Consider the following 230,686-nt stretch of genomic DNA (forward strand, 5'->3'; position numbering starts at 1 on the left):
TCCGCCAGCTCGTTGATCTCGGCGGTCACGGCGTCGCCGCCGCTCGAGCGCCACAGGTCGATGGCATCCTGCAGGCCATCGAGGTCGATATAGCCGGCGAGATACTGGATGCGGGCATCCGTCATGATCGTGTCCAGCTGCGCGCCCTTGGACACGTAGGTGTCCGAGACGTAGGCCGCCGCCGGGTCGAATACAGCATGCTCCAGATCGGACACCTCAAGAGCCTTGCGCTTGTCGTACATCTCCTGCTCGAAGTCGGTGGGCTGCTTCGGCCAGTGGGCCTGATAGCCGTTGACGTTCATGCCCAGCTGGGAGAAGCTGAGCACGTCGTCCTTCAGCTGCTGAGGCGCGTCCTCGAGACGGACGGCCAGATCGCCGTCCAGCTCGTAGGTGACGCCCTCGATGCCGTTGTTCAACAGCACTCCTGCCTCGAACGAGTTGAGCTTGTTGAGCACTTCGAGCACCCCTCTCAACTGGGCCTCGGTCCGGACCTGCGCCTTGGGAATCACGAGATAGCCGCTGTAGCCCGCTGTCGGCAGGGCATGTAGCTCTCCGTCAGGACCGATCAGATTGCCTGTCACAGTGATCTGAGACGTGAAGTTCTCAGGGTCCAGTTGCTTCAACAGCCCGGCCAACACGGTCGCGCGCGAATGGACATCCACGATGATCCCGCCCTTGCCGGTGAGGAACTGCTCGTCCCACTTCGTCGGGTCGAGAGTCGCGAAGTCGCCGTTGACGAGTCCTTCCTCCACCAGCCGGCGCTCGAACTGCACGGCCTCGAGCCACTCGTCGGTGGTGAAGTTCGGAACCAGCTCGCCGTCGCGCTCGGTCCAGCGGTTGCCGGCGCCGTACCAGGTCTCGATGGCATCCCACGGGCTGTTCGTTCCGATCGGCGCGGGCCACTTCGGGATCGTGATCCCATAGGTGTCGTCGATCCCGTTGTCATCAGGGTCCTCGTCCGTGAACGCCTTGGCGATCTCGTACAGATCCTCGGTCGTCTCCGGCAGGTCCAGCCCGAGATTGTCGAGCCAATCCTTGCGGATGATCACCGCTTGCCGCATGACGTCTCGACCACGGAAGATTCCGTAGACGTGCCCGTTCACGCTCGCGTTGTTCTGCACATCCGGCAGCGTGGTTTTCAGATTCGGGTAATCATCGAGGTACTCCGTGAGATCCCAATATGCGCCGGCCTCCGCGTTGCGGACGAACGACGGATCCTTGGACTGGATCACCATCACCTGCGGCAGGTCGTCCCCGGCGAGCGTGATGTTCACCTTGTCCCCGTAGGAAGCACCCGGTACCCACGTGATGTCGAGGTCCGCGCCGATCAGGTCCTCCACAGCGGTTTCGATCGGACCGCCTTCCTCCGGTGCGCTGGTCACGAGATACGGGGCCATGATCGACAGATTATCGATCTCCGCGACGTCACCGTCCTCGCCCCCGTCGCCGGAGCATCCGGTGAGGGCGAGCGCGGTGACGCCGACGACACCGATGCCTGTCAAGAGCTTCTTTCGCATCATGCTTATTCCTTCTTTCTCTTCATCGAGATGGTGTGTTCGAGGAGACGACGTTCGTTGGCCTGGAAGAACCCGATGCACAGCGCAGTGCTGACCGTGATCCATGAACCGACGGACAGGAATGGGACCACGCCGGGCACGAGGAGACTCACGGCGAAGACGAGCGCGGCCGCGCTGACGAGCAGCAGCAGGTCCGGAAAACGGTGCCACGCCCATCGCGAAGCGGCCTTCACCAGCGCTCCCGCCGGCAGTTCGTAGTGCGCGAGCATCGCAGTTCCGATCGCCGTGACACCGAATGTGAGAATCAGCGCGACCGAGGTCGCGATACCCAACGGCGCGTGCAGGGCCCGCGCGCTGAACTGGCCGACAGCACTCACGGCAAGCAGAATCTTGAATGCAGCGACGGGCGTGAGTCCGACGTTCGCACGCCGGAAGCAGCGTCGCCAGGCGCGAGCGTACTCGCGGAAGACAGGGAAGGACCCACCACGCAGTCGTCGACGAGTCAACTCCGTCGCAGCGACCGCCGAGGTCGTCGCCCCCGCGATGACACCACCGGCGACGGCGAACACGAGCCAGAGCAGATTCATCATCGCCGCCCACCACACCCATTCGACGGCCGTGTGAAGCCGTATCGCCCATATAGGCCCGCCGCGAGCGGTCCTCCTGTCTCCATCGTCCAGGTCAGCGCCGCATCGCACCGACAGCTGCAGGGCCGCTACTCTGACTGAGGAGCGGTCGACGCTCGACGGGCTGCGAGAGAAGCCCGATCTCGAGGTCAGCGACCTCAACAGGCTGCCCGGTCTCCAACGACCTGTTGCCCGCGATGCCGACGGCGATCGAGTGGATGCCGTCCCGCCAGTCGGCCGTGCGCCCCAACGGGTCCTCTCCCCGACCCCGGAGGACGTCCGCGAGCAGAATGGCGTCGCCACCGCCATGACCGCCCTCGCCCGAGGCGATCGGCACAGGTGCCGCCTGCTGCCAGTGGAGTTGGAGCGTCAGCTTCTCACCCGCCGGTCGCTGAGAATCAGACGGCTGACCGTCGGCGGCACTCGGATCAACCACGGCGAGGAGTCCCTCCCCCTCGAGCACGGCTCCTCTCTCGACGACCTCGAGCTCCACGCGCCCTCGTGTCCCGTTGACGGCCACGCGATACCCCTCCCATGGCGAGTGCGCATTCAACGAGTAGCTGAGGGTAGCTCCGGACTCGTAGTCGACGATGACGGCCAGGTTGTCCTCGATCGAGATGCCGTCGCCGAAGACGTCGCGGTCGCGGACGTAGCCATCGTGCGGCTCTGCGTCGAGGTAGAGCGCCGTCAGCAGAGGATGCTCACGCAGGTCGAGTTCGAACGGGGCGTGGGGGCCGTCATGGGTCCCCCGATTCGGGCGAATGGACTCGCCACGACGCGCGGCGTTCTCGGCACCGTAGAATCGCAGTCCGCCCGATGCGAACACTCGTCGCGGCGTCGATCGGATCCACCAGTTGACGAGATCGAAGTGGTGGCTGGACTTGTGCACCAGGAGACCCCCCGAACGCGCCTTGTCCCGGTGCCAGCGGCGGAAGTAGTCAGCGCCGTGCTTCGTGTCCAGCATCCACTGGAAATCGATCGACACGACCTCGCCGATCCGGCCATCCTGAATCACGCGACGAAGAGCACTGTTGCGCGGCGAGTAGCGATAGTTGAACGTCAGGAGGACTTCATGCCCCGTCCGGGTGACCGCTTCTTCGATGGCGGAGGCACCCGGTGCATCGATCGTGAGCGGCTTCTCCACGACGACGTCCACACCCGCATCGAGTGCGCGAACGACGAGCGGTGCGTGGAGATCGTCACGGGCCGTGACGATCACTCGATCGATCTTCTCAGCACGAATCATCTCCTCGAGTCGATCGGGGTGCCACACCGCCGGCCTCGCGGCCCCAGCCAGTACGGCGCGATCAACGGCGTACGCCGCACGCACCTCGTTCGGCTCACAAAGCGCCACGAGCTGAGCCACGTCCGAGTAGGCGCCCGCAATGGCATCGATGTAGAGATGAGACCGTGCGCCGGCCCCGACGACGGCATAGCGATGGATGCTCATTCATTCTCCCTTGAAGGACAGCGATTTCAGAAAACGTTTCCTCACCGTAGCACCCGCGGACGTCCTGCGCCAGGGGAAGCATCGCTTTTTCCATGGTCTTGCCCAATAGTCATACGGTCGTCCGAGATTCCGCCGAATCGGACATCGCTTACACCCATGCATTGCAAGACGATTGAAATTCGTAGTACGGTGACCGGCGACCCCTGCCGCCCGAGCGGCCCAGGGCATCAAGGAGAGGAACGAAGTGCCATCAACTGCCGGTCGCGAAGCGGCCAGATCACACCCCAGCGGCCCAGCCGAGATCGTCCCAGGCGAGGTGTTCATCGACGATCGAGGCCGAGTCGCTCAGCTCCATGGCATCGGCCTCCAGCGCGTGGAGGATCGATGGTATGCCTGGGGAGAGGACAAGGCCGCCGACGATCGCTTCACGGCTGTCGTCTGCTATTCGTCCAGCGACCTCGCAACGTGGCGATTCGAGGGCGAATCGCTGGTCGCCGGCTCAGGCGAGCTGGCGCCGGATCGCATCGTCGAGCGCCCGAAGGCTCTGCAACGACCCGACGGTACCTGGGTGATGCTGGTGCACCTCGACACCCCCGATTACAAGACGGCTCGTGTCGGCTACGCCATCGCCGACAACCCCGTGGGTCCCTACGTGTTTCAGCGAAGCGAGCAGCCTCTGGGAAACGAAACGCGAGACATCGGCGTGTATCAGGAGAACGGTGTCGGCTACCTCCTCTCCGAGGATCGCAGGAACGGCCTGCACATCTACCGTTTGCGCGAGGACTACCTCAGCGCCGAGTCGATCGTCGCGACCCTGCGCCAGCAGGACCGGCCGCACCTCGGATACGAGTCGCCCACCCTGGTGAAGCATGACGAGCGCTACTTCCTGTTCGGCTCCGACCTCACCGGATGGGACTTAAACGACAACAAGTACGCGATCGCGCCGGAGCTCTCAGGCCCCTGGTCGCCGTGGCGCGACATCGCACCGCCCTGCACACGAACATACGATTCTCAGGTGAGCGTCGTTGCCCCCGTCGGCGATGGTTTCATCTACATCGGCGATCGCTGGACGCGGAGCAATCTCGAATCTTCTCCCCCAGTCTGGCTACCACTTCACATCAGTGGAGAGGACGTCGACCTCCAGTGGCGCGATCGCTGGAGCATCGCAGATCTTCTGAAGTGACCCGAGCACGGATGGGACTTTCGGACGACTTCTGGGAGCCCCGTCCCCTCGGCCGCCGTGCGGATACCGCCCTCAGCGCAATTCTCCGGTGCCGCCACTCGATGTACGGCCGTTGCAGAGCACCTGGGGACGAACCCGAGACAGTTCAGATCTCCCCGATCTCCTGCCCTAGCTGTGATGTCCCAGGGACGTTGTGACGTGAATCGCGCGTGAGCTGTTGAGAGGTGAAGACCTCCGGTTGCGAGAGTGGAGCTGTCGAGAAACCGCTCCCGCAACACGGAGGCCTTCGTGTCCCACGCTAACGCTGCTCTTACTCCGCGCGCTCGTTTACGGCTCGCGACACTCATCGTCGAGGACGGGTCTGATGCAGGAACAGGTGACAGTTCTAGTTAGGCCGCGAGGGCCAGGTGTTCGTTCATGATGGTCTCGAATTCGATGGGCGTCAAACGGCCCAGGCGGGCCTGGCGTCGGCGGCGGTGATAGGTGCGCTCGATCCAGGTCACGATCGCGATCCGCAGCTCTTCGCGGGTGCCCCAGGAACGCCGGTTCAGGACGTTCTTCTGCAGCAGGCTGAAGAACGATTCGATCGCGGCGTTGTCGCCGCATGACGCGACTCTCCCCATCGATCCCACGAGATTGTGGAGGCTGAGTTCTCGGCGCAGTTTCCTGCTACGAAATTGCGATCCTCGATCCGAATGGACGACGCAGCCGTTCACGTTCCCGCGCATCCGGGCGGCATTGCGGACAGCGCGGACAGCGAGCGACGCCTTCATCCTCGAGTCAATCGAGTAGCCCACGATCCGGCCGCTGAACGCGTCTTTGACGGCGCAGAGATAGAGCTTGCCCTCGGCGGTCTTGTGCTCGGTGATGTCGGTCAGCCAGAGCTGGTTCGGTCCGTCCGCGATGAACTGGTGACGCTCGCGCCCGTGCTCGTCGATGGCAACGCAGAGATCGTCGTGAACGGCGGGGCCGGGCTTCTTGCCGTTCTTGCCGCGCTTCTTCCCGAACACGCTCCACCAGCCGTTCTCGGATGCGATCCGCCAGGCCGTTCGATCCGCCATCGCCTCGCCCTCATCGCGGGCCCCATCGGCGAGGAACCGATACCCGAACTCGGGGTCGTCGCGGTGAGCGTCGAACAGCGCATTCGCCCGATAGGCTTCCTCGAATTCCCGGCGCGTCACAGGATCGCGCAGCCAGCGGTAGTAGGGCTGGCGAGCGAGCGTCAATACCCGGCACGACACCGCGACGGGAATGCCATCGGCGGCGAGCTCGCTCACGAGCGGGTAGAGCCGTTTCCCGGCAGATGAGCCTGGGACAGATATGCAGTCGCGCGGCGCAAAACCTCGACCTCCTGCTCGAGGAGACGGTTGCGCTTGCGGAGCTCGCGCAACTCCGCGGATTCCGACTTCGTTTCACCCGGCCGCTCGCCGGCCTCGATCCGCGCCTGACGCATCCACTTGTCAAGAGTCCCGACATGAACTCCGAAGTCCTTCGCGATCTGCGCGAGCGTCACTTCCGGATCACGATTCTCCGCGACCCGGATCACGTCGTCCCGGAACTCCTTGGGAAACGGCTTGGGCATGATGACATCCTTCCAGGCCAGCCCTCTCGGCTAGCCACGTTCGATGCCACCTGTTCCTGCATCAGACCCTTCCTCCACCTCGGCATAGGACGAGCCCACGCCCGCACCGAAATCATCGCCCTCATCCACAACAACAACGCCACCATCGCCTGCCAGACCAATGGAGAAATCCTCGCCGAATTCACCCTCGACCCCGGGCTATCGGCCAAAAGGAGTGGATAGGTTTCTGATCTAGGCGCGTGATTCCGGGGTGAATCGGGGACCGGCATGGTCTGCGAGGCTTACTCGTGGACCTTCCCTCGAACTTGACGACATGCGTGCTATGTGGTGCTCGCCTGGTGAAGAACGGCCGGCATCGCTCCGGGACGCAACGGTGGCGGTGTCCGGAGTGCGGGGCGTCATCGGTTCGCAAACGCCCCGACGTGACCCGTCGCGAGCAGCTGCGCCGATTCGTGCGGTGGATCACGGGGAAACTCACACAGGCCGAGATCGACGGCACCGCGACGGGGCGGACCTTCCGGCGCGACACGGCCTGGTGCTGGAGCATCCAACCCCGCCCGATCCCGGCCGAGACTATCCATCACGCCGTGCTCGTCGACGGGATCTGGATCGGCACCTGGTGCCTGCTGATCGCGATCAGCGACAAAGGCGACCTGCTGGCCTGGCAATGGTGCGGGCGAGAGACCACCGCCGCCTGGACAGCACTGCTGGACCAGATTCCCGCGCCCGGAGTGATCGTCTCCGACGGCGGATCCGGGCTCCCCTCCGCGTTACGCGCGACCTGGCCGGAAACGAAGCATCAGCGGTGCATCTTCCACCTGCAGATGAACACCACCCGACACCTGACCCGCAACCCGAGAACCCCCGCGGGCAAAGCCCTCCGCGGCCTCGTGATGCGACTCAGCGAGATCGAAGACGAGGACGACGCGATCGGGTGGCAACTCCACCTCGAACAGTGGTGGCAGACCTTCGGACACCTCACCCGGGAACGCACGATGTTCCGCAACGGACAATGGGGCTTCACCCACGACCGGCTCCGCAAAGCCTGGCTCCTGATCCGGAAAGTCACCCGAGACGGTGTCCTGTTCACATGGATCACATACGGCAACCCCCGCACGACCAGCCCCCTGGAGGGCGGGATCAACGACGCCACCGCGGCATGAGCGAAGCGCACCGTCAACGAGCCGTCGAATGGTTCCTCGTGCTCCGGCAAATGGAACTCGACGAAGCCCTCACCCTCGCCCTCGCGCCCCCACCAGAACCCGACCCCGAAGACGAAGACGACTAGCCCATCCCCGAAGACATCGGCGGCCCAGCCCTCTACGACACCGGCCTCGACGCAGGCGAAGGCCTCTGGGAACGAGCCGGATGGGCAGGGCGCGGATAAAACGCCCGACCCTATCCACTCCTTTTGGCCGATAACCCCCGATACCCCCCCCGATGACACATCCACAAACGCGAAAACCCCCGGATAACCGGGGGTTTTTCTGCGGAGACGAGGGGATTTGAACCCCTGGTCCCCTTGCGAGGACTCCACCTTAGCAGGGTGATTCCCGGGTTTCCGCCGCTTCTTTCGAGCACGGTTTCTGGTGCCCTTGAAGATACTGGGATCCGCGTGATTCCGCGGAACTCGCGATCCCCGAGGGCGCGCTCCCCAGGCTCGGGAGACTCGGCCGATCACTCGAAACTCAGCCTTCTCGGGATGCACGGGACACTTTTCGGACACTCGGATCCGTCGCCGAAGCCATGACCGTGGGGATGGTTCCAGTTACCTGGAGCCACCTAGGGGTGTCCCACAATAGCCGCGGCGCGGGAGAATGCCGAAATGAGAACCAAGGCGTGGGCATTCTCGCCGCCTGCCTTGCAGGCCTCGCGGTCTTGCTTTGCGGACTGTCGGTGGCGATCACGATGAGCCACACAGCCGTACCGGCGACCATGTCGTGTCCACCCAGGTCTGTAGAGAGACCCTGGCCGTGATGTCCGCGACGGGGTTGTACGCACGCTCGATCCCCCGACCCGGGTCATCGGCGTCCACAGCCTGGCGCGTGCCCCAGCCGTCGCCCAACTCAGCATGCTCTCCCGCTGATTGACCATTGGCCACAGACCAGGACCGGTCGCGTTGCTCTTCGCGAAGAGGGCGGCGAACCTAGGATGGCATCTCGCAGTGGCGGAGGAGTTACTTGCCCAGCATTCTGAAGGTGACCGCGTGTTCCAGGTCCTCAGTGCCCACGATCCGAGCATCACCGCACTACTGGCGCCGATCTGGAGGCCGCGAGATTCCGCGAAACGGCCGAGCTGGGCTGAAGCTCAATGGTAGTCCCTCTGCTTCCCAAGCAGATAGCACGGGTTCGATTCCCGTCAGCCCCTCCACTTTGAGTTCTCATTTCAGTTGAGACTTTCTCAGGCCGGATGAGACTGTTGCAGCACCGTAGCCGGGTGGACCCGACGCTCTCGGGCTTTCGACGAACACCCCTGATGCTTCCCAGGCAGCACCTGAGATGCGCGTGATTACGTGGTTCTCTGCGAGACATTCGGACTGCCACTCGCCTGACACTGCGCACCACTGGGAACTCACCAGAAGCCGCTTCTCTGGGTGCTCCGGTCTCTTCCGGGGGAACTCACCATCCGCCGACATCTAGGCCGGAGAAGGAAGCGTCGAGCTAAAGTGAGCCGTCGACCCGCGAACGATGAGTTCCGTGGGCACGAGATGACGAACTGGTGGGCTCACATCGCCGTGGATGCGTGCGAGCAGAGTCTCGACGGTCTTGCCTGCGATAGCGGGAACGTCTTGTTGAATTGTCGTTAGATCGAACGAACCCCAGGCAGACATCGGGAGTCCGTCGATGCCACTTACCCAAACGTCTCCGGGAACTGACACGCCTAGTCGTCGCAGCGCATCAAGCGCCCCGTAAGCGATGATGTCCGACCCGCAGAAGAGTGTGTCAAACCGTTCGCCGCTCGCTACGAGCTCGCGGGCCGCCGTGACGCCAGACTCGTAATCCGTCCCCCCGCTCCGGACGCGCTCCTTTGGCACGCGAATGCCGCTGCGTTGCAGAGCCTCGAAGAATCCAGCTCTTCTTCGCGACGTCGCCACCGACGTCGGCGACCCGAAGATCGCAGCGAAGCTGCGCCGACCCGCGCTAATCAGATACTCCGCCATCGACCGTGTCATGCCTTCATGGTCTGCCATAACCACGTCGGCCGTTACAAGGTCGGGAGCACGATTGCACAGCACGAATGGTGCATTCCTCCGTTGTAGCGCTTCCACCACCGTCGACTGCGTGTGCAGCGACGTCAGCACCAGCCCGTCTACGGATCCAGCCGCGAACCCGTCAAGCGCATATCGACCGTCCGCGGTTGTGTCGTCCCAGACAACAGCTTTCACTCCTCGGCTATTCGCCGCCTTCGTGAGCTCATCGAGAAGCAGCGGAAAGTACGGATTCCGAATGTCGCTCGTAACAAGTCCGATAGCGCCGCTCCGCGCTGTCCGCATCGCCTTCGCCTGCGCGTTGAGAACGAAGCCAGTCTCATCGAGCGCACGTCGAACACGTTCGCGCACTTCTGGACTGACCGTTTTGCTGTCGTTCAGAACGCGCGAGACAGTGGCTTGCGAGACTCCCGCGACCCGCGCAACATCCCGGCTAGTGACCATCGCTCACCCTCTTCATCGCGCTCGGCTTCGAATCAGCTTATGCGGCGACTGGCATCGGGCGCGCGTTGGCCGCTACACGACGCCTGCGCCCGTCATCTGCGCGGCGAGGTCGGTAATCGACTCGGCGTGCACATCCCAGATCTGCTCGGGTTCGAGATCTGTTGTTTGCTTCTCACCAAATTCACGCGCCCGCAGGATGAAGCCGGTAGCTAGGCCAGCCTCACGGGCCGCGGCAAGATCGTAGTTGTGGGCAGCCGCGAGCATCACTTCGCCGGGCTTTAGACGCAGCAACGCCGCCATCGAAAGATACGCGTCAGGGCTAGGCTTATACGCACGCGTCGTGTCTGCCCCGAGGATTATCGACCACGGAAGTTGACCGTACTCTGCCATCGAATAGAGGAGAGCGGTATTGGCATTCGAAAGCGGCCCGACAATGAATCGGCGACCAAGCTCTCGAATACCAGCCACGCTGTCGGGCCATGGACCAATCCGTTCCCACGCTCTGGTGAGGTGCGCGAGCTCATCATGAGGCACCGAGGAAGCATCGATTCCCGCGACCTCAAGCGCTCGCTCGAGATTCTCGCGGTGCAGAACATCGAGTGGCGTAAACGATCTTTCGCCGCTCCGGATCGGCTGCATCGACGGTTCGTACTGCGCGCGCCATTCGTCTGCGAACGCGTGCGGGTTGACCTGCGCACCGTGCGATGCGAGGAACGGACCGACCGCGTCGGCAACGCCGCTCCTCCAGTCGACGACGGTGCCGAACGTATCAAACAGTACGGCCTTTACGCGTCGCCCCGTGCTTGGGGATACGTACGGTGATGCATTCACTAGAACCCCCGCTTGGGTCATGCGTCTACGACGGTTGTGGGCTCGACACGCTTCGACGCGTCAACGAAGGATTTCTGGATGCCCCGGCGGCCGAGGATCACGAGCGTGAGCGCGGCAATGAGCATCATGCCCCCAACGACGAACATGGGGACCTCGTAGCCGCCGGTGGCGTCGTGCAGCGCACCGGTCGCGTATGGCGAGACAAAACCCGCAAGGTTTCCGATCGCACCGATGAGCGCAATTCCTGCTGCAGCTGAGGCGCCCGTGAGGAAACGGGACGGAATCGACCAGAAGATCGGGAACGACATGAAGATTGCGCATGCAGTGACCGTGATGACGGCCACCGTTGCCACCGGTGAACCCGCGAAGAGGGCCAGCGGAATACTCAGGCCGCCGATCGCCGCCGGTAGCGCGACATGCCAGATCTTAATCCCAACGCGATTCACGTAGAACGACCAAACGAGCAGGGCGATCGCTGCTGGAAGATACGGGATCGCCGTGATGAGACCGCGCTGAACAACATTGAGCGGCTCGCCGCCCTGTTCCTCAAATCCAGCGATGATCGTGGGCAAGAAGAACGCAAGGGCATAGAAGCCGTAGACGAGCCCGAAGTATCCGAGGCCCAACGCCCACACACGTCCGCTCTTGAACGCGTCCCGCACGCGCGGGTCGCGCCCGCTGCCTTCCGTCTTCGCGTTGTGTTCGGTCTCGAGTTCCTGCGTAAGCCAGTCACGCTCCGCAGACGTCAGCCATTTCGCGTCGGCCGGCTTGTCCACCAAATAGAACCAGGCGATGACACCAACCACAATCGCCGGGATCCCGACTCCGAGGAACATCACTCGCCAGCCTTCTAGTCCGAACAGCCCGTGCGCCGCAATCAGCCCACTTGCGAGCGGCGCGCCGATCACCGTCGTGAGCGGTTGTGCCACATAAAAGAGCGCGAGAATCTTCGCCCGGTGCCTCGCAGGCACGAACAACGAGAGGAAGAAGATGGCTCCAGGAAAGAACCCGGCCTCAGCTACGCCGAGAAGGAAGCGAAGAACGGCGAGTTGCTCGAAATTTTGAACCCAAGTGAAGAGCACCGAAACGATGCCCCACGAAACCATGATGCGCGCGAGCCATCGGCGAGCGCCAAACTTGTTGAGAAGGACGTTGCTCGGCACCTCAAGCAGGATGTATGCGACGAAGAAGATGCCGGAGGCGAAACCGAACTGAGCCGCGCTGAGGCCGAGATCCTCGTTCATCCCGTTCGGTCCGGCAAAGCCGATGGCAGTGCGATCGAGATAGTTGATGAAGAACATTAGCGCGACGAATGGAACGAGCCGCGTGGCGACCTTTCGGATCGCTGATCGTTCGACGGTCAGCGCGTTGCTTTTTGACATGAGACCTCGTTGTCTGTGTAACCCAGATACAAGCGGCGACCGTTGACTGATCGCTCCGCCGTAAGGCAGTGTATACGTATTCCCGCCAGATGAGAAGAGCAAGTGAGGGCCCCACAGTGAAACACGATGCCGCTGCCGCCATGCCAGAGCGCGAAGCCACAGGCCTCAACGCGTCTCTGTTCGCCGAGATCCGCGAGGCTACCGGGCAGCCATTCGTGACGTCGGTGTGGCGGATGCTCGCCCATTCGCCCGCCGATCTGCAATCAACCTGGGACGCGACTCGCCCTTTCATCCGTCCCAGAGAGACGGCATCTATCCTTCGGAGCATCACGCCTGAGTTGGCACACAGCCTGCGTGCCCCCGACTCCCCTATGGCGCAGCGCGTCCTTATCGCATACTCGAGGGCGAATAGCGCAACGATGGCTGGTCTCCTAGCCGCACTCACAGGCACGACGAGCACCCACCCCGCGTCGCCACCCATACGTGCAATGCCCGAACTTCCGCCCCTCCGAGAACGCGAGGAACTTCCGAGCTGGCTGCGCCATCACGTCGATGTTCTCGACCGAGCGGGCACTCGTCGAAGCGCTCCGCTGCTTCATGCGACGGTTTGGCGGCATCTCGCGAGCGCGGCGCCCATCTCAACCCTCGCGATCTCGCAGCATGTCTCAAGGATTCCTCGACCGAAGATAGAGGCCACCGCTCGCCTCGTTCGCATGCGTCTTGCCCGCGCCGCTGACTCCTGGGTGGAGTCCCGCCGATCCGCCATCCAGCACGGGCTCGAACCATACTTGCGCGGGTACGCCGAAGACGTCCACACAACGGCGAGGGTGATCGCTGTGAGCACACTCGCTCTCGGCCTGCTCGGCAAACGCGTTGGCCGAGCCAGCTGACGGGGACGCAAGACCCTGGGACAAACGCACAAGAGCACTAATGCTCCTTGCTGAGTCCCGGCATAGCGCTAGTCTTACTTACTTACGGTCCGTTCACTCGGTGTCCACCGAGTACGTCGAACGTTACGTCGGCACTGACACGATCCGTATCGGACGAACAGGATGACTCGATGCCACAGGCGTCATCAGACACATCATTTCCCGTACCGCATCGGAACTCTCGCACGCCCGAGAGCGGCGACCGAACCCAGCGCCTCAAAGGTCGCTCATTCGCCGAAACACGCAGCGCGGTTCTCGATCTGATCCGCGTCGAAGGCCAGATCACGCGCGCCGATATTGCGCGCCGATCCGCGCTGACAGAAAAGACGATCTCTGTCATCGCGCAATCCCTCATCGAGGCGGGCCTCGTCGTAGAGGCCGGCTTGGCCGAATCTTCCGGCGGTAAACGACCAATCTTGCTTCGCCTCAATCACGAAGGACTTTACGCTGTCGGCATCTCGGTGCACGTAGCCCGCTGCCTCATCGTGATATGTGCACTCGATGGCACTGAAGTGGCGAGAAGCGAGATTCGAGGAATGGGCACCGAGCATCCTCCGGCTGTCGTCAAACGAATCGCCGCGGCGCTGCACCGACTCCTCAAACGACGAGCCGTCGATCCCGAATCCATCATCGGTGTTGGCGTCGCGCGCGGCGGGCGAGAAGGCGCACCAACGGAACGCGACAACGACGACGCCTACATCAAGGCGTGGGAGGACTACCCGACAGAAGCAGAGCTCTCCCGACTCACCGGTATCGCCGCCACCCGCGAAAACGATGCGAACTGCGCGGCTCTCGGCGAGTACTGGACATCTGGAAGTTCGGTGCGTGATTTTGCGACGATCTACCTCGCGTATCGGGTGAGTTGTGGGATCGTCATCGATGGCTCGCTCTATCGCGGATATTCAGGAAATGCGGGCAGTGTCGGCCACACCATCGTGGATCCGGCCGGGGCTGTGTGCTGGTGCGGGAGACGCGGATGCCTCGAGACCGTCGGCAGTCCCCACGCGATCACTGAGCGCGTGCGAAACGACGCTGAACTCCGCGTCGCGTGCGGCGTGACGCCAGACATGGAGTTCGGTGAGATCTATGATCGATTCGCCCAGGCCGTTCGCGGCGGCGTTGCAGAAGCCGTAGAGCTCTTCGAACGTGTGGCCGAGCTCCTCGCCACCGCAATCATAAATCTCGTCAATGCGCTCGATCTCGATCTCATCACGCTGACTGGCCCCGGCTTCACACAACTCGGCGAACAGTTTCGTGCCGCAATTGACGAGAAGGTCAACGCGGTCGGATTTCTGCGTGACGTACACACCACAACGATTCGCCTTGGAGCCGGCGGGGCGGATGCGGGGGCTCTCGGAGCCGCATCTCTCGTTCTCCATCGGGAGCTCACTCCGCACCAAGGCGCGTAGACGAAGCTCACTGCCTGCGCTCATCCGAAGCGCAGGCAGTGATTGTATTCGCGACGAGATCCGCCTGTCATACCCACGTCGGCGGACGACGGGCATACGGCTTTTCGAGCGCGGCCAGTTCTTCACCAGTCAGCGCGAGGTCCAGGGCGGCGACGGCATCTGCGAGGTGGTGCGGCTTGAGCGCTCCGACAACGGGTGCGGTCACGGTCGGGTTCTTCATGAGCCAGGCCAACGCGACCTGAGCCATGGAAACGCCACGATGCTCCGCGATCGATTGGACTGCATCGACGATGACCTTCGAGCTCTCGCGCCAGAGTGAGTATCCGGAGAAGTTCATGTTCGAGTCTCGGTCTGGCCTCGTCGCGCTGCCAACCCCCCAGGGCCGTGCAACCATGCCACCAGCAAGCGGACTCCACGGCAACGCGCCGACACCCTGATCACGGAGGACTTCGAACATCTCGACCTCTTCTTCACGCGCAAGCAGGTTGTATTGACTCTGCATGGAGATGAACTTGGTCCACCCGTTCGTATGGGCGACATGCTGCAGTTTTGCGAACTGCCAAGCCCACATGCTGGACGCACCCAGGTAGCGAACCTTTCCGGCCTTCACGACATCGTGCAACGCTTCCATGGTCTCTTCGACCGGAGTCTCATCGTCGAATCGATGAATCTGGTAGAGGTCGATGTAGTCGGTACCCAGCCGAGTGAGCGACGCATCGAGCTGTTCGAGTATCGCTTTTCGGGAGAGTCCCCCACCGCCCGGCCCGCTGTGCATCGGACGGTGCAGCTTCGTCGCGAGGACGATCATGTCCCGCTGGGTGAGCTGTTTCATCGCCTGTCCTACGATCTCCTCCGAGGCACCAAAGCTATAGATATTCGCTGTATCCCAGAAGTTGATGCCTAGTTCAAGCGCCTGCTTGAAGACTGGAGCCGCGCCTTCCGAGTCCAGGGTCCACGGCTCACGCGATCCGTCGCCGAATCCCATACAGCCGAGTGCGACGCGGCTCACCTTCAAACCGGATGTTCCTAACCGGGCGAATTCCATGCTGTGTCCTCCTCGACATTGACGAACTTCAAAATCAGTGCGAACGACGAGTCAGCGCAACGCTTCGACACCTTCGCTTCAACCAGATACCTGATAGTACGTAAGAAAGTAAGTCTGCGTCAATCACGCTTCACGGCCACACATCAAAGAAGAATCTTACTTACCATAGGTTGCCTAACTCGGGACCGTGCTCTAGTCTCGGGGAAGGTCGGCGCGCATACGCGTGAAGGTCTAGCAGGAGTGACTCCGCAACTCAACGACGATTGGTGAAGCCGATGAACATCCCGATGTCACCTCATCGACGACAGGTCGGGGTGGGCATTATCGGCGCTGGCCTGGCAACCCAAGCCGTCCACCTTCCCGTCCTCATGCGTTGTGCGGACCAGCTCCGAACGATCGCGATCGCGTCGCGCGACCTTGACACGGCGGCACAAGTGGCGACCCGGGTCGGCGCTGCCGCACTTACCGACGTGGACCTCCTGCTTGCGGATCCGAACGTCGAAGTCGTCGCAGTGTGCTCACCGGACGATATGCATGCGCAGCACGTTGTAGCCGCATGTGAGGCCGGCAAGAAGGTTGTGTTCTGCGAGAAGCCGCTCACGACGTCGTATGACCAACTTGCGTCCATCGAAGACGCGGCACGGGCGAACGGCACGCGTCTCGTGGTCGGGGCGATGCTCTCCTTCGACGACGCCTGGCGATCCGCGTTGATTCGATGGCGAGATCAAGCTCTCACCGCAACGTTCGTCCGATCGACCATGTTCCTCCCCTTGAATCCGACGCGACAGGCACGCGTGGAAGATCTTCTCCCCCGGAGCCCGCGTCCGCCGAACGATCTCAGCTCGCCGCAAGGACGCTACAACGCCTTTTCGGGGTCGGTGTTAGGGCTGGCGACGCATGCTCTACCTCTGGTGCATTCGCTCATGCCGGGGCTCACGAGCGTCACTGACGCTCGCTGGTTGATGCCGTGGGGATACGCGATCACGCTCTCCGATGGGAGACGCGCCGCAGAGCTTCTCGCACTCATGCCCGGGCCATGGGAGACCGACTGGGCGTTCGAGGCATGGAGTGGGCGAGACCGGATGCTCATAGCGTCCCCCCCTGCGTTCGTTCACGCAGGCTCAAGTCGGGCCACATTCGAGCACGACGGCGACATCGTCCTTCTACATTCCGAAATGAACGGATACGAGTCGCAATGGCGACATGTCGCCGATGTCGCGCGCGGCAGCGAACCCTCTGTGGCCCTCGATGACGTCATAGCCGAGACTCGTCTCGCGCTCGACATCATCGACGGCGCACGAGCGTACTTCGAAGGGGCAGCGTGACCATGACAGTGTTGAGAAGCATAAGTATCGATCCCGCAACACCATCGCTCACGGTTGCACGCTTGCGGGAGGCAATCGCCTCGATGCCTCTGCGGCTCAGCGAGCAGTTGGCATCCGACGGCTCCGCGACAACGCTCTCCGCGTCATCACCGCGATTTCAGGCGGCTGCCGCGCAGGCGCGAAAACTGAACACTCCTGTGCTCGTCACGGAAGTGACCTATCTCACCGTCGAACACCTCGAGTGGTTCGCAGATCAGGCCGCGAGCGGAGCACCCGTAGGTTTCCTGCTCGATCATTCTGGGAACCGGATCCGCGAAACTGCGGATCAACAGCTTCGAGGGGACCGGCAGCGCCTCACCCTCGCGACATGTGTCATGACGCATTCCGACCGCGAGGGACTCCCCACCGAGGGGATGCTCGTCGAGCAACTGGCGCTGCTGGATCTCTTCGGCCTGTCGAACTTCGACTCGGAGCGGACGACACTCGCCGATACCGGCTACGTTGCCCACGGCCGCTTCGGCACGGTAGAGGCAAACCTCACCGGGATTGTCGGTGGTTCGCAAGATCGCATCGAACTTCATTTGTTCGGCGCAGACGTGCACTGGCGATTCGCACATCAGTCGCCTCGGTCCGCCCAAACGAGCGAGCTCATGCGAGAGGACGCGGACGGCCGCTTCACGTGGCCATCCGCGTACGAGACGACTGCTCGAGACCACCTCGTGCAGTTTCACCGCACAATCTCCAACGGCGAAGCACCGCTCGTCGACGTCCCAGCGATGATTCGCTACAGGACAATCGCCCGGGATATCGCCCGACGCGGCGATAGACGCGCATCCACAGACCGAGCCACCGCGAGGAGAACAGAAAGAACATGACCGATCTCGACGACGACGACTTCGTGCCGCTCTTCAATGGCGAGAACCTCGACGGCTGGTTCGCGACCCCACGAACCTACGGAGAAATGTGGCCGGGCGGCCCCACCCTGCAGGAGCTGCGTCCAGGGTTTCCCGCCGACTACAACGAGAGAGCTGCCGCCCACGCCGCCAAGTGGACAGTTGAGGATGGTGCAATCGTCGGCCGCCAGGACGAACCTGGCAGTGGTTGGGGGGGATATCTTGTCAGCGAACGCAAGTTTGGCAACTTCGAGCTTCTCATCGAGGCGAAACCGGATTGGCCGGCAGATACCGGCATCATGGTTCGCAAGCGTCCGGACAGCTTCCACGGTTTGCAGGTCCTCGTCGATCATCGACAGTCCGGTTCCATCGGCGGCTTTTACGGCAACGGGCTCGGCAGTTTTCTCGGCGTACCGTTCGCACTAGATGCCGAGTACGACGCCTCAGGAACGCCGGTCGGCTTGCGAGAGGACGATCCAAAGACATCGCTTCAGCCAATCGACGATGCGAAGCGCGGTCTGCTGACCTACGTGAGTGACGTTGATGACTTTCTCGCTACCTGGCGGTTCGGCGACTGGAACGAGTTCAGGATTCGCGTAGTCGGTGCGAAGCCGACCGCCACCGTGTGGATAAACGGTCTGAAAATCGCCGCGATCAACCTCGCAACCATCTCTGCGCCGAATTATGACGCAGACGCAGTGGCCAGCTTCCTCGGCCCGAGCGGGCACATCGGGCTCGAAGTCCACGACAACGACGTCGCGATGGGTGAAAAGAGATGGGGTCCAGGAGCCGCCTGCCGCTGGCGCAACATTCGGGTGAAAGAGCTCGCGCATGAGTAACGACCACCCGCAAGCCGAGCACGAGAAACACGTCTCGAATCGAACCGAAAGGAGCGCAGGAATGGACCGGTTGTCGGGTCTGACTGAGTTCGTCAAGTTGATCCTGAGTCCATCGGGGCCCTCCGGCATTCCCGCGGTGCCGAGCATCGAGGATATGCGTCGCAGAGCGCGCCGTAAGCTGCCCAAGATGATCTTCGACTTCGTCGAAGGCGGCGCAGGCGACGAGACAACGCTCCGTTCGAACGAGTCCGACTTCAACGAGGTGAGATTTCGACCTCGCACACTCGTCGATGTGAGCGCGCAGGATACATCAGCCGCGTTCGCCGGCCAGGAGTTCCCGCTCCCGCTCGTGCTCGGGCCGGCTGGCCTCGTGCGCGTTGTGGGCAACGGAGGCGAGCTCTCCGCGGTAAAGGCCGCAGGTGCTCGTGGAATTCCCTACACGATCAGCACCTCTTCGGCGTGGTCGATAGAGGAGATCGCCGACGTGGCGACCGGGCCGCTCTGGTTCCAGCTCTACCTTTGGCGGAGCCGAAGCCTGATCGAGAATCTTGTCGCGCGCGCCAGATCGGCGGGCTGCTCCGCCCTCGTGCTTACTGTCGATGTCCCCTTGAACGCGAACCGAATTCGCGACCTCCGAAACGGCATGTCGATCCCCCCGCGAGTCACGTTTCGCAACGCCGTAGAGGCCGCTCGGAGACCGCGGTGGATGCTCGATATGATGCAGCCGCCTGCGATCGGATTCCGTAATTTCCAGGGCGTGGCCGAAGGGGACAGCAGTACATCGCATAGCGAATTCATCAATCGTGAACTCTCCAACTTGACTGCGACCTGGGAAGATCTGGCTTGGCTGCGCCGAGTCTGGGATGGGCCTCTCTACATAAAGGGCCTGACGACTGTCGAAGATGCCCGGCTCGCCCTGTCCGCGGGCGTCGACGGCATCATTGTTTCGAATCACGGCGGCCGTCAACTCGACGGACTCCCGAGTTCCGTCAGCGCATTCGCCAGAATCGCGCGCGAGTTCGCGGGCGAGACTGAGCTGTTCCTCGACGGCGGCATTCGTTCGGGGGTCGACATCGCGAAGGCCCTCGCTATGGGCGCTACTGCCGTTACCGTTGCTCGCAGCTGGGTATACGGAGTTGCTGCTGGTGGGGAACAGGGCGTCACTCGAGTGATCTCAATCTTCGAACAGGAGCTTCGGCAGACGCTGGCGCTTCTCGGCGCATCCCACTCCCGCGACCTCAACGAGAGCTACGTGGACGCTCCTCGCCATTGGCTCGCTTCTCCCGACGCCTCCCTCCACGATTAGGAACAACGCGAGAGCCCCCTGGATACCGACATCCAGGGGGCTCTGTTTCACTTGCTCGCTACGGCATGAACGCGTGAGCGGACTGCCCGCCGTCCACCCAGAGCGTCTGGGCCGTGATGTACGAAGCCTTGTCGCTCGCGAGAAACGCAACTGCCTCAGCGATGTCGTCTGGCGTGCCGATGCGTCCGATCGGCTGATGTCTCAGCATCAGTGCCATCGATGCGTCACGATCCTCGGTGCTGTCGAGCCACTGATAGAACATGCCGGTGCCAACCGTACCTGGGGAGACAGCGTTTACGCGCACGCCGAAAGGTGCGAGATCCAGCGCACTGCTGCGCGTCAGCCCGAGCACACCGGCTTTGGACGCGGCGTACGAAGATGTCTGCGGCAACGTGCTGCCGGCGTGTACTGACGAGATGTTCACGACGGACGCGGCCGGAGCTGCCCGCTTCAGATGCGGGACCGCGGCGTGCATAAACAAGTAGACAGATCGCAGGTTCACGGAGATCGTGCGATCCCACTCTGCAGCACTGACCTCATCGATGCCTTTGCCGTCCTGGATACCGACGTTGTTCACGAGCACATTCAGGCCGCCAAATGTATCAACCGCAGCCGCCACTGCGCGGTCGACGTCCCGCTCGGCTGCGACATCGGCGACGACAGCGAGCGCACGTCCACCACGGGCGACGATCGCATCGGCTACGTGATGCACGTTGGGATTGACATCCACGACGACAACGGACGCCCCCTCCTCTGCGAGCAGCAGCGCGATGCCCTCGCCGATCCCGGTGGCAGCACCGGTCACGATCGCAGTCTGATCTTCGAATCTCATGGTGTTGTTCGTGCCTTTCGTTGTGGGCTGTTGATGGACCTAGAAGACTGCGACCGGGTTGACCGGGCTGCCGGTGGAGCCGACCAGTCTCAGCGCGGGGACAGAGAGGAGGAACGTAGAGCGGCCTAGCTCTCGGGATGTCTCCGACAGCGGCTCTAGATCGCAATTGTCGATCAGCCGAAGACCCATCGCCACGATGCTGATTGCGTGAATCGGCATCGGCATGCCGACGCCGGCATACGGATTGGGTAGCGCATCGTTTGCCGTATCGGAACCGATGAGAGAGACCTCGCGCTCCGCGAAGAGCGGCAGACAGCTCACGTCCCATCCCGGATAGCCGTCGTCGAAACAACTGGGACCGTGCTCGCGACGCCGCCGCCCGAATCCCGTCCGCAGAAAGACCGCGTCGCCTTGTTGAATACGAAACCCGTGCGCGTCCTCGATCCTTCGAATGTCGTCGGCGCTGACCGTCTCCCCGGGATCCAGCCAGCGTCGACCATAGAATCCGGCCGCATCTATCAAGACCCCCCGTGTGGTGATGCCATCCTGCGTCGACCTCACATCGTGGATCGTCGCTCCGTCCGCGGCTGTGACCTCGTCTGCGCGTCGGCCACCGTACATCAGTCCGTCCCAGAAGCAGTGCGAGAGAGCGTCGATGTGGGTGATCGTGTAGCCGTGAAAGCTCATCGCAATCCGTTCGGATGCGAAGTCGAGCCGCGATGCATCCGCACCCTCGGGCTGGGGGCGGTGGCCCACCGACTCCCCAGTTCGCAGCATCTGTCTCGCGGGAGGGTCCTCTTCGTCAGGCATGTGAGGATCTATATCCCAAGACAGCGACACGCTCCGGCCTACGGAGACCGTCCCAATAGACTCCTTCATCACCTGCGGCGTGATGTAGTTCAGCGCTCCTGCCGTGTCATCCGCACCCCACCTCTCCCACGTGCACAGGTCGATGGGCAGCGAGAGCGCCGACTCGACGACAGGCCTATCGTTCGCCCGATCAGCGTTCTCCGGCATGCGATCCTTCGCTGGTCGGCGGGTTGATGAGTGATCCATTACTCGTACGGGCACTCTTCGGTGGTGATGTAGAGGTACTGCTGAGACTCTTCACTGTCGATGTTCTCGGTCGTCAGATGCCCCAGTGGCGGAGCAGACCATTCGGACTGCGGTCGGGGCTCCAGCGCCTCCCCCTTCGGATGGGTGCGGATCGCTTCGGCGATCTCAGTGATCGCCGCCTCTCCTCGAGCGAAAGCCGATTGCGCGAAGACATCACTGATGTAGCCAGCGCGGAGCGCGTCGATTGCGACCGGGTCGCCGTCCCAGGCCCACACTGTGAGCTCTCCCGGCTTGACCTTGAGCTGCTTCAAAGCCGCCACCACTCCAACGGAGTCGGGTCCGTTGGAGGCCAGAATCATTTTGAGGTCGGGGTTCGCGAGCACGATGGAGGTGGCGGCTGTCGTGGCCTTGGTGACGTCGAAGTTGGTGTACTCGATCACGACCTCGATGTCGGGCCGCTCGGACTCGACAGCCTCGACCAGCGGTTGCCACCGCACCTCTACAGGCGCGATGCCCGCGGTCCCGGCGAGAACCGCGATCGTTCCGGGGCCGTCGGGGAGGCGCGCCAAGAACTCGTCGACGAGCTCGTCGGAACTGAAGTCAACGTAGGGGACTGAGTAGAGTGCCTGAGGCTCCATTGGCTGAGTTCCGACCACGGGGATGCCCTTGCTCATGAGCGTCTTCGTCTCGTTCACCAACTGTGAACTCTGGAACAGATTGAGAAAGTAGCCATCCGGGTTCGTGAGCGCGGCGGCGTTGTAGCTCGCCTGGAGACCTGCGGGCTCTGTCGTCGGAGTCGTGAAGAACTGCTGATCGACGTTGCCGTCCTTCTCCGCTCCGGACTTCGCGCCACACATCACCGTTTGCCAGAACGAGTCCTGAAGGTTGCCGATAACTGTTGCGATCTTCACACGCTCAGCGCCGCCGTCGGCACTACTTGTTGCACTCGGCGCACCGCCGCCGGTGCACGCGGACAGCAGAAGTACCGCAACGCCAGCTGTCGACAACGCTACGAACGTCTTCTTGCTTTTCATATTGTGTTTCCTCTTCTTTGAGTTGGTCTAAAGGTGTGCAGCGTCGCTGAGAGATCCTGCGCGCTGGGTTACGTATCTTGTCGGCCCTTCGCGCGGAACCGATCGAGAGCGACCGCCGCGATAAGGACGGCTCCAACCGCGATGAGCTGCCAGAAAGACGGGACCCCGATGATGATCAGTCCGCCCTGGAGAAGAACCGTGAGCCCGACGCCCCACACCGTTCCGGCGAGGCTCAGCCGGCCGCCCTCGAGCGCAGTGCCGCCGATGACGACCGCGGTGATCGCCGCGAGTGGATCGTTCGCATGTCCGGTAACGGTTGTCGCGCCATAGTGGGCGATCGACACGAAACCTGCAAGACCCGCTGTGAGCCCGCTCAGCGCGGCCAGGCCGAGAATGAGGCTGCGCACTCGGATGCCCGCCCGCTGCGCGGCCACCCGGGATGATCCGAGCGAAAGGGTATGGACGCCGAGTTTGCTGTACCGCATCATCACCCACAGGAGCAGAGCGACGAGTACCGCGACAAGCACCGGCAGAGGGATAGGGCCGATCGTTTGAAGTCCGAATCCGGACTGGAGTTCGATCGGAAGCTGGCCGATATCCGAGCCGCTCGTAAGGAGCAGCGCGACTCCCGTTGCAATCCCGGTCGTGCCCAGGGTGGCGATCAGCGAGTTCACCCCGAGAAAGCCGATCACGAACCCATTGATGAGACCGAAGAGCACGCCCACGAGAAGAGCGACGAGGAGACCCATCGTGATTCCGAGGCCCGGCGTGGCGTAATTACCTCCGGCATCCATCGGGCCGCTGAACTCCAGCATCGCCCTTGCACCAAAGACGGACGAGAGCACGAGGTTCGCACCGACAGAGATGTCGATGTAGCCAGCGGCCAAGAACACCGCGAGACCGAGCGAAATAAGCATCAACTGCGTGCCGGCAAGCGCAAGGGACTGAAAGTTCTGCAACGACCAGAACACGTTGCCCGGTGAGAGAAGTCCGAATACCAAGATCAATACGAGATCCAGAAGAAGCACCCACGTGCCCCCCGCACGGAGCCATTTCACGAACGACGACGGCCCCTTCACGCTTCGAAGATCGAGGTCGACTTCCACAGCGCCGGTCGCGGTCGCCGATTTCGAGCGGAGGTTCATGCTGCCTCCGCTCGGTAGCCGACCATCGTCGCTACGACATCGGGCACAGTCAGCGTGTCTGCCTGCTCGTCCAGCGCCGTCGCTCCGCGCCACAGCACGCAGACCCGATCCGCCACCTTCAGCACTCGCGGTAGATCGTGTGACACTACGAGCACTCCGAGGCCCCGCTCAGCGACGGTGCGCATGAGGTCGCACACGATCTCGCTCTGCCGCGCGCCCAGCGCCGCGGTCGGCTCGTCCATGAGAACCGCTGTACGCGACCACATAACTGCACGCGCGACAGCAACGGCCTGTCGCTGACCACCAGATAGGTCGCGGATCTGTACGGACAGAGACGGAAGTTTGATCGAGAGCTCTCGCAGAGCTGCGTCCGCACGCTCAGTCATCTCTGCCCGGTTGACGATCCCCAACCGGCCGAGCACCGATCGTGCCATGAGCTCGTGGCCGAGGAACATGTTGTCGACGACCGAAAGATCGGGTGCAAGCGCGAGATCCTGATGTACACAGTCAACGCCGCGGCTTTGAGCGTCACGGATCGAGCCAAGCTCGACTTCCTCTCCCCCGATAATGAGCTGGCCAGAATCCGGAGTGACGATGCCAAGCAGAGTCTTCAAGAAGGTCGATTTTCCTGCGCCGTTGTCTCCGAAGAGCGCGACGACCTCTCCCGGTCGGACCGTGACACTCGCGTCGGACAACGCCTGAACGTGCCCGAAGCGCTTCGCAATAGAGCGCCCCGCGATCGCCACTCGTTCAACTTTTTGATCGACGGGCACTGCGCCAGGAAGTGCTGGATCGGTCGGTGACGTCCTTTCTCCACCGCCCGCACCGCTTGTATGTTCGCTGTCCACGAGTTGTGCCTCCACATTGAGTCGTCCTGATCGACGCGGGTCGCGTCGATGTGGTTCCAGTTCTGATGGCCCTCGGCCTTACCCGGGTCCTCTTGTCTCTCGTCCATTCACTCAGCGACGAGAGAATGAGAATCTAGAGGAAACTAAAGTAAGTAAGATTGACCAGTGCTCATGAACATAGAGCTCTCTGGATCGAGTGTCAACAGCTCGGCGAAAACTCGCCCCGTCCACTCGTTCTCGCGCTAAGGCAGCCCGGTTTCGCCCGCAGAGCACCTATTTGAATGTCACTCGCACGCCGGAGTTCGACATCACAAATACCCGCCCCACGGGCGCTACAGCAGCCACGAGGCGGGTATTGAGAGGGTGCGAGAGGCTACTTGAGCGCGCCCGCCGCGAGGCCTCGTTCGAAGAAGCGCTGAAAACTGATGTAGGCGATGATCACGGGGAGCGCGGTGAGTACGGCTGCCGCAAGAACCTTTGTCTGATCATTGTTGAACTCGCCGACGAAGTACTGCGGTACGAGCGTGATCGTTTGCATGTCAGGCGTCTGCAGGAACAGCAGCGGAAGCAGATATCCGTTCCACGATGAGATGAAGACGAGCACGACGATCGCTGCCGCGATGGGCCTTGTGAGCGGCAAGATGATGTGCCAGAAGACCAGAACATTGCTGGCGCCGTCGACCCTCGCCGCTTCGGCGAGTTCGTTCGGTACCCCATCGACGAAGTTTCGAGCCAGCAGGACAGCGAACGGAATGTAGAGCGCAGCTGCCGGGATGATGACGGCCAGATACGTGTTGTAGGCACCCGCCGCCGTGACCGTGGCGAACAGGGGTGCAATGAGCACGACTTCGGGCAGCGTTAAGCACACCAGCAGCATCCAGAAGTAGATCTCTTTGCCGCGGATGCCGAGCTTCGACAACCCGAACGCAGCCGTCAACGTGCAGACCAGAACGAGGGCTATGACGCCCGCTGAGATGATGACGCTGTTGACGAAGAACCTCGGCAAGGTGCCCATCTCGAGGACGGTTCGATAATTTTGCCACCCAGCGCCCGCGAGCGAACCCGTCACCATCGCGACAAGCGGGAACACGAAGGGCACGACGATGACGGTGGCAAGAAGCTGGAGTACGAGCTTGCTGCGCCTGGTGCGGAGGTCAAACACGGGACGTTACCCTTTCGCGTCGAGCCAAGTTCATGATGATTGCGACGGTGAGCGCAACGATGAGCAGCACGATGGACAGTGCTGAGCCGTACCCGACTTGCGAGAGTGCGACGCTGACGTCGTAGATCTGCGTGCCGAGAAATTCGGTGGAGTTGTTCGGTCCACCATCGGTGATAAGGAACGGTATGTCGAAAACCTTGAGGGAATCGATCGCAGTGAGCACTGCGATCGCCACGGTCGTACCACGCACGCCCGGCCAGACGATGCTGCCGAGAACTCGTGCTTCGCCAGCACCGTCCAAGCGCGCGGCTTCTAAAGTGTCCAAATCGATCTGGCTCATCGCGGCGTAATACAGGACGAACATGATTCCTGTCGTCTGCCAGACCGCGACCGACATGACCACGATCAGCGCGGTGGTTCCGTTCGCAAGCCACGCGGAGCTAAGCGCACCGAGCCCAATTGCATCGAGCACCGAGTTGAGCTGCCCGTCCGGCGCATAGATTTCGCGAAACACGGGTGCCACCGTCGCGGGTGCGATCACGACCGGGATGAAGATGAGGACCTTGTATAGCGTCCGAAGGTAAATCTTCGAGTGCAGAATTGATGCCATCGTGAACCCGAGGATGACCTGCGACGCGAAGACGACAACAAAATAGAACGCTGTGTTCCTCAACGACTTCCAGAACACGGGATCCTCAACCATACGCGCATAGTTGTCGATCCCGACGAAGCTCTGCCTCGGAGATGCGCCGTCCCATTCCATGAACGACAGCATCCCTGTGTAGCCGATGCAGTAGTACAGCACTCCGACGGATACGACGATCGCTGGCAAGATCCAAGGCAGTCCCGCGTTACGCTTTTTTCGCGATACGACCGTGCGCCGCGGGCGCCCTGTGACGAGCGTCGCAGTATCAGGGGCCGGCGCTGTGACACGTGACGAGATGTTCATCGATGCCTCTCTTGGTGACCGCACTCGTTGGAAGCTGCGGCCACCCTCACGAACTGTCGTCTTTTTACTCGGACACCGGGTTAGCGTCGAACACCGCTTGAATCGACGCGGCCCCTTCTTCCGGTGTCGCTTGACCGCTTACCACCGCCTGGTTTGCGTCCGCGATTGCTTGCAGGTTGACTCCCGGCAGTCCCTTGCGCTGCTCAGTGGCCGCACTGTAGTCCGCGTAAAGCTCCTGCAGGAGCGGTAGCTGAACATCGGGGTTCACCAGCTCGAGAGAATCCCACTTCGGTTCGATGCCCTTCAGCGTCGGAACGGAATCCATGTTGTCGGTGACCGCCTGCTGGCCTGATTCGGTTCCGCCTAGCCACAGCGCGAACGTCGTCGCAGCGTTGCGTACCTTCGACTTTGCGTTCACGGCTTGCGCCGCATCGGGTTCAATGAACAACGTCGGGGGGTTGCCCTTACCCGCGACATCCGGAAAGTCGACAGGCACGATGGTGATCGGTTCAGTGCTCGCTGGCACACCCGCTCCAGCGAGCGCTGCGGTCATGCTGTTCGTCGTCATGTATTGGGCGTACCAAGAGCCCATCTGCACCATCGCGACCTCGCCGGAAAGGAAGGCGTTGTTCACGTCCGGGTACTGCTGAATGCCAACGCTCCCGGGATCGAGGATGCCTTCGCTTTCGAGGCTCGCGAATATTTCAAAGGCTTCCACAATGGCAGGATCTGTCCACTCCGCCTCACCATGAATGGCCTTCTCATAGAGTCCGGGTTCGATGCTGTTCACGATCGAATGCAACGTGTCGACGTCGAAAAGTTTCGCCCCGACTCCCTCTCTGAAGCACCCGTACCCGTTGGAGCGGAATACTTCACAGACCTCTTTCCACTCCTGAAGATTGGTCGGCGCCTCCAGCTGGAACTGGTCGAAGAGATCTTGATTGATCCACATTCCACCAGCGCCGATACGAGCCCACGGCATTGCGACGAACCGATCGTCCTCGTCGGTGAACGCCTCGACTCCGAGATCCCAGACCTGCGATTTCCAGTCGGCACCCATGAGCTTTTCGGCATCCGCCGTCAGGTCCGTGGCGTAATCGCCGAACAGATCGATGGGACCAACGGTGCCGACCGCCGCAACGGTGAAAACATCGGGCCCCTCGTTCGAAGCGAGCGCCGGCCGCATGACCGCGTTGTAGTCCCCGCTTGGGATCTTCTTGTAGACCACCTCGATGTCGGGATATTCCTCGTTGAACGCGGCGATCTCTCGCTCTGCGAGGTCGTTATCGGGGGTCCACGACCACCAGTTCACGGTGCCAGAGGTCGCGGAACCGCCATCACCGCTGGCCCCTCCCCCGGCAGCGCAGCCCGAGACAACGAGCGTGGCGGCGGCTCCGAGCACGAGCGCCTGCATGATTCGTGAACGACTGCGGGACACGTTTGGTCTCCTTTGATCCATGGTTCCCTGCGCATTAGGTGCGCCGGGACCGCGTTGTGTGACGCTTGGCTAGGAGTTTAGTTTCGTCGTCGCGCCAATTGCAAGTAGTTGGGTACGAAAGTTATGGAACCTAAGTACGAAAGTTATCGCACTCGATCAACTTCGATCTCAGCGCCGTTCACCCGCGCGTCGCTCCTCATCCGACATGCTGCATACAGACGCTCGACGGCTTCAATCGTCGAGGCCGATGCACGTACTCCCTGCTCGAGTTCACTTGCAAGAAGCCTCCGCACGGTCTCCTTGGCGATTCCCGCGTCCTTCGCGAGAGACCGCATCGAGCGGCCTTGGGCTGCGAGTAGCCGGAGATACTTCGCCGCTCTCCGCGCGTCGCGCGATTCCTCGCGGGGCAAGATCCCCGACCGCCGGGCGTACTGAAGCTTGTACGCCCGGCGCGCATCGAGACACGTCATGCCCGTTACGGGATCGCGTGAGCAGGCGCGAGTGTCTCTGCATCCCGCGATGTAGCCTGCCGCAGTTCCATGCGCAATCGCGGTGCCATTGCCCGATGCGCGAGCAGCCTTGTAGCTCGCGTAGTAGCGCTGGCGCGCCTCGGAGCACGTCAGTTCCGCGCGATCCCTGTTCGGACAGACTTCGACGCTCCGGCATCCGCGCTTGTACCCCCACGACGTGCCGTGAACGACCGTTCGTTCGGGCGGCGAGGCAAGTCGATCGAATTCCGTGGCATCTCGTGGAATCGGACGATCGGCGGGAAGTCGGGCGGCCCGGTAGTCGGCGCGCACGCGCACGATCGCTTCTGCGCACGTGAGGTAATTGTCGTCTACATCGTATCGACAGCCCCCACGGGACCGACATCCTGCCAGATATCCCTCTGGCGTCCCATGAGTCATTTCGCTTAGACGATATATGCGTGCGGAACGTACGGGTCCTCCAGCCGTGCGACTATCTCTGCAGAAAGCTCCAGCCGCGTCGCTGCGACGGCATCTGAGAGGTGTGAGAGCTTCGTGGCGCCGACGAGGGGCACCGCCGAAGGCTTCGACAACAGCCACGACAACGCAACCTGCGCCCGCGGAACCTCGAGCTCGGCACCAACCGCTGCGACGACGTCGGCGACGTTGCGGTCGGCGGATTCTGTTTGCGCGTAGAGCCGCCCGGAAATCGAGTCAGACTCCGAGCGTGCGCTCTGTGCTCCCCAATCACGGGTCAGTTTGCCTCGCGCCAGCGGACTCCAGGGGACGACGCCGATGCCCTGATCCGCACAGAGGCCTGCCATCTCGCGCTCGAACTCTCGATTGATGAGGTTGTAGTGATCCTGCATTGAGACAAACGACGACCAACCGTGCAACCTCTGAAGATAGAGTGCCTTCGAAAATTGCCATGCGTACATCGATGATGCGCCGAGATAGCGAACCTTGCCCGCTTTTACAACGTCATTGAGGGCTTCGAGCGTCTCTTCGATCGGTGTCGACGAGTCCCAACGGTGAACCTGGTACAGGTCGATGTAATCGGTCTGCAGTCTCCGGAGACTGTTGTCTACCTCCTGCAGAATCGCTTTGCGCGACAGCCCCGCACCGTTGGGCCCGTCGTGCATCGTGCCGTGGACTTTCGTTGCAACCACGACAGCATCGCGGTTGGCTCCTAGTTCACGAAGCGCACGACCAAGGAACTCTTCACTGCTTCCACCGGAGTACACGTTGGCGGAATCAAAGAAGTTGATACCCGCATCAAGCGCAGCAGCGAACAGCGGTCGACTATCTTCTTCGTTCAGAACCCACTGGTGGCCACCGCGGGAAGCATCCCCGTAGCTCATACATCCCAGAGCGATCGCCGAGACATCTAGGCCTGTCGATCCCAGCTTGACGTACTTCATTTTATTGCTCCTTGAACGACGGCTTCTGCTGCAGAAAGTCCAGGCACCGAAGCGAACGCGGCGGCGATACCTTCGACGATGAAGTCGTGGTCTTCGTGGGAAGGAAGTCCAGAAACCGTCACGGCGGCAACAAGGCCAACGCCCTTCACCCGGATAGGTATCGATCCACCAGCCAACGTGTAGCGTTCGTTCAGCCAGCCGTTTGCGAAGGGGTCAACACTTCCCGCGGCGATGCGAGCGGCGAACCTTCGGCTGCTCATATCCATCCTCAGAACCGTCGAGGACTTGCGGCTCACCCATTCGTCTTGGTCCGGCGTGCTCCCCTCGAGCGCCGCGTGAAACAGCACGAACCCGGGTCGGCGGATGTCGATGACGACCGGATACTCCGACGCGATCGCCCGCTCGGCAAGGGACGTACCAAGCTGCCACGCGTCCGTGGGGGTGAAATGCGCGAACTCAAGCGCGGCTTCTTGATCCGCGAGGTCTTCGAACGTGAGTGGTTCTGGCATCATTGACTTCCTTCAGACTCGGTTGGGTACTCCACAAACGCAAATCTGCGAGAGTCGGGAGCCCAGCTGTGTACATTGATCGTGCCTTGACCGCCCGTCAGTCGCGCGACGTCACGGGCTTGAGCGAAGTCAGTCGTCGGCGCGAGACGAAGTGCAACGTCTCGATCGGCTGGGTGACCTACTGTCCCCGGGGGGTACGTGAGGAATACGACGCTGGCGCCATCCGGCGAAAGATGAGGGAACCAGTTCACCCCGTCGTCGAAGGTGAGCTGCTCGATGGCGCCACCCCCGCTGGGCATACGCGCAATCTGTGCGTGCCCAGACGAACTGCTGAACCGTTCGGTGTTGAAGTAGATCCACTCACCATCCGGTGAGAACTCGCTGCCGTCGGAAGGTTTGTCGCCGAACGTGAGCTGTACGCTCTCGCCGCTTGCGATCGAGAGCGTGAACACGTTGGCCTCTCGAACGCCAGCGAGGTTCGTCTCGACTCCGATATATGCGAGAAGATCTCCCGCCGGACTTACGCCGTGCAGAAAGTGCTTCCGTGAATGCACGTCACTCGTCACTCGTCGCACCGCGCCCCCGACAACGGCGCCTTCATAGATGTGTCCGTCGTTCGCCGAGAGGTAGATCGTGTCGCCGGTCATCGAGAGGACGTGATCGTTGTTGATTTCCGGGAGATCGGTGAACGCGACTTCCGAGACGTCGCCCGTAGAGAGCTCGAGCCGCCACAGGCCTCCGTCCGCGTTCAGGAGCAGGGTCCCGTCATGTGTCCAGTTCGGCGCTTCGAAGAGGCGTTCAGATGATTCGAGCACGACAGACCTGCTGCCAGAGAATGCATCCATGACAACGACCCGGCTTCGCTGTCCAGGACGAAGCTTTCGCGCCAACGACACTGTCGCGGTCTCCATATTCCCTCTCATCGTGTTCGGTTCGACTCAGTCCTGGTTGCTGAAGGCTGCGTCGAAGGGACGATCCGGGGCAGGCCACAGCAGTGACTTCACGAACGTGACCGCTTCGGCGGCGCCGTGCAACCGGTCCATGCCCGCGTCTTCCCACTCGATAGAGATCGGACCGGTGTACCCGATCGCATCCAACGCACGGAACGAGTCCTCCCACGGCACATCCCCATGCCCGGTCGAGACGAAGTCCCACCCGCGCCGCGGATCACCCCACGGCAGGTGCGAACCCAGCACCCCGGCACGCCCGTTGCGTGGACGCATCCGGCTGTCCTTGCAATCCACGTGATAGATCCGGTCCTTGAAATCCCAGATGAACCCCACCGGGTCGATGTTCTGCCACATCATGTGCGACGGATCCCAGTTGAACCCGAACGCAGAACGGTGCTCAATGGCCTCGAGCGCGCGCACCGACGACCAGTAGTCGTACGCGATCTCACCCGGATGCACCTCGTGCGCAAACCGCACACCCTCACCATCGAACACATCCAGGATCGGATTCCACCGGGCCGCGAAGTCCTCGAAACCACCCTCGATCACCGACGCCGGCACCGGCGGAAACATCGCCACATACTGCCAGATCGACGAACCCGTAAACCCGACCACCGTGTGGACACCCAACTTGCGGGCAACACGAGCCGACCGCTGCATGTCTTCCGCCGCACGCCGCCGCACACCCTCAGCCTCACCATCGCCCCACACGTAGTCGCGCAGAATCGCCTCATGCCGAAAATCGATCGGCGCATCACACACCGCCTGACCCGCGAGATGATTCGAAATCGCGTACAGCTTCAGCCCGTGACGATCCAGGATCTCCAACCGGGATGCCGCATACGCATCATCCTCGTCGGCACGACGAAGGTCGAGATGATCGCCGGATGCTGCAACCTCCAGCCCGTCGTAGCCCCACTCGGCCGCAAGACGCGCCACCTCCTCGAACGGAAGATCCGCCCACTGACCGGTAAACAACGTCACAGGATGGTTCGTCATACTCGACGGCTCCCCTTTGAAAACTTGGTATCTATCCAGCTGTGCTGATCGGCGGAATCCATGACTGCTTGGGTGAGCTGGACAGCACGGACGCCATCCGCCGCGATGGGAAGTCCCGAGCGTAGGTCGCCCCGCATAGAGGCATATGCGTCGCATACGAATGCGTTGAACGCGTCTTGGTATCCCTGTGGGTGCCCCGCTGGCACAACGCTCAGTCGAGCCGCATCCGACGAAAGCTGAGCCGGATCGCGCGGAAGAACAATGCTGTCCGTGCGTCTCCCAAGCCACATTTGCTCGGGATGCTCCTGCTCGAACCGGTAGGTGATTTCGTCCGTTGATATTTCGATCACAAGACCGTTCTTGCGTCCCGGGGACACCTGCGACACGAGGAGCGTCCCCATGCCACCTCCGTCAAGGCCCGCAACCGCAGATACCGCGTCTTCGGTCTCGACCAGACGGCCGCCGCGTTCATCATGAAGCCGAGATGTGTGCCCGACAAGCTCGACGATGCGCTGCCCCGTCACGAACTCGAGTAGGTCAACGAGGTGCGAGCCGATATCGGCGAACGCTCGTGAGCGTCCGCCTTGGCCCGCGTCCACCCGCCAGTTCCAGTCTTTGTCCTCGAGCAGCCAGTCTTGAAGATACGCACCTTGGAAGGTCGTGATCTTTGCACCCTCGAGACGCGCGCGAGTTTCGCGAACGAGCGGATGGAATCGATAGACAAACGGCACCGCGACGATACGACCGGCCTCGTCTGCGGCGCGCGCGATCGACACAGCGTCGTCCATGGTCGTCGCGATGGGCTTCTCGCACACCACATGTTTGCCTGCCGCGAGCGCTGCAAGAGTCATCCGCGCATGTGTGCTGTTCGGCGAGCAAATGTGGACGATATCCACGTCACTGGCTGCGAGGATGTCGTCGGCGAACGCCGCCCGCGCGGCGCCAAGCCGCTCGGCAGCAGAGCGAGCGCGCTCGAGACTCGTGGTAGCAACCGCCACGAGCTCCGCACCAGCTGCGCGCGCGGCGTGCGCATGCACGCCGGCCATGAATCCCCCTCCGACAATGCCTACCCGAAGGCCTCGACCGTCGAGCGTCATCCAGCACTCTCCGTCACCGCGACTCGCCTGATGTTCCTCATAGTCGGTATCTCTCGCACTTCTTCGAACGGGAATGAACGAGGGAAACACGCGTGAATCCCTACTCGGAGTAGTATTTAGCAATCGAGAGCAAACCGCAACAACCAATGCGATCGGCTCGCTGCGCGGTGGGAAACGCCAGCGATCCGCTTTGCTGCCTTAGCATTAGCGTCTATGGCGACGAGAGGGAAGTACGCGAAGACGTCCGCGGTGCAGGATCAGGCTGTACGAGCTGCGCTGCAGATCCTCAGCACCCAGGGCTACAGCGGAACGACGCTGCACGACATTGCTGCAGAAGTCGGCCTCACGCGCCCAGGCCTCTTGCATCATTTCGGCTCGCGCGATGGCCTCCTCGTGGAGATCTTGCGACGACGCGATGTCGTGAACACGAGCTATTCCGCAGGGAAGAAGATCAGCCGACTCGACGCAACAATCGCGACCGCCCGCAGAAACGCGAGGGTACCAGGACTTGTTGCGCTCTACAGCTCGATGTGTGGCCTCGCGTCCGCCGAACCCAAAGACAGCGCGACGAACATGTTCTTTGCCGAACGTTTCGCCGCTCTCAGGACCGAGATCGCGGATTCGATCCGACACGATCAGTTGGCCGGTCACATCGTCAACACGGTCGACGCGAAGGACCTCGCGTCCATCTTCATCGCCGCCAGCGACGGCCTTCAGGTTCAGTGGCTACTTGACCCTGAGATCGATATCCCGAGTCGGCTCGAGGACCTCGTCAGCCTTTACCGCACCGTTTGAGTGCAGCGTGATCGCGGCGTCGGTTGCGCCTATGCGGGCGCGAACGCTGTCGAACTCCGCACGACCATCTCCGTTGGCAAGGCGATCTGTCGTGCTTCTCGTGCGCTTCCACTCATCCGCTCTGAAAGCAACTCGATTCCCGCAGTCGCCAGGGCATCGACTTGCTGACGCTGTGTGGTCAGATCGAACGCGCTCCATTCAGCCATCGGGAGCCCATCGTGCCCCATCACCCAGACGTCTTCGGGGATGCGAACGCCCGATTGCCGAAACGCACTCATCGCTCCGATGGCGATCAGATCGGCGGAGCAGAAAAGTGCAGACGGAACCTGGCCCGAGTCAATAAGGCGCCGCGCAGAAACCCAGCCGTGGTCGTACGTCGTCTCCCCCACCATCCAGTGTTCATCAGGGACGGCGATCCCTGACTCATCGAGTCGTCGGCGAAATCCCCGTTCGCGAGCGGGGCTCGCAAAAGTGTCGCGCGGCCCGAACATCGTCGCGATATCCGTGCGACCGTGAGCCAAGAGATACGCCGCCGCCCGGTAGCCCGACTCTTCATGGTCAGACGTGACTTGATCGACAGCCAGCGTCGGATCGGCTCGACTAATCAACAGCAACGGCACGTTGCGGCGCGCAAACTCCGCAATCGCACGGGTATCCTGCCTCGCCGCAGCAAAGATGACACCGTCGACCGCGCCAGAAGCAACCCCCTGACGCGCGAGCGGCGCATCGGGGTCGGCATCGTTCCACAAGAGCACGCTCAGATCCTTCTCAGCAGCCGCACGAGTTATCGCGTCGACGAGAGTAGGGAAGTACGGATTGAGGATCTCGGAAGCAACAACTCCTACTGCCCCGGTGCGTGCGGTTCGCATCGCCTTAGCCGACGCATTCGGGACATATGACAGCGTTTCGAGTGCCCGCTGCACCTTCTCGCGAATGTCGGGGTCGACATTGTTCGCGCCACGGAGCACGCGAGAGACGCTCGACTGAGAGACGCCCGCCAAGCGGGCGACTTCATGGCTGGTAACCATCGCACCTCGCTCGCGAATATTCAATAACACGGTGTGGCTACGCCGATCGCACCCACTCCAGCCAGTTTAGGCCGATGAGCCGCCAGCGAATCGGATGCGTCTGTTGAGCCGATCACGTCTCGAGGAGGTCGAGCTTGCGAGCGAAGTAGTTGTTGCATTCTCCGGTGAGACTACGTAGTCTCATACTACGTAGTCTCACCGGAGAGCGCGCCGCACCCAGCGATGGGACGAGCGAAGACAGGAAAAAGATGAAAGAACGCTGGATGGAGATCGGGCTGGTCTCAGAAGCATCACCCCGACCGCAGGTTGAACGCGCCTACCGCGATATTCGCGCCGGACTCGGCGTCGACTACGTGCCTGCCTTGTACCAAGCGCTGGCGTCGTACGAGCATTACTTCGACACGTGCATCGAAACAGCTGTGCACGTCATTTCTGGGCCGCGCGCGCTTGAGTTCGAGCGCGAAGCTGCGCAGCTGGCGAATCAGCTCGTTGCACGCTTCCCACCGAACGACCTTCATCTCGGCGACGACGTCAGTGTGGTGGCGCAGCACGCGCGAAACTATCAAACGTCGAATCCCCGGAATCTCCTCTTCGTGCTCGCGATAGACGCGACTTCCGTTGAAAGGCGAACTGTCATGGCGACAGCGCCGAAGAGCGACACCGTCGGCCAAGGACGCCTCGCCGACGACATTGCCGAGCTACACGGCAGCTTCGTCGTTCCGGGCTTCTGGAAGAAGTCCCTGAGCTCGGTCTCGCAAGAGACGGTCGCTATAACGTGGGATCGCGTGCGCCCGCTCGCCGGAACCACGCCTTTTTTCGAGGCGCAGCTCGCGTTGGTTGAGCTCGCACGTGAGTACTCGCCGAAGGAGATTGTCCCGCGCCCCGAGGCGCTCGGCTACAGCCCCGACGACGCCGCCGACATCAGCGACATGTTGTCCTGGTTCAAACAGGCACTGCCTTCGCTCATCCTCGAGGTCGCGTACGTTGACCGGCTCCTCAGACAGCAGGACTCTGCCGCTGCAGTACCTCTGCTCGATATCGCGTAAGGCGCGCGCCGACTCATCAGGCGACGCGCCACGCGTGACCACGCTTTCGCTTTGCACCTCTACCCCCTGTTCGCGACGAAGCAATAAGGACATCACCATGACAAACACACTGAACCCGACGACGACACACACGCCCCACCGCGTGAGAGCGATCGTCGGCGGAACTATCGGGCACGCAATCGAGTTCTACGACTTCGCGGTGTACGGGTTTCTCGCGGTCTATATCGGCCACCAGTTCTTCCCCGCCGACAACGAAACTGCATCCCTGCTCAGCTCGTTCGCCGTCTTCGGGCTCGCATTCCTCGCGCGACCCATCGGTGGCTTCATCTTCGGCCCGCTCTCCGATCGCATCGGGCGCAAACGCGTGCTGGTGATCGTGCTCACGATGATGTCTACCTGCGCTGTGCTTATCGGACTCTTGCCGTCGTTCGCCTCGATCGGGATCGCTGCTCCGACTCTGTTGGTGCTCTTGCGGTGCTTGCAGGGGCTGTCTGCCGGCGGCGAGTATGCCAGCGGCAGCGCGTTCTTGCTCGAATATGCCGCAGGAGGTCGCCGCGCGTTCGGTATGAGCTGGATCACCTTCGCCTCAGCGGTCGGCTTCTCCATCGGCCTGCTCATCGTGACGGTCCTCACTGCTTCGATCGGCGTCGACGGCATGAACGAATGGGGCTGGCGCCTCCCCTTCCTCCTCGCCGCTCCTCTCGCGATCGTGGCGCTCTACATCCGCGCTCGCCTCGAAGACACTCCCGAGTTCACTGAGCTTGTCGCCGAAGGGCGGGTGGAACCGCACCCGGTCAAGAAGCTCTTCTCGCGCGCTCGCCCTCTGTGGCTCATCGTCGGCATCGGCGCCTTGCACACCGGCTCCTTCTACACCGTCTTCACCTACCTGCCGACCTACATCGGTACCGTCAACGAATACGGTGCGACCTTCAGCCTCATCTCGACGCTCATCGCTGCGGTCGCCGTCATGATCACTCTCCCGACTGCTGCGATCATCGCGGACAAGATCGGGCGGCGCCCGATTCTCATCACGGGATCCGTGTCGTTCGCAATCCTCGTTTTCCCCGTGTTCTTCATCATGACGCTCGGGAATCCGTTCCTCACCATCATCGGTCAGCTCCTTCTCGGTGTGAGCGCTGCCGTCTATCTCGCTGCTTCCGCAGTCTCTATGCCGGAACTCTTTCCGGTCGCGATTCGCGGTACCGGCGTTGCGATCGGCTTCAACATCCCGAATGCCCTCTTCGGTGGCAGCGTGCCGTTCATCGCGACGTTCCTGATCGCGCAGACCGGTCTGATTACATCCCCCACCTGGTACCTGCTTGCTCTCGCAGCGGGTGCGGTCGTCACGGCGCTGCTCCTCCGTAGACAGGATCTCCACGACGACAGCGCTGCGGAACTTACGACTCCGCCAATCGGCGCTGAAGCTACGCACGCCGGAGAACGAACCTCATGACTTCGGCCGAGAAGCCAGCCCCGCTCGTTATCGAGGCACGGTTGAATGAGTCGACGCGGCGAGGTGCGAATCCATCACTGCCCTACGGCTCCGACGAGATCGTGGCCGAGGCGCTTCGCGCGGTCGAAGCAGGCGCGTCCATCATCCATTGGCACGCAACCGATGTCGATGGCGATGAGCACCCCGGCTCGGTTGAGCTCTATCGCGAGGTCGTCGAGCGAATCAGAGCGGTCTCGGATGTCGTGTTGCATCCGACTCTCGGTTTCATGAGCACGCAAAACGACGCGCCGTCTCGCGTAGCGCACATTCTCGAATTGAACCGAGATCCGGCCACGACGATCGATTTCGTCCCCGTCGACTTCGGCGCGTACGGAAACGATGTGTGGCTGGACGCCGAGAGGAGGTTCCTCACCGACTCGAACTTCGTGCTGAACCGGATCGGCTACCTCGAAGAGCTCCTCGTCATCCTCCGCGACAACGGCGTTACACTCATGCCGGTTGTCTGGAGCGCTGGCGGCCTCAGGACGGCACTCGCCATGCGCAAGAAGGGACTGCTCCCTGCACGGTCATATTGGCATTTCGGGTTCACGGGCGACGCAGTGCCGGGTGGCCCTCCGCCAACCCTCGCGAACTTGCAGGCGTTTCTCGACTCCGCCCCTCGAGACGAACCTTGGTCGGTACACGTTCGCGACGGTGATGGCATGTCGATGTTTGCGTGGGCAATATCCCTCGGAGGTCACATCGCAGTCGGATTGGGTGACGACCCGTACGCGCGGCTCGGACTTCCGAACAATGGCGAGCTCATCGCCCGCGTCGCCGACATGGCGAAGACGCTCGGCCGGAGCATCGCGACCCCGGCACAGACGCGCGAGATCTTCGGCATCCAGTCTCGCGTGTAGCCGGCGACATCACGCCTCGAACATCGGCAGAATCTCGGTCTATCCGTGAAACCCGCATATCGGCGCTTCGCGACGGCGGTCATGATTGGTGTGCTTCTGCTGGGCAGGAGCACACCAATCTCGCACATCCCTTGGTCACCGCGACCGCCTCATTCGTACTCTCGCACAGATACCCAATCCCACGATCGGAGTACCTGAGCGTTTGCGAGCGAGCGCATCGGAAACTAACTCCGAGAAGGTATTGCGGGACCACCTGTATACGTATACCGTTACTTGGAACGAGCTAACTCAACGGATCAGCCGCACCCCGGAGCGGATGTACTTTCCTGTAGCTCGCCGAAACGTACACCGTCGTTCGATTTCCCTGAGCGGACGACAATCGTCGCTCCCGCGTGAGCGGGCAAGGAGAAATCGTGCAATATACGCACTTGGGTAACACTGGGCTCGAGGTCTCGCCCATTGCACTGGGATGCATGTCCTACGGCGACTCAGCACGCGGTGCGCACGGCTGGACGCTCAGCGAGGAAGACAGCCGGCCTTTCATCCAGCGCGCGGTAGAGCTGGGTGTGAACTTCTTCGACACAGCCAACACGTACTCCGATGGCATGAGCGAGGAAATCGTCGGACGAGCGCTCCGCGACTTCGCCGTCCGCGATCAGGTCGTCATTGCAACGAAGGTGTTCGGAGACGTCGGCACCGGCCCCAACCAACATGGCCTGTCTCGCAAAGCTGTGCTGCAGGAAGTAGACAACAGCCTGCGTAGGCTCGGCACGGACTACGTCGACCTGCTCATCATCCATCGATTCGATCACCGCACACCAGTGCGCGAGACTCTGCGCACCCTGGACGATGTCGTCCGGTCGGGCAAGGTTCGGTATATCGGCGCATCCTCGATGTACGCGTGGGAGTTTGCCACCACCCTCGGAATTCAGCGAGCAGAGGGATGGGCGGAGTTCGTCTCGATGCAGAGCCAGTACAACCTCCTCGCACGAGAAGACGAGCGGGAACTCATTCCGCTCTGCAGCAGCCAAGGGATCGGCATCACTCCGTGGAGCCCTCTCGCTCGAGGACGCCTCACCCGCGACTGGGAAGCCAGAGCTGCCCGCATGGATAGCGATGCGATCGTCGGCAAGCTCTACCGCGGGCACGATGAGTCAAACAGGGCCATCACCGAAGCGGTCGCTACAATCGCCGACAGTCGAGGGGCATCTCGCGCTCAGGTCGCGCTGGCCTGGCTCATGGCTCAGCCCGGCGTCACCGCTCCGATCGTCGGCGCCACAAAGCCACACCACCTAACCGATGCAGTGTCCGCGCTCGAGATCGAGCTCACCGCAGCGGAGCTCGATTCGCTATCGGCGCCGTATACGCCGAGGTTACCCGAACCGTTCTGAGTCGCTCCCCACGCGAAGCGTCTCCCTCGCTCACACATCCGGTTGGCACGAGCCAAGAACTGAGGAATGTCATGGAAGCTCTACGACTGCAGGTACCCGCGCTGTCTGCGCGGGTAAGCCGGTCCGTCATCGGCGCCACCCTCCTGCGACTGATCGCGTGCGGCGCCGCCCAGACGCGCACCGAGCTCGTAAGTACGACCGGGCTTGCGCGCACGACCGTCGATGGGGCGCTCGCGACGCTCTTTGATATCGGCGCCATCCGCCAAGGTGGCCTGAGAGGCGCGGTGGGCCGTGGCCGTCCTGCGGAACTCATCGAGATCGATCCGACATTCGGCGTCGTGATCTCGCTGGACTTCGGTAGCCGCACCGTCCGCGTCGCCGTCGCCGATCTGGGCCAGCGAGTGCACGCACAGGTTGAGTTGCCGAGCCGACTCTCGGAAGGGCCGCGCGTCAGTCTGGATGCGGCGATCGCCGAAGCTGAGCGACTTCTTGAAGAAACCAACCTCGCGGAGCGCTATCGTGTCACGGTCGTCAACGTGCCCGGCCCCGTCGATGATCGACGTGGCACACTTGTTCGGCCACCCATCATGCCCGGGTGGGATTCGTACCCCGTGGTAGATCACGTGAAGAATGTGCTCGGTGGCGTGGGCTTGGTCGCGAACGACGTCAACGCTCGCGCGCTCGGAGAAGCACGCTCGAGCGCGACCTCGGGCCCACTCCTCTATATAAAGGTCGGCTACGGCATCGGCGCCGGTCTCGTCTCGGCAACCGGTGACCTGATCAACGGCGCTGACGGCGCAGCCGGAGACATCGGCCACCTGCGAATCTTCGGGTCAGACGCCGAGTGCCCCTGCGGACGCGTCGGATGCCTCGAAGCAGCAGCTTCGCTCTCGGCGCTCGCACGTCGTTGGTCCCCCCCGGGTGCTGCACAACCCGACTCCGTGACGCATTTCGTTGACGGCGTTCGCCATCGCGATCCGCGAGCGATTGCTCTCGTGCACGAAGCATCCGGAGCGATCGGCGATGTCGTGGCCTCACTCGTCCACTTCTTCAACCCCGCGCGCGTGCTGATCGGCGGAGATCTCGCCGCGGCGTCCGACGATCTTCTCGCCGGCGTTCGAAATGCGGTGTACAGCCGCGCGCTCTCCCTCGCCACCCGCAACCTCACCATCTCGCTCGCGCCGCTCGGCGCACACGCTGGAGTCGCCGGCGCGATCGTCTTGGGCTGCGAAGCGGCGATGGCAGCAAACCGGATCGAGGAGCTCATCGAGCGTCGCAGTCGCACCAATCGGCTGAGCGAGCTGAGGTCTTCCGTTCACGCGGCCTGAGTCGATTCACGGAGCTCGAACAGTCCCCGTCGATGCTCGTACCGTCAGTTCCGGGGCCGTCAGCACGATCTGTCCGGCGGCAGACGGATTCGACAGGCGGCGTCCAACGAGTTGCATCGCATACCGCGCAGTCGTCTCGATGTCCTGTTTGACTGAGGTGAGCGACAGGTAGCTCAGCCGGGCGAGGCGACTGTCGTCCCAACCGATGACTGAGACGTCGTCGGATACGCGGACGCCTCGAGCGCGGAATACCGCCAGCGCGCCTGCGGCGCTCGCATCGCCTGCGCACAGAAGGGCAGTCGGAAGTCGCGAACGGTTGAGGAGTTGACTCGCGGCAGCAGCCCCATCCTCTTCGGTGAAGCCGTGACCGACGACGTCTCGAAACGCGGCGAGTCCGGCGCGTTCCATGGCAATCGCGTATGCGTGCGCCCGCTCCTTGCCAGCGGGACCGTCGTTTCCACGGAGATGCGCGATCTCGGTATGCCCGAGACGCATGAGGTATTCGATGGCAAGCCGCATGCCTTCATGGTCGTCGATGTGCACGTTGTCGACATCTGGCGCCGGCCCGCCGAGCCATACGATCGGCGTCGTGTCAGCGCGGGCTGGCAAGGAACCGCGATCCTCCGACGGAGTGAAGCCGATGATAGCCTCCACCCTGTTCTCAAGGAGCTGCTCGAGCGCTTGCTCCGTTGTGCGACGCTCAGTGATCGGAGCAAGGAGCAGCCCGTAGCCTGAACCGTCACTCTGAGCGAGCAACTCGTCGACGAGTTTGGACTCGAAGGCGTTGCGCATCGTGAACAACGCTCCCAGCTGACCAGTGCGCTTTTGCCTCAAAAGGCGCGCTGATGCGTTCGCCCGATATCCCAAGGTCGCGGCGGCGCTCAGAACCTTCTCGCGCGACTGCGTGCTGGGCCCGTCGTCGCCTCGCAGGACGAGCGAGACGAGTTGCCGAGAGACGCCGACGTGCTGCGCAATATCGCTCATCGTCGGCGCACGGTCGGCGGCTGAACGACCGCCATTGTTCAGCGGAGCTACCTTTTCTGCCACGGGCCGATTTTTGCACCTAATCAGCGGATTTATACCGGTCTGTATCCGACCGCATTCTGCCCTGATCGGGCGGAATCCGGTCATTGAAGCCGTACGGAGGCGTACGTATCGTGACTCGAGTCTACGGATGAAGGTGCGGTCTCTCCTTCATCCTCGGAGGACGGTCGTCATCGTCCTCACCCACAGCACCACTACCGCTCAAGGGAGAGTACTGAGATGTCAGGCAAGAGGAATATTGGAGCCGTTGTTGCGACAGTTGCGGCCGGCGCATTGTTGGCTGGCTGCGCGCAAGGCGGCGACAGCGGGGGCGATGAAGACGTCACGCTGACGTGGTGGGCAACCAACCAGGCTGCAACAATCGAGCAGGATCTGGAGATCTACCAGCCCATTGCGGACAAGTTCACGGAAGAGACCGGCATCAAGGTCGAGATCGAGATCACTCCCTGGAGCGACTACTACAACAAGATCCTCGGCGCAGTATCTAGCGGCACGGGTCCGGACGTCATGAGCATCGGCACCACGTGGACGCCAACGCTCGCGTCCACTGGAGCCTTCGTGCAGCTGGACGAGAGCAAGATGAACGACCTCGGAGGCGCGGATAAGTTCGTCGACGCGTCGCTTGCTGCTGCTGGCGGCGCAGATGAGGGTGGCCCCTCCTTCCTGCCACTCATGAACACCGTCAACACGCTGTTCTACAGCCCCTCGATGTTCGAAGCAGCAGGGATCGACGGCCCGCCGGAGACCTGGGATGAGTTCGTCGAGGACGGTCAGAAACTCACCCAGGACACGAACGGCGACGGCAGTCCAGATGTCTGGGGATTCGGCTTCTCGGCGGGATACCCCACTGAGCTCTCGCACGTGATTTTCGCTCTCGGCCGCCAATACGGCGGAGAGATGTTCGACGCTGACGACAGGGGCACGCTCGATTCTGACGGCCTCGTTGCCGCCACGAAGGAAATGACCGACTGGATGACGGTCGATCAGGTCATGGCATCCGGCGACGTTGACAACCAGAACCAGACCCCGGTCTATCAGTCGATGGCAGACGGTCGAGTCGCGATGCTCATCGGTGGAAACCCGCTGCCCGCCTTCGAAGCAGCCGGATTCACAGACTTCGCCGCAGCTCCTGTCCCGCTCGCAGACCCCCTCGTGGGAGATCCGATCATGAGTCACGTGGCCGGAGCGAACATCGGTGTCTTTGGCGCGTCGCCGCACACCGAGCAGGCCCTGCAGTTCGTCAAGTACCTCACGGACGAAAGTGCGCAGATCGCCCTCGCCAATGAGCAGGGAATCCTGCCGGTCAATGCTGACGCTTATGCATCCCCCGACATCGAGAAGGACGCAGTTTTCGAGGCCCGTGAAACGGTGATCACTGAGCACGCAGACACCTTCCCGCTGACACCGAAGACTGCGCAGGCGGAGACGCTCGTCGGCGACGCCATCAAACAGCTGTTCTCAGAGGCGGCGCTCTCTGGCACAGTCACCGAGGATCAGATCCGAGCGGTCTTGAAAGAAGCCAACTCGCAGCTCAACGCAGCCGGGTAAGCCGCACAAGGGGCGAGGCGCGGGTCGCCTCGCCCCTTCCATCACTGAGCAGTTCACAAGTTGGGAGATCTCATGGCCACGCTCATGAGCCCGCAGTCGACAGAGTCCGAGCCGGACAAGAAACAGCGACCTGCGAAGCGTCGTTCGCGGCGAAACATCTTGCCCTATGGGTTGGTCGCACCGGCTTTCCTGGCGGAGATGTTCATCCACATCATCCCGATGATTCTCGGGATCTGGATCGCCTTTATCGGACTGAACCAGTTGACGATCAACAACTGGACGAAAGCACCGTTCGTCGGCCTGACGAACTTCATCAATGGGCTCAATCCCACGACCGCCATCGGCTCGGAGTTCTTCGGAAGCCTGGGGCGGACCGTTATCTTCACCGTGCTCGTCCTCGGCTTGTGCTGGGTCATCGGCACCGCCGCAGCGTACTTCGTCAATACGGCGTTCAAGGGTCGCGGTATTCTCCGTACCCTCTTCCTCGTCCCGTACGCACTGCCGGTTTTCGTCAGCGCGACCACATTCGCGTTCATGTTCAATCAGCGCAATGGCATCGTCAATTCGATCCTCGTTGACGATCTACAGCTCTTGAGCGATCGGCCGTTCTGGCTGATCGGCGGGAACGCCTTCTTCGTTCTGGTCGCAGCGACCGTGTGGTCGACGTGGCCGTTCGCCTTCTTGCTGCAGCTCGCAGCCCTGCAGTCTGTACCCGAAGAGCTCTTCGAAGCGGCCGCGCTTGACGGCGCCGGTCGATTCCGTCAGTTCTTCTCGATCACCCTGCCGAACATTCGTGCGGCAAACGTCGTGATGATCTTGCTGATGTTCCTCCGCGCCTTCAACGAGTTCACGATCCCGTACATCTTGTTCGGGCCATCGGGTCCACCCGAAGCCCTCCTCATCTCCCCGCTGATCTACCAGTTCTCGTTCGGCACCTGGAACTTCGGCCTCGGTGGCGCTGTCAGCACATTGCTGCTGGTCGTGCTCTTCGCGGTGTCGCTCGTCTATATCCGCCTCGTCATGCCGAAGGAGAAGCCAGGCCATGCGTGAGACCGTCGCTTTCAAGGTCACGAGAGGCGTGGTGCTCGGTCTCATCACTCTCGGAGTGGCCGTACCGCTCTACGTGATTCTCATCACCTCCTTCAAGCCACTCTCCGACGTGACTGGACCGTTCACATGGTGGCCGAAAGAGTTCACGATCTCGGCGTACTTCACGATGTGGAAGTCGGTGCCGCTTGCGCAGTACCTCGTGAACAGCATCATCGTCACGACCGTGTCAACAGCACTGTCGTTGACCATCGCGATCCTCGCCGCGTTCGCGATCGCACGCTTGAGGTGGCGCGGTCAACGCCCCTTCAGCCTGCTGGTGTTGTCAACGCAGATGTTCCCAGGCATCCTCTTCCTTCTTCCGCTGTATCTGCTGTTCACGCAGGTGGCGAAGCTGACCGGCATACACCTGACCGGCTCCTACGCCGGATTGATCATCACCTACATGACGTTCGCGGTCCCGTTTGCGACATGGATGCTCATGGGGTTCTTCGCCTCGGTTCCCGTCGAGATTGAAGAAGCGGCGATGATCGACGGGATGAGTCGATTCGGCGCATTCATTCGCGTGGTGCTGCCGGTCGTACGTCCGGGCATTGTGGCCGTGGGCGTGTTCACCTTCCTCAGCGGCTGGGGCGAAGTACTTTTCGCGTCGGTCCTCACCACGTCTCAGACTCGCACTCTCGCCGTCGGCTTGAACGCGTATCAGGGCCTCGACGTAACCAGGTGGAACGAGATGATGGCCGCATCGGTGGTCATCTCGCTTCCCGTTCTCATCGCCTTCCTGCTCGTGCAACGGCACATCGTGCAGGGACTAGCTTCAGGAGCAGTGAAATGACGACGACAAACGATCAGCAGCGCGAGCGCAACACTCGTACGGTGGAAGCGTTCTATCAGTCGGAGCGCGACCGCAATATCGACACGTGGCGTGAGATGTGGCATCCCGAAGGGCGTCAGACGTTCCCCTTCAACGCGGCACGCACGGTAGAAGGGATCGACGAACTCGTTCGAATCACCGCCCGTAAGTTCGACGTGCGACCGCCGTACGAGATCAACACGACGATCGAGCCATTCTTCGACCCGACGCGTGTACTCGCCCGACTCCACCTGGTCTTTCGGCAGGTCGTCGTCGGAGAGATGCACATCTGGTGCATCTTCCACTTCGATGACGACGGCCTGATCGTCGAGGTCGAAGAGATGTTGGACACCGCCACCGGGCTTCCGATCCCGCGGTGAGTCGCGGGATCGCGGCAGGCTACACATCTATAGAAAGGAGCCGCGTTGACTACGCAGGCCAATAACCCCTTACGCGTCGCTGTCATCGGTGCGGGTTTCATCAGCGATCAGTACCTTCGCAACCTTACGAGCTTTCCCGACATTGACGTTCGAGGTATCGGCGACCGCGATCCTGATCGCGCCCGCGCTCAAGCGGAGCTTCACGGACTGAACTACGGCGGCACCGTCGATGAGGTCCTGGGTGACGACGACGTGGAGCTGGTGATCAACCTCACCATCCCCGCGGCTCACGTCCCCGTGTCGCTGGCAATTCTCGACGCCGGTAAACACGTGTGGACCGAGAAACCCCTCGCGATCGACCGCGACGGCGGCAAAAGTGTCATCGATCGCGCGGCCGACCTCGGATTGCGCGTTGGCAGCGCACCGGACACCATCCTTGGCCAGGGGATCCAGAGCGCTCATCGGCTGCTTGCAAGCGGCGCGATCGGCGAGCCGGTCTCGGCGACAACCATGATGCAGGACCCCGGGATCGAATCTTGGCATCCGAACCCCTCATTCCTGTATGCCCGTGGCGCGGGGCCGATCTTTGATCGCGGGCCGTATTACTACGCCATGCTCGCCCAGTTTTTTGGATCGTTCCAGACAATCGGCGCAGTCGGCACAACGGCGACCTCTACGCGTGTCGTGGCCACGGGTCCGCAAGCTGGCGAAGTTTTTCCGGTTGAGATCGCGACGAACGTCCAGGTGATCGCGAGCTTTACCGGTGGCCAAGTAGCCCAGAGCGTGTACAGCTTCGAGTCTCCGTTCAAGCGCCTCGGCTGGATTGAGATCAGCGGCACCGAGGGTGCTCTGCGCGTTCCTGACCCCAGTCACTTCACCGGGGCTCTCACTGTGACTGGGTACGGAACGAACGAATGGACTGAAATATTGACCCCGGAGTTTCGCGCCGAGCGTGGCACCGGAGTGGTGGAGATGGCGCGCGCTCTTCGTGCGAGCGAGCCGCACCGTGCGTCAGCCGAGCTCGGATATCACATCCTTGACGCGATGGCCGCGACGGAAGAATCCCTCGAGACCCGCTCGATGGTAAGCGTCACAAGCAGCACTCCGGAACTGCTGCCGCTGCCCGAAGACTGGGATCCGTTCGAGGCGACGCTCTAGGCGGGCGAGTTCACATCGGAGTGATCCGACGCGACGCGTCGGATCACTCCGATGTGACGGTTTTGAGCCTGCGGTTGACTGCAGGCACGAGGAGCAATGCAATCGCGGCGAAGCCTGCTGCTCCGAGAGGAAGCTGCGCGATACCGACCGTGCTGACCAATATGCCGCCGACCGTGGCGCCCACCGCGATCGCCATCTGGTTCAGGACGACAGAGATGCTATTCACGGTCTCCGGCGCTCGCCATCCGAGCACCAGCACCGCCCGCTGATACACGTAGACAGTCGCTGAGAACGCAACGCCCCAGAGTGCGATGAACACGAGGACCCATACGGGCGAGGTCGGCGCGACCACCATGAGAACGAAAGCCGCGATGAGCGTCACCGGCACGCCTACGATTCCGACGTCAAGTTTGTGGCGCGTGAGACGCGCCGCCAGAGCCACGCCTCCGACTCCAGCGATCCCCAGGACCGCGATAGCGAGCTCGCTGATGTCACCTTCAAGCTCGGGCCGGGAGGCATAGGCATCGATGAACGTCAGCATTGTGAAGGTGCTCAGCATGAGCAAAGCCCATGCGAAGCACGCAAGAAGGGCGCCAGGTTCTCGAGTGGCTTGCCAGAGCGAGACCTTCGCTGCGGACTGAGGATCTTCGTGGCCGCGACGGGCGCCGACAATCGCGGCGAGCACGACGCCGAGGGCCGCAACGATGAGAAACGACGTCCGCCAGCCGACAGCGTGGCCGAGGACCGCACCGAGCGGCGCACCCGCTGCGATCGCGAGACTGTTGGCAGCGAAGACAAGCGCCATGGCGCGTGGAAGCGCACGCGCCGACACAATCCGTTCGACGGCTGCGGGCAAGAGCGACCACAACACGCCATGGGCGACACCCCCGAGGAATCGCCCGCCGAGCGCAACCACGATTGTCGGACTCACCGCCACGATCGCATTGCTGACCGCAAAAAGCACCAGAACGGCCGCTATCGCGCCACGTCGATGAAAGCGGATCGCGAAGCGCGTGAGCGGAATAACGGTTAACAGGGTGCCGATCGCATACGTCGATGTCATCGAGCCCGCGAACGCCAGAGGGACGTCGAAGTCTCGGGAGATGTCCGTCAGGAGTGCGGCCGGGAGCAGCTCTGTCACAACGCTCAGGAAGCCGGCGAGGGCGAGGACGAACACGAGCGCCGGGATCCGACCGCTGGCCGCCCCGCCCCCGTCTCGAGAGGAACTGAAGTCGTCGTGGGCAGAGATCATCACTGCACCTTAGGCACAGGTGTCGATCTGTTCCCCGCCATGAATATGCCCGCTTCGGGCGTTAATCCGTCGGGTGCACGGGTGAGTACGCGGGGAAGAATCGACGTGTCGCTGGTCCTCTCACCGACATTCACCCCACTCGAAGCGCGGAGACATGAAAGCAATCGTGAAGAATCAGGCGAGCCCCGGCGTGGTCATCGACGAGAACTACCCTGAACCGGTCATCGCTGCGGATGACGTCCTCATCCACATCGCTGCGGTGTCGGTATGCGGCACGGACCGTGAGATGTACGAATGGACCCCATCGGCCGTCGCGTTCAACGTGAAGGTGCCCGTGGTACTCGGCCACGAGGCATCCGGTGTCGTCATCGCCGTCGGCGCGAACGTGACGCGCTTCATGCCGGGAGACAGAGTTGCGCTGGAGACCCATGTCCCCTGCGAGGCCTGCTTCATGTGCCGAACCGGGAACGCCCACAACTGCTTGCACATGCAGATCCTCGCGATGCATCTCGACGGAGCATTCGCAGAACGTGTGGCTGTTCCAGAGTCGATCTGCTTCGCTTTGCCCGACGACATGTCGCTCGAACTGGCGTGTCTGCTCGAGCCCGCAGGCGTCGCGTGGCATGCCGTGCAACGCAGCGGACTCAGCGTCGCTGGTGCCTCCGTGTTGGTATCCGGATGCGGACCGCTCGGCCTTCTCTTGATTCAGTACGCAATCCATCTCGGGGCCTGCGAGGTCATCGCCATCGAGCCCAACCCGTACCGCCGAGCGCATGCCGCTCGACTTGGCGCGACGGTCTTCGAACCCGGCGGGCCGGTCGTCGAATACGTCGCGGCGAAATATGCGCACCGCAGCGGTGTCGATGTCGCATTCGAAGTGAGCGCGGCACCCGCCGCATTCCCCGCTGTCTTCGAGGCTGTCCGCAACGAGGGAACGATCGTCACGGTGGGGCATCCCGGGTACGAGATTCCCATCGATATAGCGAAGTACATCAACAAGAAGGGAATTACCCTTCGGGGCGTGTTCGGTCGCCGCATGTGGGATACCTGGGAGGACCTTGCACAGCTTCTATCCAGCGGGCGAATCGACATCGGCTGGATCATCAGCCATCGGTTCCCGCTCGGCGACCTCACCCCGGTGATCGAGCTGCTGTCAGGCGATTCGAACAAGATCGTCATTCACCCCAACGGCGATCCTGCCTCGTTCGATATTGAGGCGCTCATCGCCTCGCGAGAACTGTCATGAGGGATGCTTGCGCAGCCACGACCTATCGTGAATACTTACTTTGCGTAGGTTTTTGCTGAGGCGTGAGACCGCCGTACAGCGACGTTCAATGGAGCACGAAAGAGAGACAACGATGGACGTGAAGAAACGGGTCGCCGTCACCGGAAGCAGCGGCCGGCTAGGACGAGCAGTGGTGCGTGAGCTCGCGGGCGCGGGTTGGCAGGTGTACGGCTTCGATACGGTGCCACCGCGCGAGCAGGAACCGGGCGTCAGCTTCACCCGCATCGACCTGACGGATCTCGGAAGTGTCATAGAGGCGTTCAACGGCATCGACGAACTGCACTCAGGCGTGGATGCTGTCGTGCACCTCGCGGCGATCCCCGGCGCAACGAAGGCTGCGAATGCAGCAACCTTCATGAACAACTTTGGTTCGACGTACAACGTCTTCACGGCGGCGCGGATCACCGGCATCCGCAATGTCGTGTGGGCGTCAAGCGAGACGCTCCTCGGATATCCGTTCCGCACAACCCGCCCGCCGTATGTTCCGATGGACGAGGAGTACGCGGCGCAGGGCAACGTGGAATATTCGCTTGCCAAAGTCCTGGAAGAAGAGCTCGCACGCCAACTCACGCGGCGCGATCCAGAGCTGAAGATGGTCGGGTTGCGCTTCTCGTACATCCTCGACGAGCAAGACTTCGCGCGGTTCCCTGAGTTGCACGACGATCCACATGCGCAGAGCTGGAACATGTGGGGCTATGTCGACACTCGCGATTCCGCGACCGCCGTGCGGCTGGCGCTCGCGTGGGAAGGCAGCGGGTTTGAGGCGATTAATATCGCTGCCGCGGACACGGTCATGACACGTCCGACCATGGACCTCTTGGAAGAAGTGTTTCCGGAGGTACCCGTCACCAGCGGAATCGAGGGTGTCGGCGGCACAACAGACATCTCCAAGGCCGAGCGGGTGCTCGGCTGGAAACCTCAACACAGCTGGCGCGACACGATCGCGAACAGCTGATCGCGAACCCACGGAAGCGGAGGAACCGGCCATGACGCTCACACCGAATATCGCCTTACAGCTTTATTCGATTCGACGCGAGCTCGAATATGACTTCGCGGGCTCGATGGCTCGTGTGAGGGAGATCGGGTTCGAGTCTGTCGAGCTCTACAACATCGTCGCGTGGAAGGAGGATATCGCGCGTGAACTCACCGCGAACGGCATCGCCGCAACGACCGCGCATGCCCGACTCACCGAGGGCAACCAGGATGCGATCTTGTCGGCGGCAGCGGAACTCGGCGTGCAGACCATCATCGATCCGTTTGTGGCGAAAGAGCGCTGGACGACGAAGTCGGATGTCGAGGCCGTCGCGGACGAGCTTGCCGAAGCTGCGGCCAACGCGAGTGCGTACGGACTCGAGTTCGCTTACCACAATCACGCTTGGGAGGTGGAGAACACGGTCGACGGGAAGACGGCTCTCGAATACCTGTCCGCCCGCCTACCCCGCAATGCCGCACTCGAGGTTGACACTTACTGGGCGGCGATCGCCGGCGCGGATGTCACTGCACTCCTTCGCACGTTGGGAAATCGGGTCCGGTTCCTTCACCTGAAAGACGCGCCACTCGGCGCCGACGGGCTCCTCTCCACCGATCGAATGGACCAACTCCCCGTTGGTGAAGGCATCATAGACTGGGCAGGAATACTTGCGGCGGCACCGCATGCCGAGGTCTACGTTGTCGAATTCGACGAGTTCCTCGGCGATGTCATCTCGGCGGCAGGACGCAGTCTCACGACGCTCTCCGGATGGATCGCAAATGCATGACAACCCCTCCTCTGACATGCGTGACCCGGGCGCACACGTCAGTTCAGCGTCAACAGATCCGGCCCGAGCCGCTCGCCGCGCTAGAGTCTAGCCCTCGATATCACGTCGGTGTCATCGAGGAGCACCTCAAAGACGCCTGACCTCTGATTGATGCGAGCGGGGTTCACGGATCTGGGATCACGACGTTCCCGAGCTGCAGATGCGAGCGGTTCATGACCTGAACCGATGGTGCGGCGTGTTGACGGCGATTATCTTGACCGCCCGATCCTGCAGCACCTGGTTCCGTGCGGGCGGGCTCCACGCGTCGACCCGAATGCCCGCCCCCTGCGTGGACTGATCGCCGACGCTGCTGTTGCAGACAGGGATACTACTCAATCTGGTTGATCACCGGTGTCACACCGGTCTCGTCGATAAGTCGCGTCAGAAGCGCCTCGGGGAAGTTGTCGATGGCCCGATGGATCGGATGAACCCTGCACTGCCAGACGCCGAGTCCGAGCTGGGGATCGAATTGCCGTCGTTGAACGTGACAGTTCTCGTCGTGATGTTCATGGTTCCTTCGCCGCGTCATCCGGCCCGCGCTCATCATCGGGTCGCGTCACGCTCGAACGTCGGTGTCAAAATCGACGAACATGCGAACGAAGTGCTCCGGCCGTTCTTCGGCAACCCAGTGGCCGCATTCGGGTATGAGTTCGCCGCGCACGTCTTCTGCAATCTCGCGGCACATTGGGAGATAGTTCGACGCGAGCGATTGCGCCCCGCCTCCCGATGCGAGGACGGAGACGGTAATCTTGCCGTCTCGTTCGATCGCCGCGCGGTGCACTTCAGCATCGTGATCAAGCTCCCGGTAGATCTCGAACAGGGCCCGCATCGCGCCAGGCGCTTCGAACGCGCGCGCATACGTGTCGACGTCTTCATTCGTGATCGCGTTGGGTTGATACGTGAGATCGTCGTAGAAGCGCTGCACGTACCACCGCTCCTTGCCCTGTGTCAGATACTCGGCGATGTCGGGCTGCGAGTGGAAATCGAAGTGCCAGGCGCTCTTGGCGACCTTGCGCTGTTCATAGTAGTCCGTCCCCGGGAGCGGCGCTTCCATGAACGTGACGCTGAGCACGTCATCCCGGTAGCGCAGGGCGTAGCCGAGCGCGAGCATCGATCCCAGGTCGTGGCCGACGAGGGATACCGGCCCCTTGACGCCGAGCACGTCGTGGACGAGGTGGTGGATGTCTCCGGCCATCGTCCACTTGTCGTAGCCGCTACGAGGCTTGGTCGAGTCGCCGGCGCCGCGGTAGTCGGGCGCGATGACCCGGTACCCCGCGTCAGCGAGAGGGATCAGGACGTGCCGCCAGGCATGGCGGGTCTGGGGCGCGCCGTGCAGCAGCACGACCGTTTTCGTCGGGTTCGGGGTGGACGCGGCGACGGTGTATCCGAGGCGCACGCCGGCGTCCTGGTCGACCCATGCGCGTCCGTGGGTGAGCGTGGCGGCGCTCGAGTCAGTACTGATGGTCACGTGTGCGGCCCTTTCGTCGACGGTTGGCCAAGAGTGCGGGTGGGAGGACGCCCCTGTGAACGGCTTACCAGACCTGTCTGGCAGGGGACCTGTTCCGGATCGATCGCGATGCCGGTGAGCTCTGCTCAGTTGTTGGGGCGGGTGCCCTCGGCGTGACGGGCGGCCTTGACCGCCTCAGGGATGGTCTGGTTGTCGATGACGACCTGCTTGGTCGCCGCGTCGCCGCCGACGACATGGTCATCGCCGTTCATGAGAGCCTCGAAGCCCTGACGTGCGACATCGGTCTTGTCGTTCTTCCAGGAGTTGTCGCCGAACTTGGTGTTCCCCATCCCGGCGTTCGCGTGGAAATCGCTGTTCGTCGCTCCAGGGAGTAGGGCGGTGACGGAGACTCCGGTGTCGCGAAGCTCCTCGCGGATGCTCTCGGCGAAGGAATAGCCGAACGCCTTCGAGGGACCGTAGACCGTCTCGAACGGGGTGGGAGTTGTCGCGCTGATGGACGACACGACGAGGATCTTGCCGTCACCGTTGTGCACCATGTGCTGCACGACCCGCTTGGCCATGTGCACGGTTCCGGTGATGTTGACGGCGATGATCTTGAACTCGTCCTCGAGGGTGTTGTCGACGAACGACCCGCCACGGCCGATGCCGACGTTGAGCGCGGCGGCGGCTACGGGCCGTCCCTGGCTCAGTGTGAACTCCCAGAATCCTTCGACGCCGTCGTATGTGCCGGCATCCCCCTGGTACGGGTACGCCTCGACGCCCAGCTTGGTCAGCTCGTCCGCGGAGGCGAAGACGCGATCGCTCTGGCCGGAGATCGCTACGTCATAGCCGTGCTCCGCGAACTGCTTCGCGAGCTCGAACCCGATGCCGGACGAGCCTCCGGTGACCAGGGCGAGGGGACGTGTGTTTGTCATGAGAACTCCTTCAATCGGCGTCTTGTGGACGCAAGTGTGGAAGGAGGGCGGGCCCGCGTTCGGCCCGCCCTCCGAGGGTCAGGATCGGTCGGCGCCGCGACTCACGGATTCGCGAGCTGCGATGTCCTCACGGACGGCGTCGAACTTCTCGAGGATGCCGTCGTAGGCGAAGTTGCCGAGCGGCAGGCGCTGCGGCGGAGCCGCGTCGTGTGCGACGTCGACGATGGCGACAGCGGCGAGCTTCGGGTCGCCGGGCTCGCTGCCGACGTTCTCGCGGAACGTGCGGCGTTGCGCGCCAGCGGTCTCGTCATAGTCTGCGATGACGCCGTTGGTTTCGACCTCCGCCGCCGAACTGCCCGCCCAGTCGGTCGCGAAGGCACTGGGCTCAACGAGCACGACACGGATTCCGAGGGGAGCGACTTCCTGCGCGATGCTCTCCGAGAGTCCCTCGACGGCGAACTTCGAAGCGTTGTACCAGGACACTGCAGGGAATGAGCGGACGCCTCCGACGGACGAGACGTTGAGAATGGTGCCGGAGCGACGCGCGCGCATGCCCGGGAGGACCGCCTTCGTGACGTCCGCGAGCCCGAAGACGTTGATCTCCATCATGCGGCGAGCTTCATCGTCATCGCTCTCTTCGAACGCGGCGAAGTAGCCGATCCCGGCGTTGTTGAAGAGGACGTCGATGCCGCCCGTCTGCGCCTCCGCGTCAGCGACCACGTTCTTCACCTGCTCGGCATTCGTGACGTCGAGGGCGAGCAGGACGGCGCGCTCTCCGCCGACCTCCGTCAGGTCCTGCAGTGCATCCGTGTTTCGTGCAGTCGCCACGACCGTGTCGCCGCGGCGAAGTGCTTCTAGAGCGACCTCACGGCCGAAACCGCGAGATGCTCCCGTGATGAGCCAGTTAGCCATCATGTCCTTTCGTGTGTGGTGCAGCCGACGTGTCATCGGCGTTATCCATCAGACGCCTTCTTGTCGATCCGTGGAAGGGAGTGCTCACCGTAGGACAACGGGACCTACCCTCAGCAGTCGCTCGCGAGCTCTCCCTGGCGGACAATGGGGGCATGCCGAAGAACGAAGCCCTGAGCGAGTTTCTGACCGGCAAGCGCGCCGCGGTGACTCCCACCATGGCCGGAATCCCCGAGACCGGCCACCGACGCGTCCCCGGTCTCCGCCGCGAAGAAGTCGCCTTCCTCGCGGGAGTCAGCGTGGATTGGTACGTCCGTCTGGAGCAGGGACGCCAGATCACACCGTCGGAGTCGGTCCTGGCCTCCATCGCCCGCATCCTGCGCCTGGACGACGCCGAACGCGATTACCTGTTCAATCTCGCGCGCCCGGCCGCCGGGTTGAACAACCACTCCGCCAAGAGGTCGTTGGTTCGTCCTGGAATCACCCGCATGGTTCGTTCGTTCGTCAACCAGCCTGCCTTCGTCCTGGGCCCGCGCATGGAGGTGCTCACGGGAAACGACCTCGCTTGGGCGTTGCTTGCCGATTTCCCTGCCATGCCGACAGGCGATCGCAACCTGCTGCGCTGGATCATGACGGAGCCAACGACGCGCACTCTGTACGTCGATTGGGCCACCGTCGCGGCAGAACTGGTCGGGGTCCTTCAGCTCGAAGCGAGTGCGAACCCGGACGACCACGAGATCGCCGCCCTGGTCGGCTCGCTGGCGACATCCACCCCGGAGTTCCGCCGGTGGTGGGCAACGCCCAATCCGCAGGGACGCACGACGGGCACAAAACGGTTCGATCACCCCATCGGAGGCCCTCTGACCATCGATTGGGAGGCGTTCACCATTCCCGACGACACGGATCAGACGCTCTTCGTCTATACCGCCGCCGACGCCAACTCCTCGGCCGCGCTCGCGTTGCTGGGAAGCTGGCGCGCCTCCCAGCGGTCAGATGCAGAAGCCACCACGACGTGAGCCGACCCGCGCACACCCGAGTATTGGAGTACCCGCAAACGTGACCTCGAACCTCGAAAAGTACCTCGCCGGCGAGCCGTTCAACTTCCTCGACCCCGAGGTCGCCGTCTACAAGGAACGCAGCGCACGCCTCTGCGCACAGCTCAACGACATCGATCCGGCCGACCTCACCGGGCGGCAGGCCATCATCACGGAGCTGTTCGGATCGCACGGCACCAACGTCTACATGCAATCGCCCTTCCGGTGCGACAACGGCAAGAACATCACCGTCGGCGAAGAGTTCCTCACGAACTACAACGTCTCCATTCTCGACGTCGCGACAGTCACGATCGGCGACAACTGCCTCATCGGCCCGAACACGGTGATCTCCACGGTGAATCACCCGCTCGATATCGAGGGCCGTCGCAACAAGATCGCCATCCCGTCGCCCGTCACCATCGGTGACGACGTGTGGATCGGAGCGAACTGCACCGTCCTGCCCGGCGTCACCATCGGCAGCAACGTCGTCGTCGCCGCAGGCGCCGTCGTCACGAAGGACGTACCCGACGACTGCATCGTGGCTGGAGTTCCCGCGAAGCTCGTCCGCCATCTGACATAGGACGCATCGCACTCCCCATCTGCCGCGCAAAAATGTACAATTGTCGACAGAATCGGGAGGCTGCTCCCCCTTTGGAGGTCGCATGCCCACGTCATCGCCGTTCGATAAGCGCACGTTGCGTCAACGGTGCACGAACTTCGTGCGCGACCAGATCGTCAGCGGTGCGATGGCACCGGGCCAGCACCTCATCGAGACACAGCTGGCGGACGAGCTCGGGGTGAGTCGCGGAACTCTGCGCGAGGCGCTGCGCCCGCTGGAGATCGAAGGGCTGATCGTCAGCGATGGACGCGGGCACATGCTCGTCCGAGAGATGAGCGCCCAAGAGATCCGAGACGTGTTCCAGGTGCGTGCGGCGCTGGAGATTCTCGCGGCGACGATCCTCGCACAGCGCTCCGATCGCCAGGCCGTGGCGGCCGAGCTGACCGCGGCGCTCGCGCCGCTGCAGGATCCGGACATCGAGTTCGCGCGCCAGATCGAGGTGGACCTCGGGTTCCATGAGTTGCTCTGCAAGCTGACGGGAAATCCCACGCTTCTCGAATCGTGGCGTCAGCTCATCGGCAAAATCGAGATGATGATCATCGCCGCTGGGCCATTGCGCGCATCAGACCGCATGCGTTACGCGGAGCACATCGGAATCGTGAACTCCATCGCCAGCGGTGATCAAGCACTGGTGTCCAAGACTCTGCAAGCGCACATGGACGACTTCGCGATGAAGTATCTGTTCGACAAAGGGCCGGAGCTTCAGCCGTCGCGTTGACTCGCCTCGCTCCCCCACCGGGAGGCGAAATCGTTCATGTGGGATCGGATCACCGTTTCCGCCTGATCGACGTCTCCGCTGCGGATCGCATCGACGATGAGCGCGTGCTCGTCGTGCCGCATTCGTCCTGACGCGATGCCGGAGCCGGCCGAGATGATCATCATCTCGATCTGTCCCAGGAGCTGGGACCAGGAGCTGATGAGCATCCGGTTGCCCGTCAGCTCGCAGAGCGCGCTGTGGAACTGCATATCCGCGGCCATATGAGCGGCGAAACCAGCCGACTCGTCCTTCAGCGGTGCAAGGCGCTTCAGGAGCTCTCGGCAGATGGCAGCGCGTCGCGGAGCGAGAGTGAGTTTGCGGACCGCGAGCACTTCGAGTGCTGCACGTACTTCGAACACGTCGCGGATCTCTTCGAGATTCACCGCTCTGACGTACATGTGCCCGCGGCCGTCCGCGACGACGAGTCCTTCGATCTCCAGCGGGCGGAGGGCCTCGCGCAGAGTGCCGCGGCTCACCCCGAGTTCCTGGGCAAGTCGCACCTCGACCAGGTGCATGCCAGGGCTGAGATCGCCGGAGACGATGCTGTCGCGGATGTAGCGACTGCACCGCTGGCGCAGCGTGCGCTCGTCGGCGGCGATGATGCGCTTCGCATCGGGACGCCGCGTATTTCCTTCGGCCGCCATGCCGGTCGTGAACGCCATTGCGATCAGCCGATGCGCGAGGTCTCGTCGGACGAGAGCGCGAGCTCCACGATCATCGCTCCGGACTCCGTCTCACGTGATGGGTACTCAAGACGCAACCGGTCCTCGTGCACGGGGATCACGCGCCGGGTTCGTCCATCGGCGTGCGCAACCATGTCCGCCAGAATGCGCGTTGCCGCGATCGTGCTGCCGACCACGAGTCCGACGGGCCGGTAGAGGCCGTCTCCGTTCATGCCCTCGAGGTTCTCCCAGGCGTAGACGTTGTCACCCGCGAGCACGAACGGACCATCCTCCGTCTGGACCTTGACGTAGATCGATCCGGGAGTGTGCGTGTCCCACGCGGGCAGCACGTCCAGTCCAGGAAACAGATTCTCGGTGGCGCCACTGAGGAAGTGCAGCCGTCCTTGCGCTGCGAGGTCGACCGCTGCGAGGAGGTCGGCGGGGTCTATGGGACTCGAGAAGGTGCGCAGTGCCGGGGGAAGGGCAAGCTCCGACACCCAGAACTCCAGTTCCCGCTGGGAGAGATAGAACTGCGCGTTCGGGAACGCCCCCGAGTTCCCGAAGTGGTCGTAGTGGGCATGAGTCACGATGACGAACGTGACGTCTTCCGGAGTGAGACCGATCCGTCCGAGCACGGTCGAAGGATCTCGCCATTCGCTCACCTCGGAGTCCTCCGCGATTCGTCGCTGAGATGCGGAATCTCCGAACCCGATATCGACGAGGATCACTGTCGCCCCGCGCTTGAGGACGATGTAGCTGAAGGGAGCCCTACGTGTGCCTTCGTTGTGTCGTCCGTAGATTGCCAGGCTCATCGGGAACTCGTACGCGACCGCGTACTCCAAGACCCATGCCGACCATGCGGTCATCTCTGTTTTCCTCTCGCGAGATTCCGGTATGTCTGTGCCGCGCCGCGTCGCACCCTCTCACGCGACACATCGCGCTCTTCGATGGTGTCGATGAGAGCCCGAAGCTGCTCGATCTCTCGTGGACGGGCGTCGGAGTCTCGCAGGACGTTTCGAGCGGACGCGGTGAGGTCCCCGGATGTGACCCCTGACCGCGCTCCCGTGGTCGTCGCGACGATCGCGGCCGCCAGCGCGGCGGAGAGCGCATCACGAAGCTGCGGGCGTGCCTCCGGAATGCTCATGCCGCGACCTGTGCGAGCGTCTTGCTCCGCCGCGGCTTCTTGCCGAGGGTGATGCGGCGGTTGGCGATGCCGTCGTAGGCGATGGCGATGAGGATAATGCCGCCGATGACGACCTGCTGCCAGAACGTGTTCACGTTGAGCAGGTTGATGCCGTTGCGCACGACCGCCATCAGCGCGGCCCCGATGAGTGTGCCGACGAGCGACGCGCGGCCGCCGGCGAGACTGGTGCCGCCGATGACGATGGCGGCGATGACGTCAAGCTCGTAGTTGGTGGCCGCTTCCGGCATCGCCGCCTCGAGGCGGGAGGTCAGGAGGATGCTGGCGATGGCTGCCGCGAGCCCGGTCATCACGTACACGAGAATCTCGACTCGCGGAACAGGGATGCCGACGAGACGTGCGGCTTCGCGGTTGCTGCCGATGGAGAGCGTGAAGCGGCCGAACTTCGTGCGGTAGAGCAGGTAGAACCCGGCTGCGAAAACAGCCACCATGACGAGGACGGGGATGGGGATGCCGAGGATCGCGCCCTGGCCCCACACCTGGAACTCGGGGAAGCCGAGCCCCGTCTTCGGAACACCGCCGCTGTATACCTGGATGATGCCGCGGCCGATGATCATGGTCGCGAGCGTGGCGATGAATGGTGCGATGCTCAACCTGTTGATGAGCAGCCCGTTGATGAGTCCGTAGACCGATCCGAAGATCAGCCCGATGACCAGGGCGAGATAGATGTTGACACCGTTGAGCATGAGGTCGGCCATCACGAGGCCAGTGAGTGCGACGTTGGCACCGACGGAGAGGTCGATGCCTCCGAGACCGATGACGAAGGTTGCGGCGAACGCGATGATGGACACGTAGACCATCTGCCGGGTGACGTTGACGAGGTTGTCGACGCTGAGGAAGGCAGGCGATACCAGCGACAGCGCGATGACGACGATGAGGAAGACGATGAAGATGCGTCCGGCGCTCGTGCCGAGGAGGTTGCGGGCGAAAGCGAGACGCGAGTCACGCGCCTGTGCGTGATCAGTCATGAGTGAGCTCCTGTGGTCTGAACTGAGTAGTAGGCGATGGTTTCCGCGGTCGCTGTCCGTGCATCGAGCTCGGCCGCGATTCGACCCGTGTGCATGACGAGGATGCGGTGGCAGACGCCGAGCAATTCGGGGCTGTCAGCGGAGATGATGATGAAGGACGTGCCTTCGGACGCGGCGTGGACGATCTGCCGATAGATCTCGGCCTTCGACTTGATATCCACGCCTCGTGTGGGCTCTTCCAGGACCAGCACTTTGGGTTTGGTGAGAAGCCAGCGCGCCAGCATCCCCTTCTGCTGGTTCCCTCCGGAGAGGTCGCTGATGCTCTGAGATGCCCCACGGGTCCGGATGCTCATCGATCGGATGTACTCTCCCGTGAGCTCACGGAGCCGTCGAAGCGGCAGGGCGCTCTTGCGGCTCGCGGAGACATCAGCGATCGTGATGTTCCACTCGAGCGACTTGTCGAGGAAGAGGCCTTCCGTCTTGCGGTCGCCGGGCATCAGCCCGATGCCCGCATCCTTCGCATGCTGAATCGAACCGCCCCGGTACGTCTGCCCGTCGACGCGGATGATGCCGTCATCGAAGCCGTGCGCGCCGTAAATGGCGCGCACCACGTCCTTCTTGCCGGCCCCGTCAAGCCCGGCGATTCCCAGAATCTCCCCCCGCTTGAGCTGGAAGCTGACGTCGGCGAACTTGTCCGCTCGGGCGAGGCCCTCGACGTTCAGCACGACTTCTTCGCTCGGGGCGTCCTTCTCGGCGTACTTCTCGCCGAGTTCCTGACCGATCATCTTCGAGATGATGCTCTCGACAGTGACGTCGGCGACCGGTTCGGTGGCGACGTTCGCTCCATCGCGCATGACCATCACGGTGTCGGAGATGCGGACGAGCTCATCGAGCAGATGAGAGACATAGATGACAGCGCGACCGGATTCCCGGAGCCGGGCGATGATGGCGAACAGGCGCTCTCGCTCCGCGGCTTCGAGCGCCTCGGTCGGCTCGTCCATGATGATGATCTCGGCGCGCGAGTGCAGCGATCGGGCGATCTCGACGAGCTGCTTCTCCGCGAGGGTCAGCTGCCGGATCGGGACAGTCAGGTCGATGTTGATGCCGAGCTCTTCGGTCAGAAGGCGGTGTGCCTCTGCGCGGGCCTTGCGCCGGTCGAGCGGGCTGACGATGCTCGCGCCGGTGCCGGCTCGAAGATATTCGCGCCCGATGACGACGTTGTCGATGGCGTTGAGGTCGGGAAAGAGCGTCAGCTCCTGGTAGATGGTGCTGATGCCGAGTTCCTGCGATGCACGCGGGTTGCCGATCTCCACAGCCGCGCCGTCGATGAGGATCTCGCCCTCGTCCTTCTCGTACGCTCCGGAGAGGATCTTGATGATGGTGGACTTGCCTGCACCGTTCTCGCCGATGAGGCCGAGCACCTCGCCACGGTCGAGAGTGAGACTGACGTTCTTGAGGGCGTGCGTTGCACCGAATCTCTTGTCGATGCCCCGCATCTGCAGAAGGGGTGTCTGGGTGACCATGGGACTTCCTCGGTGAAGAGAACGGCGGCGACGTGACGTCGCCGCCGTTCAGGATCAGTTGGTCGGAGCGACGTACACGTAGTCGTTCGGATCGAACTCGTCGATGTTCGTCGAGTCGTAGACGGTGACGTCGTTGTAGACCTCTGCAGGCACTTCCTCGCCCTCGGCGACGTACGCCAGCACCGTGTCGATGATGTTGCGTCCGACGGTCTTCGCGCCCGTGTCGACGGTGGCGAGGAACGAGCCGGACTTGATGGCGTCGTTGGCTTCCTTGATGTTCTCGTAGCCGACGACGTCGATCTGGTCCGTCTTACCGGCCGCTTTCACCGCCTCGAGGCCGCCGAGCGCCATCTCGTCGTAGAGGCCGACGAGGAGGTCGATGTCGGGGTTCGCCTGAAGCATGTTCTCGGTGACGGTCAGTCCGTCTTCCCGCGTCCACCCGGCCGGCTGCTGAGCGACGATCGTGAAGTTGTCGTGTCCTTCCATCACTTCCTCGAAGCCACGCATGCGCTCCGAGGTGTGCGGGCCCGGAAGCCCCTCCAGGATCGCGACGTTCGTCTCCTCGTCGCCGTAGTGATCGACGATCCACTCCGCCTGCGCCTTGCCGCCTTCGCTCTGGTCGTACCCGATGTCGGAGACGACGTAGGAGCTGCACACGATGGGCGAGTTGAAGGTGAAGACGGGGATGCCCTTCTCCGCTGCCTTCTTGAACAGCGGCTCGAGCGCCGACTCGTTGTACAGCGCGACCACAATGGCGTCGTAGTCCTGCGAGATCCACGATTCGACGCTGCGGACCTGGTCGTCCGTGGCGGACTGCGATGTCGGCGCCTGAACGTCGATGGTCACCACGGAGTCCCCGCCGACCGCGTCGATCTCTTCCTGGACGCCCGCGAGCACGCGCTGGTAATACGTGTCCATCGCTGTCGGGCTGATGCCGATCTTGATGGTGCCGTCGGCAGTAGCCGGTGGCACCTCATCGCCGGTGTGCACCCGCGACACCGTCGGGTCGCACTGCGCTCCGGCCGCGGAACCCCCGCCGGAGCTGTCTCCGGTCTGGTTGGATGTGGAACAGCCGCTGAGGGCGAGGAGCGCTGCTCCGAACAACGCCACTGCGGCGAAACGCTTGCGAATCATCTTTGATCTCCGTGCTCTTGTGAAGGGAATTGCACTGCTGTGTGCTGCGAACGGGTGCCCCAGCACCCGGACGGTGAACGTCGGCTCAGTCGTCGAGTCGACGCAGGATCTCGACGATGACCTTCCACACCGGCGCGACGGTCTTGTACGCGAGCCGCTCCTTGGTGGTGTGCACGTCGTACGCTTCCGGACCGAGCGAGATCATCTCGACGCCCGGCAGCTTGCTGGCGATGATGCCGAGCTCGAGGCTCGAGTGGGAGACCTCCACGTGCGCATCGATCCCGATGGTCGCTTGGAAGGCCTCCTTGGCGGTGGCGAGCAGCGGCGAATCCGGCTGGAACGTCCACTCCGGGCAGTCGGCGAACGTCTCGACACGAGCACCGTCGCCGAGCAGGTCAGCAAGACCCTTCACGCGATCGAGGATCTCGTACTTGCGTGACGACACGGCGCTCGGGATGGTCATGAGGATGCGGACGGTGTCGTCGACGAGTTCGATCTGCGCCACCGTGTTCGAGCTCTCGACCAGGCCTTCGGTCTGGAGGCTCATGCTCTGGACTCCGTTGGGCAGGAGGTTGATGGCACGCGCCACGCGAGCCGTGCTCTGTGCGTTGACCGCCGAGGAAGCTTCGGACGTGATCGAGTCGATGTCGATGCGCAGGCCGGCATCGCTGCGGGAGAACTCGTTCACGATGTTGTCCGCGAGAGTGCGGGCATCACGGTCGAACGTCTCCACTGCGTCGGCGGGGATCTGCACGACGAGTTCGGCGGTGTTCGGGATGACGTACCGGTTGACACCGCCTTCGATGCTGACGAGCTGGCCGCCGTGGTCGCCGGCGATGCGAAGCAGTCGCCCGAGGATCATGATCGCGTTGCCGCGCTGCAGGTGGATGTCGAATTCGGAGTGACCGCCTTCAAGGCCGTGGACCGAGACCTTCCGCGTGACGCTCGTCGCTGCGGGGGCTTCGGTGTCGACGGGGAGTTCGAACCACGCGGAGATGTCTCCCGCGCAGCCGGCGAAGATGGACTCCGGGTCGTGCCAGTTGAAGTCGATGAGTCGGCGACCCGTGATGGCGGAGGCATCAAGCGCGATGGCGCCGGCCTTGCCGACCTCTTCCTGGACCGTGATGATGGCTTCGATGGGCGGGTGTGCGATCTCGGTCGAGTCGAGGATCGCCATCATGAAGGCGACACCGACTCCGTTGTCCGCACCGAGGGTGGTTCCGGACCCGCTGATGTAGTCACCGTCGAGGCGGAGACGCACGCCCTCGGCGAGCATGTCGTGGTCGACCCCGTCGTCCTTGGCCAGGACCATGTCCATGTGGCCGTGGAACACGACAGGAGCCGCATTCTCGTATCCGCTGGTGCCGGGCTTCTTGATGATCAGGCTTCCGATGTCGCTCTGTGTGACATCCAGGCCGCGCTCGCGGGCGAAGGCGACGAGATGGTCGCTGATCTGCTTCTCGTGGTAAGAGCCGCGCGGAATGTCGCTGATCTCCTGGAAGAAGCTGAAGAACTCGGTCGGCTGGAGTTCACTGATGTTCGTCATTGAAGTACTGCTTTCCTCTTCGAAAACTACGGGTGGTGCTGAATCAAGACTGGACGGTCGACTTCTAAATGTCAACATTTTTTCGTCAACAAGTCTTCGCGCAAGATGCGGGGGTGACGTTTCGCGCGTCACCCCCGCATGGGAGACGGGCTACCAGGCCTGTCGTGTGGGGTGGATGATGACGTCGTTGATGGCGACGTCGGCGGGCTGGTCGAGCGCGTAGAGCACGGCCTCCGCGACCTTCTCGGATGAGATCGCGACACCCTTGATGGAGTCGGCGACGCCTCTGCCGCCTTCGTCTGTGACCTTTTCTTCCCAGCCGGTGGCGATCGCGCCGGGGCTGATCATCGAGATCTGGATGCCGCTGTCGACGCCCACTTCCATCCGCAGCGAGTCAGTGATGGCGCGTACGAAGTGCTTCGTGGCGCTGTAGACACCGCTGGCCGGGCCGATGCTGTGGCCGGAGACGCTGCTCATGTTCAGGATGTGCCCGGCCCCCTGCTCGAGGAAGCGCGGGAGGATGGCGGCGATGCCGTTGAGGTAGCCATGGACGTTCGTGCTGATCATCTTGTCCCAGTCGTCGACGACGACGTCTCGCCAGAACGAGAACAGCATGAGCCCGGCGTTGTTGATGAAGACGTCTACGCGACCGTACTGGGCGATGGCGAAGTCGACCAGTGATGCGACATCAGCGCGGTCCGTGACGTCCGTGATCCGATACTCGGCAGTGCCGCCGTTCGCTCTGATGGCGTCGGCCAATGCGCTCAGTTTCGTCTCGTTGCGTGCGGCGAGGACGAGGGTCGCACCCGCTGCGGCGAGCGTGTGCGCGGTTGCTTCGCCGATTCCGGAGGATGCGCCGGTGATGACGACCACAGCGCCGTTGATCTTTGTCATGATGTGCCTTTCAGTTCTGGGGCCGGGTCAGTTCGGCCTGGCGGGCCGCCTTGACGGTCTCTGGCGTCGTGCGGTTGTCGACGACGATCTGCTGCGTCTCCGCGTCACCGCCGACGACGTGATCCACGTCGTTCATGAGCGCGTCGAAGCCCTGCTTCGCAACAAGGCGCTTGTCGTTCTTCTTCGCTCCGGGCCCGAGCTTGGTGTTGTCCATGCCGGCGTTGGAGTGGAACTCGCTGTCGGTGGCCCCGGGAAGCAGCGCGCTCACCGTGACCCCGGTCCCCCTGAGCTCTTCGCGAAGCCCTTCGGCGAAGGAGAAGCCGAACGCCTTCGACGGGCCGTAGACCGTTTCGAAGGGCGTGGGGCTCGTGGCGGAGATGGAGGACACGATGAGGATGCGCCCCTGTCCCCGCGGGACCATGTGCTGTACGACCCTCTTGGCGAGGTGGACTGTCCCGGTGATGTTCACGGCGATGACCCGGAGTTCGTCTTCGAGGGAATTGTCGCTGAATGCGCCGCCGAGACCGACGCCGACGTTCAATGCTGCGGCGTCCACGGGCCGCCGCAACGCCTCGACGTGCCGCCAGAAGCTCTCGACTCCCGCGAATGTTGAAGCGTCGGCCCGATGGGGATAGATCTCGACCGGGTACTCGGCGCGAAGCGTCTCCGCGGCGGAGAAGACCTTCTCGCTGCTGCCCGAGATCGCGAGGTCGAAGCCGTGAGCGGCGAACTGGCGGGCGAGTTCCAGACCGATGCCAGCGGATCCCCCGGAGATGAGCGCCAAGGGGCGTGTGTTGTCTGTCATGTTTCTCTTCCTTGAGTGATGGGAGTGCGGAATCGGATGGTGTCTCGCTTCCCGCGTGCCGGGGTACTCCCCCGCCCCCGGCACGCACGCCTGCTGACGGATGACGTCAGCAGGAACCCTCGATCTCGTACTCGGAGATCAGGGCGACCTTCTCAGCGGATGCTGACGTGGAATCGAACTGGTACGTCAACCACTCGCGCACGAGACGGCGCGCGAGCTCCTGGCCGATCACGCGCTGGCCGAGGCACAGCACCTGGGCGTTGTTCGACAGGACGGCTCGCTCCACGGAGAAGGAATCGTGCGCCGTGACCGCACGGACACCGGAGACCTTGTTCGCGGCGATGGCGACGCCGAGTCCAGTTCCGCACACGAGCAGTGCGCGGTCCGCCTCACCACGAGCGACCATTTCGGCGGCCGCGACAGCGACCTTGGGATAGGCAGTGTGCCCGTCCGCGTCGACGCCGATGTCTGCGACGAGATCGGCGAGATCGCTGGATTCCAGGTCTGCTTTCAGCAGCTCCTTGTAGGCGAATCCGGCATCGTCGCTTCCGATGACGATGCGGAGGGGTGTGGTGGATGTCATGCGTGGTCTCCTTCGTTGGACGAGCCGGTGAGTTCTTCGGTGAGGGCGCTGATGATCATGGACAGGGAGATCGCCCCTGCGTCAGGAGTGCCGACGCTTCGCTCAGCGAGCGGTCGGGCGCGGCCGAGCTGGGGGACGAGGTCGCGGGTGAGCGCAGCCTTGTCACGGGACAGCTCCGCAGCCTCCAACCACGTTTCCGCATCCAATTCCTCGCCGTCGAGCATCGCCTCGATGCGTTCGGCGTAGGGAATGAGAACGTCCATCATGGTCTTATCGCCGAGCTTCGCGCCTCCGCGCTCCGCGATGGCTTGATGCCCGGCGAGGATGCCTTCGGCGATGTCTTCGACAGTGACTGCTTCCTGGTCGCCGAACACCCGGCCGGCGGCTTTCAGCGCGGCCCCCCACAGGGCACCGGAGGTCCCGCCGGCGACGTTGGCCCATGCCTCGCCCGCGTGCGCGAGGACGGTACCTGCGCCGAGACCCTGCTCGACGGCGGCCGCACCGGCTTCGGCGGCGGCTCGAGATCCACGATCCATGCCGATGCCATGGTCGCCGTCGCCAGCGACCGCGTCGATCCGACCGAGCTCATCCGCCGCTTCGGTCATCGTGCGCTGGAGAACCCTGAGTGCTGCAGCGACGGTCTCGGCGGACGCCTGCGACGCGTCGGAGCCGGCGGTCTCGACGGTGACGACGGTCTGGGTGCGGGTGATGATCTCATCGCGTTCGGCGTCGTTGAGCTGCCGGCTGGGGGTGATGGTGCCCTTGCGGTAGGCGGGAGTGTAGGAGGGGCTCGTCCAGAGTCGTTCGAGTTCTTCGTCCAGCCAGAACAGCGTGAGCGAAAGTCCGGACATGTCCAGGCTCGTGCACAGCTCGCCGAGGTCTGGTGACACGACCGTGAGCCCCGCTTCGCCCAGCAGACGTGAGACCGTTCGGTACGTGACGAACATCTCCTCGTACTTGACGGTGCCGAGTCCGTTGAAGAGCACGGCGACGCGGTCTCCGGCACCTTCCGGTCGCTCGGCGAGGACCTTCTCGACGAGCAGTTCCCCCACTTCGGCGGCGGACGGGAGCGGCACGTCCTTGATGCCGGGTTCGCCGTGGATGCCGAGCCCCAGAGACATCATCCCTTCCGGGACGGTGAACAGCGGGGCGTCGGCTCCGGGGAGCGTGCATCCGGCGAAGGCCACGCCGAAGGTGCGCGTGCGGTTGTTCGCGTGGCGTCCTGCGCGAATGACTTCATCGAAGGTGTAGCCAGCAGCGGCAGCGGCTCCGAGGATCTTGAAGACGGTAAGATCCCCTGCGATCCCGCGGCGCTTCTGAATCTCCGCCGGTGATGCACTCGCGATGTCATCGGTGACCAGCACGATGTCCGCAGGGATTCCCTCGTTGCGGAGGCGCTCGGCGGCTTCTCCGAAGTGGAGAACGTCGCCGGCGTAGTTGCCGAAGGTGAAGATGACTCCCTTGCCACGGTCTGCAGCTTTCGCGACGGAGTAGGCCTGCTGCGCGGACGGCGACGAGAAGAGGTTTCCCATGGCCGCACCGTGAGCAAGGCCGTCGCCGACGAGGCCGCAGAAGGTCGGGTAATGGCCGGTGCCGCCACCGACCACGACCGCCACTTCGTCGTAGTGGGTGCTGCGGACGACTCCACCGGGGACGGCGGAGACGAAGTCCGGGTAGGCGGCGACGAAACCGTCGATGAGTTCGATCGGGAAATCGGCCGGGTCATTGAAGAGCTTGGTCATGAGGATGCTCCGTTGCTGAGGGCGGGGGTGAGTGCGGCGCGAACCGTGTTCTGCAGGTCGCTCCATGAGGCGATGAACTTCTCCACCCCTTGGGCTTGCAGTTGAGAGAGGTCATCCAGCCAGATGCCGACGCCCGCTGCGGAGAGCGCTTCAGTCGGGGTGCTCATGAGTTCTCCTCGATGGTCTCGCGTGCCGCGGCGACGACGGCGTCGGCCGTGACGCCGAACTCCCGGAACAGGGTCGGGCCGTCTGCGGACGCGCCGAAGTGGTCGATTCCGACAGACCGACCTCGGGAGCCGACGATGCCTGCCCAGAGCGCTGTCGTCCCGGCCTCCACCGAGACTCGGGCTGTCACGTTCGGCGGCAGCACTGCGTCGCGGTACTGGGCGCTCTGCTCGTTGAACCACTCAAGCGACGGCGCTGAGACGACACGCGCGCCGATGCCTTCGGCGGCGAGAGCGTCGCGAGCGTCGACCGCGAGCTGCACCTCCGAGCCGGTCGCGATGAGGATCACGTCGATGGATCCCGTCGGGGAGTCGGCGAGAACGTACGCTCCTCGTCGCGTGCTGTCCGCGGATGCCAGGTCACCCGACCGGTCGAACACGGGCAGGTTCTGGCGTGAGAGCACGATTCCGGCGGGGCCGCTGCGGCGCGAGAGGATCTCGAGCCAGGCGAACGCGGTTTCGTTGGCGTCGGCGGGGCGCACCACGGCCAGGTTCGGGATGACCCGCAGGCTGGCGAGTGTCTCGATGGGCTGGTGGGTGGGGCCGTCCTCTCCGAGGGCGACGGAGTCGTGAGTCCAGACGAAGATGCTGGGCACGTCCATGAGAGCGGCGAGACGCACGGCGGGGCGCATGTAGTCGCTGAAGATCAGGAACGTTCCTCCGAACGCACGCGTCTTGCCGTGCAGCACGATTCCGTTCACGATGGCGCCCATCGCGTGCTCGCGAATGCCGAAGTGCAGCACTCGTCCGAACGGATCGCCGGACCATTCGTGCGTCGACCACTCGCCTGGGATGAAGGACCTGGCATTCTTGATGGTGGTGAGGTTCGACTCGGCGAGGTCGGCTGACCCGCCCCACAGCTCGGGCAGCTGGGCTGCCAGGGCGTTGATCACCTGTCCGGATGCTGCGCGGGTCGAGACGGCTTTGCCTGCCTCGAACACGGGGAGCACATCGGCGAGGCCTTCGGGGACGTCGCCTGCTTCGAGCCGATCCAGGAGCGCTTTGCGCTCAGGGTGGGCGACGGCCCAGGAGTCGAAAGCATCCTGCCAGTCGGCTCGCATTGTGGTGGCGCGTGCGGCGAGACCGCGAGTATGAGCGATGACGTCGTCGGCCACGACGAACTGTTCATCGGGATTCGCGCCCATCGCGCGCTTCGTGGCTGCGAGTTCGTCCGCGCCCAGTGCGGAGCCGTGGATCTTCCCGGTGTTCTGCTTTCCCGGCGACGGCCATCCGATGACGGTCTTGAGGATGATGAGCGACGGTTTGTCTGTCGCGCCCTTGGCTGCTTCGATGGCTGCGTACAGTTCGGCGATGTCCTCGACGTACTCGCCGGTCTTCTTCCAGTCGACCGTCTGCACATGCCAGCCGTAGGCCTCGTATCGTCCGGCGACGTCTTCGGTGAACGCGACGTTGGTGTCGTCCTCGATCGAGATCTGGTTGGAGTCGTAGATGGCGATGAGGTTGCCGAGCTGCTGGTGGCCGGCGAGCGAGGAGGCCTCGCTGGTCACGCCCTCCTGCAGGTCGCCATCACCGGCGATGACATAGACGAAGTGGTCGAACGGGCTCTCGCCGGCTGGGGCCTCGGGGTCGAACAGGCCGCGCTCGTAGCGTGCGGCGTACGCGAAGCCGACGGCCGAGGCGAGGCCCTGGCCCAGCGGACCCGTGGTGATCTCGACGCCCTTGGTGTGGCCGTACTCGGGATGACCGGGGGTCAGGGAGCCCCAGGTGCGCAGCGCCTTGAGGTCCTCAAGCTCGAGGCCGAAACCGCCGAGATACAACTGCACGTACTGGGTGAGCGAGGAGTGGCCCACCGACAGGATGAAGCGGTCGCGACCCAGCCAGTCGGTATCGGTCGGGTCGTGGCGGAGTACACGCTGGTAGAGGACGTAGGCCACCGGTGCGAGGCTCATAGCGGTGCCGGGGTGACCGTTGCCGACCTTCTCGACGGCGTCCGCCGCCAGGAGGCGCGCCGTGTCCACTGCGCGACGGTCGATGTCGTTCCAGGCCAAACCAGTCATTGCACTGGGCTCCGTCGTGGTCGGGATCGTCATCGCTGGACTCCAGCCGGTTCGGTCGTGGACAGCAGTCGCGAGAGGTACTCGCCGGCTCTGACGGCCTCGGCCGCACGATCTTCATCGCGGATGTCCCGCGTTTCCAGCTCGAGCGCCAGAGCTCCGGAGTAGGCGTGAGCGTGAAGGCTTGCCGCCAGGTCAGCGAAATCGACGATCCCCTTGCCGACGGAGTGATGGATGAAGCCTCGCTCGGCATCCCGGATGTGCACATGACGAGTGCGATCAGCGAATGCGTCGAGGAACTGCCGCGGGGTGGACCCGCTCGCGGTGATGTGGCTCACGTCGCACACGACGCCCACGGCCGGGTCGAGGCGGTCGAGCAGTGCAGCGGTGCGGTCAAGATCGAATACGAGTCGGAACCAGTGCGGCGCTTCGACCCACAGCTCGACGCCATACTCGGGCGCGCGGACAGCGAGTCGGTTCAGTCGGTCGGCGACCACGTCGAGGTCCGCATCGAGCATGCGGATCGGATCATGGGCCTGCGCGCCGTTCGGCAGGACGAGCGCTCGTCCGCCAATGGCTCCCGTCAATTCGAAGAGGTGGTCAGCGTGCTCGTCCTGCGCGCTAAGTTCCGCCCTCGTGAGTTCGGCGTTGAGATCGCCGATGTCACCGTTGACGGATCGGACGCTGAGGCCGGAGTCGCGCACTGTCGCGGCGACGTCCTTGACCGCCTGCGCGTCGAGCTCGTACGGTACGTGGTCGCAGACGCCGGGCAGCGCGCCCAGGTCGATCTCCTGAAAGCCACCGTCGTTGATGGCGGCGAGCGCCTCGGCCAGCGGCAGATGGCGCAGCGTGATCGTGCTGCAGATCACTCGTGGGTCCAATGACATCGGGCGGTTCCTCCTTGAATCGTCGTGCGGCTGTGCCGCGACTCGGGTCAGCGTACCCGACTGAATAAATGTTGACAAAAAAATGTCGGTAGCGCTAGTGTCAGTTTCATCAACGGCGCCGCGTGGCCTTTTCCGGTCCAGTCGGAGCTGCCGTAGTCCACTCACAGTGAGGTGTAAGACATGAAGGTTGGCTTCGTCGGCATCGGCGCGATCGGCTATCCGATGGCCGAACGGCTGCTCCCCCACCACGACGTGACGGTCTTCGATTTGAACCGTGAACGCGTCGCCGAACTCGCGTCTCGAGGCGCGACGGCGGCTGCCACGGCAGGGGAGGCCGCCGCAGGCTCTGAGGTCACCGTCGTGATGGTGGCGACGCCGGCGCAGCTGGCTTCTGCTCTATTCGATGCATCCGGGATCGCCGCTTCGGCCGCTCAGGGCTCGACCGTGCTCATCATGAGTTCTGTCGGCGTTGAAGCCGTCACCACCGCCGCGGACGCGCTCACCCAGCAAGGACTTGTGGTTGTCGATGCGCCCGTCACCGGAGGGGTCGTCCGTGCGCGCACCGGAGAGCTGACACTGCTCCTCGGCGGGGATGACGCTCACATCGCTGCGGTTCTTCCCGTGCTCGAACTCCTCGGAACCCGCCTTGCCAAGTGCGGCCCCCGCATCGGTGACGGCCAAGCGGTCAAGCTGGTCAATCAGCTGCTGTGCTCCGTTCATCTGGCGGTAGCTGGCGAAGCGCTGAGCCTGGCCGAATCACTCGGGCTCGACCCGGCAGCCGTGCTGGAGATCGTCGGGTCGGGCGCTGCTGCGTCGTTCATGCTGAACGACCGCGGTCCTCGAATGCTCGAAGCCGAGCCGCCCGTGCTGTCGGCCATCGACATCTTCGTCAAGGACTCTCATCTCGTTCAGGAAGCCGCCGCGGCCTCGCACGCCGACACTCCGATCCTCGACGCGGCCGCGCGCCGCTTCGAGCTCGCTCAGGACGCGGGTCTCGGACGTTTCGACGACTCCGCCGTGCTCCGCACCTACCGCGAAACCGTCACCAAGTAAGTCGCACCGCTCGCGGCGTCACGCGAGATACTCATCACGAAAGGATGACGAAGATGTCGAACCCGTCCGCCGCCCAGCTGAGCGCGGGTGTCCCCCGCTCGCGCTGGACTCGCATCGGTGCGCTGCTGCTCGTCAGCTACCTCGTCGCGTACATCGACCGCACCAACATGTCTGTTGCCGCCCCATCCATGACGGAGGAACTCGGGCTCGATTCCGGGCAGATGGGCATCCTGCTGTCCGCCTTCTTCTGGGGTTACGTCGTCAGCCTGGCTTTCGCCGGTTGGGCTGTCGCCAAACTGGGCGCGAAACGCGCGATCGTCGGCGCACTGTTCGTGTTCGGTCTCGCGTCCGCCGCGACCGGACTCACCGAGGACTTCACTCAGCTGATCCTTGTGCGCGTGGTGCTCGGACTCGGCGAAGGACTCGTGTTCCCCGCCATCACGATCTTCTTCGTTCGCTGGTTCCCATCCTGGGAGCGCGGCCGCGCCTCCGGACTGTCCCTGCTCGCCATCCCCATCTCAGCGATCATCATGGCCCCGATGAGCGGCTGGCTGATCTCTCACTGGGACTACAAGACGATGTTCATCGTCCAGGGCATCTTCCCGATCCTCGTCGCGATCATCGGCATCTTCCTCCTGAAGGCCGACCCTGAGTCCGACCCCCGCATCAGCGAAGCGGAACGCACGTACATCCTGGAGAACCGCGATTCCGACGACACCGCATCGAAGGGCACGTTCCGCGACGTGTACTTCAACCCGCGCGTCTGGCTCATCGGGATCACCTACCTGCTCTGGATGACCGGCCTGTACGGGTTTAACCAGTGGCTCCCGACTCTGTTGTCGGAAGCATCCGGCGCCGGGATCCAGGCAGTCGGTTGGCTCACCACCATCCCCTTCATCTTCGCGGCCATCGGCATGTTCTTCGCTTCCCGCCAATCCGACCGCGCAGACGGCAAGCGGACGCCGTTCGTCGTGATCCCCATCGCCATCGCCGGCGCCGCTCTGCTGCTGCAGCACCTCGTCCCCGGCGGATTGTGGGTCGAGATGATCTTCCTCGTCATCGCCTGCGTGGGAGTCCACGCGGCATTCGGGCCTTGGTGGCCCTGGGCACTGCAGGGCGTGTCCAGCGAGAACACCAGCTACGCATCCAGCCTCGTTCTGTCGGTCGGCAACTTCGGCGGCATCATCGGACCGATCCTCGTCGGGGCGCTCACCCGCGGCGGAACAGTCGCCGAGGGCGGTTTCTACACTCTCGGCTACGTCCTTCTCGCGGCCGCCGTGCTCGGCGCTGTAGTCGCCACTTGGCGGACGAAGGTCACCGCGAAGGCCGCGCCCACGACATCCTCCGCTGTCCCCACCGCTACGAAGTAAGGCCCATCATGAGCAACATCGAACACCACTACGCCGTCCTCCGCGACGTGAAGATGCATTACGTCACCGCAGGCAGCGGTCCGCGGACGCTCGTGCTCATCCATGGATATCCGCAAAGCTGGTACTGCTGGAAGGAGGTCGTCGATCTCCTCAGCCCCCATTTCCGCATCATCGCGCCCGATACGCGCGGGCTCGGTGATTCCACTCGTCCCGCGGGCGGCTATGACAAGAAGACGGTCGCCGGTGACGTGCACGAGCTGCTCAGCGAGCACCTCGGCATCGAGGAGTACGCCGTCGCCGGTCACGACTGGGGCGGAACTGTGGCATTCGCGCTGGCGGCTCACTACCCCTCCCCCGTCACGCATCTTGCGGTCGTCGACGTGGCGATCCCGGGAGACGGACAGAAGAACATCGGCCAGGCGGGGCGCCGCTGGCACCACACCTTCCTGCAGACTCTCGACCTGCCGGAGGCGCTCATCGGCGACGGTCGCGAGCACCACTACTTCAACTGGTTCTTCGACAACTACGGCCACACACCGGCGGCCATCAGCCAGGATGCGCGCGACGAGTATCTCCGCACGCACACGACGCCCGGCGCGCTGCGCTCCGGGTTCGCGTACTACCGCTCCATCGGTCAGGACGTCTCCGACAATGAAGCTCTGGGCGAGAAGCTGACCATCCCCACCCTCGCCGTCGGCGGCGGTACCAGCTGGGGTCGAGCGAACGAGGTAGGCAAGTCGCTCCGGCAGATGGCGGAGCACGTCGAGGAGGTCGTGTTCGACGAGTGCGGCCATTGGGTTCCCGAGGAGAAGCCCGTCGAGCTGGCGAACGCTGTGCGTTCGTTCATCAACTGACCCCAGCGAGGAGGGGGGCGTCGCAGTAGGCCTGCGACACCCCCTCCTTCATGCCCTTCAGCGACTCCTCACGTGGCCTGTAGAACCACGAACGACAAGACGAGTTGGGACGAGAATTGCCGCAACGGCTCCGAGTCGTCCCGCGAGTTATCGCGCTGACGGGAAGCGCCAACGCCTGAACTCGCCATGCGACACCACCGGCCCGACTATGGCTCATCGTCGTCGTATGCGGGCAGGCGTGGAGCAAGGCTTGTCGGCTCAGACTGTGATGTATCAAGACATGCTTGACAGTTCTGCATCAGGACATCTCTGACGTTGGATGTGTCAGGACATCTCTGACAGTCGCGTGTTTCCGGTGCTGCGTCCGCGGGGTCGTCTGTTGCTGACGTACTTGGTTCCGGGTGGCGGCCAGGCGCGCTCGATGATGAGGGTTCCGGCGAGGTCGAAGACTTGCACGGTCTTCCCGGCGTCTAAGACACAGACACGGTGGCCTCCGAACGCGCGCCCGATGCCGAACTTGACGCCGCGGAACTCTACCGATCCGCCGACTTGAACGAGCTTGATCCGGATGTCCTCGCCGGGGTCGGGCAGCGGGGTATGCGGGGTGGCCGGTCGCGGTGGAACCGCCACAGCGGTCGCGTCCTATGCTCGCTGCGGAGTGATACGCCCAGGCAGACCTTGGTGGGGCGATCGGTGTTGTAGACGATGTCGAAACGGTCGACCTGCTCTTGCAGCTGTTCGAGCGTGTCGGCCATCGGCTGCTTGTCCAGGAACCGGAACAGCGTCCGGTGGAATCTCTCATTCTTGCCCTGCGTGGTCGGCTTATAGGGTTTGCCGGTGATCGCCTCCACCCCGAGGGAGCTGGGACGCGACGGCGAGGCGGGAGTGGTCGTCGATGAGCTGGAAGATCACACACTTGCGACCTCCGGAGAGCACATACTCGGTCGCGTCGAACTGCCAGCACGCGTTCGGCTGCGGATACACGAACCGCCGATATGACACCCGCGGCTTCTTCCTCGGCTCGAGCCTCGCCACCCCGGCGTCCCGGAAGATGCGCGCCAGCGACGCCGTGGACGGCACCGGCACCGTCCCGAGCGACCGCATCTTCTCGTGCACGCTGATCGGCCCGTGATCCAGACCGGACTGCTCCAATGCCGCTCGCACAGCGACCGCTTGGGCCGCAACATCGTCGGACAACTTGGCAGGGCTGCTCTTCGGACGTCGCGAGCGGGGCTCCAACGCGGCCGCCGGCCCCTCGGCCTGAGCGCGTCGCCGGATCGCATAGAACGTCTCTCGAGAAATCTCGTGCTCCAGGCAGAACGTCGTCACCGCCCCTCGCGGGCATCGGGCGGGCACTGCGTGATCGCGAGACGGATGCGAGGATCAACAGGCAGAACCGTCAGGGATGTCGTGAGACATAACAGCACGCGTCTTGTTGAGATGAACGGGTCGACGCTCTCGCCGGCGATGATGAGCACCTCCCTCGGCCGCGCGAACAGGTCGATCCCCATGTCGCCGAACAGCTGACGCTTGGCCTCGGCCACGAACGCACTGCCGGGGCCCGCATCCCGCCGAGCACATGGATCTCGTCGGCGCCCGCGAATTGCATCGCGGCCACCGTGGCGTCGGGAATCGCGCCGTCGATCGACGGTGTCACGGCGACCACGCGCTGCATGCCGCAGGCCTTCAGCCCTTGAGGCCCGGGTTCAGGTTCGCCCCTTCGATGATGGGCTTCTGGAAGATGAAGAGAACCGCGACCACCGGGATTATCGTCGCCACCGAAGCTGCCATCAGCAGGTTCCACTGAGTTCCGTAGGTCTGCTTGAAGGACGTCAGCCCGAGCGCAATCGTGTAGTTCTCGTTGCTCGTGAGGTAAATGAGCGGTCCGAAGAAGTCGTTCCACACACCGATGAACGTGAAGATCGTCACAACGAGCAGGGCCGGCCGGATCATCGGGGCGAGGATCCTCGTGGCGATATACCAGTGGCTTGCCCCATCCATCATCGCCGCCTCGTCGAATTCCTTTGGTATCTGCATCATGAACTGACGCAATAGGAAGATGTTGAACGCGCCGCCGCCGAACCACGCCGGCAGAGCAAGAGGCCAGTAGGTATCGATGGCCCCGACCGAGGACCAACCGATGAACAACGGGACCAAGGTCACGGCGAACGGAACCATCATCGTGGCAAGAACGACCCCGAACACCAGGTCCCGCCCCGGCCACTGCACGCGACTGAACGCGTAGGCCGCCATTGCGCTGGAGAGCACCGTGCCGAGCACGACAAGAAACTCGAGAATCATCGTGTTGACGAAGAAGTTGATGAAGTTCGGCTCGGTACCGAGCAATGCCTCCACGTAGTAGTCGAACGTGAATTGTTCAGGAATCCAGGTCGGGGGCATCTTGAATACTTCAGCGTTCGCCTTGAACGATGTCGACACCATCCACAGCAGCGGCAGGATCGCCGCCATCGCACCGATGAGGAGCAGCGCCCACACGCAGATCCTCGACAGGACCCGCCGGAACCGGGCCCCGGGACTGCGTCCACCTGCGGGACGACGCGACCTCTTCGCACGGGCGGAATTCCGGGTCACGATGTCGGTTGTCTCAAGGGAAGTCATTTGGCCCTGCTCTCGTAGAACACCCATAGGCTCGACGACTTGAACGTAATGGCCGTCAGAATCAGCGTGATGACGAACAGCAGCATGGCGAGGGCCGAGGCATAGCCCATCTCACCGCTCTGGAATGCACGCTGATACAGATAGAGGTTGAAGAAGAGCGCGGACTGTCCCGCGCCTCCGCCGATGAGGAACCCCTGGGCGAAAGTCTGCATCGCGCCGATGATGCCGATGACAAGCGTGAACAGAATGACCGGCGACAGCATCGGCAGCGTCACCGCCCAGAACTGCTGCCAGGGGCTCGCCCCGTCCAGCGAGGCCGCCTCGTACAGACTCGGCGAAATTCCCTTGCGCGCAGCCAGGAAGATCAGCGCAGAGCCACCGATTCCCCAGATGTTCATGAGGACGAACGACGGGATCACGAGATTGGGATCGGAGAACCAGTTGAGCGTCGGCAGCCCTACGGACTTGAGGCCCTGGTTCACGAGTCCGTACTGCGGATCCAGAAGCCACAGCCAGACGACGATGACGGCAACGGCGGGAAGAATCGAAGGAAGATAGAACAGGACGACGAACAGCCTGTTGGCTCGGGTCTGCTGGTTGAGCAACGTGGCGATCAGGATCGCCGCGATGATGCCGGTCGGCACGGACAATACCGCGAAGTACACCGTCACGCCGAGCGACTTCGCGACCAGCGGATCGGAGAACATCTGGACGTAATTGTCCAGTCCGACGAAGACGGGGGCGGCAAGTAGCCCCCAGTCCGTGAAGCTGATCGCGATCGCCGCGATGAGCGGAGCGACGAAGAAGACAAGGAGCCCTAGGATCGCGGGGGCAGCCATGGCCACCCCCGCCATCGTCTCGTGACGACGCCGCCTGCTGCTGCGCCGAGAGGCCTTGCTCTTCGCGGGGAGGTCGTCCTTACTACCGGTGGGTGCGGTCGCCGTTGCCATCATTCACCTTGGAGCATGGCATCGATGTCCGGCTTGACGCCGGTCAGCGCCTTGCCGAGATCCGGCACGAGCTCATTGAAGTAGCCATTGATGCCTTCGTCGGTCCACTGAACTCTGGCCCAGATGTCGTTGAGGTCGCGAACCTTCCGCGATGGATCGTCCATCGTAACGCTCAGCGCATTGTCGATCGTTTCCTCGTAGCCGACCGGTGTGGTGGCGGACGCCGTAACGGAGGCGGAACTCGATGCAGGAACACCGTCGAAGGCATGCGGGTTGTTCTGCGCATCGGTCGCGAACCGGATGAACTCGGCAGCGAGCTCGGGATTCGCCGTCTTGTTCGACGCGACGAATTGGTCGGTAACTGCTAGCGACTTGGGGTCTCCGAACGAAGGCAGGATCGCCATACCGGCGTCGTCGCCCCACGCCTCCTCGATCGCGGGAAGGTTCCAGGTTCCACCTGGGTACAGAGCGGCCTTCCTCGATTGGAGGACCACATCCAGCCCCATCGAACTGAGGTTCTGCGGCGGGATGGAGACACCGTCGTCTGCGAGCGTCTTGATCGCCTCGTACACCTCCACGGATTCAGGCTCGTCCAGGGTGAACTCCGTCGCGTCCGGGTCGAACCAATAGCCACCATTGGACGCGAGAAGCGGGGCGGTCACCAATGGATCGGTCAGGACCATAGCCCCCCAGCCGTCATCCTCCGTCGCCGGGTCCGACAGGTCTGTCGCAGCACGGACGAACTCGTCCCAGGACCACGCCGATGCCGGATCCGTCGATGGATAGTCGACACCGGCGGCATCGAAAGTCGCCTTGTCGTAGAACATGGCCATCAGGTGAATCGTGGGAGCGATGCCCCACACGGAGTCGCCTTCTTGCCAGATCGCCTGCTCGCGATATTCGCTCGCGAGGTCAATCCCCAGCTCGGCGTAGACAGGCGCGAGATCAAGAAGTGTACCGGCATCGATGAATCGGCCCATTCCTGCCGAGTTCATGAGGAAGACATCCGGCGTGTTGTTCGCGGCCACGAGCGTCTGGAGCTTGGTGTCGTACTCGGCCGGCTGGTGGATGAACTTGAACTCGACGTCCTCATGGCCATCCGCCTGGAACGCCTCTCCCAGCGCCTTCCAGTCGGCGGGCGCTCGCTCATCACCCCAGAACATCACGGTGAGCGTCTTTTTACTCGGATCATCCCCGCCGGCGCCGGAGCAACCGCCCAAGGCGAGTGCGAGTGCAGACGCGCCGGCGAGGATCGACATTACGCGGGTCTTCTTTCGTCGGGAACTGCGCTGTTCCATCTTTCTTCCCTTGATCGTTTGTTCTGTGGGTGCGATCCTTCTACCCCTTCACGAGTACTGAAAGGCCTTTCGAAGCATCTGCGGGAGAACGTACCCGCGACTGATGCGTTTGTCAATCACGAGCCGCGCGGGCCGGGGCCCCAAACCCGTTGCGCTTGACACGAACGGAGCGCTAGCCTACGAAAGGCCTTTCAACAGCCTCGCGAGTCAAGGCCGACTCAGTAAGGAGAACGCGTGAGTATGCAAGGCGATGTCGGTGTCGACATCTGGAACCTGGATCAGTTCCACGCCCGATTCGACCCGTCGCGCGCAGCGTGGACTTCGTTCACAGCACAGGATGATGCGCACGGGACCGAGTTCCTCCTCACACCAGAGGACTTCCCGCAGTACGACCGCCCCGACGCCCGCTGGTTCGGCACTGTCGACATCACGGTCGACCCGGACGACTCACAACACCCGACACGTTTCGTCACATCGTCGATCATCGAGGACCGTTCGGTCGAAGTCGGGCCGGAGCGAATCGTCGTGCAGTACGCTCCTTCTGCAGCTACCGGCGGGCTGAACGTGCAGCAGGAGTACACGCGGACAGCGTCGGGCATCCGGTGGAATACCACGATCGAGAACCCGACCGATGTGCTGCTCACTCTTCGGTCGGTGGGATTCCCGCTTCTCATGAATCAGTACTTTCGCGGGGATGATCGGTTCAAGTACGAGCAGTGCGTGCTGCGGCACGCGTGCATCTGCGGTCCGAACTCGTGGTTCTACTGGTCCAAGTCGAGTGGACAGATGCCTTTGCTTCTACTGAAGGCCCTCGGCGACACGTCCGTGGAACGCTTTGAACTGGCTCGCGGTGACGAAGTCTGGGGGCCCCGCAACGACTTCTCGGAGGCGTTCGAAGGGCTCTACACGATCTTCGCGATCAGCGACCCGACCGAGGAGTTTCCCGAGTGCGCGGGACCTCGCGAGTTGCACCCCGGGGACTCGCTCACGGTTTCATTCCTTGTTTCGATGCAACCGGACCATGAGTCCGCGACCGGATGGCTGGCGGACAACGACGGATTCTTCCTCGAGACGACACCGGGAATGGTCCTGCCTGTGCGCACGCCCGCTGTCGCGACCATTCGCGCACAGTCCCGACCCGTCGTCGCCCCCGTGGATCGATCCTGCGCCGCAGAAGAGGTCGTGCCGCTCGCGGACGGGCACTGGAGCGTCAGCCTGACCCTGTTCGCATACGGGCGATGCGCTGTAGGCGTCGAGATCGACGGCCGCAGATCGATCATCGTCTTCTGGGGAATCGAACCTCCCGAGGATATCTTTACCGCTCAGGCGGAGTTCATCACCTCGCGACAATGGGAGACCGACCCCGCGGACCCGGCATTCCACGGCCTTCTGATGTGGGACATGGCCGGCCGGCAGCGCGTGAACGCTTCTTCGACCACAGACGTACCCGCCTGGATGGCTGGCGGCAGCGACGAAATCGGCTTGGTCAGCGGGCTCTTCCTCTCGGAATGGAACGTGTATCGACCCGACGAAGCGCAGGTGCGTGTTCTCGACCTGTATTGCAGGGATTTCCTCGAAGGTCGCCTCACGGAGCAGCCCGGATGGCGCGTTCACCGCGCTGTTCCCTGGTTCAGCATGTTCGACGGATGGACGGGACGCGGCGTCGACGATGTGTGGCGTGCTTTCAACTACGTACACGTGGCGAACACGTACTACAACATGTATCGCATCGCCTCACGCTACGAATTCGACTTCCTAGGCGACAAACTGCTGTGGCTGCGGAAAGCGCACGCGTACACGATCGCGATGTTCTCGCACTGGATGTTCCCGCACGGCGAGGGCGCCGACAGGTACGGCAACATGGGCGAGCTGGTGATCGCACTTGAGCTTCGAGAGGCTCTCCGCGCGGAGGGGCTCGATCAGGAAGCGGCCCAGCTCAGCGGCTTGGTGAGCAAGAAGGCACAGTACTTCGCGGGGAAGGAGTATCCGTTCGGATCCGAGATGGCATACGACTCCACCGCATTCGAAGCCGTCTATGCATACGGAAAGGCGATCGGAGACACCCGCATCATGGCGAGCTCTGTACAGGCGGCTCTCGCCAACCGGGGCCGTCAGCCGGTGTGGCACCTCTTCATGACCGACCTGCGGGCCAGCGGCGACAGCCAGTGGAACGCCAGTTACATGACGCAGCTCGGTGCGTTCCCGCTCTTCGATTGGGCGCTGCAGGAGGGCCACCACAGTCCCGATTTACTCAAGGCGATGTACGGGTCGTACCTGGCGGGTTTCTCGATCTTCAACTCGGGTGGATATCTGAGCGACGAGCCGGAGAACATCGGTGCATCCGGATGGATCGTCGTCGGGGAGCGCGGGGAGTTCTCCGGCAAAGGCGACGAGACGTATCTGAAGGGTGTCGTCGCGATGTCCGGCGAGAGCGCACTAGGGTTCTTCGGTGCTCTCAAATGCGCGTCATCCGTCGCATACGAGGACGGCGGGCGCTTGGCGATGCTGGGCGGCACGCTCGAGGAGCTGCCCGGTGGATACCAGGCAACTCCTCAGGATGGACTGCGAGTTCGGTTCTTCGACACGAAGAACGATTGGGCAATCGCGCTCGAGAGGGACGCCCTCGCGCAGCTCGCACTACGCGACTGCGCGTTCCAGGTGACGATCGACAACATCACCGGCGACGGACACGAGCTGACAGCCCTCCTCCGAGTGCCGCAGCCCGGACAGTACGCGGTTCGAACCAGCGCCGCGAGCACCGCGTCGACCCACAAGCTCGCCGCTGGGTGGAATCGGCTGATCCTTCCGATGCCGAACGCCGGGTCCGCCGCACTCGTCGTCTCACCGGCATCCGCCTGAGCCTCGGGGCAGCACACCTAGCTCTCTCGAATCCATACGCTCATCGTCGACTGCCCCCTGTTCGCCCAGGCGAAGTACGGAACAGCTCGCAATGTTTGCGCCTGGCACTGGGGCATGTCGTCCGCGTAGAGGCTGCGTGAGGGTACAGGCGCCTCAGCCTCAGTTTCCGCCACGATGACACTCAGCGCGAGGGACGGATCTTCCTCCACGTGCAGCTCAGCACCCCTCGGGAGCATCATGAACTGCACAGGAACAGCGTGGTCGACGCCTTCGATGCAGTACACCAGCGGTCCGAGTTGGAGAGCGACGCGCCCCGCGTCCGCAGCGACGCGTGGATCTGCCCAGGTACGCCGCGGGGCGTAGGCGAACTCGATGCTTACGACGTCCCCCGTCGCCCAGAGGCGCCTCAGATGTGCATAACCACGCTCGACGACAGCATCCTGATCGATCTCCTCGTCGTTGATCGAGATCCGCGTGGACGTCGCCCACGCGGGGATGCGAAGGGACAACGTCCACTCTTCGGCGTCGTCGTCGGGATCGATCGAGAGCTGCACATGACCGTTCGCCGGATACTTCGTCATCACGGTGACGCGCGCACCACCGCCCGCCTCGGTGCGCACGGACCCGCCGATATACAGATGCACGGCCAGTTGGTCCGCGCTCTGAGCATAGGCGTATGTCTGCAGTGAGGCGATCAGACGGGCGAGGTTCGGCGGACAGCAGGCGACACCGAACCATTCGTGGCGGTGGACGTCACCATGGCTCGCGAGAGGGTTCCCGTAGAAATACGAGGTCCCATCCGCGGACCCACCGGAGAGGACTCCGTTGTAGAGCGCGCGCTCCAAGACGTCCGCATACCGGCTCTCCCCCGTGATGTTGACCATGCGCTGCGCCCACATCACCAGCCCGATCGCCGCACACGTCTCTCCGTAGCCCGTGTAGTTGGGGAGATCGAACGGTGCTGAAAAGCCCTCGATGGACGGATCAGATCCGAGACCACCCGTGACGTACATCTTCGACTCCGTCGTGGAGTCCCAGAGCGCACGGCAGGCGAAAAACAGTTCCTCGTCCTGCGTTTCGACGGCCAGATCGGCCATCGCGCTCAGCATGTACATCGCCCGCACGGAGTGGCCGACGATCTCCGTCTGCTCACGCACGGGGACATGCGATTGGTTGTACTCGCGAAACCGTTGGGCCTGACTGTCACGCTGAGGGAACTCTCGATGGAAGTAGCCCGGTCGATTGCGCCGTTCGCTCTCGATGTCGAAGTAGAACGGTCGCTGGCCTCGATTGTCGATCATGTTCTTGGCCAAGACGAGGTACCGGTCATCACCTGTTGCCCGCGCGAGCTTCACGAGCGCCAGCTCGATCTCCTGGTGTCCGTCGTATCCGCCCTCGCACCTTCCTCCGCGAGCGAACTCGCGTTCGACGAGATCCGCGTACCGGCGAACGACGTCGATCAGGGTGTGCTTGCCAGTTGCCTGGTGATGCGCGACCGCGGCCTCGATCAGATGCCCGAGACAGTAGAGCTCATGTCCGTCGCGGAGGTCTGTGAAACGCTGACCGGGCTGAACCACCGTGTAATAGACGTTCAGGTAGCCGTCGTCCTGCTGCGCATCCGCGAGCAGCGTGATCGCCTCATCCACCGATGCCTCGAGTTCTTCATCGGGCGCAACGGCGAGCAGGTAACTCGCAGCTTCGATCCACTTGGCGACGTCGCTCTCCCAGAAGATATGCGGCTCGTTTGGGTCGCCCGGTTTCCATTGAAGGGCGAGCGCCTCGAACTGGCCCCCCGTGCGCAGGTGGTGCTCCTGCTGGGGAAGCGTGTGCTGCCGCACCATCTCGCGCCGCGGCGCCCAGAACGCATCATCGATGATGGCATCACGGATGGGGAGCGGTTGCAGAGAGGAAATGGGAGTCATGAACCGGCGTGTGCTTTCGTGTGAGACGCGTGTGCGGGACTGCGGTCGATCGCGAAGAGGTGAGGGCGCATTTGCCGCCCTACGGCACCACTCCCCTGTTGCGAAAGGCCTTTCGTTCTGCGAACCTAGAGGCTTGCGCAGGCAATGTCAAGTATCGAGGACTGTACGATTGCGCTGGACCGGGAGAGACCGTCATGACTGACTCAACGACCGACAGGCGAGCCAACGCAACGACGCTGGCAGAGGTTGCGGACGCCGCAGGCGTGTCGCTCGCGACGGCGTCCAAGGCACTCAACGGGAAGCACGGCGTGAATCCGGTGACGCGCTCCCGGGTCGAGGAAGCCGCCAAGGCGCTGGGCTTCTTCCCCAACCAGCAGGCCCGCAGCCTCATGCTCGGCCGCAGCGGCTCCATCGGCCTGCTCACGACCGACCTGGACGGAAGATTCGTGCTTCCGGTCATGGCCGGGGTGGAAGACGGCCTCGGAGAAGGGGAGGCGGTCGCCATCATGGCGAACACGCGCGGCAGACCCGATCTCGCGGATCGGCACCTGACAGCACTGCTGAGTCGACGAGTCGACGGGATCATCCGCGTCGGCGACACGCCGGAAGCTGTCCCCCCGCTTTCGAGCGATGTGCGGGTTCCTGTCGTGTACGCCTATGCCCCCTCTACCGCCGCCGGAGACATCTCGATCGTCGGCGACCACCTAGGGGGTGGGCGGCTCGCCACAGAACATCTGCTCTCGCTGGGGCGACAACGCATCGCGCACATCGGCGGGCCGCGCGCATCGAACGAAGTAGGTCATTCAGCATCGACGCTCCGTGCCGAGGGTGTGATGCACGCCATGGCGGAGGCCCGATTGCGGGTGGTAGGCGGATCTCCAATGTTCGGCGACTGGACAGAGGGCTGGGGATGGACGGCGACCAGGCGACTCCTGGACAATGGTGAGGAACTCGACGGATTGGTCTGCGCGAACGACCTGATCGCGCGGGGCGCCATCGACTGCCTCCTCGCGCGAGGGCTGCGAGTTCCGGACGACGTGGCGGTGATCGGATTCGACAACTGGGCGCCGTTCGCGTCCCTGGCGCGACTGCCTCAGACCTCCGTCGATATGAACCTGTCCGAGCTCGGCCGCACGGCCGCGCGCGCCGTGCTCGCCGCGGCGAGCTTCCCATCGGGTGTTCTCGAGATACCCGGGAAGGTGGTCGTGCGGGCCTCCACGGTACGCGAGGACACCCACGTCCGATAGAGTCCGAACAGACCTCTTCCGGGTTCACGTCCACCACAGCGTTCTTCCTTTCATCCTCTCCGGCTGCTCTCGCTGAGTGCCTCCGCACGGCCCCGCTCCACGGCCTTAGAGATCAGGTCGTCCACGCGACGACGTGAGCGGATGCGGCTCCAAAGCAGCGCCACCAAGAGCAGGACGAGACCGGTGCCGGCGAGCAGCTGGGGCCAGGGCATCACCCATACATTCAGCGACACGACCTCCGCCTCGACGGCGATGACGCCTCCGTCCATCGATGCGGCAGTAGGCTCGACGGACAGCTCTCCTCCGAGGAAGAACAGCGGCCAGATGTCGGGCGCCGTCAGCGTGAACGATCGGCGTTCGCCAGGGAACAGCACCTGCGATCGCTCACCCGCAATGGGGAAGGGAATCGCCTGCCCCGCAATGTCGAGGGCACCAGCGGTTGTAACCCGAGCGTTACCCGTGTTCTGCACGTCGAACGTGACTGCGAGCTCGCCGGCCGCGAACGGGTTGGCGTTGAGTTGATAATCGCGATGAACGTTCAGCACGTCGAAGGCGGGGCTGATCGCGCCGGCCACGCGCGTGATCACTTTGACGCCGACGCGGCTCTCGACGCCGACGGCGGTCGCGCCCGATTCGTCCTTCTGTACGGACATCACCGAGGCTGCGACGCCGGCGGCATGATCTCCTGGTTCCGCGTTCTCCGGCACCGTGATGGTGAAGGCGACGACCGCAGAACTCCCAGCGGGCACGGCGACCTCGTCAGGTATTGAGATCCAGGAGCCAGAGCCGGTCGACTCCTGATCGGAGGGGAGCATGTCGAAGCGCCCTGCGTCGGTGTAGAAGCCGTCGGCAGCCGAGAGCGAGAACACGACGTCGCTCGCGCCAAGATTGCGGACGACCACGTGCTCGTCCACGCTCTCACCCGGATCCAGTACGTGCTGGATCGAGACTCGGCCATCATCCCCCGTCGCGTCAGCAGGCGAGACCGACCAGGACACTGCCTCGCTCGGCGACTCTGCGGCGTTGGCCGACGCGGGTGCGCCGAGCACTCCGAGCACCGCCGCCGTGACCGCGACCCACACGGCGAGCGGTCCCGAGCGGCGAGACATCATGACGTCACCGGCGCACCGTGTCGCGGATCACTCATAGGAGTCTTCAAAGAGCGACAGCGTGAGGTTCGAGGTGTACGATCCGGGGTCGACGTCCACCGGGGTCTTGAGCACGAGCGTCGCGTTCGCGGTCCACTGGCCCGACGCCGCCTGTGCCTCGGACGAGTCGAGCGCCAGGGCGAGCAGCTCCCGACCGACGAGTCCGACACCGTTGGCACCGCCGTCAATCGATGTGTCGACGACATCGCCCTCGCTGACCTCGCCGTTGTTCTCCGAAACCAGTTTCGGAGCCCAGCCGAGGTGATCGGGGGCGATGCTCCCCTGGCCGGCGGAGCCGACGAAGTCGCCCGCCTGTCCGGTGACATACCAGTACACTCCGGCCGGGACGTTCTCCCGCGTGTCCGTAACCGTGACGTTGGGCAGCGCACCGGTGAACTGACGGAACGACGTGGTCGTACCGCTCTCCGCCAACGTGGTCTCAGTGCCCGCGACAGTAAGGCTCAGAGCGCCGTCCTCCATGGCAGCGATGTCGACTGTGACGTCGACCTCGCCATTGCCGTCGGCGTTCGGGTAGTCAGCGAAGGCGGCAGTGCCGACGCCGACGAGCATAAGAGCGCCGAGGACTCCACCAGCGCAGCGGACGGACATACTTCTATTGATCATTTTTGCTTTCTCCAGTCCTCGGCGGGCGCGTGCCCACCGACTCGCGATCAGCCGGTCGGCCGTCGGTTCATCGTTCATGCTTCGGGCAATAACCCTGGTGTGCGCCATGTAGGCAATCGCGCCGCACTCATCCGCAACTCTTCGCCTGATAGACCTCAGCGTGCGTGCTGGTGACTTCCACTCCGTCGACCGACCCGCTGACGGTGACGCCGATCTCTCCCGAGTCGATCGAGGCCTTCCGCGAGTTGAAGGAACTCGACACGGAGGCCCCTGCTTGCAAGGTCTCGATGGTCTTCGTTCCGAATGACGTCGTGATCTCCGCTGCAACCGGGCTCTCTTCGGTATTGGAAACGGTCACGATGAGAACCGCCTTCCCGGCGACGCAACGCGTCGAAGGCGTGATCTCGATACTCAGGTCAGAGGGTGACCCGGATGGTCGTTCCACGTTCACCACAGCGGTCGCCTCGATATCCGTTCCTTCCACAGCGCCGTGCACCACGAACTGACCAGCAGACGCGTAGGACTCCGGTGCCACAGCATCCCATGTGACGGCCCTGGTCTCCCGTGCTCCCGTACCGCCGCTGAACGTCACGACGCTGGTGCGCGGGAGATCCGGGGCCGTTCCGACGAGCGTCGACAGCTCCTGCGGCTCGATCGCGGTGATCTCATCACCGCTGTCGCCCACACTGATGGTGCCGGTCACGGGGAGTTCCGAAGCGGTGAAGACTCCGTGCACGGTGATCGTCCCCGGTACGGAGAACGATGCCGTCGGGATCTTTTCCCAGGTCACCGGCAGCTGGCCGCGGCTGTTGTCCGGGAAGACCACCCATGCCTTAGACGGCAGTGTCGTCGGCTGATTCACAGCCGTTCGCTTCGCCAGTTCCTCGAAGGATGCCGGGAAGTCCGCGAACACGTCGAACTCCGAGACCCCTACCGCCGAGTGGAGCGACCCGTCGGCGTTCGAAGAGGCGGAGAAGGTCGCCCGCAGAGCCGTCGTGCTCACAGGGGCGAAGGCGACCTCGCTCGACAGGCCCATGTCGTTGGTCGGGTACCCCGTCCCTGTGCGCAGTTGCACCGGCTTCCAGTCGCTACCGTCGCGGTACTCGAGTTTCCAACTCTGCGGAACGGCGACGCCCGTGCCCGTTCCTTGAGCGGCATCTCGCCAGAAGTACACGCTCGCCGCAGTCAGCCGCGTCGCCTCGGGCCAGGTGTAGGTGAGGGTCTGAGCCGCGGGACGCGTTTCAGACCAGGTCCCCCAGAGTTTCGTCTGATCCGCACCAGCATCCGTCGTTGCGTCGTTCACCGCAGCGATCCGATTCCACGACGCCGTGTAGGAGGCCGTGGGTGTGGCGGTCGCCGAGACGTCGGGGCCGAGTGGAGTCGTCCCGCTGACCTCTACGCCCTGGTCGATGGCCGTCGTCTGATCGCCATCGGAGGCGGAGAAGCGAAGCAGATACGAGCCCACCTCCGAGAACGTCGCCTTGGTCGTGGGTGACGCCGGGTCCGTGAACGAGACCACCGCGGTGGCCGACGGCTTCTCCACGACCGTCCACGTCTGGGTCAGAATCCCGGATGGCAACCCGTCGTCCGAGACCGAGCCCACGAACGATGCCCTGCTCGGGTCCGCGAGCGGGATGCGATCGAGTTGCACCGGCGGAGCCCCGTTCACACTGGGTGTGTACGCGATGGGAGAGTCACGCAGGATGAGCTCCTTGACTCCCGTCTTGAAACCGCTCTGATGCGTGACGAGCAAACGCAGCTTGGTCGTCTCCACCTCCGCGAATCTCACCGTGTTGAGGTTGCCGGTGGGCGTCATCGGCGTTCGCGCCTGCTGCGAGACAGACGACCACCCGGTGGGAGTCAGGTACTGCACCACGTATGACGCGGGAGCGGAGTAACCCTGGATCGTGGTCGACGACGACGACCGGTAGAAGTGGATCCGCGCCTCGTCGACCTTCTGGGTGCCGCCGAGGTCCACTTCGAGCCAATCGCTCGGATTCGGCGATCCTGCCGTGCCCCAGAACGGCTCGTTCACGGTGCTGCCGTCGACGGCTCCGGCCGGCGCGTACTGGTTGCCCGCGCCGGTGGAACCTGCTGCGCTGAAGGACGCGGTCGCGGTCTTCCCCGAAGCCTGGTTCACCGCTGCACTGGATGCCGGATCGACGTCGATACCCGCTTTGAGCAGCAGGTCGACGACGCGGTCGCCGGTTTCGAATCGCACGTCCGAAGCGGCCTGAATCGACTGAGCCGCGTTGAACAGCACCTGGGCGTCGGAGTCCACGCTGCCCGAGGAAGAATCGAACGTCACCGGCGCGAGCTCGTCGATCGTGAGAACGCGCTCACCGTCGAGATAGAGCGAGTACCCGTCGGGGGCGTCCGCGTAGTGGTCGGTGCCGCCGGGTTCGTCCCACACGATCGTGAGGTCCTTGTCGTGGTACCGCAGATTGTTGACCGTGAAGTGGTCCCAGCCGATGTCGATCGGCGAGAGCTCGATCTTGTCGTCCGCACGAGGCTGCAGCCCCGCGACGTCCTCGACCACCGCGAAGTTCGTCGTGCCGAGCTGCGTCTGGTGAATCCAGGACCGGTACTTGATCGAACCGCCGTCGGCCGCCGAACCGTGCGCCCAGAATTCGTTCTCATTCTGACGCGTGACATCGCCCTTCTCGTAGACGGCCCACGCGTTCCAATACAGCAGCTTCTTGAAATAGTCGCTGGTCAGATATTCATTCGGGTAGTCGCGGAGAGCGGATGACAGCATCCGGAAGATCACTGTCGAGTTGATGGTCGAGAAGTTGTTCGAGTAGTGCTTGCCCGACCCCGCGTCACGCGCGGCCCGCGCCTTCGCATCGGCCTGGTTGGCCGTGTAGAACGGGAACGGCGAGTATTGCGCGCTGTCTACGAACAGTCGGAAGGCATCGAGGTACTTCTCGTCGAAGTCCGCATCGCCCGGCTTCGGCATGAGGCCGACGGTGTACGGATAGTACATGTTGACCTCCTTCCACGGGATCTTGCTCCCGGCGGGAAGGCCTGAGGAACCGTCGGAGTATGCGGCCTTGATCATGTTGCCGTAGAAGCCGGACTCGTCAGCCGTTGTGCGCTTGTCCTCCCACAGCACATCGAGCACGGACTGCTTGATGGCGGCCGCCTTGTCGTTCATGCGCTGTGCACCTGCGGAGTCGCCTGCGATCGAGTAGGCCTCGGCCGCTGCCTCGGCGCCCGAATAGAGGTATGCCGTCTCAGGGCGATCCATTGGGTAGGAGGACCACGCGGCGGTGTTGCGCCATGAGAACGACACTGCGTCGACGTCGTTCCCGGTCATGGCCGGGTTCGAGTATTCGACCAGGTTGTTGCCGTTCTTGTCGAACGCGGCCAGATTCCCGGTCACATCATCTTCGGCGTACTGGGCGAGGCGCCCGGCGACCGGCGCATCGCCGCCGTGCACCGCATAGGAGCCCCACGCGGCCTCGGAGATGTAGTTCGCGTAACTGCTGTTCCAGTTGTTCGGGTTGCCCGGGTTGTCGATGTAGCGGCCGCTGCGCGCGACCTCGCCCGCCGACAACCAGGTCCCGTACGCACTGGACGGGTCACGGAAGTACTTCATGTCCTCGATGAACATTCCTGCAGTTAGGACGATCGCATTGTTGTACGCCGACCCGTAGACGCCCTCGATCGATGTCGGGAACTGGTAATCGTTGCCCGGCACGTTCGCATCGAGGAAGTTGGTGCGCAGCAGCCACCAGCGGTAGAACACCGTCTTGTCGATCTCCGGTGACGGCGTCTGCACGTAGGCGATGTTGTCGACCCACCACTGGTTGTATGCGGTGGTCTGCTTCTGGAACGCCTGAGCAGGTGTTTCGGCAACGAGTGCGTCGAACTCCGTGGTGCTCTCCGAGATCTCGGGAGTGGTGAACCCCATCTGCAGCTTCACATCGACAGCCGCCGATCCCACGGAGACGGTTCGAGTCAGGCTCTGCCCGGAGGCGCTGAAGCCGTCTCCGGAGAGGCGGGTGCTGACTTTCGTCACGTTGTTGGGTGTGGTGATCGAGCCGCGCAGTTCGTCACCCGAGGCGGTAGCCGCGAAGGACGAGGCTGCGGTCAGCACCACGTCCTTGCTCGTGCCGTCGGTCGTCGAGATCTGCAGCCACTCCGCCGTCACGTTGCCGTTCGTGATCCACTTCGTCTGTTTGACGAGCAGTCCGCCACCGGAGAACTCGCCGTGCCAGTAGCTCGGCGTGTTGTGTCGCTTGGCGGTGTCCTCGGTCAGGGTGACGTTCGACTCCCCCACCTTCGCGGTCAGCGTGTATGCCGCCTTGTTGCCGAGGCTCTCGATGTAGGCCACATCACCGGCGAAGCCGAGACTCGCCGTGGACTCTTCCATATAGAGCGCGCGACCGCGTGAGAACAGCACGACGTTGTTGTCGTAGTCGATGTTCTGGGCTGTGTCGTTGGAATAGTTCAGCCCCCCAGCCTCGTCCGGTTGCACGCCGTCGCGTGCCAGCATCCGATCGATCCAGAAGTCCTTGCCCGGCGCGGTGCCGGCTCCGGCCGACTGGTCTGCCTCGAACACGGATGCCAGGTAGCTCTCCCCGGGCGAGTACACGGCCGTCGTGTCGGGGATGGCGAGTTCCGAGTTGACGAAGGCCGGGTAGCCGAGATCGGCGTTCGTGTTCTGGAGCCCTTCTCCGAAGGGATCCCACGGATCGGCTGCAGTCGCAGCGGCCGGATGCAGGGCACCGGCGAGCAGTGTCAGTGCGAGTGACGCTCCGAGTGCCGGTACGCGGACTCGTCGATTTCGGGCGCTCATGAATCTCCGTTGATCATCTGTCAGGGGTTGCGGGGTTGCAGCGGGTGGAGCGGACACCTGTCCGCCCCACCCTGGTCAGCCGCAGCTGCGGGTCGTGTAGCCGACGGTGAGGCTCTGTGACGCGTCAGCCCCGTCGATACGACCGGTGACATCGACCGTCACCTCGCCTGCGGGGATGGATGCGGCACGAGATGCGAACGTCGTGGAACTCGATGCCTGGGTGCGGAGTTCGACCGTCTTGCTCCCGTATACGGAGTCCACCGTGAAGGAGGCCGATGCCGCGTCTCCGTTGGTGACCGTCGCGACCACGACGGCCTTGCCCGCAATGCATCGCGTGGTCGCCGTCGCCGACGCACCGAAGTCCGGCTGCGCCAGAGCGATGACCACCTCGTGTTCACCGTCGGTGAGCTCGGGGAGGGCTACCGCGACGTCGGCCCCGGTTGCGGTTAAGGTCTGCACCGTCGCCCCGTCGACGGAGATCGAGTAGTCGCCGGCCGGAAGTCGGCCCAGTGACAGTTCTCCGTGCGCTGTGGATCCGGACGCCTCCACGGTAATCGCGATGCGGGAGAGATCTTCGGTGACTTCCGCAGTCGTGTAGCGGACCCCGTCGAGCGCGAAGCCGAACTTGCCGAGGTTGAGGAAGTTGGCACGCTGACGGACTCCGTCTCGCGGCGTGACGACATAGGAGCCGTCCCTCTGCTCGAGGTCGCCGCCATAGGCGTAAGGGCCCACGATGGCGTCGTCTACGACGTTCACCGCTGCGGTCTGCAGTCCGCCCCAGAATCCGAGGGACGCCTCACCCGACCACGCCCACCAGCCGTTGAGCGTGGGGATAAAGGAATACTCGCTCGCGCCCTTCTCACTCTGGAACTGCCAGGAGGCGGCCCCGTAGTTGGCGGGATCCGAGCTGATCTGCCCCGTGTTGATGTTCGACCAGCCCGCGAGGTATGCGCCGTAGGTCGAACGCATGGCGTCGTCCGGATCGATGCCCGCAACAGCGGCGTCGTAGTTCATCAGGTAATCCTGTTGCTGCCAGGCTCCGAGCTGGGTCTCGTACCCGAGGTTCCACCACGACTCACCCATATGCCGATTGTCTCCGCCGTAGTAATACCACAGCGGTTGCAGGCCACGGGCGGCGAGCGACGCCATGGTCGTCTTTCGGGCCAGCGCGTCGTCGCCATGCTCCTTGGACAGCGCGTAGACCGATTCGAACGCGGTGGTATCGATGCTCATCTCTGACGCGAACGGGTATGCGCGCTCGGCGTACTCGTCGTACTTCGCGCTCATGAATCCGGACAGCTGCTCGGCGTCGGCAGTCCGCCCTACCGCGACGAGTGCGTCGCGCATGATCGGCAGCGACAGTTCGCCCATCGAGGCCATCTCACGGGACGCGTTCGGCAGCCACTTCCCGGCATCCGAATGCTGGAAGTACGCGCGCGCGGTGTTGAAGGCGAAGTCGAGGTACTCGGCGGCGCTCCGTTCGGTGAGCTCGGGATGGGCCGAGGCCACGCGGTACATCGCCAGGTACGTGTTCCAGACGTGGGGGCTGTTCATCACCCGCCACGTCGCCAGGCCGTCGCCCACGTCGCCACTGCCATCGTCTTTGCCCGTCGAGGGGCGGTCTCCGTCGCCGCCGTCGTACCAGTGGTAGAGATTCCAGGTGCGCTGGCCGTCCTTCCACTGGTTCTGCAGGTAGCCCAGCAGGAACTGGTCGATGTAGTAGTCGAGAGAAGCGATCTGATCGGCGTTCGGCGAGATGGCGTTCTTCTCGGCGAGGAAGGCGGCCGGGGAGAGCCCGACATCATCCGATCCACCGGTCATCCAGCGCTTATTGAACTCGTCGATCGACGTGAGACCGATCGTGGAGATGTTCTGCCTGGTGACCTGCTGCTTGGTGCGCATGTCCCATTGCAGGTATGCACCGTCGTAACCACGCGCAGTGTCCTTCGACTGTTGCTTGGTCGAGACGAACTCCGCGCTGGCGTCGATGAGCTCCTCGACGGGGGCGATGGAGTTGTACTGCATCACAGATCGGCGTCCGTCGCCGTATTGCACGGTTATGTAGTTCTCGCCGCGGCTGGGGAATTTCACGTCGTACAGCTCGTAACCGTTCTTCGATCCCGCAGCGGTGATGACGGCATCCTGCCCGGCGGCGCCTGTACCACCGCCGCCAACGACGCCGTCGATGCTGTCCTTGGCCCGAACCGCGAGGGTCGCCGTCGTGTCGGAGGGGATGGTCATCCCGGGGAGGGAGACTGCGTCGACGACGCCGGCCTCATAGAGCACGTCTCGGAGATCGGCGTAGTCGTCGGCCCAGCGGAAGGTGAAGCCGTACTCTTTCGAGTCGCCGGCGGCGATGGTGGCCGATGTGGCGGGCAAGTACTGCGCAGCCTTGTTCGCTTCGACTCGCGTGGGAGCGATGCTCGACGAATGCAAGTAGTACTCGACGAGGCCTTCCCAGGACGGATCCTTCTCGGCGAAGGGACCTTCGCCGGGGCGGGCCTTGTCCTTGAACTCGAGCGAGGTTCCCTCATCCGGCACCATGACCAGGTACGGACCTTCACCGTTAGGGCGCTGCCAGTAGATGTACGAGCCGTCCCCGGCGACGAAGGAGTGACGTGCCACGTTCTGTTCGTAGATGCCGGTCTGGTTACCGCCGTCCCACCACGAGTTCATCAGCAATGGGATGCCGAGATCTTCCAGCTCCATCGCGGTCGCAGAGGTGTTGTCGAAGCGGATCCGCCAGTCCAGGACATCGCGGCTCTCCCCCGTGAGCTCGTACGTCTCCGTCAGATCGAAGCCGCGCACGCCATTGGCATTCGCAGCAGAGCCGCGGTAGGCGACCTGCACCCGATCGGCATCGACCTGTTCAATCGTGCGGATATCGTCAGAGAGGCCGGTCGTACGTGGCACGCCATTGACCCGCGTGACGATGTCACCGGTCCAGCGAGAATCGTTGATGTCGAACGCGGGATGGATCGCGGGATTCATCGTGTAGTTCGTGCACAGTGGGTCGCTGTTGTTCTGCAGTGTGTACAGCCCGCCGGACGCCGTGCTGATGCCGACGTTGAACGCATCGGAGACCAGGCTCGCTTCGGCCTGCAAAGGAACGAACGCATCCGCATCTGAGACTTTCGCCGCGAACTCGCTCACGCCGATCGCCGCATAGGTGGTCCCGTCGCCGGATGCTGAGAACGTGGCACGCAGCTTAGTCGTGGTCACGGGCCGGGCGAACGACAGGCTGTTGGTCGCGTCCTTCGTCGTGCCGTACGACGACCCGGCCGCGAGCTCCAGCGGTTTCCACGAGCTCGAAGCCGCGTCCCACGATTCGAGTGTCCACGACGCGGGCACGGCGACACCGGTGGTGGCGTTCGCCGCGGCGTTGTCGTACCAGAACGACATGTCTACCGACACCAGAGTCCGCGCGGTCGTCCAGTCGTACTGCAACCACTGCTGCGCCGGCCGGGTGCTCGAGTAGGTTCCCCACACCTCAGCGCTCGAGCCCCCGCTGTATACGACGACCCCGTCGTTCACCGCCTTGATATTGTTCCAGCTCGCGGTGTACGAAGCGGAAGGCGTCGCCGCGACGGCAGCATTGGTCGTCTTGGTCGGTGCCGCGTAGCAGGATGGCTCGGATGCCGCCGCCGAGTCCGGCGTCACTAGGGCAGCCGGACTCAGCAGTGCTCCGGTGGTGGCGAATATCGCGAGCGCTGCAATCAGTGGTCGTCGGGCAGAGTGGGGCAAGGGCATCGTCGTCATTGACTTTCTTTGGGGGATGGGGTGGTGTTCAGCTGGTGCGTACCAGGTTGCTCAACGCGTGGGCACCCAGATGCGCATCGTCGAAGGTCCGCGTTGCGCCCAGTCGTGGTACGGGAGCAACGTGACCTCGGAACTCGCACCGGAACGACGGTCGGACACACGGACGCGCGCGCGGCCGCCGTCGTTGACAGGCGGCACGGTCGTGTCGAGCACAGCGTCGACGATGTCTGCACCGAAGTCGGTGGACTCCAGTGCGAGCACCTCGGGCCCGCGTTCGACCGCTACGCAGCCACGCACGGCGTCCGCGCGGGGATCGGGAGCGGTGAACCGCGGCTGCACAGGCAGCAAGAGGTCGACGATGTCTCCCGCTCGGAAGGACCGACGGATCGAGACTGTCCCTGGCTCGGCGACCACCTCGCCCTCAGCGCCGACGCGGACCTTTGTACCCGTCGCCCACGCCGGAACGCGGAGCCCGAGAGTCCATTCCCCGTCCTCGACGATCGTCACGCGGATCAGACCGTCTACGGGATATCCGGTCTCGATGCGAACCGACACGAGGGTGCCATCGGGCAGAGCCGTGCGGATGCTGCCGGTCGCGTACTGGTGGATCTGGATGCCCTCGTCATCGGCCGTGGCCACATAGGCCGCGAGGCTGGCGAACGTGCGGGCAACGTTGGGCGGGCAGCAGGACACCTCGAACCACGGCGCGCGCAGAGAGGACTGGGCGCGCGGTGACGTAGCGTCGGGGTCCGCGGGCTGGGCAGGAACCCGCTGATGTAGCGTGTTCGCGTAGTAGAACGAGCGTCCGTCGGGCGACGGCGAGGTCGCGACGACGTTGTACAGGGTGCGTTCGATGAGGTCGGCGTAGCGCGAATCTCCGTCGGCGAGCAGCAACCGCCAGGCGAACATAATCGATCCGATTCCGGCGCATGTCTCGGAGTACGCGCGGTCGGAAGGGAGCTCGTAGTCGTCGCCGAACGCCTCGTCCTGATGGTGCGACCCTTGACCGCCTGTGAGGTAGGTGCGGCGGTCGACGGTGCGATCCCACTGTGCGCGCAGCGCCTGCAGGAGCTCATTGTCGTCGTTCTCGACCGCGACATCCACGGCGGCTGCTGCCAGATAATTCGCCCGAACTGCGTGACCGCGCAGCGCGTCGGCCTCGCGCACAGGCACGTCGTCCTGGAAGTACGCGCGACCGAACTCGATGTCGGCGAGACTCTGATGACCGTGGCGCTCCACGAACAGCGCCGCCTGAGCCACGTAGCGGGAGTCGCCAGTGAGGCGCCCCAGTTCGGCGAGACCGACCTCGACCTCGGCGTGTCCGCAGATCACGTCGCGTCCGTTCGGTCCGAACTCGAGGCAGATGAGGTCGGCCGCACGAACCGCGATGCCGAGCAGCCCGTCGTCGGCGCCGGGGCGAGTACGCCCTCGAGCGACCGCGGCCTGGAACAGGTGCCCGAGGCAATAGAGCTCATGGCCCCACTCCAGGTCCGACCAGCGCTCGCCCTGGCCGGGCCGCCCGAACTTCGTGTTCAGGTAACCGTCATCCTCCTGCGCTGCGCCGACCCGGTCGACGATCGCGCGGAACCGCTTCTCCAGGGATTCGTCGTCGGTACGGAAGATCTCCCATGCGAGCGCCTCGAGGTACTTGTAGATCTCGGAATCCGAGAACTCGCGTCCGCGTCGCCCATCGGGAAGAGTGCCGGCTGCGGCTCGATCGAAGTTGGCGAGCCACCCTTCGGATTCCAGCTTGCTCTCGATGTGTGCCAAGGTGTTGGCCCCGTTGACCTTCTGCCGTTCAGCCCAGAAGCCGTCCTCGATACGCGCCTCATCGATGCCGAGCGGGCGCAGTCGTCCCGCGGTGGGGACCACGGGCGCGGTGATGGTTGTTGCGTTGGTGATGATGTCAGTCATTGGTCAGCCCTTGAAAGCGCCCGACATGAAGCCGCGCACGTAGTGTCGTTGCAGGATGAGGAAGAGGACCACGCACGGTAGCGCGAGCACGACAACGCCGGCTTCGGTGGCCCCGTAGTCGATGACGCCCATGACCTGTCCGCGAAGGTTTGCGACGGCGAGCGGGAGGGTCATCCGGTTCGTGTCGGTGATCAGGATCAGGGGCGCGATGAAGTCGTTCCATGCCGCGAGAAAGGCGAAGAGGCCGACCGTGATCAGCCCCGGCTTGACGGCGGGGAGGAGGACGCGCCAGAGCGCCGTGAAGCTGTTGCAGCCATCGACGAGCGCCGCTTCATCGAGCTCCTGCGGAATCGATTCGAAGGAGATGCGCATCATGAACATCGAGAACGGGAGCTGGAACATCGTGAGGACTAGCGCGACGCCGACGAGAGAGTTGTTCAGGCCGATCGCGTTCAGAATCACGTACAGCGGGATCAACAGGGTGGCGTACGGCACCATGAGGATCGCCAGCACGAGCAGGAACAGCAGGTTCTTGCCCGGAAACTGGAACCGTGCGAACGCGTACCCGCCGAGGAACGAGGTCAGCAGTGTCAGCAGCACCGTGAGCAGCGACACGAACAGCGAGTTCCCGAGGTAGACCCAGATGCCGGCCTGGAAGTTCGCGAGGGAGGCGTAGTTGCCGAAGCCCCACCCCTCGGTCTGCGACGAACCGGCCTGCGGACTGACCGAGGATATGGCCGTCCAGACCAGCGGGTAGAGGAAGATGATCGCCAGCGCGCCACTGAACACCACAAAGGGAATGTTCCAGACGGCTCGCCCTCCGCCGCGGATCGCAGGGCGCTCCTCGTGCGGGGCGACGACGGAGCGGGTGGACGTCGTGTCGGTGCGCGTCATGTCACGCCTCCTCGGGGTTACGGAACGCGCGCAGCTGCACGGCGTTGATGACGATGAGCGCAAGGAGCACGATCACGGAGAGCGCACCTGCGATGCCCAGGCTGTTCTGCCCTTGGAAGGCGACGTTGTAGATCAGTTGCACGATGGTCATCGTGCTGTTGTCGGGGCCACCCTTGGTCAAGATGTAGAACTGGTCGAATGCCAGCAGCGAACCCGTAACGCACAGCACGATGGTGAGCGCGAAGGTTGGCCGCAGCAGTGGGATCGTGATGTGGCGGAACGACTGCCACTTCGACGCGCCGTCGATGCGCGCGGCTTCATAGACTTCCTCAGGGATCCCCTGGAGTCCTACGAGCATGAGGAGCATGTAGAAGCCGGCGAAGCGCCAGACGATAAGGAACACGGTCGACCATAGGGCCCCCTCCGGCGTCCCGAGGAAGGTGAATCCCCACTGCTCCATGAGGCCCGCGAAGGGACCGGCAAGGGGTGAGTATAGGACGTAGAAGAGCAGCGAAGCGGATGCGAGGCCGAGCGCGCTGGGGATGAGGAAGGCCGTGCGGAGGAAGCCCTTCCATGCGGTGGACTCCTGGACCAGAAGAGCGAGGCCGAGACCGAGCCCGATAAGGAGGATCGTCGTGATCGCCGTGTACAGAAGCGTGAAGCCGATCGAATCCCAGAACAGACGCAGATTGACCGCATCCACGTAGTTCTCGGGGAAGTTAGGCCCCTGGTTTCCGCTGAGCAGTGGCCATTCGGAACCGGACATCTGCAGCACGAGGGCGAGCGGGATCAGGAAGAGGGCGATGACGAAGAGAGCCGTCGGGGCGGCGTACAGCCAGCCCTGCAGCGGCCCGCCGAGAGCGCTGCGGCTCTGCTTCGACTGCTTCGCGCGGCGTACAGAGGTGGTGGTGGACACGTCGCTCCTTAGTGGATGGGATGAGGTGAACAACCGGTGGGGCGCCCGGGTCGGCGCCCCACCGGTCGGCGGTCTACTGTCCGAGGACCGCGCTGATCTCGTCGTTGTCAGCGTCGACCGAGTCCTTGCCCTCGATCACCGCATCGCGGATGAGCGTGAGCCAGGGGCTACCCGGTGCGTTGAACGCCTGCTGGAAGTTCAGCGCGACTGGGGTGTCTCCCTCACCTGCCACCTCGTTGATAGTGACGAGTCGCGGGTCCTTCGCGGCGTACTCGTTGTTCGCCAGATCGGAGCGGGACACGGCGTTGCCTGCCTTGGCGAGAACTTCGACCTGCGCCTCTTCGGACATCATCCAGGACAGGAAGTTCCACGACTGCGCGGATTGCTTGGAGTCCTTTGAGACGCCGATGCCGTCACCACCGACGAAAGTCGAGACCCCGCCGTCGACACCGGGAAGACCTGCAACGCCCGCGTCGAAGTCGAGCGAGGGCAGCAGTGTAGCCGGGAACGGCATGATGCCGACGTTGCCCTCCTGGAAGCCTGCGACCCAGGTGGCGCCCGTCTCATCGGCCGAGCCGGGCGCGACCGCGCCGGAGGCGTACAGGTCCTGCCAGGTCGAGTACACATCCTGGGCGGAGTCGCTGTTCAGCAACGATTCGGTGCCATCGTCGTTCATGACCTCGTCACCGGATGCCCAGATCGAGGGGAACCAGGTGAAGACGAGGCATCCGCCGCAGTTCAGGCCGGCCGAGGTGCCGGACACGCCGTCCTTGCCGAGCGCCTGGATAGCCTTCGCATCCTCGGCGAACTCCTCGAGCGTCTCGGGTGCTTTCTCCGGGTCGAGCCCTGCTTCGGCGAACAGTTCCTTGTTCCACATCATCATCGACAGGTCGAGGACGAAGGGCAGCACGTGCTCCTCGCCGTCGACGGTGCCGGCCGACAGGTGCCCCTTGTTGATCGAGTCCTGGTAGTCGAGCAGGTCGATCTCCTCGGTGATATCGGCGAACAGTCCGGACTGCACCCAGTTCGGCACGTACACGATGTCCGCTGCGAACAGGTCGGGGAGACCGCCGGAACCGGCGGCGGCGCCCACCTTTGCGACATAGTCATCGTTGGGGACGACCGTGAGTTCCACCTGGTTCTCGTGCGTGTTGTTGTATGCCTCGACCAGGAGCTTCGCCTGCGCCTCCATGGGAGCGCGGGTCCACAGCGTCAGAGTGGACCCGTCGTCGACGCCCTCTGCGGTGACGGGCTCATCGACGGCGGTATTGTCGGCGGCCGGCGCGCACGCGGCGAGTGGCGCGACGACCAGAGCGGTTGCGGCGAGGGAGATGGCCGTGCGTCGGAACGCACGGCGTTGAGATGTCTGCATGTGATTGCCTCCTTGGCTCTGCTACGAGCGGATGCTGTCGACGAGCGACGGCGCTGTCTGTCGTTATCTTGCGAAAGCTCCGAAAAGCCTTTCGCTATAGGTATAGCGCGATAAAACTTCGCCGTCAACCCGTTTCTCCGATAACCTTTAAGCAACGGCAGGAGACCATGGCACTGAACGAGCCCACCGGGCGTGCGACCCTCAGCGAGGTTGCACGTCAAGCAGGCGTGTCGATCGCTACCGCATCGAAGGCGCTGAACGGACGCGAGGATGTTTCGGCAACGACGCGATCGAAGGTGGTCGCGGTAGCAGAAGCGCTGTCTTTCACTCCCAACGCCATGGCGCGGGGCCTGCTCGCGGGGAGGACCGGCACCGTCGGGCTGCTCACCAGCGACCTCGAGGGGCGCTTCATGATTCCGATCCTCATGGGCGCTGAAGATGCCTTCGGCGCAGGCAGAGTCAACGTATTCCTCTGCGACGCCCGCGGGGATGCTATACGTGAACAGCATCATCTGAAGGAATTACTCAGCCGCCGCGTCGACGGAATCATCGTCGTCGGCAGCCAGACCGACGCTCGTGCGTCTCTGGGGCAAAAGATACCCGTTCCCGTCATCTATGCGTACGCGCCCTCAGACGACCCACGAGATCTGTCACTGACACCAGATAACTACGCCGGCGGCCGCCTCGCTGTGGAGCACCTGCTGGCATGCGGCCGTCGGCGCATCGCCCACATTTCAGGAGTGCCCTCCTACGCCGCAGCCAAAGACCGATTGGCCGGCGCGAGGGCCGCCCTCGACGATGCGGGATTGGATTTCGTCGCGGCGCCCATGCTCTCGGAGTGGAGCGAGCCTTGGGGACGCGATGCCGCCGCATTGCTTCTCAGCCAGCATCCGGATATCGATGCGATCTTCTGCGGTTCAGATCAGATCGCCCGCGGAGTGCTCGACACAGCACGCGATATGGGCCGCGACGTACCAACAGATCTCGCCGTCATCGGCTACGACAACTGGGAGCTGCTGACGTCGAATTCTCGCCCGGAGCTCTCCAGCGTCGATGCCAACCTGCAACAGTTGGGCCGAACAGCAGCCCAGCGTGTTTTTGATGCGATCGAGGGCGTCGACATCGGTGAGGGCGTTCATCACCTGCCGGTGCGGCTCGCTATCCGCGGATCCACGATCCTGCGCCGCTGAAGTAGCGTTCGATGCTGTGCGCGGCGTGACGTCGCCCTCGACACGTAGGTCACGAAGCCCCGGAGGACTTCCCGCGCCTATTCGCCTAGTCGCGGCGAACACGATGCCGCACGCCATCTAAGATCAGCAAGACGCGGGGTCAGTCAACGCGAAGTTCGCCCAACTATTGGACCACGTCGACGGGCAGCGGCGCATCTCGAACGAGAGGTGGCGGAGTGAGTGGTGTGTCTCGTTGCACCGCATGAAGTGCATAATGTCAACGCCGTCCGGTCGGATGAGCGAGCCCGAGATGGTGATGCCCAAGGGCCGATGTACCACTGCGCGGTGCGGGTCAGATCCTCCGAGTTGAACACCACGTGCGAGAGCTTGGCGGGAGATCGGCTCACGCTCGCGGATCTTACGCGCCTGGCGGGTCTGGTAACCGGCGGAGAACTCGAGCACGCGACCGTCGACTTCGAACACCCGGAAGCCGTAGCCACCGCCGAAGCCTGGAAGCTCCTGCGCCTCGTGTACGAACTGCACCCCTTCTGCGCGAGCTTGTCGGCCAGCGCGTGGAGGTCCTCACGGTTCGCCACAGCGAACGCCGCGAGGTCGACCCGCTTCTCGCCATCACGCAGTCGCAGGATGGACGGCTCGGTGGACGCTTCAGCGGCCAAGTAGCTGAGGGCTCTTTCCGTGTGGACTTCCGTGCGTCCCCATTGCTGTTGGAAGAAGCTGCGCTGTTCCGCGTAGATCGACACCGCGAGCGCGGCGCACCGAAGATGAGAGACGAGCCTGCCGGCCTGGTAGTTCATGGACGCGTGCGGCGTGGCCATGATGCCTGCCCGCAGACCGCGAGCATCCGAATCGGCCCATCAGCGCCTCGAGGATGGCGCGATCGCGAACGCCTCCCGATCTTCCCTGCACCTAGATCTCGCCGATCTCCTGCCCGAGTCGGAGGTACAGCTCAGTCACCACCTCGTCGTTGACGCGATATACGACCCACTCCCCGCGCTTGCGTTCGCCCCTCGGCGGATCGGCGAGCAGTAGCCCGGCCGCCTCTAGCTCGCCAAGGTACGGAACGATTGTCGTGGGCGCGACCTCCAGTGCGTCAGCGATCGCCTTGCGCCCGACGTTCGGCGTCTTGCGCAGCTGACGGATGATGCCCGCCTTGACCATGTTCCCGAGCACAGCGAGAGGCCCTTCGGCTCCTTCGCCGTCGACAGGTCGCGCATATTTGGGCATGCACCCATTGTGCGACAGCAGCCGCTTCGCGTCCACGGCAAAGCGAATAGATTACCCGTTTACTTTCGAAGTGAACGGGTGTACCGTTCAGGTCATGATCGGGACAACGCAGTCAGGACACCCTCTCCTGCGGGGCAACGGCTCGTTCCTGTCCCCCAAACGGCCTACAGACACCATGATCCGAACGGGAGTAGGCTCCACTTCGTCACTGCGGCGATCGCCGGTTCAGTGCAGCCCCGGCATCGTCGCCATCCTGGTGTCACAGGAGGGCTGACCATCGTGGCCAGGGAGCGGAACCAGAAGCGCGGCCTATTGTGGGCGTGGCTCGGTGGTGCGATCCTGCTGCTCGGCGTCATCGCGATCATCGTCGCGGCAATCGTGAATCAGCCCCCGTCTCCTGTCACTTCCCCGACGTCCGGTGCGCCGACGAAGGCGCCGACAACACCTCCCGCATCAGCCCCCGGTGAGTTCGTAGATGCGTCGGTTGCCGAGTTCGGCTGGGTTCCGGAACCCATCACGGCCGACCCGGACGTCTATATCCCCCGCGCTCTCGAAGCCGCCGCAACGTTCGACACCCAGATGTCGTCGCGTGCGGACTGGCTCACGTACTTGGATTCGTGGTTCACCCCGGACACCCGCTACACCTCAGAAGCCGACCAACATGACGCGCTCAAGACCGCGCAGCTGGAGTTGCGGCAGAGTGTCGTACTTCCCGAGGACGAGTGGGATTCCCTCGCGCAGGAGGAGGGTCGGGTCTCTGCGGCCGCGACGGGCGACATCTCGTACTACCCCGAGGTGCCTCATGACGAGTCGGGTGACATGCGCATTGCGACCTCTGATGTCGTGCTGACGTTCACACGGATCGATGGGGACGGCGCCGAGTACTCCTATGACGAGCAGGTCCGGGTGAGCGTGCAGGTGTTGTGCGGTCCCGGATCGGTGCCGACCCCGGACAGCGCTCAGGCATCGGGCGATTGCAAGGTGGTCCGTTATTTCGCGGAGCCGATGGAGCCCTGACGTGGGCGCCCCGGTGTTCGCCGTTTCGGCCCTCGCGACGTCGAGGACCGGCCGCCGGATCGTCACCGCGTTCTTCGCAACAGTGACCATCCTCATCCTGATGGTGATCGCGCCGTTCGCGGTGATTCCTCTCGCCGTCACCGGTTACTCGCCACCGACCGGCGGAGGTGTGGCTGCGCCACCGGGACCGGTGGCCAACGGGGAGTGGTCGTACCCGCTCGCGGGCGATTACTACAAGGGTCGCGGGTTCGGACATAACCCGGTCGACGGCTGCAGCTACTGCTCGAAGAACCACAAGGGCTACGACATGTCGCAGGAGTGCGGCAGCACCATCTTCGCCGCCGGCGGCGGGACGGTGATCGTTGCCGGATCCCACTTCGGATGGGGAAACACGGTCCGCATCGACCACGGCGACGGCCTCGAGACCCTCTACGGGCACATGCAATGGGATTCGCTCCGGGTCAGCGTCGGCGACCGGATCGGCGCTGGCACCCCGCTGGGCGCCGAAGGCAACACCGGGCAGTCACACGGCTGTCACTTGCACTACGAGATCCGTCAAGACGGGGTCCCCATCGACCCCGAACCGTTCATGGCCGCACTGGGCCTGCCGTTGAAATGACACAAGGAGAACCACCATGCACATTCCCCTGGACGTGACCGTCCCCGATGTGGAGCCCGACTTCTCCGCCCCGTTCTTCGAAGGCTTGCAACGCATCGCGTCGTACGTCCTCGCCGCAGCGATGATCGTGGTGCTCATCATGCTCATCATCGCTGGCGCCGCGCTGGCGTTCCGCGGCCTCGCCTCCGACCGGGTACGCACCTGGGCGGGAGAAAACATCCTCCCGATCTTCTTCGCCGCCGCGATCCTGGGAGCGGCGAGCGGCCTGTTCGCCTGGTTCGTGAACTTCGACTTCGGCTTCTGATGCGCACCGCACGCACGACCCTCGTCGGAGTCCTCCTCGGACTCCTCGTCGCCGCGTGCACGATCACCCCCGCATCCGCTTCCGCCATCACCCCAGTCGCGGACGCTCCGGCAGAGCAACTGATGCCCGTCAACGATGAACCCTGGTCGGGACCCGCCTACCCTGTGCTGTGTCGGCACACCTCCGGGCAAGTCGCCTGCACCCCGCTGGCAGCGGCCGACGTGAAACCGCAGCAGTGCTTCATCGAGGTCTTCCTCGACGGCGCCGAGGTCACCGTCTGCACCACCTACGAGGGTCACGTCCCCGCGCTCCAGGCTGCCGGCGGTAAGAACCTGAAGGTGGAGTACGGCTGCAGCGTCGGCGATGTGGTGTGTGTCACGTTCGAGAACGCCGGGCGGGGGATGGCGATCGGCGCGACGGCGGTGATGATGCTGGTCGCGTCGACCATGGAATTCGACACCAGCACTCTGCTGTGGACCGCAGCGCTGACGGAATGGTCGTTCTGGCAGTGGGCCGTCCTCGTCATCGTGTTCTGCGCGATGGTGTGGTCGATCGCCGCCGCCGTCGTTTCCGGGCAGCGCGAAGAGCTCGTCGCCGCGGTCATCCGCGCCTTCATCGCGATCCCCGCCGTCCCACTGACGTTGTGGACGATCGGCCATCTACTCAACGCGATCGACGACATGACCTGGTACATCCTAAACAGGGACGGGCCGATCACCATGATGCAGACCCTGCAGAAAGTGATGTGGGCCGGCGGACACGCGAACTACTTCTTCGCGTTCCTCATCCACGGGCTCCTGCTGCTGTCGATGTTCCTGCTCATGCTGGTGTTCACGTTCCGCAACATCGCCCTCGCCGCGCTGATCGCTGTCGGCCCCGTCGCCTGGATGCTGTTTCCCATCCGCACCGTCGGACCCCAGTGGGTCGCCCGGTATGTCTCGGCGGTGGTCGCGCTGCTGCTGGCGGGCCCGTTGACGATCGGGTTCATCACCCTGATCATCAATGGCCTCGCCACCGTCGACACGATCTGGAACCCGGAAGCGTGGCCGCTGCTCATCGGTCTCGTCCTCGCCGCTTTCGCCCCGTTCGCGGTCTTCGGACTGTTCAGCTTCGTCGGCGGAGTCGCCGCCGACAGCATCGGGTCCCGGGTCGGCGGCGGAGGCGCACGCATCGCCACCAACGCCGCCCGCTCCGCCTCCCGAATGCCCTCGCGACTAGCCTCGCTCCCCGCAGGCATCCCCGGCTCCGGCCACCGCACCCGCGCCGGGGCAGGCGGGCCCGCAGCATCGGGTCGGCGACCGGCCGGTGCGACCGCACCCGCCGGCAAACCCACCCCCAGCGGCGCATCCGCGCCCACCGGGTCCGTGCCTAAGAGTCACACCGCGGCAGCGACGCCACCGAGTGCTCGGGCCGAAAGGAATCCCTCATGACCAGTGTCAGCGACGACGAGCGCCCGGTGCGACTGCCCGGCCGGTCCCGGCAGGGCATCGTCCTCGGCCTGGACGAGTGGCAACTGGCGTTCCTGACCGCCGCAGCCGTCGTCCTCCTGATCTTCACCAACCGGTACGGGCCCCTCGGCCTCCTCTACGCCGCACCTCTCTATCTGCCCCTGGGTCTTTCGGCGGTGGTCACGGTGCACGGGATGCCGGTGCCGACGATCACCGGCTTGTGGGTGATGAAGCAGATCCGCCAGCGCACCGGCGCGACCAATCAGTCTTTCCGTCCTGAGCACATTGCCCCGGTCGGGACGCTGAACCTTCCCGGGGTGCGCGCCTCCGTACAGATCTGGGACGCGGACGGGATCGCGTGCGTCTATGACCCGCGCGCCCGTACGGTCTCGGTCACCGCGGAGCTGGAGGTGCAGGGGTTTCTCATGCACGACGCCCCGCACCGCCTCGATCTCGCCCAGCAATGGTCCCGGGTCCTCGCCTCGCTGACCCAGCGCCCTGGCATCAAACGCATCACCCTGCAGGAACGCACCCTGCCGACCACGATCCATCCCGCCCGGGCGCACTACGACGCCGTCATCCAGCAGCGGGAGCTGAACCGTCGCTCCCCGGTCGCGGTCAACTACGAGCAGGTGATGGACTCCTCGGAATCGTTCGCGGTCGCGCACCGCAACTACCTCACCTTCACCCTCGACCTTCTCGCCCTGGATGGCCAGGTGAAAGGCCTCGGTGGCGGGAAGGAAGGGGCCCAGGGGGCGGCGTTCATCGAGACCCGTACCCTGGCAGATGCCCTGGGGAATGCGGGAATCGCGGTCCGGTCGTGGTTGTCGCCGCGGGAGATCGCAGCGCTCGTGCGGGTGGCGTTCGACCCCGAGTTCGCCTCCGACGTGCAGAACCGCACCGAACACACCGGGGTCGACCCGCTCGCCATCGGCCCCATGCACATCGAAGAACCGGCCGGCTCGAACCGGACCGTGCGCACCGACTCCGGGGTGCACACCACGCTGTGGATCCACGAGTGGCCGCGCTCCGACGCGCACGTCGGATTCATCGCCCCGGTCGTGTTCGCTCGGCATCCGGCCACCGGTGAAGCCGTCACCCACATCCTCTCCCTCGTCCTCACCCCGGTACCGCTGAGTAAAGCGCTGAACCGGGTGCGGAAGGAGAAGAAGGTGTGGCGAGGGAACGAGAAGATGCGGGCCAAGCGCGGTGTCGACGGGGCCGCCGCGGATGCGGCGGACTGGCGGGCGCTCGAGGAAGAGGAAAACGGGCTGGTCGCCGGTCACGGCGAATTCCGGTACGGCGCCTACCTCACCGTCACCGCCCGCGACGAAGAACAGCTCGACCATGCCCTCGCTGGCATGCGCAACGCGCTCGCGCAGGCCGAGATGGAAGCGCAGATCCTGTACTGCCAACAAGCGGAAGCGCTGATGGTCAACACCCTGCCGCTCGGATTGGGGATGCGCTGATGACCCGCCACAGCATCCTCTTCGAACCCAACGGGCTCCCCCGCAAGCAACGCCGCGCGCTGCGCCGCGAAAACACCGCCCCCGCCCAGGACTCTGCTGACAGCGGGATGTCCCGGCGTGATCGCGCTCTCCCGGAGGCCGCGGTCCCGGGACCGTTCGGGCCGGGACTGGGAAACTCTGGGTACTGGAACCTCGTCCGCACGACCATTCCGCCGCACCAGGCCACCTCGCAGAACCTGGCCGGGATCTACCCTTTCGTCGCCGATGCGGGGCTCGGGCACCGGGGCCCCATCATCGGCGTCGACCTGAACGCGGACGCGCTCTGGCATTTCTCCCCCTGGGACACCTACGCGGATGCCACCGACCGCGGCTCGTTCTCCACCAACGTGCTTGTCCTCGGCGCGTACCGGGCCGGGAAGAGCGCCGTCATCAAGACACTCGTCACCCGTTCGCTCGCGTTCGGACACCAAGCCGTCGTCCCGTCCGACCCGAAAGGGGAATGGGTGACCGTGGCCGAAGCGATCCCCGGCGGGAATGTGATCCGTCTCGGCGGCGCACACGGCACCCGCCTGAACCCGTTGGATCGGGGCCACCGGCGCACCGGCGTCAGCAATGAACAGCACGAGCTGATGGTGAAGCAGCGCCGCATCACCGTCCTCACCTCCCTCGTCGAAGCAGCCCTCCCCGGCTCCCACCTCAGTGCGATCGAACATGCTGCGCTCCTGGACGCCCTCGAACGCTGCGTCAGCCGCACCGGCGACCGCCCCACGCTGCGCGGGGTGTTCGACGAACTCACCCGGCTGAGCACGGACGGGACCACGGATCGGCATCTCGCCCGCGGGGCTGTGCAACCCGGTTTCGTGCTGCGCCGGTTTGTGACGGGCGACCTGTCCGGATTGTTCGAAGACGAATCGACCGTCTCGTTCGACGATGACGCCCCGATCGTCGTCGTCGACACGTCGGAACTGTTCGCCCGCGGCGACCTCGTCGCCCAACTCTCGCAGATCTGCACCACCGCCTGGAACCAAGCCGTGATCAGTGACCGCAGTGCACACCGCACCCGGTATGTGATCCGCGAAGAAGGCTGGCGCGATATGACCTCGCTTGCCTCGCTGCAGATGTATCAGCAGTGGCTGAAACTGTCCCGCCACTACGGGATCAGCAACATCGTCATCCTGCACAAGATGGGCGACCTGGATGCCGTCGGCAAAGCCGACTCCCAAGAACGAAACCTCGCCTACTCGATCGCCGGAGACATCGAGAACAAGTTCATCTTCCGCATCAACCAGCAAGAAGCCGCCAGCATCCACACCCGTCTCGCCATCCCCGCCTGGCACGTCGACATGGCACGCAAGCTCCGCCGCGGCACGTTCCTCGCCTACGTCGGCCAATACTCCTACCTCGTCGACGCATTCGCGACCTCCACCGACTGGGAATACGAACTGTTCAAGACCGACGACGCCATGGAACTCACCGACCCGTACGCCGACGACCTCCGCGACCTCGACATCCCCGCCCTCACCCCCAGCGAGGACACCACCGGGCTGGATGTGTTGTGGCCAGGAGACACCGATCTGGACGGATGGCTCACCACGAACAAGGAGCTGCAATGACTACCGACGCCGTGCCCCGCGCGTACGCGACCGTCACCGGCCCGAACGCGACCTTCACCGCCCCGGACGGCACCACCGAACCGATCACCGCGACCGGCGACCTGGACATCCGCCGCATCGTCGTCCAACGCGCCACCGCAGAAGCCCAGCGCACCGGCGGCCCCCTCGAACTCGTCACCTCCGGCGACCGCGGAGAACACCACCTGCTCGTCACCACCACCGGAGAACTCTCCGCCCTCCCCGACAACACCGACGCGGTCCCTTCCCTCCTAGAAGGAGATCAGGCACTCCCGGAGGAGCGAAATGCCGACGCGGTCGATGTGGGGCCGGAGGCGCCGGCCGCACGGGAATCGTTCATCACGGCCACTCGTACCCCGGCGCCGGCTCCTGGATGGCGCGGCCGGCTAGTCCGTGCGGGCATCGTCGTGCCGCAAACTCGCGCCCAACGTCGCCGGAGCGAAGCGGTCGCCGGGGTGTCCCGGCACTGGGCCGGGCCCCGGAAGGTGGCACTGCTCAACGGGAAAGGGGGAACCGGGAAGACGATGTCGTCCGCGATGATCGCCGCCGCGTTCGCCCGATACGGGGGCGGGAACGTGCTCGCCTGGGACAACAACGACACCCGCGGCACCCTCGGCTGGCGCACCGAACACGGACTCTACGACACCACCATCCGCGACCTGCTGCCCGCCGCCGAGACCCTGCTCACCGCCACCGCGTCCGTCGCGGACATCTCCCGGTACGTGCACCACCAATCCGCAGACCGGTACGACGTGCTGCGCTCCAACCCGGAACTTCTCGCCACCGACCAGCGACTCGAAGCCGCCGACTTCGACCTGCTGGTGCAGGTCGCCACCCGCTTCTACCGGCTCATCGTGTTCGACTCCGGCAATGACGAATCCGCCGACCGGTGGCTGCGGATGATCGACGCGTCCGACCAGCTCGTCATCCCCACCCTCCCCTCCCCAGAATGCGCCGAGTCCGCTGCTCTTCTGCTCGAAGCGCTCCGCGACCGCGACGACCATTCCCGGCAGCTCGCCGACAATGCTGTCGTCGTTGTCACGCAGCCTGAGCCCGGCTCTGGTCGCGCCGCCGCCCGGATCGCCGACGCGTTCGCGCCCCTCGTGCGTGACGTCGAGACCATCCCGTTCGACCCGGCATTGAAGAGCGGCGCCCTCCGATTCGATGCCCTCCGGCCGCGCACCCGCGACGGGTGGCTTCGCGTCGCTCACGCCGCAGCCACCGGATTGGACTGAAAGGGGCCGATCATGAACAGCGCACGCACCGGACAGGCACTCGCCGTCGTCGTGGCGGCCGTGTTCCTCCTCGCGGTGGTGTTCGCGTTCATCGCCGAAGCGACTACCCAGGCGTTCTGCGGTGTGCGTCCCACCGCGGACAGTGTCCTCTCCGGGCTGCTTGTCGCGGTGACCGGTGACGCCGCCCAGTACACGACACCGGCGGGGTGCATGCTGCCGGTTCTGCAGATCCGGCTCCTCGACCTGCTCGCCCTCACCGTGGTCCTGGTCGCGATCGTCGTGGGCGCGGTCGCATATCGGCGGTATCGGGAGTCGGATCGGGCGTTCATCGCCGACCTGCGCTCCCGGCCCGGGTTCGCACCCGCCTCCGAAATTCGCACCCACCTTTCCGCGCACGCTGTCCTCCGCCGAGCCCGGCAATTGCGCCCCGACCTGGAGCACCCTAAACCCACCGACGTCGGGTGGCGTGTCGGACGATCCCGCGGCCGCGACGTGTACGTGTCGATCGAAGACTCCGTCGCCCTGGAGGGCCCGCCGCGCTCCGGCAAGGGTTACCGGGTGCTGATCTCCGCGATCCTCGACTGGTCCGGCCCCCTCATCACCACCTCGACCACGAACGACAACCTCACAGCGACCCTCCGGCCCCGGCAACACCGCGGCACCGTGCATGTCTTCGACCCGCAAGGGCTCTCCGGCATCCGCCACCCGTTGCGTGTCAGCCCGCTGGCCGGCTGCGAAGACCCGCTCGTTGCCATGCAACGGGGCACCGCGATCATCACCGGCACGGCGCTGGGCACCTCGACCACCAACGGGGAATGGGCGCAAGCATCCGGTGTGGTGCTCGGCCGGCTCTTGCACGCCGCCGCCGTTGGCGACCGCACCATCGAGGACGTCTATGACTGGGGTTCCAGCCCCGCCCTGGCCCGCACCGCCGTCGACGTGCTCCGCTCCGACGGCGCCCCCGGCTGGGGTGACAACCTGGAAGCCACCATCAGTGGGGACGAGAAACTCGTCTCCTCGATCTGGTTCGGCGTGCAGGGCGCCGTTGCACCGCTAGCCGTCCCGCAGATCCGCGACGCTCTCATGCCCCGCCGCGGCGACCCGATCCTCGATGCCCGCGAATACCTCGACGGCCCGAACACGCTCTATCTGATCGGGTCTTCCTCCGGGGCATCCGCGATGGGAGGGTTCCTCGGGGCGCTGTTGGATGACATCGTCGAAGTTGCTCGTGTCCGTGCGCTCGCTTCCCCAGGGGCCCGCCTCGCCCACCCGCTCGGGCTGATTCTGGACGAGATCGCGAACATGTTCCGGTGGGCGAGTCTCCCTCGGATCATGGCCGACGGTGGCGGACGCGGCATCTGCACCCTCGTCGTCCTGCAAGCCCTCTCCCAAGCCGAGACCGCATGGTCACGGGCCGAAGCGGACACCCTGTGGGCGGCCTCGACCGCGAAACTCCTCCTCGGCGGCGCCTCCCACGTCCCGCACCTGCGCGACGTCGAAGCGCTCCTCGGCACGAGGCAGGCCCGCCGCACCGAACGATCCTGGAACACCGAAGAAGCCGGCCACCACACCGCCGAGCACCACGACCGGGTCCCTCTGATGTCGGTCGATGAGATCCGGCGGATGCCCGAGACCCTGGGGCTGCTCGCCTACCGCAACCGCCGTGGCGTGCTCCTCGACCTCGCGGGATGGGACGACCGCCCCGACGCCGCAGACATCCAAGCCGGCAAACGTCTCACCGAGGCCGAGCAACGCACCATCTTCGAGAACGCCTACCGGCCCCGACCGACCCCCAGCCCTGCAGAGCCGGCCCCCAGCTCTGCAGAGCGAGACGAGCACGTTCTGCCGGAAGAGGTGAGGGACGAATGAGCAATCACCGTCGCACCGGACTGAAGAACCTTTACCGGCAGGAGTTCCTCCGCTCCCCCGCCTGGCACGCCCGCCGCGCACGCTGGTTCCGGCGTCACGCCCGCGCTGGTCTTGTCGTGTGCGCCGCCTGCGGCATCGAGGACACGAAAGAGCACCTGGAGCTGCATCATCGCGACTATCGCGGCGTCACGATCGTCCGCGGGCTCTGGCAGGCGTGGGAAGACGACGCCGACCTCGTCGCCCTGCACCCCTACTGTCACGACCTGCTGCACCGGCTCATCGACCGCGACATCATCCTCGCCCGCCACCGCACCCGCCAGCAAGCCACCGACCACGCCCTCACCGCCCTGCAACACAGCCTCGCCCGGGACGCATCATGACCGACCGCGAGGAGGACTTCGAAGCGCTACTGGCCCAGCAGCTCGCCGGCTTCGACCCCCACAACCGATACGGCACCTCAGCTCCCATCGGCGCCGTCATCACCAACTGGCGCAACCTCACCGACGAAGCACCCGACCGGTGGCAGGCATTGCGGGACTGGGTGGAATGGATGACCGTCCGCTACAACGTGCCCGTCAGCGTGATCCCCAACTGCTGGTACCAGCACGGGCGGCTCGTCGAAGAGCTCTCCGCCCTGCACACCGCACACGTCGCCGCCTACGACCCCTCCGACGCCGGCTTCGGACCCATCGGCTGGCACGAACGCCTCGCCATCGCCTGGAACCGCCTCGCCCACGCCTACGGCGGCGGATGCAACAACGGCCACAAACCCACCCGACCCCGCAACTGGGCCGGAGTCATCGATGAGCAGCAATGGAAGTCGTGGACCACAACGGCCCACGCCAACGAGGAGCAACCACACTCCTCCTGATGAAAGGAAACAGAGAATCATGTCCACCAAGATCCCGGTGACGCTCGAGGGAAACCTCACAGCCGACCCCGAACACGGAACAGGCGAGTCCGGAACCGAGTACACCCGATTCAGCCTCGCCGCCAACGACCGACGACTCAACGAAGAAACCGGACGCTGGGAAGACGCCGGCACCGTGTTCCACCGCGTCGTCGTGTTCGACCAGCAGGCCGCACACGTCGCCACCTCGCTCCACAAGGGCGACGGCGCCATCGTCGTCGGCGACCTCCGCTTCGGCACCTACACCGACAAGGAAACCGGACAAGTCCGCGAAACCCGCGACGTCCTCGCCACCAATGTCGGCCCCTCCCTCCGGTTCGCCGACGCCACCATCACCCGCGCCCCAAAAGCTAACGGCCCCGCAGCAGACGCTTCGGGGCCGGTCGCCGCCCCGGCCTCGTACGCCGGAGCAGATGTCGCGCGCTAAACACACCAGCGGACGGGAGTGATGCTACTCCCGTCCGCTGCCACGCAACAGAGACTCCCTCCGGCGCCGCATCGACGCGACCGTCGCAGCCGCGGGATCCGGCCCGCGAGTCGGCAGCGCGTGGGGTTGGTTGAGGCGCTTGGTCGTTCCGTCGCTGTTCCATCTCGACCGCAGCCTGCGGCGGTGATCGGACCTGACCAGGACGGCGGCAGCACATCGAATTCGCGGTTTGGAGCGTTGACCTGCTCTCCAAGGATCAAGCCGTAAGCGGCCCGGGGCCAGTCTGGTTCGTGCCGTGGTCGTTTCCGGCGCCATGGGTCGGCGCCGCGTACCCGTATCGGTCGGCCACTGCCTCAGCTTTCCGTAGCGTGCGCGCCTGCAACTCTTCGAGCTGTGTGCGCACGATCTTGGCAATCTCGGCGTCCAGTCGAGCCCGTGTTTCGGTGTCGAGGTCGTACGGTGCTTGGCCGTGCAGCACCCTGGCGATGGAGTCCATGCGGACGTCTTCTCTGATCCTCGCCTCGCGACGGTGGCGGTGCGCTTCGAAGATGGCCGGGCGTTGGTCCAGAATCGCTTGGCGGCGTTGCTCGTGATCGTGTCGCAGCTTCTCCATCGCCGCATCTCGCTGCACACGACGCGCAGCCTGCGCGCGTTGTGCTGCCCGGTCGATGATGATCTGCCGGGCGCGCTGGCGGTGCTCCCCGCTGGCGGTGGCGAGCCGGATCCGCTCGGCTGCGGTGTAGTCAGAGTCAACGCGGGTCAGTTCACGCTGACGCTTTCGGAGGTTCACGGGGAGCGCCAGGTCCTTGTCTGCGAAGCCTTCGGTTGCGATCGCGGCGCGCATATCGAGCGACCGTTTCCGGGTGAAGAACTCTTCGGCGGCGGTGTTGTTGGCGCGTTTCGCTTCCGCGTAAGTGCGTTCGACGTGTCGTGGAGGGAGCCCGAGCGCTTTCAACCGGCTGCGCACCCGCGCGGCTTCGCGACCCCTGGCGCGTTGCTCCTCGAGGTGCGCGTCGTACCAGTCTTTGTATTCGTCGGGATTGTTGCGGCGACGGGTCGCGGCGCTCTGACGTTGCTTCTCGCGTACCTGTTCGGCATGCATGTCGCGATACTTCTGCGTCGACGCGGCAGCGTTCTGGCGTGCGCGCGCCGGGTGCCGCTCTTTATAACGGCGCTGGTACTCGCGGACCTTCTCGGGGTGTTCGGTCCGGAACCGGCGGGACCTTTCCACCCTGGCTTCGCGTATCTTCGGGTACTGTTCCCGGGCGCGAGCGTTACGAGTAAGTCGTTGCCTTCGGCGTTCGGCTTGGCGGCGGGCCGAGAGACGGTTCAGCTCCCGGACACGGTCACGATTGGCCGCGCGCCACGCCCTGTTCACCTCGGCGATATGGTCCCGGTTCGCTTCTCGATACCGTTGCCGGGAAGAGGCAACCTCATCGGCGCGCTGATCGGCAGAGCCCTGAGAGTCCTCACGGCGCTGCTTGGACATGTCGTCAGTGGCGGACATGTGCTCATCCGTCAGCCTCGGCGGCGCCGGGGACGAGTGCGTAGACGTATTCGGTGAGCGCTTCTCGGTGGCTGGTGGGGTCGACGATCGTTCGCCCGATCAGATCTCGCAGCTCAGCGTCCTGTGGGTCAAGCTCGATGCCGTCCAGGCACCAGTCGATGTCGTCGTTGAGCTGATACTCCGGGGAGTCTGCGGGAAGTTCCCGGTAGTACATGATCGCGATGGTTGCGATTTTCTGCAGCAGCAGGTCTGCGTCGTCGAGCTTCATCTCATTCCTCTTCCTGTCGTTGCTGTCGTTGCGTACTGTGTCGACCACCCCTGCACGCTCGGTTCCGGTGCGGGCGCTGAGAGGAGTTGTTCGTAGGCATGATTCTCGGCTGCCTCGACACCCTGGATCTTCTGCCGCAACGCCGTCTCTACGTCCGGGGGCAGGACGCTCCCGGGTTCTGGCTGGCCGGGTAAACGATGGCGGCCGTGAGTGCACGCATCCGTGTTCGCGGTCGCGGATTCGGAGCGCAACAACGCTGCCCGTGCGGTCTGCAGCCACGCCGTCAGCTCTCCTAGGACCTGCCCGGCGATACTCTCGCCGGGCCGCAGTCGCGCACCATGGTCACTCAGGTTCGACGGTTCGCCGGGGATGATCTGCGTGTCGCGGGCGGCGTGGGAGAGGTCGAGCGCCGCGGCACGTGCCGCGTCGTCGAGATCGACCTCAGGACGGCCGCGCATCATCTCCTCGGCAAGGCGCCGGCGCGCGGAGCCGTCAGATCCGGCAACCACGATCGCTTCGTTCATCTGCCGGCCTCGGGTGAGTCCCACGTAGAGCCCGGCGGCGTTGACGCCCGGCCCGACGAGGGCGGCATCGGTGGTCTCGCCTTGGATGCCGTGGACGGTGGTCGCGTACGCGAGGTGCATGTGTTCGGTCGCGTAGTTGCGGGAGACGACGCGGTGGTCGGCGGTGTCGTCGAGACGCTGCAACCCGATCGTTGAGGGGCCGATGTGGGTGATGGTCCAGATGGCCCGGTTCTCCACCCCGGTGGTCTGGTCGTTGCGGCGGGTTTGCACCACGTCCCCCTCGAGCAGCCGCTGCTGCTCGGCGCCGATCGCGATACGGTCCAGGGCGAGCTCCCCACGGGTGAGGCGTTCGTCTTGGATGGCGTCGTTGACGTGTGAAGCGTCTTCGTTGCTCGCGGTCACGATCGCCACCGTACGCGACCGGTCGTGGTGGGTGAAGTACCGATTCACCAGTTCGGCCTGCGCGGCGATCAGGTCCGGCACCGCACGCACGTGCCCGCCGGTCTGCAGTCGGGCGGCGGTGTCGAGTGCGGCGTCCATGGTGGCCGGGTGGCGGAGCTGCAGGGTGAGTGCCGCGTATTCGGGGTCGTGGAACCGGTGTACCTCGTCGAGTTGGACGTTGGCGCCGGCGCGGGCGGTCGCGAGTCCCATTGCTCCGGCGTGCCCGACGGGGGCAGCTTGCAGCGGGTCGCCGATGAGCGCGATTCCCGCCCCGGTTTCCAATGCGACCTGTACCAGCGCGTCCGCGGCTTCGAGGTCGAGCATCCCTGCCTCATCCACCACCACCCGTGCCGATGCGTCTAACCGCGCACCCCGTGGCCTGGAGTATCGGATGCGGGTGCGGGGATCCAGCTCCCCGGGGTGCAGGCGCCACCAGACCGCCGCCCCGGCGTCGTCGGTGCGCCACCGCCACCCGTAGTCGGCGAGCAGCGCATGAATGCTCGTGCTCGGAACCCCGACCTCGCGGCCGGCGACCGCTGCGGCTTTCCGTGTCGGGGCCACCACGACCATGCGGCGCCGCTGCGCGGCGAGAGCGTCTCGAGCCGCACGCAGCAGCGTGGTCTTTCCGGTCCCCGCCGGCCCGGTCACGGTCACCAGCCGCTCAACACCGGCCACCGCGCCCACGGCCACCGCTTGCGCCCCGCCGAGCCCGAGCCGCACGGCTAGTTTCCGAGGCAGATCTGTGTCCGGGAACGTCGACGGCCGAGCCGCGAGGTCGGTGAGAAGGGCGCCGAGGTGCTGCTTGCGTTCCGCGAACGCGCCCGTCACGAACGCCTTCACGTGCTGCGGCTTGTCCAACTCGTTCGGCAGCAGGTCCCGCACCTGCGCCAACGCTCGGACGGTGACGTCATCGATCAGGCTCTGCAGCCGGCTACGGTCAGCACGGATCCCGGTCGACGCGACGGCTCGCGTGGCTCCGGCGCGGACGTCAAGGATGCTGAACCGGCCATTGTTCGACCGGGAACGGACGTCCGCGTCAGCCAATGCGCACCGCGCGAGCAGGCTCCGGTCCACCGGACCATATCCGGACGCGGCGGTCGGGACGGGGCGTTGTTGGGTGAAGATCGCGGGGTCCAGCTGGTGCAGCTCGTCCCGGACGAGTGCCGCCCATGCGTCTTCGTCGACCAGGTCCGGCTTGTTGGGGCGATGTGTGGCCCACGCGTAGCGGTCGATCTGTTGCAGCACTTCCCCGCCCGGGGTCTGTCCCGGATGATCCGTCCGCCACCGCGCCAGGAGCATGGCCCGGTTCGCCTCGATCTGATTCGACCGCCGCGACACGGCCCGCACCACATGCGTGAGCTCCGCGATCTCCCCCTCCGCGTTGAGCGAATAGCCGTGCGCCGACAATGCTGCCGCCCAGACCGGATCCGATCGTGACGCCAAATCGCCCTCCGCGTTGACCAGCGTCTGCATGCGCATCGCCACACGCGAGTCGACATTCGACCACTTCCCGTCGAGACCGCGGACCTTCACGCTCAACCACAAATGACGGTGCACATGCGGGTCCAACGCTCGAGACCTCCGATGCTGCAGTTCCACGACTTCCACCCGCGAAAGCGATTCGCGGATTCGTCCACCCGCGCCGCGCCGCGCGTTCAGCTCCCTCTGCCACAACTGCAGCACCCGGTCCCGCAGCCGATCCTGCAACGCCTCGTACGCCTCCGCCAGGTCCGGGTGGATCAGCGCCGCGATGCTGAACGACTTCGCCGCATTCAATGTACTGTCCAGCACCAAATCTGCATCCGGCGACGACAACACCCGGCCGCGGCGCTCCCCTGACCGTGGGTCGCAGCCGTCTACCCACCGCTCAAGCTCTTCCCCGTTCAGCTCGTCCATGCTGATGAGACCGTCCTCGGCTGTGAATCGGGTAACGGTCGAGCCATCGACCCCGCTGTACCCCGCGAGCGCCTGGACACCAATCGTGCGTAGATGCGAATCGCACGTGCCGCGAAAGGCGTACCCCAGCGCCTGACGAACCCCCTGCGAGCCCGCTCCACGCTTCCAACGCTCCACACCTCCGCGCACACGGCCAGAATACGCCCAACTTGCTTATCAAGCTACGGCATTCGCAATATGCTTCTCCATGCAGCAGGCACGCGACTCGGCCAACCAGAGACAAACGGAGCACGCCAGCACGAGATCTCGAAAGCCCGATGACGTCGGCGCCCTCGGCGCCGGGGCCGTTTGGTCACTCGGCAATCTCGACAGCGTTGCCCCACACCCAGCACCGGTACACCTCGCCCTGCGCACGGAACTCGATACCGGCGGCGATCGGCGTAGATCGCATCAGTTTCGCGTAGACCCGGACGGGTTCCGGCCCGAACCGCACCCACGCCTTGACTCGCTTCTGGATGGCGGCCGGGTAGGTCGTGACGGGCTGGTTGCGCTCGTCGAGTTCGCGCGGCGTGAGCCCCTGCAGCGGCCCGGCCTTCGCCGCCCGCGCGATCAGCCGCTCCTCTGCTCGTTGATCGTAGAGCTCAGCGAGCCGCTTACTGGTCCCCATGGCCGCCTTCCTTCCCCGGCCTGATTCGAGGGTAGCAAGATTCGAAATAGTGTTCTATGGTTTTAACCCATGAAGGCGACCGTGATCGAACACCCCGTAACCATATGGATGGCCAACGACATGCCCGTCCGCATGGTCTACGCGGGTCAACGATGGCGGGTCACGGACGTCCCCACACGTCTCCGTGGTTCAATCTGGGAAGTAGACCCGGGACACCAGGGCTCGCTCTACGGCTGGAGATTCCAGTGCACGAATGATGCCGGCGAGTCAATGGTCTTCGACGTGTTCAAGAGCGAGGACGGATGGCACTTTCACCGCGCCTACACCTGATCAGAAGCCCTTGAACGCGGGCCCGTCGAACTCAGGCGGCATCGGCACGCTTGGAACATTGAGTCGGTGCCCGCACTCCGGACACACGTACGCGCCGGGGACCTCACGCATCACGACATCGTCGTGAGGGCAGTGCTGCTGCGCTGCAGCATCGAGGCTGACCATCATCCCTCCTATTCGGCGATCTCCGGGCCCGCGGCGTTCGGATCGTCACTCGAAATCGCTCTGGTGCCAAGCGCCACGTACCCGTCCGGAAGGTCGCCTACCAACTCGCCGTCACTGGGTCCGCCCACCAGCTTGTACGTCGCCATCCCCACAGCGTATGCCGCTGCCACCGGAACCGCATCAAACCCGGCCGATGACACGGCCGTCCTCATGCCAGGGCCCGCGAACCCTACAACCGAGCCATCACTGCAAAGTGCCTGCGTGCATTGCCCTTCTCGCTTCGTCTCGTCAGGTGGTACTGCGGGCGTCGTGCCAGCATGCTTCTCGGCGGTTCGCAAGACGCGCGCTCATCGGGCATGGGTGCGGGCGCGGTATTCGTGCGAGGGTGGTGCGGTTGGCGTAGCGCTCGATCTGAAGGAACTGCAGCTGTTCGTTTAGGGAACGGCTACCGCTCGCTGACACGTCGGACAGATCACGATGTAGACGCGTGCGGGTCGGACCTGATCGTCGATCATGGCGTACCTCCGGTGTCAGGATCCTGCCGCTCGCCGCGATTCGATCCGACACCGTTCCGCGTCGAAGACGCAGGAGTGGCAACCTGGATGGTGCCGCCCGGAGCTCCGATAACAATGTGGCCGGATCTGTAACCCAACGTCCATTCTCGAACTCGTTCGAACGCGCGATGGTCACGACTACGGATCAAGCGCTGGTTGATCGGTGCGATGTGCTCGGCAGCGCTGATCGGGGCTTATCCTCATCGACCCGGTAGGTGCGGCCTCGACCTCTCGGCTTGCATGCTTCGACCACGTAACGGTGGAGAGCGCGCGCTTCCTCGATGGCCATGCCAGTGACGAGTCGGCGACGCTCATCCTCAGTCCGCTCCTCAGCCGCACGCTTACGCGTGTGTCGTCGAGTACACACCGCGGTGATTGGAGCGATACGCAGACGTCCTGAACGTGCCCGAGCGCGGCGAGTGCGGCACGCGGGCGCCTTCACCCCGGCTGCCGGGCAACAATGCGTAGTGAGCTACTCAGATCTCGCCGCCAACACCTTTGAATTTGTCCACGAACGCAGCCAACTTCCGGAAGACACTCTGCTTTCTAGCCAAATACTCCGGATTGAGTGGGCTCATTCTGGGAAGAAGCGCGTTGAGTTCGGTGCCGTTCTCGCTGACAAACTCTCGCCTAAGCGAGGCGCTGATGTAGCGTCTAGCCGCTTCCACATCTAGCGCTTCATTGCTGATCAGCTCTTGTGCTTCGCGCTGCTGCTCTGACTGGGCAAAGCTGAAGAATGCCTCGATTGCGCTGGCCTTATCTGCCAGCGTGTCCAAGTCGGTCTGGTTGATGAAGTCCACCATGAGGCTTTCCTTCGCCCGATTGCCGAGGCTGGCGCGAATCATGCGGCGCACGTCCTCGACCAGAGACACCTTGTCCTTAGTCTTCTTGTTCTTCTCAAAGATCAACTCCAGGATGTAGTCAAGGTTTATCTCCTGGGACCTAAGCAGATCCACTTCGAACACCACGTCGTCCCAGTCGATGCTGGAACATGCCTTCTCCTCCGAGGCCTTTTCGCGGCGTAGCCAGTCGCGGATGTCATTGTAGGTGGAGCGGTAATCCTGGATCGTCCGATCTGCGGGAACCCGGATCTCCTGCAGTACCGCTAGGTCGTCGTCACTAAGGTAGTGCGTAGCCTTGAAGCTCTCGAGAGCCTGCGGGTCGCTTGTGTCGACGCTCTTCAACTCCTTGAGGCTGGCGAACTCATCGTAGTTCTGCAGCACATTCTCCACCCGCAGGTACTCACCGAACAGCTTTGCAAAGGCCTTCTTGTCGGACTCTGTCACGATGTCCGCGGGCTCAGGAAATCTCTGCTCGAGCTCGCTCACTACGTCAACGAATCCTCGTCGGGCTTCGCCTGTAGCTACGTCAGTGAAGCCCTCCATGTACTCAGCGAAACTCTTCTCCAGCACCACGTTGCGGGTGTTCTTGTCACCAAACAGCGTGATTGCGTCGATGGTTGCGTCCTCCAAGTCACGGAAGGTCACGATGTTGCCGAAAGTCTTGGTGGAGTCGAAGATGCGGTTGGTACGCGAGTAGGCCTGAATAAGACCGTGGTATCGCAGGTTCTTGTCCACAAACAGGGTGTTCAGCGTTGGCGCATCAAAGCCCGTCAGGAACATCCCAACGACGATAAGCAGGTCCACATCGCGGTCCTTGACGCGCTTCGCCAGGTCTCGGTAGTAGTTCTGGAAGCCTTTACTGTCCACACTGAAGCTCGTCTGGAACTGCGCATTGTACTCGGCAACGACCGCGTTAAGGAATTCTTTGGCGCTGGCATCCAGGGCTGACACTTCGAAACCCTCATCGGCGATCTCACCTAACGCATCCTGCTCCTCATTGGCAGCGTAGGAGAAGATTGTCGCAACCCGCAAACGCTTATCGCTGTCCTTCTGCAAGGTCCTGAAGGCCTCGTAGTAGAGCTTCGCGGCGTCAACACTGCTCACTGCAAACATGGCATTGAAGCCGGTGGCTCCTACTTGCAGGCGGTGAGTCTTCTGCCGGAAGCTGGAAAGGATGTATTCCGTGATTTCACGGATGCGATCTGGGTGCAGCAACGCCTGCCGATTCTCCGCGGCGCTCAGCTTCTTTTCGTTCTGCTCGCTCTCGATGACCTTGAACTGCGGACGGACATCGTTGTAGTCCACCTTGAACTTCAGAACCTTGTCGTCCCGAATGGCATCAGTGATGACGTACGAATGCAGTTCTCGGCCGAAGACGCTTGCTGTGGTGTCCGCACCCTGAGCGTTCTGCGGGAAGATTGGAGTACCGGTAAAACCGAATTGGTAGAACCTCTTGAACCTCTTGGTCAGGTTCCTCTGCGCCTCGCCGAACTGGCTACGATGACACTCGTCGAAGATGAAGACCACTTGCCGACCGTAGATTGGCAGATCGGTTTCGCTCTTCATTAGGTTGTTGAGTTTCTGGATAGTTGTGACGATGATCTTGCTGTCGTCCTTGTCCAGATTGCGCTTCAGACCCGCCGTGCTTTCCGAACCGTTCACACTGTCGGGCGAGAACCGCTGGTACTCCTTCATGGTCTGGTAGTCCAGATCTTTGCGGTCCACGACGAAGAATACTTTGTCGATGAAGTCAAGCTCAGCCGCAAGGCGCGCGGCCTTGAAGCTGGTCAGAGTCTTCCCCGACCCAGTCGTGTGCCAGATGTAGCCCCCGCCTTCGGTGCTGTTCCAGCGTTTGGCCTGATATGCACTGTTGATCTTCCACAAGATTCGCTCAGTCGCGGCAATCTGGTACGGCCGCATGATAAGCAGCGTGTTGCTGATGTCGAACACCGAGAAGTTCAGTAGCACGTTGAGCAGGGTGTGTTTCTGAAAGAAGGTAGCCGTGAAGTCCTTTAGGTCCTTGATGGGGCCGTTATCTGCCTTCGCCCAGTTCATAGTGAAGTCGAAGCTGTTTTTGTCACGCTGGGTTGTGTTGGCGAAGTAGCGAGTGTCAGTGCCGTTGGATATTACAAATACCTGCAAATATCTGAACAAGGAACTCTCGCGGTTGAAGCTCTCCTTGCTGTAGCGGTGCACTTGATTGAAGGCCTCGCGGATGGCCACGCCCCGCTTCTTCAGCTCAACCTGGACCAGAGGGAGCCCATTGATCAGTACGGTTACGTCATACCGGTTGGCATGACTGCCGGCTTGTTGAAACTGTTTGATCACCTGGATCTTGTTGCGGGCAACGTTCTTCTTGTCGAGCAGATAGATGTTCTGGATCCGACCATCGTCGAACACAAAGTCATGGACATAGTCGTCATGAATCTTGCGAGTCTTCTCGATGATTCCATCGCTCGGCTTATCCAGCCAAAATTCTACAAAACGCACCCATTCGCTATCCGAAAACTGCGCACCATTCAAGGTTTGAAGCTGCTCACGCACATTGGCCAGCAATGATTGTGGCGTTCTGAGATCTGGTAGGTACTCATACCCGAGGCCGACGAGGTCCTGAAGCAACTCGCGCTCTAGATCTGACTCACTTTGGTAGCTTTCCGCCGCCGCCCGCTCTCTCGCGTACCTATCAAGAACGATGAAGTTGCTGGTTTCGGCGATGGGCGTGCTCTGCTCAATCACTCTGTGGCTCCTGCCAGTAGCCGTAATTATCAATCAGATTGTCCAGCAGAAACTTGACCGTCTGTTTCTCCTGAGGTGTTGGTTCCGCAACTGCTTCACTAGACAGCGTGCTATGACTCGTGAACTGTATGATGCGGTTCAGATAGGCCTGCTTGTCGTCGGGCAGAAGCTCCGCCCATGCCGGGTGACCCAGGAAGCTTGCAGTCTTCTCATAGATGTTGCGGAGAAGAGTGAAGTGATATCGCTCGACTTGATTGGAAGAGATTGCTTGCTCAAGCGTTCTCCGGAGATGCAGGTGGTACGAGAAACTACTGTTAGAGTCTCCGTTCTTGGCCTCGAGGCTGAAAGTGCCATCTTCGAGACGCTCGAACAAGTAGCAAGTCTTCGTTCTGAGTTCGTTGAACAGTACGTTGTAAAACAACGGGCTGTGGGTAGTGATGACGAAGCTAAGCCCAGGCGGGCTTGTCTTAATCAAACCCGCAAGATTGACCGCCAACTCGATCAAATGGTTGTCATCCAACGAACTCACGGGGTCGTCGATGAACACATATTCAAGCTGATCGAACTGGCGGGTCTCGCGATCTTCCGCCTCGGCGACATTGAGCGTACTGATGGCCTGGTCCAACAGCGTGTAGAAGACACTCCAGATGAAGTTGCTTTCTTCACCCTTGGAAATCTTCAGGCTGCCAGAACTTTCATCGTCACCGCGCTCCAGCGAGAAGGTAATTTCAGTGAAATCCTCGTTGAAGTGTGGCGTCAGCTTGTCGTTGGCGTAGCGCTGAAAGTATCTGACGATGTTTCCATCTTGCCCAAGCTCTCTGAGTAGTCCGAGCAACCATTCGGTAAATGAGTTGGGCTGAATCACCAGCTTCGGAGCGGCGTCCATCTCGAGGTCGTTATCCCAATAGAACAGGTCCTCGGTGAACGCGCTGTAGTATAGAATCTTCGTTCGGGGCGGATCGGGTCTATCGGCGGATCCTTCCTCGCTACCCAAGTCTTTGGGAGCAACAAGCTGCTTAAACTCACGGGAAAGACGCGTCTTACCGGTGCCGTTGAAGGCATAGATAAGCTGCACCTTTTTATCGGTGTCTCTTAATTGGGTTGCAATTTCTGTGAGCGTCTGGCCCATATCAAGTCGCGTCCTTCTCCGATCGCTTGAAGTCGAGCAACCTGTCACGGTGATACTGGTACTGCGTCCGCCGCGCAGCTAGCTCGGCGGGGAGGCTAGCGCGGAGGTCATTGACGAGCACTTCGAACGACCTAAGTTCGGCGGCAATGGACTGCTGTTCCTCCATCGAAGGCAGCGGTATTTTCCATGCAAAGAAGTCCTGCGAATTCACAGCCGCCATCGATCCATCCGTACGCACGCACCGGCTGCGGATCTCTTCGCTGTCAGCCCTCAGCGCCTGATAGACGTACTCAGCATGGACACCCTCGCGGGGGATGAGTGCACGTATGTCCTGGTTGACAGTCGTATCGACCTTGACTAAACCGATCGGTACTCGGCGACGCAGGATATTCGACCGCATGACCACCGCAACGGCCGGAGCGGGCACGATCCTGAGAGAGGTCTCGTCCAGGGCGGCTTGGGTGACACGGCCGCGAATCTCATCCGTGGACTCATCGCTGATATCCATCGACGCAAGCCAAGGAATGTCTCCATTTGCCCAGTAGCGCGGGTCGCTCTTGGACGGGGTCACACCGCCCTGCCACTTGCCGAGGCTCGTCAGCGAGGCGCTCGCGGGGCCGACGCGCCTAAGCACCATGCGGCGATAGAAGTCATACTGCTGGTGACGGGCTTCAATCTCCGCTTCCAATTCAGCTTCAAGCTCCGCCTCGAATAGACTGAACATATCGAGTATTTCGGCGACGGCGCGTTGCACCTCGAGCGGCGGAACTGGAATCCGTACTTTCATAAAACGCGGCTTCGAGATATTGATTCGCGTGACTCCGTTGGCGGTTTCACGAATCTGTCTCCTGATCGATTCGCTACGAAACAGGTGCTTAGCGAATGCTGGCTCGAGCCAGTCACTTCGGTTGGGTCGGACGATAAAGCAGAAGCTATTGAGGTAGATGGGCTCCGGCGGCTCAGCGGTGACAACTGATGACATCCCGACCTCGTCAACCGACTCGGACGAGCCAGTGAATAGAATGTCTCCTAGCCGAACAGAGTTCTGTTGTTCACCATCCATGACCTTGACATAGTCTGGGGCTTCTAGGTCGAGAACCGGGTTTGCGAAGATATTCCGGTAGGAGGCATAGCGGGCGTTGCCCTCATTAAAATCTGTCTTGCTCTTGCCGCTGAGCCCAGGAACTGTGGTTGCCAGTTCAGCGAGCTGCTTGTACTCGACTCCATCCGGGCAGTGCTCTTCGATTAGGTCGTCAAGGCGGCTCACTCTGAGCCCTCCAGGTCAGCAACGATCGCGTCAATCAAAGTGCGCAGTTCGACCTGGCGTGAGACAAGACGTTCGATGCGTGCATTGAGCTCGGCGATGTCGACAACTTCGCGAGTGTCCTCGGCTACAACATAACTACTGACCGACAGGTTGTAGCCTTTGTTGGCTACGACGTCGTAGTCCACCGACGCAGCAAAATGCGGAACATCAGCCTTACTCGCGAACACTTGCATGATCTGCTGGATGTGCCCGGGATTCTCTTGGTCCTCATCGTCCGTGAGTACGTTGTAATTGACCGCTTTCTTGAACAGCCCGCTCGCGTCGATGAACTGGATCACAGTATCGGTCTTGTGCTTGGAGAGCACCAGAATGTTGACCGCGATGGAGGTGCCGAAGAAGAGATTCGGCGCCAACGCAATGACCGTCTCTACATAGTTGTTGTCGATGAGGTATTGGCGGATTCTCTGCTCCGCGCCGCCTCGATAGAAGATTCCAGGGAAGCAGACGATGGCGGCACGCCCTTTGCCGGAGAGATAGTGCAGGGCGTGCAGCACGAAGGCGAAATCCGCCTTAGATTTCGGTGCCAGTACCCCTGCGGGCGCGAAGCGATCATCGTTGATAAGAGTGGGGTCGTCCGAGCCGATCCACTTCACTGAGTACGGAGGGTTAGAGACGATGGCATCGAACGGCTTCTCGTCGTTGAAGTGGGGTGTGCGCAGCGTGTCGCCGAGCGAGATATTGAATTTGTCGTAGTTGATGTTGTGCAGGAACATGTTCATCCGCGCCAGGTTGTACGTGGTGTGGTTGATTTCCTGGCCAAAGAATCCGTCTTCGATGATGTGGGAGTCGAAGTGCTTCTTGGCTTGCAGTAGCAAAGATCCAGATCCGCAGGCCGGGTCGTAGATCTTGTTGACCTGGGTTTGCCCATGCATGGCCAATTGCGCGATGAGTTTGGAAACGTGCTGCGGGGTGAAGAACTCGCCGCCAGATTTACCGGCGTTCGCTGCGTAGTTGGAAATGAGGAATTCGTAGGCGTCACCGAAAAGGTCGATGTGGCTGCCCTCGAAGTCGCCGAACTCAAGCTCGGCAACGCCCTTGAGCACCGCGGCCAGGCGGGCGTTCTTCTCTTTGACGGTGTTGCCGAGGCGGTTGCTAGTGGTGTCGAAGTCAGCGAACAGGCCTTTGATGTCCAATTCGGACGGGTAGCCGCCGGCGGATGCTTCGATGGATGTAAAGATCTTGGCGAGATCAGTGTTTAGGGCTTCATTGGCTGGGGCAGCGGCGGTCACATTGGCGAACAGCTGGCTAGGGTAAATGAAGTAGCCCTTTGTCTTGACGGCATCGTCCTTGATGTCATCAGGGATAACATCGTCGGACAATCGCGAGTAGCGGATGCTGTCATCCCCACCTTCGATGTAGCTCGAGAAGTTCTCGCTGATAAAGCGGTAAAAGAGCGTACCGAGCACATACTGCTTGAAATCCCAGCCGTCAACTGCACCGCGCACCTCATTGGCGATTTGCCAGATCTGGCGTTGCAGGGCGGCCCGTTGCTGAGTGACATGCATAGCTTTGAAGTCTAGTTCGCACTCCCAGTCACCCGCGCCCGCGCCCGGCACTTTTTTTGCGGGCTGCCGGAGCCGCACGAAGTTCTGCGCATCTTCGCGCCCGATCGCACAGGTCAACCCCGACACGGGTGTTGAGTGCCCACTCCTCACCGCGCCGGGCGCGTGCCCTTCAGGCACCCCGGCGCCTCACCGGTCTAAGGACAGCAAGAGCATCATCCACTCGAACGCGGGCGACGAATGTCGGAGCAAGCCGATTTGGGCACTCGCCCGCGAGCGGATCCGAATCGGGGCGCGAGCACACCGATGTTCCTTGCCTTCGTGTCGGCCACCACCACGCTCATCTCACGACGCGGACAGCCAGTCCCGCCCTGAGGAGTTCATCAGTCGCCGCCGAGATGTCGGCGGTGTCTTCGAGCGCGTCGTCAAGGGGTCGATGGCTTGCCCTTGAGACGCGACGAGTAGCGCGAACAATGCCTTCGCTGCGATCGAGAGCTACACGTTGTTCAGCATGTGGTCGGGAATCACGGCCTCGCTTGGATCTGCACTCACTGGCCAGAGTCCGCGCGGCGATCCAGTCAGATCCTGCGTCCATGGATTGACCTTGCGCCTCCTCGTCCGCTCTTTCCACGTCGACGGCCGAGTCCCAGACCCAGCAACGTATTGTCCGTTCCTCGACGACGAATTCAATCCCGGCGGCACGCGGAGTCGACCGCACGATCGTGGCCGAAACACGGACCGCGTGTGGCCCGATCCGCACCCAGGCCTGACATCCTCGTGGGCGCGGATAGATCGTTACCGGCAGTCGGTCGAGTTCCAGCTCTCGGGAGGTGAGCGACTGGAGGGGCGCTTCCTTCATCAACCTCGCGAGGTGCTTCTCGGCCGCGTACCTGTCGTACAGTTCCGCGAGGCGCTTGCGACCCCACACCGGTCCCCTTTCCCGGCCCACGGCGATCGTACGGGGCGCCTCTGACACGGCAAACTCTCGGGCCAGTCCTGCACCCAGTACCGTTGGTAAACTCGCGGCAAGGAGTCAACATGTCCCAGCGCCCTTCGCAATGGCGAGTGAACGATGCGGTGCTCTATGACGCGCTGCGCGACGAGGCACGCGTCGCCTTAGCGGGGCTCGTCGTGTCTGGTGAAGCTCATGACGCGAGCGTCGCAACTCGGATCGCGCAGGTTCGCTCTGAGCTTTACGACGTGAACGGATTCGATCGCGACGAGATCGTCGCGAAACTCAACGCGATCCATGGCGCCGGGCACGCTCGTGGCTGACTCTCCGGAGACGTCCGCCGCAGACCGTGAGGCGCTCGTCCTGCGATCGGTGTTCAACGGCGCACAGCCCGCTCCGCAGCCCGCGTTGGTGCTGCTTGCCGGAGCTTCGGGGGCGGGCGCCGGGCGAGCGATCGCACGCGTCCGGCGAATGCATGGCGGCAATCTCGTTCCGATCTCGAGCGAGGATCTCCAAGCGTTTCATCCGCGCTATCTCGAGCCTGCTTTCCGTGCTTCAACGGCCGGCCAGAATGAACTGTCTCAGGCTGCGGCCTCCTGGCTGCAGGCGAGCATCGCTCATGCGCGTGAGAACCGTTACTCGTTGCTTCTCGAGGGTGCGTTCCGTTCACCGAGCACTGTGCTTGCTGTAGGACGCCGCTTCGCGGACTCCAACTATCAAGTGCACGTCGTCGCCGCCGCCACCCGCAGCGAGGAGAGCCTTTTGTCGGCGACGTCGCGAGGTCTGCAGCAGATGCAGCAGCGTCTGCACGCGCAATTCGTCACCCCTGCGGAGAATGAGCGGAGCCTTGCCGATGTGGATGCGCTCGTTTCGGCATCCGTGGCTGACTCGGCCATCGATCGCGTATCGGTGATCGGTCGGCGAGGGCAGACCATGTTCGATGCTCACCGTGCCGACCCCACGGCGATGGCCGACGTGTCTGCCGCGTTTCGCGCGTCATGCTCGGAGAGGATGTCCGCCCTGGAAGCAACGCAGTGGCTGAGTGAGTTGCGTCACATGACGGCGTACGCGCAATCGTTGCGCTCGATTCCTGACGCCGCGGTCGAGTCGATCATCGAACTTCACGAGATGGCGATCCTGAAGGTGGTGCCCGATTTACCGGTTCCACCGGGCTCCAAGGTCGTGCCGATCCAGCTGGTTGCCCTGCGATCGAACCTCGCAGCGCTCAATCAGCGCGCTGACCATCACGGCTCGCCTGACATCGCAAGCCCGATCGTCACGCCAACTGCACCGGGGACGTCGATTTCTCGCTGAGTTGCCCGCATTCCTGCTCCGGCCGGATAACTGCCGACTCCTAGTGGACGGTGCGCTGCGCAGTGCCGCGTCGTGGAATACCGGACCGAGCCCCGCGAGGGAGGATATGCCGCGAAAGCGCGGCACGGAGCGGGGTGCCGTCCACTATCCTCTCGCAGCTGGCGGGGCTGCCCACCTCTCGATCTCGTCCCGGACCTGCGAGATGCCCACCTCGCGTGCGAGTTCATCGATGAGATCGGGTCGGAAACCGGACCACCGCGCGCCGCCTGCGTCGACGATTGGCGCCTCGCGGTAGCCGAGCTGGTCGACAAGGAATGCCCGCAGCGCGGCGTTGTGTTCGGCGTGGACGTCGATGACTTCGTAGCGAATACCTAGATCGTCGAGTCGCTGGCATGTGAGGCGGCAGCGCTGACATGCCGAGCCCGTGGAGTAGACGGTGACCTTCATAACCCACCTCTTTTGCGTGTTGGAGATATCTATTGACATAAGTAGATGCTTTAGACATACACTTAGTCAAGCGGTTCTGCGAATCTCCGGCGCGGTAAGACAAACTGAGGGGGTGAAGGTCGACGTGAACAATCTCGATGGCAAGACGATGACGTGGCACTCCGCCACTCAGCCGGTCGGGTCCGCGCTGCGCATAGCCCCAGGATTCGTGGCATCCACCACCGATGAAGACAACGGCGTGGAGACCACGGTCGAGGCGCACTACAACGCCGCCGAGGGTCGCTACATCGTCACCGCGATCATCAACCGCGCAATTCGCGACGATTTCGATCAGCAGGCCCTCCGGCGCACGGCATCCGTTGCGATACTTCAGGCAGCGATCCCGCACTGCATCGCGGTGCGACTCACGGACGAGCCAGAGGCCAGCTGGACGTCCATCGCGGATCTCACGTCCTCTGAGGGCCGGATTATCCCGACATGGATGGCCGCCGCGGTGGTGAAGCGCGGGATGAAGGACGAGCGGATGGACGTCATTGAGATCCTCTACGGCGCCGCAGCACTGTCGGGCACTCCGCCGGTGCGGGCCGTGCAGGTCGAACTCGACATCCCACACCGCACAGCATCGGACTGGATCAAGAAAGCTCGCGACGCGGGTCGCCTGGATGGCATGACGTACAACGTCGGCCGCCAGGCAGATGGATAACGCAACGGCAAGCCAGACAGAAGTCGCGCCGGTCACGGCACTCTCTCCGCTGTTCTACTCCGAAGAGGAAGCAGCGTTGCTCCTCGGCATCCATCGAACGACGCTACGCACCCTCGCGGTCCAGGGCCACTCCCCCGTGCCGCCGATCCAGATCACCGAACACAAGCGCATCTATCGGCGCATCGACGTGGAGCGCCTCGCCGGCGTAGCGCCATGAGCATCCAAGTGCGGAAGACCGCGGACGGACGAACGCGCTACCTGGCCCGCGTAAAGGTCGGGGAAGTTCACGTCGCGTCGAGAACCTTCGGCCGCAAGAGCGATGCGGAGCGATGGGAACGCGAGCAGCGACATCGCTTCGAAACGGGACGCCCCATCGCGCCTAAACCGAATTACACTCTGGCGCAGCTCGTCGAAACCTTTCAAGAATCACGCAGGCACGGCAACCCCAAGACGATCGACACCGACAACAACAACCTCGCGGCGCTGCCACCCGCGCTCCTTCGACGCCCGCTGACATCGATCCAGGCTGAGGACATTCAGGGACACCTCTTGAGCGAACTGCGCAGCGGCAAGGCACCATCGACAGTCGCGCGAGCACGCACCACTCTGAGCGCCCTGTTCACGTACGCCGAGGAGCGCGGAATGCTCGAGCACCCGCATCCCGTGCGGACTATGAAAAAACTGCCACAGCTGTCGAGCGTGGCGCTGCGTTCGCTCAGCCTGAGCGAGATCCCCACGGGCGAACAGATCGATACCGTTCTCAGCGCGCTTCGCGAGCGACGGGCTGACATTGCCGATGTATTCGAGTTCATGTCCCTCACCGGCATCCGCTGGGGCGAGATCCGCGCGCTCCGTGTGCGCAACCTCAGCGAGCACGGACTTCCACAGCTGAACGTCGAGCGATCCCACTCCGACCGGTATGAGGAGAAAGTCCCGAAGTCATGGCGAGGCTTGCGCTCGATCCCCCTCTCCCCTCGCGGATTGGAGATCTTCCGAAGCCACGCCGCCGGCAAGCGGCCAGGCGACTACACGTTCACCAATACGCAGGGCGGTCAGCTGACGTCATTGCTTGTGCGCAAGTTTCCGCTCGGTTTCCGCAGGCACGCACTCCGTCACTTCGCAGCTTCCACTTGGCTACGTCTGGGCACGCCCGTTCACGAGGTCGCCGAGTATCTCGGCGATGATCCGCGGACCGTTCTGGCGGTCTACGCTCATGTTCTCGGCGAGGGACAGCGACGAGATTTCGCGCAGCGTCTCGCGAAAGCCGAGCACAGGACGCAAACCCCGGCACCGGAACAACCGGCCAACATCACGTGGCTCTCGAATCCGTCTGGGATCCCGCACGGGCGCGACGGCATCGGCCTCTGACATCATTACCATGCCCAGACCGGCGTGAACTCGGCCGCTCATCTCGCGATCGTTCTTCAGACAACACTCTCAGGCCAAGAGCTGTCGGCGGGTGCCGGGCGTGAACTGTTGATCCACCGGCGAGGCCCCCGCATCAGCAGAGCATTGGTCAGTTTATGGCGAACGAACCCCTCCCCGCCATCGGACCTGCGCTCTTGATAACGAAATACGGCGCGCCCCACGAGCAGCTTCCAGGTGCCAACCGACTCCCACGCACGCGACTATGTCCGTGCCCTTCGATAGGTTTACCTCGTGGCCAGCGATCATGTGTTCATCTCGTACATCACCGAGGACTCGGCACAGATCGATGAGCTCCAAGCAGCTCTCGAGGCTGCGGACTTCATCGTCTGGCGAGACAAAGACAAGCTCTGGCCAGGCGATGACTGGCAGGCCGAAATTCGGAATGCGATCCGTAGCGGGTCCTTCGTATTCCTCGCGTGCTTTTCCTCGAACCTCGCCAAGCGCAAGAAGTCGTACCAGTTCGAGGAGTTGACACTCGCCGCCGAAGAGTACCGGCTACGCCCGCCGGGAGCGTCGTGGCTCATGACTGCTCGCCTCGATGAATGCGAGATTCCAGAGATTGACCTTGGGGCAGGACGAACACTTGGGAAATCGATCCATCGCGCAGACCTGTTCGGATCGGCGAAGTCCGCGCAGATCGCACGACTCATAGTCGCCGTCCAACGCGCAATGGGCGCATCCCCTGGTACGCCACCTGCCTCGGTCTCACAGGTCGCAGTCGAGGCCGGACGTGCTGGAAGCGATCTAGTCGAAAGACTGCGCGAGTTCTTGAGGAGTCCAACGCTCGTCATGGACTACGACGAGTACTTGTCCGATCTGCGCGCTCCAATCTTGAAGGCACTCGCGGATCGTGAAACCTTTCCGATGAGAGTCCCTCCAGGCGTGAAGCAACTCGATGAGGACATCACCCGCGCATGGGTGACCCGAATCCGAAACTACGACGACGTGGTTGCTCCGGCGATGATCCCGTTGAAGCTCATCTCCATGTATGGTTCGCAGGCCCACGAGCAAGAGTTGACGCGAACGATGATGATCGTCGCTCATGAGTCCACACCCGACACGGCCGATGACATTTACGGAGTCGCCCACGAGTATCCCGCTTTGCTCATGACGTTTGCGGTCGCCATTGGCGCTCTCGCGAAGCAAAACTACTCCATGCTCCGCGCAGCATCGGCCGACGTCCAGATCGCGATCCCCGGGGGCTCACGTGTGCCCTTCATCCTCAAATCTGGGAGCCAGAGCGTGATCGGAATTGATCGATGGCGCGTGCCGGGGACGATCCTCGGTCTCGAGGACGACGGCACTTCGCCCAGCTCCGCTGACATTGCTCAATTGCTTTCGGGTCAAGCGGGACGGCGCTTCACCCCGATTTCCGATCACGTCTTCACCGTGCTCGCGCCGCTGTATCAGGAACAGTTTGCGAGTGACACAGACTATGCGGACGCGTTCGATCGGGTCGAGGTGTTGCTCGACGCGATATCAGAAGACGCGCGCGCGCAGGTCGAGTACTATTTCGGATCGCACGGCGGCTATGGGCGATACACCTGGCGCCACAAGCACAGCGAGCGCGGGCCGGAGACTATTCTGCTCGAAGAGGCCCGCTCGCACGGCGCCGGATGGACTCCACTCTTGGCGGGCCTGTTCGGCGGGTCATCCGAACGAGCAATCGCCGCTCTCGAAACGGTGGGGACCATGGCGAGCCGCGTACGGTCCGGACGCTACTAAAGCCGAGGGACCCGGCTGATCGGTTCTGAAAGGTCAGAAGTGTGGGATGAAACTCGACCCACAAATAGCGTCACAGCTGAGACCTTCGACACTCCCACTTGTCCGCTGCCGGGGGCCTAAGCTCCAAGTCCCGGCAACACCACGGCAACTTGGAGCCGAATCTGCGCCTCGAGGCAGGATCGTATACGAAACCCGGGCGAACAAAATCGGTCTCTGACCAGGAATTCTGTGGCGGAGACGAGGGGATTTGAACCCCTGGTCCCCTTGCGAGGACTCCACCTTAGCAGGGTGGTGCACTAGGCCTGACTATGCGACGTCTCCATGCGCCCCGCCTGTGGCGAGAACGCGTCATGCCATCATAACCGCTTCGGCGGGTCACGACGAACCGCCGCCGCACTCCCGCAGGGTAAGCGCTTTCCGCTATGCTCGAACACGCCACGATCGTGCCGCAGCCGCCACATCATCGGAACGGAAGAGGACATGCCCGAACCCCGCGTCATCAACGACAACGGAGCCTGGTGCTGGTTCCAGGACGAACGCGCCCTCGTCGACGCGAATCGACGCCTCCTCGTCGTCGGCTCTGTCCCGGCCCCCGAGGGCCCCGGCGGCGAAGCCCGTGCCGGCAACATCGAACTCACGGTCGCCGACCTCGACGCCGGCACCGCGCAGGTCGTCGTCCTGCATGAGCGGCTGGAGACCGACGACCACGATGTCCCGGCGCTCTGGCGCCGACGCGACGGTCGCTGGCTCGCCGTCTACGCGAAGCACAAGACCGACAACCTCACCCGCTGGCGGGTCAGCGAGCCGGACGACCCCACCCGCTGGGGTCCAGAGCAGACGTTCGACTGGACGGAGCTCACGGGCGGACGGGGCGTGACCTACTCGAACCTGCACGAGCTCGACGGTCGCCTGTACTGCTTCGCCCGCGCGATCAACGACGACCCGTGCGCCCTCGTCTCCGACGACGACGGCGACACCTTCGCGTACGCCGGCAAGCTCTTCACCCGCCCCAAGGTCGGATACGTCAACGGGTACACGCGCTACGTCGGAAGCGGCGACCGCATCGACCTCATCACCACCGACCACCACCCCCGCGACTACGACAACTCGATCTACCACGGCTACCTCGCAGCCGGCGCCCTGCACGACAGCGCAGGCACCGTCATCGCCGCCCCTGCGCCGAGCGACGACGCCCCCTCCCAGGTCGAGCTCACCACGATCCTCGCCGCGAGCTCGGTCGGCCCCGAGGGCGTCCGCATGCACGCCTGGACCACCGACATCCGGCGCGCACCAGACGGCACGATCGCCGCCGTCCTCACCGCGCGCATCGACGACGAGCTCGAAGACGAGCCGGACCGCAACCATCCTGTCCGCGACATCCGCTTCTACGCTGCCCGTCTCTCCCCCGGCGCCGAGACCTGGCAGCTCGTCGAGCTCGCCCAGGCCGGCGGCGGCCTCCTGCCCCACGAGCAGGACTACACCGGGCTCGCTGCCATCGACCCGTACGACATCGACTCCGTTTACATCTCGACGCCGATCGACCCGCGCACCCGCGATCGGCTCGCTCATCACGAGATCTTCCACGGCACGACATCGGATGCCGGCATCACCTGGTCGTGGACGCCCATCACCGAGGATTCGCCGTCTGACAATCTGCGTCCGATCGTCGCCCCGGGCGACGCGACCCGCATCCCCCTGCTGTGGTTCCGCGGCGAGATGACCGCTTCCCAGCACTACCGTTGTGAGATCGTGCTGCTCGACCAGCCGCGCACCGCCGACGACACCGTGAAGGAATCCGCATGACCACCGTCCTCCTCGTCGGCGCACACGGCTACGGCAGCGTCCATCTCCGCAACCTTGCGCGCCTCGGCGACCGCGTCGAGCTCGTCGGCCTGGTCGATCCCAAGGGCGGCCCGACCGAGGGGTTCGGGTCGGCCGCGCCCAGTTGGCAGAACCTGGACGAAGCGCTCGCCACCGGCATCCATCCGGACATCGTCATCGTCGCCACCCCGACCAACACGCACTTCGGCCTGGCCGCCCGTGCGCTCGAGCACGGCAGCCACGTCTACCTCGAGAAGCCGCCCGTCGCGACGATGGAGCAGTTCGCCGAACTGCTCGAGATCCAGCGGCGCACCGGCCGCGCCATCCAGGTCGGGTTCCAGAGCTTCGGCTCGCACGCCCTGACCGAGATCGCGAGCCTGGGGGGCGCGACCTCGGTCGCCACCTGGGCGACCTGGAGCCGCGAGTTCGCCTATTGGAACCGTTCGGCCTGGGCCGGCAAGCGCACCCTGAACGGCCAGCCCGTCGTCGACGGCGTCCTCACCAACGCCCTCTCGCACGCCGTCGCCACCGCGCTGCACATCGCCGGAGCGCGCCGACGCGAAGACATCGCCCGCATCGAGCTCGAGCTCTACCGCGCCAACGACATCGAAGCCGATGACACCTCGAGCGCGCGCATCACGCTGGCCGACGGACGGATCGTCTCCGCGGCACTCACACTCGCCGGCCCCGCACAGGACCAGCCGCTCATCGAGGCGCGCACGGCATCCGCCGACGTCCTGTTCTCGTACACCGACGATGCCCTCACGTACCCGGACGGCCGCGTCTCGCGACCGGGACGCATCGAGCTGTTCGAGCAGTTCCTCGACCACCTCGAGCACGGCGAACCCCAGCTGTCCGCCCTCGTCGACACCGGCGCCTACATGGAGGTGCTCGAAGCCGTCCGCACGGCGCCGGCTCCCGTCCGGATCCCGGATGCCGCGACCACCGCGCTGGACACCATGATCGTCGTGGACGACATCGCGGAGTGGGTGCAGCGCACCGCGCGCGCCGGCGCCCTGTTCAGCGAGGTGCGCGCACCGTTCGCCCCGGAGACCGCCGACGGCACCACCGAGGAGATCGCCCTCGGCGACACTGTCATCGCGGTCCTCGACGACGGCGCAGCCGTCACCCCGACATCCGGACCGCGCCCGTTCCTGCACCCCGTCCGCACCCTCGGCGGCGTCGTCGTGACGGATGCCCACCCCGCCGACCACGACTGGCACCTCGGCGTCTCCGTCGCGATCCAGCACGCGGGCGGTACGAACTTCTGGGGCGGGCCGACCTACACGCGCGACGCCGGCTACCGCTGGCTGAACGATCACGGCCGCATCGTGACGACCTCGCTCGAGCGCACCGCGGACGGCTTCGCGTCCACCGCGGACTGGCTCACCCCCGCGGGCGCCGTCGCGCTGCGCGAGACGACCAGCTGGGCGTTCGCCGCGGCATCCGATTCGGCATGGACCTTCCGGACCACGACTGTGCTGGAAGCGGCATCCGGACCGATCGAACTGGGCAGCCCCGGGTCGCACGGACGCGCGGGCGGAGGGTACGGCGGGTTCGCCTGGCGCTTCCCCGAGGCATCCGACGTCGACGTGCGCACCGCAGAGGCATCCGGAGAGGATGCCGTCCATGGCAGCGTGACGGACTGGATCGCCTTCAGCGCCCGCTTCCCCGACGGGGAAGCGACCGTCGGGCTCGCCTCGGACGAGCAGCGGCCCTGGTTCGTGCGCGTGACCGACTACCCCGGCATCGGCTCGGCCCTCGCCTGGGATCAGGCCGTCGCTCTGGAGGCCGGCGAGTCCGTCACGCTGTCGTTCCGCGGCGTGGTCGCCGACGGACGGCGGACGGATGCCGAGGTGACCGCCCTGCTCGGCTGACCCCCGCGCGGGCGGCGTCCGATGCGGCCGGTAGCCTGGATCATCATGGACGATCCCGGTCACCGCGCCCCTGCCCCGGCCCTCATCGCACTCGGCGAGACAATGGCACTCATCACTCCCCCCGACACGACGCGACTCACCGACAGCGAGAGCCTGCACCTGACCGTCGGAGGCGCCGAATCGAACGTCGCCGCGCACGTCGCGCTGCTCGGCCACCGCGCCGCCTGGGTCAGCGCGCTCGGCGACGACGCGCTCGGGCACCGCGTGCACGACACCCTCGCCGAGCACGGTGTGGACACCCGCTGGGTCGCGTTCCGCGCGGACGCCCCGACCGGGGTGTACTTCAAGGACCCGGGGCACGGCGTCCTCTACTACCGCGCCGGATCCGCGGCATCGCGGATGACGGCGGAGAGCATCGTCGACATTCCGCTCGAGGATGCCGCGATCGTCCACGTCTCCGGCATCACGCCCGCGCTCTCGGCCGACTGCGCCGCCCTGATCGATGCGGTCATCGACCGGGTCACGGGGGCGGGCACCGGACTTCTGAGCTTCGATGTGAACCACCGCGCGGCCCTGTGGTCCGCCGCGACCGCGGCTCCGGTGCTGCGCACGCTGGCGGATCGGTCGGACATCGTCTTCGTCGGCCTCGACGAGGCCCAGACGCTCTGGGGATGCGCGACCCCGGACGACGTGCGCGCGCTGATCCCCCGTCCCGCGCATCTGATCGTCAAGGACGGCGACGTCGGCGCGACCGAGTTCTCCGCCGCAGACCCGGTCTTCGTGCCGGCGATCCCGACCGAGGTCGTCGAAGCGGTCGGCGCCGGCGACGCGTTCGCCGCCGGATGGCTCGCTGCGCACCTCACCGGTGCGCCGGCCGAGGAGCGGCTGCGCGGCGGTCACGAGCGCGCTCACCTCGTGCTGCAGTCCACCGAGGACGTGGTGGGCATCGGCGTCACGGACGCTGCGGAGTGACGATGTCGGACACAGGGAAAGAGAAGGTCATGGACAATTCCGGATTCGAGGAGCTCTTCGGCGGCTCGCCCCTGATGGCGATCCTGCGCGGCATGGGCCCGGAGCGCAGCCTCGCCGTCTCGACCACCGCGTGGGACCTCGGCATCGACGTCGTCGAGCTGCCCATCCAGACACCGGACGACGTCGAGGCACTGCGCCTGGTCGCCGCCGCCGGTCGTGAGCGCGGCAAGATCGTCGGCGCAGGAACCGTCCTCTCCGCCGAGCACGTCGCGCAGGCGGCCTCCGCTGGAGCCGCGTTCACCGTGAGCCCCGGCCTCGACCTCGACGTCGTGCGCGCCTCGCACGACGCCGGTCTGCTCAGCATCCCCGGAGTCGCCACCGCGAGCGAGGTGCAGTTGGCCCTGAAGTCCGGTCTGACGTGGCTGAAGGCCTTCCCCGCTTCGTTGCTGGGTGCGCAGTGGCTCGGTGCCATGCACGGGCCGTTCCCGCAGGCGCAGTTCGTGACGACCGGCGGCATGAGTGCCGCCAACGCCGGCGAGTTCCTGCGTGCCGGCGCCCGTGTGGTCGCGGTCGGCTCCGCCCTGGAGGATCCGGAGCAGCTGCCGCTGCTGGCCGACCTGCTGCGCTCGACGCCGCGCTGACGACGAGCGCAGCGACGTCCGCGGCCGTCAGTACGGCAGCGCCACCGGCCGGTCGAGCCCGTCGACGGCGATCGTCGGCCAGCGCTCATCGAGCGTGAGCACCTCCCAGCCATCGGGGGTGCGCAGCAGCGTGTCCTCGACCTTGACGCCCTGCGCCGTCGGGTTCCAGGCGAACGCCTGCCATTCTGCGAGCGCGTCCGTGGTCGCCGTGGTCGCTCGGGGGTCGCGCCCGGCGTAACCCGTAGGTCCGCCCTGATGGTGGCGCTGCCACTCGTCAGGGTCGAACCCGTTCGCGGCGTAGGCCGCGGTCCCTGCGGCGAAGACTTCGTCCAGTGGGCGACCGGGAACCGACGCGTCGAGGAAGGCCCGTTCGACGGCGAGGATGCGCTCGTCCGCAGCATCTGCACCGACCCAGCGGGTGATGTTCGCGATCAGACCGTGCCTGCGCCCGCAGGCCACGATCATGGCCCGCTCCCCCAGCGGAGCGCTGGTCGGGAGCGGATGCCGGAAGGCGAGCCGCTGCGTCCCCGAGACGAGGATCACGAGCGGATCGATCCCCCGGGCCACGAGACCTGTGGCGACGGCGGCGGCGACCGCCTGCTCCGTCTGATCGGGGGCGGCGTCCGCGAGCACGTCGGTGAGCACCTCGGCGGTGTCGCGACCGAGGTCGCGGTAGCGGTCTCGCTCCGCGGGCAACAGCGATGCGCGCGCTGCCCGGAGGTCGGCGGCGACCACGGACTCGGGGATGCCGGTCGGAGACGAGTTCAGCGAACTCGGTCCGCGCAGCGCGCCCTGCAGCGCCGCTTCGGACGGCGGTGTCTGCCACGGCACGCGGACGATGCGGTCCGAATCGACCGGGAGCAGCTCTTCGGCGATCAGTCGATCGGCCTCGTTGGCGGCGACGAAAAGGGTGTCTCCGGCATCCTCGACCCGGACGGCGAGCACCGGCGGACCCGCCAGCGAGACGTGCGTCCGGACGCCGTCGAGATACCAGGACACCGCCTCGTGCGAGGTGAGCACGAGCGGGCCGCCCGCTGCGGCGCGCACACGCGCCAATCGGTCCTGCTTGACTTGTCGGTCGCTCATCGATCCCACCATCGCGATCGATCCCCCTTCGTCCGGAAACGTTTTCTCACACGATAGTGGCTAATATGGCCTGGGTCGCGCCAGCCGCGTGGACGACGCGAGCAGAGGGGATGCCGATGAGCCGTCAGGCACAGCGCACACGGATCACCGATGTCGCCAAGCTCGCCGGGGTCTCGCTGTCGACGGTGTCCCGCGCCATGAACGACAACCCGACCGTGGACCCCGCCCTGGTGGAGCGGGTCAAGGCGGCGGCCGCCGAACTCGGCTACACCGCGAATCCGCTCGCCCGCAGCCTCGTGCTGGGGCGCACCCAGACGGTCGCGGTCGTGGTGCCGGATCTGGAGAACCCGACGTATCAGGCGATCCTCCGCGGGCTCAGTCGCGCCGCATCGACCGACGGGTACCACGTGCTGATCGCTGACTCGATCGAGGATCTCGAGAACGAACGGGCACTCGCGAAGACGACCCGGTTGCGCACCGACGGCATCATCCTGTGCGCGCCGCGCATGCCGGAGGACGAACTGCAGGCGCTGCTCCCCGACGTCGCCCCGGCGGTCGTCATCAACCGCGCACCGCAGGCGGACACCCCGGTCGTCGCCGCGGACTACGGCGCAGGTCTGCGCGAGATCATCGACCACCTCACCGGCCTCGGGCATCGCCACCTCGTGTATCTCGCCGGTTCGCAGCGCAGTGCCTCTCACCGTGCTCGCCAGGACGCGATCACGACGGCCCTCGCCGCACACCCCGACCTGCAGGTCGACGAGATCCCCGCCGGCGTCGACTTCGACAGCGGCGTCGCCGTGGCCGATCAGGTCGTGGCCTCCGGCGCGACCGGGGTCCTCGCCTTCAACGACCTCGTCGCGATGGGCCTGCTCTCCGCGCTCCGCGCCACCGGCGTCGAAGTTCCCGGACGGATCTCGATCGCCGGATTCGACGACATCCCGTTCGCAGCGAATGCGACGCCGCCGCTGACCACGGCATCCGTTCCGGCAGCCGACCTGGGCGCGCACGCCTGGCAGGCGATGCATGAGCTGCTCGGCGGCGGAGATCCGGTGGCCGTGACGACCGTGGTGCCCGCGCTGGTCGTCCGTGCGACCACTGCGGCCCCGCTGGCCTGAGACGCCGCACCGCCCGTCCAGCCCGCACGCGGCACACCGACGACCCGACCCCTGTGCTACGCTCGAGAAAACGTTTCCTGAGCTGTTCGAGATGAGTGGATGACAATGACGCGCTACGCCATCGCCGGTGCCGGCCACCGCGCCCAGATGTATGTCGATGCGATCATCGGCGAGCATCGCGACCGCGCCGAGCTGGTCGCGATCGTCGAGCCGAACCCGACGCGCGCGCAGTACTACTTCGACCGGGTGACAGAAGCAGGCGCCGCCGCGCCGCGCACCGCCGGCCCAGACGCGCTCGAGCAGATCATCCGCGAGGAGCGCGTCGACCGCGTCATCATCTGCTCGCGCGACGACCTGCACGCCGAGCTCATCGTGCGAGCGCTCGAGGCCGGAGCCGACGTCGTGGTCGAGAAGCCGCTCACGATCGACGCGGCGAGCGCCGCCCGCATCGAGGACGCTGTCGAGCGCACCGGCCGCGAGGTCGTGCTCACGTTCAACTACCGCTACTCCCCGCGCAACAGCGCGCTGCGTCAGCTGCTGCAGGACGGCGAGATCGGCGAGGTCACGTCGATCGACTTCTCCTGGATGCTCGACACCAAGCACGGCGCGGACTACTTCCGCCGTTGGCACCGCCAGAAGGCGAACTCGGGCGGACTGCTCGTGCACAAGTCCAGTCACCACTTCGACCTGGTGAACTGGTGGCTGCGCTCCGAGCCGCGCCGCGTCTTCGCGTCGGGCGGACTGCGCTTCTACGGCGCCGAGAACGCCGCGGTCCGCGGCATCTCGGGTCGTCCCGCCCGCGGCACGCACGACGGCGGCGATGCGTTCGAGCTCGATCTCCGCGATGACCCCCGCCTCAAGGCCCTCTATCTCGAGGCCGAGAAGCACGACGGCTACGTCCGCGACCTCGACGTCTTCAGCGAGGGCATCACGATCGAGGACAACCTCGCCCTCATCGTGGACTACGCCTCCGGCGCGACTCTCTCCTACTCGCTGAACGCGCACTCCCCGTGGGAGGGCTACCGCGTCGCCGTCAACGGCACGCTCGGCCGCGCCGAGCTCGAGGTCGTCGAACGCGGGGCCGTTCTCGCCGGTGAAGGCCTGCACCCGGCCCTCGACCCCAGCCTGTCCGGGTCGGATGCCGCACCCACCCTGCGCCCCGATGGCGAGCGCCTCATCGTGCAGAAGCACTGGGAAGCCGCCCGCGAGGTGCCGATCGTCCGCGGCGAAGGCGGCCACGGCGGCGGCGACGCACTGCTGCTGTCCGATGTATTCGTCGGACCGGCCGATGATCCGCTGGCGCGTCCGGCCGACTGGAGCGACGGCGTCCGCTCGATCGCCGTGGGCATCGCCGGCAACCGCTCGCTCGAAACAGGCCTGCCCGTCCAGGTCGCCGATCTCGGCATCCACCTGCTCGAAGGCGCGGCCAGAGTATGAGCCGCATCGTCGTCACCGGCGGGGCGGGCCGGCTCGGCCGCAGCCTCGTCGCCGGCCTCGCCGGCTTCGGCCACGAGATCGTCTCCCTCGACCGCGTCACCGCGCCGGAACTGCAGCAGGACGGCATCACGCAGGTCGCCGTCGATCTCTCCGACGCGGATGCCGCGGCATCCGTCCTCGCGGACGCGCACGCGGACGCCCTGATTCATCTCGCCGCGATCGCCGTGCCCTTCAGCGCTCCGGAGGACGTCATCATGCGCACGAACGCCGGGCTGGCGATCTCGGTGCTGCACGGCGCCGTGCGGGCCGGCATCCCGAAGGTCGTCGCAGCATCCAGCCCGACCGTCCTCGGCTACGGCTGCCCGGCCGGCTGGAGCCCCGACCGGCTGCCGCTGGACGAGGAGACCCCGACCAAGCCGTGGAACGCGTATGCGCTGTCGAAGCTGCTCATCGAGGACACGCTGGGAATGCTCCGGCGTCAGACCGGCGACACCACCCGGTTCGCCGCGTTCCGCCCGTGCTACGTGATCGCCCCCGAGGAATGGGCCGGCGCACCGACGCAGCAGGGGCACACGGTTCGCGAACGCCTGGACGACCCCGCTCTGTCGGCGCCCGCCCTGTTCAACTACGTCGATGCCCGTGACGTCGCAGGCTTCGCGGACACACTGCTGTCCGGCATGACCGAGATCCCGAACGGCGAGGTGTTCTTCGTCGGCGCATCCGATGCCCTGGCCCGCGAACCGCTCTCCGACCTGCTGCCGCAGTTCCACCCCGGCACCGCCGGCGCCGCGACCGAGTTGACCGACACGCGCTCGGCGTTCTCTATCGCCAAGGCCGAGCGTCTGCTCGGCTGGCATCCGCAGCACGATTGGCGCACCGAACTCGCGAACGCGGACGCTCTCCTGACGAAAGGTCTCTGATGAACTTCGACGGCATCCTCTTCTTTCCCGTCACACCGTTCACCCCTGAGGGGTCGATCGAGCACGAGCTGCTCGCCCGGCACGTCGACCGCGGCGTCGAGGCGGGCGCTGGCGGCGTCTTCCCGGCCTGCGGCACCGGCGAGTTCCACGCGCTGTCCGCGAGCGAGGCTGCCGCAGTCACCCGCACGGCCGCAGCGGCCGTCGCGGGCCGTGTGCCCGTCATCGCCGGCGCCGGCGGACCGCTCGGTCACGCCATCGAGGTCGCGAGGGCCGCAGCGGATGCCGGCGCCGACGGCCTGCTCGTGCTGCCGCCGTACCTCGTCGGGGGCACTCAGGCGGGGCTGATCGCGTACGTCGAGGCGATCGCCGCGGCATCCGACCTCCCGGTCATCGTCTACCACCGCGGCACGGCGCAGTACTCCGTCGACGCCATGCGGACGCTCGCGGCGAACCCGAAGGTCGTCGGCTTCAAGGACGGCACCGGCGACATCGGCACCACGCAGCTCATCGTCCGCGCCGTGGCCGAGACCGGACGCTCGGACTTCGCGTTCTTCAACGGTCTGCTCACCGCCGAGCTGACGCAGGGCGCGTACCGCGGCATCGGCGTTCCGCTGTACTCGTCCGCGGCCTTCGCGATGATCCCCGAGGTCGCGAACGCGTTCTACCGCGCCTACACCGACGGCGATGAGGCACGCCGCTTGCAGATCCTGGATGCGTTCTACCGACCGCTCGTGGATCTGCGCGACGAGACCCCCGGATTCGGCGTCTCGCTGATCAAGACCGGGCTGCGCCTCGGCGGGCTTGCGGTCGGATCCGTGCGCGCACCGCTGGTCGACCCGACGCCGGCGCAGGAAGCGCGCCTGGCCGAGATCCTCGAGGCAGGACGCGCCCTGCTGTGACCACGATCGCCCGGTTCGAGTCTCGGCTGCAGCGCGTCGCGCTGACCCGGCCGTGGGCCGCTGACGTCACGAGCGTCGGCATCGTCGCGACGCACGTCGTGCGGTCGGACGGCGCCGAGGGCTGGGGCTTCTCGTGGACGCCGCAGATCGGTGCGAAGGCCGTGCATGCGCTGCTGTCGGACGACATCGCGCACGCGGCGATCGGGCGATCCGCGGTGCCGGGCGAGGCCTGGCAGGGCCTCTGGGAGCATCTGCACGAAGCGGGCGGCGGCGGCATCACGACGATCGCTCTGGCCGGTCTCGACCTCGCTCTGTGGGATGCCGAGGCCCGCGCGAGCGACCTGCCGGTGTCCGGACTGATCGGGCGGCGGCGCGAGAGCGTGCGCGCGTACGGATCGGGGGTGAACCTGCACTACACGCAGGACGAGCTGCTTGCGCAGGTGCAGCGCTGGATCGACGCCGGGTTCGACGCGGTGAAGATCAAGGTCGGCAAGCCGGACTTCGCGGAGGACGTCGACCGCGTCGGCGCGGTGCGCGACCTGCTCGGACCGGATCGCCAGCTCATGATCGACGCCAACCAGCGCTGGGATCTCGCGCGGGCGACGACCTCGGTCGAGGCGCTGAGCCGATTCGACCTCGCCTGGATCGAGGAGCCGCTACGCGCCGACGACCTCGGCGGACACACCGAGCTCGCGCGGCGCATCGATGTGCCGATCGCCGTCGGCGAGAACCTGCACAACGCGCACCGCTTCGCGGACTTCCTACGCGCGGACGCGGCGCAGATCGTGCAGCCCAACATCGTCAGGGTCGGCGGCATCACCCCGTTCCAGCGGATCGCGCAGATCGCGTCCGAGCACGGTGCGTCGCTCCATCCGCATCTGCTGCCCGAGCTCTCCGGTCAGCTCGCCCTCGCTCTTCCCGGCGACGTCGCCGAGCCGTGGGCCGAGGATGTCGAGGATGCCGGATTCGCGGCCCTCGGCGCCCTCGCCGACCCGTCCCCCGTCGCGATCGCCGACGGACACCTCACCGAGACACCGCACGTGGGCCTCGGCATCCGCTTCTCCCCCGTCCTCACCGGAAAGGCCTGACATGACCACGACCGCCGAAGAACTCCAGACGATCGCCGAGCAGGCGGCTGCGGCGGCTCCCGTGTGGCGGGCATCGTCCGCTCCGGAGCGCGCCGGCTGGCTGCGCGCGATCGCCGACGCGCTGGACGCGAACGTCGCGGAGCTGGTCGAGATCGCCGACCGCGAGACCCGCCTCGGCGCGCCGCGGCTCGCCGGCGAGGTCGCCCGCACGACGGGGCAGCTCCGGCTGTTCGCCGGTGTCGTCGAAGAGGGATCGTTCCGCGAGATCATCGTCGACGATGCGGATGCCGCAGCCGCCCCGCCGCGGCCCGAGCTGCGTCGGCACCTGATCGGCGTCGGACCGGTGGCGGTGTTCTCGGCATCCAACTTCCCGTTCGCGTTCTCGGTTGCCGGTGGCGACACCGCGTCGGCGCTGGCCGCGGGAAACCCGGTGATCGTGAAGGCGCACTCCGGGCACCTGGAGCTGTCGCACCGGACGGCGGAGATCGTCGTGGCGGCGCTGCAGGAGGCCGGCGCTCCGGACGGATCGTTCGCGCTCGTCGAAGGACGCGAAGCCGGCAACGCGCTCGTTCAGCATCCTGTCGTGCAGGCGGCAGGATTCACCGGGTCGGTGTCCGGTGGTCGTGCACTGTTCGACCTCGCGACCGGCAGGCCGGATCCCATCCCGTTCTACGGCGAACTGGGCAGCGTCAACCCGGTCGTCATCACACCGGCGGCTCTTGCTGCGCGGGGGGACGAACTGGCCGCCGGTCTCGTGGGCTCGTTCACCCTGGGCGTCGGACAGTTCTGCACCAAGCCGGGTGTGGTGTTCATCCCCGCAGGCACGTCGTTCGAGGATGCCGTGTCCGCGGCTGTCGGCTCGGTCGCCGGCGGTCCGCTGCTGACCGACCGCATCACGGCGGCGTTCCCCGACGGCATCCAGGCGCTCCTGGCGGACGAGTCGACCGCCATCATCGCGCACGGTGCCGAGACCGACGGCGGCGCGCGTCCGGTCGTCGTGACGACGGATGCCGCGGCCGTCGCCGCGCGCCCCGATGCCCTGCTCGAGGAGGTGTTCGGCCCGCTCACGCTGCTGGTCCGGTACACGGATGAGGCCGAACTGCACGCCGCGCTGCGGGTCGTACCAGGCAGCCTGACCGCCACCGTCCACTCGGAGTCGTCGGACGACGTGACCGAGACGCTCGAGCTGCTCCAGCAGCGCGCCGGCCGTGTCCTTTTCGCCGGCTGGCCGACCGGCGTCGCCGTGACGTGGTCGCAGCAGCACGGCGGGCCGTGGCCGGCGACGACCTCGCTGCACACGTCGGTCGGAGCGACGGCGATCCGCCGGTTCCTGCGGCCTGTGGTCTTCCAGGACGCACCGGAGCAGCTGCTGCCGGTGGAGCTGCGCGACGCGTCGCTCGCCGCTCTCCCGCACCGCCGCAACGGAAAGCTCGTCCTCGCTTCGACGAGCTCGGCGAGCTAGAGGACGCTCGGCGATCAGAAGAGGTCGGCGAAGCCGAGCTCGGTGAGATGGCGGCGCGAGGTCTCGAGGGCCTCCCAGACGGTGCGTCCGTACAGCTCGTCCTGCTCCACGAGCAGGTACTCCGCGCCGGAGCGGATGCTCGTATCGATGATCCCCGGCCAGTCGAGGTTGCCCTCGCCGACTTCGGCGAACTGCACGAGCCCGTTCCAGGCCGCCGCCCACGCCGAATGGTCGCCGCGCGCCTGGGCGTCGAGGGCCGCGGCATCCGGCAGTCCGATCCGGTAGTCCTTCAGGTGCACCATGCGCACCCGGCCCGCGTACTGGCCGATCACCCTGGCGGGGTCGAGCCCGCCACGGGCGATCCAGTGCGCGTCGAGCTCGATCCCCACGTGCGGTGAGTTCTCGGCGATGATCTCGAGCAGGTAGCGCCCGCCGACCTTCGCGAACTCGACATGGTGGTTGTGGTAGTACAGCGCGATGCCCTCGTCCGCGAGGCGTTCGGCGGCGGCATCCGCCCTGCGGCAGAAGTCGAGCACCGCCTCGGTCGACCGCAGCGCGGGAACCGGGAGCATGCCGATGCGGACCATGTCCGCGCCGAGCGTCCGGCAGTCCGCGACGATCTTGTCGAACTCGTCCTCGAGGGAGTCGTTGATGCCCCCGGCATCCAGAGCGGCCGACAGCGCGCAGTACTCGACACCGAGTTCTCCGCGGGCGCGCTGCAGTTCGCCGACGGTTTCGGGGGTCAACGGGATCTGCGACAGCTCAGCGACGCGGTATCCGATCTGCGTGGTGCGACGAAACGCGTCGAACGCGCCGAGCTCTGCGACCGCGCTCTTGAGCATCATCGCCTGGACGCCGATACGTGCCATGAGCTTTCCTTTCGGGGCGGTCACCAGTCGTGGACGGTGCCGTCGGCCAGTCGGTTGTAGGGCAGATAGGCCTGCTCGTAGGGGTACTTGCCTGCTTCGTCGACATCGAGCTCGACACCGAGCCCCGGGTTGTCGCCCGGGTGCAGCAGGCCCTCGTTCCAGGTGAACGACTGCTGGAACACCTGGTCGGTCTTCGCGCCGTGACGCATGTACTCCTGGATGCCGAAGTTGTGGATGCTCAGCCCCAGGTGCATCGCGGCGGCCATGCCGACCGGCGAGATGTCGGTGGGACCGTGCATGCCGGATTTGATCTGGTACTGCGCCGCGTACTCCAGGGTCTTCTTCAGCGCCGAGATCCCGCCCATGTGCGTGACCGCGCCGCGGACGTAGTCGATGAGCTGCTCGCGGATGAGGTCCTTGAAGTCCCACACCGTGTTGAAGATCTCCCCGATCGCCAGCGGCGTGGTCGTGTGCTGACGCACCAGCCGCAGCGCCTCCTGGTTCTCCGCCGGCGTGCAGTCCTCCAGCCAGAACAGGTCGTACGGCTCGAGATCCTTGCCCAGCCGTGCCGCCTGGATCGGCGTCATCCGGTGGTGGCCGTCGTGCAGCAGCGGGATCTCGGGTCCGAACTCGTTCCGCACGGCCTCGAAGACGCCGGGGAGGTGCCGGAGGTACGCGCGGGTGTCCCAGTCCTCCTCGACGGGCTTCGCACCACGCCGCGCCGGCTCGTGGTCGTAGCGGGCCTCTCCGCCGAAGGTGTCTGCCGTCTGCGACGCGATCCCGTAGATCGCCTTGAGCCCTGGTACCCCGGTCTGGATGCGGATCGCCCGATACCCCTGCTCCAGGTGCGAGCGCACCGAATCGAACAGCTCGGGCAGCTCCTTGCCGGACGCGTGGCCGTAGGCCAGGAGACCTGTGCGGGATGCTCCACCGAGCAGCTGATACAGCGGCATGCCCGCGGCCTTCGCCTTGATGTCCCACAGCGCCATGTCGACCGCGGCGATCGCCGCCATCGTCACCGGCCCTCGCCGCCAGTACGCCGAGCGGTACAGGAACTGCCAGGTGTCCTCGATGCGGTGCGCGTCGCGTCCGACGAGCAACGGCACGACGTGCTCGGTGAGGTACGCCACGACGGCCAGCTCGCGGCCGTTCAGCGTCGCATCGCCCAGGCCGGTCAGCCCGTCGTCTGTCGTGAGCTTGAGCGTCACGAAGTTGCGGTCGGGGCTGGTGACGATCACCTCTGCCCTGTCGATGATCATGCGTGCACTCCCTTCAGCTCGGCGATCGCGCCGATCAACTCGTTGCGGACGTCGTCGTCCAGGTCGAAGCGGCGCGTGACGGCATCCGCATCCGTGCGCTCCCACGCCGCCCACGCGGCGAGCGCGCGGAGCTCACCGCGTCCGGCGGCGAGGCCGCTGTCCCGCCGGGCCTGGATCACCGGCACCACGCGGACGCCGAGTTTGATCTCCGCATCCGTCGCGATCTGACGCAGCGCGTGGCGGATACGGGCGTTCTCGAAGCGCGCCACCAGGACGGCCCGCTGCGCGGCGAGGTCGGATGCGTCGAACGGCAGCACCGCCGACGCGTCGTCCCACAGTTCGTCCAGCGCCGCACGGCACACCTCGTCCGTCATGGCCTCGGCGACGGTCTCGTGGCCGCGGAGCCGGCCGAGGCTCGCGAGCAGGGTGTGCCCGGCGTTCAGCAGCCAGAGCTTGCGCCGCTCGTAAGGCTCGATGTCGTCGACGAACTGCGCACCCGCGAGCTCCCACTCGGGTCGCCCGGCGGGGAACTCTCCGCACAGGACCCAGGATGCCGCGGGCTCCGTGACGATCGCGCACGGGTCATCCGTGACCGCGATGGGCAGCGCGTCGGCGACGGCCGGCGTGATCCGATCGACCACTGACGACACGAAGGAGACGTTGTCGCCGATCCAGGCGGAGAGCTCGTCCTCGGCAGCCTCGGCCGCCTGCGCAACGAGCCTGCCGAGCAGCACGCCGTTGCCGTCGAGGTTGTCGCAGCTGACGATCGCGATCGGCCCGGCGCCGCTGTCGCGGCGAGCACGCAGCCCGTCGACGATGCGCTCGATGGCCGTGCTGCCCGGCTGGTATCCCGCCTCGGTGATCGTGACGGTGAGTACGGCGACGGTCGACATGGCGTGGTGCCAGGCCTCGGCATCCGCTCCGTCGAAGGCGGCGACGATCGACGAGACGCGCTCGACCTCGTCGGACTCGGGCCCCCGCACGACGAGGTCGTAGCGGCAGTCCTGCGCGGCCAGAGCGACGGCGGCGTCCGGACGGCGCCCGGTGAAGGCCGCGATGCCCCACTGCTCGCCGCCGGACCTGTTCGCGACCTCCGTGAACCAGGCCTGGTGTGCGCGGTGGAACGCCCCGAGGCCCAGATGGGCGATCCGGATCGGCGCGCGCTCCGTCGTGGTCATCTTGCGGGGATTTCGATGGCAGGCACTTCGAGGATCAGATCGTCGTACTCGCCCGAGATCACGTCGTCGATCAGCACCTTGCGGCCGAGGACGGCCGAGATGTACACGGCCCGGACTGCGGCGAGCGCGAGCAGCGCCTGCTCGACCGTGAGCAGTGGTTCCCTGCCGTCGGCGATCGCGTCGAGCAGATCGAGGTACTGGCGGACGTGTCCGAAGCTGAACTGGGTGGCGTCGACGCCGGTCGGCTGCTCGACCGAGTAGCGCTCCGCCTGGTTCTCGCCGCCGCCGTATGCGCCTGCTGCGCCTTCGGCGTCCTTCTTGAGGTGGATGTAGCGCAGCGCATCGCCCTCGATGACGGCCGAGCCGTCCGAACCGAGCAGCTGCAGTCGGACCGAGAGTCCCGGATAGCCGGCGGTCGTGGCGTGCAGCACTGCGAGGGCGCCGCCGTCGAAGGTCAGGGTCGCGACCGCGGTGTCCTCGACCTCGACGCCCTCGTGCGCGAGCAGCGCGATCTCAGCCGAGACCGTGACGGGGCGGCCGAGGAACCAGACGAGCAGATCGACGGTGTGGACGCCCTGATTCATGAGCGCGCCGCCGCCGTCGAGCGCCCACGTGCCACGCCAGTCGCCCGAGTCGTAGTACTCCTGCGAGCGCCACCACGGCACGGTCGCAAGGCCGGAGGTGAGGCGTCCGAAGCCGCCGTCCGCGATCGCGGCGCGGACGATCTGGCTGGACGGGTCGAAGCGGTGCTGGCTGATGACACTGCACACCTGGCCACGGGATGCCGCAGCGGCCGCGGCATCCGCGAGCCGGCGCGCACGGACGAGATCGACGTCGAGCGGCTTCTCGATCAGGACGTGCGCGCCCGCCTCGAGCGCGACGACGGCCTGCTCGACGTGCAGCCCAGATGGCGTCGCGACGACGACGAGCTGCGGCGCGTCGGCGGCGACGAGTTCCTGCACGGTCGAGTAGACCGCAGGACGTGATCCGATGCTCTCCTCTACGACGTCGGCGAGCGCGTCGGCCCGTGCGCGGTCGACGTCGACGAGCGCGGTCAGGGCGAGGCTGTCGACGAGCTGCAGGACGGCTTCGACGTGCGTGCGTCCGATGACGCCGCAGCCGATGATGGCGGTGGACAGGATGCTCATGCGAGGGTCACTCCAGCGTTGTCGGTGAGGGTGCGGAAAGCGCGGGCGGCACGGCCGAACGCGTGCGCGCCGCTGAAGCCGCCGAGCGCGCTCTGGTCGGTGAGATGCGGTTCGAGGGAGGCGAACCCCGTGAAACCGCGGTCGCGCAGCGCGGCGACGGTCTCGGCGAGCTCGCCGTCGCCCTCGCCGGCCGGCACGACCTCGCCCGTGGCGAGTCGCGCATCCTTGACCTGCAGATAGTCGACGTACTCGGCGAGCTGGGCGAAGCCGTCGGTCACCGGACGCACGCCGCACTGCACATAGTTCGCGTTGTCCCACGCGAGTCGCAGGGCGGGCGAGTCGACCGTGCGGACGATATCGAGCACGCGCTCGGGGACGTCGCCGTAGATGTGCTTCTCGTTCTCGTGGATGAGCGTGACCCCGGCGGAACGCGCGCGTTCGGCGAGCAGGCCGAGCCGGTCCATCACTTCGTCGCGCATGTTCTCGACGGGTTCGCCCTCGGTCTGCCAGAACGAAAACATCCGGATGTACCGCGCTTCGAGCACGTCGGCGGCGCGGAGCGCGTTGTCGAGACGGCTGAGTTCGAAATCGACCGGCTCACTGAGCGTGCTCTTGCCGATCGGCGAGCCGATGGCCGATACTCCCATGTCCTCGGCGCGGATGGCGGTCCACAGCTCGCCGAGCTGCTCGTTGTCGAGGTCGACGATGTTGATGCCCCACGCCGATCGCACCTCGATGTGGCGCGCGCCGAGCGCGAGCAGGACCGCGCACTGGATGCGGGGGTCCGGGTGGATCTCGTCTCCGAACCCGGAGAGCATCCAGGTCGGCTGGGCGGTCGTCGGTGACATCGCATTCCTTCGTCGGTCCGTGTCGGCTGGGCACAACGCTAGCGATCGCGCAACGCTTTGACAAGCGTTTGCCACTCCTTTGCCATCGCCGATCCGAATGGGTATGCTCACCGCATGACCGACGCCGCCGAGCCCGCCGACGACGGCGTGCATCCGTCCGGTCGCGCCGCCACGATCACAGACGTCGCGCGTCTCGCGGGTGTTGCGGCATCCACCGTGTCCCGTGCGCTGAGCACGCCTGGGCGCGTGAACGCCGTCACTCGGCAGCGTATCGAGCAGGCCGTCGCCGAACTCGCCTACGTCCCGAGTTCGCAGGCGCGGTCGCTGGCATCGGGCCGCACGGGGACGGTCGCGCTGCTCGTGCCCGATATCGCCAACCCGTTCTACTTCGACCTGATCCGTGGCGCTCAGCGCCAGCTGCGCGCCGCGGGGTACACCCAGCTGCTCGTCGACACCGAGGAATCCACCGAGATCGAGGCGGACACGCTCGAGATCATGCGCAAATCCGCCGATGGCGTGATCCTCGCGGCATCCCGACTCGACGAGACCCAGCTCGTGGCCGCGGCCGCCCGGCAGCCGCTGGTCACCGTCAACAGGGATCTCCCCGCTGTCCCCAGCGTCCTCATCGATACGCCGTCCGGCGTCCGCCAGGCGCTCACGCATCTGCACTCCCTCGGCCATCGCCGTGTCGCCTACGTCGCCGGCCCCGCTGGTTCGTGGTCGAGCGCTCAGCGCTGGGAAGCGCTGCAGGAGGCCGCGGCCGACCTCGACATCGAGCTCACCTTCCTCGGCCCCTGGGCACCGAACGCCGCGGCAGGTGCGACCGCGGCAGACAGCGTCGCGTCCCGTGGCGTGACCGCATGCGTCGTGTTCAACGACCTGCTCGCGATCGGGATGCTGAAGCGTCTCGCGCAGCGCGGCATCCGGGTCCCCGATGATCTCTCGATCGTGGGCACGGACGACATCTTCGGGTCGGAGTTCTGCCATCCGCCGCTGACCACGGTCGCCGCCCCCATCGAGGAGGCGGGCCGCGTCGCCGTGACCATGCTGCTGAGCCGGCTGTCGCAGAACGGCACGCCGCGGCTGCGGACGATCCTCCCCACCTACCTGCGGACCCGCGAGAGCAGCGGCCCCGTCCCCCACGACGAGAAGGACCACCGGTGAGACTCGAGCCCTCCCCTGATCGGCTGCTGCCGGCGGATCCGGCGACGCGCACGGTCGCGCGCGCCCTGTACGAGAGCGTGCGCACGGCGCCGATCCTGTCGCCGCACGGACACGTCGATGCCGCGCTGCTGCGCGACGACCTGCCCTTCACGGATCCGGCCGATCTGCTCATCGTCCCCGACCACTACGTGCTGCGGCTGCTGCACGCGCACGGCATCCCCTTGGACGAGCTCGGCCGCGCAACCGCGCACGTCGAGCCGCGCGAGATCTGGCGCCGGTTCGCCGCGCACTGGCACGTGTTCGCCGGCACGCCGGTGCGCGCGTGGTTCGAGGACACCCTGCATTCCGTGATCGGGCTTGAGGAGCATCCGTCTGCCGCGAACGCCGATCAGCAGTTCGACCAGATCGCCGCGTGGATCGCGGATGCCGCATCGCGCCCCCGCGCGCTGTTCGACCGGTTCGGCATCGAGGTGCTGGCCACCACGGACGATCCGTCCGACTCGCTCGAGGCGCACCGGGCGCTGCGCGACGACCCGTCCTTCACGGGACGCGTACTGCCCACCTTCCGTCCCGATCGCTACTTCGACCCGACCGCGGAAACCTGGCCGGCCGCGCTGGAGCAGCTCCATGCCGCCACCGGCATGGACACCGGGACGGCGAAGGGCCTGATCGCCGCGCTGGAGGATCGACGCGCGCACTTCCGGTCGCTGGGCGCGACGGCGACCGACACGGGCGTGGTGGATGCCTGGGCGACCCGATTTCCCTCCGACGAGCTCGAGCGCATCCATGCGGCGGGTCTCACCGGCTCTGCGACGGCGGACGACGCGACCGCGTACCGCCGCCATATGCTGTGGGAGATGGCGCGGATGTCGAGCGAGGACGGCCTCGTCATGCAGCTGCACCCCGGGGTGCTGCGCGGTCATCACCGCCCGACGCTCGACCGGTTCGGCCCTGACACCGGGCACGATCTGCCGCTGATGACGAGCTACACCGAGCCGCTGCGCGAGCTGCTGGGCGATTTCGGCACCAGCGAGACATTCCGAATGGTGCTGTTCACGGTGGACGAGACCGCGTTCACCCGGGAGATCGCCCCACTCGCGGGCTTCTACCCCTCGGTGTTCGCCGGGGCGCCGTGGTGGTTCCTCGACAGCCCTGACGGCATCCGACGCTTCCGCGAAGGGGTCACGGATTCAGCGGGGTTCTACAAGACGAGCGGCTTCATCGACGACACGCGCGCCTACCTGTCGATCCCGGCCCGCCACGATGTGTCCCGCCGCATGGATGCCGGATGGCTGGCGGCTCTCGTCGTCACCGGTCGTCTCGGCGAGGAGGAGGCGCACACGATAGCGCGGGACCTCGTCGACAAGGTCCCGCGGAGCGTGTTCCGACTCTAGGCGCGCGGTCAGCGCACGTGCCTGGCGATCTTGTGGAACATGTCCTCCAGGAGGAAGCGCACGTCGATGCTCTCGACGACGAGCAGCTCGCCATCGGAACGGCCGGGCTCGTAGTGCCCGTCGTCGGTGAAGCGCACACGCGGCTGGCGGCGCAGCGCGGCGCAGGAAGGCTCCAGCATGAGCGCGATCGCCGGGGAGTCGCCGAGTGAGCGCGACTCGATCGCCCGCCGATGATGCGCGGAGTTGAAATCCACGACCTGCTGGGCGAGGTAGCGTCCGAGCTCGCCGTGCGGTTCGACCCGCGACTCGAGTTCGGCGTAACCGACGTTGACCTGCTTGTAGATGTTCGACGGCACCTGCCAGACGCGGATGCCGGAATCGAGCACCGCGTTCGCCGACGGAATGTCGTTCTTGAGGTTGAACTCCGGCCACGACCCGTCCGAGATGACGTCCCCGTAGGGCGGCCCGCCGATCCAGATCACGGTGGTGTCGGTGTCGGCGATGTCGGGGGCGAGCAGCAGCGCCGACGCCATGTCGGTCAGCGGTCCGAGGAACGCGATGTACAGGGGCCCTGCGTCAGCGCGCCTCGCTTCCTCGATGATGAGGCGGGCGCCGGGGCTGTCGACCGGGGTGCGCTCGTCCGGCAGCGCGTGCGGCGCGCCGTCCGCGGTCGGCACGTCGTGGCCGAGGTCGAGCAGGCGCAGCAGCAGTTCGAGTTCCTCGCGCGATTCGGCGAGTGACGAGGTCGTCCGGTGCGTCCCGAAGTGCGCAGGGATGACGCCGCGGATGTCGAGCGTCGGCGACAGCAGCGCATGCACGAGCGCGAACTGGTCATCGGCCTCGTTCTTCACGTCCGAATTAATGATGACCCTGCGGGTCCGGCGATCGTCGTTGATCATGCGTCTCTTCCGTGTCAGCCGGCCCGTTCGGCCAGGAGTCGTTCGGTCGCGGTGGCCATGTGCACCGCCATGGCGGATGCCGCGGCATCCCCATCCCCGGCCTGCACGCCGGCGAGCACCGCCTCGTGCTCCGCGGTCGCCCGCTCGGCATGCGCACGGTCGTGCACGGCACGGTCGGCGTAGACCTGGAGGAGCGATCGGATCACGTGCAGGTGGTCGGTGAGCGTGGCGTTGCCCGCGGCCTCGGCGAGCGCGTGATGGAAATCGAGGTCCGCCTTCGCGAACGCTGCGAGGTCGTCGATCGTGGCGTGCATGCGCGCGACGTCCTTTTCGAGCCGCGCGAGGATCGCGGCATCCGCTCGCGCAGCGGCCAGCCGAGCCACGAAGATCTCGAGCCCTTCGCGCAGCTCGAGCAGCTGCGCCGTGTTGCGCTCGCCGATGAGCAGCCCCCACCGCAGGGTCTGCGGCAGCAGTTCGCTGGCGGCTCCTCGCAGATAGGTGCCCGAGCCTGGACGCACATCGACGATGCCGAGGATCTCCAGCGCGGCGAGCGCCTCGCGCACCGCTGAGCGTCCGACCCCGAGCGTGGTCGCCAGCTGCCGTTCCGGCGGCAGACGCGTTCCGGGGGCGATCGATCCGCCGGTGAACAGGTCGAGCAGACGGCGTGCGACCTCCGACACCGGCGTCCCTGACGGAAGCGCGCCGAGAGCTGCAGCGATGTCGTCGACGGGATCTCCGGGAAACGCGGGCATGCCAGTAACCTACCGGGCAGGCGTGCGATTCGGCACCATTTTGGTCAACCGGTTATGACGACAGCGCCGGAAGGAGAGCCCGATGACGACCTCTCTCGTGGATGCCGGCATCCTCGCCCCTGATGCCGCACTCGAGCGCGTGCACACCGGGTCCATCTGGGCCGAGGGACCGCTGTGGATCCCGGCACGCGGCCGCCTCCGGTGGAGCGACATCCCGAACGACTGCATCCGCGAGTACGACCCGGCGACCGGCGAAACGACCGTGTACGCGCACAGCGTCGAGTTCACGAACGGTCGGACGCTCGATCAGGACGGCAGTGTCGTGCAGTGCTCGCACGGGCGGCGCAGGGTCGAGCGCGACAGGGACGGCGTCGTCGAGGGCATCGTCGAGACGTGGAACGGCGTGCGCCTGAACTCCCCCAACGACGTCGTCGTCGATGCCGCAGGAGTCATCTGGTTCACCGACCCGGCGTACGGCATCACCGAGCCGCGCGAAGGCCATCCGGGGGTGCGCGAGTACGGCGACCACTTCGTCTTCCGCCATGATCCGGCCACCGGGCGCACCAGCGCGGTGATCACGGACATCGAGCAGCCTAACGGCCTCGCGTTCTCGCGCGATGGCGCGACGCTGTACGTCGCGGACTCCTCCGACCGCCGCGACATCAGGGCGTACGACGTGCAGGACGGCACGCGCTGCAAGAACGGGCGCCTCTTCGCGGTGCTGGATGCTGTGGACGGCATCCCCGACGGCATCCGGATCGATGAGCAGGACCGACTCTGGTCGTCCAGCGGGACGGGTGTCATCGTGTTCGCGCCGGACGGCGCCGAGCTCGGCCGGATCCCCGTGCCCGAGCCCGTCGCGAACCTCTGCTTCGGCGGCGAGGACGGGACAGACCTCTACATCACAGCCACCGCGAGCCTCTACCGGATCGCAACGCGCACCCGCGGCTGACTTCTGCACGGCAGCCGGATTCCGGCATCCACTTGCAATTGGTCAACCGGTTTGCCAAAATGGCGTGAGCGTCAATCCGCATCATCGTCGATTCCAGGAGTCATCGTGGACAACACCCAGACCGAGAGCTCGGTCGCGAAATCTGCCATCCGGAAGGTCTCCGTACGGCTCGTGCCCTTCGTGGCGTTGATGTTCTTCATCAACTACCTCGACCGCACTGCGATCGGATTCGCCGCCCCCAACGGCATGAACGAGGACCTCGCGCTCAGCGCCGCTCAGTTCGGCTTCGCCTCCGGAGTCTTCTTCATCGGCTACATCATCCTCGAGGTGCCCTCGAACATCGCGCTGCACAAGTTCGGCGCCCGCCGCTGGCTCGCGCGCATCATGGTGAGCTGGGGCATCGTCGCGCTGCTGTTCACCTGGGTGCAGAACTTCGAGCAGCTGGTCGTCCTGCGCTTCCTGCTCGGCGTCGCCGAGGCCGGGTTCTTCCCCGGTGCGATCCTCTTCCTCAGCCTCTGGGTGCCCGCGCAGTACCGCGGCCGCATCCTCATGCTCTTCTACCTGGCCCAGCCGCTGACGACCGTGATCGGCGCCCCGCTCGCGGGAGCCCTCATCCAGCAGCACGGCGTCTTCTTCGGCCTCGAGGGCTGGCGCTTCATGTTCCTGGGCGTCGCGATCCCCGCGATCGTTGTCGGCGTCATCGCCTGGTTCTATCTGAAGGACAAGCCCGCCGACGCGAAGTGGCTGACGAACGCTGAGCAGGTCTGGCTCACGGATGCGCTCGAGTCCGAGCGCAAGAAGACCGAGTCCACCGAGAAGCACGTCTCGGTCCGCTTCGCCTTCGGCAGCGGCCGGGTCTGGATGCTGTCGTTCATCTACTTCGGCTTCATCTACGGCCTGTACGCCCTGGCGTTCTTCCTGCCGACCATCATCGAGGGCTTCCAGGAGCAGTCCGGCGTGACGTACGACGTCTTCCAGAAGGGTCTGATCACCGCGGTCCCGTACCTGCCCGCCGCGATCGTGATGTACTTCTGGTCGCGTGACGCCGGCAAGCGGGGTCTGAAGACCTGGCACATCGCCGCACCGGCGATCGCCGGTGCCGTCTCGATCCCGCTGGCGCTGTTCGCCGGGTCCCCGGTGGCGACCATGGCCGTCATCACCGTGACGGCGTGCGCGATCTTCGCGGCGCTGCCGAACTTCTGGACGCTGCCGACGCAGTTCCTCACCGGTGTCGCGGCAGCCGCGGGCGTCGCTCTGATCAACACGGTGGGCAACCTCGCCGGCTTCAGCGCCCCGTACGTGACCGGTGCCGTGCACGACTGGACCGGCGGCTACGAGGTCCCGATGTTCATCGTCGGCGGCGTTCTGCTCGTCTCGGCGATCCTCATGATCGTGCTCGCCCGCAGCGGCCGCATCCGCACCGCGGACGCCGCCGGTACCGGGACGGATGCCGCGGAGACCACCCGATGACCCGTCTTTGGAACGACCCGGCGGACTTCGCCGATGAGATGATCGACGGCTTCGTCGCCGCGAACGCCCGCTCGGTGCGGCGCGTGACCGGCGGGGTGGTCCGCTCGACCGTCGTCCCCGACGGGCAGGTCGCCGTCGTGATCGGCGGCGGCTCCGGCCACTACCCCGCGTTCGGTGGCATGGTCGGCCAGGGCCTGGCACACGGTGCCGCGATGGGCAATCTGTTCGCCTCGCCGTCCGTGCAGCAGATCCACGCCGTCGCGAAGACCGCCGACCGCGGGGCCGGGGTGTTCTTCTCCTACGGCAACTACGCCGGCGACGTGCTGAACTTCGACGCGGCGCAGGAGCGCCTGCGCGCCGAGGGCATCACGGTGGCGACGGTCGCTGTGACCGACGACATCTCGAGCGCGTCCGTCGCCGAGAAGCACAAGCGCCGCGGCATCGCCGGCGACCTCACGGTCTTCCGCTCCGCGGCCGCGGCCGCCGAGCGGGGCGATGATCTCGCCGCGGTCACCGCGATCGCCGCGAAGGCCAACGAGCGCACCCGCTCCTTCGGCGTCGCGTTCACCGGCTGCACGCTCCCCGGCTCACCAGAGCCGCTGTTCACGGTGCCGGCCGGCCGCATGGCGGTCGGACTCGGCATCCACGGCGAGCAGGGGATCGATGAGACAGACGTCCCGACCGCGGACGAACTGGCAGCGCTCCTCGTCGAGCGGCTCCTCGGTGAAGTCCCGGACGGCGTTGAGCTCGAAGGTGCTCGGGTCGTTCCGATCCTCAACGGCCTCGGCTCCCTCAAGTACGAGGAGATGTTCGTCGTCTACCGGCGCATCGCGCAGCTGCTCACGGATGCCGGGATCGTGATCGTCGACCCGCACGTCGGCGAGTACTGCACGTCGTTCGACATGGCCGGCACGTCGCTGACGCTGTTCTGGCTGGACGACGAGCTCGAACAGCTGTGGGACACCCCGGTCGATGCTCCGGCGTACCGCCGCGGCTCCGTCGTGGCCGCAGTTCAGGCCGAGGCCGTCGACGCCGCGATCGTCGAAGAGGCGATCACGCCCGGCGACCCTGAGTCTCAGGAGGTCGCGCAGACCGTGCGCGCCGCGCTGCAGACGATCGTCGACACGATCGACGAGCACGCCGACGAACTCGGCCGGATCGATGCGATCGCCGGCGACGGCGACCACGGCATCGGCATGCGCCGCGGATCGCACGCGGCCCTGGCTGCCGGCATCCACGCGGCCGAGGCCGGTGCCGGAGCCCGGACGACCCTTGCCCGCGCGGCTGACGCATGGTCCGACAAGGCCGGCGGAACCTCCGGCGTGCTGTGGGGCGTGATCCTGGGCGCGGTCGCCACTCGTCTGGGCGACGCCGGACGCCCAGACGCGCAGGCCGTGGCCTCCGGCATCGCCGACGGCGCACGCGGAGTGCAGGACTACGGCAAGGCCGAGGTCGGCGACAAGACCCTGGTCGACGCGCTCGTGCCGTTCTCGAGCGAGCTGACCACCGCCGCAGACGGCGGCGCCTCCCTCGCGGACGCGTGGGCGACGGCTGCGGATGCCGCGACCAGAGCGGCCGCGGCCACCGCTGACCTCCTCCCCCGCATGGGCCGCGCCCGCAGCCACGGCGAGCACGCCATCGGCACCCCTGACCCCGGCGCGATCTCGCTCGCGCTCATCGCCACCGCCATCGGCGGGACTCTGAAAGGCACTCGGAATGACTGAACCGCTCCGCATCGTCATCGGCTGCGACGACGCCGGCTTCGACTACAAGGAGATCCTGAAGAAGGATCTCGAGAACAACCCCGGCGTCGCATCCGTCGTCGACGTCGGCGTGGACGCCGCCGGCCACACCGCCTACCCGCGCATCGCGATCGAGGCGGCCGAGCGCGTCGCCCGCGGTGAGGCCGATCGCGCCCTGCTGATCTGCGGCACTGGCCTGGGCGTCGCGATCGCGGCGAACAAGGTCGCCGGCATCCGCGCCGTCACGGCGCACGATTCGTTCTCGGTCGAGCGGGCCGTGCTGTCGAACAACGCACAGGTGCTCTGCATGGGCCAGCGCGTCGTCGGGATCGAGCTCGCACGCCGCAACGTCCGCGAGTGGCTCACCTATCGTTTCGACGAAACCAGCGCGTCCGCCGAGAAGGTCGCCGTCATCGACGAGTACGAGAGCACCGGAAGCTGCTGATGTCGAAGAAGGTCGTCGGGGTGAGCCTGAAAATGTACTTCGGGCACGAGCGCGCGCGCACCTGGTTCGCGCAGGTCGCCGAGCGCGTCAGCGCGCACGAGGGCGTCACCTCCGGCGCTGTCGAGCTCTTCATCACTCCGACGTTCCTGCAGATCGGTCCCGCGATCGATGCCTTCTCCGGCACCCCGGTGCGCATCGGCGGACAGGACGTCGCTGCCGAGGCATCCGGCGCCTTCACCGGCGAGATCTCGGCGTCCGAGCTCGCCGAGATCGGCGCGAGCATCGCCGAGATCGGCCATGCCGAACGCCGTCGCCTGTACGGCGAGACGGACGAGATCGTCGCGGCCAAGACGCGACAGGCTCTGGATGCCCGGCTCACTCCCCTGCTCTGCATCGGCGAGACGGAGCAGCAGGACCCGCAGGATGCCGCGGCGGTCGCGGCTCAACAGCTCGCCGCGTCCCTCGCGGACGCCCCGGCGGGCGCCGTGATCGTCGCGTACGAGCCGGTCTGGGCAATCGGCGCGCCCGAGCCGGCGGGCCACGACCACATCCGCATCGTCGCGGCAGCGCTGCGCGCGGCTCTTGCCGCGGACCCTGCACGTGCCGGATCCTCCGTGATCTACGGCGGAGCGGCCGGTCCCGGCCTCCTGAGCGCGCTGGGCGATGCCGTCGACGGCGTCTTCCTCGGCCGCTTCGCGCATGACCCGGATGCCCTGCTGAGCGTGCTCGACGAGGCGGTGAGCGCACCATGATCGGTCTCGGAACCTACGCCTACTTCTGGCAGCACTCCGACCGCGTCGACCAGCCGCTCAGCCTCATCGGTGCGCTCGAGGACACCCGCGCGCAGGACGTCGACCTGTTCCAGATCTGCGATTACGCACCGCTGGAGCAGATGTCGGACGCCGAGCTGAAGGACGCCGCACTCGCTGCACGCGAACTCGGCATCCGCATCGAACTCGGCACCAAGGGGATCGTCCCCGAGCATCTGTCGCGCTTCCTCCGTATCGCGTCGATCTTCGACGCGCAGCTGATCCGCAGCATGATCTACGGACCCGACTCCCGGCCGAGCCTCACCGAGGCTCAGGTGTGGTTGCGCAGCAGCATCCGGGACTTCGAAGCCGCCGGCGTAACCCTCGCCCTCGAGACGTACGAGCAGGTGCCGACGGCCGACCTCATCGGCGTGATCGAACGCGTCGGCAGTGCGCATCTGGGCATCTGCCTCGATCCGGCGAACGTCGTCGCGCAGCTGGAGAACCCGAAGACGTGCGTCGAGCGGACAGCGGCCCTCACCAAGAATGTGCACGTCAAGGACTTCGCATTCGCCCGCCAGCCCGGCTGGGTCGGGTTCACCTACTCGGGCGCCGCCATGGGCGCGGGGCTGCACGACTACGCCCACCTGCTGGCGACCGTTCGGCCGCGCGAGCGCGGCATCAACGAGATCGTCGAGCACTGGCTGCCCTGGCAGGACGACGCAGAGACCACCATCCGAACCGAGCGGGAATGGACCCGCCTCACCCTGGAACACCTGAGGAGCACATCATGACTCACAAGATCGCTGTCATCGGAGCGGGCGGGAAGATGGGCATGCGCGTGTCCAACAACCTCGTGAAGACCGATCACACCGTCTGGTACGTCGAGAACTCGCCGGCCGGACAGCAGCGCACGATCGACGCAGGGCGCGAGCTGACCGAGGCGTCCGTCGCGGTCGCGGATGCCGACATCATCGTGCTCGCGGTGCCCGACCTCGCGCTGGGACCCGTCACCGCCGACCTGGTTCCGCAGCTGCGCCCCGGCGCGATCGTGCTGACGCTCGACCCGGCCGCCGCCTACGCCGGACTGCTCACCACCCGCGATGACGTCATCCAGGCAGTCGCGCACCCGTGCCACCCGTCGATCTTCCTGCAGCGCGAGACCCCGGAGCAGTGGGCGGACACGTTCGGCGGCATCGCCGCACCGCAGGACGCCATCGCCGCTGTCGAGAGCGACGACCCGGAGAAGAAGGCGATCGTCGAGGAGACCGTGCGCGCGATCTACGCACCGGTCATCGACGTGCACTGGGTCACGATCAAGCAGCTCGCCCAGCTCGAGCCGACCCTGGTCGAGACGGTCGCCTGCATGATCGGCGACCTGCTCAACGAGGCGCTGCAGGAGACCGTGAACACGATGGGCGTCCCCGAGGCCGCTGCCCGCAGCATCCTGTACGGGCACACCCAGGTGGCCCTCGCGAACGGTCTGCGCGGCGACAACCCGTTCTCCGACGCGTGCCTGATCGCGATGGACTACGGCCGCGAGAGCATCATCAAGGACGATTGGAAGAAGATCTTCCGCGATGACGAGCTCGACAAGAACCTCGCTCGCATGCTGCACCTCGACCACATCGAGCGCTGAGATGGGTCAGCTCGAGGGCAGGACCGCGCTCGTCACCGGCGCGGCGCTGGGCATCGGCCTCGCGGTCGCCACGCGCTTCGTCCGTGAGGGTGCTCGGGTGATCCTCGCGGATCGCAACGGCGAAGGGGCGGCTGCGGCCGCCGCTGCGCTGGGCGAGCGCGCACGCGCCGTGACGATGGACATCTCGGATGAGGATGCCGTCGCCGCCGGCTTCGCCGAGGTCGAGGCAGACGGCTGGGCTCCTGACGTCGTGGTCGCGAACGCCGGGGTGCAGCTGTTCGGACAGGATGCTCAGGCCGCCGACCTCGATCTGGAGGTGTGGCGGAAGACGGTCGACATCAACCTCACCGGAACGTTCCTGACGGTCAAGCACGCGGTGCGCTCGATGCTGCCGCGCGGCGGCGGGTCGATCATCCTCACCGGGAGCCCCACCGGGGTGAACGGCGAGGGCAAGGACTTCACCGCGTACAGCACCACGAAGGCCGGCATCCACGGCCTCGGGCGCACCGTCGCCGCGGCGTACGCCGACCGCGGCATCCGCGTCAACACGGTCCAGCCCGCCTACACCGAGACGCCCCTGGTCGCCGCCATCAGCGAGGACCCCGCCTCACGGGCCGCGATCGTCGGGCGCATCCCGCTCGGACGCGCCGGCACACCCGATGACGTCGCCGGCATCATGGTGTACCTCGCGAGCGACGACGGCGCCTTCGCGACGGGCGCGCTCTTCCAGGTCGACGGAGGCATGACGTCGCTGTGATCTGAGGCACCTGCACTCCCGTACGATGGCGTGAAAACGTATGCCGCGGGAGTGCAGGTGCAGGAGTCGATGGCGACGAAACGGACCAACCCGAACATCAACGCCGTCGCGCGCGAGGCCGGCGTCTCTGTGGGGACGGTCTCTAACGCGCTGAACAATCCGGAGCGCCTGGCCGAGGAAACCCTGCAGCGCGTGCAGGACGCGATAGAGCGGATCGGCTACATCCGCAGCTCTGCCGGACGCACCCTGATCCGCAATCGCTCGGACAGCCTGGGGCTCATCACGCCCGACCTGGTCAACGAGCTGTTCGTGCGGATCGCGCGCGGCGCGCAGGCCACCGCGTCGGCCCGCGGCCAGCGGCTCGTCATGGCGAACAGTCTCTTCAACGCGCACGATCTCGCCTCGGGTTATGCGCAGCACGATCTGCAGGATTCCTATCTGGAGTACTTCGCCGAGGCGCGGACCGACGGCGTCCTGGTCGCCTCGATGCGCGACCCCACCGCGGGGATCGCACGCATCCGCAGCCACGTGCGGCCGATCGTCGTGATCAACTACGACGTTCCGGATGCCGACTGGTGCACGGTCCTCATGGACAATGACCAGGTGGGGCGGTCGGCGGTCGAACACATCGCGGATCTCGGCATCCGCCGCGCGTACTTCGTCTCGATTCCGGATCTCGTCCAGCCCGTCGTCGAGCGTCGCCGCGGCGCGCGCGCCGGCGCGGCGGCACGCGGCGTCGATCTGATCGAGGTCACCTCGGGCGGCCTGGATTCCGCGGCCGGCGAGGCCGCCGCCGCAGATCTCCCCCTTCATGCAGGCGGCGAGCGGGTCGCGATCCTCGCGCTGTCCGACGATCTCGCCGCCGGCGCTCTCGCGCACCTGCGGCGACGCTCGGATCTGCGCGTCCCCGCGGATGTCGCCGTGGTGGGCATGGACGGTGACCATCACGACAACGGGCTCGACTGGATCACCCTGACCTCGATCGAGCTGCCCGGTCAGGTGATGGGAGCCGAGGCGATCCGCCTGCTGAACGCCGAGGCCGAGCCGGGGCACGTGCACGAGCGCGTCGTGGTGCCGGTGCCGCTCACGCTCCGGCAGAGCACGCTCGGCGCGTGAGAGCGGCGACGGCGCTCAGCGCGCTTCGCGCAGCCCCACGCGCACGAGATGCTCGTTGACGAAGCGGCCATCAGGGTCCAGGCGCTCGAACACCGCACGGGCGTCGGCGAGCCGCGGCACGACACGCTCGATCTGATCGCGCTCCATCAGGTGGCGCTTCCCCCAGTGCGGTCGGGCATCGAAGCGCGCGAGCACCGGCTCGATCACGCTCAGTGCCTCGGTGACCTCTTCTGGGTGGTTCTCCCAGGTGAAGTGGATGATGAAGGCGTCGCGCTGGTAGGCGCCACTGAGCCACAGGTCGTCGGATGCCGCTGTGCGCAGCTCGGTCCAGATGAGGTGCTCCGTGAACGGGGCCATGACGGCGCGGACGGCGCGCACGGCCTCTGCCGCATCGGCGCGGTCGATGAAGTACTCGGACTGGATCTCGTCGCCTCGGGACGGCTCGGCGTCGGCGCGGAAATGCGGAAGCCGCTCGTACCAGGGGCCTGCGGCCCCGATCAGTGTCACGTTGTCGCCGAGGCCCAGGGGTTCGAGGGTTTCGGAGAGACGGCCGCCCAGGAGCTCGGCCGGTGCGGTCGCCGCGGCATCCGTCGCCCGCCGCTTGACCCACACCCAGCCGAGGTCCTCGCCCCAGCGGGTGAAGACCGAGACGCTGTCGCCGACCGAGGTGACGGCGTCGATATCGCCGAGCAGGGTCTCCCACGTGACGCCGGCGTAGAGGTCCTGACGGACGAGGTACGTGGGCTGGATGTCGAGGGTCAGCTCGGTGAGGATGCCGAAGGCGCCGACGCCGACGGCGAGGGCCTCGAAGTCGGCATCGCCGCGGCGGACCTCGTGCGCGTCACCAGCCGCATCCAGGAACCGGATGCCGGCGACCGCACTGGAGAGCACGCCATTGCCGTCGCCGGAGCCGTGCGTTCCGGTCGAGGTGGCGCCACCGACGCTGATGTGCGGGAGGGACCCGGTGTTGTGCAGTGCCCAGCCCGCCGCATGGAGCTGCGCGGCGAGCACGCCATAGCGGGTCCCGGCCGTCACACGGACCGTGCGGGATGCCTCGTCGATCGTGATGGGACGATCGAAGGTCGCCATCTCGATGAGCGTGCCAGTGGTGTCGGGGAGGTCGGTGAACGAGTGCCGCGTTCCGAGCGCGTGCACGGGGCCGGTCCCGTCGAGAGCCGCGCGCAGTTCGTCCTCGTCGGACACGACGATGTGCCGCGGTGCTCGATACTCGTACGTCCCCGCCCAATTGCCTGCCATCACGGCCCTTTCCTCCGGGGTGCCTCAGTGCTCCCTCGCCGAGACTATCGGGCAATTGGTCAACCGGTTATTGTTGTGACGTGGTGTCGACGATGAGTACCTGGTGGCGGACGGATGCCGTGGTGTGGAGCGCGCACGACTGGAGCATCGAGGTGCGCGGCGATGAGCTCGCCGAGATCCGGTACGACGGACGGATGCTGCTGCGCGCGGTGCGCTCCGCGGTCCGCGATCGGGGCTGGCAGACGGTTCCGGTGCAGGTGCTGTCGCTGGACTCGAATACGTCGTCGCTGACGTTGGGCCTGCGGCACGAGGGCCTCGGTGCGCGGCTCGACTCGATGCTGCGGGTGACTGCTCAGGAGAACGAGCTGCGGATCGCGTGGGATGCCGTCAACGAGGAGCCGTTCGACACCTGTCGGACCGGACTCGTCGTGCTGCACCCCGCAGAAGACGCAGGCCGGGCGGCGGTCGTCGAGCACCCCGACGGGTCTTCGGAGTCGGCGGCGTTCCCGCGGCAGATCAGTCCGCATCAGCCGATCGTCGACATCCGATCCCTGCGTGTCGAGGATGAGTTCTCGCTGGAGTTCTCCGGCGACGTCTTCGAGATGGAGGATCAGCGGAACTGGACGGATGCGTCGTTCAAAACGTACAGCCGCCCGTTGGACTTGCCATATCCCTACGCTCTGGATGCCGGTGAGCGCGTCGAGCAGTCGGTCACGATCCGAGTTCTCGGAGCCGCGACGGAGACGCCGCCGATGGGCGATGCACTCAAGCTCACCGTCGTCGAGGCAGGCGCATTTCCGGACGTGGGGGTCGAGGCGTCGACGGCGCCGGATCCTGTTCCCGTGTCGGACGTCGGGAGCTTCCGTGTCGTCGAGGTGAATCTGCAGTCCTCGAACTGGCGGGCGACGCTCGAGCGAGCCGCGGCGGACGAGGTGCCGTTGGATGTGCGCATCGTGACCGACGGCAGTGCGACGCCCCTGGCCGAGGCCGCTCGCGCGGTCGGCCGGTACGTCGACGCCCCCGGGGTCCGGAGCGTGACGGCTTTCGATGCGACAGAGCACGTCAGTGACACGCGAGTGGTGTCTGCCCTGCGTGCGGCGATGACGACATCCGGACTGTCCGTGCCCGTACTCGCCGGCGCGCGATCGCACTTCACCGAGCTGAACCGCGAGCAGGCACGGATCGCCCGCGACGTGGACGGGATCGTCGTGAACACGACTCCTCTGTTCCACACGCTCGACACCGAACAGCTCGTCGAGGCGCTCGCGATGCAGCGGCTGATCGCCGAGCAGTCCGTGGCGATCGCGGACGGCCTGCCGGTGCACATCGGTCCGGTGTCGTTGCGGCCGCGGTTCAACAACGTGGCGACCACGCCCGAGCCTGCGCCGACGCGGATGGACCTGGCCGAGGGATACGGTGCGGAGTTCACGGGTGCGGTCGATGCCCGGCAGGGTGCTCCCGAGCTGGGCGCCTGGGTGATCGCGAGCGCAGCCGCTCTCGCGGTGTCCGGTGTCGCGTCGGTTTCGTGGTTCGAGACCTGGGGTCCGCGCGGGCTGGACTCTGCGGCGGGGCGCACCTCCGCAGCCGATGCCGTCGACGCCCTCGTGTCGATGGTCGGCGGGACGCTGCTCGCGGGCGCGAGCCCTGACGGGCTGGTCTGGGCGCTCGGCTCGCGGACGGATGCCGGCGACACCGTGCTCGTCGCCAACGTCGGCCGCGCCGAGCGGCGCGTGACGATCGCCGGTGCGGGGGACGTCGCCGTCGGGGCCGGCGCGTGGGCGAGAGTGACCCCGTAGGTTCAGCGGATGCGCCATCTCATCCGCCTGACCGACTGGACCTCGGCCGACGTCGACGACGTCTTCGCGCTGGCGCACCGCTTTCGTGCGGATGATGGTCCACGCTTCGACGGCGCGGTGGCGATGTTCTTCCCGCCCTCCAGCATCCGGACGCGCGTGTCGTTCGAACGCGGAGCCGCTCGGATGGGACTGCAGCCGATCGTCTTCCCGCCGGAGTCCCTCGACAAGCCGGAGGCGCTCGCGGACGTCGCGGGCTACCTGGCGCAATTCGTGGATGCCGTCGTCGTCCGGCATCCGGACATCTCCGCCCTGGAGCACCTGCGGATGTCATCCTCACCGACGCGCCGGGGCGGGATGCCGAGGCTCTGGCCGGCTATCGGATCACCGCCGAGGTCCTGGCGAAGGCGCCGGCGGGCGTGCGGCTCGCACCGTGCCCGCCGTTCCTGCGCGGACGGGAGGTCACGGCGGATGCGATTGCCGGGCGGGCGTTCGTCGGGTACGAGTTCAAGCGCGCCCTGGTTCCGGTGCAGCAGGCGATTCTCGCGCACTGCATGGCGTAGTACCTTGCCGGTCAGAAGGGTGGTGGGTCTTCGCGGGTGGTGAATCCCGTGGGTGTGGTGAGTTGGATGGTGCGGTTGGGGCGGGATCGGTAGCGGGTTCGGGTGCGGTGTCGGTGGGTGTGGTGGTGGGGGCAGAGGGGTGCGAGGGAGTCGGTGTTGGTTCTGCCGCCGGTGGCCCAGGGGCGGCGGTGGTCGATGTCGGCGTCGGCGGCGAGTCGTTCGCAGCCGTCGGCGGAGCAGGTGCCGTGTTTCAGGATGAGCCAGTCGCGTTGGGCGGTGGTGGGCCGATAGGTGCGGCGGTCCATGTTCAGGATGATGCCTTGGACGGGGTCGGTGATGACGCGGTGGAACGCGGTGGCTTCGGTGAAGATCTGCGCGGCGGTAACGGGGTCGAGGGGGTCGCCGCCGACGATGTGCGCCTGTTCGGTGTCGAGCACGGCCTGCACGGCCGGGTCGATCGTGCTGCCGGAGCCTGTGCTGACGCTGGTGTCGGCGACTGTGCGGGTGCTGGAGTCCGTGCTGCTGCCGGAGTCTGTGCTGGCTTCGGTGGCGTCGGTGGCTGCGGCAGTGGCGGTGGCCGCGGCCGCGGTGGTGCGGGCGAGAAGTTGCACGGGGATGGTGACGAACACTTTCGTCTTGACGGCGGTGTCGGTGCCGACCCCGCGCAGCCAGGCGCTGGCCAGGTCGGCGCGGATCTGGTCGCGGGTGCGGCCGTCACGGGCGTTCTTGGAGAGGTGTTTCGCGGTGGAGGTCTCACGGCGGAACGCGGCGTGTGCTTCGTGGGCGGGCATCAGCGCGTGATGCCATGCCATGTCCCCGTCGACGTCTTCGACCCAGACGCGCCGGTCCCGCATGGCGCGGGAGTGGGCCGCTTCGGGACCGATGGGGTGCAGCCGGTCGGTGAGGCGCTTCAGCCGCCGGGTGAACGATGCGGGCGTGCAGGTCTCGGACCAACCCGCGCAGGCGGCGTCGATCGCAGCGAACGCGGCTTTCTCGGCCGCGCGTTCCGCGGCGGTCGCGTCCACGGGAGCGGCGACCAGTCCGAGGGCGTGCACCGCCCGGCCGACCAGGGACAGAGACGCGAAACCGGTGACCGCGCGCTCCCAGAGGGCGGGGAGATGTGTGAGGGCCCGTTCGACGAGGAACACCTGCCCGCGGACATGCTCCTCGGACAGGGCCATCCGCAACGCGAGATCCATGACCGCGGCGCGTTCCGCGAACTCGACCGCCCCGGCATCCTCGATCCCGTTCAGATACAGCTCCGGGTGTCGGCGGGCGTGCTGGATCACCCGCAGCATCCGCACCGCCTGCAACGCGGCCTGACGGTTCGCGTCCACCTGCGAGCATTCCGCATCCGCGAGCAGCGCACCGATCTCCTCCACCGGTCCGAGGACCGGGAGAGACGAACCCTGCGCCGCTGCATCCATCACCCCCAGTTTAGTAGATATGTTCGACGCGAGCAAGGGGTCACCCGACCATTTCCGAGATCACGGGTCGCAATAGTGACCGCGTTTCGACTGCTCGCCGACGCTCGCGCTCAACAAGCCAACACGAGCGGCCGGGGCGGAAGCCGGCACGATCGCGCTCAATAGGCAGAAGTCGCAGGCCACGGCGCGCGAACACGAATCACCGCCGACACGACGAGGGGCCGCCCCGCAGGACGGCCCCTCGCTTCCCTCTGGTCCCCCGACCGATCACTCCAACGCGAAGAGCGTGTAGCTCTCGGCGTTCTCGGCGTTGATGACGATGCAGTCGATCGACTGCTTCTCGTCCTCGCCCGTCTCCCCCGTCTGCACGAAGCTGTCGGCCTGCTGGACCGCGAGCTGCGAGATCAGCACCGCCGGCTGCAGTCCCGTGGCCAGCAGCGTGCCGGCCTTGATCGCCTCCACGGCGTCGGGGCTGCCGTCGAAGCCGGCGATGACGACCTTGCCGGTGAGCCCGGCGGCCTCGACCGCAGCCACAGCACCGAGCGCCATGGTGTCGTTGCCCGCGATGATGCCCTGGATGTCCGGGTCGCGCTGCAGCAGCGTCTCGATCTTCGTGAACGCCTCGTCCTGGCTCCAGTTCGCCGTCTCCTTGGCGACGGACACCAGGTTCGGGTACTGCGAGATGACGCTCGCGAACGCCTCCGACCGGACGCCGGCGTTGGTGTCGGACTCCTTGCCGGTGAGCTCGATGTACTTGCCACCGTCCGGAAGAGCGGCGACCCACTCCTCGGCGACCGCCGCGGCACCCTGGGCGTTGTTCGCGACGATCTGCGCGGCGGCGACTCCGGTCTCGTTGATCTCGCGATCGATGAGGAACACCGGGATGCCGGCATCCTTGGCTTTCTGCACCGGGCCGATCGACGCATCGGCGCCGGCGTTGTCGAGGACGATCGCGACGGCATCCTTGCTGATGGCCGCGTCGATCAGCTCGCTCTGCTTGTTCGGGTCGTCGTCGTGCGAGGCGACCGACGTCTCGTAGCCGAGCTTCTCGGCCTCGGCCGCCGCGGCGTCCGCTTCGGCCTTGAAGAACGGGTTGTCGTGCGAGGGGGTGATGATCGCGATGACGCCGCCGGCATCGCCCGATCCGCCGTCGCCGGAACCCGAGCCGGCGTCGGCGTCGTCCCCGCCGCCCGAGCTGCACGCGGCGAGCCCGAGGACGAGGGTGAGTGCCGCTGCCGCGGCGAAGATACTGCGTCGCATGATTCTCCTTCGATCGTGCTGTGGTGCTGCTGACGTCGCAGCGGGATTCACGCCGTGGCCGGCGTCGACTGAGGGGGTGAGGACTGCTTGTTCGCCGCGGCGAGCGCGGCGTTCTTCGACCTCGTGATGCGCTGCTGCGCCTGGTCGAGCATGACGGCGAGGATGATGACCGCGCCCTTGATCGCGATCTGCCAGAAGGTCGAGACACCGACCAGCACGAGCCCGTCGCTGAGGAAGCCGATGACGAACGCTCCGATGAGGACGCCGCGGACGTTGCCCCGCCCTCCGGTGAGCGCCGCCCCACCGATCACGACCGCAGCGATCGCGTTGAGCTCGAAGGTCTCACCGAGCTGCGGCGCGGCACTGGTGAGCTCGGACGAGATGATGAGGCCTGTGGTCGCGGCGCAGAATCCGCTGATCATGTAGACGCGCAGCTTCACCTTCTTCACCGGCACACCGGACAGCTCCGCCGCCCGTTCGTTGCCACCGGTCGCGTACACCCAGCGCCCGAACGGCGTCTTGCGCAGCACGAGCGAGGCGATCAGAGCGAACACGACCATGATCCAGATCGCGGTCGGGATGCCGAGGATCCGGCCTCCGCCGATCAGGAGGAACCCCTGGTTGCCGAGCTCCTCGGTACCGGCGAGCTTCGGATACGTCGTCCCGTTCGAGATGAGCAGCGCCGCGCCCCGTGCGACGTAGAGCATGCCGAGCGTCGCGATGAACGGAGCGACGTTGAACTTCGTCACGAGGATGCCGTTGATGAATCCGACGAACGTGCCGACCGCGAGTGCGACCACCACGACGAACCAGACCTGCGGGTACGCGACGATGTCGAACACCGTCAGTTGCCAGCCCTGCAGCAGCGTGCCGGCGACCACGCCGGACAGCCCGACCGTCGACCCGACGGACAGGTCGATCCCGCCCTTGAGGATCACGAACAGCATCCCGAGCGCCAGGATGCCGTTGTACGCGACGTGCTTGGTCATCGTCACGAGATTGCTGAACGTGAGGAACGAATCCGACAGGAGCGCGAAGATGATGATCAGGACGATCAGCGCGATGAACGCCCTGCCCTCGAGCAGCAGCGAGCCGATGTCGACGTTCTGCAGGCGGTTCCGGCGAACGGCGGAGTTCTCGTTGGTCATTGCGCGCTCCCTGCGGCGTCGTCGGTGTGCGATTCCCCTGAGGCGACCATGAGGTCCTCGCGGGTGGAGTCACGCGGGTCGAACTCGCCGACGATGCGGCCTTTCGACATCACGATGACCCGGTTGGAGACGCCGAGCGCCTCGCCCACTTCACTGGTTGCGAAGAGCACGGCGAGCCCGCGTCGGGCCTCTCGCGCCATGAGCGCGAAGATCTCGGCCTTGGCGCCGACGTCGATCCCTCTGGACGGTTCGTCCAGCAGGATCACGCGCGGCTCGGTCATGAGTGTCTTGCCGATCACGACCTTCTGCTGGTTGCCTCCGGACAGCGAGGTGATCGACGCAGTCGGGCCTGCGGCCTTCACCCGCACGTCGGCCATGCTGCGGGCGACGGCCTCGCGTTCGCGTCGCGCACGGATCCAGCCCATCGGCGCGAACGACAGCAGGCTCGACAGCGCGGTGTTCTCGCCGACCGACATCGTCTGCACCAGACCGTCGCGCTGGCGGTCCTCCGGCACGAGGGCGAGGCCGGATGCGATGCGATCGCCGATCGTCTGCGAACCGAGCGGCTCCCCGTGGATCAGGACCTCGCCGCGCTGAATCGGCGAGCGTCCGGCCAGCGCCTCGAGCAGCTCGGTGCGACCGGCCCCCATGAGCCCGTACAGGCAGACGATCTCGCCTTCCCGCACCTGGAGATCGAGACCGTCGACGGCCAGCCGACTCGGGTTCGCCGGGTCGGCGACCGTGACGCCGGTGAGCGAAAGCGCCACCTCGCCGAACTCCTCGAGCAGGTCGGGCGCGAGACCGTCCGCTGCGCGACCGACCATGTTCGAGATGACCCAGTTCAGGTCGATCTCGGCGCGGTCCCCCGTTGCGACGAGTGCACCGTCGCGGAAGACGACGGCATGGTCGGCGATCTCCAGCGCCTCTTCCAGATGGTGGGAGATGTAGACGATCGCGACACCCTCGTCGGTGAGCTCGCGGATCAGCGAGAACAGCACTTCGACCTCGCTGCCGCTCAAGGCCGATGTCGGCTCGTCCATGATGAGGACGCGCGCGTCGCCGGCGAGGGCGCGCGCGATCTCGACGACCTGCTGCTGCCCGAGACGCAGGTCGCCGACGAGCGTCTTGGGGTCGAGGTCCTCGGCGAGGCGCCGCATCAGCTCGCGCGTCTTCGTCGTCTCGGCTCGGTCATCGACGAGGATGCCGCCGCGGGTGTACTCGCGACCCATGAAGATGTTGTCCTTGATGCTGAGGTTGGGGGCCAGGCTCAGTTCCTGATGGATGATCGCGATGCCGCGATGCGCGGCATCCACCGTGTTCTCGAGCGCGATTTCCTCGCCGCGCAGCTCGAGGATGCCGGCAGTGGGCGTCTCGACTCCGGACAGGATCTTCATCAGTGTCGACTTGCCGGCGCCGTTCTCGCCGAAGAGCACGGTGACCGCGCCTGCGCGGATGTCGAAGTCCACGCCCTTCAGCGCGTGCGTCGCACCGTAGACCTTGGAGATGCCGCGAGCGCTCATGACGATCGTGTCGTCCGCGACGACGTCGACGAGTGCGGCCATCATCCGACCTCGATCGCGACGGGGACGACCGAGACGAGCGCTGGGTTGACGCGCGTGAACGCTCCGGTCACCGTGATCGTCTGCCCCTCCGTGATCGGACCGACCTCGGCGAGCATCCCGTCGCGGACACGATTGTTGAATTCCGTCGCGACCTCCTGGAACTCGAGCTGATTCGTGAAGTCGTTGAACGAGACGGTTCCGGTGACGTCGCGCAACGCCGTGCCGTTGAGCGCGGGGCCGACCTGGATCTGCACGGTCGTCTCGGCGGGAACGCCCTCGACCGTCACGGGCAGGATCGAACCGTTCTGCACCCCGGCCGTCGCGGTGAACGTGACGGGGAAGCTGTACGAACTGCCCGCACCGGGCGCGGAGCCGAAGTCGGCTTCATCGGCGCCGCCGTCGAGGTCGGCGAGCAGGGTTGTCAGGTCGACGGCGTCGTCCTCGATCTGCGGAACGATCTCGCTGTCGAAGCGCTCGTCGGCGTAGGAGACGGGGTCGAAGCTCCCCGCGCTGGCGCTGGCCTCGGCATCCTCGATCGAGACGTATGTCGTGGTGGCGAGGCCGACGCCGACCACCACCAGAAGGGCAACGGTGATCGGGATCCAGGCTTTGATCCTGGGTCGACGCGCCGTCGCGTTCATAGGCTGCTCCTTCGCAGTTCAGCGGTCGGATGCCGCGACTCGGGCGTCGCAATACATCAACCGGTTGACCAAAAGGTAGCAGGGAACATCGAGGGACGGAACCCCTTGATCCGATCGTTACCGCGGTGCGGAAACCTCCTCGCGCCAAACCCGCACGTCCCATCCACGCAGCACGACGTCCTCTCCGATCCGATGGGCTCCGTCGTCGAGCACAGAGGACAGATCCCGGGCGATGCGCACCGTCCTGTCCTCCGAAGACCAGTTGTGCACGACCCACACGCGCGCTCGCTCACCCATGAGCGAGTGCGCGGTCACCGTGTCCGGCCGATGGACGAGCGGCGACGCGACCCGCGATGCCGACGCGGCGACATCCTGGATGACGGCCTTCAGCGTGCCCCGATCGAGCAGTGTGCCGATCACGGTGATCGTTCCGTCTCCGATAGCCCGCCGGACAGCAGCGGCCCAGCGGCCGAAGTGCGGATGCCCGTAGCGCAGCAGCACCTCGCCCTCTGTCGTCGAGGCCTCGAGTGCGTCCATCCAACCGTGCGCCTGTCCCGAGACGGCGCCGAGTTGCGCGGCTTCCGCTTCGATCGCGACCGGTGCCGCGAGGGCGGCGAACTCCTGATAGCGCACGCCGGCCGCCTCGCCGAGCACCGCCGGCGCGGATCCGGCGCGCATGCGCCCCTGATCGTCCCCGTATCCGGTACGCGGTCCGACGATCAGCCGTCCGCCCAGGCGGGCGTACTCGACGAGCGTCTCCAGCGTCCGATCGGATGCGGCGATGAGCCCCGCAGCGATCAGAACCGGGAACCGCGCGAGCAGCGCGGATGCCGTGGGCAGCTGCCGCTCGTTCACGTACCCGACCTGGAATCCTGCGTCGATCGCGGCCCGTCCGAAGTCGCCGACGATCCGAGCGTAGGCCTTCCGATCGGGCGCGTCGGTGCCTGGGACGGCCAGCGGCGGCTCGAACGTCATCATCCATTCGCTGTCGTGCGCGTAGACGATGCCGACGTCGGCATCCGGCTCGGCGTCGGCCAGCCACTCGGCCGCCGCCTCGAACTGCCGCCCGATACCGGCGATCTCGTCATAGATGCGTCCCGGCTCGAGATCGTGGCCGAGCACGCCTCCCCAGTGCACCTCGTGGCCCGAGTGCAGGGTGTGCCAGTGCCAGTACGAGACGAGCCGTGCACCGCGTGCGGCGAGAAGCCACGCGGCCTGCGCGAGCTGGCCGTCGTACGGCGGACGTGTGAGCCAGGCGTTGCCGATCGAGGCTGCGCCCGTCTCTGTGACCAGGAACCCGCCACGCGTCTCCGGGCTCTCGAAGCCCGTGGCACGCATCCGATCGGCCATGAGGATGAGCTGCGGCACATCGTCGGCGTACCACTGCCCACCCGCACCCTCGACGGACAGATCGAGCGCGTCCTGCGCGAGGTAGTACGCATTGCCGCTCGCGATGTCCAGGTGCGCACCGACCGCCACGTCATCCATCGCGGGGCGCTGGTAGGCGATGCACGTCGTGAGGAACGCATCCTCATCGATGAGCTCGCGCGCGAGCCCCGCCTGCCATCCGATGAAGTCGGCCGTGAGCTCGGCCTGGAACCGACGCCACGCGAGATCGTACGCCGGCGTCGTGTTGCCGCCCGGCGCCCACAGCTCGTCCCAGTCCGCGATGCGATGGGACCAGTACGCGAGCCCCCACTCACGGTTGAGCGTCTCGACATCGCGGTAGCGCTCCGCAACCCAGTCGCGGAATCGCGCCACGACGTGGTCGTTGTGGATGAGATGCAGGCCCGCTTCGTTGTCGAGTTGAACGCCGATGACGGCGGGATGTCGGCCGTGCCGTCCGAGGACGGCTCGGATCACGCGCTCGGCGTACCCGCGGAACACGTCGGAGGTGTAATCGACCTCCTGCCGACCGCCCCACGGCACCGACACTCCGTCCTTGCGGACCACAGCCAGCTCGGGATGCTTGCGCGCCAGCCACGGCGGCACCGCGTACGTCGGCGTCCCGAGGATCACATCGATGCCGCGCGCGGCCGCGGCATCCAGGATCGGCGTCATCCAGTCGAGGTCGAATACGCCGTCCTGCGGCTCCCACGTCGACCACACGGACTCTCCGACGCGGATGCAGGTGATGCCGGCATCCGCCATCAGACGAAGGTCCGTCTCCAGGCGCGCCGGGTCGGGAAGGTACTCGTTGTAGTACGCGACACCCAGTCGGGGTCCGCCGCGCCAAGAGCGCAGGCGATCGGTCCGCGCGGTCATGTCAGGCTTCCACCTTTCGGATGCGCAGGGCGATCGCTTCGCCGACGGGCAGGGCGATCGGTGCGGATGCCGTGGCGAACGCGTCGTTGCGCTGGACGTCGTCGAGCGTGAAGACGCTTTCGACCGGCGCGACGGTCATGTTCCAGGTGTCGATGACATCGACCTCGAACGCGTCGCCGACTTCCGGCCGCTCACCGGGGAAGCCCACCGGCAGGCGGAACGCCCAGGTGGCGGGAGCCGAACGCCCCAGGTACTGCACGTACAGCCGGCGAGGGACACCGGCGACATACGCCGGGTCGTCCCACTTGTCGATCGGGTCGAGTCCAGGCCCGTCGACGGACTCGAGAATGTCGCGGAGAAAGGCCAGGCGAGCCGGCGACTCCCCGACGAGGGGTCCGCCCTCGACCATGTGCAGGCTTCCGGATGCCGTGAGGAAGCTCTCGCCGTGCGACGCGTAGCAGCCGGCGACCGTGGTGATCCAGAACTGATCCACCAGCTCGCGAGCATCCAGATTGCCCCACCGCTCCGGAATGTCGCCCTCGTACTTGATCTCGTCGAGCACCACTGGCTTGCCCCACACGTCGCGGTACAAGCTCGCACGGCCGAAGTCGGTCGTGACCGATCCGTTCTGGATCGAGGCGTGCGTGACCCACGGCTGGTTGTTGTCGTACAGCTCGATCCAGTTGTGGATCGAGCGCAGGTGGTCGTACGGGTCAATCTCGGCGAGCAGCTCGCCCGTGCGGTTCCAGCGCTCGGCCGGTCGTTCGAGCTGGTCGAACTCGTTGCACAGCGACCACCACACGTGCGGCTGAGCAGCGAGGCGCGCCACGAGGTAGCGGAGGTAGACGGCATCGTCGGCCTCGGTGAACTCATTCAGCCCGAAGTGTCCACGGTCATAGGCGTTGTAGATGAGGACATCCGCCTGGATGCCCCGGTCACCGAGCGTTTCGACGGCCCGGTCGAGACGCTGGAAGAACTCCGGGACGGGACGCGTCACGTCGTATCGGCCATCGGTCTTCTCGAAGGGCATCAGTTCCGGGTCGTGCTCGACGTATCCGCCGCCCTGCGGGAAGACCATGAAGCGGAACTTGTTGAATCCGGCTTCTGCGATCGCATCCACCGTCTGCGAGAACAGCGGCTCGTCCTGGTGCAGCCAGTTGTACGCCGTCGTCCCGACCGGACGGAACGGCGTGCCGTCGGCGTGCGCGAAGTGGAAGCGGTGCGCGACGCGCACCGGACCGTGCGAGGCGCCGCGGCTGACGGCGATCGATCCGGATCGGACGTCCACCGGCGTCATCGCATCGACGACCTCCCAGGACCACTCGCCCTCCGCCGGAGGCGAGAAGCGCGCACGGTAGGTCGTCCCACCGTCCCAGAACCCCGGGACCGTGACGTCACCGGCGTCATCGTGACGGAATCGCACGACCAGCGGCGCCTGCTCGCCGACCTCGATGCGTTCGCTCCCGATGAAGACCAGCTCGACCGGGCGATACAGCGTGTGGGACATCCTCGTCATCCTCCGACTCTCGTGTTGAACCTGGCGACTCACTTGAAACGTTATCAAACTTGTGCATAATCTACTTCAGTTGAATGACTATGCAGTCACGCATCATGACGACGATGTTCACAGAGAGCGGAGTAGACGATGAAGGTTTCTCGCACGATCATGGCCGGCGCGGCGGCGCTCGTCGCCGTCGGCGGCCTCGCCGGGTGCAGCGGCGCTGGCACCCCGGACGCCGAGGGAGACATCACGTTGACCCTGTGGGCACGAGGCAACTCCGTTCCCGACGACGTCGAGACGGTCCTCGCCGAGCAGTTCCCCGAGTACGACATCACCTTCGAGAACATCCCCGACATCGAGGACAAGCTCCGCGCCGCGCTGCGTTCAGGCAGCGGCCTGCCGGACCTCGTCATGATGGGAGGCAGCCTGCCGTCGTTCTTCAGCGTCGCGGACGAGTTCGTCGATCTCTCCGACCAGGCCGCGGACAGCGATGCCGTGGAATGGGGGCTCGAACTCGGCCAGTCGCCGGACGGCCGGCAGGTGGCACTGCCGACCGATATCGGCCCGTGGGGGTTCTTCTACCGCGCCGACGTCCTCGAGTCGCTCGGATATCCCACGGAGCCGGAAGAGGTCGCAGCCGCGGTCGACTCCTGGGACGCCTATCGAGAGCTCGCGACTGCGATGTCCGAGAGCGGCGCCTTCGCCTGCGATCACGCCGGTCAGGTCTACCAGGCCCGCCTGGCGCAGAACGGCTACGCGTACTTCGAGAACGAGGACGGCGAGGACGTGAACATCGTCGATTCGCCGATCTCGCATGAGGCGTTCGTCGAATCCGCCGCACTCGCGCAGGATGGGTTGTGTTCGAACACCGAGCCCTACACCCCGGAGTTCAACGCGGCGCTGACGCAGGAGGACATCGCCGCGTTCGTGGGCCCTGCGTGGGAGGACGGCCTTCTCAAGTCGGCGGGCGAGAAGCAGTCGGGGGTGTGGCGCGTGACCACCCTCCCCGGAGGGCCTGCGGCGACCGGCGGCACCTTCATCTCCGCTCTGACGGCTGGCGACCACCCGGATGCCGCGGCAGAGGTCGCCGGGTTCATCGGCGGATCTGAATTCCAGAAGATCGGCTATCTCGAAAAGGGCCTCTTCCCGGCATCCACCGGAGTGGCCGCGGATCCGGAGGCGGCGACGCCGCAGGACTACTACGGCGGACAGGACACGCTCGGCGCTCTCGCCCAGACGGCCGAGGATGCCCCGATGGTCTACCAGGCCCCGGACAGCGGAACCGTTTCCGCGCAGTTCTTCGTCGCACTCAACGATCTCGCCGCCAGCGGCGGAGATCCTGAGGACGCGTACGCATCGCTCGTCGAGAAGAACGCAGCCGAGTGACCAGCTCCTCCATCACGATGTCCGCGGCGCCGCTCCGGCGGCGCCGCTGGCTGCTGCACTACTGGCGCGAGTATCTTGCGATCTCGCCGTTCTACCTCCTGTTCGCGGTGTTCGGACTCTTCCCGCTCGTCTTCGCGGTCTACCTGTCGATGGTGTCCTGGGACGGCCTCGGCGCTCCGGAATGGGTCGGCTTCGAGCAGTTCAGGCGCCTGCTGACCTCCGGCGAGTTCGTGGGCGCGTTGGGCAACACGGTCATCATCTTCCTGATCGCGCAGATCCCGGTCATCCTCGCGTCGCTCGGCGCCGCCGCTCTGCTCAGCTCGCCGCGCCTGCGCGCCAAGGGGCTGTACCAGACGTTGTTCTTCCTGCCGCAGGTCACCTCGATCGTCGCCGTCGCGATCGTGTTCCAGTCCCTGTTCTCGAACGAGTACGGCATCATCAACGCGATCCTCGAGGGGATCGGGCTGTCATCGGTTCCCTGGATGACGACCGAATGGGGCGTGCGCCTCGTCGTCGCGCTGATGATCTTCTGGCGCAGCTTCGGGTACTTCGTCGTGATCTTCCTGTCCGGCATCTCCTCGATCCCGCCCTCGCTGTACGAGGCGGCACGGCTCGACGGCGCTGGGCCCTTCCGCATCCTGCGTTCGATCACGATCCCGATGATCTGGCCGACGATCCTGTTCGTCGCCGTCACGGGGACGATCAGCGGCTTCCAGATCTTCACCGAGCCGCAGGTTCTCACCAACGGCCTCGGCGGACCGGAGAACTCCGTCGTCACGCTGATGTTCCTCCAGGTGGGATACATGGGCGCGACGCTGCCGACCGTGAGCGCTGATCTCGGGTTCGCGACGACCATCGGCTGGGGTATCTTCGTGGTCCTCCTCCTTCTGGCCGCCCTCAATTCGCGGGTGATCTCACGCCGCCGCAAGGAGATGTCATGAAGACGCGCCGCGCGTGGCTGCAGCATGCGGTCCTGATCCCCGCAGCCGCTCTGTTCGCCTTTCCGTTCTACTGGCTCATCGTCATGTCGACGAGCACGACCTCGGACATCTTCTCCAGCCCGCCGCGGCTCATCCCCGGGCCTGAGCTGTTCGCGAACATCGAGCGGCTCTTCGGCAGCGTCGATTTCCTGCAGGCCTTCCTGAACTCCGTGCTGGTATCGGTGACTGCGACGGTCGTGACGGTCACGATCGCGGCCTTGTCCGGATTCGTGTTCGCGATGTACCGCTTCCCCGGTAGGGATTGGCTGTTCGGCATCCTGCTGGCGACCATGACGCTGCCGACGGGTGTGATGCTCGTGCCGATGTTCCAGATCTACGTCGATCTCGGCTGGCTCAACACCTACCTGCCGTTGATCGTGCCGGGCGCGGCCAGCGCATTCGGCATCTTCTGGATGCGTCAGGCCGCCAGGGAGGCCGTGCAGTACGAAGTGATCGAGGCGGCCCGCGTCGACGGCGCGAGCTTCCTGCGTGTGTTCTGGCATGTCGGCGCGCCCGCGCTCCGACCGGCGATCGCCGGCTTCACCGTATTCCAGTTCATGTGGAACTGGAACGAGTACATGTGGCCGCTGCTCGTGCTGAACGACTCCGATCTGTACACGCTGCCGGTGGCGCTGCAGCAGCTGAACGGAAACTACGGGACGAGTGACTATCCCGTCGTGATGGTGGGGACGCTCCTGGCCACCCTGCCTCTCATCATCGTGTTCCTGTTCTTCCGCCGGCAGGTCATGAGCAGCGCGACCGCCGGCGCCGTGAAGGGATGACGACCATGAACACCGACATCATCGACCGCAGGGCGGTCGTCGCACGCCACCGCATCCGACGCACGGAGATCGACTCCGAAGCGCCGCTCAGCGTCGGCAATGGCGAACTCGCCTTCACGGTCGACGCCACCGGCCTGCAGACCTTCGGCGACTGGCACAGTCGAGCGTCGGCTCGCGCCGACGGGCGCAGTGCGACCCCGTTGGGCACGCAGGCGCAGTGGGCGTTCCACTGGGCGCCGAATCCGGACGGCGTCACTCTCGACGACACGATGGAGCCGTATGCCCTCCCCGACGGCACGCCGGTCCCCTACCCGACCGCGTACGACTGGCGTCTCACCGAGGCGGAGGCGCGCGCGCAGCAGCCGGCGGGCTACTACTTCTGGGTGAATCCGCAGCGGCTGCACCTCGGCCGGCTCGCGTTCCGGATCACGGACCCGGCAACCGGACACACGGTGGAAGATCCTGCCGGCCTCGCACAGACCGAGCAGACGCTCGATCTGTGGGCCGGGCTGATCGACAGCACGTTCACGGTCGGCGGGCTGAGCACGACCACTCGCACCGCCGTGCACCCCGCACGTGACCTGATCGCCGTCTCATCCACGTCCGAGCTCTTCACGGCCCAGGCGGCGACCGTTCGCCTGTCGTTCGCGACGATCCAGGACACCTGGGAGGCCGACGAGGACTGGACAAGACCGGATGCGCACGAGACCGTCGTCACGACCCTCGCGGACGGAAGCGTCGAGATCTCGCGCCGCGTGGACGACGCCGAGTACACCGCCCGGCTGCGGGCCACCGGATGCCGCGTGACGACACCGGAACCGCACGTCGTGGAGCTCGTGCCCGTCGCCGACCGGATCGACCTGGTCGTGGAGTTCAGCGCCGCACCCGCCACCGATCCGCTCCCCACCGCGCCGGAGGTCTTCGAAGCAGCCGCCGCGCGCTGGGAAGCGCACTGGACCGAGGGGGCGTTCGTCGATCTGTCCGGCTCGACCGACCCGCGTGCAGCGGAACTCGAACGTCGCATCATCCTGTCCCAGTACCTCACCGCGATCCAGTGCGCGGGGTCACTGCCCCCGCAGGAGAGCGGACTGGTCTGCAACTCCTGGGGCGGCACCTTCCACCTGGAGATGCACTGGTGGCACGCGGCGCACTTCGCGCTGTGGGGGCGCCCTGAGCTGCTGGAACGAAGCCTCGCCTGGTACCGCGGCATCCTGCCCGCAGCGCAGGCGAACGCCGCGCGACTCGGATACCAGGGAGCCCGCTGGCCCAAGCACGTGGGGCCGGAGGGGATCGAGAGCCCGAACGAGATCGGACCGCTGCTCATCTGGCAGCAGCCGCATCCGATCTCGTACGCAGAACTCGTCTACCGCGCCCGCGGTGAAGACGCGCGGGTGCTCGCCGAGTACGCCGAGCTCGTCGATGAGACCGCCGAGTTCCTGGCGGAGCTGCTGTGGTGGGAGGACGGCGTCGCCCACCTCGCGCCACCGCTCATGCCAGCGCAGGAGCGCTACGAGGCGGCGTCGACATGGGATCCGTCCTTCGAGCTCGCCTATGTCCGGTGGGGGCTGGCGACGGCCGCCGAGTGGCGCGGTCGGCGTGGACTCGATGTGCCCGCTTCGTGGCAGCGAGCCCTGGACGCCATCGCTCCGCTGCCCGTCTCGACCGAAGGACGGTACGAGGCCGTCCGCGGCGAGACGGCGCTGATCGATCATCCCTCCCTCCTCGGAGCGTACGGCTTCGTGCCCCCGTCGCCGCTCGTCGACCCGAAGATCATGTCGCGCACCCTGGACATGGTGCTCGACGAGTGGGAATGGAACGCGACCTGGGGATGGGACTACCCGCTCATCGCGATGTGCGCCACACGGCTCGGGCGGTTCGACACTGCGATCGACAGCCTGCTGCGCCCCCTCCCCCGCAACCGATACCTCAGCAACGGGCACAACTTCCAGGTGCCCAATCGGCTCCCCCTCTACCTCCCCGGCAACGGCGGTCTGCTCGCGGCCGTAGCGATGCTCGCGGCCGACGACGACGGTCGCGAGCGCGACGATCTGCCATCCGCGTGGCGGATCCGCGCCGAGGGTTTCCCATCGCGCCAGGGCGGCACCGTGACCGAGGGGCGCGCATGACCGCGGCATCCGATCTGCGGGAACTGATCCGACCGACCGCCAAGGAGTCGGAACTCGTCTTCGGCCCTTCGCTGCGCCCCGGGGATTGGCGCAGCCACGGCGTCGACTGCCCGTTCCCGTTCCGCGTGGACGGCAGACTCGGCATGACGATGGTCGGATGGGACGGTCGCGGCTACCAGACCGGACTGTCCTGGCACGACGGGGAGAGATGGTCGGAGCCCGAGCTCGTGTTCCGTCGCGACCCGTCGTCCCCGCACCGTCGGCACAATGCGGCGCTCACATCGATCATCCGCGACGACGATGTCTTCGGCTCCGGCGAGCTCCTTCGAATCGACGGCTGGTACTACGGGACCTTCCACGCCTATCCGGAGGCGGGCTACGAAGAGGGCTCGGCCGTGATCGGGTTCGCCCGCAGCCGGGACCTGGTCGACTGGGAGGAGACGGGCGGCCTGCTGCGCCCTGAGGACGGCGGCGCCTGGGAGCGCGGTGGCCTCTACAAGTCATGGCTCATGCGGAACGACGGACGGTTCCTGCTGTTCTACAACGCGAAGGACCGCGCGACAGGTGCGTGGGTGGAGCAGACCGGCGCCGCCGTCTCGGATGATCTGATCACCTGGACCAGGATCTCGGATGCCCCGTTGCTGCCCATCGGGCCGTCCGGCGCCTCTGATGACCGGTTCGCATCGGACCCCTGCGTGCTGCGTGCCGAAGACGGCTCCTGGGTGATGTTCTACTTCGGGCTGCGCTCCGGTGGGAGTGCGGTGGACCTGGTCGCGACGTCGCCGGACCTGCGGACCTGGACCAAGCATCCGGAGCCTCTTGTCGAACCGGGCCCACCGGGCGCGATCGATGACTGGCACGCGCACAAGCCGGGGGTCATCCGGTCCCGCGACCGCCTCGATCACTACTACTGCGCCGTGCAGCGCGCCCCTGTGCGCATCGGCGAGCAGCATCACCCCGAGACGAGAGGGATCGCACTGGCCTGGTCGCCGATCAGCGGCTGATCCCCGTCACCGACGGCGGAACCCCAGGGTGCTGCGGCGCGCCACCAGGCGCGGTTGGAGCTCGTGGTGCAGCTCGTCTGGCGACCTCCCCTGAATGATCTCGAACAGCGCATCGACGACCAGCTCGCCGACATCCCGATGCCGCCGACTCACGCTGGAGAGCGGGATGAGGGATGCCTCGGCGAACTCGTTGTCGTCGTAGCCGATCAACGCGAGATCCTCGGGGACGCGGATGCCCCGCTCCACCAGTTCCTGCAGGATGCCGAGGGCGAGCAGGTCGTTGACGGCGAAGACGCCGTCGGGGCGCTGACCTTCCGGCAGAGCTGCGATGATCGCACCAGCGCCGCGCCCGGCGGACACGGATCGCTCGGCCACCGGGATCTCGCGGAGTTCGATGCCCAGGTCGCGTGCCGCCGCATCCGCTCCCGCTCGGCGCGCAGCCACCTGAACAACCTGCGACGGCCCGCCGATGAACGCGACGCGCCGGCATCCCTGATCGGCGAGATGCTCGATGGCCTGGCGGCCGCCCGAGAACTCGTCGACCGACACCGATGGCTGGTCGGCCGAGAGCGCCCGCTGGCCGAGCAGCACGGACGGCGTGCCCCGTCGCCGGAGCAGGGCGAGCCGCTCCTCGACGGGGTGATGCGAGGCCACGAGCAAACCCCGGACATGATGCTGAGCGAAGGCGTCCAGATAGGCGTCCTCGCGTCGTGCATCCTCATTCGCGTCCGCGAGAAAGACCGAGAGTCCGAGCTCGGATGCCCTGGCCTGGACGCTCGCGGCCGTCTCTCCGAAATGCGGGTTGCCCATATCGGAAGCGAGATAGCCGATGACCGAGCTCACCCCCATTCGCAGCTGGCGCGCCGCGTTGCTCGGCACGAAGCCGACCGCCTCGATCGCGTCGGTGACGCGCCGCGCCATCGCCTCGGACAGGCGATCAGGATGATTGAGGAAGTTCGAGACGGTCCCGATGGACACACCGGCGTGCGCCGCGACTTCTCTGATCCCCGCCGGTGCCATCAGCGCCAATCATAGACGGCGCGGAATCCGAGGCGCTCCCGGATCCGGCGCGTGGACATGAGCGATTCGAACTCACCGAGATCATCCGCCACAGGGACACCGGGGAACCAGCGAGCAGCGAGTGCGCGGGAAGGCGCCGCGCAGCCGGATTCGGGCGCGGCGACGTTGTACACCTCGTACCCGGGGCGGGCGGCTTCCAGCGCCAGCGCGACAGCGAGCGCTCCGTCACGCGCATCGATCCAGGAGCCGAGCAGGTCACGGCGGTAGCCCGGCTCGCCAGCCCGCTCGAACGTCGCATACTCGTCGGGCGCGACGACGTTCGTGAAGCGCAGCGCGGTGATCGAGGCATCCTCGTGCCAGCGGACCAGTTGCGCGGCGATCGCCTCCTCGGCGACCTTCCCCAGGCCGTACGTGTTGTTCGCACTCGTATACGTCTCGTCCACAGGCAACGACGGCGGCGCCTCGACGAACGGGAACCCCATCGCGGTGATGCTGGAAGCGAGCACGATCGTGCGGATGCCGACGCGATGCGCCGCATACAGCGCGTTGAAGGACACCGCGATGTTGTTCTGGAAGGTCGCGGCGTCGGGGATCAGGCCGTTGACCGGGATCGCAGCGAGGTGCACGAGCGCGTCGAGTCCGTCATGCCGGGCCGTCACCGCCCCGAAGGCATCGAGCGTCTGACCGAAGTCGGTCAGGTCGACCCGCGTGAAACCCTGGCCTGCTGAGCCGGCGAGATCGAAGCCGATCACGTCGTGTCCGTCGGCGCGCAGCCGCGCGACGGTGGCGCTGCCGAGTTTGCCTCCGCTGCCGGTGACTCCGATTCTCATGCGCCTCTCCCGTCGATCCCGCTGCTCTTGACGACTTTACTTGAAACGTTGCGAAACTCGTGCCAGACTGCCCGATTGAAACGTTTCGTTCTCCAGGAGGCCCCGATGTCCGTCACCGTCGACGCACCGCGAATCGAACACCACCGGGAGCCGATCGGCATAGGCGAGCGGATGCCCCGGCTGACGTGGCGGATCTCCGCAGCTCCCGACGGCTGGGCGCAGCGCGCGTACCGCGTCGACATCGAGCGAGACGGCATCCGTCACTCGTCGCAGGTGGAGAGCGCGGAGCAGGTGCTGGTGGACTGGCCCGGTGACCCCCTGAACTCCCGCGACGTCGTCTCGGTCGCCATAGCCGTGCGCGGCGAGGACGGCGAATGGTCCCGGCCCTCCGAGGCCACCATCCTCGAAACCGGACTCCTGGAACCCGGAGACTGGATCGCCCGACCCATCGGCGCGATCCGCAACGAGAACCCGCATTCGGACGAGCGCCGACCGTCTCTCGTCCGCACCGGGTTCGACGCGCGAGAGGACATCGTTCGTGCTCGCCTCTATGCCACAGCACACGGCGTGTACGAGGCGGAGATCAACGGAATGCGCGTCGGCGATGACGCGCTCTCCCCCGGCTGGACCGTCTACGGTGCGCGACTGCGGTACTACACCTACGACGTGACGCACCTCGTGAACGCCGGCACCAACGCGATCGGCGCCTGGCTCGGCGACGGCTGGTACCGCGGCCGGCTCGGCTGGCGCGGAGGTTTCCGCAATGTCTACGGCACGGACCAGTCATTCCTCGGCCAGCTCGAGCTGACCTACGCGGACGGCACGCGCCAGGTCGTCGCGACCGACGGCACATGGAAGTCGGCAGCCAGCCCGATCCTCATGAGCGGCCTGTACGACGGCGAGGATTACGACGCCCGCGAAGAGCACGCGGGCTGGTCATCACCCGGCTTCGATGACTCCGGCTGGGACGTCACCCAGGAGCGGCATCGCGATCCCGCGACGCTCGTGGCTCCCACCGCGCCCCCGGTGCGGGCGACGCAGGAGCTGCGGCCCATCGCGGTGCTGACCGGCCCGAGCGGGTCGCGCATCCTCGACTTCGGGCAGAACCTCGTCGGTCGCGTGCGCCTGCGCGTGCACGCGGAGGCAGGCACGACCATCACGCTGCGCACGGCCGAGGTCATGCAGGACGGCGAGATCTACACACGACCGCTCCGCGCGGCGCGCTCGACGGACAACTACACCGCCGCCGGACGGGACGTGGAGGAATGGGAGCCTCGATTCACGTTCCACGGATTCCGCTACGTCGAGGTGACCGGTTGGCCGGGCGACCTCGATTCAGACGTCGCCGCCGGCGCCCTCGTCGCCCGCGTCCACCACACCGACCTCGAGCGCACCGGCTGGTTCGAATCGTCCGATCCCGCCCTCAACCGCCTGCACGAGAACGTGGTGTGGGGCATGCGCGGCAACTTCGTCGACATTCCGACCGATTGCCCTCAGCGCGATGAGCGCATCGGGTGGACCGGTGACATCCAGGTGTTCGGGCCCACCGCAGCCACGCTCTTCGACGTCTCCGGGATGCTGTCCGGATGGCTCAAGGATGTCGCGATCGAGCAGCTGCCGGATGGCACGGTGCCCTGGTACGTCCCCGTGATCCCCGCGGTCGACAAATGGACGCCGATCCGCCCCGGCGCCGCATGGGGCGACGTAGCCACGCTGCTGCCCTGGACCCTGTACGAGCGCTTCGGAGACACCGGAGTGCTGCGTGCGCAGTTCGACAGCGCTCATCGCTGGGTCGACCTGCTCGAGCGCCTGTCCGGCCCGTCCCGGCTGTGGGACACGGGGTTCCAACTGGGCGACTGGCTCGATCCGGCGGCTCCGCCGGAGGACCCGGCCGATGCGCTCACCGACCGCTATCTCGTCGCGACCGCGTACTTCGCGAAATCTGCGCGCACGGTGGCGCGGATGGCCGAGGTGCTGGGCCTGGAAGCCGAGCGCGTGCACTACGACACGCTCGCCGATGAGGTCGTCGAGGCGTTCTCGAACGCTTATGTCCACGCGGACGGAACCATGACCAGCGACGCGCAGACGGCGTACGCGCTCGGCCTGCGGTTCGACCTCATCACGGACTCGGAGCGTCGAGCCGCCGCGGCTTCCCGGCTCGCGCAGCTCGTGCACGATGCAGGTAATCGCGTCGCCACCGGCTTCGTCGGCACACCGCTGGTGTCCGATGCCCTGAGCGGCGGCGGACAGCTGGATGCCGCGTACGACCTGCTGCTCGAGCGCGAATGTCCATCCTGGCTCTATCAGGTCGAACAAGGGGCCACGACGATCTGGGAACGCTGGGACTCACTGCTGCCGGACGGCACCGTGAACCCGGGCCAGATGACCTCCTTCAATCACTACGCGCTGGGCGCCGTCGCGGACTGGATGCACCGGGTGATCGCAGGCCTCGCCCCCGAGTCCCCCGGTTACCGGCGCATCCGCTTCGCACCGCGGCCGGGCGGCGGACTCACGTCAGCATCCGCACGCCAGCTCACGGCGTACGGCGAGGCGTCGATCGTGTGGCGCTGCGAAGGCGGGCGCCTGCATGTCGACCTGCGGATTCCGATCGGTGCGGATGCCGTGATCGCTCTGCCGGGCACGGAGGAGGAGGTCGTCGGAGCAGGTTCTCACACCCGGACGATCGTGCTGACCTGATTCGCCCTCCAGCGGCGGCCGGAAGGTCGGCACTGGCGCCGAAGCCGCGGACTGAATATCCTTTCGTAAGCGAATCCTCAATCGGATCGTCACGATCGGAGTCCTCGTGTCCCTACCCCGCTACACTCGCCCCGCCGACGGGCAGGTTCGCCTGCTCACCAAGGTCGCGCGAATGTACCACGAGCGCGGCATCCGTCAGGCCGACATAGCCACCGCGCTCAATATCTCACAGGCCAAGGTCTCCCGCCTGCTGAAACGAGCCGAAGCCGTCGGCATCGTGCGGACCATCGTGACGGTCGCCCCCGGCGTCCACGCCGAGCTCGAAGAGCGCCTCGAAGAGCGGTACGGTCTGTCCGAGGCCGTCGTCGTGGACGTCGCCCCCGACGCGGACGAGAGAGAACTGCTCGCCTCGCTCGGCGCCGGATCCGCGGCGTACCTCGAAGCGACGCTGTCCGGCGCCGATCGCATCGGCGTCTCGTCGTGGAGCCAGACGATCCTCGCGATGGTCGACCGGATGCGGCCCTTCACCGTCCGCGGCGCGACCGAGGTCGTTCAGCTGCTCGGCGGCGTGGGCGCCCCCGAGGCGCAGAGCCATTCGAATCGCATCCTCGGAGAACTGGCTCGCACGCTCGGCGCCGAACCGGTCTACGTACAGGCCCCCGGCGTCGTGGCCGACCCGGCGATCCGCGACAGCCTGCTGTCCGACCCGTCGATGCAGGAGGTCACTCGGCACTGGAACGAGCTGACGATGGCGATCATGGGCATCGGCAGCATCGAGCCATCCGATGTGCTGGCGACCAGTGGGAACGCCTTCGCCGCGGAAGAGCGCGAGGGACTGCTCGAGCAGGGTGCCGTCGGCGACATCTGCCACCGCATCTTCCGCGCCGATGGCTCGAGGGTCCTCGGCGCCCTCGACGACCGCATCATCGCGATCACGGTGGAGAACCTGCAGCGCATCCCCCGCCGCGTCGGCATCGCCGGCGGTGACCGGAAACTCGAGGCGATCCACGGCGCGCTGGCCGGCGACTGGGTGACCACGCTCGTGACCGATCTGCGCACCGCCGAGGCACTCGCGCAGCGCTGAGAAGGTCTGCATCGGTCCGCCATCCGCACCCGCACAACGAGACCTCCCGCCGGGAAGCGTTCTCGCTTCTCGGCGGGAGGCCTCGTCCGCCCGACTGCTACTTCGCGTCGTCCCAGGCGGACTGATAGATCTCGACGTAGCGCTCGCTGCCGTTCGAGACGAGGGCATCCTGGAACGCCTGCCAATCGGCGTCGCTGTCGATGTCGCGCACACCGGTGACGAACTCGGCACTGGCCTGCTGCACCAGGGTCTCGATGTTGGTCTGCACGGTCGACAGTTCAGAGGAGTCGTCCTCCGAGATCCAGAGGTTCCAATACGGGAAGGCCTCCTCAGGGCTGTTCGCCGCGTAGGGTTCGGTCGCTTCGAACAGGCGCCGCTCGTACCCGGCGAGGTCGTACACATCCTCCGACACCACCTGCGCGCCGCGGAATTCCGTGCTCCCGTAGTACTGCGCAAGCGGGCCCCAGGCGACGTTGGCGTTCTGCGTGGCCTCGGCACCGCTCAGGCGGTGACGCAGATACAGCGGCTCGAGCGACTCGTCCAGCGCGACGTCGCCGGCAGCAGGTCGATCCCAGGCCACGCCCTCCTCGCCCCATTCGGCGCGGAGGTGGTTGTCGTAATCGATCATCCAGTCGACGATCTTCACGAGATTCGCGGCATCCGCATCGCTGGCGTTGTTCGTGATGACCAGCGAAGCGCCAGGGACCGACGACAGCAGCTCGGAGGCGGGCGAGCCGTTCGGTCCGGTCAGCGGCGCGACCGGGTCGTACTGCTTGTCACGGCCGTCCTCCTGTCCGATCGTGACGAAGACTCCGGGGTGCCCGACCGTCGCCGCGCCGAGGATCGGGGCGCCGGCGACGTCACCCAGCGCGAGGAGCGCATCCTGGTTCTGCGTGAATGCGGACTCGTCGACGAGTCCCTCCTCGTAGAGCGAGTTGACGAACTCCAGACCGTCTCGCCAGCCGTCCGAGGTCGGCTGCAAGGTCACCGTGTCGCCCGCAAGCGCCAGTGAGGCCGGGATCGACGCGTCCGTCGTCGCTGCCGGCACGTAGACGAAGGGGTTCATCAGGTAGGGCAGCACCGAGTTGGCTCCCGGCGTTCCGGACAGCGGCACCTCGTCAGCCTGGCCATTGCCGTTGGGGTCCTGATCGCGGAACGCTGTCAGTACCGCCCGGAGCTCGTCTGGCGTGGTCGGCTGCTCCATGCCGACGGCATCCAGCCAGGCCGAGTTCATCCAGAGCTTCGACGGGTAGCTGCAGTGGAAGCAGTCGTTCCATTGCGGCAGCCCCCAGACGTTTCCGTCCGGAGAGGTGGCCAGCTGCTCCCATTCGGGCGTCTCCTCCCACGCCTTGGTCAGGTTGGGCGCGTTATCCGCGAGCAGGTCGTTCAGCGGCCGGATCACCCCCTGCTTTCCGAACTTGACCAGCTCGGCCTGGGTGAACTGATCCACCCACGGGATCATCAGGAACGCGTCAGGGTAGTTCCCGCTGGCGAGCGCGATCTGACGAGCCTCTGATGCGGAACCGGCATCCCAGGTCGTCGTCTCGAACTGCAGGTCCACGTCGAACTCCTCCTCGAGGAAGAGCGTGAACTCGTTCGTATTGAGATCCGAATCCGCCCCCTGCGGACTGAAGATCTTGATGACTCCGTCATCGGCCGGCTTCTCCGCCTGGGGTGCACACGCACCCAGCGTCAGAGCGAGCCCGCCGGCGGCGATCGCCGCCACGGATCGGGTGAAGCGTTTCATGTGTTGCCTCTCTTCATCGTGAGGTGGGAGCCGCCGGACCGGGCGTCCTGGCGACGTGCGAGGTGTCAGCCCTTCACAGCGCCCAGGAGCAGGCCCTTGGTGAAGTAGCGCGCCACGAACGGATAGATGAGCATCATCGGGACCGTCGAGACCACGATGAGCGAGTACTTCAGCAGGTTCGACAGCTGCTGCCTCTCCAAAGCCGATGTCGCATCTCCACCCGCATCGTTGTTGAGGATCAGAATGTTCCGCAGGACCAGCTGAAGGGGGTACAGGCTGTCGTCGCGGAGGTAGATCAGCGCATCGAAGTAGGAGTTCCACTGCACGATCGCGTACATCAGTGCGATGACCGCGATCATCGGACCCGACAGCGGAAGGACCACTTTCCACAGGATGCGGAGATCGCTCGCGCCGTCGATCTCGGCCGCTTCACGCAGCTCGTCAGGGATCGCGGTGCGGAAGTACGTGATCGCGAGGATCGTCGGCCACACCGCGACCGCGTTGGGGATCAGCATCGCCCAGCGGGTGTCGAGCATCCCCATCGACTGCACCACGAGATAGGTCGGGATCAGTCCGCCTGCGAAGAGCATCGTGAAGACGACGGCGCCGGTGAGCACCTTCCGTCCCACGAAATCGACCCGCGACAGCGGATAGGCGATCATGACGGTGAGGGCGACGCTGATGGCAGTGCCGACGACCGTGTAGTAGATCGAATTCCCGAAGCCCTTCAGGATCTGCGGGCTGCTCAGCGCGACTTCATACCCGCGCAGCGTGAAGTCGACCGGCCAGAGGAACACCTCACCGGCCGATACCGCAGCTGGGCTGCTGAACGAGCTCACGACGATGAACCACAGCGGCAGCAGCACCACGAGAAGGAAGGTCGTGAGGAGGATGTAGACCCCCACCAGGAAGAACTTGTCGACTGTGGATTCGCGAACCCTGGTCGCCCGACCGAGGGTGCGTTGAGCCGTCTTCGTGTCGTTCACCACAGTCCGTTCCCCGTCACGCGCTTGGACACGGCGTTCACGCCGAGCAGCAGCGCAAGATTGATCACCGAATTGAACAGCCCGACGGCCGTGCCGAGGCTGAAGTCGGCATTCTGGATGCCGATCTTGTAGGTGTAGGTGGCGATGATCTCCGACTGCGAGAGATTCAGGGGATTCTGCAGCAGGAAGGCCTTCTCGAATCCCACGACCATGATGCTGCCCACCGAGAGGATCAGGACCACCACGATCGTCGGCGTGATGCTCGGCAGATCGACATGCCAGATCTTCTGGAGCCGGTTGGCCCCATCCATCTTGGCCGCCTCATACAGAGCCGGGTCGACGCCTGCGAGCGCCGCCATGTAGATCACCGCCGAGTAGCCGGCCGTCTGCCAGACCTCGCTCCACACGTACACATGCCGGAAGAAGTCCGGCTGGGCGAGGTAGTCGACAGCGGGCAGACCGAAGAAGCCGGTGACCGTGCTGAGCATGCCGATCCGGGGCGAGAGGATCAGGATCGCCATCGAGACGATGATCACGGTGGAGATGAAGTACGGCGCGTAGGTCACCATCTGGACTGTGCGCTTGAAGAAGCGACCGCGGATCTCATTCAGTGCGAGCGCGAGGATGATCGGGATGGGAAGACTCGCGATCAGCGCGTACAGGCTCAGCAGGAACGTGTTGCTGACGATGGTTCCGAATGCCGGATTCGAGAACAGGCGCTCGAAGTGTTCGAAGCCTGCCCAGGCACTGCCCCAGATGCCCTCGATGACGTTGTAGTCCTTGAACGCGATGACCGCGTTCGCCATCGGCACGTACTTGAACAGAGCGAAATACAGCAGCGGCGGAATCACGAGCAGATAGAGCTGCCAGTGCCTCCAGATGGATCTGCGCAACCGCCCGGGGCGACGCCGTGGCGATCTCCCTCCGGCGCGTCCGGCGGACGAGGACGCGGTCTCCGGCCTCTCCGCCTTCCGCACGCGCGCCGCCGGCGCTTCGACGTCGATCTGCACCACCGCTGAACACTCCTTGTCGATGAGCTCGGCCGCTGACGCATATCGATGCCGCCCCAAGTGCGGCGGTGCGCTGTGACCTCGTCGTCCGAAAAATCGATTGTCTGGATCCTAGCCACCGAATCGGCGCGGATGCAACCCCGTCTAAATATTCAAACGGCCGAATCTCGATCCTACTCGCGGCAGATCTGAGCGGAAGTGGATGTTGCGGAATCCCCCAGGAGAGCGTCTAAGGTGTCCTTGATCAGTAAAACGATTACCTGAGGTGAGGATGTTGTCAGAGTTGTCATCCCCGATGCACGAGATCGTGTTCGCGAGCCCGGCCGCCGAGTGGGTCGAGGCGCTTCCCCTCGGCAACGGGCGCCTGGGTGCCATGGTCTACGGGCGCGAAGAGAACGAGCTGATCTGGCTGAGCGAGGGCTCCGTCTGGTCGGGGCCAGGGCGCCGACCAGATCCGCATCCTGTCGACCCCGCGACGGCGCGGGCAGCGATCGCAGCGTCGCGCTCCGCGGTCGTCGACGGCGACTACGTGGGGGCTGAGGAAGCGCTGCGCCTGCTGCAGCACTCGTACCCCCAGTCGTTCCAGCCGCTGGCCCGGTTGCGCCGGACGGTCGGAACGCCGCCCCCTGAGCCCGCACCCCAGGCCGATGTCGTCCCGGAGAACGATCACGGGCTCCCCGGCGACGGCTCCTCCTCCGCCTATGCGCGCCGTCTGGATCTGCGCGACGCCGTCGCCTGGATGCACGGCTCCGCGGTCCACCAGCGGGCGTTCGTCAGCGATCCGCACCAGGTCCTCGTCGTCGAAGTCGCCGCAGGACAGCGCCCGGTGTCGTTCGTCCTGGATTCGCCGCTGCGACTCGAACGGGCCAAAACGGCCGGTTCAGAAGCGTGGGTCGTGCTCCGCGCACCCGATGACGTCGTGCCCGCCTACCAGCGCGTGGCCGATCCCGTCAGGTGGTCTGCAGACCCGCATGGCGTGCAGGCCGCCGTCGTACTGCGTGCCGTCGGCGGATCCGTGCGCACGCGCTCGACACCGGCGGGACTCGTCGTCGAGGTGGACGGCGATACGACGCTGATCGTCGCCGTGCAGACGACCTTCGCGCAACTGGGGAACGACCCCGAACCGGACGCCGCGGACGCCGTCGCTCGCGCCAGGAAGCTCTGCAGTGACGCCGCAGGGGTCAGTGTCGACCGCCTGCACCGCGAGCACGCCGCCGCGCACGCCGAGCTCTACGGCCGGGCCGAGCTTCGGCTCGGTGCGCCCTCGGAGCGCGGAGCCATCGGACCGGATGCGGACGCGCTTGTCGACGCCGCTGCGACGGGCTTCGCGGATGCGCCCGAGTTGGTCGCACTCCTGTTCAACTACGGGCGCTACCTGCTGATCTCGAGTTCACGGCCAGGCGGGACGCCCGCGAACCTGCAGGGTCTGTGGAACCAGGAGATGCAGCCTCCGTGGAGCTCGGACTTCACGATGAACATCAATCTCGAGATGAACTACTGGTTGGCGGAGACCACCGGACTGGCCGAATGCGCGGAACCGCTGTTCGATCTCATCACCGCGCTGTCCGAACGCGGGCGCGAGCCAGCCGATCGCATCTACGGGTCATCCGGCTGGGTGGCGCACCACGCGAGCGACATCTGGGCCTTCGCGGATCCGATGGGCGACGGCACCCATGATCCGGCATGGGCCTTCTGGCCCTTCGCCGGTGTCTGGCTGAGCGCTCATCTGATCGATCGGGTCACGTTCGCCCGAGACGAGACCGCGGCGCGCCGCTTCTGGCCCGTGCTGACCGGCGCGGCACGCTTCGTCCTGGACTGGCTCGAGCCCCGACCAGACGGTTCGCTCGGCACATCGCCGTCCACCTCTCCGGAGAACAGGTTCGTGTCGGGCGACGGGTCGGTCTCGTCCGTCGCCGCCGACTCCACGATGGACCTGGAACTCTCACGCCATCTGCTGCGTTCCCTGCTCCGGATCGCCGACGAGTACGGACTTCGTTCAGAATCCGTCGACCTGTGCACGGAAGCTGCCGCCGCGCTGCCCCTGATCGCCGAGATCGGCGTCGATGACGATGGGCTGCTGCGCGAGTGGGCCGACCTCGACCGGATGCATGATCCGCATCATCGCCACATCGCCCATCTGGTCGGCGTGCACCCGACCGATGCATCGCCGTCTCCCCGCATCGCGGAGGCCGCACGTCGCAGCCTGGATGCGCGTGGCGATGAGGGAACCGGCTGGTCGCTCGCCTGGAAGATGGCGATGCGCGCACGTCTGCACGACCCGGAGGCTGTCAGCCGCCTGCTCGACCTGTTCGTCCGCCGCAACATCGAGATCGAGCCCGGCCCTGGAGGCGGGCGCTGGCGAGGGGGCCTCTACCGCAACCTGTTCTCCGCCCACCCCCCGTTCCAGATCGACGGCAACCTCGGTATCGTGGCGTCGCTCGTCGAATGCCTCGTCCAATCTCACGCTGGCTGCGTCGAACTGCTGCCTGCGCTGCCGGCGGGACTTCCGAGTGGCGAGGTGCGGGGCCTGCGCGCGCGCGGCGGCCTCGTGGTGGACCTCCGATGGGACGCGGGGGCTCTGACGGAGGCGACGATCACGCCGCTGGCCGGCAGCACCGAGAGCGTGCGCGTCGTGCACGGCCCTCGAGAGCGTCTTCTCCACCTCGAGCCGGGGCATCCCGTGCACCTCACACTCGCCGACATCTCTCAGGAGCACGCATCATGACCGCTGTACCGCACGGACCCGTCCGTCCATTGGACGGATTCCTGGTCCTCGATTTCAGCCAGTTCCTCGCCGGACCCGTCGCTGCCCTGCGTCTCGCCGACCTCGGTGCACGCGTGATCAAGATCGAGCGCCCCGTGATCGGAGACATCGGCCGCGGACTGGCGTTCGCCGGGGCGAGAGCGGGTGCGGACACGGTCTCGTTCCATGCCATGAACCGCGGCAAGCAGAGCGTCGCGGCCGACCTCAAGAACCCCGACGATCTCGCTTTCGTCCGTCGGCTGGCCGGGCAGGCGGACGTCGTCGTCGAGAACTTCCGCCCCGGCGTCATGAAGCGGCTCGGTCTGGACTACGACAGCATCCGAGCAGAGAACCCAGGGGTGGTCTACGGTTCGATCACCGGCTACGGCGATGACGGGCCGTGGCGCGACCGCCCGGGACAGGATCTGCTCGCCCAGTCGATCGCCGGCCTGCCATGGCTGCAGGCGGATCCGGAGCCGCGTCCGGTCGGCATCGCCATCGCCGACCACCTCGCCTCCTGCCATCTCGCCCACGGCATCACAGCCCTGCTCCTGCGCCGGATGCGCACGGGCGTCGGCGGCCAGGTGCAGACCTCGCTCCTCGAGGCGATGCTCGACCTCCAGTTCGAGATGCTCTCGGTACGTCTGACAGAACCGGACGCCGTCGGCACGCAGCGCCCCCGCGGCCCGCACAGCGCACACGCCCACCTCCCCGCGCCATACGGCGTGTACCCGACAGCGGACGGGTACCTTTCGATCGCCATGAACCCCGTGCCGCGGTTGGGCGAACTCCTGGATATCCCCCAACTGGTGGAGCTCACCGATCCCGCATCGTGGTGGGACCAGCGCAGTCGCATCGAATCCCTCATCGCCGCTCGTCTCCGGACAGGAGGCACGGCGAGCTGGCTCAGGGTTCTCGATGGCGCCGACATCTGGTGCGCGCCCCTGCACACGGTCGACGAACTGGTCGAGCACGACGGCTTCCGCGCGATCGACATGGTGCAGAACCTCGACCGCGAGGAGGACGACGGCACGCGCACCACCGTGACCACGACCCGGCTCCCCTTCCGCCTGGACGGTCAACGACTATGGGGCACCAGCGCCGCCCCCGTCCTCGGCGCGGACACCGCTCGGGTCCGCGAGGAACTCGCCCCGGCGAGGGAAGCGATCGCCGGGGGCGTCTCGTGACCGTCTATCTGCGCGGCATCACGTGGGACCACGAACGCGGCCGCGACAGCATCGTCGCGGCATCCCGTGCCTATGCGGACGCCGGTCACGACGTCGAGGTCGAGTGGGAGGCGCGCTCGCTGCAGGCGTTCGCCGATCAGGATCTGGACGCGCTGACGCAATCGTACGATCTGCTCGTCATCGACCACCCGCACATCCCTCAGGCCGCGCACGCGGGACTGCTCGCCGCGCTCCCGGCGGGAGAGGACGCCGATGCCTTCGTCGGTCGGTCGGATGCGAGCTACCGATGGCAGGGCGTGCGGTACGGACTTGCGATCGATGCCGCAGCACAGGTCGCGGCGTACCGCCCCGACCTCCTCCCGGAACCCCCGCGCACCTGGCCGGACGTGCTGGAGCTCGCCGGCGATGGTCGCGTACTCTGGCCCGCCAAGCCGATCGACGCGTTCGCATCGATCTTCACGTTGTCGTCCGCCCTGCAGGGCGCGGATGCCGGTCGGGACGGGTTCGCCGAGCCGGAGGCGTTCTCACAGGCATGGGACCTCCTCGGTCGGCTGCGCGACCTCGTCCCCGCCGAGTGCCTTCACGAGAACCCGATCCAGACCGCGGACCGCCTGGCCGCATCGGACCGCTGGTCATATGCGCCTCTGCTGTACGGCTACAGCAACTATGCGAGAGCGGGCTTCCGCGAGCGCATCCTGCGCTGGACGGACATCCCCGAGATCGACGGGCGACCGCAGGGGTCGATGCTCGGCGGCGCCGGCCTCGCCGTCTCATCCCGCACCGCGCACCGCGATGAGGCGATCGCCTTCGCGACCTGGGTGGCCACTGACGAGGTGCAGCGCGGCGTGTATGCCCAGGCCGGGGGTCAGCCGGGCCACGTGTCCGCGTGGACGGATGCCTCGCTGGACGATCTGACCGCAGGATTCTTCACCGGCACGCGCCGCACGCTCGACCTGGCCAGCCTTCGCCCGCAGCATCCGGATTACATGGCGGCACAGGACGCCTCGTGCGAGCGCGTGCACCGAGGGCTGCTCGACCGCGAACGCGCATCCGCAGTGCTCGCCGATCTGGATCAGATATTCGCCTCGTTGGGAGCCGCGCATGCTCATCGCTGACCGATATCTCGAGGATTACGATCTCGGCGAGGTGCGACGCACGCTCGGGCGGACCATCACCGAGACCGATGTCGTTCTGCATGCCGGGCAGACCGGCGACTTCTTCCCGCATCACATGGATGAGAACTGGTGCGCCGGCGAGGCAGGGCTGGGCGGACGCATCGCGCACGGCACTCTGATCATCGCGATAGCGGTCGGGATGACCGCGGGCGACGTCAACCCGCAGGCGATGAGCTACGGCTATGACCGGATCCGGTTCGTCAAACCGGTGTTCCTGGGCGACACCATTACCGTGGAGGCAGAGATCGTCGCGGCCGCCGATCACCCTCGCCGCCCCGAGCTCGGTCGAGTGGACGAACAGGTGACGGTCAGAAACCAGCACGGCGACGTCGTCCTGTCGCTCGTGCATCTGTACGTCGTCAACAAGCGGAGGTGATCAGGTGTGATCGACACGCATCTGCATGTCTGGGCACGCGGGCGTTCGCGGTACCGCTGGCTCGACGACGCGCCTGAGCCGCTGCGCGCCGACCATTCGTTGGAACAGGGTCTCGCCGCCGTGGGCGCGTACGGGTTCGATCGCGCGGTGCTCGTGCAGGCCGACGAGACACTCGAGGAGACGAACTATCTGCTGGAGCTGGCGGCTTCCGACCCCCGCGTATCGGGCGCCGTCTGCTATCTGCCGCTGGAGGCACCGGCGATCGTCGCTGAGCAGTTACCCCGACTTTTGGCTGACCCCTGGTTCGTCGGAGTGCGCAATCTCACCCACGATCGTCCCGATCCGGATTGGATCCTCGGGGGGCAGCAGAGCCGCAGCCTCGATCGCCTCGAGGCCGCCGGTGTCCCTCTCGACTACATCGCCGTTTCACCGGAGCACCTCCGGAATCTGTGCTCGCTCGCTCGCCGGCATCCCGGCCTCACCTTCGTACTCGACCACCTGGGTACGCCGCCGATCGGACGCGCAACCGGCTATGCCCGCTGGGCCGATCAACTGGCCGAGGTCGCCGCACTGCCGAATGTCGTCGCGAAGGTCTCCGGGATCTATCCAGCCGGCTCCGCAGACACGGGGGCATCCGTCACGACAGAGCAGTTGGAGGCGATTCTGACGACCGCGCTCACGGCGTTCGGAGCCGATCGACTGATGCTCGGCAGCGATTGGCCCATGGGCACCGTCGCCGGGGGAACGGATGCCGTGCTGAGTGTTCTCGTGGCCGCGATCGATTCCCTCGACCCGGATCAGGCGGACGCGCTGCGGCAGCGGACCGCGAGCCGCGTATACGGTATGCCCGCATGACGCGTGCCGAGCATTCGCCCGACGAGGCCTACGCGGCAGGGCCGCCGCGCCATCCGCTGCCGATCGTTCTGATCGGCGCAGGCGGAATCGCCCGCGACGCGCACCTCCCCGCCTACCGCAAGGCGGGTCTGCCCGTCGCAGCGATCGTCGACCTCGATCACAACCGCGCTCGCGATCTCGCGAAGGCCTTCGAGGTGCCGTCCGCGCCTGCGGATCTCGCGACGGCTGTCGCGGATCACGGAACGACGGCCGTCTACGACGTGGCTGTGATGCCCGACGCCTTCGCTGCCATCCTCGACGCGCTGCCGGACGGCGCCGCCGTACAGTTGCAGAAGCCCCTGGGGTACAGCCTCGGCCAGGCGCGCGACCTGATCGAGATCATCCGGCGCAAGCGGCTCACCGCGGCCGTGAACACGCAGCTGCGGTTCGCCCCGCACGTCGCGGCGGCGCGAGCCCTGATCGCCGAGGGCGCCATCGGAGAACTCATCGACATCGAGATCCTCGTGAGGGTCGAGACGCGCTGGGAGCTGTTCCCGCGCGTGTTCGAACTCGACCGCATGGAGATGCCGATGCACTCGGTTCACCACGTGGATCTGGTCCGCTCCTTCGTCGGGGATCCGAGCGGCGTCAGCGCCGTCACCGTCGCGCACCCCGGCAAGTCGCTGGCCAGCACGCGGAGCGCGTATCTGCTCCACTACGCCGACCGACCGCTGCGCGTCACGATCAGCACCAATCACGATCACACCTTCGGGCCGGAGCACCAGGAGTCAGCCGTCCTCTGGCACGGCACAGAGGGCGCGATCCGCGCCCAGCTCGGGCTGCTCCTCGAGTACCCGCGCGGCGGCGCGGACCGGCTGCAGCTCAGCACAGGCGACGCGTGGCGCGATATCGCCGTGGACGGAACGTGGTTCCCCGATGCTTTCATCGGGACGATGGGCGCCCTTCAGCGGTACGTCACCCGTGAATCGAACTCGCTGCCGACCTCAGTGGATGACGTGATGCGCACGATGGCCGTGCTGGAGGCGGCGCACCAGGCGGATCTCGCCGGCGGGCATCCGATTCCTGACTTCTGACCTGCGCTCCACAAGCGCTCAGGCCCGTCCTGGAGGGGCGGTCGATGCGCGCAGCACCAGTTCAGGGGCGGGATCGTCGACGATTCCGCTGGTGGCGCGCGGGGGCCCTCCGGCGGCTCCGGCCGTTTCGAGCCCGGCCAGCAGGAGGTCCACCGCAGCGGCCCCGAGGTTCGCCATCGGCAACCTCACGGTGGTCAGTGCGGGCGCGGATGTGATCGCCGGCCAGATGTCGTGGATCGCGACGACGGAAAGATCCTCTGGCACTCGGATCCCCATCTGAGCCGCCTCCGTGAGCACTCCGATACCGGCATTCACGTTGGCGACGACGACGGCGGTCGGAGCGGGCTGGCGGCCGAGCAGGAGCCGCGCGGCATCGCGAGCCGATCGATATGTGTAGCCCAAGGCGGTCGTGTGCTCAGGCGGCAGCACCAGGCCTGCCGCCCCCAGTGCCTGCTCGACCCCCGCGCGTCGTCGATCGCTGGTATCGGAGGTCGCAACGCCGCCGACGTATCCGATCCGCGTGTGTCCGAGTTCGATCAGGTGCTGCGCGGCGAGTGCCCCGGCGGCGACGTCGTCGATCGCGAGGGTGGTCACGCCGTCGACGGGGCCCGAGTTGATCAGCACGGTGCGCTCGGGATGCGAGAGCGCTCGCGCCACGAGGTCGAGTGGCGCTTCGTCGCCCTTCTGCAGCAGCACCCCGTCCACGAGCCGTTCGTTCAGCAACCGGGCGAAGCCGGCACTGCCCGGCTGCATGCGCGGACTCGATGCCAGCACGACGGAATAGTCGTGATCCAGCGCGCGCGACTCCACCCCGTTCACGAGATCCGTGAACGTGGCGTTGGTCACGTCGGGCACGACGAACGCGAGCATATGCGTGCGCGATCGCCGCAGAGAACGTCCGGCGGAGTTGGGGGAGTATCTGAGCAGTTGCGCCGAATCGAGGATGCGCTGCCGCGTCTCGGGCCGGATTCTGACCGACGGATCGGAGTTGAGCACGCGCGAAACCACCGAGACCGAGACGCCGGCATGGCCGGCGACATCCCGCAGTGTGACCATTCTGGAATCCTATCGGTCGGACGGTCACGCGCACAAACGATTCACCGACCCCGGCATCCTGACGAATGGGGTCCTGAATACGATCGGAGGAATGTCGCGAATAACGATTGCTCAATCCTTCGCGGTTGGACTACGATCGACGGTCGTGGCGCATGATCTCCGACCCGACACCCGCCCCGATGCCTGGCGCGGGGCGGTGGGCTGGGAGGAACGCGACGGCGCGATGCGCGCCTGGCGATTGCTGCCGGAGCTCGTGAACCGTGCGTTCGCTCCCGAGCTGATCACGAACGCGCGTCAGTCCGTCGGAGTCCGGTTGGACATCGACACGGACAGCGACAGCCTCGCCCTGCACGGCGATCTCCTGCTCGACATCCCGCGCGACGCGCGCATCGATGTCGTGGTCGACGGAGAGCTGCATCGGCGGATCGACCTCACCTCCGGACCCTTCGCGGTCGGCGTCGCACTGCCGGCAGGAAGACATCGGGTCCAGGTCTGGCTTCCGCAGGTCGGCGAGACATGGATCCGTTCGGTCCAGCTGAGCGCGGAGGCCGCTCCCTCCGCGCCATCACGCACCCGGTGGACGACTTACGGATCCTCCATCTCGCAGTGCAACGCCGCCGACGGGCCGAGCGAGACATGGCCGGCGCTCGTCGCGCGCGCACTCGACTGGGACCTGACATGCCTCGGTTTCGGCGGCCAGTGCCATCTCGACCCGATATCGACTCGCACGATCGCAGCCGTACCTGCCGACATCATCAGCCTCTGCCTCGGGATCAACGTGATGGGCAACGCGTCGATGTCACCGCGCACGTTCGCCCCGCAGGTCGCCGGCCTGATCGACCAGGTGCGTGCGGCGCATCCGTCCGCGCCGATCGCGGTGATCACCCCGATCGCGGCACCGGGCCTCGAGTGCACACCCAACGCGGTCGGCGCCACGTTGGAGCTGCTGCGCGAGGCCATCGCCGAGGTCGTCGCCGGCACGGAGGATGAGATGCTCCACCTCATCGCCGGGCCGGGCATCCTGGGCGTCGACGAAAGCCACCTGCTGTCAGACGGGGTCCATCCCGACGCCGCAGGGTACCGACTGATGGGCGAACGCCTGACGGCCGAACTCCAGCGACTGCCGGTCTAGCGCTCGGACTTCAGCGCCGCGGCCAGCCGCTCCACACCGAGCCGAGGGCTCGTGAGGACCGGAACGTCGACGGACACGGCCTCGGCCGCGGTCGCCATGGACGCCTGCGCCAGTACGATCACGTCGGCCTCGGCCGCACCGCGCTCGATCGCCGCCCCGACAAGTCGGTCATGCGTCGTGCGGTCACCGCTCACGATCGCTTCGAAGGCGCCGTCGATCACCTCGCTGCTCAGCTCCGGATCGGCTCCGGAGAGGCCCGCGCGCTCCTGGAGCAGACCGAGCGTCGGTCGGCAGGTGGTCGGCAGGGTCGCGAGCACGCGGATCCTGCGTCCGGCGGCGACCGCAGCATCCGCCATGGCCTCGTCGACCCGCAGCACCCGGATGCCCGCTGCGACTGCCGCGGGAGCGGCGAGTTCGGAGATCGACGAGCACGTGAACATCACGGCATCCGCTCCGCCTGCGGCAGCTGCGCGGACGAGATCCTCGATGCGCTCCGGCACCGAATCCGCGAGCCCTTCATCGCCGAGGTCGGCCACGATGCGATCGTCGAGATAGTTCACGACCGTGGCACCAGGCAGGAACTCGGCCGCCAGGGCGCCGAACGGCGCGATGTTCACCGCTCCGGTGTGCAGAAAAGCAATGCGGGGTTCGGTCATGTCTTCCAGTCTCCCAAGTCTCAGCCCTTGATGGCACCGCCGGCCATGCCGGCCATGATCTTCTTGTTGAGCGCGAGGAACACGATCAGAAGGACGACGATGTTGATGCTCACGGCCGCGAAAAGCGGGCCGTACTGCGTCGATCCGTACTCGTCGCTCAGGCTCAGCAGACCCACCTGGATCGTCGCCAGGTCGGGGCGCGTCGTGAAGGTCAGCGCGATGAGCAGATCGTTCCAGACGCTGAAGAACTGCACCAGACCGACGGTGAGGATGGCGTTCTTCATCATCGGGATGCCGATCACGAAGAACGACCGCAGCGGGCCGGAGCCATCCACCGTCGCCGCTTCGAAGATCTCCCGCGGAACCGAGCGGAAGTACGTCGCCATCAGGAACGTCGTCAGCGGAAGACCCATCACCGTGTAGGTGATGATCAGCGGAAGCAGCGTGTCCGTGATGCCCATGCGGAAGTACACGATGAACAGTGGCACGAGGATCATCTGCCCCGGGACCATGATCCCCGCCAGCACGTACAGCAGGACGCCGCCCCTGCCCTTCCAGATCATGACCTCGAGCGCATATCCCGCCGCGACGCCGATGAACACGATGAGCAGAACGGAGGGAATCGTGACGATGATGCTGTTGAGGTAGTTCTGGCCGACGTTCCCGTTGGTGAGCGCCTGGATGTAGTTGTCGAACCGCCAGGTCTCGGGCAGGGACAGCGCAGGGTTGGAGAGGAACTCAGCCTGGGTCTTGAACGAGCCGAGCACCATCCACACCTGCGGATAGAGCACCACCACCATGAGCAGGGCCACGATGAGCCAGACCGGCACGCGCCGGATCAGGCGCACGGCTGTACGGCGCGTCTGGGTGGGCCGGCGATGGGTGGGGACCGCGACGGTGGCCGCCGCATCCGTGTGGGTGATCGTCATATCAGGCCTCCGCCTTGCGTCGAGAAGATCGGAAGATCGCCAGGGTGAACACCAGGCAGAGCAGAGTCAGCACCATCGCGATCGTCGACCCGTATCCGTACTCCGCGTACTCGAACGCCGTGCGGTACATGTAGAGCGTGAGCGGCGCGGTGGATGTGCCGGGGCCGCCGCCGTTCAGGGCGAGCAGGCTGTCGAAGACCTTGAGCGTGGAGTTCAGACTGAAGATGATCGAGGACATCAGGATCGGAAGCGACAGCGGGACGATGATGTGCCGGACGAGCTTCAAGCCGTTCGCGCCGTCCAGACGCGCGGACTCGATGACCTCCTCCGGGATATCGAGAAGACCCGCGTACAGCAGAACGGCGTAGAAGCCCATCGACCCCCACAGCGTCATGACGATCGCGGTCGACATCGTCCCGACAGTCGACGCGAGCACCTCGACGCTGTCGCCGCCGAAGAAATTGATGATGTCGTTGACCGGCCCCTGATTCTCGCCGACGGCCACGAAGCTCTTGAAGAGCAGGGCGACGGCGACGGTCGGCAGCACCGTCGGGAAGAACACGATCGTGCGCACGAACGACGATCCCTTGCGCAGCACGAAGACGTAGAGCAGGGCGAGACCGTACCCCAGCGCGACCTGCCCGACCGTCGCGACGATCGCGAAGAAGACGCTCACCCACATCGACTGCAGAGCCGCACCGTCGGTGAAGAAGGTCGCGAAGTTCGCGAAGCCGACCCACTCGAAGCCGCGCAGCGTGTTCCCCTCGAAGAAGGACAGGCCGAACGACCACAGCACGGGCACGATCTTGAGCAGCGTGTACAGCAGGAGTGCCGGGGCGAGCAGGATGAAGATCGTCTTGCGATCTCCGAAGATCGAGTTCATCCTCGAACTGCTTTCTCTCAGGGAAGGAGCCGGCCTCCCGGAGGCGAGAGAGTCTCCAGGAGGCCGGCGTCGGGTCAGCTGTTGGCGTCGATGCTCGCCTGGAGCTCTTTCATGTAGTCCTCGGCGGTCATCTGGCCCGTGGTCAGCAGGGTCGCGTTCGTCGAGGCCAGCGAGTTGCTCTTCGGGTCGAACAGCGCTTCGAACCACAGGACGGTCTCGTCGATGCCCGCGATGCGCTCCTGGATCTCGGCGGTGTTCTCCGAGAGGTCGGTGACCTCGCCGTTGACCTTGAATCCGGAGATGACGCCGGCATCCTGCAGCGCCTGCTGGCCGTAGTTCTCCGCGATGCAGCTGATCCAGTCCTGGACCTTCGGGCCGAACTGCTTCGCATTGACGATCATGGGAGCGCCGGCGTTGGCCGGGTACTGTTCGATCGAGCCCTCGCCGCCCTCGACGGCAGGGAAAGGCATGAAGCCGACGTTCTCGCCGCCGATCTGGTTCCGCTCCGGATCGTTGATGGCACTGAGGAGCCAGGTGCCGTCGTACGTCATCGCCGCCTTGCCGGTGAGGAACATGTTCGACGAGGTGTCGCCGTCACGGGTGGTGAAGCCCTCGCCGAAGTATCCCGCATCCGCGTAGTCCGCCAGCGCCTGCGCACCGGCGACGTACTCCGGGTCGGTCAGCTTCGCCGAGCCGTCCTGGATCGCCGTCATGGCTTCGGGGCCGACATTGCGATAGATGTAAAGGCCCATGATGCGCGTCAGCGGCCAGCCGTTCGCGCCGGCCTCGGTCATCGGAACGACACCGGCGTCCTGCAGCGTGGCCGATGCATCGATGAGGTCATCCCAGGTCTGCGGCTCCTCGACGCCGTTGTCGGCGAAGATCTGCTTGTTGTAGAAGATGCCCTCGATGTTGTACTGGTACGGCATCGAGACGAAGCCGCCGTACACCTGCTCGACCGTGGATTCGGCCGCGGGGAGGACGTTGTCCCAGGCGCCGGCCTCTTCGAGAGCGGCTTTGAGGTCCCCGACGAGACCGGCCTTGCCGAGGTCGCCGTCCGGACGGATCAGGGCCGTGCCCGCGATGGTGTGCGTCGGAAGGGCGTCCTGGCTCGCGAGCAGCGTGATCTTCTGAACGGTGTCCGCCTGGGCGACCTTCTGATGCTCGAGCGGAAGCGCCTCGTTCTCGGCGGTGCATGCGCCTTCCGCGAGTGCGGTGAGCTGCTCCTCGAGGACCGGGTTCTCGTTCGCCGTCATGACGGTGAAGGTGTCGGGGTCGGCGCCGGATCCGCCCTCGGATCCGGTGCCGCCGTTGTCGCCGGCGCACGCGGCGAGCGGGACGACCGCTGCCAGTGCGATGCCGAGCGCCACGATTCGGCGACGATTGCTGCGTGAGTCCATGGGGCGTCCTCCTTGACGGGTGCGAAAGGTACAACGACGACAGTAGGAAAAAATCCGTAGTGTGTCAACAGTCAGGGTTGAAATTCTATTCACTTCATGGTCAAATCATGATTGCAGTGACGTGAACGCCACCGGGAAGGGGCCCAAATGACCGCGACGACTTCGCCGCGAGCGCATGCTCGCCTGCGTCCACTGGATGCCGCAGGCGCACGATGGACGAGCGGATTCTGGGGAGGCGTGCACGAGCGCACCCGTGACGTCACCATCCCGCAGATCTGGTCCTCGCTGAGCGACCCGAGCGTCAGCCCCGGCCTGACCAACTTCCGCATCGCGGCCGGACAGGAGGAGGGCGAGCACTCGGGCCCGCCCTTCATGGACGGCGACTTCTACAAGTGGCTGGAGGCCGCGATCGCGCGCCTCGAGACGGATCCCGATCCCGAGCTCGCCGCACGCATCGAGGAGATCGCGTCGCTCATTGCCTCGGTGCAGCGCGACGACGGCTACCTGCACACGCCGACGGTGATCTCGAGCCGCAATCGGCAGGAGGCCATCGAGCTCGCCGATCGATTCAACTTCGAGACCTACAATCTCGGCCACCTCATCACCGCCGGCGTCCGGCACTACGAGGTCACCGGATCGACGACCTTGCTGGATGCCGCCCGCAAGGCGGCGTCGTTCCTCGAGGATCTCGCGACGAACAAGCCGCTCGAACTCGCACGCAGCGCGATCTGCCCGTCGCACTACATGGCCGTGATCGACCTCTACCGGGCGACCGGAGATGAACGGTACCTGCGCCTGTCCGAGGCGTTCGTGCGCGTGCGCGACGACTTCGAGGGCGGCGACGACAACCAGGACCGCCTCCCGGTGCGCGAGCAGACCGCGGTCGCCGGGCACGCCGTGCGCGCCAACTACCTGTACGCGGGTCTTGCCGATCTCGTCGCCGAGACAGGGGACGACGAGCTGCAGGCCGTCCTCGCTCGACTGTGGCGCGACGTCGTCGACACCAAGCTGTACATCACCGGCGGCGCAGGAGCGCTCTACGATGGCGCCTCACCCGACGGCTCGCCATGGCAGAGCCAGATCAGTCGCGTGCATCAGTCGTACGGACGCGCATATCAGCTGCCGCACACCACCGCCCACAACGAGTCCTGCGCCAACATCGGACTCATCTTCTGGGCGGAGCGGATGCTGGCGCTCACCGGTGACGCGCAGTACGCGGACGTGATCGAGCAGGTCGCGTTCAACAGCCTGCTCTCCAGCATCAGCCTCGCGGGGTCGGAGTACTTCTACACGAACCCGCTTCGCCAGGTACGCGATCTGCCGTACCCGCTGCGGCGGCCGGGCGATACTGCGCTGCACCCGACGCCGCCGCCGCCCCCCTCGGACGAACGGCTGAGGGAGTCCTACCTCAGCTGCTTCTGCTGCCCCCCGAACATCGCTCGCACGCTCGCGCGCTTCCACGAGCGAGCGGCATCGGTGAGCGACGACGGCCTGTTCGTGCACCTCTACGGCGGCAGTTCGATCGATGTCACGACGGCGCATGGCCGGCTGGGGCTTCGCGAAGAGGGGGCCTACCCCTGGGGCGAGACCGTCCGCTTCACCGTCACGGCCGCGGACGGACGCGTTCCCCTGCACCTGCGCATCCCCGGTTGGTCATCGGATGCCGCGCTCACCGTGAACGGCGACCCCGTCGCGATCGGCGCGCCGGCGTCCTACACGCGCATCGAGCGCGAATGGGCCCCTGGCGATGTGATCGAGCTGACGCTCCCGATGCCGGTGCGCGTGCTGCGCGGTCATCGCCTCGCCGAGGAGACGACGAACCAGATCGCGGTGCGCCGTGGCCCCGTCGTGTACTGCTTGGAGAGCGCAGACCTGCCGGACGGTGTGGCTCTGGAGCAGGCAGCGTTCCGCCGCGGCACCGCCTTCGTGCCCGTGGAGGCCGAAGTCACCGGACACACCGTCATCGCCCTCGAGACCGAGATCGCGATTCTCCCGCGTACAGACGAGGACTCGCTCTACGCCGACCTCGTCGATGTCGAGCCCTCGTCCGCTGCCGTCCGCCTCGTACCGTACTTCGCGTGGGGCAACCGCGGCGCCGGCGAGATGTCCGTATGGCTCCCCCTGGTCTGGTGACGCGCATGGAACCTCAGCACGTCGTCGCGACGTACATCATCGAGACCTCCCTTCCGCTGCAGCATGCCGCCGAAGTCCTCGCCGGCGAGCAATCGACGGGCACGTTCGTCCGGGTGGAGCGCGAGTCCGACGATCTGCGCGCACGATTCGCCGCTCAAGTGGAGTCGATCCAGGAAGTGCCTCTCACCGGCTCGACACCCCTGCCAGGGGCGGTGGGCGACCCGGCGCTGAGACGGAGGGCGATCCTCCGCCTGCGCTTCCCGCTCGCCAACTTCGGTCCCTCGCTGCCCAACCTCCTCGCCGCCGTCGCGGGCAACCTCTTCGAGATCAAGGAGCTCTCGGCGATCCGTCTCATCGATCTGGACCTGCCTGTCGCGTTCGCCCAGCGCTACCCCGGCCCCGCCTTCGGCGTGGAGGGGACGCGTCGCCTCCTGGGGAGGCCGAACGGGACCATGATCGGCACGATCGTGAAACCGAGCATCGGGCTCTCCCCCGGCGACCTCGCCGAGGTGGTCGGACAGCTCGCCGAGGCGGGGATCGACTTCATCAAGGACGACGAGCTCCAGGGCAACGGACCGTCCGCTCCGCTCGCCGAGCGCGTCAAAGCCGTGATGCCCGTGCTCGAACGGTACGCGGACCGCACCGGTCGCAAGCCGATGTACGCCTTCAACATCACTGACGACATCGGCCGCCTCGAGGCCAACCACGATCTCGTCGTCGCGGCCGGCGGCACAGCCGTCATGGCGTGCATCAATCTCATCGGCATCCCGGGGCTCGAGTTCCTGCGTGGGCACAGCGAGGTCCCGATCCACGGACACCGCGCGATGTTCGGGTCGTTCGGGCGCTCGGATCAGGTGGGGATAGGATTCCGGGCGTGGCAGAAGCTGGCCCGCCTCGCCGGCGCCGACCACCTGCACACCAACGGCATCAGCAACAAGTTCTACGAGACGGATGACCAGGTGCTCGACTCCATCGCCGCGGTGCGCGAGCCCCTCCTCGGCCTCACGCCGACGGTTCCGGTGCTGTCCTCGGGGCAGTGGGCCGGCCTCGCGCACGCCACCTACGACGCCGTGCGGACCACCGATCTGCTCGTGCTCGCCGGCGGTGGAATCCACGGCCACCCCGACGGCGCGACCGGCGGCGTCGCCAGCATGCGCGAGGCGTGGGCATCGGCCGCGCGCGGTGAGAGCGTCGACGACGCCTTCGCCGCGTCCGAGGCCATCCGTCGCGCAGCCGAACGGTTCGGCCCCGTCCGTGTCTAGCTCGTCGCGCGGCGTCGTCGCGTTCTACGGTGACGACTTCACCGGCAGCGTCGATGCGCTTCTGCAGTTCGCGAGGCGCGGCTGGACCGGTCGCCTGTTCACCACACTGCCGGATGCCGCGGCGCTTCAGCGCGCGGCATCGGATGTGGACGTCATCGGCGTCGCCGGCATCTCGCGCTCGCTGCGGCCGGCCGAGATGGAGGCCGAACTGCGACCGGTCCTGGAGGCGTTCGCTGCTCTGGCGCCGGATCTCGTGCAGTACAAGGCATGCTCGACGGCCGATTCAGCGCCCGACGTCGGCAGCCTTGGTCGCGTCATCGAACTGGGCAGGGAGGTCTTCGGCGCACGCACCGTGCCGATGCTGTTCGCCCAGCCCGACTTCGGCCGCTACACCGTCTTCGGGCAGCATTTCGCGGCGGAGCGCGGCACCGTTCATCGTCTGGACCGTCAGCCGACGATGTCGCACCACCCGACCACCCCGATGACGGAGGCCGATCTGGCCGTGCACATCGGCCGCCAGACGGATGCCGTGATCGAATCCGTGCCCCTGCCCGAGTACGGCGACCTGCCGGCGCGCCTGCGAGCCGCCACCGCAGCCGGAGTCGTCCTTGATGCGCTCACGGATCTCGATCTGGAGAAAGTCGGCCGCGCTCTGCAGCAGCTGCCGCGGCCGGTGTTCGCGATCGGTTCCGGCGGCCTGTCGCACGGCGTCGCGGCGGCATCGCCGCGCACGGACCAGACGATCCCGCAGGAGACGGCGACAGGCGGACCGGTGCTCGTCGTCTCCGGCAGTCGGTCCGCGCAGACCAGACGGCAGGCGGATGCCGCGGCCGCGGCGGGCTGGCTCGTCGCACCGCTCCCTCTTGACGGAGCGAACGCATCGCCCATCGTGATCGAGGCGCTTCGCGGTGGGCGCGGTGTGGTCCTCACCTCCGACGACGCCGACACCGATGCCGTCGCCGATCGTCCCGTCCTGGAGACGATCGCGGATACCGCGGCATCCGTCATCGATGCGGCTGTGCGCGCCGGAGCGACCCGTCGGGTGATCGTATGCGGCGGCGACACCTCGAGCCGTGTGACGCGACTGCTGGGTATCGATGCCCTGTCGATCGCGGCGAATCCGTGGGGGAACGTCGTGATCCTGCGCGGTCACAGCGGCGATGCCCTGATCGACGGGATCGACCTGCTGCTCAAGGGCGGGCAGGTCGGCGCCGACAGCCTGTTCGTGGACGTCGCCTCCCTCCCCGTCGCTCGTTGAGCGGGCTTCGCCCCCGACTCAACGCACGCCGAGGAGCACGCTCCAGCTCGCCCGCTCGCGCGGAATCCGATAGCGGTCGGGCAGGGCCGGGCCCACCGACGCGGAACCGAGCCCTTGCTGGGCGTGATCGATGTTCAGCCACACGCGGCCCGAATCGACCAACTCCTGCGGCTTGTCCGCGCGCTCGAGATCGTGCGACGTCCAGCGACGAGCGGTGAAGTCGAACTCGGGGGCCCCCTCCACCCTGAGCGTCGGCAGATCGTCGCCGACGACCTCGAGCCAGCGTGTCCGGGTGTGATTGCCGTTCTCCTGCGGCACGGGGTAAGGCACCTGCAGCCCATCGATCGATGAGGTGAAGCGCCCGATGCGCGACCCCTCGTACGAATCGGCGTACGTCTCACCGGGGCCTCGCCCGAACCAGGTCGCCTGGGCGGCGGCCGCGGGAAGCCCGAACAGCAGCCCGAGGCGGGGCACGGGGATGTCGCGGTCCATGTAGGGCGTATGTGTCCACGGCCCGACGAAATCGACCTCCACCGCCAGCTGGACACCTTCACCCTCGGGCGTCCACGTCATGGTCCAGTCGACTCCGTGCGGATGCGTTCGCGGCGCGGTCCGGCCCCGCACTGTAAGGCGGTCCTCCTCGGCGGACACGGAGTCCACCCGGTGCAGCAACCGATCGAGCATGGTCTTGCGCCAGACGGCGGCGAGGTTGTTGGTGTCGCCCTGTCCGCGATCGTTCTCCGTTGGCGCCCTGTGCAGATCGAGCACGGGTCCGTCCAGTTCCAGGCCGCCGAGGCGCCGCAGGCGCCCCGTCGTCGCATCGAGGACCGCTGGTCCCACGACGTGCTCGCCCGAGGACGATGCGCGCCGCGTTGGCAGCGTCTTCACGGGAAGCACTCCGCGGCGGACGACGTGCTGTCCCCAGGACACGACGTGTCCGGTGGGGGCCCACGACGTCTCGGCGGCGAGCCCCGCCTCGACGGTCAGCACGGCGTCTCCCCGCTGATCGCTCGACGCCAGGGCGGCGATCGCGGCATCCGGAACCGCCACCGCGACCCGGTGGTCCGGTTCCAGAACGGGCACGCCCAGGATGCCGGCCGCAACGACCACGCCGTCGATCTCCGCAGACCAGCGGAACACGAGGTCTTCGGTCGTCGTGCTGTGCCGCTGATTCGCGATCGTCACGGCGTCCGCATCGACCTCGATCGGCACCGTCTCGTGGGCCTTGGTCAGTTCGACGAGTCCCGGGGTCGGCGTGCGATCGCTGAAGACGAGCCCGTGCAGGCCGAACCTCCCGCCGCGCGGCTCGTAATCCACATCGTCGCCGTGCATCGTCCAGGCCGTGCCGTCTTCGGCGTGCGCGGTGAAGCCGTGGTCGATCCACTCCCAGACGAACGCTCCGCACAACCGGTCGTAGCGGCGGATGATGTTCCAGTAGTCCTGCAGTCCGCCGGGGCCGTTTCCCATCGCGTGGGCGTACTCGACCAGCAGGAACGGCAGGCCACGGCGGCGCTCGTCGTCCGCGTCCGAGATCCCGTCGGGGGCATCGTCCTCGGCATCGAACACCATGCCGTGCATGCTCAGCCGACCGCCGCGCGGTTCCTCCCGCCGTCCGATCTGTTCGAGCAGCTCGAGGGACGGGTACATGAGCGAATAGAAATCCGAGTCGCGATAGCGCGGGTCGCGCTCGTACAGAACGGCGCGCGACGGATCGCGCTCATCGAGCCAACGGCGCATCTCGGCGAAACCGTCTCCGGTCATGCTCTCGTTCGCGAGCGACCAGACCACGACGCTCGGACGGTTCTTGTCGCGCTCGACCGTGCGCGCCAGACGGTCCATGAGCGCATCGCGCCACTGCGGCAGCGCTGGCGGGTTGTGCTCCCAGCCCTCGTAGATGAACCCATGCGTCTCGAGGTCCACTTCGACGACCACCCAGAGCCCGTACTCGTCGCACAGCCGGATGAACTCCGGGTGCGGCGGATAGTGACTCGTGCGCACGGCATCCACGTTCGCCTGCTTCATCAGCACGATGTCACGGATCATGGTCTCCCGGTCCAGCGTTCGGCCGGTGTCCGGATGATGCTCATGCCTGTTGACACCGCGGAACGTGACCGGGCGACCGTTGACCGTGAAGACGCCGTCCACGATCTCGACATGACGGAAGCCGACGGCGAGTTCGACGCTCTCGCCCGACGAGCGCAGCGTGCCGCGGTATAGCCGCGGGCTCTCGGCGCTCCACGGCTCGACCGGCAGGCTGATGGTCTCGCCCGCCGGCATCCGGATGCCGAGCTCGGGGATCTCCACCTCGGCATCCACAGACGCATCCACCCGCAGGATGCCGAGGCCGGTGGTGTGGTCGTAGTCGGCGTGCACGAAATGGTCGTCGATCGCGCCCTGCGGGCGGGCAATCAGCTCGACGTCGCGGAAGATGCCGGGCAACCACCACATGTCCTGATCCTCGAGGTAGGTGCCCGCCGACCAGCGGTGCACGCGCACGGCGAGCACGTTCCGGCCGACGCGCACCGGAGCATCGAACTCGAACGGGAGCCGCGAGCCCATCGACCAGCCGAGTTCCTCACCGTTCAGCCAGACCTTCGCACAGGAGTCGACGCCCTGGAAGCGGAGCACGGCCGAGCCGAACCCCTCCGGGACGTGGAACTCGAGACGGTAGTCGCCGGTGGGGTTCTCCGTCGACACGCGCGGCGGGTCCAACGGGATCGGGTATGCGGTGTTCGTGTACAGCGGCCCCTCTTCCGTGCCGAGCATGCGTCGTCGCGGCCCGCCGGCGAGCGGAGTGAACTCCTCGAGCACCCAGTGCGCCGGCACACGCATCGGGTCCCAAGCGGAATCGTCGAAGTCCTCGCGCACGAACTCCGAGCCGCTGCCCTCGGCCGTCGGACTGAGGAGGAAACGCCAGGTGCCGTTCAAGTCGATCACCGGGGCGTCCGTCAGCGCATCGGCCCGCGGTGCGCGGCGCCCTTCCCCTGGTCGCGTGCTCTCCCAGTAGCTGGGGACGAGCGACGGGCCAACGGTCGATGACCCGGGTGCATTCAGCGTCATTTGCATATCCATTCGGTTCTGAATCAAATCTACCCAGGACGGGCGCGAGTGTCCAGAACGTCTCGCGGTGGCGGTCTGCACCTCCGTGGAATCGGTCCCAATCCTGGCGGTCGGGTACCCTCGGAACAACGTCGGCACGCCCGAGCCGCCGCACCCGATGCCACGAGAGAACCTGTCGAATGCCGCACACCCCTGCTCGGCGCGCCCGCCGCCTCGTCTCGACCCTCACTGTCAGCGCTCTCGCGCTCGCCTCGGTCGTCGTCGCCCCGCTCGCCGTGCCAGCGCCGGCGCAGGCCGCGTACCCGGACACCTTCAACCCGCTGGCGATGAACGGCGGCTTCACGGTCTACGCGCGCGAGGACATCACGCTCGGCAATCAGGAGACCGAGGGCAGCATCGCAGCCGGAGGCGTCGCAACCAAGCCCGGCGACAGCCAGTATGCGATCATCCATGTCGCGGCAGGCACCGGCGACTACACGATCCCGTCGGTCGACGGCGACCCCACCCGGCTCCTCGTCGGCTCGTACTCGCCCTCCAGCGGTGGGATCACGGCCATCACGAGTGCCGGCACGTCGGACCCGGCACTGCAGGGCGATCTGAAGATGGTCGAACGCGACGGGCCGTGGAAGGCATCGGCCCGCGCGGACTGGCTGCGCCTCAACCTCTCACCCGCAAACCCGGACCAGACGCCGATCATCGACGCGACGGCGCAGATGTATCCCGATGACGCGGCCCCTCCGGCATCCGCCGAGGGCGACGGCAGCATCTACACGGCTGACACCTCGGCGACCGCGGTCGCCGACTACGTCGAGACGAACGCCGAGGCGGCCTACGACGACGCAGCCGCCTGCCTCGCCGGTCTGCCCGCGTCCGCGTACCCCGTGGCCGTGTCGGAGAACACGGGCGACCGCGCCGTGCTCGCGCCCCTCAGCCCCGACCAGGTGAACGTGGTCGACTACGCCGACATCGCCGGTGCCTCGCTCATCCAGTTCTCCGCCGGCCCGACGCCCGGCGTGCAGAACCCGCTCGTCATCCGGGTGCCGGCCGGCACGACGTCGGTCGCCGGCGCGCGCATCGACCCGCAGGGCGCCTACTCGCCGTACACGCTCTGGGACCTCTCCGCCGTCACCGGCGATGTCTCGATCGACGCAGCCGGCGCCCGCATGGACGGCTCGATCTACGCGCCCGATGCGAACGTGACCGTCAACGCATCCCCGCTGGACGGCCAGATCATCGGCAACAACGTCACGCTCGAAGGCGGTGAGGTGCACTCCTTCCTCTTCGCCGGCCAGATCGCGTGCAACGCCTCGGAAGGCACGTTCCGCATCCGCAAGGACCTCGAGGGAATCGACGCCGACCAGCTCCCCGCCGGCACGACCTTCACCGTGAACTTCACTGCCACCGAGCCGGACGGGACCGAGACGACGGGAACCCTCGAGGTGCCGGCCGACGGCTCCTGGGTGGCGCCTGCCGGCTCGTACCCCACCGGGACGGTCATCACCTTCGAAGAGCTCGACCCCGAGTCCGTACCGGGCTATGAGTGGACGGATGCGACGATCACTCCGGCGGAGATCACCGTCGGCACCGGCACAGCCGACGTGATCGTCTCCAACACGGCAGCTGCCCTGACCGGAACCTTCAGCATCGCGAAGGAGATCGAGGTCCTGGGCGACGACACTGTCATCGACCCCGAAGGCACGGTGCCGGTGGATTGGACGGCGTTCTACGCGGGCGAGCAGATCGACTCAGGCACGGCGGATGTCCCACTGGACGGGACGACCGTCACGATCGACGAGCAGTTCCCCGTCGGCACGCGCATCGTGCTCACTGAGGACCGCTCCGGCGTCGTCCCCCCTGATGGCTACCGGTGGGTGGGCGCCGGCTGGGATCCCGGTCGCACCTTCTTGATCGAGGACGACACGACCGTCGCCGTCACTCTCACGAACACGCTGGCACCGGATGATGCCGGGCGCACGATCTCGATCGTGAAGTCCGCCATCGGCACCGACGCCGACTACGAGTACAGCGTCGGTTACAACACCGACCCAGCGCCTGCACGCACGGATCGGGTGCTGCCGCTCGGCGACCCCGAACTGCTCGACGACGTCGAGACGGGCGCAGAGACGCTGGAGCTCGCGGAGCACGTTCCGACGCTGGACGGCGCGCCGGCGGACGCCGCGGACTGGGAGGAACCGGTCTTCGTGGTGACCGTCGATGGCGAGACGCAGGAGTACCGCCCCGGTGGCTTCGACGAGATCGCCTCTATTCCGCTGCCGGACACCGGCGACATCGTGATCGAAGCCGTCAACGAGCTCAAGCAGGGCACCTTCGTCCTGGACAAGCAGTTCGCATCCGGCATCCACCTTCCCGAGGCACTGGAATTCAGCGTGTCCTGGACGGCGACGACCCCGGGCGGCGTCACGACCGACGGTGTCCTGCGCCTGCCGGGCGACGGGACGCCGGTCGGACCTGTGGATGCCGCGGGCGACCCGCTCCAGTTCCCCTACGGGACCGTGATCACTTACGGCGAGCTGGGCGCACCTACGCCGGAGTGGATCCGCTGGGAGACGCCGGTCGGCAGCACGAACGGAGAGCTCGTGATCGGCACGGACGATCAGGGCACCGTCTCCGGGACGATCACGAACTATCACGCCGTGCGCATCGGCACCTTCACCGTCAGCAAGGATCTGGTCGGAATCGATCCGGACGATCTGCTCGTCGACTCGTTCACGGTCGACTACTCGGCCCGCCTGCCGCTCGGCGACATCGAGACGGGCGCGTTCGAGATCCCCGCCGACGGCACCCCGGCCGGTCCGGTCGACGCGGCCGGCGACCTGGTGACATTCCCGATCGGCACCGTCATCCACCTGAACGAGGCCGAGCCGCAGACCGACACTCTCCCGCCGTCCTATGTCTGGGGCGAGACGACCTGGAGCCCGTCCGATTCCTTCGTCGTGAGCGGCGGGACCGCTGAGGTCGAGGTGACGAACACGGCCATCGAGCAGACGCGCTTCTCGGTGCAGAAGGAGGTCGTCGGGGATGCCGCTGACCTCGTGCCGTCCGACACCGTGTTCCCGGTGCTCTGGGCGGTGGGCCTCGACCCGCAGGAGACGCTCAGCGCCGGCATCGACACCCCGGCGACCTCGCCCTACCTCCCGGTGGGGACGATCGTCGAGCTGCATGAAGGGACGCGCCCCGAGATCGACGGCGTCACCTGGGGTCCGGTCAGCTGGAGCGCGGGCGGCGAGGATCTCGTCGCGGGACCTGCCGGCATCGTCGCGCTGCAGCTGGACGGAGGAGCAGAGGCCGACCCGATCACCCTCTCCATGACGAACACCGCGAACAGCACGCCGACCTCGGCGTTCTCGGTCACCAAGACCGTCACCGGTGACGCCGCCTCCGATGTGCCGGACGACACGGTCTACACGATCGAGTACTCGATCGACGGTGGAGCGGTCGAGACGGCGGATCTCACCGCCGGAGAGAGCGTCTCGGTCACCGACCTCCCGGCCGGAGCATCGCTGCGGATCCGCGAGGTCGCACCGCCGGCCGTCGACGATGTGACTTGGGGGACGGCGACCTGGACGGTCGACGGACAGGACCTGACGACGGATGCCGATGGCTGGGCGAGCATCGACCTCGTCGGCGGCGAGTCGCTCGCCTTCTCGGTCGTGAACCACGCGAGCGCACCGGACGACGACAGCGACACGGGTGCGGACAGTGGCAGCAGCGCGACCGCGGACAGCGACGGCACGGACACGGGTGAGCTGCCGAAGACCGGCGGCTCAGGCGTCTCGCCGCTCGTGCCGCTCACGGCCCTGCTGCTCGTGGCTGCCGGCCTCGTGCTGTTCGTCCGGCGACGCCAGGCCTGAGGGATTCCTCGGTCACCGGGCTGACGAGACGGGCGACGCCCGCTCGTCAGCCCGCGTCGACCGCGCGCAGCGGACGGTGAACGCCGCGCGGCCGATAGCCGAGCTGGTCGCTGCATCCCACGAGGTCGGCGAGATACCAGACGATCGCCAGCCACATCTCGGTTCCCTGCAGCCCCGCGACCGCATCGCCCCGCCCTGACTCCGGACCGCCGACGTGGAATCCGTGGCCCTCGCCGTCACGCCACGAGTCCAGCGCGTGCCGCAGCAGCGTGGTCGCGACCTCCTCGGTCTCCGCGGTGCGATAGCCGTTGCGTCCGGCCAGCCACAGCGGATGAGCGACGTCGAGCACGTTGCAGGCGTTCAACCGATCCGGTGCGAAGAACCGCTGGTCAGCGGAGTGCCGGAGCACCGTGTCGACGATGCGGTCGGCGTACGGCACCGGGCGACGGAACTGCGAGAAACTGCCCCGTGAAGCCCGGTAGAAGCCGTTGACGATCTGCAGCAGACCATCCGCGTCTGCCGGCTCGCCCCACATTCCGGTGGACGGAGATGCGTGCGTGAACAGCCATCCGAAGAGCGCCTCCTCGACGCCATCGGGAATCGTGTCTCCGCGCTGCACCGACCACCACAGGGCGGTGCCGAGGATGTCGGTCCAGTGCCCGGCATTCCAGGCCCCGGTGCGCCACGAGAGCGCATCCAGACGCCGGACGAGCTCGGCCGGCGTGGTCTCCGTGATGAACCGGAGAGGATGCGCGAATTCGCTGCCGAGCACGTCGAGCGCGTACCCGACGCTGAGCACGTGATACCCGGCATCCGGGTCGGTGAGGCCCTCCGGTTCGATGAGGATGCCGGACTCGTCGAGCCGTCCGATCATGCCGCTGCGGGGGCTCTGCCAGCCGCGGAGCCTCTCGACGACCGCATCCCGTGGCGTCTGCGCCGGCGCCCGGCCCAGCAGCAGATCGGCGATCTCGACCGCATCGCACTGCGCACGCACGGTCGGCACCGCTCCTGGCCTGTCCGCGAACAGCCCGCGCTGGGCATCCCAGTACCGATCGAGCACGGTCTCGGCCTGCGCGCGCGCTCGCTCCCCGTACCGGCCGACGAGCGCGGGGAGCCCGTCGCGCTGAGTCTCGGAGTCCGGACGGATGCGCCAGCGGATCAGCTTGGCCGGGTTGCCGCCGACGATCGCGCCGGAAGGCACGTCCTTGGTGACGACGGCACCCGCGGCGAGCACCGCTCGATCGCCGACCGTGACGCCGTCGAGGATCACCACGTGCGAGCCGACCCACACGTCGTCGCCGATCGTGATCCCCTGGGAGGTGAGCGGCTGATGGAACACCCATTTGTCCGGATCGTCCATCGTGTGGTTGAAGCCGAGGATCGACGTATGCGCGCCGACCCGCACCGCGTCGCCGAGCCGGACCGCGCCCCGCACCACGGTGTAGGCGTTGATCGTGCAGTGCTCGCCGGTGCGCAGATCGCCGGAGAGGTAGGCGCCGGCGGCGACGGTCGAGCCACGGCCGAGCTCCAGCGAATCCGTGTCGACGTTCGCCGAGGTCGCGATGAAGACGCCATCGCCGAGCGCATGGTCGGGGCGCGCCGCGATCGCCGCGCGCACCTCCTCCTGGCGCGCCTGGGCGTCGACATCGGCCTCGCCGGGGAACAGCCAGGGAGAGAAGTCCCAGCGTCGTGTCTGCGTCTCGTTCATCATCACATTCTTGCCTGTCCGGTCTGAGGCGGAGCCACGGGGGCGTGCAGCGAGACCACATCGCTCGTGCGGCAGAGATCCTCGAGCGGCAGCGGCACCGCCCCCCAGCTCTCCCACCTCCGCGTCCGTGAGAATCGGTTCAAGAGCACCACCTCGAGGTCGAACGGACGCAGCAGGTCGGCCACACGGCGTCCGATCCGGGACGCACCGACGATGCCGATGCGCCGACGGTAGTTTCCGATCACCCCGAGCTCGGCCTGCTCGATGTACGCGCGGCGCTCGCGGTACGCGCGGGCGAGATCCGCGACGCGCTTGTTCGCCATGAGGATCGCAGCGAGAGTGAGCTCCGTCACCGGAGCGGCGTTCGCGTCGACCGCGGAGGCGACACGGATGCCGCGCTCCCAGATCGCCGGCGACAGCTGATGCATCACGGAGCCGGCCACCTGCAGGATCCACCGCAGATTCGGAGCGGAGGCGAGCACGGCATCGTCGACCCTCGGCGTGCGCCATCCGGTCACGAGCACCTCGGCCTGCGCGAGCGCTGCGCGCTCCTCCCGCGCGGCGAAGCCGTCGATGGTCGCGATGAGCTCACCCGTCTCCGCGAGGCGGCGCGTACCGGCCGCCGGCCCACACGATGTAGAGGCACGGCGCGGCGGTCAGACCGATCGCGATCGCCGGAGCGACGGTGACGGCCGCCGCCTGCACCGCGATCACCGCGAACGAGGCGAGGGTGAGCGGCCACCGCCGCACGGCGAGCACAGTGCTGCTCCGCAGAACATCGCGCGTGCGGGCATCCGGGATCTCGCCGCGGCCTGCCGATCGCTCGGACTCGGGCCGTCCGAGCATCTGGAGCGGATGCTGCCGGACCGCGGCGCGCCGGATTTCTCGGGGACGGTCCAGGAGGTCCTGGAGAGCATCGCCGAGGCCGGCGTCACCGGCCTGCTCGTGCACTCCGACCGTGAGGCCATGGCCATCGTGGATCTCGCCCTGGCCCGTGGACTCTCCGTCCCCGGGGACCTCTCAGTGATCGCATACGACGACGAGTTCGCCGAGATGTTCACGCCCCCGATCACCGGCATCGCGCCGCCGCGCGCGATGATCGGCCGCATCGCGCTCCAGCTCGTCCTCGCCAGGATCGCCGACCCCGAGCGCCCGGTGCAGCGCGTCCTGCTCAATCCGGCCCCGAACGAGCGGGCATCGACCGGCGCGCCCCTCGGCGCGCCCGACCCCGGCTCGAGCGCCGACGACGGCGCGCCTGCTTCTCGGAATCAGCCGGCGGTGGAGGCGCGGACCACGAGTTCGGGCCGGAAGCGGACGTTGCGCTCGTAGTCCCCATCCGGATCGTCGATCGATCGCAGCAGCAGATCGACGGCGGTGTGCCCGATCAGCTGCGCCGGCTGGCGGATCGAACTCAGCGGGACGACGGTCGCGGCGGCGAAGTCGATGTCGTCGTAGCCGATCAACGCGATGTCGTCGGGCACGTGCACATCGCTGAACATCGTCAGCGCCTGCAGAATGCCGACGGCGAGCAGGTCGTTCGCGGCGAAGATCGCATCCGGACGGTCGGCGGCGCTGCGACGGACGAGATCCTCCCCCGCGTCCCGTCCGTGCAGCACCGTCAGCGCCGGCATCTCGATGACCTCGAGCGCAGCATCCGCCACCTCGGCCACCGCCCGACGCGCCCCCGCCATGCGATGCGCGACCTGCGCGATCGCTGCGGGCCCTCCGACGAACACCAGTCGACGCCGTCCGACGTCCAGCAGGTGCTTCGCCGCCAGGTAGCCGCCCTCCACGTCGTCGACCGACACCGAACTGAACCCGCTCCCCGGGATCTCGTGGTCGACCAGGACGACGGGGGTCCCGGCATCCTGCAGACGGCGGAGCTTGTCCGCATCGTCGGATGCCGGAGTGATCAGCACCCCGTTGACGCGCTGCTCCTGGAAGAGGTCGAGATAGCCGTCCTCACGGGCGGCATCCTCATCGCTGTTGCCCAGCAGGACGGCGAGCCGGTCCTCCTCGGCACGCGCCTCGGCGCCGCGGGCGACGTCGGCGAAGAACGGGTTGCCGGCGTCGAGCACAACCAGTCCGATGCTGCGACTGCGACCGGCGCGCAGCTGACGTGCGGCGTCGTTGCGCACGAAGCCGAGCTCCGCGATCGCGGCCTGCACCCGTTCCACGGTGCCCGCAGCGACCTTGTCCGGTCGGTTCAGCACGTTCGACACGGTGCCGACCGAGACCCCCGCGGTCGCCGCCACGTCGCGCACGCTCACTGCCACTTTCCGCCTCTTCCCGGCGCGACTCCTGGCTCCGACGCGCGCTGTCCGCGAGTGTACGGCATCCGAACCGCCCCCTATGCGCCGGTGCTCCGGCGCGCGCTGAGGGCGGCAAGGCGCTGCGCGATCTCCGTACGCACCTCGGGCCCTGCCAGGTGCGCGAGCCGCTCCTCCAGGATCAGGCGGTCGCCCCACTGCGTCGCGTCGCGGAACGCCGAGGCGGCAGACGGCCGCCACGCGTTCAGCGCATCGCCGATCTCGGAGTACGCCTCGGCGTCGTCGATGATCTCGGCGAGGCTCGAGGACAGCCCTACGGCGGACGGCGCATCGCGCAGCACCGGTGCAGCGCTCGAGAACCGGTGCTCACCGGAGCCGACCGCGTGCCGCTGCCCGTCGGGCAGGACGACGTCGGCCTCGGCGTTGGCCGGGACCGTGAGCTGCACCACGATGTCGTCGCCCTCGCGATCCCAGCGCACGCGCGCCCGCCCGTACGGCGTGAGGTGCACGGCCTCGGCGAACTCGAACCCGGGCAGCGGATGCGGTTCGATGTGCAGGCGCGCGTAGCCGGGTTCGGCCGGCGCGAGACCGGCGAGCGAGCGGTGCAGCCAGTCCGCGATCGCTCCGAGCGCGTAGTGATTGAACGAGGTCATCTCACCCGGGTTGACGGTGCCGTCCGGCAGCATCGAATCCCAGCGCTCCCAGACGGTCGTCGCCCCCATCGTGACCGGATACAACCAGGACGGATTGTCGGTCGCCGTCAGCAGACGAGCGGCCACCTCCCGATGCCCAGTGCGCGTGAGCGCGTCCTGGATGATCGGCGTTCCGACGAAGCCGGTGCCGATCCGATATCCGCCGACTCGCGTCAGCTCGGCCAGTCTGTCGCCGAGCTCCTGCCGGCGCTCCGGTTCGATGATGTCGAACACGATCGCGAGCGCGTACCCGGTCTGCGCATCCGACATCATGCGGCCGGCCGGTGTGACGTACTCGGCGAGGAACGCCTGCCGCACCTCTTCGGCGATGCGGGCGTATGTCTCGGCATCCGCTGTCCGCCCGAGCAGTGCCGCCGTGCGGGCGGTCAGATCGGCGGAGCGGAAGACGTAGGCTGACGCGACGACGTCGGCCGCGGTCTTGGCCCTGGCCGGCTCGTTCGGCGGAGCATCAGGGTCGAGCCAGTCGCCGAACTGGAACATCCCCTCCCACAGCCGCCGCTCCCCGGCGAGCGCGACGATCGCGTCGGTCCAGGCGCGCATGCTGTCGTACTGGCGCTCGAGGACATCCCGATCGGCGAACCGCTCGTGCAGCACCCACGGCACCACCGTCGCGGCATCGCCCCAGGCGGCGGCCGGACGCGCCGGCCCCAGCACGTTCGGCACGACGAACGGCACGACCCCGTCGATCTGCTCGATCTCGAGATCCCGCAGCCACGAATCCAGGAATCCGCGCACGTCGTAGAGGAAGCTCGCCGTCGGGGCGAACACCTGGATGTCGCCGGTCCAGCCGAGCCGCTCGTCGCGCTGCGGGCAGTCCGTCGGCACCGAGAGGAAGTTACCCTTCAGCCCCCACACGACGTTCTCATGCAGCTGCCGCACGAGCGCGTGGGACGTGTCGAACCACCCGGTCCGCTCCATGTCGCTGTGGATCACGACGGCCGTGACGTCGGCGGAGTCGAAGTCGCCGGGCCAGCCGTCGATCTCGGCGTACCGGAATCCGTGGAATGTGAACTCCGGCTCCCACTCCTCGACCCCGATGCCGCGCAGCGTGTAGTGGTCCGTCGCGGCGGCGGCGCGCAGCGGCCGCGTGCCCAGCTCGCCGTGCTCGAGCACCTCGGCATGCCGCAGCGTCACCACGGATCCGGCGGGGCCGGACACCCGGATGCGCAGCCGACCGACCAGGTTCTGCCCGAAGTCGAGCACGGTCCGGCCGCTGGGCGTCGTGATCACCTCGGCGACCGCGCGCTCCTCGATGCGTCGCACGAACGGGGAGATGCGGACGCCGGGGACGGGGATGTCCTGGGAGACGGCGACCGGCGCCCAGGACGACGGCGTCCGTCTGGCGTCGTGGTCCTCCCCCGCGTACAGCCCGCTCGTCGTGATCGGACCAGGAGCGCTCTCCCACGTGTCGTCGGTGACGATGAGCTCGCTTCGCCCGTCGGCGTACTCGATGAGCAGCTGGGCGGCGAACCGCGGCTGGTCCGTGTAGACGGGCGCGGCGTTGTCGCGGAAGCCGTACCGCTCGGTCGCCCACGCGCCGGCGAGGCGCACGGTGAGCTCATTCTCCCCTGCGCGCAGCAGCGCCGTCACGTCGGTGCTCTCGTGCACGGTCCTGGCCTGGAACGGCGTCCACCCCGGCTTCAGCACCTGATCGTCGACATCGTCGCCGTTCACCGCGGCCTGGTAGACCCCGACAGCGGTCGCGTAGAGCGTCGCCCTGCGCACGTCGCCGGACACGGCGAACCCGCGCCGCAGCACGGCGGGTTCCGCCGGCCCTTCCGGTGCGGCGACCGCGATCGCACCGGCCCGCCATTCGCCGTCGGCGAGGAAGCCGGCGACGATCCGACGCGGCGCGCTCCACTCGGATGCCGAGCCGTCGGCGCCCGTGACCCGCACGCGCAGCGACACCTGCTCGCGCGGTTCGAGGGCGCGGAACGGCCACGCCACCCGCACCGACTGCCGCCCATCGACGACGTGGTGCTGGGTGCCGTCCGCTGCGCTCAGCTCGAGTTCCGCCGTCGCCTGGCGCCAGCCCGCGGCATCCGTCTCCGTGATCCACCCGATGGCCGGTTCGGGCGTCGCGACGACGTCGCTGCCGTACGGTGCGTCGACCTCGACGCGCGTGATGGTCGTGCTCATGCTCGCTCCTCGTTCCTGGCGACGGCAGGCGCCGTCACCGTGATCTCGTGGGTTCCGCCGGACAGCACATCGGATGCCGGTGCTCCACCGACCGTGACGGTGGAGGACGCGGTCACGGGAAGATCCAGTTCTGCCGTGACGCCGAACGGCACCTCCACCGTCGCCAGGAGCCGGTCGCCCTCCAGCCGCCAGTCGATCGCGAGGCGACCGTACGGGGTGTCGATGGCTGCCGCGGCGTGGTCGAGCCCGACCGCGGGCCGCGGGGCTATCCGCGCGCGCCGGTATCCAGGCTCGGCGGGGGCGAGGCCGGCGACCGTCCGGTAGACCCAGTCGATCATGGCGCCGTACGCGTAGTGGTTGAACGAGAGCATGCTGCCGCCGGAGTCATGAGATCCGGCATCCATGTCTCCCGAGTGGATCGTGCCGTCCGGGCGGATCGCATCCCAGCGCTCCCACACCGTGGTCGCTCCGCGGTCGACCTGGTAGAGCCAACTGGGGGCCTCGCGGCGCAGCAGCATGAGGTAGGCCTCGTCCAGGTGGCCGCTGTTCGAGAGGGCGAACAGCACGAGCGGCGTGCCGAGGAAGCCCGTCGAGATCCGGCCGTCCTCGGCGCGGACATTCGCGGCGAGTCCGTCGGCGATCGCGGCGCGCTCGCTCTCCGGAGCGAGCGCGAACTCCAAAGCGAGTGCCGCGCCGGTCTGGGTAGCGACGGCCTCGGCACCCCAGCGCTCCCAGGTCGCCGTCGCCACGCGCGCGGCGAGCGCGGCGTACTCGTCGCCGCGCTCCGCGTCGCCGACGAGTCGTTCGGCGCGGGCGAGCAGGCGGGCGGAGTGCACGTAGAACGCGTTGGCGACGTAGTCGCTGGAGACCTTCGCCTCCCACGGGCGCTCCCCCGGGGCATCCGGGTCGAGCCAGTCGCCGTACTGGAAAGGCTCGGTCGGCAGCACGACGCCGTCACCGGCACGGCGGCGCAGGTGCTCGACCCAGCGGCGCATGCTGCTCAGCTGCTGCCGCAGCACCTCGTCGCTGCCGGAGGCGTCGTACACGGCCCAGGGGACGATGGTCGCGGCATCCGCCCAGCCGGCGCGCCCCATGTTGTTCACCGGCCCCGCCCCCATCCGCATGTCCTCGAAGCGGATGATGTCGGGCACGACCGAGGCGACACCGGTCTCGTCGGTCTGGTCGGCCTCGAGATCGCGCAGCCAGTTGCGCCAGAAGGCCTCGGCATCCATCAGGGTGCTGGCCGTCGCGGCGAACGCCTGCGCGTCCCCCGTCCAGCCGAGCCGTTCGTCGCGCTGCGGGCAGTCGGTGGGGACCGAGACGAAGTTGTCGCGCTGCGACCAGAACACGTTCGAGTGGAATCGGTCGAGGGCGGCGGATGCCGAGCGGAAGCTCGAGCGGGCCGGCAGGTCGCTCGAGATCGCGACGGCCGTGGCCGAGACGACCTCGACGGGACCGGCGACCTCGGCGTGCTGGAAGCCGTGGAACGTGAACTGCGGCTCGAGCACGTGCTCGCCGTCGCGGTCGAGCGTGTACGAATCCGTCGCCTTCGCCGTCCGCAGCGCCGCGGTGTGCAGGTCTCCTGACGGCTCGAGGATCTCGGCGTGGCGCACCGTCACGACGTCACCGGCGCGCCCTCGGACGACCAGCCGCACCCAGCCGGAGATGTTCTGTCCGCTGTCGAACTGGACGGCGCCGTCACGATCGATCCGGGTCATGTCGCGCTCCGCGACGACGCGGATGGGCGGCGCCGAGCGCGGCTCGAACCGCGCGCGGTCCGTCTCGATGACGGATGCCGGCGTCCACGACGCGTCGTCGAACCCCGGGTCGTGCACCCCGGCGACCGCGAGGCGCAGGTCGGTGACGGTTCCGTCGTAGATGCTCGCCGACCGCACCGCGCCGAACCCGCCGCGCCAGTTCTCGTCGGTGGCGACCAGCACTCCGGCGTCGGTGTCGATCTGCGCGATCGCGCCGGACCGGTCGCCGTAGATCGCGGTGCGATTCGCGAATCCCATCCGGCCGCGGTACCAGCCGTCGCCGATCTCGAGCACGATAACGTTCTCGCCCACGCGCAGCAGATCGGTCACATCGATCGTGTCCATCAGCACGCGGGCCCCGTATGACGTCCACCCCGGCGTCAGCCGGGCGTCGCCGGCTCGCACGCCGTTGATCCGGGCATCCACGAGGCCGAGCGCGCTCAGCCGGAGGCGAGCGCGCTCGGGGAGCGCCTCGACCGTGAACGTCGTGCGCAGCAGGGCGGTCGGGCCTTCGACCTCGCTCGGGATGCCGATGACAGCGGCGGCGAGCTCCTCCGCGTCGACGCCCGCTTCGACGACGAGCTCCTCGCTCCAGTTCGACCAGCCCTCCGCTGTCGCGATGCGCACGGCGAACCCGCGGCGCTCTCCCGATGCGAGATCGCCCACCGGGACCGCCACCGATTCGGCCGAGGCGACGACCTCGCCCTGGGTGAGTTCGCCACCGGCCGCGCCCGTCGCGAGCTGATAGGCGACCTGCTCGGCGCCGGGTGCGGAGCTTTCGGTGCGCCACGTCAGTCGCAGTCCGCGCGAG

184 protein-coding genes, 2 tRNA genes and 5 pseudogenes (1 of these 191 cut by a window edge) are annotated in these 230,686 nt (G+C 65.7%); 92 read left to right on the forward strand and 99 right to left on the reverse strand.

Translation table 11 applies throughout. From position 1 onward, the window contains the following. The 3 genes from ACWAT3_RS11595 to ACWAT3_RS11605 form a co-directional block, all read right to left on the reverse strand. The coding region (locus tag ACWAT3_RS11595; protein WP_460798599.1) for an extracellular solute-binding protein at nt 1-1,520 on the reverse strand (1,520 nt) is incomplete at its 3' end. Nucleotides 1,521-1,522: 2 nt separating this feature from the next. Continuing rightward, on the reverse strand, nt 1,523-2,107 hold the full coding sequence (locus ACWAT3_RS11600) for a DUF624 domain-containing protein (RefSeq protein ID WP_460798601.1): 585 nt from the start codon (nt 2,105-2,107) through the stop codon (nt 1,523-1,525). A 91-nt stretch (nt 2,108-2,198) separates the two neighbouring features. After that, on the reverse strand, nt 2,199-3,593 hold the full coding sequence (locus ACWAT3_RS11605) for a Gfo/Idh/MocA family protein (RefSeq protein ID WP_460798603.1): 1,395 nt from the start codon (nt 3,591-3,593) through the stop codon (nt 2,199-2,201). A gap of 244 nt (nt 3,594-3,837) precedes the next feature. Between ACWAT3_RS11605 and ACWAT3_RS11610 the strand changes: the two genes are divergently transcribed. Next, the gene (locus tag ACWAT3_RS11610; protein WP_460798605.1) at nt 3,838-4,776 is read left to right on the forward strand and encodes a family 43 glycosylhydrolase; all 939 of its coding nucleotides are present in this window, start codon (nt 3,838-3,840) and stop codon (nt 4,774-4,776) included. A gap of 389 nt (nt 4,777-5,165) precedes the next feature. On the opposite strand, the gene ACWAT3_RS11615 is transcribed toward ACWAT3_RS11610, so the two are convergent. Next, nucleotides 5,166-6,358 (reverse strand): IS3 family transposase gene (locus ACWAT3_RS11615; RefSeq protein ID WP_460798607.1). Its coding sequence is split into 2 segments (ribosomal slippage): nt 5,166-6,071 and nt 6,074-6,358, totalling 1,191 coding nucleotides; the frame shifts between segments, so codons are not numbered across the junction. Nucleotides 6,359-6,675: 317 nt separating this feature from the next. On the opposite strand from ACWAT3_RS11615, the gene ACWAT3_RS11620 reads away from it, so the two are divergent. Continuing rightward, nucleotides 6,676-7,521 (forward strand): IS1249 family transposase, encoded by an 846-nt coding sequence (locus tag ACWAT3_RS11620; protein ID WP_460798976.1) that lies wholly within the window; start codon nt 6,676-6,678, stop codon nt 7,519-7,521. Nucleotides 7,522-7,848: 327 nt separating this feature from the next. Here the strand turns inward: ACWAT3_RS11620 and ACWAT3_RS11625 are convergent. The 4 genes from ACWAT3_RS11625 to ACWAT3_RS11640 form a co-directional block, all read right to left on the reverse strand. Further along, a tRNA-OTHER gene (locus ACWAT3_RS11625) sits at nt 7,849-7,921 on the reverse strand. A 1,072-nt stretch (nt 7,922-8,993) separates the two neighbouring features. Continuing rightward, a complete protein-coding gene (locus tag ACWAT3_RS11630) occupies nt 8,994-10,010 on the reverse strand; it encodes a LacI family DNA-binding transcriptional regulator (RefSeq protein ID WP_460798609.1) in 1,017 nt (338 codons plus the stop codon). Between the two features lie 72 nt (nt 10,011-10,082). Continuing rightward, nucleotides 10,083-10,841 (reverse strand): haloacid dehalogenase type II, encoded by a 759-nt coding sequence (locus tag ACWAT3_RS11635; protein WP_460798611.1) that lies wholly within the window; start codon nt 10,839-10,841, stop codon nt 10,083-10,085. Nucleotides 10,842-10,858: 17 nt separating this feature from the next. Then, nucleotides 10,859-12,223 carry an MFS transporter gene (locus ACWAT3_RS11640; protein WP_460798613.1) on the reverse strand — a complete coding sequence of 455 codons (1,365 nt, stop codon included), beginning with the start codon at nt 12,221-12,223 and terminating at the stop codon, nt 10,859-10,861. Nucleotides 12,224-13,283: 1,060 nt separating this feature from the next. Here ACWAT3_RS11640 and ACWAT3_RS11645 point away from each other — a divergent pair. Then, nucleotides 13,284-14,561, forward strand: coding sequence for an ROK family transcriptional regulator (locus ACWAT3_RS11645; RefSeq protein ID WP_460798614.1), 1,278 nt, complete (start codon nt 13,284-13,286; stop codon nt 14,559-14,561). Nucleotides 14,562-14,628: 67 nt separating this feature from the next. Here ACWAT3_RS11645 and ACWAT3_RS11650 read toward each other — a convergent pair whose 3' ends face one another. Beyond that, on the reverse strand, nt 14,629-15,606 hold the full coding sequence (locus tag ACWAT3_RS11650; protein WP_460798616.1) for an aldo/keto reductase: 978 nt from the start codon (nt 15,604-15,606) through the stop codon (nt 14,629-14,631). A gap of 275 nt (nt 15,607-15,881) precedes the next feature. Here ACWAT3_RS11650 and ACWAT3_RS11655 point away from each other — a divergent pair, with 275 nt between their 5' ends. The 4 genes from ACWAT3_RS11655 to ACWAT3_RS11670 are packed head-to-tail and all read left to right on the forward strand — an operon-like array spanning nt 15,882 to nt 19,969. Beyond that, nucleotides 15,882-16,931 carry a Gfo/Idh/MocA family protein gene (locus ACWAT3_RS11655; RefSeq protein WP_460798618.1) on the forward strand — a complete coding sequence of 350 codons (1,050 nt, stop codon included), beginning with the start codon at nt 15,882-15,884 and terminating at the stop codon, nt 16,929-16,931. Further along, a complete protein-coding gene (locus tag ACWAT3_RS11660) occupies nt 16,928-17,806 on the forward strand; it encodes a hypothetical protein (RefSeq protein WP_460798620.1) in 879 nt (292 codons plus the stop codon). Before ACWAT3_RS11655 ends, ACWAT3_RS11660 begins: the two co-directional genes overlap by 4 nt. Further along, on the forward strand, nt 17,803-18,663 hold the full coding sequence (locus ACWAT3_RS11665) for a 3-keto-disaccharide hydrolase (RefSeq protein ID WP_460798622.1): 861 nt from the start codon (nt 17,803-17,805) through the stop codon (nt 18,661-18,663). The genes ACWAT3_RS11660 and ACWAT3_RS11665 overlap by 4 nt, the downstream gene beginning before the upstream one ends. Continuing rightward, the gene (locus ACWAT3_RS11670; protein ID WP_460798624.1) at nt 18,656-19,969 is read left to right on the forward strand and encodes an alpha-hydroxy acid oxidase; all 1,314 of its coding nucleotides are present in this window, start codon (nt 18,656-18,658) and stop codon (nt 19,967-19,969) included. Before ACWAT3_RS11665 ends, ACWAT3_RS11670 begins: the two co-directional genes overlap by 8 nt. A 58-nt stretch (nt 19,970-20,027) precedes the next feature. Here ACWAT3_RS11670 and ACWAT3_RS11675 read toward each other — a convergent pair whose 3' ends face one another. The 13 genes from ACWAT3_RS11675 to ACWAT3_RS11735 all read right to left on the reverse strand — a co-directional run bounded on the left by ACWAT3_RS11675 (nt 20,028) and on the right by ACWAT3_RS11735 (nt 33,876). Then, complete coding sequence (locus ACWAT3_RS11675; protein ID WP_460798625.1) at nt 20,028-20,801, reverse strand: SDR family NAD(P)-dependent oxidoreductase; 774 nt, start codon at nt 20,799-20,801, stop codon at nt 20,028-20,030. Nucleotides 20,802-20,840: 39 nt separating this feature from the next. After that, nucleotides 20,841-21,818: a cyclase family protein gene (locus tag ACWAT3_RS11680; RefSeq protein ID WP_460798627.1), complete on the reverse strand. Its 978-nt coding sequence runs from the start codon at nt 21,816-21,818 to the stop codon at nt 20,841-20,843. Nucleotides 21,819-21,856: 38 nt separating this feature from the next. Beyond that, on the reverse strand, nt 21,857-22,891 hold the full coding sequence (locus ACWAT3_RS11685; RefSeq protein ID WP_460798628.1) for a sugar ABC transporter substrate-binding protein: 1,035 nt from the start codon (nt 22,889-22,891) through the stop codon (nt 21,857-21,859). A gap of 68 nt (nt 22,892-22,959) precedes the next feature. Then, nucleotides 22,960-24,036: an ABC transporter permease gene (locus ACWAT3_RS11690; RefSeq protein WP_460798630.1), complete on the reverse strand. Its 1,077-nt coding sequence runs from the start codon at nt 24,034-24,036 to the stop codon at nt 22,960-22,962. Beyond that, the gene (locus ACWAT3_RS11695; protein WP_460798632.1) at nt 24,033-24,884 is read right to left on the reverse strand and encodes an ATP-binding cassette domain-containing protein; all 852 of its coding nucleotides are present in this window, start codon (nt 24,882-24,884) and stop codon (nt 24,033-24,035) included. The genes ACWAT3_RS11690 and ACWAT3_RS11695 overlap by 4 nt, the downstream gene beginning before the upstream one ends. Before the next feature lie 373 nt (nt 24,885-25,257). Next, the gene (locus tag ACWAT3_RS11700; protein WP_460798633.1) at nt 25,258-26,046 is read right to left on the reverse strand and encodes a carbohydrate ABC transporter permease; all 789 of its coding nucleotides are present in this window, start codon (nt 26,044-26,046) and stop codon (nt 25,258-25,260) included. Further along, nucleotides 26,039-26,995, reverse strand: coding sequence for a carbohydrate ABC transporter permease (locus ACWAT3_RS11705; RefSeq protein ID WP_460798635.1), 957 nt, complete (start codon nt 26,993-26,995; stop codon nt 26,039-26,041). The genes ACWAT3_RS11700 and ACWAT3_RS11705 overlap by 8 nt, the downstream gene beginning before the upstream one ends. A gap of 64 nt (nt 26,996-27,059) precedes the next feature. Continuing rightward, nucleotides 27,060-28,433, reverse strand: coding sequence for an ABC transporter substrate-binding protein (locus ACWAT3_RS11710; RefSeq protein WP_460798636.1), 1,374 nt, complete (start codon nt 28,431-28,433; stop codon nt 27,060-27,062). A gap of 913 nt (nt 28,434-29,346) precedes the next feature. Beyond that, complete coding sequence (locus ACWAT3_RS11715; protein ID WP_460798638.1) at nt 29,347-30,321, reverse strand: aldo/keto reductase; 975 nt, start codon at nt 30,319-30,321, stop codon at nt 29,347-29,349. Further along, nucleotides 30,318-30,830 (reverse strand): heme-degrading domain-containing protein, encoded by a 513-nt coding sequence (locus tag ACWAT3_RS11720; RefSeq protein ID WP_460798640.1) that lies wholly within the window; start codon nt 30,828-30,830, stop codon nt 30,318-30,320. The genes ACWAT3_RS11715 and ACWAT3_RS11720 overlap by 4 nt, the downstream gene beginning before the upstream one ends. Next, nucleotides 30,830-31,675 carry a TolB family protein gene (locus tag ACWAT3_RS11725; RefSeq protein WP_460798641.1) on the reverse strand — a complete coding sequence of 282 codons (846 nt, stop codon included), beginning with the start codon at nt 31,673-31,675 and terminating at the stop codon, nt 30,830-30,832. Before ACWAT3_RS11725 ends, ACWAT3_RS11720 begins: the two co-directional genes overlap by 1 nt. Nucleotides 31,676-31,768: 93 nt before the next feature. Further along, entirely contained in the window at nt 31,769-32,779 is a 1,011-nt protein-coding gene (locus tag ACWAT3_RS11730) for a sugar phosphate isomerase/epimerase family protein (protein ID WP_460798643.1), read from the reverse strand. Continuing rightward, nucleotides 32,776-33,876, reverse strand: coding sequence for a Gfo/Idh/MocA family protein (locus ACWAT3_RS11735; RefSeq protein ID WP_460798645.1), 1,101 nt, complete (start codon nt 33,874-33,876; stop codon nt 32,776-32,778). The genes ACWAT3_RS11730 and ACWAT3_RS11735 overlap by 4 nt, the downstream gene beginning before the upstream one ends. 249 nt (nt 33,877-34,125) lie before the next feature. On the opposite strand from ACWAT3_RS11735, the gene ACWAT3_RS11740 reads away from it, so the two are divergent. Further along, nucleotides 34,126-34,671 (forward strand): TetR/AcrR family transcriptional regulator, encoded by a 546-nt coding sequence (locus ACWAT3_RS11740; RefSeq protein WP_460798646.1) that lies wholly within the window; start codon nt 34,126-34,128, stop codon nt 34,669-34,671. Between the two features lie 29 nt (nt 34,672-34,700). Here the strand turns inward: ACWAT3_RS11740 and ACWAT3_RS11745 are convergent, their stop codons facing one another. Next, nucleotides 34,701-35,699: a LacI family DNA-binding transcriptional regulator gene (locus tag ACWAT3_RS11745; RefSeq protein ID WP_460798648.1), complete on the reverse strand. Its 999-nt coding sequence runs from the start codon at nt 35,697-35,699 to the stop codon at nt 34,701-34,703. A 248-nt stretch (nt 35,700-35,947) separates the two neighbouring features. On the opposite strand from ACWAT3_RS11745, the gene ACWAT3_RS11750 reads away from it, so the two are divergent. The 5 genes from ACWAT3_RS11750 (at nt 35,948) to ACWAT3_RS11770 (ending at nt 41,816) form a co-directional block, all read left to right on the forward strand. After that, the gene (locus tag ACWAT3_RS11750) at nt 35,948-36,745 is read left to right on the forward strand and encodes a hypothetical protein (protein WP_460798649.1); all 798 of its coding nucleotides are present in this window, start codon (nt 35,948-35,950) and stop codon (nt 36,743-36,745) included. Then, the gene (locus tag ACWAT3_RS11755) at nt 36,684-38,198 is read left to right on the forward strand and encodes an MFS transporter (RefSeq protein ID WP_460798651.1); all 1,515 of its coding nucleotides are present in this window, start codon (nt 36,684-36,686) and stop codon (nt 38,196-38,198) included. The genes ACWAT3_RS11750 and ACWAT3_RS11755 overlap by 62 nt, the downstream gene beginning before the upstream one ends. Continuing rightward, complete coding sequence (locus ACWAT3_RS11760; RefSeq protein ID WP_460798652.1) at nt 38,195-39,097, forward strand: beta-keto acid cleavage family enzyme; 903 nt, start codon at nt 38,195-38,197, stop codon at nt 39,095-39,097. The genes ACWAT3_RS11755 and ACWAT3_RS11760 overlap by 4 nt, the downstream gene beginning before the upstream one ends. A gap of 413 nt (nt 39,098-39,510) precedes the next feature. Beyond that, nucleotides 39,511-40,488: an aldo/keto reductase gene (locus ACWAT3_RS11765; protein ID WP_460798654.1), complete on the forward strand. Its 978-nt coding sequence runs from the start codon at nt 39,511-39,513 to the stop codon at nt 40,486-40,488. Between the two features lie 71 nt (nt 40,489-40,559). After that, the gene (locus tag ACWAT3_RS11770; RefSeq protein WP_460798656.1) at nt 40,560-41,816 is read left to right on the forward strand and encodes an ROK family protein; all 1,257 of its coding nucleotides are present in this window, start codon (nt 40,560-40,562) and stop codon (nt 41,814-41,816) included. Nucleotides 41,817-41,822: 6 nt separating this feature from the next. On the opposite strand, the gene ACWAT3_RS11775 is transcribed toward ACWAT3_RS11770, so the two are convergent. Further along, nucleotides 41,823-42,863 (reverse strand): LacI family DNA-binding transcriptional regulator, encoded by a 1,041-nt coding sequence (locus tag ACWAT3_RS11775; protein WP_460798657.1) that lies wholly within the window; start codon nt 42,861-42,863, stop codon nt 41,823-41,825. Between the two features lie 216 nt (nt 42,864-43,079). Here ACWAT3_RS11775 and ACWAT3_RS11780 point away from each other — a divergent pair, with 216 nt between their 5' ends. From ACWAT3_RS11780 to ACWAT3_RS11800, 5 genes are all read left to right on the forward strand, one after another. Further along, nucleotides 43,080-44,408 (forward strand): ABC transporter substrate-binding protein, encoded by a 1,329-nt coding sequence (locus ACWAT3_RS11780; protein WP_460798659.1) that lies wholly within the window; start codon nt 43,080-43,082, stop codon nt 44,406-44,408. Between the two features lie 72 nt (nt 44,409-44,480). Further along, the gene (locus ACWAT3_RS11785) at nt 44,481-45,458 is read left to right on the forward strand and encodes a carbohydrate ABC transporter permease (RefSeq protein ID WP_460798660.1); all 978 of its coding nucleotides are present in this window, start codon (nt 44,481-44,483) and stop codon (nt 45,456-45,458) included. A gap of 31 nt (nt 45,459-45,489) precedes the next feature. Next, on the forward strand, nt 45,490-46,290 hold the full coding sequence (locus ACWAT3_RS11790) for a carbohydrate ABC transporter permease (RefSeq protein WP_460798662.1): 801 nt from the start codon (nt 45,490-45,492) through the stop codon (nt 46,288-46,290). Continuing rightward, complete coding sequence (locus ACWAT3_RS11795) at nt 46,287-46,688, forward strand: nuclear transport factor 2 family protein (protein WP_460798664.1); 402 nt, start codon at nt 46,287-46,289, stop codon at nt 46,686-46,688. The genes ACWAT3_RS11790 and ACWAT3_RS11795 overlap by 4 nt, the downstream gene beginning before the upstream one ends. 45 nt (nt 46,689-46,733) lie before the next feature. Continuing rightward, complete coding sequence (locus ACWAT3_RS11800; protein ID WP_460798665.1) at nt 46,734-47,846, forward strand: Gfo/Idh/MocA family protein; 1,113 nt, start codon at nt 46,734-46,736, stop codon at nt 47,844-47,846. 43 nt (nt 47,847-47,889) lie between these two features. Here ACWAT3_RS11800 and ACWAT3_RS11805 read toward each other — a convergent pair whose 3' ends face one another. Next, nucleotides 47,890-49,098, reverse strand: a complete 1,209-nt coding sequence (locus ACWAT3_RS11805) for an MFS transporter (RefSeq protein WP_460798667.1) — start codon at nt 49,096-49,098, stop codon at nt 47,890-47,892. A 154-nt stretch (nt 49,099-49,252) separates the two neighbouring features. Here ACWAT3_RS11805 and ACWAT3_RS11810 point away from each other — a divergent pair. The 4 genes and pseudogenes from ACWAT3_RS11810 to ACWAT3_RS11825 form a co-directional block, all read left to right on the forward strand. Continuing rightward, a pseudogene (locus tag ACWAT3_RS11810) lies at nt 49,253-49,657 on the forward strand (alcohol dehydrogenase catalytic domain-containing protein); the annotation flags it as partial. A 138-nt stretch (nt 49,658-49,795) separates the two neighbouring features. Beyond that, a pseudogene (locus tag ACWAT3_RS11815) lies at nt 49,796-50,344 on the forward strand (zinc-binding dehydrogenase); the annotation flags it as partial. 112 nt (nt 50,345-50,456) lie between these two features. Next, nucleotides 50,457-51,338: an NAD-dependent epimerase/dehydratase family protein gene (locus tag ACWAT3_RS11820; RefSeq protein WP_460798668.1), complete on the forward strand. Its 882-nt coding sequence runs from the start codon at nt 50,457-50,459 to the stop codon at nt 51,336-51,338. Between the two features lie 31 nt (nt 51,339-51,369). Beyond that, nucleotides 51,370-52,140, forward strand: a complete 771-nt coding sequence (locus ACWAT3_RS11825) for a sugar phosphate isomerase/epimerase family protein (protein WP_460798669.1) — start codon at nt 51,370-51,372, stop codon at nt 52,138-52,140. Nucleotides 52,141-52,735: 595 nt separating this feature from the next. Here ACWAT3_RS11825 and ACWAT3_RS11830 read toward each other — a convergent pair. From ACWAT3_RS11830 to ACWAT3_RS11840, 3 genes are all read right to left on the reverse strand, one after another. Then, complete coding sequence (locus tag ACWAT3_RS11830) at nt 52,736-53,575, reverse strand: alpha/beta fold hydrolase (RefSeq protein ID WP_460798672.1); 840 nt, start codon at nt 53,573-53,575, stop codon at nt 52,736-52,738. A 197-nt stretch (nt 53,576-53,772) separates the two neighbouring features. Further along, nucleotides 53,773-54,561: an SDR family NAD(P)-dependent oxidoreductase gene (locus tag ACWAT3_RS11835; RefSeq protein ID WP_460798674.1), complete on the reverse strand. Its 789-nt coding sequence runs from the start codon at nt 54,559-54,561 to the stop codon at nt 53,773-53,775. Nucleotides 54,562-54,639: 78 nt separating this feature from the next. After that, nucleotides 54,640-55,509, reverse strand: a complete 870-nt coding sequence (locus ACWAT3_RS11840) for an oxidoreductase (protein WP_460798676.1) — start codon at nt 55,507-55,509, stop codon at nt 54,640-54,642. Nucleotides 55,510-55,625: 116 nt separating this feature from the next. Between ACWAT3_RS11840 and ACWAT3_RS11845 the strand changes: the two genes are divergently transcribed. The 3 genes from ACWAT3_RS11845 (at nt 55,626) to ACWAT3_RS11855 (ending at nt 57,841) form a co-directional block, all read left to right on the forward strand. Continuing rightward, a complete protein-coding gene (locus ACWAT3_RS11845; RefSeq protein ID WP_460798678.1) occupies nt 55,626-56,486 on the forward strand; it encodes a helix-turn-helix transcriptional regulator in 861 nt (286 codons plus the stop codon). Nucleotides 56,487-56,526: 40 nt separating this feature from the next. Then, nucleotides 56,527-57,084 carry a sugar O-acetyltransferase gene (locus ACWAT3_RS11850; protein ID WP_460798679.1) on the forward strand — a complete coding sequence of 186 codons (558 nt, stop codon included), beginning with the start codon at nt 56,527-56,529 and terminating at the stop codon, nt 57,082-57,084. Nucleotides 57,085-57,166: 82 nt separating this feature from the next. Beyond that, nucleotides 57,167-57,841: a GntR family transcriptional regulator gene (locus tag ACWAT3_RS11855; protein ID WP_460798680.1), complete on the forward strand. Its 675-nt coding sequence runs from the start codon at nt 57,167-57,169 to the stop codon at nt 57,839-57,841. On the opposite strand, the gene ACWAT3_RS11860 is transcribed toward ACWAT3_RS11855, so the two are convergent. The 13 genes from ACWAT3_RS11860 to ACWAT3_RS11920 all read right to left on the reverse strand — a co-directional run bounded on the left by ACWAT3_RS11860 (nt 57,826) and on the right by ACWAT3_RS11920 (nt 72,064). Continuing rightward, complete coding sequence (locus ACWAT3_RS11860; protein WP_460798682.1) at nt 57,826-58,542, reverse strand: GntR family transcriptional regulator; 717 nt, start codon at nt 58,540-58,542, stop codon at nt 57,826-57,828. The genes ACWAT3_RS11855 and ACWAT3_RS11860 overlap by 16 nt on opposite strands. Before the next feature lie 5 nt (nt 58,543-58,547). Beyond that, entirely contained in the window at nt 58,548-59,408 is an 861-nt protein-coding gene (locus tag ACWAT3_RS11865; protein ID WP_460798683.1) for an N-acyl homoserine lactonase family protein, read from the reverse strand. A 274-nt stretch (nt 59,409-59,682) separates the two neighbouring features. Next, nucleotides 59,683-60,711, reverse strand: a complete 1,029-nt coding sequence (locus ACWAT3_RS11870) for an ABC transporter permease (RefSeq protein WP_460798685.1) — start codon at nt 60,709-60,711, stop codon at nt 59,683-59,685. Further along, nucleotides 60,708-62,234, reverse strand: coding sequence for a sugar ABC transporter ATP-binding protein (locus ACWAT3_RS11875; RefSeq protein WP_460798687.1), 1,527 nt, complete (start codon nt 62,232-62,234; stop codon nt 60,708-60,710). Before ACWAT3_RS11875 ends, ACWAT3_RS11870 begins: the two co-directional genes overlap by 4 nt. A 54-nt stretch (nt 62,235-62,288) precedes the next feature. Further along, nucleotides 62,289-63,368 carry a sugar ABC transporter substrate-binding protein gene (locus ACWAT3_RS11880; protein ID WP_460798688.1) on the reverse strand — a complete coding sequence of 360 codons (1,080 nt, stop codon included), beginning with the start codon at nt 63,366-63,368 and terminating at the stop codon, nt 62,289-62,291. An 85-nt stretch (nt 63,369-63,453) separates the two neighbouring features. Then, a complete protein-coding gene (gene pepD / locus ACWAT3_RS11885) occupies nt 63,454-64,914 on the reverse strand; it encodes a beta-Ala-His dipeptidase (RefSeq protein WP_460798690.1) in 1,461 nt (486 codons plus the stop codon). 150 nt (nt 64,915-65,064) lie between these two features. Beyond that, a complete protein-coding gene (locus ACWAT3_RS11890) occupies nt 65,065-65,808 on the reverse strand; it encodes an SDR family oxidoreductase (protein WP_460798692.1) in 744 nt (247 codons plus the stop codon). Nucleotides 65,809-65,818: 10 nt separating this feature from the next. Then, nucleotides 65,819-66,613, reverse strand: a complete 795-nt coding sequence (locus ACWAT3_RS11895; RefSeq protein ID WP_460798694.1) for an SDR family NAD(P)-dependent oxidoreductase — start codon at nt 66,611-66,613, stop codon at nt 65,819-65,821. A gap of 106 nt (nt 66,614-66,719) precedes the next feature. Next, nucleotides 66,720-67,196, reverse strand: coding sequence for a ribose-5-phosphate isomerase (locus tag ACWAT3_RS11900; RefSeq protein WP_460798695.1), 477 nt, complete (start codon nt 67,194-67,196; stop codon nt 66,720-66,722). Beyond that, nucleotides 67,193-68,938: a dihydroxyacetone kinase family protein gene (locus ACWAT3_RS11905; protein ID WP_460798697.1), complete on the reverse strand. Its 1,746-nt coding sequence runs from the start codon at nt 68,936-68,938 to the stop codon at nt 67,193-67,195. The genes ACWAT3_RS11900 and ACWAT3_RS11905 overlap by 4 nt, the downstream gene beginning before the upstream one ends. Beyond that, nucleotides 68,935-69,105 (reverse strand): hypothetical protein, encoded by a 171-nt coding sequence (locus ACWAT3_RS11910; RefSeq protein WP_460798699.1) that lies wholly within the window; start codon nt 69,103-69,105, stop codon nt 68,935-68,937. The genes ACWAT3_RS11905 and ACWAT3_RS11910 overlap by 4 nt, the downstream gene beginning before the upstream one ends. Continuing rightward, complete coding sequence (gene tkt, locus ACWAT3_RS11915) at nt 69,102-71,180, reverse strand: transketolase (protein WP_460798701.1); 2,079 nt, start codon at nt 71,178-71,180, stop codon at nt 69,102-69,104. The genes ACWAT3_RS11910 and tkt overlap by 4 nt, the downstream gene beginning before the upstream one ends. 29 nt (nt 71,181-71,209) lie before the next feature. Further along, nucleotides 71,210-72,064 carry a sugar phosphate isomerase/epimerase family protein gene (locus ACWAT3_RS11920; RefSeq protein WP_460798703.1) on the reverse strand — a complete coding sequence of 285 codons (855 nt, stop codon included), beginning with the start codon at nt 72,062-72,064 and terminating at the stop codon, nt 71,210-71,212. Between the two features lie 180 nt (nt 72,065-72,244). On the opposite strand from ACWAT3_RS11920, the gene ACWAT3_RS11925 reads away from it, so the two are divergent. Genes ACWAT3_RS11925 through ACWAT3_RS11935 form a run of 3 tightly spaced genes read left to right on the forward strand, consistent with a single transcriptional unit; the run spans nt 72,245 to nt 75,341 of the window. Continuing rightward, on the forward strand, nt 72,245-73,117 hold the full coding sequence (locus tag ACWAT3_RS11925) for an NAD(P)-dependent oxidoreductase (RefSeq protein WP_460798704.1): 873 nt from the start codon (nt 72,245-72,247) through the stop codon (nt 73,115-73,117). 53 nt (nt 73,118-73,170) lie between these two features. Beyond that, on the forward strand, nt 73,171-74,487 hold the full coding sequence (locus ACWAT3_RS11930) for an MFS transporter (RefSeq protein ID WP_460798706.1): 1,317 nt from the start codon (nt 73,171-73,173) through the stop codon (nt 74,485-74,487). A gap of 8 nt (nt 74,488-74,495) precedes the next feature. Beyond that, nucleotides 74,496-75,341, forward strand: a complete 846-nt coding sequence (locus ACWAT3_RS11935) for an alpha/beta fold hydrolase (protein ID WP_460798708.1) — start codon at nt 74,496-74,498, stop codon at nt 75,339-75,341. A gap of 324 nt (nt 75,342-75,665) precedes the next feature. Here the strand turns inward: ACWAT3_RS11935 and ACWAT3_RS11940 are convergent. The 4 genes and pseudogenes from ACWAT3_RS11940 to ACWAT3_RS11955 all read right to left on the reverse strand — a co-directional run bounded on the left by ACWAT3_RS11940 (nt 75,666) and on the right by ACWAT3_RS11955 (nt 80,169). Then, nucleotides 75,666-76,744: pseudogene (locus ACWAT3_RS11940) on the reverse strand (integrase core domain-containing protein). Between the two features lie 283 nt (nt 76,745-77,027). Next, nucleotides 77,028-77,837 carry a carbohydrate ABC transporter permease gene (locus tag ACWAT3_RS11945; RefSeq protein ID WP_460798710.1) on the reverse strand — a complete coding sequence of 270 codons (810 nt, stop codon included), beginning with the start codon at nt 77,835-77,837 and terminating at the stop codon, nt 77,028-77,030. A 119-nt stretch (nt 77,838-77,956) separates the two neighbouring features. After that, entirely contained in the window at nt 77,957-78,799 is an 843-nt protein-coding gene (locus ACWAT3_RS11950) for a carbohydrate ABC transporter permease (protein ID WP_460798711.1), read from the reverse strand. A gap of 110 nt (nt 78,800-78,909) precedes the next feature. Continuing rightward, nucleotides 78,910-80,169 carry an extracellular solute-binding protein gene (locus tag ACWAT3_RS11955; RefSeq protein WP_460798713.1) on the reverse strand — a complete coding sequence of 420 codons (1,260 nt, stop codon included), beginning with the start codon at nt 80,167-80,169 and terminating at the stop codon, nt 78,910-78,912. A 279-nt stretch (nt 80,170-80,448) separates the two neighbouring features. Here ACWAT3_RS11955 and ACWAT3_RS11960 point away from each other — a divergent pair, with 279 nt between their 5' ends. Further along, nucleotides 80,449-83,067 (forward strand): DUF5695 domain-containing protein, encoded by a 2,619-nt coding sequence (locus tag ACWAT3_RS11960; protein ID WP_460798978.1) that lies wholly within the window; start codon nt 80,449-80,451, stop codon nt 83,065-83,067. 17 nt (nt 83,068-83,084) lie between these two features. Here the strand turns inward: ACWAT3_RS11960 and ACWAT3_RS11965 are convergent, their stop codons facing one another. Continuing rightward, the gene (locus ACWAT3_RS11965) at nt 83,085-84,989 is read right to left on the reverse strand and encodes a glycoside hydrolase family 127 protein (RefSeq protein WP_460798714.1); all 1,905 of its coding nucleotides are present in this window, start codon (nt 84,987-84,989) and stop codon (nt 83,085-83,087) included. A 29-nt stretch (nt 84,990-85,018) separates the two neighbouring features. On the opposite strand from ACWAT3_RS11965, the gene ACWAT3_RS11970 reads away from it, so the two are divergent. Further along, the gene (locus tag ACWAT3_RS11970; protein WP_460798716.1) at nt 85,019-86,236 is read left to right on the forward strand and encodes a LacI family DNA-binding transcriptional regulator; all 1,218 of its coding nucleotides are present in this window, start codon (nt 85,019-85,021) and stop codon (nt 86,234-86,236) included. Nucleotides 86,237-86,286: 50 nt separating this feature from the next. Here the strand turns inward: ACWAT3_RS11970 and ACWAT3_RS11975 are convergent, their stop codons facing one another. The 8 genes from ACWAT3_RS11975 to ACWAT3_RS12010 form a co-directional block, all read right to left on the reverse strand. Further along, nucleotides 86,287-87,348, reverse strand: coding sequence for a COG1470 family protein (locus ACWAT3_RS11975; protein ID WP_460798718.1), 1,062 nt, complete (start codon nt 87,346-87,348; stop codon nt 86,287-86,289). 27 nt (nt 87,349-87,375) lie between these two features. Continuing rightward, nucleotides 87,376-88,008, reverse strand: coding sequence for a hypothetical protein (locus ACWAT3_RS11980; protein ID WP_460798720.1), 633 nt, complete (start codon nt 88,006-88,008; stop codon nt 87,376-87,378). Nucleotides 88,009-88,135: 127 nt separating this feature from the next. Further along, entirely contained in the window at nt 88,136-92,812 is a 4,677-nt protein-coding gene (locus ACWAT3_RS11985) for an Ig-like domain-containing protein (RefSeq protein ID WP_460798722.1), read from the reverse strand. 75 nt (nt 92,813-92,887) lie between these two features. Then, complete coding sequence (locus ACWAT3_RS11990) at nt 92,888-96,472, reverse strand: DUF5695 domain-containing protein (protein WP_460798723.1); 3,585 nt, start codon at nt 96,470-96,472, stop codon at nt 92,888-92,890. 150 nt (nt 96,473-96,622) lie between these two features. Then, nucleotides 96,623-98,485, reverse strand: coding sequence for a glycoside hydrolase family 127 protein (locus ACWAT3_RS11995; RefSeq protein ID WP_460798725.1), 1,863 nt, complete (start codon nt 98,483-98,485; stop codon nt 96,623-96,625). A gap of 3 nt (nt 98,486-98,488) precedes the next feature. Continuing rightward, on the reverse strand, nt 98,489-99,379 hold the full coding sequence (locus ACWAT3_RS12000) for a carbohydrate ABC transporter permease (protein ID WP_460798727.1): 891 nt from the start codon (nt 99,377-99,379) through the stop codon (nt 98,489-98,491). A 1-nt stretch (nt 99,380) separates the two neighbouring features. After that, nucleotides 99,381-100,295, reverse strand: coding sequence for a carbohydrate ABC transporter permease (locus ACWAT3_RS12005; RefSeq protein ID WP_460798729.1), 915 nt, complete (start codon nt 100,293-100,295; stop codon nt 99,381-99,383). 73 nt (nt 100,296-100,368) lie between these two features. Further along, nucleotides 100,369-101,667 (reverse strand): ABC transporter substrate-binding protein, encoded by a 1,299-nt coding sequence (locus ACWAT3_RS12010; protein WP_460798731.1) that lies wholly within the window; start codon nt 101,665-101,667, stop codon nt 100,369-100,371. A 167-nt stretch (nt 101,668-101,834) separates the two neighbouring features. Here ACWAT3_RS12010 and ACWAT3_RS12015 point away from each other — a divergent pair, with 167 nt between their 5' ends. Then, a complete protein-coding gene (locus ACWAT3_RS12015) occupies nt 101,835-102,857 on the forward strand; it encodes a LacI family DNA-binding transcriptional regulator (protein ID WP_460798733.1) in 1,023 nt (340 codons plus the stop codon). Nucleotides 102,858-103,763: 906 nt separating this feature from the next. Here ACWAT3_RS12015 and ACWAT3_RS12020 read toward each other — a convergent pair. Beyond that, entirely contained in the window at nt 103,764-104,081 is a 318-nt protein-coding gene (locus tag ACWAT3_RS12020) for an ArsR/SmtB family transcription factor (RefSeq protein WP_460798734.1), read from the reverse strand. A 279-nt stretch (nt 104,082-104,360) separates the two neighbouring features. Between ACWAT3_RS12020 and ACWAT3_RS12025 the strand changes: the two genes are divergently transcribed. From ACWAT3_RS12025 to ACWAT3_RS12075, 11 genes are read left to right on the forward strand one after another with little or no spacing between them, the layout of a single operon-like run. After that, on the forward strand, nt 104,361-105,098 hold the full coding sequence (locus ACWAT3_RS12025; RefSeq protein WP_460798736.1) for a hypothetical protein: 738 nt from the start codon (nt 104,361-104,363) through the stop codon (nt 105,096-105,098). A gap of 1 nt (nt 105,099) precedes the next feature. Continuing rightward, a complete protein-coding gene (locus tag ACWAT3_RS12030; RefSeq protein ID WP_460798737.1) occupies nt 105,100-105,717 on the forward strand; it encodes a M23 family metallopeptidase in 618 nt (205 codons plus the stop codon). Nucleotides 105,718-105,733: 16 nt separating this feature from the next. Beyond that, entirely contained in the window at nt 105,734-106,021 is a 288-nt protein-coding gene (locus ACWAT3_RS12035; RefSeq protein ID WP_460798739.1) for a hypothetical protein, read from the forward strand. Then, complete coding sequence (locus ACWAT3_RS12040) at nt 106,021-107,451, forward strand: hypothetical protein (protein ID WP_460798740.1); 1,431 nt, start codon at nt 106,021-106,023, stop codon at nt 107,449-107,451. The genes ACWAT3_RS12035 and ACWAT3_RS12040 overlap by 1 nt, the downstream gene beginning before the upstream one ends. Continuing rightward, complete coding sequence (locus ACWAT3_RS12045; RefSeq protein ID WP_460798742.1) at nt 107,448-108,938, forward strand: SCO6880 family protein; 1,491 nt, start codon at nt 107,448-107,450, stop codon at nt 108,936-108,938. The genes ACWAT3_RS12040 and ACWAT3_RS12045 overlap by 4 nt, the downstream gene beginning before the upstream one ends. Further along, nucleotides 108,938-110,551: an ATP-binding protein gene (locus ACWAT3_RS12050; protein WP_460798743.1), complete on the forward strand. Its 1,614-nt coding sequence runs from the start codon at nt 108,938-108,940 to the stop codon at nt 110,549-110,551. The genes ACWAT3_RS12045 and ACWAT3_RS12050 overlap by 1 nt, the downstream gene beginning before the upstream one ends. Next, nucleotides 110,548-111,804: a MinD/ParA family ATP-binding protein gene (locus ACWAT3_RS12055; protein ID WP_460798745.1), complete on the forward strand. Its 1,257-nt coding sequence runs from the start codon at nt 110,548-110,550 to the stop codon at nt 111,802-111,804. The genes ACWAT3_RS12050 and ACWAT3_RS12055 overlap by 4 nt, the downstream gene beginning before the upstream one ends. Before the next feature lie 12 nt (nt 111,805-111,816). After that, nucleotides 111,817-113,673 carry a type IV secretory system conjugative DNA transfer family protein gene (locus ACWAT3_RS12060; RefSeq protein ID WP_460798747.1) on the forward strand — a complete coding sequence of 619 codons (1,857 nt, stop codon included), beginning with the start codon at nt 111,817-111,819 and terminating at the stop codon, nt 113,671-113,673. Then, the gene (locus ACWAT3_RS12065) at nt 113,670-114,053 is read left to right on the forward strand and encodes a hypothetical protein (RefSeq protein WP_460798749.1); all 384 of its coding nucleotides are present in this window, start codon (nt 113,670-113,672) and stop codon (nt 114,051-114,053) included. The genes ACWAT3_RS12060 and ACWAT3_RS12065 overlap by 4 nt, the downstream gene beginning before the upstream one ends. Next, nucleotides 114,050-114,544, forward strand: a complete 495-nt coding sequence (locus ACWAT3_RS12070) for a hypothetical protein (RefSeq protein ID WP_460798750.1) — start codon at nt 114,050-114,052, stop codon at nt 114,542-114,544. Before ACWAT3_RS12065 ends, ACWAT3_RS12070 begins: the two co-directional genes overlap by 4 nt. 19 nt (nt 114,545-114,563) lie before the next feature. Beyond that, nucleotides 114,564-115,010: a single-stranded DNA-binding protein gene (locus ACWAT3_RS12075; protein ID WP_460798752.1), complete on the forward strand. Its 447-nt coding sequence runs from the start codon at nt 114,564-114,566 to the stop codon at nt 115,008-115,010. Nucleotides 115,011-115,266: 256 nt separating this feature from the next. Here the strand turns inward: ACWAT3_RS12075 and ACWAT3_RS12080 are convergent, their stop codons facing one another. From ACWAT3_RS12080 to ACWAT3_RS12095, 4 genes are all read right to left on the reverse strand, one after another. Beyond that, nucleotides 115,267-116,517 carry a hypothetical protein gene (locus ACWAT3_RS12080; RefSeq protein ID WP_460798754.1) on the reverse strand — a complete coding sequence of 417 codons (1,251 nt, stop codon included), beginning with the start codon at nt 116,515-116,517 and terminating at the stop codon, nt 115,267-115,269. 4 nt (nt 116,518-116,521) lie between these two features. Next, the gene (locus ACWAT3_RS12085) at nt 116,522-116,785 is read right to left on the reverse strand and encodes a hypothetical protein (RefSeq protein WP_460798756.1); all 264 of its coding nucleotides are present in this window, start codon (nt 116,783-116,785) and stop codon (nt 116,522-116,524) included. Further along, nucleotides 116,782-119,646, reverse strand: coding sequence for an AAA family ATPase (locus ACWAT3_RS12090; protein ID WP_460798757.1), 2,865 nt, complete (start codon nt 119,644-119,646; stop codon nt 116,782-116,784). Before ACWAT3_RS12090 ends, ACWAT3_RS12085 begins: the two co-directional genes overlap by 4 nt. A gap of 352 nt (nt 119,647-119,998) precedes the next feature. Next, nucleotides 119,999-120,313, reverse strand: coding sequence for a hypothetical protein (locus tag ACWAT3_RS12095; protein WP_460798758.1), 315 nt, complete (start codon nt 120,311-120,313; stop codon nt 119,999-120,001). 69 nt (nt 120,314-120,382) lie between these two features. Here ACWAT3_RS12095 and ACWAT3_RS12100 point away from each other — a divergent pair, with 69 nt between their 5' ends. Further along, entirely contained in the window at nt 120,383-120,643 is a 261-nt protein-coding gene (locus ACWAT3_RS12100) for a hypothetical protein (protein WP_460798760.1), read from the forward strand. 173 nt (nt 120,644-120,816) lie between these two features. Here the strand turns inward: ACWAT3_RS12100 and ACWAT3_RS12105 are convergent, their stop codons facing one another. The 5 genes from ACWAT3_RS12105 to ACWAT3_RS12125 form a co-directional block, all read right to left on the reverse strand. After that, complete coding sequence (locus ACWAT3_RS12105; RefSeq protein ID WP_460798761.1) at nt 120,817-120,954, reverse strand: hypothetical protein; 138 nt, start codon at nt 120,952-120,954, stop codon at nt 120,817-120,819. An 884-nt stretch (nt 120,955-121,838) separates the two neighbouring features. After that, on the reverse strand, nt 121,839-124,940 hold the full coding sequence (locus ACWAT3_RS12110) for an HsdR family type I site-specific deoxyribonuclease (RefSeq protein WP_460798763.1): 3,102 nt from the start codon (nt 124,938-124,940) through the stop codon (nt 121,839-121,841). Continuing rightward, nucleotides 124,933-126,069 carry a hypothetical protein gene (locus tag ACWAT3_RS12115; protein WP_460798764.1) on the reverse strand — a complete coding sequence of 379 codons (1,137 nt, stop codon included), beginning with the start codon at nt 126,067-126,069 and terminating at the stop codon, nt 124,933-124,935. The genes ACWAT3_RS12110 and ACWAT3_RS12115 overlap by 8 nt, the downstream gene beginning before the upstream one ends. A 1-nt stretch (nt 126,070) precedes the next feature. Continuing rightward, entirely contained in the window at nt 126,071-127,336 is a 1,266-nt protein-coding gene (locus tag ACWAT3_RS12120) for a restriction endonuclease subunit S (RefSeq protein ID WP_460798766.1), read from the reverse strand. Next, nucleotides 127,333-129,078, reverse strand: coding sequence for a type I restriction-modification system subunit M (locus ACWAT3_RS12125; protein WP_460798767.1), 1,746 nt, complete (start codon nt 129,076-129,078; stop codon nt 127,333-127,335). Before ACWAT3_RS12125 ends, ACWAT3_RS12120 begins: the two co-directional genes overlap by 4 nt. Nucleotides 129,079-129,936: 858 nt before the next feature. Between ACWAT3_RS12125 and ACWAT3_RS12130 the strand changes: the two genes are divergently transcribed. After that, nucleotides 129,937-130,173 carry a hypothetical protein gene (locus ACWAT3_RS12130; RefSeq protein WP_460798769.1) on the forward strand — a complete coding sequence of 79 codons (237 nt, stop codon included), beginning with the start codon at nt 129,937-129,939 and terminating at the stop codon, nt 130,171-130,173. Beyond that, nucleotides 130,148-131,164 (forward strand): zeta toxin family protein, encoded by a 1,017-nt coding sequence (locus ACWAT3_RS12135; RefSeq protein ID WP_460798771.1) that lies wholly within the window; start codon nt 130,148-130,150, stop codon nt 131,162-131,164. Before ACWAT3_RS12130 ends, ACWAT3_RS12135 begins: the two co-directional genes overlap by 26 nt. Before the next feature lie 144 nt (nt 131,165-131,308). Here the strand turns inward: ACWAT3_RS12135 and ACWAT3_RS12140 are convergent, their stop codons facing one another. Then, a complete protein-coding gene (locus ACWAT3_RS12140) occupies nt 131,309-131,650 on the reverse strand; it encodes a glutaredoxin family protein (RefSeq protein ID WP_460798773.1) in 342 nt (113 codons plus the stop codon). 73 nt (nt 131,651-131,723) lie between these two features. Between ACWAT3_RS12140 and ACWAT3_RS12145 the strand changes: the two genes are divergently transcribed. The 4 genes from ACWAT3_RS12145 to ACWAT3_RS12160 all read left to right on the forward strand — a co-directional run bounded on the left by ACWAT3_RS12145 (nt 131,724) and on the right by ACWAT3_RS12160 (nt 135,467). Next, nucleotides 131,724-132,314: a hypothetical protein gene (locus ACWAT3_RS12145; protein WP_460798775.1), complete on the forward strand. Its 591-nt coding sequence runs from the start codon at nt 131,724-131,726 to the stop codon at nt 132,312-132,314. Continuing rightward, nucleotides 132,307-132,531, forward strand: a complete 225-nt coding sequence (locus ACWAT3_RS12150) for a helix-turn-helix domain-containing protein (RefSeq protein ID WP_460798777.1) — start codon at nt 132,307-132,309, stop codon at nt 132,529-132,531. Before ACWAT3_RS12145 ends, ACWAT3_RS12150 begins: the two co-directional genes overlap by 8 nt. After that, a complete protein-coding gene (locus ACWAT3_RS12155; RefSeq protein WP_460798779.1) occupies nt 132,528-133,682 on the forward strand; it encodes a tyrosine-type recombinase/integrase in 1,155 nt (384 codons plus the stop codon). The genes ACWAT3_RS12150 and ACWAT3_RS12155 overlap by 4 nt, the downstream gene beginning before the upstream one ends. Nucleotides 133,683-133,973: 291 nt before the next feature. Then, nucleotides 133,974-135,467, forward strand: coding sequence for a toll/interleukin-1 receptor domain-containing protein (locus tag ACWAT3_RS12160; RefSeq protein ID WP_460798781.1), 1,494 nt, complete (start codon nt 133,974-133,976; stop codon nt 135,465-135,467). Nucleotides 135,468-135,696: 229 nt separating this feature from the next. On the opposite strand, the gene ACWAT3_RS12165 is transcribed toward ACWAT3_RS12160, so the two are convergent. Beyond that, nucleotides 135,697-135,788, reverse strand: a tRNA-Ser gene (locus tag ACWAT3_RS12165). A 159-nt stretch (nt 135,789-135,947) separates the two neighbouring features. Here ACWAT3_RS12165 and ACWAT3_RS12170 point away from each other — a divergent pair. The 4 genes from ACWAT3_RS12170 to ACWAT3_RS12185 are packed head-to-tail and all read left to right on the forward strand — an operon-like array spanning nt 135,948 to nt 140,778. Next, nucleotides 135,948-137,270, forward strand: coding sequence for a BNR-4 repeat-containing protein (locus tag ACWAT3_RS12170; RefSeq protein ID WP_460798782.1), 1,323 nt, complete (start codon nt 135,948-135,950; stop codon nt 137,268-137,270). Then, nucleotides 137,267-139,165: a DUF6807 family protein gene (locus ACWAT3_RS12175; RefSeq protein WP_460798784.1), complete on the forward strand. Its 1,899-nt coding sequence runs from the start codon at nt 137,267-137,269 to the stop codon at nt 139,163-139,165. Before ACWAT3_RS12170 ends, ACWAT3_RS12175 begins: the two co-directional genes overlap by 4 nt. A 45-nt stretch (nt 139,166-139,210) precedes the next feature. Then, on the forward strand, nt 139,211-140,137 hold the full coding sequence (locus tag ACWAT3_RS12180; protein ID WP_460798786.1) for a sugar kinase: 927 nt from the start codon (nt 139,211-139,213) through the stop codon (nt 140,135-140,137). A 29-nt stretch (nt 140,138-140,166) separates the two neighbouring features. Further along, a complete protein-coding gene (locus ACWAT3_RS12185; RefSeq protein WP_460798788.1) occupies nt 140,167-140,778 on the forward strand; it encodes a bifunctional 4-hydroxy-2-oxoglutarate aldolase/2-dehydro-3-deoxy-phosphogluconate aldolase in 612 nt (203 codons plus the stop codon). A 27-nt stretch (nt 140,779-140,805) separates the two neighbouring features. On the opposite strand, the gene ACWAT3_RS12190 is transcribed toward ACWAT3_RS12185, so the two are convergent. Continuing rightward, on the reverse strand, nt 140,806-141,798 hold the full coding sequence (locus tag ACWAT3_RS12190) for a M24 family metallopeptidase (RefSeq protein ID WP_460798980.1): 993 nt from the start codon (nt 141,796-141,798) through the stop codon (nt 140,806-140,808). Between the two features lie 182 nt (nt 141,799-141,980). Between ACWAT3_RS12190 and ACWAT3_RS12195 the strand changes: the two genes are divergently transcribed. The 6 genes from ACWAT3_RS12195 (at nt 141,981) to ACWAT3_RS12220 (ending at nt 148,788) form a co-directional block, all read left to right on the forward strand. Further along, the gene (locus ACWAT3_RS12195) at nt 141,981-142,982 is read left to right on the forward strand and encodes a LacI family DNA-binding transcriptional regulator (RefSeq protein WP_460798790.1); all 1,002 of its coding nucleotides are present in this window, start codon (nt 141,981-141,983) and stop codon (nt 142,980-142,982) included. Nucleotides 142,983-143,081: 99 nt separating this feature from the next. Beyond that, the gene (locus tag ACWAT3_RS12200; RefSeq protein ID WP_460798792.1) at nt 143,082-144,419 is read left to right on the forward strand and encodes a Gfo/Idh/MocA family protein; all 1,338 of its coding nucleotides are present in this window, start codon (nt 143,082-143,084) and stop codon (nt 144,417-144,419) included. Then, nucleotides 144,416-145,339, forward strand: a complete 924-nt coding sequence (locus tag ACWAT3_RS12205) for an NAD-dependent epimerase/dehydratase family protein (RefSeq protein WP_460798794.1) — start codon at nt 144,416-144,418, stop codon at nt 145,337-145,339. Before ACWAT3_RS12200 ends, ACWAT3_RS12205 begins: the two co-directional genes overlap by 4 nt. Further along, nucleotides 145,339-146,238, forward strand: a complete 900-nt coding sequence (locus ACWAT3_RS12210) for a 5-dehydro-4-deoxyglucarate dehydratase (protein WP_460798796.1) — start codon at nt 145,339-145,341, stop codon at nt 146,236-146,238. The genes ACWAT3_RS12205 and ACWAT3_RS12210 overlap by 1 nt, the downstream gene beginning before the upstream one ends. Then, nucleotides 146,235-147,326 (forward strand): mandelate racemase/muconate lactonizing enzyme family protein, encoded by a 1,092-nt coding sequence (locus tag ACWAT3_RS12215; RefSeq protein ID WP_460798798.1) that lies wholly within the window; start codon nt 146,235-146,237, stop codon nt 147,324-147,326. Before ACWAT3_RS12210 ends, ACWAT3_RS12215 begins: the two co-directional genes overlap by 4 nt. A gap of 1 nt (nt 147,327) precedes the next feature. Next, the gene (locus ACWAT3_RS12220; RefSeq protein ID WP_460798800.1) at nt 147,328-148,788 is read left to right on the forward strand and encodes an aldehyde dehydrogenase (NADP(+)); all 1,461 of its coding nucleotides are present in this window, start codon (nt 147,328-147,330) and stop codon (nt 148,786-148,788) included. A 14-nt stretch (nt 148,789-148,802) separates the two neighbouring features. Here the strand turns inward: ACWAT3_RS12220 and ACWAT3_RS12225 are convergent, their stop codons facing one another. Genes ACWAT3_RS12225 through ACWAT3_RS12245 form a run of 5 tightly spaced genes read right to left on the reverse strand, consistent with a single transcriptional unit; the run spans nt 148,803 to nt 154,090 of the window. Beyond that, nucleotides 148,803-149,657: a sugar phosphate isomerase/epimerase family protein gene (locus tag ACWAT3_RS12225; RefSeq protein ID WP_460798801.1), complete on the reverse strand. Its 855-nt coding sequence runs from the start codon at nt 149,655-149,657 to the stop codon at nt 148,803-148,805. Nucleotides 149,658-149,677: 20 nt separating this feature from the next. Beyond that, nucleotides 149,678-150,916 carry a D-mannonate dehydratase ManD gene (manD, locus tag ACWAT3_RS12230; RefSeq protein WP_460798803.1) on the reverse strand — a complete coding sequence of 413 codons (1,239 nt, stop codon included), beginning with the start codon at nt 150,914-150,916 and terminating at the stop codon, nt 149,678-149,680. Beyond that, complete coding sequence (locus tag ACWAT3_RS12235; RefSeq protein WP_460798805.1) at nt 150,913-152,094, reverse strand: mannitol dehydrogenase family protein; 1,182 nt, start codon at nt 152,092-152,094, stop codon at nt 150,913-150,915. The genes manD and ACWAT3_RS12235 overlap by 4 nt, the downstream gene beginning before the upstream one ends. After that, nucleotides 152,091-153,242: a Gfo/Idh/MocA family protein gene (locus tag ACWAT3_RS12240; RefSeq protein WP_460798807.1), complete on the reverse strand. Its 1,152-nt coding sequence runs from the start codon at nt 153,240-153,242 to the stop codon at nt 152,091-152,093. The genes ACWAT3_RS12235 and ACWAT3_RS12240 overlap by 4 nt, the downstream gene beginning before the upstream one ends. After that, entirely contained in the window at nt 153,239-154,090 is an 852-nt protein-coding gene (locus ACWAT3_RS12245) for a sugar phosphate isomerase/epimerase family protein (RefSeq protein WP_460798809.1), read from the reverse strand. Before ACWAT3_RS12245 ends, ACWAT3_RS12240 begins: the two co-directional genes overlap by 4 nt. Nucleotides 154,091-154,204: 114 nt before the next feature. Here ACWAT3_RS12245 and ACWAT3_RS12250 point away from each other — a divergent pair, with 114 nt between their 5' ends. Both ACWAT3_RS12250 and uxaC read left to right on the forward strand, forming a co-directional pair. After that, nucleotides 154,205-155,254, forward strand: a complete 1,050-nt coding sequence (locus tag ACWAT3_RS12250; RefSeq protein ID WP_460798810.1) for a LacI family DNA-binding transcriptional regulator — start codon at nt 154,205-154,207, stop codon at nt 155,252-155,254. Then, complete coding sequence (gene uxaC / locus ACWAT3_RS12255) at nt 155,251-156,648, forward strand: glucuronate isomerase (RefSeq protein WP_460798811.1); 1,398 nt, start codon at nt 155,251-155,253, stop codon at nt 156,646-156,648. The genes ACWAT3_RS12250 and uxaC overlap by 4 nt, the downstream gene beginning before the upstream one ends. 8 nt (nt 156,649-156,656) lie before the next feature. Here the strand turns inward: uxaC and ACWAT3_RS12260 are convergent, their stop codons facing one another. Together ACWAT3_RS12260 and ACWAT3_RS12265 are read right to left on the reverse strand one after the other, a co-directional pair. Continuing rightward, complete coding sequence (locus tag ACWAT3_RS12260) at nt 156,657-157,547, reverse strand: nucleoside hydrolase (RefSeq protein ID WP_460798813.1); 891 nt, start codon at nt 157,545-157,547, stop codon at nt 156,657-156,659. A 14-nt stretch (nt 157,548-157,561) separates the two neighbouring features. Next, on the reverse strand, nt 157,562-158,299 hold the full coding sequence (locus ACWAT3_RS12265) for a FadR/GntR family transcriptional regulator (protein WP_460798815.1): 738 nt from the start codon (nt 158,297-158,299) through the stop codon (nt 157,562-157,564). A gap of 82 nt (nt 158,300-158,381) precedes the next feature. Here ACWAT3_RS12265 and ACWAT3_RS12270 point away from each other — a divergent pair, with 82 nt between their 5' ends. The 9 genes from ACWAT3_RS12270 (at nt 158,382) to ACWAT3_RS12310 (ending at nt 167,169) form a co-directional block, all read left to right on the forward strand. Next, nucleotides 158,382-159,251 (forward strand): SMP-30/gluconolactonase/LRE family protein, encoded by an 870-nt coding sequence (locus tag ACWAT3_RS12270; RefSeq protein ID WP_460798816.1) that lies wholly within the window; start codon nt 158,382-158,384, stop codon nt 159,249-159,251. Nucleotides 159,252-159,356: 105 nt separating this feature from the next. Continuing rightward, complete coding sequence (locus ACWAT3_RS12275; protein WP_460798818.1) at nt 159,357-160,721, forward strand: MFS transporter; 1,365 nt, start codon at nt 159,357-159,359, stop codon at nt 160,719-160,721. Further along, nucleotides 160,718-162,445 (forward strand): dihydroxyacetone kinase family protein, encoded by a 1,728-nt coding sequence (locus ACWAT3_RS12280; RefSeq protein ID WP_460798820.1) that lies wholly within the window; start codon nt 160,718-160,720, stop codon nt 162,443-162,445. Before ACWAT3_RS12275 ends, ACWAT3_RS12280 begins: the two co-directional genes overlap by 4 nt. After that, entirely contained in the window at nt 162,438-162,908 is a 471-nt protein-coding gene (locus ACWAT3_RS12285; protein WP_460798821.1) for a ribose-5-phosphate isomerase, read from the forward strand. The genes ACWAT3_RS12280 and ACWAT3_RS12285 overlap by 8 nt, the downstream gene beginning before the upstream one ends. Continuing rightward, a complete protein-coding gene (locus tag ACWAT3_RS12290) occupies nt 162,908-163,660 on the forward strand; it encodes a triose-phosphate isomerase family protein (RefSeq protein WP_460798822.1) in 753 nt (250 codons plus the stop codon). Before ACWAT3_RS12285 ends, ACWAT3_RS12290 begins: the two co-directional genes overlap by 1 nt. Next, nucleotides 163,657-164,451 (forward strand): sugar phosphate isomerase/epimerase family protein, encoded by a 795-nt coding sequence (locus tag ACWAT3_RS12295; protein ID WP_460798824.1) that lies wholly within the window; start codon nt 163,657-163,659, stop codon nt 164,449-164,451. Before ACWAT3_RS12290 ends, ACWAT3_RS12295 begins: the two co-directional genes overlap by 4 nt. Beyond that, complete coding sequence (locus tag ACWAT3_RS12300; protein WP_460798825.1) at nt 164,448-165,296, forward strand: phosphogluconate dehydrogenase C-terminal domain-containing protein; 849 nt, start codon at nt 164,448-164,450, stop codon at nt 165,294-165,296. The genes ACWAT3_RS12295 and ACWAT3_RS12300 overlap by 4 nt, the downstream gene beginning before the upstream one ends. Before the next feature lies 1 nt (nt 165,297). Continuing rightward, a complete protein-coding gene (locus tag ACWAT3_RS12305; protein ID WP_460798827.1) occupies nt 165,298-166,053 on the forward strand; it encodes an SDR family NAD(P)-dependent oxidoreductase in 756 nt (251 codons plus the stop codon). Nucleotides 166,054-166,083: 30 nt separating this feature from the next. Further along, nucleotides 166,084-167,169 carry a LacI family DNA-binding transcriptional regulator gene (locus tag ACWAT3_RS12310; protein WP_460798828.1) on the forward strand — a complete coding sequence of 362 codons (1,086 nt, stop codon included), beginning with the start codon at nt 166,084-166,086 and terminating at the stop codon, nt 167,167-167,169. A gap of 15 nt (nt 167,170-167,184) precedes the next feature. On the opposite strand, the gene ACWAT3_RS12315 is transcribed toward ACWAT3_RS12310, so the two are convergent. Beyond that, a complete protein-coding gene (locus tag ACWAT3_RS12315) occupies nt 167,185-168,426 on the reverse strand; it encodes a D-arabinono-1,4-lactone oxidase (protein ID WP_460798982.1) in 1,242 nt (413 codons plus the stop codon). A 92-nt stretch (nt 168,427-168,518) separates the two neighbouring features. Between ACWAT3_RS12315 and ACWAT3_RS12320 the strand changes: the two genes are divergently transcribed. The 3 genes and pseudogenes from ACWAT3_RS12320 to ACWAT3_RS12330 all read left to right on the forward strand — a co-directional run bounded on the left by ACWAT3_RS12320 (nt 168,519) and on the right by ACWAT3_RS12330 (nt 170,782). After that, the gene (locus ACWAT3_RS12320; protein ID WP_460798829.1) at nt 168,519-170,222 is read left to right on the forward strand and encodes a hypothetical protein; all 1,704 of its coding nucleotides are present in this window, start codon (nt 168,519-168,521) and stop codon (nt 170,220-170,222) included. Nucleotides 170,223-170,231: 9 nt separating this feature from the next. Continuing rightward, nucleotides 170,232-170,486, forward strand: a pseudogene (locus ACWAT3_RS12325) (ornithine carbamoyltransferase); the annotation flags it as partial. 152 nt (nt 170,487-170,638) lie between these two features. After that, complete coding sequence (locus ACWAT3_RS12330; protein WP_460798991.1) at nt 170,639-170,782, forward strand: hypothetical protein; 144 nt, start codon at nt 170,639-170,641, stop codon at nt 170,780-170,782. Between the two features lie 11 nt (nt 170,783-170,793). Here the strand turns inward: ACWAT3_RS12330 and ACWAT3_RS12335 are convergent, their stop codons facing one another. The 7 genes from ACWAT3_RS12335 to ACWAT3_RS12365 all read right to left on the reverse strand — a co-directional run bounded on the left by ACWAT3_RS12335 (nt 170,794) and on the right by ACWAT3_RS12365 (nt 180,592). Further along, nucleotides 170,794-172,209, reverse strand: coding sequence for an HNH endonuclease signature motif containing protein (locus tag ACWAT3_RS12335; protein ID WP_460798830.1), 1,416 nt, complete (start codon nt 172,207-172,209; stop codon nt 170,794-170,796). 267 nt (nt 172,210-172,476) lie between these two features. Then, nucleotides 172,477-173,469, reverse strand: coding sequence for a substrate-binding domain-containing protein (locus ACWAT3_RS12340; RefSeq protein ID WP_460798832.1), 993 nt, complete (start codon nt 173,467-173,469; stop codon nt 172,477-172,479). Between the two features lie 47 nt (nt 173,470-173,516). Further along, on the reverse strand, nt 173,517-174,617 hold the full coding sequence (locus ACWAT3_RS12345) for an ABC transporter permease (RefSeq protein ID WP_460798833.1): 1,101 nt from the start codon (nt 174,615-174,617) through the stop codon (nt 173,517-173,519). Continuing rightward, entirely contained in the window at nt 174,614-176,182 is a 1,569-nt protein-coding gene (locus ACWAT3_RS12350) for a sugar ABC transporter ATP-binding protein (RefSeq protein ID WP_460798835.1), read from the reverse strand. Before ACWAT3_RS12350 ends, ACWAT3_RS12345 begins: the two co-directional genes overlap by 4 nt. Next, complete coding sequence (locus tag ACWAT3_RS12355; protein ID WP_460798837.1) at nt 176,179-176,820, reverse strand: DUF2291 family protein; 642 nt, start codon at nt 176,818-176,820, stop codon at nt 176,179-176,181. The genes ACWAT3_RS12350 and ACWAT3_RS12355 overlap by 4 nt, the downstream gene beginning before the upstream one ends. A gap of 117 nt (nt 176,821-176,937) precedes the next feature. After that, nucleotides 176,938-179,085 (reverse strand): beta-galactosidase, encoded by a 2,148-nt coding sequence (locus ACWAT3_RS12360; protein WP_460798839.1) that lies wholly within the window; start codon nt 179,083-179,085, stop codon nt 176,938-176,940. Nucleotide 179,086: 1 nt separating this feature from the next. Next, a complete protein-coding gene (locus tag ACWAT3_RS12365) occupies nt 179,087-180,592 on the reverse strand; it encodes an apiosidase-like domain-containing protein (protein WP_460798841.1) in 1,506 nt (501 codons plus the stop codon). 138 nt (nt 180,593-180,730) lie between these two features. Here ACWAT3_RS12365 and ACWAT3_RS12370 point away from each other — a divergent pair, with 138 nt between their 5' ends. Genes ACWAT3_RS12370 through ACWAT3_RS12390 form a run of 5 tightly spaced genes read left to right on the forward strand, consistent with a single transcriptional unit; the run spans nt 180,731 to nt 186,864 of the window. Further along, nucleotides 180,731-181,972 (forward strand): extracellular solute-binding protein, encoded by a 1,242-nt coding sequence (locus ACWAT3_RS12370; protein ID WP_460798843.1) that lies wholly within the window; start codon nt 180,731-180,733, stop codon nt 181,970-181,972. Next, nucleotides 181,969-182,913: a carbohydrate ABC transporter permease gene (locus tag ACWAT3_RS12375; protein ID WP_460798845.1), complete on the forward strand. Its 945-nt coding sequence runs from the start codon at nt 181,969-181,971 to the stop codon at nt 182,911-182,913. Before ACWAT3_RS12370 ends, ACWAT3_RS12375 begins: the two co-directional genes overlap by 4 nt. Further along, a complete protein-coding gene (locus tag ACWAT3_RS12380; RefSeq protein ID WP_460798846.1) occupies nt 182,910-183,734 on the forward strand; it encodes a carbohydrate ABC transporter permease in 825 nt (274 codons plus the stop codon). Before ACWAT3_RS12375 ends, ACWAT3_RS12380 begins: the two co-directional genes overlap by 4 nt. 5 nt (nt 183,735-183,739) lie before the next feature. Beyond that, nucleotides 183,740-185,860, forward strand: a complete 2,121-nt coding sequence (locus ACWAT3_RS12385; RefSeq protein ID WP_460798848.1) for a hypothetical protein — start codon at nt 183,740-183,742, stop codon at nt 185,858-185,860. Beyond that, nucleotides 185,857-186,864, forward strand: a complete 1,008-nt coding sequence (locus tag ACWAT3_RS12390; RefSeq protein WP_460798849.1) for a glycoside hydrolase family protein — start codon at nt 185,857-185,859, stop codon at nt 186,862-186,864. Before ACWAT3_RS12385 ends, ACWAT3_RS12390 begins: the two co-directional genes overlap by 4 nt. Before the next feature lie 6 nt (nt 186,865-186,870). Here the strand turns inward: ACWAT3_RS12390 and ACWAT3_RS12395 are convergent, their stop codons facing one another. Both ACWAT3_RS12395 and ACWAT3_RS12400 read right to left on the reverse strand, forming a co-directional pair. Then, the gene (locus ACWAT3_RS12395) at nt 186,871-187,884 is read right to left on the reverse strand and encodes a LacI family DNA-binding transcriptional regulator (RefSeq protein WP_460798850.1); all 1,014 of its coding nucleotides are present in this window, start codon (nt 187,882-187,884) and stop codon (nt 186,871-186,873) included. Continuing rightward, nucleotides 187,884-188,714, reverse strand: a complete 831-nt coding sequence (locus ACWAT3_RS12400) for an NAD-dependent epimerase/dehydratase family protein (RefSeq protein WP_460798851.1) — start codon at nt 188,712-188,714, stop codon at nt 187,884-187,886. The genes ACWAT3_RS12395 and ACWAT3_RS12400 overlap by 1 nt, the downstream gene beginning before the upstream one ends. Before the next feature lie 105 nt (nt 188,715-188,819). On the opposite strand from ACWAT3_RS12400, the gene ACWAT3_RS12405 reads away from it, so the two are divergent. Next, nucleotides 188,820-191,411, forward strand: a complete 2,592-nt coding sequence (locus ACWAT3_RS12405) for a family 78 glycoside hydrolase catalytic domain (RefSeq protein ID WP_460798852.1) — start codon at nt 188,820-188,822, stop codon at nt 191,409-191,411. A 106-nt stretch (nt 191,412-191,517) separates the two neighbouring features. Then, a complete protein-coding gene (locus ACWAT3_RS12410; RefSeq protein WP_460798853.1) occupies nt 191,518-192,495 on the forward strand; it encodes a sugar-binding transcriptional regulator in 978 nt (325 codons plus the stop codon). Nucleotides 192,496-192,592: 97 nt separating this feature from the next. Here the strand turns inward: ACWAT3_RS12410 and ACWAT3_RS12415 are convergent, their stop codons facing one another. The 3 genes from ACWAT3_RS12415 to ACWAT3_RS12425 all read right to left on the reverse strand — a co-directional run bounded on the left by ACWAT3_RS12415 (nt 192,593) and on the right by ACWAT3_RS12425 (nt 196,121). Next, nucleotides 192,593-194,242, reverse strand: coding sequence for a type 2 periplasmic-binding domain-containing protein (locus ACWAT3_RS12415; RefSeq protein WP_460798854.1), 1,650 nt, complete (start codon nt 194,240-194,242; stop codon nt 192,593-192,595). Between the two features lie 65 nt (nt 194,243-194,307). Beyond that, nucleotides 194,308-195,228: a carbohydrate ABC transporter permease gene (locus ACWAT3_RS12420; protein ID WP_460798855.1), complete on the reverse strand. Its 921-nt coding sequence runs from the start codon at nt 195,226-195,228 to the stop codon at nt 194,308-194,310. Next, nucleotides 195,225-196,121 (reverse strand): ABC transporter permease, encoded by an 897-nt coding sequence (locus ACWAT3_RS12425; RefSeq protein ID WP_460798856.1) that lies wholly within the window; start codon nt 196,119-196,121, stop codon nt 195,225-195,227. The genes ACWAT3_RS12420 and ACWAT3_RS12425 overlap by 4 nt, the downstream gene beginning before the upstream one ends. Before the next feature lie 400 nt (nt 196,122-196,521). Here ACWAT3_RS12425 and ACWAT3_RS12430 point away from each other — a divergent pair, with 400 nt between their 5' ends. The 6 genes from ACWAT3_RS12430 to ACWAT3_RS12455 are packed head-to-tail and all read left to right on the forward strand — an operon-like array spanning nt 196,522 to nt 203,647. Next, entirely contained in the window at nt 196,522-198,963 is a 2,442-nt protein-coding gene (locus ACWAT3_RS12430) for a glycosyl hydrolase family 95 catalytic domain-containing protein (protein ID WP_460798857.1), read from the forward strand. Next, a complete protein-coding gene (locus ACWAT3_RS12435; RefSeq protein WP_460798858.1) occupies nt 198,960-200,168 on the forward strand; it encodes a CaiB/BaiF CoA transferase family protein in 1,209 nt (402 codons plus the stop codon). The genes ACWAT3_RS12430 and ACWAT3_RS12435 overlap by 4 nt, the downstream gene beginning before the upstream one ends. Then, nucleotides 200,165-201,283 (forward strand): extracellular solute-binding protein, encoded by a 1,119-nt coding sequence (locus ACWAT3_RS12440; RefSeq protein ID WP_460798859.1) that lies wholly within the window; start codon nt 200,165-200,167, stop codon nt 201,281-201,283. The genes ACWAT3_RS12435 and ACWAT3_RS12440 overlap by 4 nt, the downstream gene beginning before the upstream one ends. Continuing rightward, nucleotides 201,270-201,719: a MaoC family dehydratase gene (locus tag ACWAT3_RS12445; RefSeq protein ID WP_460798861.1), complete on the forward strand. Its 450-nt coding sequence runs from the start codon at nt 201,270-201,272 to the stop codon at nt 201,717-201,719. The genes ACWAT3_RS12440 and ACWAT3_RS12445 overlap by 14 nt, the downstream gene beginning before the upstream one ends. Nucleotides 201,720-201,725: 6 nt before the next feature. Beyond that, on the forward strand, nt 201,726-202,574 hold the full coding sequence (locus ACWAT3_RS12450) for an amidohydrolase family protein (protein WP_460798862.1): 849 nt from the start codon (nt 201,726-201,728) through the stop codon (nt 202,572-202,574). After that, on the forward strand, nt 202,571-203,647 hold the full coding sequence (locus ACWAT3_RS12455; protein WP_460798864.1) for a Gfo/Idh/MocA family protein: 1,077 nt from the start codon (nt 202,571-202,573) through the stop codon (nt 203,645-203,647). Before ACWAT3_RS12450 ends, ACWAT3_RS12455 begins: the two co-directional genes overlap by 4 nt. An 18-nt stretch (nt 203,648-203,665) precedes the next feature. Here the strand turns inward: ACWAT3_RS12455 and ACWAT3_RS12460 are convergent, their stop codons facing one another. Beyond that, a complete protein-coding gene (locus ACWAT3_RS12460) occupies nt 203,666-204,703 on the reverse strand; it encodes a LacI family DNA-binding transcriptional regulator (RefSeq protein WP_460798865.1) in 1,038 nt (345 codons plus the stop codon). A gap of 145 nt (nt 204,704-204,848) precedes the next feature. Here ACWAT3_RS12460 and ACWAT3_RS12465 point away from each other — a divergent pair, with 145 nt between their 5' ends. Beyond that, nucleotides 204,849-205,835, forward strand: a complete 987-nt coding sequence (locus tag ACWAT3_RS12465; protein WP_460798867.1) for a GDSL-type esterase/lipase family protein — start codon at nt 204,849-204,851, stop codon at nt 205,833-205,835. Here the strand turns inward: ACWAT3_RS12465 and ACWAT3_RS12470 are convergent. The 4 genes from ACWAT3_RS12470 to ACWAT3_RS12485 all read right to left on the reverse strand — a co-directional run bounded on the left by ACWAT3_RS12470 (nt 205,832) and on the right by ACWAT3_RS12485 (nt 209,703). Then, nucleotides 205,832-206,491 carry an aspartate/glutamate racemase family protein gene (locus ACWAT3_RS12470; protein WP_460798868.1) on the reverse strand — a complete coding sequence of 220 codons (660 nt, stop codon included), beginning with the start codon at nt 206,489-206,491 and terminating at the stop codon, nt 205,832-205,834. The two genes, ACWAT3_RS12465 and ACWAT3_RS12470, sit on opposite strands and share 4 nt — an antisense overlap. A 20-nt stretch (nt 206,492-206,511) precedes the next feature. Beyond that, nucleotides 206,512-207,420, reverse strand: coding sequence for a carbohydrate ABC transporter permease (locus ACWAT3_RS12475; protein WP_460798870.1), 909 nt, complete (start codon nt 207,418-207,420; stop codon nt 206,512-206,514). Between the two features lies 1 nt (nt 207,421). Beyond that, entirely contained in the window at nt 207,422-208,303 is an 882-nt protein-coding gene (locus ACWAT3_RS12480) for a carbohydrate ABC transporter permease (protein ID WP_460798871.1), read from the reverse strand. A gap of 74 nt (nt 208,304-208,377) precedes the next feature. Then, complete coding sequence (locus tag ACWAT3_RS12485) at nt 208,378-209,703, reverse strand: ABC transporter substrate-binding protein (RefSeq protein WP_460798873.1); 1,326 nt, start codon at nt 209,701-209,703, stop codon at nt 208,378-208,380. 147 nt (nt 209,704-209,850) lie between these two features. On the opposite strand from ACWAT3_RS12485, the gene ACWAT3_RS12490 reads away from it, so the two are divergent. The 3 genes from ACWAT3_RS12490 to ACWAT3_RS12500 are packed head-to-tail and all read left to right on the forward strand — an operon-like array spanning nt 209,851 to nt 214,356. Continuing rightward, nucleotides 209,851-211,836, forward strand: coding sequence for a glycoside hydrolase family 127 protein (locus ACWAT3_RS12490; RefSeq protein WP_460798875.1), 1,986 nt, complete (start codon nt 209,851-209,853; stop codon nt 211,834-211,836). Between the two features lie 5 nt (nt 211,837-211,841). Then, nucleotides 211,842-213,098 carry a RuBisCO large subunit C-terminal-like domain-containing protein gene (locus ACWAT3_RS12495; protein ID WP_460798876.1) on the forward strand — a complete coding sequence of 419 codons (1,257 nt, stop codon included), beginning with the start codon at nt 211,842-211,844 and terminating at the stop codon, nt 213,096-213,098. Continuing rightward, the gene (locus ACWAT3_RS12500; protein ID WP_460798878.1) at nt 213,091-214,356 is read left to right on the forward strand and encodes a four-carbon acid sugar kinase family protein; all 1,266 of its coding nucleotides are present in this window, start codon (nt 213,091-213,093) and stop codon (nt 214,354-214,356) included. The genes ACWAT3_RS12495 and ACWAT3_RS12500 overlap by 8 nt, the downstream gene beginning before the upstream one ends. Before the next feature lie 18 nt (nt 214,357-214,374). Here ACWAT3_RS12500 and ACWAT3_RS12505 read toward each other — a convergent pair whose 3' ends face one another. After that, complete coding sequence (locus ACWAT3_RS12505; protein ID WP_460798879.1) at nt 214,375-217,416, reverse strand: glycoside hydrolase family 2 TIM barrel-domain containing protein; 3,042 nt, start codon at nt 217,414-217,416, stop codon at nt 214,375-214,377. Nucleotides 217,417-217,595: 179 nt separating this feature from the next. On the opposite strand from ACWAT3_RS12505, the gene ACWAT3_RS12510 reads away from it, so the two are divergent. After that, complete coding sequence (locus tag ACWAT3_RS12510; protein ID WP_460798881.1) at nt 217,596-221,288, forward strand: DUF5979 domain-containing protein; 3,693 nt, start codon at nt 217,596-217,598, stop codon at nt 221,286-221,288. 1,132 nt (nt 221,289-222,420) lie between these two features. Here the strand turns inward: ACWAT3_RS12510 and ACWAT3_RS12515 are convergent. The 3 genes and pseudogenes from ACWAT3_RS12515 to ACWAT3_RS12525 form a co-directional block, all read right to left on the reverse strand. Then, nucleotides 222,421-222,591, reverse strand: a pseudogene (locus tag ACWAT3_RS12515) (DapH/DapD/GlmU-related protein); the annotation flags it as partial. Nucleotides 222,592-222,998: 407 nt separating this feature from the next. After that, nucleotides 222,999-223,580, reverse strand: coding sequence for an NAD(P)-dependent oxidoreductase (locus ACWAT3_RS12520; RefSeq protein ID WP_460798984.1), 582 nt, complete (start codon nt 223,578-223,580; stop codon nt 222,999-223,001). Nucleotides 223,581-223,584: 4 nt separating this feature from the next. Next, on the reverse strand, nt 223,585-223,842 hold the full coding sequence (locus tag ACWAT3_RS12525; protein ID WP_460798883.1) for a hypothetical protein: 258 nt from the start codon (nt 223,840-223,842) through the stop codon (nt 223,585-223,587). 9 nt (nt 223,843-223,851) lie between these two features. Here ACWAT3_RS12525 and ACWAT3_RS12530 point away from each other — a divergent pair, with 9 nt between their 5' ends. Further along, the gene (locus tag ACWAT3_RS12530) at nt 223,852-224,325 is read left to right on the forward strand and encodes a substrate-binding domain-containing protein (protein WP_460798884.1); all 474 of its coding nucleotides are present in this window, start codon (nt 223,852-223,854) and stop codon (nt 224,323-224,325) included. Here the strand turns inward: ACWAT3_RS12530 and ACWAT3_RS12535 are convergent. The 3 genes from ACWAT3_RS12535 to ACWAT3_RS12545 all read right to left on the reverse strand — a co-directional run. After that, entirely contained in the window at nt 224,265-225,272 is a 1,008-nt protein-coding gene (locus tag ACWAT3_RS12535; RefSeq protein WP_460798886.1) for a LacI family DNA-binding transcriptional regulator, read from the reverse strand. The genes ACWAT3_RS12530 and ACWAT3_RS12535 overlap by 61 nt on opposite strands. Nucleotides 225,273-225,346: 74 nt before the next feature. Then, on the reverse strand, nt 225,347-228,118 hold the full coding sequence (locus ACWAT3_RS12540) for an alpha-L-rhamnosidase (RefSeq protein WP_460798887.1): 2,772 nt from the start codon (nt 228,116-228,118) through the stop codon (nt 225,347-225,349). Then, a protein-coding gene (locus ACWAT3_RS12545; protein WP_460798889.1) for a family 78 glycoside hydrolase catalytic domain crosses the window boundary here: on the reverse strand, nt 228,115-230,686 show its 3' portion. It continues 92 nt past the right edge of the window; only the last 2,572 of its 2,664 coding nucleotides appear in the window; the start codon falls outside the window, past its right edge; its stop codon occupies nt 228,115-228,117. The genes ACWAT3_RS12540 and ACWAT3_RS12545 overlap by 4 nt, the downstream gene beginning before the upstream one ends.

The sequence above is a fragment of the Microbacterium sp. GXF0217 genome (assembly GCF_054798195.1).

What these genes read in the sequence shown, in the direction of transcription:
- ACWAT3_RS11835 (WP_460798674.1), bottom strand. Translation starts at nt 54,561, where the DNA reads ATGACAAACACACGTCCCCTCGCCCTGGTCACCGGAGGCTCGTCCGGC.
- ACWAT3_RS11965 (WP_460798714.1), bottom strand. Translation starts at nt 84,989, where the DNA reads ATGACTCCCATTTCCTCTCTGCAACCGCTCCCCATCCGTGATGCCATC.
- ACWAT3_RS11985 (WP_460798722.1), bottom strand. Translation starts at nt 92,812, where the DNA reads ATGAGCGCCCGAAATCGACGAGTCCGCGTACCGGCACTCGGAGCGTCA.
- ACWAT3_RS11910 (WP_460798699.1), bottom strand. Translation starts at nt 69,105, where the DNA reads ATGAGCACCCCGACTGAAGCGCTCTCCGCAGCGGGCGTCGGCATCTGG.
- ACWAT3_RS11655 (WP_460798618.1), top strand. Translation starts at nt 15,882, where the DNA reads ATGAACATCCCGATGTCACCTCATCGACGACAGGTCGGGGTGGGCATT.
- ACWAT3_RS12200 (WP_460798792.1), top strand. Translation starts at nt 143,082, where the DNA reads ATGACAATGACGCGCTACGCCATCGCCGGTGCCGGCCACCGCGCCCAG.
- ACWAT3_RS11750 (WP_460798649.1), top strand. Translation starts at nt 35,948, where the DNA reads ATGAAAGAACGCTGGATGGAGATCGGGCTGGTCTCAGAAGCATCACCC.
- ACWAT3_RS11715 (WP_460798638.1), bottom strand. Translation starts at nt 30,321, where the DNA reads ATGAAGTACGTCAAGCTGGGATCGACAGGCCTAGATGTCTCGGCGATC.
- ACWAT3_RS12540 (WP_460798887.1), bottom strand. Translation starts at nt 228,118, where the DNA reads ATGAGCACGACCATCACGCGCGTCGAGGTCGACGCACCGTACGGCAGC.
- ACWAT3_RS12070 (WP_460798750.1), top strand. Translation starts at nt 114,050, where the DNA reads ATGACCGACCGCGAGGAGGACTTCGAAGCGCTACTGGCCCAGCAGCTC.
- ACWAT3_RS11735 (WP_460798645.1), bottom strand. Translation starts at nt 33,876, where the DNA reads ATGACGCTCGACGGTCGAGGCCTTCGGGTAGGCATTGTCGGAGGGGGA.
- ACWAT3_RS12365 (WP_460798841.1), bottom strand. Translation starts at nt 180,592, where the DNA reads ATGTCCCACACGCTGTATCGCCCGGTCGAGCTGGTCTTCATCGGGAGC.
- tkt (WP_460798701.1), bottom strand. Translation starts at nt 71,180, where the DNA reads ATGACTGGTTTGGCCTGGAACGACATCGACCGTCGCGCAGTGGACACG.
- ACWAT3_RS12140 (WP_460798773.1), bottom strand. Translation starts at nt 131,650, where the DNA reads ATGTCAATAGATATCTCCAACACGCAAAAGAGGTGGGTTATGAAGGTC.
- ACWAT3_RS11605 (WP_460798603.1), bottom strand. Translation starts at nt 3,593, where the DNA reads ATGAGCATCCATCGCTATGCCGTCGTCGGGGCCGGCGCACGGTCTCAT.
- ACWAT3_RS12020 (WP_460798734.1), bottom strand. Translation starts at nt 104,081, where the DNA reads ATGCCCAAATATGCGCGACCTGTCGACGGCGAAGGAGCCGAAGGGCCT.
- ACWAT3_RS11670 (WP_460798624.1), top strand. Translation starts at nt 18,656, where the DNA reads ATGAGTAACGACCACCCGCAAGCCGAGCACGAGAAACACGTCTCGAAT.
- ACWAT3_RS12505 (WP_460798879.1), bottom strand. Translation starts at nt 217,416, where the DNA reads ATGACGCTGAATGCACCCGGGTCATCGACCGTTGGCCCGTCGCTCGTC.
- ACWAT3_RS12335 (WP_460798830.1), bottom strand. Translation starts at nt 172,209, where the DNA reads ATGGATGCAGCGGCGCAGGGTTCGTCTCTCCCGGTCCTCGGACCGGTG.
- ACWAT3_RS11930 (WP_460798706.1), top strand. Translation starts at nt 73,171, where the DNA reads ATGTCGAACCCGTCCGCCGCCCAGCTGAGCGCGGGTGTCCCCCGCTCG.
- ACWAT3_RS12225 (WP_460798801.1), bottom strand. Translation starts at nt 149,657, where the DNA reads ATGGCACGTATCGGCGTCCAGGCGATGATGCTCAAGAGCGCGGTCGCA.
- ACWAT3_RS12360 (WP_460798839.1), bottom strand. Translation starts at nt 179,085, where the DNA reads ATGACCGCGCGGACCGATCGCCTGCGCTCTTGGCGCGGCGGACCCCGA.
- ACWAT3_RS12170 (WP_460798782.1), top strand. Translation starts at nt 135,948, where the DNA reads ATGCCCGAACCCCGCGTCATCAACGACAACGGAGCCTGGTGCTGGTTC.
- ACWAT3_RS11875 (WP_460798687.1), bottom strand. Translation starts at nt 62,234, where the DNA reads ATGGTCACCCAGACACCCCTTCTGCAGATGCGGGGCATCGACAAGAGA.
- ACWAT3_RS12240 (WP_460798807.1), bottom strand. Translation starts at nt 153,242, where the DNA reads ATGAGCATCCTGTCCACCGCCATCATCGGCTGCGGCGTCATCGGACGC.
- ACWAT3_RS12315 (WP_460798982.1), bottom strand. Translation starts at nt 168,426, where the DNA reads ATGGCAGGCAATTGGGCGGGGACGTACGAGTATCGAGCACCGCGGCAC.
- ACWAT3_RS12380 (WP_460798846.1), top strand. Translation starts at nt 182,910, where the DNA reads ATGAAGACGCGCCGCGCGTGGCTGCAGCATGCGGTCCTGATCCCCGCA.
- ACWAT3_RS11920 (WP_460798703.1), bottom strand. Translation starts at nt 72,064, where the DNA reads ATGTCATTGGACCCACGAGTGATCTGCAGCACGATCACGCTGCGCCAT.
- ACWAT3_RS11760 (WP_460798652.1), top strand. Translation starts at nt 38,195, where the DNA reads ATGACTTCGGCCGAGAAGCCAGCCCCGCTCGTTATCGAGGCACGGTTG.
- ACWAT3_RS11905 (WP_460798697.1), bottom strand. Translation starts at nt 68,938, where the DNA reads ATGACCAAGCTCTTCAATGACCCGGCCGATTTCCCGATCGAACTCATC.
- ACWAT3_RS12075 (WP_460798752.1), top strand. Translation starts at nt 114,564, where the DNA reads ATGTCCACCAAGATCCCGGTGACGCTCGAGGGAAACCTCACAGCCGAC.
- ACWAT3_RS12090 (WP_460798757.1), bottom strand. Translation starts at nt 119,646, where the DNA reads ATGGACGAGCTGAACGGGGAAGAGCTTGAGCGGTGGGTAGACGGCTGC.
- ACWAT3_RS11820 (WP_460798668.1), top strand. Translation starts at nt 50,457, where the DNA reads ATGGACGTGAAGAAACGGGTCGCCGTCACCGGAAGCAGCGGCCGGCTA.
- ACWAT3_RS12135 (WP_460798771.1), top strand. Translation starts at nt 130,148, where the DNA reads ATGGCGCCGGGCACGCTCGTGGCTGACTCTCCGGAGACGTCCGCCGCA.
- ACWAT3_RS11950 (WP_460798711.1), bottom strand. Translation starts at nt 78,799, where the DNA reads ATGGCTGCCCCCGCGATCCTAGGGCTCCTTGTCTTCTTCGTCGCTCCG.
- ACWAT3_RS11955 (WP_460798713.1), bottom strand. Translation starts at nt 80,169, where the DNA reads ATGTCGATCCTCGCCGGCGCGTCTGCACTCGCACTCGCCTTGGGCGGT.
- ACWAT3_RS12210 (WP_460798796.1), top strand. Translation starts at nt 145,339, where the DNA reads ATGAACTTCGACGGCATCCTCTTCTTTCCCGTCACACCGTTCACCCCT.
- ACWAT3_RS12455 (WP_460798864.1), top strand. Translation starts at nt 202,571, where the DNA reads ATGACGCGTGCCGAGCATTCGCCCGACGAGGCCTACGCGGCAGGGCCG.
- ACWAT3_RS11865 (WP_460798683.1), bottom strand. Translation starts at nt 59,408, where the DNA reads ATGACCGCATGGTCGGCATGGGTCTTGGAGTACGCGGTCGCGTACGAG.
- ACWAT3_RS11780 (WP_460798659.1), top strand. Translation starts at nt 43,080, where the DNA reads ATGTCAGGCAAGAGGAATATTGGAGCCGTTGTTGCGACAGTTGCGGCC.
- ACWAT3_RS11860 (WP_460798682.1), bottom strand. Translation starts at nt 58,542, where the DNA reads ATGGCGTTCACGACCGGCATGGCGGCCGAAGGAAATACGCGGCGTCCC.
- ACWAT3_RS12485 (WP_460798873.1), bottom strand. Translation starts at nt 209,703, where the DNA reads ATGGACTCACGCAGCAATCGTCGCCGAATCGTGGCGCTCGGCATCGCA.
- ACWAT3_RS11975 (WP_460798718.1), bottom strand. Translation starts at nt 87,348, where the DNA reads ATGATGTCTCGCCGCTCGGGACCGCTCGCCGTGTGGGTCGCGGTCACG.
- ACWAT3_RS11855 (WP_460798680.1), top strand. Translation starts at nt 57,167, where the DNA reads ATGCCCACGTCATCGCCGTTCGATAAGCGCACGTTGCGTCAACGGTGC.
- ACWAT3_RS12460 (WP_460798865.1), bottom strand. Translation starts at nt 204,703, where the DNA reads ATGGTCACACTGCGGGATGTCGCCGGCCATGCCGGCGTCTCGGTCTCG.
- ACWAT3_RS12130 (WP_460798769.1), top strand. Translation starts at nt 129,937, where the DNA reads ATGTCCCAGCGCCCTTCGCAATGGCGAGTGAACGATGCGGTGCTCTAT.
- ACWAT3_RS11640 (WP_460798613.1), bottom strand. Translation starts at nt 12,223, where the DNA reads ATGTCAAAAAGCAACGCGCTGACCGTCGAACGATCAGCGATCCGAAAG.
- ACWAT3_RS11725 (WP_460798641.1), bottom strand. Translation starts at nt 31,675, where the DNA reads ATGGATGCATTCTCTGGCAGCAGGTCTGTCGTGCTCGAATCATCTGAA.
- ACWAT3_RS11600 (WP_460798601.1), bottom strand. Translation starts at nt 2,107, where the DNA reads ATGATGAATCTGCTCTGGCTCGTGTTCGCCGTCGCCGGTGGTGTCATC.
- ACWAT3_RS12010 (WP_460798731.1), bottom strand. Translation starts at nt 101,667, where the DNA reads ATGCAGACATCTCAACGCCGTGCGTTCCGACGCACGGCCATCTCCCTC.
- ACWAT3_RS11745 (WP_460798648.1), bottom strand. Translation starts at nt 35,699, where the DNA reads ATGGTTACCAGCCATGAAGTCGCCCGCTTGGCGGGCGTCTCTCAGTCG.
- ACWAT3_RS12000 (WP_460798727.1), bottom strand. Translation starts at nt 99,379, where the DNA reads ATGACGCGCACCGACACGACGTCCACCCGCTCCGTCGTCGCCCCGCAC.
- ACWAT3_RS11995 (WP_460798725.1), bottom strand. Translation starts at nt 98,485, where the DNA reads ATGACTGACATCATCACCAACGCAACAACCATCACCGCGCCCGTGGTC.
- ACWAT3_RS11870 (WP_460798685.1), bottom strand. Translation starts at nt 60,711, where the DNA reads ATGACTGATCACGCACAGGCGCGTGACTCGCGTCTCGCTTTCGCCCGC.
- ACWAT3_RS12065 (WP_460798749.1), top strand. Translation starts at nt 113,670, where the DNA reads ATGAGCAATCACCGTCGCACCGGACTGAAGAACCTTTACCGGCAGGAG.
- ACWAT3_RS12305 (WP_460798827.1), top strand. Translation starts at nt 165,298, where the DNA reads ATGGGTCAGCTCGAGGGCAGGACCGCGCTCGTCACCGGCGCGGCGCTG.
- ACWAT3_RS11675 (WP_460798625.1), bottom strand. Translation starts at nt 20,801, where the DNA reads ATGAGATTCGAAGATCAGACTGCGATCGTGACCGGTGCTGCCACCGGG.
- ACWAT3_RS12395 (WP_460798850.1), bottom strand. Translation starts at nt 187,884, where the DNA reads ATGGCACCGGCGGGGATCAGAGAAGTCGCGGCGCACGCCGGTGTGTCC.
- ACWAT3_RS11980 (WP_460798720.1), bottom strand. Translation starts at nt 88,008, where the DNA reads ATGATCAATAGAAGTATGTCCGTCCGCTGCGCTGGTGGAGTCCTCGGC.
- ACWAT3_RS11685 (WP_460798628.1), bottom strand. Translation starts at nt 22,891, where the DNA reads ATGAAAAGCAAGAAGACGTTCGTAGCGTTGTCGACAGCTGGCGTTGCG.
- ACWAT3_RS12095 (WP_460798758.1), bottom strand. Translation starts at nt 120,313, where the DNA reads ATGGGGACCAGTAAGCGGCTCGCTGAGCTCTACGATCAACGAGCAGAG.
- ACWAT3_RS12185 (WP_460798788.1), top strand. Translation starts at nt 140,167, where the DNA reads ATGGACAATTCCGGATTCGAGGAGCTCTTCGGCGGCTCGCCCCTGATG.
- ACWAT3_RS11795 (WP_460798664.1), top strand. Translation starts at nt 46,287, where the DNA reads ATGACGACGACAAACGATCAGCAGCGCGAGCGCAACACTCGTACGGTG.
- ACWAT3_RS11770 (WP_460798656.1), top strand. Translation starts at nt 40,560, where the DNA reads ATGGAAGCTCTACGACTGCAGGTACCCGCGCTGTCTGCGCGGGTAAGC.
- ACWAT3_RS12055 (WP_460798745.1), top strand. Translation starts at nt 110,548, where the DNA reads ATGACTACCGACGCCGTGCCCCGCGCGTACGCGACCGTCACCGGCCCG.
- ACWAT3_RS11690 (WP_460798630.1), bottom strand. Translation starts at nt 24,036, where the DNA reads ATGAACCTCCGCTCGAAATCGGCGACCGCGACCGGCGCTGTGGAAGTC.
- ACWAT3_RS12390 (WP_460798849.1), top strand. Translation starts at nt 185,857, where the DNA reads ATGACCGCGGCATCCGATCTGCGGGAACTGATCCGACCGACCGCCAAG.
- ACWAT3_RS12115 (WP_460798764.1), bottom strand. Translation starts at nt 126,069, where the DNA reads ATGGGCCAGACGCTCACAGAAATTGCAACCCAATTAAGAGACACCGAT.
- ACWAT3_RS12045 (WP_460798742.1), top strand. Translation starts at nt 107,448, where the DNA reads ATGACCAGTGTCAGCGACGACGAGCGCCCGGTGCGACTGCCCGGCCGG.
- ACWAT3_RS12050 (WP_460798743.1), top strand. Translation starts at nt 108,938, where the DNA reads ATGACCCGCCACAGCATCCTCTTCGAACCCAACGGGCTCCCCCGCAAG.
- ACWAT3_RS12525 (WP_460798883.1), bottom strand. Translation starts at nt 223,842, where the DNA reads ATGCTCGGACGGCCCGAGTCCGAGCGATCGGCAGGCCGCGGCGAGATC.
- ACWAT3_RS12480 (WP_460798871.1), bottom strand. Translation starts at nt 208,303, where the DNA reads ATGAACTCGATCTTCGGAGATCGCAAGACGATCTTCATCCTGCTCGCC.
- ACWAT3_RS12180 (WP_460798786.1), top strand. Translation starts at nt 139,211, where the DNA reads ATGGACGATCCCGGTCACCGCGCCCCTGCCCCGGCCCTCATCGCACTC.
- ACWAT3_RS12080 (WP_460798754.1), bottom strand. Translation starts at nt 116,517, where the DNA reads ATGTCCGCCACTGACGACATGTCCAAGCAGCGCCGTGAGGACTCTCAG.
- ACWAT3_RS12015 (WP_460798733.1), top strand. Translation starts at nt 101,835, where the DNA reads ATGGCACTGAACGAGCCCACCGGGCGTGCGACCCTCAGCGAGGTTGCA.
- ACWAT3_RS12490 (WP_460798875.1), top strand. Translation starts at nt 209,851, where the DNA reads ATGACCGCGACGACTTCGCCGCGAGCGCATGCTCGCCTGCGTCCACTG.
- ACWAT3_RS11720 (WP_460798640.1), bottom strand. Translation starts at nt 30,830, where the DNA reads ATGCCAGAACCACTCACGTTCGAAGACCTCGCGGATCAAGAAGCCGCG.
- ACWAT3_RS12245 (WP_460798809.1), bottom strand. Translation starts at nt 154,090, where the DNA reads ATGTCACCGACGACCGCCCAGCCGACCTGGATGCTCTCCGGGTTCGGA.
- ACWAT3_RS12250 (WP_460798810.1), top strand. Translation starts at nt 154,205, where the DNA reads ATGACCGACGCCGCCGAGCCCGCCGACGACGGCGTGCATCCGTCCGGT.
- ACWAT3_RS12435 (WP_460798858.1), top strand. Translation starts at nt 198,960, where the DNA reads ATGACCGCTGTACCGCACGGACCCGTCCGTCCATTGGACGGATTCCTG.
- ACWAT3_RS12405 (WP_460798852.1), top strand. Translation starts at nt 188,820, where the DNA reads ATGTCCGTCACCGTCGACGCACCGCGAATCGAACACCACCGGGAGCCG.
- ACWAT3_RS12155 (WP_460798779.1), top strand. Translation starts at nt 132,528, where the DNA reads ATGAGCATCCAAGTGCGGAAGACCGCGGACGGACGAACGCGCTACCTG.
- ACWAT3_RS12340 (WP_460798832.1), bottom strand. Translation starts at nt 173,469, where the DNA reads ATGCGACGCAGTATCTTCGCCGCGGCAGCGGCACTCACCCTCGTCCTC.
- ACWAT3_RS12345 (WP_460798833.1), bottom strand. Translation starts at nt 174,617, where the DNA reads ATGACCAACGAGAACTCCGCCGTTCGCCGGAACCGCCTGCAGAACGTC.
- ACWAT3_RS11845 (WP_460798678.1), top strand. Translation starts at nt 55,626, where the DNA reads ATGCCGAAGAACGAAGCCCTGAGCGAGTTTCTGACCGGCAAGCGCGCC.
- ACWAT3_RS12220 (WP_460798800.1), top strand. Translation starts at nt 147,328, where the DNA reads ATGACCACGACCGCCGAAGAACTCCAGACGATCGCCGAGCAGGCGGCT.
- ACWAT3_RS11730 (WP_460798643.1), bottom strand. Translation starts at nt 32,779, where the DNA reads ATGACGAACCATCCTGTGACGTTGTTTACCGGTCAGTGGGCGGATCTT.
- ACWAT3_RS12265 (WP_460798815.1), bottom strand. Translation starts at nt 158,299, where the DNA reads ATGCCCGCGTTTCCCGGAGATCCCGTCGACGACATCGCTGCAGCTCTC.
- ACWAT3_RS12270 (WP_460798816.1), top strand. Translation starts at nt 158,382, where the DNA reads ATGACGACCTCTCTCGTGGATGCCGGCATCCTCGCCCCTGATGCCGCA.
- ACWAT3_RS11880 (WP_460798688.1), bottom strand. Translation starts at nt 63,368, where the DNA reads ATGATTCGCAAGCGTTTCGCCGCAGTGGCGTTGTTCGGAGCAGCGCTC.
- ACWAT3_RS11645 (WP_460798614.1), top strand. Translation starts at nt 13,284, where the DNA reads ATGCCACAGGCGTCATCAGACACATCATTTCCCGTACCGCATCGGAAC.
- manD (WP_460798803.1), bottom strand. Translation starts at nt 150,916, where the DNA reads ATGATCATCGACAGGGCAGAGGTGATCGTCACCAGCCCCGACCGCAAC.
- ACWAT3_RS12510 (WP_460798881.1), top strand. Translation starts at nt 217,596, where the DNA reads ATGCCGCACACCCCTGCTCGGCGCGCCCGCCGCCTCGTCTCGACCCTC.
- ACWAT3_RS11665 (WP_460798622.1), top strand. Translation starts at nt 17,803, where the DNA reads ATGACCGATCTCGACGACGACGACTTCGTGCCGCTCTTCAATGGCGAG.
- ACWAT3_RS12175 (WP_460798784.1), top strand. Translation starts at nt 137,267, where the DNA reads ATGACCACCGTCCTCCTCGTCGGCGCACACGGCTACGGCAGCGTCCAT.
- ACWAT3_RS11900 (WP_460798695.1), bottom strand. Translation starts at nt 67,196, where the DNA reads ATGACATCCACCACACCCCTCCGCATCGTCATCGGAAGCGACGATGCC.
- ACWAT3_RS11960 (WP_460798978.1), top strand. Translation starts at nt 80,449, where the DNA reads ATGCAAGGCGATGTCGGTGTCGACATCTGGAACCTGGATCAGTTCCAC.
- ACWAT3_RS12530 (WP_460798884.1), top strand. Translation starts at nt 223,852, where the DNA reads ATGCTGCCGGACCGCGGCGCGCCGGATTTCTCGGGGACGGTCCAGGAG.
- ACWAT3_RS12355 (WP_460798837.1), bottom strand. Translation starts at nt 176,820, where the DNA reads ATGAACGCGACGGCGCGTCGACCCAGGATCAAAGCCTGGATCCCGATC.
- ACWAT3_RS12385 (WP_460798848.1), top strand. Translation starts at nt 183,740, where the DNA reads ATGAACACCGACATCATCGACCGCAGGGCGGTCGTCGCACGCCACCGC.
- ACWAT3_RS12285 (WP_460798821.1), top strand. Translation starts at nt 162,438, where the DNA reads ATGACTGAACCGCTCCGCATCGTCATCGGCTGCGACGACGCCGGCTTC.
- ACWAT3_RS12205 (WP_460798794.1), top strand. Translation starts at nt 144,416, where the DNA reads ATGAGCCGCATCGTCGTCACCGGCGGGGCGGGCCGGCTCGGCCGCAGC.
- ACWAT3_RS11680 (WP_460798627.1), bottom strand. Translation starts at nt 21,818, where the DNA reads ATGCCGGAGAACGCTGATCGGGCGAACGATAGGCCTGTCGTCGAGTCG.
- ACWAT3_RS12100 (WP_460798760.1), top strand. Translation starts at nt 120,383, where the DNA reads ATGAAGGCGACCGTGATCGAACACCCCGTAACCATATGGATGGCCAAC.
- ACWAT3_RS12295 (WP_460798824.1), top strand. Translation starts at nt 163,657, where the DNA reads ATGATCGGTCTCGGAACCTACGCCTACTTCTGGCAGCACTCCGACCGC.
- ACWAT3_RS12195 (WP_460798790.1), top strand. Translation starts at nt 141,981, where the DNA reads ATGAGCCGTCAGGCACAGCGCACACGGATCACCGATGTCGCCAAGCTC.
- ACWAT3_RS11630 (WP_460798609.1), bottom strand. Translation starts at nt 10,010, where the DNA reads ATGGTCACTAGCCGGGATGTTGCGCGGGTCGCGGGAGTCTCGCAAGCC.
- ACWAT3_RS12300 (WP_460798825.1), top strand. Translation starts at nt 164,448, where the DNA reads ATGACTCACAAGATCGCTGTCATCGGAGCGGGCGGGAAGATGGGCATG.
- ACWAT3_RS11650 (WP_460798616.1), bottom strand. Translation starts at nt 15,606, where the DNA reads ATGGAATTCGCCCGGTTAGGAACATCCGGTTTGAAGGTGAGCCGCGTC.
- ACWAT3_RS11785 (WP_460798660.1), top strand. Translation starts at nt 44,481, where the DNA reads ATGGCCACGCTCATGAGCCCGCAGTCGACAGAGTCCGAGCCGGACAAG.
- ACWAT3_RS12290 (WP_460798822.1), top strand. Translation starts at nt 162,908, where the DNA reads ATGTCGAAGAAGGTCGTCGGGGTGAGCCTGAAAATGTACTTCGGGCAC.
- ACWAT3_RS12085 (WP_460798756.1), bottom strand. Translation starts at nt 116,785, where the DNA reads ATGAAGCTCGACGACGCAGACCTGCTGCTGCAGAAAATCGCAACCATC.
- ACWAT3_RS11925 (WP_460798704.1), top strand. Translation starts at nt 72,245, where the DNA reads ATGAAGGTTGGCTTCGTCGGCATCGGCGCGATCGGCTATCCGATGGCC.
- ACWAT3_RS11705 (WP_460798635.1), bottom strand. Translation starts at nt 26,995, where the DNA reads ATGAACATCTCGTCACGTGTCACAGCGCCGGCCCCTGATACTGCGACG.
- ACWAT3_RS12495 (WP_460798876.1), top strand. Translation starts at nt 211,842, where the DNA reads ATGGAACCTCAGCACGTCGTCGCGACGTACATCATCGAGACCTCCCTT.
- ACWAT3_RS12475 (WP_460798870.1), bottom strand. Translation starts at nt 207,420, where the DNA reads ATGACGATCACCCACACGGATGCGGCGGCCACCGTCGCGGTCCCCACC.
- ACWAT3_RS12350 (WP_460798835.1), bottom strand. Translation starts at nt 176,182, where the DNA reads ATGATGGCCGCACTCGTCGACGTCGTCGCGGACGACACGATCGTCATG.
- ACWAT3_RS11935 (WP_460798708.1), top strand. Translation starts at nt 74,496, where the DNA reads ATGAGCAACATCGAACACCACTACGCCGTCCTCCGCGACGTGAAGATG.
- ACWAT3_RS12105 (WP_460798761.1), bottom strand. Translation starts at nt 120,954, where the DNA reads ATGGCGACGTACAAGCTGGTGGGCGGACCCAGTGACGGCGAGTTGGTA.
- ACWAT3_RS12150 (WP_460798777.1), top strand. Translation starts at nt 132,307, where the DNA reads ATGGATAACGCAACGGCAAGCCAGACAGAAGTCGCGCCGGTCACGGCA.
- ACWAT3_RS12445 (WP_460798861.1), top strand. Translation starts at nt 201,270, where the DNA reads ATGCTCATCGCTGACCGATATCTCGAGGATTACGATCTCGGCGAGGTG.
- ACWAT3_RS11825 (WP_460798669.1), top strand. Translation starts at nt 51,370, where the DNA reads ATGACGCTCACACCGAATATCGCCTTACAGCTTTATTCGATTCGACGC.
- ACWAT3_RS12400 (WP_460798851.1), bottom strand. Translation starts at nt 188,714, where the DNA reads ATGAGAATCGGAGTCACCGGCAGCGGAGGCAAACTCGGCAGCGCCACC.
- ACWAT3_RS12415 (WP_460798854.1), bottom strand. Translation starts at nt 194,242, where the DNA reads ATGAAACGCTTCACCCGATCCGTGGCGGCGATCGCCGCCGGCGGGCTC.
- ACWAT3_RS11805 (WP_460798667.1), bottom strand. Translation starts at nt 49,098, where the DNA reads ATGATCTCTGCCCACGACGACTTCAGTTCCTCTCGAGACGGGGGCGGG.
- ACWAT3_RS11890 (WP_460798692.1), bottom strand. Translation starts at nt 65,808, where the DNA reads ATGACAAAGATCAACGGCGCTGTGGTCGTCATCACCGGCGCATCCTCC.
- pepD (WP_460798690.1), bottom strand. Translation starts at nt 64,914, where the DNA reads ATGACGAACATCAGTGAACTCCAGCCGACCGAGTTCTTCAGCTTCTTC.
- ACWAT3_RS12260 (WP_460798813.1), bottom strand. Translation starts at nt 157,547, where the DNA reads ATGATCAACGACGATCGCCGGACCCGCAGGGTCATCATTAATTCGGAC.
- ACWAT3_RS12470 (WP_460798868.1), bottom strand. Translation starts at nt 206,491, where the DNA reads ATGACCGAACCCCGCATTGCTTTTCTGCACACCGGAGCGGTGAACATC.
- ACWAT3_RS11895 (WP_460798694.1), bottom strand. Translation starts at nt 66,613, where the DNA reads ATGACAGACAACACACGCCCCTTGGCGCTCATCTCCGGGGGATCCGCT.
- ACWAT3_RS12280 (WP_460798820.1), top strand. Translation starts at nt 160,718, where the DNA reads ATGACCCGTCTTTGGAACGACCCGGCGGACTTCGCCGATGAGATGATC.
- ACWAT3_RS12040 (WP_460798740.1), top strand. Translation starts at nt 106,021, where the DNA reads ATGCGCACCGCACGCACGACCCTCGTCGGAGTCCTCCTCGGACTCCTC.
- ACWAT3_RS11840 (WP_460798676.1), bottom strand. Translation starts at nt 55,509, where the DNA reads ATGACACGTCGGCTGCACCACACACGAAAGGACATGATGGCTAACTGG.
- ACWAT3_RS12320 (WP_460798829.1), top strand. Translation starts at nt 168,519, where the DNA reads ATGAGTACCTGGTGGCGGACGGATGCCGTGGTGTGGAGCGCGCACGAC.
- ACWAT3_RS12235 (WP_460798805.1), bottom strand. Translation starts at nt 152,094, where the DNA reads ATGACCACGACGGAGCGCGCGCCGATCCGGATCGCCCATCTGGGCCTC.
- ACWAT3_RS12035 (WP_460798739.1), top strand. Translation starts at nt 105,734, where the DNA reads ATGCACATTCCCCTGGACGTGACCGTCCCCGATGTGGAGCCCGACTTC.
- ACWAT3_RS12060 (WP_460798747.1), top strand. Translation starts at nt 111,817, where the DNA reads ATGAACAGCGCACGCACCGGACAGGCACTCGCCGTCGTCGTGGCGGCC.
- ACWAT3_RS12370 (WP_460798843.1), top strand. Translation starts at nt 180,731, where the DNA reads ATGAAGGTTTCTCGCACGATCATGGCCGGCGCGGCGGCGCTCGTCGCC.